This is a genomic window from Herbiconiux sp. 11R-BC, assembly GCF_049472555.1.
Classification (GTDB): Bacteria; Actinomycetota; Actinomycetes; order Actinomycetales; family Microbacteriaceae; genus Herbiconiux.
In genome coordinates this window covers 57,672-283,512 of sequence record NZ_JBCEBO010000003.1, presented here as the reverse complement: position 1 = coordinate 283,512, position 225,841 = coordinate 57,672, and the positions used below count along the sequence as shown (strand labels likewise).

Below are 225,841 nucleotides of genomic sequence, written 5' to 3'. Positions count from 1 at the left end.
CACACCSAGCTTGTTCGCCGGCTCCGGCTCCTGGTCGAAGTGCTGCTTGTARGCCAGCCACACGAMCACCGCGCCGATGAACGCACCGATCAGCTGCGCACCGATGTAGGCGATGACGGTGAGGAAGTTCACATCCACCGGCGTCGCCGCCGACCCGAAGCTCTTCGCACCGTTCGCCACGAGACCCAGCGTCACTGCCGGGTTGAGGTGGGCGCCCGAGGCGTAAGCGACGATGACACCGGCGAAGACCGCGAGGCCCCAGCCGATGTTCACCATCAGGAATCCGCCGTTGAAGCCCTTGGTGCGGATGAGCGCCACGTTGGCGACCACACCRCARCCGAGGAGCACGAGCAKCGCTGTGCCCACCAGCTCCGATAAGAAGTCGATACCGAGATTGTCCACGATGACCTTCCTTCGCACCGTTCGGTCACCCGCTGTGACCCCCGTGGTGATCGGGTGTGTGCCAACGATATCCCCAGGGACTTGCCAGGGATAACCCCCCATTTCCTCGGTGTCAGGACCAAGGGCCTACCGGATCGCTCGCCCGACGGCGTAGATTTGCTCTGGATGGCCAGGTGCTGGCTCCCGTCGCGGGCGACGAACGTCCGATCGAAGGGATTTTTCAATGAAGAAGCTCATCAACGACCCGAAGAACGTGGTCGACGAGGCCGTGGTCGGGTTCGAAGCCGCCCATGGCGACATCGTCACCGTGTCGCACGACCCGATCTACATCGTTCGCAAAGACGCTCCGATCGCCGGCAAGGTCGGCATCGTCTCCGGCGGCGGCAGCGGCCACGAACCCCTCCACGGCGGCTTCGTCGGCTACGGGATGCTCGACGCCGCGGTTCCCGGCCCGGTGTTCACCTCGCCGACGCCCGACCCCATCCTCGCGGCGACCAAGGCGGTCGACGGCGGTGCGGGTGTGCTCCACATCGTGAAGAACTACACCGGAGATGTGCTCAATTTCGAGACCGCGGCCGACCTGGCCACCGCCGACGACATCGAGGTGCGCACCGTCATCGTCGACGACGACGTGGCCGTGAAGGACTCGCTCTACACGGCCGGCCGTCGCGGCGTGGCGGGCACGGTCTTCGTCGAGAAGATCGCGGGCGCCGCCGCCGAGCGTGGGGACGACCTGGATGCCGTGGTCGCGGTGGCCGAGAAGGTCAACGCCAACGTGCGCACCATGGGCGTGGCCCTCACGCCGTGCGTCGTTCCGCACGCCGGAGAGCCGAGCTTCGAGCTGGCCGACGACGAGATCGAGATCGGCATCGGCATCCACGGCGAGCCCGGGCGCGAGCGCATCAAGCTCGAGCCCGCGGATGCGATCGTCGACCGCCTGCTGGGACCGATCCTCGAAGACCTGCCCTTCGCATCCGGCGACAAGGTGGCGCTGATGGTGAACGGCATGGGCGGAACGCCCCAGGTCGAGCTCTACATCGTGTTCCGCCACGCCGCCCAGGTGCTGGCAGACAAGGGCATCGAGGTCACGCGCTCGCTCGTGGGCAACTTCGTGACCTCGCTCGAGATGCAGGGTGTCTCGATCAGCGTGCTGAAGCTCGACGACGAGCTGACCGCGCTGTACGACGCTCCGGTTCAGACAGCGGCTCTCCGCTGGGGAAGGTAGACGAATGAGTTTGGGCATCACCTGGACGACGGACTGGATCAGGGAGAGCGCACGCGTCGTCTCCGAGCATCGGGTCGAACTGGTCACTCTCGACCGCGCGATCGGCGACGGCGACCATGGCGAGAACCTCGATCGGGGCTACACGGCCGTCATGGCCAAGCTCGGCGACCTTCCGCCGGATGCCGTTCCGGGTGATGCCCTCAAGCTCGTGGCCACCACGCTCATCTCGACCGTGGGCGGCGCCTCCGGCCCCCTGCTCGGCACGGCCTACCTCAAGGCCGCCGGCGCCGTGGGCAAGGAGCCCGAGCTCGACGGCGACGCCATCGTGGCGCTGCTGACGGCGGCCCGCGACGGCATCGTGCTGCGCGGCAAGGCCGAATCGGGCGACAAGACCATGATCGACGCCTGGACTCCGGCGGTGGAGGCCGCCGCCGCCGCGAACGCGGAGGGCAAGAGCGAGGCCGAGATCCTGGATGCCGCCGCGACCGCGGCGGAGGCGGGCGCCGTGGCCACTGAGCCGCTGGTGGCCCGTAAGGGCCGAGCGAGCTACCTGGGGGAGCGGGCCATCGGTCACCGCGACCCGGGGGCGCAGTCGTCGTCGCTCATCATCCGCGCGGCGGCCGACGCCGCGAAGGGCGCCTGAGGTGGGTGGCACGGCCGGCAAGGTCGGGCTCGTCTTCGTCTCGCACAGCTCGCTGATCGCCGACGGGCTCGTGCAGCTCGCCGCGCAGATGGCGGGACGCACGACGCTCGTGGCCGCCGGCGGTACCGACGACGGTGGCATCGGCACGAGCTTCGACAAGGTCAGCGCGGCGATCAGCGAGGCCGACTCGGGCTCGGGCGTCGTGGTTCTGTGCGACCTGGGTTCGGCGATCCTCACCGCCGAGACCGCGCTCGACTTCCTCGACGACGAGGTGAGGGCGCGGGTGCGCATCGCCGACGCCCCGCTCGTGGAGGGCGGTGTCGCCGCAGCGGTGGCGGCCGAGTCGGGGGCGGAGCTCGACGCCGTGGTGGCGGCCGCGCAGACGGCCAACGGCGACAACCCCGAGCTCGTCGTCCCCGGGGCCGACGCCGGAGCGCCGGTCGACGCGGCTGGTGCACCCGACGTGGGAGATGCCCCCCGAACGCCGTCGCGCACGGTCACGATCGTGAACAAGGACGGCCTGCACGCGCGCCCCGCCGCCGAGTTCGTGAAGCTCGCCAGCACCTTCCCGGTGAAGGTGACGGTGAACGGGAAAGACGCCAAGAGCCTGCTCGGCATCATGTCGATGGGGCTCGTGAAGGGCGCCACCGTGGAGCTCGCGAGCGCCGACCCGGCCGGCGCCGAGGCCGTCGACGCGCTGGCCGCGCTGATCGAGTCGGGGTTCGGCGAGGTCTGAGCACCTGGTGCGGGCTCAGCCCCCGCCGGTCGCCTCGACGATCAGTCGCGGCGGGTGAGCACGAAGAGCGGGATCTCGCGCTCGGTCTTCTCCTGGTACTCGGCGTAGGGCGGGTAGGCCGCGACGGCACGCTCCCACCAGAGCGCCTTCTCCTCGCCCGTGACCTCGCGAGCGGTGTAGTCGTGCTTCTCCGGGCCGTCCTGCAGCTCGACGTGGGGCTCGGCCACGATGTTGAAGTACCAGACCGGATGCTTGGGAGCGCCGCCGAGGGAGGCCACGACCGCGTAGTCGCCGTCGTGCTCGACCCGCATGAGCGGCGTCTTGCGGATCTTGCCCGACTTGGCGCCGAGGGTCGTGAGGATGATCACCGGCATCCCGCGCAGGGTGGTGCCGGCGGTGCCGCCGGAGCCCTCGTACTCCTCGACCTGCTTGAGCGCCCAGTCGGCGGTTCCCGGTTCGTATTCTCCTGACAACGGCATAGTGGTACCCGTCCTTTCGGTCGGGTACCACTATTCCACTCGGAGCGGATGGACTCAGACGGTCTCGAGCGACTCCGGCAGGATGTCGCGCTCGATCGTCGTGGCCAGCGGCTTCTCCTTCACGAAGACGAGCAGCACGACCGCCACGAGAACGAGCGGGACCATGTACAGGAACACCGGGGTGAGGGCGTCGTTGTAGGCGCCCACGATGATGTTGCGCACCGCGTCGGGGAGAGCGTTGACGGCGGCCGGGGTGAAGGAGTTCGAACCACCGGCGACGGAGCCCGCCGAGGCCGGCATCCGCTCGGCGAGCAGTGAGGTGAGCTTCGATACGAACAGGCTGCCGACGATCGCCGTGCCGAGCGACGCGCCGATCTGGCGGAAGTAGTTGTTCGACGCCGTCGCCGTGCCGACCTCCGAGACCGGGAACGAGTTCTGCACGATCAGGATGAGGATCTGCATGCTCATGCCGAGGCCGATGCCCATCACGGCGAGGAAGCAGCAGAGGATCCACACCGGCAGGGCGGGGGTCATCGTGGAGAGCAGCAGCAGGGCCACCCCGACGACTGCGGTGCCGATGATCGGCAGGACCCTGTAGCGGCCGGTACGGCTCACGATCTGCCCGGAGACGATCGAGGTGACCAGCAAGGCGGCCATCAGCGGGATCATCAGGAGCCCCGCATCCGTGGCGTTCACGCCCGTCACCATCTGCAGATACGTCGGCAGGTAGGCCAGGGCCCCGAACATCGCGATGCCGATGATGAGACCGGCGCCTGTGGTGAGCAGGAAGTTGCGGTCGCGGAACAGGTGCAGCGGCATGATCGGCTCGGCGGCGCGGCGCTCGGTCATCACGAAGAGCACGCCCGCCAGCACGGTGCCGGCGATGAGGCCCAGGATGACGGGGGAGTTCCAGTCGTAGGTGGTGCCGCCCCAAGTGGTGAGGAGCACGAGGCAGGTCGAGGCGATGGCGAGCAGGCCCATTCCGGCCACATCGAGGCGCGGCTTGCGCTGTGCGCCCTTCGGCAGGCGCAGGAACGCGACGGCCGAGACGATCGCGAGCAGGCCGAGCGGGATGTTCATCCAGAAGGCCCAGCGCCAGCCGATGCTGTCGGTGAACCAGCCGCCGAGCAGCGGGCCCGCGACGGAGGACAGCGCGAACACACCGCCCATGATGCCCATGTACTTGCCGCGCTCCCGCGCCGGCACGACGTCGGCGATGATCGCCTGCGACAGGATCATGAGTCCGCCACCCCCGAGACCCTGCACCGCGCGGCCGAGGATGAGCCAGGTCATGTCGGGCGCGAGGCCTCCGACGACCGAGCCGATCATGAACAGGCCGATGGCGCCGATGAACAGGCCCTTGCGGCCGATGAGGTCGCCGAGCTTGCCGTAGATGGGGAGGGTGATGGTGGAGGCGAGCACGTACGCCGTGGTGACCCAGAGCATGTGGTCGACGCCGTTGAGCTCGCCCACGATGGTGGGGAGGGCCGTGCCGAAGATGGTCTGGTCGAGGGATGCGAGCAGCATCGTGACCATGAGGCCCGCGAACACGAGCAGGATGTTGCGCCTGGAGGCAGGCGCGCTGGAGGACGCCGGGGCGGTGGTGCGCGCGCCGGCGGAGACGGTGGTGGTCATTGGAGTCTTTCGATTACCTCTCTGACGAGTGCGACGGCGCGCGACTCGAGTACTTCGGTGGAGCCTGATGATTCGTTTCCGGCAGCGACCCAGCTCTTCACCGTGGACATGACGGCGGCGCCGCACAGAGCGAGCGTCGCCTCCACCCACGGGGACGCGGGGCCGGTGGCCGAGTTCTGGGGAACGTCTTCTTCGCCGGCGAAAGCGCGAAGGGCGGTCGTCAGCTGTTCGCTCATCGCGCGCATCCGGGTGAGATGGCGCTCGAGCAACTGCGGGTTCTTGCGCACCAGCGCCACCCGCGCGGCGCGCAACTCGGAGTCGTCCATCGCAACTCCCCACACCTCGAAAAGCAGCGCGACCGTCGCCTCGACGAGGGGGCGGTGGGCGTTGGATGCCCGGAAGGCGGTAATGCGCTCGGGGGAGAGCTCGACGCCGTGGAGGCCGACGATCGCGTCCTCCTTGCTGTCGTAGTAGTTGAAGAAGGTGCGCGGCGAGATCTCCGCCGCAGCACTGATGGCGTCGATCGTCACGCTCTCGAGACCGTTCGCCAGGGCGAGGTCGAGAGCGGCGCGCTCGATGCGCTCGCGCGTCTCGCGTCGCTTGCGATCTCGTAGTCCAAGGGTCTCCGTGGTCATGGATATATTATTGCGCATTCTGCAATGTTGCGCAAGTGCAAGAGTGCAGTTATGCAATCCTGCAGTAATGCAATCCGCGGGAATCGGAGAGACGTCACCCGGAGGCGGAGATCCGTGCGAAAATCGAATCATGGCCAGTGCAGCAACGAAATGCCCCGTGTGCGGCAAAAGCGTCTCGATCGGACTGGTCTCGCAGACGGTGCTCCAGCATGACAACAAGAACAGTGAGCAGTGCGCCGGTTCGGGCAAGATGCCGGCTGTCGCCGCGCCTCGGGCCGCGGCTGCGCCACGCAGCCCGCGTGCCGCCGCGGCGAAGTCCTCGAGTCCCACCACGAAGGGGAGCCTGAGCGTTCGCCGCGTCGAGGTCGACCCGGAGGTGCTGCGGGAGCGCAACGAGCGCGCCGAGCGGCTCCGGATCGAGCGTGCCGAAGCGGCCAGGGCCCGCAACGAGGTGCACGTCTCGTACTACGACGAACCCGGCGTCTAGAGCGCCTCCAGCAGGGAGCAGCCGACGATGGATCAGGGACTGCGCGGCAAGACCGTCGTCGTGACCGGGGCGAGCAAGGGCATCGGGCTCGCGATCGTCACGGCGTTCGTGGCCGAGGGTGCCCTCGTGGTGGCCGGCGCCCGCTCCTCGAGCCCCGAGCTCGATGCTCTCGTCGCCGGGGGCGGCGTGCGCTTCGTCTCGGCTGATCTCTCGACGCCGGAGGGACCGGATGCGCTGATCGCGGCTGCCGGCCCCGTGGTCGACGTGCTGGTGAACAACGTCGGCGCCGCCAAGACGCGCGTCGGCGGCTTCCTCTCGGTGACCGACGAGGAATGGTCGCGATCGCTCACCCTCAACCTCCTCGCCGCCGTGCGGACCACCCGCGCCGTGCTGCCCGGGATGCTCGCGGCGGGCGGCGGCGCCATCGTCACAGTCGCCTCGGTGAACGCCGTGCTGCCCGACCCGGCCGTCATCGACTACAGCGCGAGCAAGGCCGGACTGCTCAACTTCGTGAAGGCGGTGTCGAAGGAGTTCGGCTCCCGGGGCATCCGTTCGAACAGCGTCAGCCCGGGACCGGTGGAGACCGAGCTGTGGCTCGGCGCCGGGGGAGTCGCCGACACCGTCTCGAAGGCGGGCGGCGGCCGGCCCGAGGACGTGGCGGCGGCCGCGGTGGCGGGCACCGCGACGGGCCGCTTCACGCGACCCGACGAGGTCGCCGACGTGGTGGTGTTCCTGGCGGGGTCTCGCGCGGCGAACCTCACCGGCACCGACGTGACGATCGACGGCGGGCTGATCCCCACACTCTGAGTCTCGGTGCGGAGCGAACGGGAGGCGGGAAGCGGGCATGGCGCAGAAGCAGGTCGACTCGGTCGACGAGTACATCGCCGGGTTTCCGGCCGAGGTGCGGCCGGTGCTCTCCCGGGTGCGCGAGATCGTGACCACGACAGCTCCCACGGCGGTCGAGTCGATCGGGTACAACATGCCCGCCTACTCCGTGGCGAGCCGCTCACTCGTCTACTTCGCGGGCTGGAAGACCCACCTGGCTCTGTATGCGATCCCGGCGTTCGACGGCGAGCTCGAGGCGGAGCTCGCGCCGTACCGGGCCTCGAAGGACACGGTGAAGTTCTCCTACCGCGCGCCCTTGCCCGAAGACCTCGTGCGCCGGGTCGTCGCCGAGCTCGTCGTGCAGCGGGGCGTGTGAACGCGTCCGGACCTCGGCGCATCGGCTCGCCGTACCTCGACACCGCGCACAACCGGCGACTCGCCGAGTCGGTCGCCGCCGCCGTTCCGGCCGTCATGGCCGACTACGCGGAGCCGTTCCTCGACGGCGGTGCGGTCGCGCTGCGGATGATGCACGAGCATCCGGGCGCCGTGTTCTCGTTGAGCAGCCCCAACGCCGAGGTGATCGCCACCTGGGAGGCAGCGCGCGCCGACGTCGAGGGGGTGATCGACGCCGTCGGGCGGCTCGCCGCCGCTCACTCTCCCAGCGCCTTCGCAGCGCTGCGGGACCAGGACCCGGATGCGGTGAGCCGGCTTCCGATCGCTGAGCGCGCCGCCCGTTTCGTGTACCTGCGCGGCACGGCGCAACCGCATCCGCTCGGCGGGCCGCTGCAGGAGTTCTCCGGCGCGCGCTACGGGCGCGAGACGGTCGCCTTCGACGAGGCGAAGCTCCGGGAGTTCGGCCGGCTGCTCGGAGAACGCGAGGTGCGGCTCGCGGTGCGGCCGCTCTTCGCTGCGCTGCCCGGCATCCGCGACGACGATCTCGTGTACCTCGATGCACCCGAGCCGCCGCCTCCCGCCCTCACACGCGAGCTTCGGAGTTTTGTGTCGACCGTGACGGCGAAGGGGGCTTTCGTGCTCGCCGCGCGCGCATCCGCCGGTCTGGCGGTCATCGCGGGCGTGGACGGGGGTGAGCCGGTGTGGGGGAATCCTCTCGCCGTGCGGGCGGTGAGACCTGTTCGGGCGTAGGTTCGAGGGCACGCGCCGGAGCTCTGCCGGGAGCTGAGCGCGAGAAGAGAGGTGGTGGGCCGGTGCAGGTATGGATCGTTCTCGACTTGACCGAGGGGCACCCCGACGTGCTCGGCGTCTTCCAGACTCAGGAGGCGGCGATGCAGGCGGTGGAGCGCACGACGGCGTGGGGCTACAGCGTCGAACCGTGGACCGTCGAGGCCGCCTGAACCGCCGGCCGGATTCTCAGGGTCACCAACGGGCCTGAGTGGCGGCGGTGCCCAGGTCGACCTCGGCATCGGAGGGTTCGTCCATCAGGCGCAGATCTCCCTCGTTCGCGGAGCCCATCATCAGCTTGAGCCACGCGCGGTTCAGCGACGGGGGGCGGTTGCCGTAGAAGTGGAAGTGCACCATCGCGGAGGGGCTCAGCCAGACCGAGTGGCGGCCGCTGCCCGAGTCGGCGTCGACCTGCCACGAGAACGAGAAGGACTCGTTGCGCCGGAGCTTCGAGAAGATCGCGATCTTGAGGTGCGCCAGCGTGCGGTCTTCGATCTCGACTTCGACGCCGTTGTTGCCGTAGATGAACTTTCCCACGTCGTGGCCCCCTCGGCTGTGGGGCCCGACGGAGTCGTCGGGTAGCCCGCTCGCATTTCACTAGACAATCTAGCAATACTTCGGGGCACCAAAGAGCAGATGGGGCCAGCATGGAGCGTGCCTGCCGTGTTCAGGATATCGCTGGGCGGGGGGCTTGCCGCAAGGCGGGGGGTGTGGGCGAGAATCGACGACCGTGACAGTTCCCGTGCGCGTCTTCGACCTTCCCGAACGCCTGTCCGCCAAGGCGGACCCGGCCCTCATCGCCGACGACGAGGAGCACCTCTCGGCGGTCGCGCGGAACCTGGAGCGTTCGATCGCCGCGCTGATCGAACATCGTTCTGCCGCCCTTCGCGGCCCGGGCGGCAGCGGACAGCAGGCGCTCGACCGCGACCTCGAGGTGCACCGGCTCACCACGCGCCTCCGCGCTCTGCGCCGCTACGGACTCGACCTCTGCCTCGGGCGCCTGGTGTTCGAGGACGACCCCGAGCCCGTCTACGTGGGCCGTTTCGGCCTCACCGACGACGAGGGGCGGCGGCTGCTCGTCGACTGGCGCTCGCCCGCGGCCGAGCCGTTCTTCGCGGCGACCCGCGCGCATCCGCTCGGCCTCGCGAGCCGCCGACGGTATCGCTGGAACAGCGGGCGCATCTGCGATTACTGGGACGAGGCCTTCACTCCCCGCGCGCTCGCGGCGGGGGTGGCCCTCGACGACCAGTCGGCCTTCATCGCGAGCCTCGGCGGCAGCCGCTCGGCGCGGATGCGCGATGTGCTCGGCACCATCCAGGCCGACCAGGACGCCGCGATCCGGGCCGGCTCCCGTGGCGCCCTCGTCGTGGACGGCGGACCCGGCACCGGCAAGACCGTGGTGGCGCTGCACCGCGCCGCCTACCTGCTCTACTCCGACCCGCGGCTCGCGCCCGGCCGCGGGGGCGTGTTGTTCGTCGGGCCGAGCGCCGCCTACCTCTCCTACGTGGAGGACGTCCTGCCGAGCCTCGGGGAGGAAGGGGTACACAGCTGCACGCTCGCCGAACTCGTGCCGGAGGGCGCGAGCGCCGTGCGGGAGACCGATCCGGCCGTCGCGCGCCTGAAGTCCAGTGCGGCGATGGTGGCCGCGATCGAGAACGCCGTGCGGATGCACGAGCGGCCGCCTCGGCGCAGTGTGACGATCGAGACGGACTGGGCCGAGATCTCCGTCGAGGCGGCCGACTGGGCCGAGGCGTTCGACGCGGCCGAGCCCGGGGTTCCCCACAACGAGGCTCGCGACCAGGTCTGGGAGGAGCTCCTGGGCATCCTGCTGCAGAAGCACGGCGAGGCCGACGAAGAGGTGCCGCCCGCTCTGCTGCGCGCCTCCTTCGCTCGCGACGAGGAGCTCGCGGGAACGTTCGCTCGCGCGTGGCCGCTGCTGGACCCCGTGGGGCTGGTGGCCGATCTGTGGTCGGTGCCGGGGCATCTTGAGCGGTGCGCTCCCGGCCTCGACGTCGCCGAGGTGAGGATGCTGCAGCGTTCGGATGCGCGGGCCTGGACCGACGCCGATCTGCCGCTGCTCGACGCGGCCCGCCAGCGCATCGGGGACCCTGGAGCGCCGCGCCGGCGTCGCGACCGCGAGAAGGCGATCGCCCGGGAGCGCGAGCGGATGGACGCCGTGATCGACGATCTGCTCGCCGCCGACCACAACGACGAGCTGCACCTCGCCATGATGCTGCGCGAGCAGGACGCCCAGAACTCGCTGCTCGACGAGGCCGCGCTGCCCGGCGTGGAGCCCGACGAGCTCTCCGGCCCGTTCGCCCACATCGTGGTCGACGAGGCGCAGGAGCTCACGGACGCCCAGTGGCGGATGCTCGTGAGCCGGTGCCCTTCGCGCAGCTTCACGATCGTCGGCGACCGGGCGCAGGCCCGTCACGGTTTCACCGAGACCTGGCCGGAGCGGCTCGCGCGGGTGAGCATCGATCCAGGCGGTGTGACGGTGGCGACCCTGAGCGTGAACTACCGCACCCCGGAGGAGGTGATGGCGGTCGCCGAGCCCGCGATCCGAGCCGCGCTGCCCGAGGCGAACGTGCCGGCCGCCGTGCGGCGCAGTGGAGTGCCGGTCGAGTTCCGGGCTGTCGAGGAGTTGGACGCGGTCGTCGACGGCTGGCTCGCCGCACAGGACGAGGGGGTGGGATGCGTGATCACAGCCGACCGTGCCCGGAGCGCGGCCGGAGCCGGCGTCGGGGGTGCGGCGGCCGTGTGGGCTGGCGATCCGCGCATCCGTTCGCTCACCCCGGAGCTCGCGAAGGGCCTCGAGTTCGATCTCGTGGTGGTGGTCGACCCAGATGCCTTCGGTGAGGGCATCGAGGGGGCGGTCGATCGCTACGTGGCGATGACGCGGGCGACCGAGCGGCTCGTGGTGCTACTCCCGTGAGGTGAGGTGAGGTGAGGTGAGGTGAGGTGAGGTAATGCGAGCGGCGGCGACGGCTGCCGTCAGGCCGCGTTCACGCGGCGCCGGCCGGGATGCCCACCAGCGCGGGCAGCTCGGCCATGCTCGCGAAGGTGAGGGCCGCGCCCGCCTCGAGCAGCGCATCCGGAGCCTCGTGCACCGGGCCGCCCGGCGCGAAACCGAGCACCGTGGCGCCGGCGGCGACCCCGGCGGTGACGCCCGCGATCGAGTCCTCGACCACGGCCGCGGTGGCCGGGTCGATGCCGAGCGCGGCGGCGGCGGCGAGGTAGACGTCGGGTGCCGGCTTCGAGCGGGGCTGCTCCATGCCGCTGAAGACCCGGTCGCCGAAGGGGCCGTCGAGGCTCGTCAGCGCGAGCTGCATCTCGACCTTGTGGCGGTCGGCGCCGGAGACGCACGCGATGCGGTCGCCGTATGCCGTGGCGATCAGCGTTACGGCATCGACCGCCCCCGGGATGGGTTGCAGGCTGGCGCGAATGCCCGCGTTCCGACTGGCCCGGAACTCGACGAGCCACTCCTCGGTGATGCGGAACCCGGTGTGCTCGAGGATGACCGGCCACTCGTCCTTCAAGGCGCGGCCGACGAAGAGGCGCACACACTCGGCCTCGCTGATCGGCCAGCCGAGCTCGTGCAGCATCTCGTGCAGCACGCCGTTGGTGATGCGTTCGGAGTCGACGAGCACGCCGTCGCAGTCGAAGAGAACGGCGGAGAACGGTGTCGCGAAATCAGTCACGCCTGCGATCCTGCCGCATCGGCGACTCGGCGGACCGCCACCCACGCGGATGCGGGCGCGGTTGGTTTCGGTTCGAGGCTCAACCGAGGCCGATCTCGATCCAGTCGCCGTCGACGGCGACGGTGGTGCCGGCGAAATCGGGAATGTGGGGGAGCCCCCGCGTCACCGGGGCGCTGAGGCCGCCGACCACGACGGTGCGCATGCCGGCGGCGAGGGCGGACATCACGCCGGCCTCCGCGTCCTCGAAGACCACCACCTCGGCCGGGTCGAGGCCGAGCGCCGCGGCGCCGCGAAGGTAGGGTTCGGGGTCGGGCTTGCCCGTCGACACGTCCTCGGCGCAGACGAGCTCGGCCGGCGCCGGGATGCCGACGGTCTCGAGCCGGGCGAGGGCGAGAGCGCGCGGTGCCGAGGTCACGAGCGCCCAGCGTGGCACCGAGGCTGTGAAGGCGGCGGCGCCGCGGATCTCGACGATGCCGTCGACCATGCCGAGCTCGGTGCCGTGAAGGAGGGCGACCTCCGAGGCCGCATCGGTGCCGGCCGGGGCCCAGCGCCGCACGGTCTCCTCGGCCGTGCGGCCGTGCGAGGTCGCGAGCAGGGCGGCGGCGTCGAGGTCGTGGCGTTCGGCGAAGCGCGTCCAGACGTGCTCCACCACCGCGGTGGAGTCCACGAGCGTGCCATCCATGTCGAAGAGGATGCCTCGGGCGCGGAGTGTGCTCACCGCGGCTCAGTGCTCGTTCTTGATCGTGAAGTACGAGCCGCGGATGGTTCCGGCCAGCTTCGACTTCTGGCGCGCGAACTTGAAGCGGCTGGCGAGCTCCTCGGGGATCTCCATGCCGTCGGAGAGCTTGAACCCCACCGCGCGCTTGCCGGCGTCGTCGAGGGCGTACATCACGTTGATCGAGAGGCCGCTCTGGTAGAAGACGTAGGCCATCCGGTAGCCCTCGACCTCGAAGCGGGTCGCTTCGAGCGGGGGAGACGCGATCACGATGTCGCGTTCGTCCTTCAGGATGCCGCTGACCCAGTCGACGACCTCGCTCGCCTCGCTCGCGGGTTCGACGGTGAAGACGTGGTCGTACTTGTTCTTGAAGTAGCGCGCCTCGTTCGCGCGGAGACCGGCGAGAGCGTCGACGACCGGCGACGACTCCAGGCCCACGGGGGAGACTTCCACGAAATCCACTGCGTATGACATCTCGCGCCATCCTTTCGGTTCGGTTCGTGCATTCGCTAGCTTGTCAGAATGACCAAGCTCAGAGTGCACAACCTCGCCGTCTCGCTGGACGGATTCGCGACCGGGGAGGGCCAGTCGTTGGAGACGCCGTTCGGCCACGCCGGGCAGCGGCTGATGGGCTGGTTCTTTCCCACGAGCACCTTCGCGAGCGCGGTCGGCCAGGGCGCGGAGTCCGGCGGTGGCACACGCGGCGTCGACGACGCGTTCGCGGCGGCATCCTGGCAGGGCATCGGCGCGGAGATCATGGGCCGCCGCAAGTTCGGCCCGCAGCAGGGCCCCTGGCAGGACGAGTCGTGGCGCGGCTGGTGGGGCGAGGAGCCGCCGTTCCACACGCCGGTCGTGGTGCTGACGCACCACGCGCGTCCCGACATCCAGGTCGGCGAGACGACCTTCCTGTTCCGCTCGCTGCCCCCCGCTGAAGCGCTCGCCCTCGCGGCGGCGGAGGCGGACGGTCTCGATGTGCGTCTCGGCGGCGGCCCCACGGTGGTGCGGGAGTTCCTCGAGGCCGATCTCGTCGACCACCTGCACGTGGTCGTGGTGCCGATCCTGCTCGGGCGCGGGGTGCGCCTCTGGGAAGGACTGGAGGGTCTCGAGGAACGTTTCACGGTCGAGGTCACGGCCTCGCCCTCCGGCGTCGTCCACTACGTTTTCACGCGGCTGCCGCGATCTCGCTGACGCTCTGAACCCCTCGTCGGAGGGGAGAGAGGTCTTACTCGGTGGGCGGCAGGATCTCGGCGAGCAACGCTTCGACGCGGGCTTTGATGTCGTCGCGGATCGGCCGGACCTCGTCGGCGGGTTTCCCGGCGGGGTCGCTGAGCTCCCAGTCCTCGTAGCGTTTGCCGGGGAAGATCGGGCAGGTGTCGCCGCAGCCCATGGTGATCACGACATCCGATGCGCGCACGGCGTCGGTGGTGAGGATCTTCGGCTGGTTCGAGGCGATGTCGATGCCCTCCTCGGCCATCACCGCGATCGCGACGGGGTTGATCTGGTCTTTCGGCTCGCTGCCGGCGGAGAGCACGTGCACCCGGTCGCCGGCGAGGGCCTGCAGGTATCCGGCGGCCATCTGCGAGCGACCCGCGTTGTGGACGCAGACGAACAGGACGGTGGGCTTTTCGCTCATGGATCGCTCTTTCGGGGGATGTGGGGTTCAGGATGCGGCGAGCCGCGGAACGAGGCCCGATACGCGACGCCGTAGCTCGGCGAACGCGCTGTCGAACGCGGCTGCGGTGCCGATGCGGACCGGGTCGGGAATCGACCAGTGCAGATCGCCGGTCGCCCCGATCTCCTCGTGAGCGCTGTCGCACACGGTGACCACGAGATCTGTGTCCGTGAGCACGTCTCCGAGGATGCGCGGAGCGACATCGGGGAGAGTGAGGTGGTGCCGCTGGGCGACGGCGATGGCTCCCGCGGCGATGCGGTCGGCGGGGTGTGTTCCCCCGGATGCGGCCGGGATGGCCGACTGCGTCTTCCAGAGCGCGGCCGCGAGTTGCGAGCGGGCGGAGTTGGCGGTGCAGACGAACACCACGCGGTCGGCGTGCTCCTGGGCGCCCGGCGTGAGCCCGTCGAGTGCGGTCTCGGTCAGATGCACGTAAGAGCGCCTTCTGTCGGCCTCCGAGCGGGAGCGGGAGACCATCCCGACCGCTTCGAGGGTGTTCACGTGGTGGGTGAGGAGGTTCGCCTTGATGCCGAGGGCGAGCTGCAGCTCGGTGGGGGAGAGGTCGCCCAGGGTGAGCAGGTCGACGATGCGCAACCGTGCCGGCTCGCTGAGTGCGGCATGCTTCGCTGCGCGCTTGTCCAGCTCATGGATGAGTTCAATGGTCATTGGTTCAATGATGATTGAACTAATGCGTTCCCGTCAAGAGGGGTCGTGCTCGGCGTCGAGGAGCATGCCGACGGAGGTGGCGCAGGCGTCGCCCTTCCAGGCCTCGACGCCCTCGCGCACGGCGAAGACGACGATCACCAGCGCGGCCAGCGGATCGGCCCACCACCAGCCGAAGAGCGTGTTCAGCAGCAGGCCGAGGAGCACCGCTGCCGAGAGATAGGTGCAGATGAGCGTCTGCTTCGAATCGGCGATCGCCGTCGCCGAGCCGAGTTCCCGGCCCGTGCGCCGTTCTGCGAGGGAGAGGAACGGCATCACGACGACGCTGAGCGCGGTGAGCACGATTCCGGCGGTGCTGTGCTCGGCGGCGACCGCGCGGGTGAGGGTCAGGACGGCGGTGGCGCCGACATACAGGGCGAGGGCGAAGAAGGCGAGGGCGATGACGCGCAGGGTGCCCTGCTCCCAGCGTTCGGGGTCGCGGCGGGTGAACTGCCAGGCGACGGCGGCGGCGGAGAGCACCTCGATCGTCGAATCGAGGCCGAAACCGATCAGGGCCCCGGAGGCGGCTGCGGTGCCGGCCGCGATCGCGATGATCGCCTCGATCAGGTTGTAGCCGATGGTGACAGCGACGATCAGGCGGATGCGCCGCTGCAGCAACGCCTTCCGCTCCTGGTTCGGAGATTCGATCGTGGCGATCACGAGGTGGGCTCGCAGCATCCGGGAACGGTGCAGGTCTCGTCGTTGCAGGGGGCGGAGACGTCGACGGCGAGCACGACACCGACCAGATCGTCGAGCGCCTTCTTGAGGTGGGCGTCGGCGATCTCGTAGCGGTGCTGCCGTCCCTGGGCCTCCGCGACGACGATGCCGCAGTCGCGGAGGCAGGTGAGGTGGTTGGAGACGTTCTGGCGGGTGAGCTCGAGGTCTTCGGCGATCTCAGCGGGATAGGCGGGGCGATCCAGCAGCAGCATCAGGATGCGGGAGCGGGTCGGGTCGGCCATGGCCCGACCGAGCCTGTTCATGACGTCGAGTCGCGTGCTGAGGGTGAGCATGCTCCAATTAATACAGCTTCGACTGTATTAATGCGAGCCAAAGGCCGATGCCGGCGAGTGCGACCGCGGGTGCGGACCGGCGTCAGTGCGTGTGGCGGTGGTGGGTGTCGGGGTAATGCTCGTGCGTGTGGGTGATGGCGGCGTGCGTGTGCTCATGCTTGTGCCAGCCGTTCGCGGTGAGCTCCAGATCCGGCGTGTGGTCGTGCTGGTGATGCTCGTCGTGGGTGTGCCAGTGGTCGTGGGTGATCGCCTCGTGCGTGTGCTCGTGCTCGTGACGCTCGGTGAGGTGCAGCCAGACGCCGGCCGCCATGAGGATGCCGGCGACGATGACGGGCCAGCTGATCGGGTCGCCGAGCGCGATCGCGAGAACCGCCCCGAAGAAGGGCGCGATCGAGTAGTAGGCGCCGGCTCTCGCGGTGCCGACGTGGCGCATGGCGACGATGAACAGCACGAGACTGATGCCGTAGGCGAAGAGGCCGACGACCATCGAGGCGGCGATGTTGGCCACGCCGGGGAGGTGCGCGCCGAGAGCGAACGCCAGCACTAGATTGACCGGTCCGGCGACGCCGCCTTTGACGGCGGCGAGCCACGTCGCATCGGTGAGGGCGACCTTGCGGGTGAGGTTGTTGTCGAGCCCCCAGCTGAGGCAGGCGCCGAGGATCGCGAGCGAGGGCCAGGGGCTGCCGAAGCTCGCGCCCGAGGGAATGCTGAGCACGACGGCGCCGGCGACGATGGCGAGCATCCCGATCGCGATCCGGCGGTCGACGTTCTCCCGGAAGACGAACCAGGCCAGAGCTGCGGTGAACACCCCCTCGGCATTCAGCAGCAACGAAGCGCCGGACGCCGGCATGGTCGAGAGGCCGAGCATCAGCAGTACGGGTCCGGCGATGCCGCCGAAGAAGACGGCCCCGGCGAGCGGCAGCATCTCCGCTCGCGTGACCCCCACGCGTGGGGCGCGGCGGATCAGCCGGTACAGACCCAATCCGATCCCGGATCCGCAGTAGAGGAGGCCGGCGAGCAGCCAGGGGCTGACGTCGTCATCGAGGAGGAGTTTCGCGAGCGGCGTGCCGGCGCCGAACAGGATCGCCGAGGCGAGCGCCGCCCGGACGCCGGGGTTGCGGAGAGCGCGAAGCATCAGCAGATCATGTCACACCGCGTGGGACGCGATCCGGCCGTCGGGGGAGCGATCCGGGTGATGGCCGAACGGTCGGCGGTCGTGATCGAGGGCGGGCCGGGCGGCTCTCAGTCCAGAGTCCCCGTCGTCAGGGCGAGGCGCGTGAGGTCGTCGCGGGAGTTCGTGCCGGTCTTGCGGTAGATCGAGGCGAGCTGCGACTTGACCGTGTTCACCGACACGAAGAGCTCGGTCGCGACATCCTGGATGCGCGTGCCGGCGACGATCAGGGTGAGCACCTGCCGTTCCTTGCGGGTGAGGCTCACGAACGGATCCTTGGACCCGTCGATGGCGATGGCCACCAGGCGCCCCGCCACCTCGGGATCGAGCGTTGTGGTCGATTCCTCGAGGAGTTGGAGCAGCTCGGTTCGGGGGACGACGGTGAGCGGATGGAACAACGCGCGTTCGTCGGCGAGACTCACCGCGCTGGCGAAGGTCGCGGCCGCTGCATCGCGGTCTCCGTCGCGGAGCTGGGTCACCGCCGTGAGCGCGAGGGCCGCCACACTGATCCGCGGAGTGCCGAGGTCGGCGCGGGCGATGGCCAGGATGCGGCCGGCTGCCGCGTCGTTGCTCGCGCGGATCAACTGGCTCGCGTTCAGCGACGCGACCAGCTTCTCGGCGACGCTGACGGGCCGCGCCGAGGGCTGCGGAAGGGCGCGGGCGGCGTCGGAGGGCTGGCCTGCCACGCGGAAGAGGATCGACCGGGCGATCGCCACGTACTGACCGATCGGCCCGTTCTCCGTCACGGCGGCCGGCACCTTCGACGCCGACCCGTCGATCTGCGCGAGGATGCTCATGGCGGCCGTCGGATCGGTCGTGACGAGAGCGGTCAGCAGTTTCTGGAAGGGCCAGCGTTCCGGTGAGACCGCGAGACTCGCCTTCGCGAGCTCGGCGCGGGCATCCTCGAAGTGCAGACTGTCGATCAGCAGGAGCGTGCGGGCGAAGATCGCCGGAACGGCGCTGCGGCCGTTCCACCATTCGCCGCCCGCCTCCGGCAGCTTGTCGAGCCAGTGGCGTGCCTGGAGGTTGCGTCCGCACAGGGCGTGGATCCAGGCGAGGGCGCCGGCGGCCACCATCCGGGCCATGCCGTTCTGGTCGCGCAGCGCTTCGTCGAAGCTGTCGACGTATTCGCGGATCGCCTTGTCGAAGTCCCCGGCGTACTCCCACACCATGCCCCACTCGAACTGCACCTCGGGGAGCGCCGACAGCATCTCGTCCCGAGTCGCCTGGCTCGCGGCATCCAGGAGTTCGCGTGCTTTGGTGACCGACTCCGTGGCCGCGTCGAGATCGCCGGCCGCGCGCGCGGACGCGCCTCGCGAAGTGAGCTGGGCGAGTTGGTCGAGGAATCCGACCGGTCGCGGGGGAGAGGCGGTGCCGCGGAACCGGGTCAGCTGCTCTCCGGGCCGCGGCACGATCCGTTGCAGGTAGTCGCGGGCCATCGCCCAGCGCGGGTATGTCTCCAGGACCGCGGGGGGCAGGCCCTCGACGACATCGCGCACCACGACGGGGTGGTCGGAGATCAGGGTGGACCAGTGCGCCTCGAGCACCCGGACCACTTCGGGCCAGTCGTCCTCGTCGGCGGCTACGGTCAGGAGCGATTTCGGGTCGGTGGTGTCACCCATGAGTCGAAGTGTAAGCCAGGCAGATGTCCTGGCTTCGCTCCCATCGCTCGACGACCGTCGGAAATGCGTTCGTGTCGCCGCGTTCACGATCTCCCGCGCGCATCCGGTCGATCGCGGAGGACGGACACCATCACTCCGTCAGGTTGTAGCAGAATTCACTGCTATGGCGACACGCAAGCGGATGCTCACCGACGATGAGCTGGCCGAGGTGCTGAGACGGGTCGGGGTGCCCGTCGCGACGGAGTACCTGGACGGCGGGATGTTCGCCAGCGCCTATCTGGTCACTCTTCGCGACGGAGTGCAGGTCGTCGTGAAAGCCGCGCCCGTCGCGGGATCGGCATCCCTCCTGTTCCACGAGCACGACTTGATGCGCACAGAGGTGGCCGTGCTCACGCTGGCCGGACAGTCGCCCGCGATGAAAGCGCCGCGGCTGCTCGACTTCGACCTCAGTCGGACGCGCCTCGACGTCGACGTCATGGTCGTCTCGAGCGCCCTCGGCGATCGATGGGATCTCGTCGAGGACTCGATGACCGCCGACGCCCATCGCCGGGCCCAGGGTGAGGTCGGCGGCGTCCTTGCGGCCTATCACTCCCACGGGGGTACGGCTTTCGGAGTCGATGTAGCCCGTGCGCCTGATCTCTCCGCCCGGACCTGGGTCGAGGCGTTCGGCATGCTGCTCGACGGGCAGCTCGCCGAGGCCGCCAGGCGGGGTGTCCGCCTCCCGGAGCGCGAGATCCGCGCCGTCGAGGCCTCGGCGCGAGGGGCCCTGGAGCGCGTCACCCACCCCGTGCTGTTGCACGGCGACCTCTGGCGCGGCAACGTGTTCGTCGACCGTGCGACCGGCGCGGTGACGTGTGCGATCGACTGCGAGCGGTCCCTCTGGGGTGACCCGCTCTTCGACCTCGCCATGGCCGACCCCATGTCGGTGGGCGCGCCTCCCGAGCCGATCCTCGCCGGGTATGCACGGGGCGGGTCGGCCTTCGATCTCTCGCCATCCGGGCGCACGCGCCTGGATCTCTACCGGCTCTGGCTGACCGTGACCATGATCGTCGAGATCACCGCACGCGAGTACCGAGACGAGGGCACACCCGCGTTCGAAGCACGCCTCCGTGACGACCTCGGCGTGCTGCTCGATCGACTCGGGGGAGAGGGGCGGCCAGGACCGTGGCCGGCAGGATGAGGTCCCGCTTAGGATGTCGTGAGCAGTGCCGTCGATAACGAGCCTCGGGGGAGCGAGCTGTGGAACGCAACGTGATCTTCGCGCCGGATGCGCCGTGGTCGCCCGGGGGATCCAGTCAAGCCATCACGCACAACGGTCTGCTCTACGTGTCGGGCCAGCTTCCGATCGATCCGGCGACCGGGCAGATGCTGCCTCGACCGCTGAACCCGGCGTTCGGCGGCGGCGATCAAGCGGTCAGCGCTCAGACGAGACAGTGCCTGAAGAATCTGGACGCGATCTGTCAGGCCGCAGGGGCAGACCTGTCCAACGCGATCAAGCTCACCATCTACACGCCCGTGCTGATCGAGTTCGCCTCCGCGATCGATCGTGTTTACCGGGAATTCTTCACCGTGGCTCCTCCCGCGCGCTCGATGATCGGCGTGAATGTGCTGCAGGGCAATGCGCTCGTGCAAGTGGATGCGATCGTGGCGATCGTCTGACACCGCGGACCTAGTCGCGCCGGCGGCGAGGGCGCGAGTGCCGAAGGTGGTGCGGTAGGTCTGATAGGCGGTGAGGCTCTGGAAGGTGAACACAGCAGTCGCCTTGTCGCTGGCCCCCTCCGACGGCAGGTAGTGGCCGTGATGCACGCCGCATCAGGCGGGCGGGGCCCGCACGGGTGGCGTGTTGTCGATCAGGTCGAGATGATTCCCGCGAGGATGATCTCCACGCCGGCGCGGAATTGGTCCCGATCGTCGTGTTCGGCGAGTCGCCGACTGATTCGATCCAGGAATGACAACCGGCTGCCTGCCGTCTGCCGGGCGTCGGACGTGGCGGCCTTCAGGAACGCCGGTCGACCCATCTCCATTCCGGTGAGACGCGTTGCGGCGTCGAACTGGCTGGCGACGCCGACCAGGTACTGTACGAGCACGGACGCGCCGTCGAACTGAGCCGCCTCCGGGGCGCCGAGCTCGTCGAGCTCGGATCCGACGCGCTCGAAGAGCAGCAGCACGGCTGGTTGCCAGGGCGCGGCGGCGAGTTGCGTTCCGACCCACGGGTGAGCGGCGATCGTGTCGAACACCCCCATCATCACGGTGCGGACGCCCTGACCCGGCCCGTCGCGATCGGCGTCGACGAGCACCGACTCCATGACGCTGCTGGCAGCGGCCTCGAGCAGCTCGTCTTTGCTCGAGACGTGGTGGTAGAGGGCTCCGGCTCCGGTGGACAGCTGGGCTGCCAGATCTCTGAAGGTCAGCGCCCTCACCCCGCCGGCGTCGAGCATCCGAACCGCGGCGTCGACGATCTGCGACTTCGACAGCGCGACGGTGCGCCGATCGGCTCGGGGCTTGTCGCTTTCCATGCGGCCATCTTGACACAGATTGGAATTGCGTTCCATACTGATGGAACAACGTTCCAATCGGGAAAGGATCCCACCGTGACCTTCGCGGACCAACCCTCATACATCATCAAGATGCGCGCGAAGCCCGGAATGGGCGACCGGCTCTTCGAGCTCGCGACGATCGGGATGGAGAAGTCGGATTCGTCCGACCGGTTCATCATGCTGCGGGAAGACGCCGATCCCGACGTGTTGTGGAACATCGAGGTGTTCCGCTCGGTCGAGGCGAAGGACGCCTACGAGACCAGCGACATGGCCGATGACCTGCGTGACGAGATCATCGACCTGCTCGCGGAACCGCCGATGCGGATCGAGGCGCACCCGTACTCCGCGATCCCCGCCCTCCCCGGTGACATCGCCTAGGCGCTGGCCCGTGCCTTCGTGGCACGGAAGTTCTCTGCGGCATCCGCCAGGGCGGCGTCGGCGTCACGGCGCATTCCCGCCGCGGCCGATTCTCGGGCTTCGCCGGCGATGATGGCGGCGCCGATCCGCACGGTGATGGCATGGATGACGGCGACCAGGGCGCTCGCGTGGGCGCGGGCCACGAGGGGGTGGATCTCAGGATCCGTCTCGGCGATGGCACGGGAGATCGCCTCGGCCTGATTGTCTCGGAACTCCAGTGCGAATCGTCGCAGCGTGTCGCTCTGCAGACTCTGAGCAGGGAATTCGCCCCGGGCCAGAGTCGGATCGGCATCGCGGAAGCGGTCGATGTCCTCGTGCACGAGGACGCGCACCGCGCCGGCCGGCGTCTGGTCTCGGGCGCGTGCGGCAACGACTCGTCGTGTTCGCTCCAGGATCTCATCGGCTCGGTCGAGAACGAGCTCCGGCTTCGATGGGAAGTAATTGTAGACGGTCTGATCCGCCACCTCGGCTGCCCGCGCGACATCGGAAACGGACACGGCGTCGTAGCCGTGCTCGGCAAAGAGTCGTGCGGCGACGTCGCCGAGCCGGTGCCGCGTCTCGAGCTTCTTGCGTTCCCTCAGGCCGCGTGGTTCATCCATCCGTCCATCGTGACACGAAAAGTAGAGTCACACCAATTTTGTGTTAGCGTCGTCGTGAAGTTGTAGTGACTACACGTTTGCAGATCGTCCGCACTGGGAAAGGAACCACCATGACACCGACACTCGCGAGCACGGCACCTCGGGTGCTCGTCTCCGGTGCGAGCTTCGCCGGCTTGACGGCGGCGTTCTGGATGCGCCGACTCGGCTACCGCGTCACCGTCGTGGAGACCGGGCCCGGCGTGAAGAAGGGGGGAACCCCCGTCGACATCCGGGACGACACGATCGCGATCGTCGAACGGATGGGCCATCCTCCCGGCGATCCGCGACAGGAGCCTGCCGCCCCGGCTGACAGAGTTCAAGAACATCGACGGTGGCACCGACGCGCGCATCGAACCCGAGCCTGCGAGCGCGGACGGTACGGTCGACGGCTACGAGATCCACCGCGACGACCTGCTCGCGATCCTGCTCGCAGCCCTCGATGAGGACGTCGAGGTGCTCTATGACAACGCCATCGCAACGCTGACAGACATTCCGAACGGCATCCGGGCCACCTTCCGCGACGGCTCCGAGGGCGAGTTCGCGATCGTGCTGGGCTGCGATGGCAACCACTCCGCCGTGCGGAGGATGCGCTTCGGACCGGAGCGCGACTTCAGCCACTTTCTGCACAACTACTTCACCGTCGCGATCGTCGACGAGACCCTCGCCGGCCAGGACACGACGATGATCCTGAACACGCCCGGACGGACTCTGATGCTGAACTCCTACGAGACGACCACCGATATCGTCCTCGCCTTCCATTCCGACGACGAGATCGAGTACGACTACCACGACCTCGAGCAGCAGAAGAGGATCGTGCGCGAACGGTTCGCCGACGCCGGCGCGCAGTTCACCACGATGGTCGAGAAGGCGGAGACCGCCGACAACTTCTACTTCGACAAGCTCAGCCAGACGAAGATGCCCCGTTGGACATCCGGACGCGTCGCACTGGTCGGAGACGCCGGCTACTGCGCTTCCCCCGCGGCCGGGATGGGCGGGTCACTGGCGATCATGGGCGCAACAGCCCTCTTCGACGCCTTCCAGACCGCCGAGGGTGACATCGACGCCGCGTTCGCGGAGTACGAGAGCACCTTCCGACCCGTCGTCGAGCAGATCCAGGCCGGCGCCGTCGACTTCGGGCTGGGCTCCTACTTCCCCGAAACCGAGGAGGCCATCCGCGAGCGCAACGTCCACCTCACGGGGAATTGAGCCCGGATCACGTGCCTTATCTGCAACAGGGTTCGCCAGCCGTCTCACTAGGGGACATGTGGGTAGACGTGCCCGCCGGCTATTGCGAGTACTGGTGGCGATGCGGGCACTGACGAGTTCGACGATCAGCTCACGCGCGTACTCGGCCAGGGTCGCCAGCATGTTCAGCATCACGCTATTGCCGGCGTCGCGGAGCCCATTCACGCGGTTGAGGACAGCAATCAGGGACCGCCCGAGCCGGTCCACTCGCCATACGACGACCGTGTCACCGGCGTCGGCGCATTCGAGTAGCCGCTGCATCCCGGGGCGCGATGCGGCGGTCTTGCTGCTGGAGGTGACGTCGGAGAAGACGTCCCGCACGATGCAACCAGGTCTCGCTAGCCCCCCGAGGCGCCGCTAAGACAGGCGAGCGACTGAGACGACTTTGCGTGACATGGAGGATGGCCGGGAATCTGGGGGAGGGGAGCGGTCGTCTCGGCCTGAACGGGTTGTCTCGTAAATCTTTGGCGAGCTAAACCGGTCATCGCACCGGATCCTCTTCCGAGGCTGGCGTCAGCTGCGCTGGAAGATGCGCAGTGAGTCTCATGGACAGGCATGCGCAGGTCCACTCCGAGTTGCTCCTGCTCGGCCATTTCCCGTCCCCGATCCCAGGTCAGCGACCGTCCCGCAGCAGCCGGCCCGATTCCACCGTGAATGCGAAGGAAGTACTGCAAGAGGTGCGCCGGCTGCCCAACCCGAGCACCGACCTGCAGGAACGATCCGCCCGCCCGCCGCCCCTCGCAAATCGATCGCTCCTGCTCCGCTGTGAACTCCACACGCACCTGTTGCAAGCGGCCCGAAGAGATGACTATGCTCGCGCACCTCCCAGAGTGTTCTTAGGGCTCGTGCCGTGCCGCAGCGGCGCGTATTTCGGGCTGTCGGGCATTTCAGCCAGGAGGTCTCCCGCACGGGAGAGAAGGACGCTCATGTAGTCGCTTCGGACGTGGACGTCGAGAGCGTGCTGATCGGCCCATTGTTCGATGATGACGAATCGGGTGGGATCATCCACGCCTTGGTGCACGGCGTAGAGGAGGCACCCTTCTTCGGCGTGGGTGGGATCGATGACGTCGGCCAGGGCGGCACCCAGCTCGGCCTCTTTCCCGGGCTGGGCTCGAAGCGATCCCACGATGGTGATTTCGGACATGGGAATGTTCTCCTCTGCGTGTGGGGGCATGCGTGTGGTCGTCTGATCAGCGGATGCTGCGGAAGGTGGCGCGGAGTTCTTCGGTGAACGCCTCGGGCTGTTCGAGGGCAGCGAAGTGTCCGCCGTTCCCGAGCTGGTTGTAGTGCAGGACGGTGCTGTAGCGTCTTTCGACCCAGCGGCGGGAGGCGCGGATGCCGTCCTTCGGGAAGATGCTGAACCCGGCCGGGATCGGATTGGGTTCGGTCATCGCGGGCTGGGAGGCGGCCTCTTGCGCCGCTTCCCAGTACAGGCGGGCGGAGGATGCGGCGGTGTTGGTGAGCCAGTACAAGGTGATGTCGTCCAGGAGTGCGTCGAGGCCGAACAGTGCTTCGGGGTTGTTGTCGCTGTCGGAGAAATCCTGGAACGTGTAGTAGATCCAGGCGGCGAGTCCCACGGGGGAATCGGAGAGTCCGTACGCGAGTGTCTGCGGTCGGGTCGATTGCTGCTTGGCGTACGCGGAGTACTCGGCGTCGTATCGCATCATCCCGGCGATCATGTCCTGCTCGTCCGCGGTGGCTTCCGCAGCCTCTTCCGGAGTGGGGAACACGAGGGGGAGGTTGAAGTGGATTCCCGCCAAGCCGGGGGGCGCCTTCCGTGCGATGGTCTCGGTGACAGGGCTGCCGAAGTCCCCGCCCTGCGCGACCCAGCCGGTGTAGCCGAGTCGGTCCATGAGTTCGATCCAGGCGTCGGCGATCCGGGAGACACCCCAGCCTGTCGTGCTGGGCTTGTCGGAGAAGCCGAAGCCCGGAAGGGACGGAATAATCAGGTCGAAGGCATCGTCCGCGGCGCCGCCGTGCGCGACCGGGTCGGTGAGGCGGTCGATGACGTGACGGAACTCCAGGACCGATCCCGGCCAACCGTGGGTGAGCAGCAGCGGAAGAGCGTTCGGCTCGTTCGAGCGGATATGCAGGAAGTGGATGGCGAGCCCGTCGATCGTCGTCGTGTACTGGCCCCACCCGTTCAGCATCTCCTCGACACGACGCCAGTCGTAACCGTCTTTCCACCGCGAGACGAGAGCCTGCAATTTGGCCAGTGGCGGACCCTGCGTGGTGTCGGTGACGGTCTCCCGATCAGGCCACCGCGTCAGGCTGAGTCGGGTGCGAAGATCGTCGAGATCGGCTTCCGGGACCCGGACCGTGAAGGGCTCGATCCGGCGGTCCTCGGGGGCGTTCTCAGCGGGATCATTGTGTGCATTTGTGGTCATGACCTCAGCATGATCACTCCCGGCGATACGATCCATAACCGAACGTCCGCTAATAGTTACGATTCGTCCACGCCGTCTGGGCTAGCCGGCGACCACCGTCGTCTGTTCCTTTCGGAAGGCGGCCGGTGAGATGCCGACCACTCGGCGGAACGCGGTGCTGAAGGCGCTTTCGGATTCGTATCCGATAGCGGCGGCGAGTTCGGTGATCGTCATGCTCTGGCGGCGTAACGCGTCACGGGCGACGTTCATCCGCCACTGGATGAGGTACTCCAGCGGGGCCGACCCGACTCGCGCTTTGAACGTGGCGGCGAAGGCCGAACGGGACATGTGACCGACCTCCGCGAGCTCCTGGAGAGTCCACCGGTGGGCGATATCGGCGTGCAGGGCGCGAAGTGCCGTCCCGATGCCGTCACCACTGAGGGCGGCCATCCATCCGGCCGGCTGGTGCAGGTCGTCGGCGTGGGCGCGGAGCATGTGGATGAACAGCGTTTGGGCGAGGTGGTCGAGAATCAGAGCGCTTCCGAGTTCGGTGCTCTCCACCTCCGCCACGAGGAGGGCGCTCAGGTGCGTGAGGAGCTGACCTCGAGGGTCGTCGGCTCGCACGCGGACCAGCGGTGGCAGCAGGTCCAGCAGCAGGCGGGCGTTCGCGTCATCGAACGAGAAGTAGCCGCCGCACAGATACGTGTCCTCCAGATCCGCGGGCCCGATGTGCGCGGCCCCTCGGCTGGGTCCGCCCCACAACGTCCGGGCGTCCACCGGTTCCTCCGTCAGTGCACTGGCCAGTACATAAGGCGGGGGATTGCACAGCAGGTAGAAGTCCCCCTCGTGCAGTAGCACCGGGTCGTGTCCCTCCAGGGTGATCCAGCATTCGCCTCGCGCGACCACTCCCAACTCCACGTGCTGGGTGGTCCCGAATCCGACCGCCCACGGCCCCGCGGCATGCAGGCTCGTCTCGTTGACGGCTAGCGGCCGCAGCAGGCCGATCGTGGCCGCAAGAGGATCTCCGCTCCAGGAACCGCTGGCCGGAATGGTCGATCCGTAATGTTTTATGGACGTCATGTTATGGATCGTAATGCTCCGGGAAGGCACCATGGAACACATGGACACCGACTCGCTGACGAACGCCCCGACAACCTCCGCCATCAAAGTCGACATCTGGTCGGACGTGCAGTGCGGCTGGTGCTACATCGCGAAACGGCGGCTCGAGGCCGCCGTCGAGCGATTCGGCGGTGAGGTGGAGATCGAGTACCACTCCTTCGAACTCGCCCCGGAGGCGCCGGCCGAGTTCGACGGGGCCACGAAGGAGTTCCTGAACCACTACCGGGGACTTCCTCTCGCCGAGGGCGAGAAGATGCTGGCGCGGGTCACGGAGATCGCCGCCGGCGCGGGCCTCGACTACCACTTCGACCGCACCCACCCGACGAACACGATCCTCGCGCACGAGCTGATCCACTTCGCGAAGTCCAAGGGCCGCCAGGGGGAGATGAACGAACGACTCTCCGACGCCTACTTCCAGCGAGGCGAGCACATCGGACGCATCCCGAACCTGGTCGAGATCGCTGTCGAACTCGGCTTCGACCGTGACGAGGTCGAGGTCGCCCTCACAGAACACCGTCATCTCGACGAGGTCAAGGCGGACTTCGCCCGCGCCACCGAGCTGGGCATCCAGTCCATCCCGTTCTTCGTCGTCGACGGCCGCTACGGCGTGTCCGGGGCACAGGACACGGGCGCATTCCTGCAGGTCCTCCAGCAGGTCGACGCCGAACGCGCCGCCGCCCCGACGACCGAGGCGGTGTCCCGATGAGCAGCACGACCACTGACCTCGTCGCCCCCCTCACTCTGCTCGGCGCCCCCGACGTCGACGCCTGCTCCGGCGATTCCTGCGGCATCCGCCCCACCACGACCACCACGCTGTGAGCGCGATGAACCAGACCGCACTCGTCACGGGGGCCAACAAGGGCATCGGATACGAAACAGCCCGGCAGCTCGCGCAGCAGGGCTACACCGTCTGGGTCGGCGCTCGAGACCGGGGCCGCGGAGAGAAAGCCGTCGACGCCCAGTCCTCCGCCGGCGATGTCCGTTTCGTCAGCCTCGACGTCACCGACGAAGCCAGCATCTCCCGTGCCGCCGCTCACATCGAGGCCGCACCCTCGGCTCACTCGACACCCTCACATCCCCCGAAAGTCCCTTCGCGGCGATCCCTGCGTTCGCCTACACCTCCTCGAAGACGCTCTTGAACGCCCTGACCGGGTGGCTCGCAATCGAACTGGCATCCACTCCCATCAAGGTCAACTCGGTGTGCCCCGGCCGCTGACGGGCCGACCGGCACCTTCTTCGACGCCAACGGCACACTGCCCTGGTGACAGCAGCTGTCGCCCTCGTGCCGGGCCGACACGTCCAGTAAGGAAGAAACATGGAATACCGTCGCCTCGGCTCCTCCGGACTCACCGTCAGCCGCCTCGCTCTGGGGGGAATGAGCTTCGCCGACCCCGACCCGGCAACGCCGTGGACGCTCGATGCCGAAGCCGCCGGCCCACTGTTCCGACAGGCCGTCGAACTCGGCATCACCTTCTGGGATACGGCGAACGCCTACGGCAAGGGCAGCTCGGAACGGATCGTCGGGAAAGCGATCCGCGAATACAGCACGCGGGAAGACATCGTCATCGCCACGAAGATCTACTTCCCCATGCACGACGGGCCCGGCGGGTCGGGCCTTAGCCGCAAAGCCATTCTCGAACAGGTCGACGCTTCTCTGACTCGGCTCGGCACCGATTACATCGACCTTCTCCAGATCCACCGCTTCGACCCGGCCGTTCCCGTGCACGAGACGATGGAAGCGCTTCACGACGTCGTCAAGGCCGGCAAGGTTCGCTACCTCGGCGCTTCATCGATGTGGGCATGGCAGTTCGCCACAATGCAGCACACCGCCGCGATCGGGGGCTGGACACGCTTCATCTCCATGCAAGATCAGTACAACCTCATTCAGCGCGAAGAAGAACGCGAAATGTTCGGTCTCCTCGCTGATCAAGGCGTTGGCGCGATGCCGTGGAGCCCCCTCGGCGGCGGAACCCTCGCACGACCCTGGGGCCAGAGCAGCAGCAGGAGAGCAACCTCTGACGGCCTCGGGGCGCCCGCGTTCCTCGACTCCGACGAAACCATCGTGGACGCTGTCCAGCGAATCGCCGACCAGCGCGGTTCGTCCATGGCCACGATCGCCCTTGCTTGGGTCCTAGGAAATCCCGTCGTGGACTCCCCGATCATCGGAGCGACAAAGCTCCACCATCTCACCGATGCTGCGGACGCCATCGACGTGGTTCTCCACGACGACGAGCGAGCAGAACTAGAAGCCTCGTATACCGTTCGGCAACCCACATTCTTCTGACCACCGCCACACACGTATCAAAGCCGCTGAGCACGGACGTCAGGCGTGCCGTGCTGGTAGCGAGCAATATTCGATCTGACGGTCATCTCCGGTCGGGCTTGCGTGCGGTCAGTCGGTGACGTCGAGGCCCGAAGCGAGGAGCGACCAGGGGGGACATGTTCGTGCGTCGAGTGGTCGATTGCGGTGAAAGTCCGGGTCTGCTGGCGCGAGTTCGTGTTGCAGGTATTCCAGAAGATCGCGGCCATAAACGATGACATCGCTCTGATAGACGGAGAATACGGGGGAGCCTGAGGGCGCGGGAGCGGCTGCCATGTAGCGGTGCCCGAATAGCGGAACCAGGGTCGGCCAGCTCTTGATTCGCCGGGTCGCGACTTGTCGCTGGTCCGAAAGGGAAGCCGGCTTGGTGCCCCACGTTGTGGGCCAGAACTCGTTATTCTCGACGTCGAACAGCAAGCCCTCCAGGGGCCAATCGAGTGCAGCCTGAAGGCGTTCGGCGCTGGCATTTCTCCAATGCAGCCATCCCTCGCCGGCTGGTTGGGCTGCCTCGAGCAACTGGCGGTGGTCGGGGTTGAACTCGAATCCGAAGCGCCGCTCGATTTCCCGGATCTCATCGGATGTGAGGCCATGGTCGAGCCGGATATTGCTCGTCTTCAGGATGGCGATGCATTCGGTGATGGACACGGTCGAATTCTAGGACTGGCGACCGTCCCTCGGCGGAGCGACGGAGTTGGCGTAGGTGGCGTATTCGACGGCGTTCTCGTTGGCGTGTTTCGTGGTGACTTGGTAGCTGTAGGCGACGAGGTCGTCGACGAGTGGTGCGGGCATGGCTGTGACGAGGTCGTCGAGGGCACGGTTTCGGGTGGCGAGTGGGTTGAGGCCGAGTTCGCGGATCTGGGTGAGTAGATAACTGTGGGTGATGTGGTGGTTGGCCTTGCTGCCGGGAAAGAGTCAGGGGGAGTGGTCGGTGCTTCTCGTGCTGGACCGTGAGCGGTCGGCGAGGCGCTGTTCCATCAAGGTGGCGCTTCAAACGCAATAATGCTCGTTCTGTTGGCGAAGCTGATTATCCGTTCCTTCGCTGATCGATGTTGACAGTTGTAGTTCAGTAGCGTGTCCTCATGGTCATCCCCGATGTCGAAACGACAGGCATTGCGATCCGAGCGGATCGCAATCTCGTCTCTATGGGCAAATTCGTCGTCTCGATCGGGCTGCCATTTGGGATCGTTTCAGGCTCCTATGCGGCATTGGCTTTTCTCTTCTCGCTGAGCGAAGACGACTGGCATTGGCTCGGCTTTGTAATACCGATGATCCCGTTCTTCTTGCTCCTTGGCGGGGCAATCGGGATGTGTGTGGGCCTGGTCGCAAGCATCGCGTCATGGGCGATCATGAAAGTGCTTCCGGCTCGGAAGGTGATCGCTCGAATTATCGCTTCCTCGGTGGTTCTGATCGGTGTGATCATCCTTGGATTGCTGCCGTTTTCTGCATATTGGGCAGGGTGGAGTGGCCCACTAAGTGACTGGGTGATGCTCCCTGCGTTTGTCGTCTTGCCGGCCTTCAGCGTCTGGCGCAACGCGCGTCTGATTGTGCGGTCTTCGCGCGCGTTCTGAGCGTCCAGAACTTATCGACCGCGTCTCAAGTCGATGAAGTCACTCAGGCGTGTGCCAGCGCGGGCGGCGTTGAGAGAGAGCGTCTGTGAGCTGTAGCTGATGAGGTCAGCGAGGGAGCGGGCGTCGAGGTGATGGGCGAGGTCCCGGAGCGTGGCGTTCCGAGCGGCCTGGGTGTCGATGCCGAGAACGCGCAGCCGGTCGGAGAGGGTGTTCGGGCTGATGGGGTGGCCGGCGTGATAGCTGGGGGCCGTGCCAGTATTCTCCCGCGCTCACGCCGACACGTCTTCTCTGTGCGCTGCGCAGCGTACGTCCCGATCAGGCGACTGTTTCCGTTTGGACGTGGGGAGTACCCGAAAGTTCAGTCATTGCACGAAGTGAGGTTAAGCAACTTCCTGCTGCTGTGCTCTCGTATTCAAGAGTCGTGTAAACGACCGCGTTTTGGTCCCTCGGACGTGATTAGACTGCGGATCATGTTGGATGATCTTCGTCGTGAGCTCGAGCTTCATCGTTCGGCTGCGTTCCCAATCGACGTCGAGCGCGGGCGAGTCTATGGCAGTGCGGACGCTGTTCTGATCGATGCCGATATTTATGGTTGGTGTTCGCGCCTGGGGAGCAGCGAACGCCTCTCCGAGATCGACATCCAGAGACTTCTTGAGGCGATGAGCTCCCTGATCGCATCGGTCTTTGCTTTCCCGTGGTCGGCGCGCCCATATTTCACGCGCCTCGTCTTGATCGCAAGTCTCGCTCTCGCCGTCGTCGGAGATCCGGACGGTGAGGAATCGCCCGTTGCCTGATCGTCTCTCTAGCGTCGTCTGAGTTTGAGGGGCTTTCGATCGAGGTCCCTGAGGGCGTCTCGCCCCTTCTTGGTGATGTCAAGGAACAGGGCTGGCTTGGAAGATGCCGGAGCGCGCGACGCGCTTGACAGCCAGTTCGAACGGTCTTCGAGTGCGCTCGTCGCAGGAGACTTCTTGAGGAGCACTGCATCGTCGGCTCCGAGGGAGTCTTCCCATAGCTGGATGTGTCCCGATTTCAGCAGGAGGAGGGCAGCATCGGCAAGTATCGAGACATCGGTGGCCATGTAAGAACCATCGACAGCGTCAACGTAGCCGCGCGCCAACGTGCCCAGAGTGGGCATCTCGAGGGCCTCGTTGAGGATGAAGATCGGGGTCGGCGGCCTCGTCGTAAATACTCGGAAGCCGGGCGTTCCGAAGTGGTATGAGATGCTTCCGATTGCGCCAGCCGGAGTACCTGGATCGAGCATCTGAAAGCCTCGACGACCGTCAGGGAATGGCCGGATCAGCCAACCCTCGGGCTTCATCGCGGCCACTTCTTCCGCGGTGGCTCCGACCATGGACTCAGGGTCAGAGAAGTTCCGTTCCACCATCTGCAAAGTATCTCTCACCTTGAAATGAGAGGTCGGGGATTCTGATGATCGGAGGTCCGTTTGCCGATGTAGTCGATGAAGGTGGCGCCGGCGTCACGGCGGTGTCGGTCGACGGTGGGGTAGGAGTAGCAGAGGGCGTCGGCGACGATGGGTACGCGCATGTCGATGACGAGGGCGCACGCGTCGCGGGGGACTCGATCATTCGCAGCAAATGCGAATACTCAATGTTTGTATTGACATAATGGGCATTATCAGCGGTCCGCAACCCTGCGCCGAAGTGCGGGATCATCGAGTATGGCCCGTGAAATCGACGTCGTGAGGTTCGTGCGTCTGTTCGGCGACAAGCCAATGCGTCTTCCTGATGGAGACGTCATCGGGTCGACGGGCGACGACTGGCCGGTCGTGCTGGAGACGATGCGCACCGCCGGCTGGCGAATCGAGCTGTACGAGTATGAATTGGAACCCGATGTCGACGGACGCGTCGGAGTGGCGACCGAGCATGCAGCGGTGTGGCCGGCATCCGCCGTTCAGGTCAATTTCTTTCCTGGAGACGGCGGGGTCGCCTTCGACATCGATCTCCGCGAGTTCACCGACCAGCGTGCCGCCGACGGCCTGGCGGCGCTCATCCGCCTCGTGAGCCGCACGACCGGTCGGGACATCGCGATCCGTGAGGAAGGCTCATCAGGCGAGGTGGTGCTCACCTACTCCGGGTCCACGGATGAGTTCACCTTCCGAAGCACGCCGCTGAGCTATTAAGCCCGCCCCACGCGGTCACCTGCCCACGTACTCCGCGAGGTGCTCGCCGGTGAGCGTGGAGCGCGCCGCGATGAGCGCCGCCGGCGTGCCCTCGAACACGACTCGACCGCCGTCGTGGCCGGCACCGGGCCCGAGGTCGATGATCCAGTCGGCGTGCGCCATCACGGCCTGGTGGTGTTCGACCACGATCACCGACTTGCCCGCGTCCACCAGCCGGTCGAGCAGCCCCAGCAGGTTCTCCACATCCGCGAGGTGAAGACCGGCGGTGGGCTCGTCGAGCACGTAGATGTCGCCCTTCTCCCCCATGTGCGTCGCAAGCTTCAGGCGCTGCCGCTCGCCGCCTGACAGGGTCGTGAGGGGCTGGCCCACCGAGACGTAGCCGAGCCCCACATCCACGAGCCGCTTCAGGATGCCGTGGGCGGCCGGGATGCGCGCCTCGCCCTCGCCGAAGAAGGCCTCCGCCTCCGCGATCGACATGCTGAGCACCTCGCTGATGTCCCGGCCACCGAGGGTGTAGTCGAGCACGGATGCCTCGAAGCGCTTGCCCTCGCACACCTCGCAGACGGTGCTGACACCCGCCATCATGCCGAGGTCGGTGTAGATCACCCCCGCGCCGTTGCAGTTCGGGCAGGCGCCCTCGGAGTTGGCGCTGAAGAGCGCCGGCTTGACGCCGTTGGCCTTCGCGAAGGCGGTACGGATGGGGTCGAGGAGCCCGGTGTAGGTCGCCGGATTGCTGCGCCGCGAGCCCTTGATCGCCCCCTGGTCGATCGAGACGATGCCGCCGCCGGCATCCGCGCCCCGCACCTCCGCTCCCCCGGCCGCACCCAGCGAGCCGTGCACGAGTGAGCTCTTGCCGGAGCCGGCCACCCCGGTCACCACCACGAGAACGCCGAGCGGGATGTCGACATCCACCTCGCGCAGGTTGTGCCGGCTCGCGCCCCGCACCTTCAGAACGCCAGTTCTCTCCCGCACTGTGCTCTTGACGCGAGCGCGGTCATCGAGGTGGCGCCCGGTGAGGGTGCCGCTCCCCCGCAGACCCTCGACCGTGCCCTCGAAGCAGATGGTGCCGCCGGCCGTTCCCGCCCCGGGGCCGATGTCGACCACATGGTCGGCGATGGCGATGGCCTCGGGCTTGTGCTCCACCACGAGCACCGTGTTGCCCTTGTCGCGCAAGCGGAGCAGCAGGCCGTTCATGCGCTGGATGTCGTGCGGATGCAGCCCGATGGTCGGCTCGTCGAACACGTAGGTGACGTCGGTGAGCGAGGATCCGAGGTGGCGGATCATCTTCGTGCGCTGCGACTCTCCCCCGCTCAGCGTGCCGGCCGGGCGGTCGAGCGAGAGATAGCCGAGCCCGATCTCGACGAAGGAGTCGAGCGTCTCGGAAAGGGCCGCCAGCAGGGGCGCGACCGAGGGCTCCGAGAGTCCGCGCACCCACTCGGCGAGGTCGCTGATCTGCAGAGCGCAGGCTTCGGCGATGCTGATGCCGCCGACCCGGGATGAGCGGGCCGCCGCGTTGAGGCGCGTTCCGTCGCAGTCGGGGCAGGTGGTGAAAGTCACGGCGCGGTCGACGAAGGCGCGGATGTGCGGCTGCATCGCCTCGCGGTCCTTCGAGAGGAACGCCTTCTGCACCTTGGGCACGAGACCTTCGTAGGTCATGTTGATGTCGCCGACCTTGACTTTGACGGGCTCCTTGTAGAGGAAGTCGTCGCGCTCACGCTTCGTGTAGTCGCGGATGGGCTTGTCGGCGTCGAGGAAGCCCGATCCGGTGAAGATGCGCACGCCCCAGCCGTCGGGCGTGTAGCCCGGGATGGTCAGGGCGCCGTCGTTGAGCGACTTCGAGTCGTCGAAGAGCTGGGCGAGATCGATGTCGTTCACCCGCCCCATCCCCTCGCAGCGCGGGCACATTCCGCCGGTGACGGTGAAGCTCCGCCGCTCCTTGACGGTGCGGCCGCCCTTCTCGAGGGTGACGGCTCCGGCGCCGCTGATCGAGGGCACGTTGAAGGCGAAGGCCTGCGGCGAGCCGATCTGCGGGTTCCCGAGCCGGCTGAACACGATCCGCAGCATCGCGTTGACGTCGGTGGCGGTGCCGACAGTGGAGCGCGAGTTGGCCCCCATCCGCTCCTGATCGACGATGATCGCCGTCGTGAGACCCTCGAGCACATCGACCTCGGGCCGGGCGAGGCTCGGCATGAAGCCCTGCAGGAACGCGCTGTAGGTCTCGTTGATCATGCGCTGCGACTCGGCCGCGATCGTGCCGAACACGAGCGAGCTCTTGCCCGAGCCCGACACCCCGGTGAACACGGTGAGACGCCGTTTCGGGATGTCGACGCTCACGTCTTTGAGGTTGTTGACGCGGGCACCCTGCACCCGGATGCGGTCGTGCTGATCGGCGACGTTCATGCGCTTCACCCTAGCTGCGGCCTTCCGTCGCGCGCTTCTCCATTCCGCTCCGATTGCACCGCCTCGAAGTAGCCGCTGTCGCGCGCACACTCGAAGTCGGCCATGGCGAGCAGTCGCTCCTCGCGTTGGAGCTCATCGACTGCCGCGCCGCTGGTGGCCTTGTATCGGCGCTCGATCTCTTCGAACGGCTCCCCCTTGCCCGTGAACCGGCCGAGGCCTGCGGCCGCCATGCAGACCACCCAGCCCTGCTCCGCCTCTCGCGCGGCCGACGAGAGCCCGGCCTCAAGGGCGCACCCGTCGGCTCGCCAGTCCCCGGCCGTCACCGCCCCGCCCGTTGCGGCGGGTGGCGAGGTCGAGACCCCGTAGCCGTACTCCTTGACGAAGCCCTCCCCCTCGGCGAGGCAGCCCGCGGCGCCGCCTGACGCCGAGCATCCGGCCAGCGGCGCGGACAGGGCGGCGAGCAGCAGGATCGCGGCGGCTCGCAGGCAGCTGGGCTTCGACGGCATGGCGGATCTCCGCCCGCACCCCCGGAGATGACGATTGCTCGATTCGGATGCTACGCCGTGCGGTCGGCATCGATCGCGCAGGCGCGACAGGCTCTCGGCGAACTCCCATGGAGGCCCGCCCGGGCGCTAGATTGAATGTCGACAGCTGAAGTCGCCGCGAGGCGCGCATGAGGGGAACACCATGACCACACCGACGAGCTCCGACACATTCGGATTCTGGCTCCACGACTCCGACATCACGGCGACAGCCGCGCGGTGGCTCAAGGGCGGCCTGTGGCTGCGTGCCATCCTCTCCGTCGTGCTCGGCATCGTCATCCTGGTGCTCGCGTTCACCAACCCGGCCACCATCGCCATCACGGTCGCCTGGCTGTTCGCGATCTACTTCTGGATCGTCGGCCTGGTGCGCGTGGTCTCGGGCATCGTCAACAACTCGGTCACCGGGGGGATCCGGGCGCTGAACATCATCCTGGGCGTGCTGCTCATCGTGGCCGGTGTCGTCGCCATCCGGAACCCGGTCGTGTCGCTCATCGCGCTCGCACTCGTGATCGGCTTCTCGTGGATCATCGAGGGCGTCATGGCGGTCATGGAGACCGCGAAGGACAGCTCGAAGTGGTTCGGCACCATCCTCGGCGTCGTCTCCGTCGTCGCCGGCATCGTCGTGATCTTCCTGCCGCTGGAGTCGATCGGCATCCTCGTGCTGTTCTCGGGGATCGCCCTCATCGTCACGGGCATCTTCTCGGCGATCACCGCGGTCACGCTCGGCCGGGCGCCCAAGAACGCCTGATCACAGCTCTTTCTCGAGTGCTCCCGCGAGCACCTCGGCAAGGACGGCCGGCTCCACGGAGTCGGCCGTCTGCTGTATCTCGGCCAGGCTCCACCAGCGCCAGGCCTCGACGTCGACATGCTCCTCGGGCGTCCAGTTCGTGTCCACCGGGTCGAAGGCCTGGGTGCGCAGGAGGTACCACTCCTCGTGGTAGTCGCGCAGGATGCCCGGGGCCGGCTCGGCCACGAAGTCGCGAGCCCAGATCGGCGCGCCGAGCGCCGTCTCCGGCACCGCGAGACCGGTCTCCTCGAACAGCTCGCGAACCGCGGCTTCGAGGTGCGTCTCCCCCGGCTCGAGGTGGCCGCCGGGGGTGAGCCAGCGGGTGGGCTGCGTGTCGACGTCGGCGCGCGTGTAGAACAGCAGCGCGCGGTCGTCGCCGTCGAGCAGCAGCACCCGCGACTTCAGGATCACGGCGTCGGCCGGCGTGGCGGCATCCGCTGCGCCGCTCATCGGCGCACCGCCCTCGCCGGCATGGCCATCGGCTTCGACGCGACCCCGCTCATCCGCGCGACCCGCTCACGCGTCGACGGCGCCGAAGCCCGAGACGTCGCCCACGTAGCGCGTGTGGTCCGCCGGCACCGGCTCGACCGCGGCCGAGGCCACCTCGGCAGCGAACTCGCTCACGTTGTAGAGGCGGCCCGCGGCCTCCTTGCGCGCCTCGATGGCGCCCGGGTTGGCGCGCTGCAGCAGCGTCGCCGTGATGGTGCCCTCGATCATGTCGCCGGAGACCACCACGAACTCGATGCCGAGCTCGTCGAGCTGCGGGATCATCGCGCGCAGCGCATCCTCGCCGGCCCGCTTACTCAGGGCCACGGCCTCGTACTCGGGCATGGTCTCCGTGGTGCGGATGAAGTGCGCCTGGTGGCTCGTGACGAACACCACGCGGGCTCCCGGCCCGAGCAGCGGCAGCGCCGCCGTCAGCAGCTGCACCTGCGCGTCGCGGTTCAGCTGCATCGCGTAGTCCTCCGCCATGCCGCTCTCCATGCCGCCCGAGGCGTTCATGACGAGGATGTCGAGCCCGCCGAGCTCGGCCTGCACAGTGTCGAAGAGGGCGGCGACCGAGGCCGGGTCGGTGAGGTCGGCGCCCACGATGACGGCCTGGCCGCCGGCTTCGCGGATGCTGTTCGCCAGCTTCGCGGCGCGGGCCTCCTTGTTGCGGTAGTTGATGACCACCGCGGCGCCGGCCTCGGCGAAGTAGCCGACGGTGTCCGCTCCGATGCCGCGCGAGGAGCCCGTGACGAGGGCCCGCTTTCCTGCGAGAGAACCGGGGGCGAGTGGATTGGACACAGAGAACTCCTCGTAGATCGAACGACGCTCCGAGACTACCAAGTAGCCGATACTCCGGCCGCTCGCGGTCCGAACCCTGATAGCGTCGAAGCAGGTCGCAGCACGCCGAAGTCCGCCGAGAGGAGACCGCAGATGTCCGCATTCCTCGACTCCTACGCCTGGATCTTCTGGCTCGGGCTCATCCTCCTGTTCATCGTGGTCGAGATGCTGACGCTCGAGTTCACCTTCCTGATGATCGCCATCGGCAGTCTCGGCGGCCTGATCTCGGGCGCCTTCGGAGCGCCGTGGTACCTGCAGATCGTGATCGCCGGGGTGCTCTCGCTGCTCCTGCTGCTCACGCTCCGGCCACCGCTCCTGCGGCTGCTGAAACGCGGGGGCGACCCCGCCCGCAGCAATGTCGACGCGCTCCTCGGCCTCGAAGGCCTCGTTGTTCACGACGTCACCGCCACGACCGGGCAGGTGAAGCTCGCGAACGGCGACATCTGGACCGCGAGGGTCTCCCCCGCCTCCGTCGCGCCCGGCCTGCACCGCGGCGAGCACATCCTCGTGGCCGCCATCGACGGGGCCACGGCGATCGTGGTCCCGGCAGAACGAAAGGAGCCGACCGCATGACCGACACGCTCGTGGGCCAGATCATCGTGATCGCCGTGGTGGTGATCATCATCATCTTCGTGCTGGTGGTGGTCTCGCGCGCCGTGCGCATCATCCCGCAGGCCTCGGCCGGCGTGGTGGAGCGGCTCGGCCGCTACCACAAGACCTTGATGCCGGGCCTGAACATCCTCGTTCCGTTCATCGACCGGCTGCGCCCGCTCATCGACCTGCGCGAGCAGGTGGTGTCCTTCCCGCCCCAGCCGGTCATCACCGAGGACAACCTGGTGGTCTCCATCGACACGGTGGTCTTCTTCCAGGTGACGGATGCGCGGGCCGCGACCTACGAGATCGCCAACTACCTCGGCGCGGTCGAGCAGCTCGCCACCACCACCCTCCGCAACGTGGTCGGCGGGCTCAACCTCGAAGAGGCGCTCACGAGCCGCGACGAGATCAACGGCCAGCTGCGGATCGTGCTCGACGACGCCACCGGCAAATGGGGCATCCGTGTGTCGCGCGTGGAGCTCAAGGCCATCGATCCGCCCGTGTCCATCCAGGACTCGATGGAGAAGCAGATGCGCGCCGAGCGGGAGCGCCGCGCCGTCATCCTCACCGCCGAGGGCACGAAGCAGTCGGCCATCCTCGAGGCCGAAGGCCACCGGCAGGGCGAGATCCTGCGGGCCGAAGGTGACGCGAAGGCCGCCGTGCTGCGCGCGCAGGGCGAGGCCGAGGCCATCACCACCGTGTTCAGCGCCATCCACCGCGGCGAGCCCGACAACATGCTGCTGGCCTACCAGTACCTGCAGACGCTGCCGAAGATCGCGGAGGGTTCGGCGAACAAGCTCTGGGTCATCCCGAGCGAGCTCACCGAGGCGCTCAAGGGCATCGGGCAGGCCTTCGGCGAACGAGGTGCGGCTTCGCGGCCGAAGACGGCGGGCGATGAGACCCAGCCGTAAGGGCGAGCAGCCGCCGTTCTTCGCGGCTCCCCTCCCCCGCGTGCTGGCCCACCGCGGCCTCGCGCTCGATGTTCCCGAGAATACCCTCGCCGCCTTCGACGCGGCGGTCGGCGCGGGTGCTCTCTACATCGAGACCGACGTGAACGCCTCGGCCGACGGGGTGGCCATCGTCAGCCACGACCCCACTCTCGACCGGGTGGCGGGGCGCGAGGGCCGGGTGGCGGAGCTGAGCCTTGACGAGCTCCGGCAGCTCGACCTGGGCGGGGGCGTGCGGTTCGCGACCCTCGCTGAAGCGCTGGCCGCGAATCCGGAGACCCGCTTCAACATCGACATCAAATCCGAAGACGTGGGGGCCCCGGCGGCCCGGGCGATCCTGCAGGCCGGCGCTGTCGACCGCGTGCTCATCACCTCGTTCTCCACCCGCCGCCGCCGCTCGGCCGTCGATCTGCTCGAGGTGGCGGGCGTGCGCGTCGCCGCCTCCGCCTCCGCGGGCGAGTTCGTGCCCGCCTTGATCGCGGCCAAGGTGGGTCTCGTGCCCCTCGTGCGGTTCCTGCTGCGGCGCGTGGATGCGGTGCAGATCCCCGAGGTGATCTTCGGGATGCGCACGACCACCGAGCGCACCGTGCGGCGCCTGCACGCGGCCGGCGTGGAGGTGCACGTCTGGACGATCAACGACGTGGCGGTCGCCCGGGGCCTACTCGAACGTGGCGTCGACGGCATCGTCACCGACCGCGCCGACCTCATGCTGCCGCTGGCTCTGGAGTTCCGCGCGGTTCGCTGAGAGAGTACTGGTAATACCCAGGTCTGGAAAGGATTCACGCAGCCCGACGGTTTATAACGTTTGAAGCAACGCGAGAGGAGACCACACAATGGCAGATCGCAGTTTGCGCGGAATGCGTCTGGGCGCACAAAGCCTGCAGAGTGAAGAGGGCGTGGTTTTTTCGCCCCGAACCAGCTACACGTACCGCTGCGCGACATGCGGCCGTGACACCGAGATGGTGTTCTCGGCCGAAGCCGAAGCCCCCGAGACCTGGGAATGCCGGTTCTGCAGCCACGAGGCGACCCTGATGGTGGGCTCCGAGCCCGTCACGGTCGACCACGCGGATGCGAAGGTGCCGCGCAGCCACTGGGACATGCTGCTCGAGCGGCGCACGCGCGCCGAGCTCGAGGAGCTTCTCGAAGAGCGCCTGCAGTACCTGCGGGCACGCCGCGGAACGCAGAAGATCGGCGCCTGACCCGAGGGTCACCGCCAGACGGGAGCCCGGCCTGATCGCCTGATCAGCGCCGGGTTTTTTCGTGCCCGGCAGCGCGCGCCGCACGGTCCAGCTCGCGCTCGGCGCGGGTACGCCAGCCGAACACGAGAGCGGTCAGCAGCCCGATGATGCCGAACCCCGAGAGCAGCCACTCGATCTGGAACCCCAGGATCGTCGCGGGCGTCTGCACCGTCGCGAGGGGGACATCCGCCACCATCGTGCCCGCCTGGTAGGCGGGGATGCCCGCGATGGTGCTGCCGTCGGGTGCGATGATCTCGCTCGTGCCCACGGTCGAGATGTTCACGACGCTCCGGCCCGACTCGATGGCGCGCAGGCGCGCGATCGCGAGCTGCTGCAGGTTCTCGTCGGTGCGCCCGAAGTCGGCGTTGTTGGTCTGCGCGAGGATGACCTGGGCGCCCTGGCCGGCCATCTGCCGCATCACCGCGTCGTCGGTGATGTCGAAGCAGATCGACACCCCGGCGATGAGGCCGTTGATGTCGTAGGTGAGGTCGGTGGTGCCGAACTCGTAGTCGCGGGTCACGAGGTCGACCAGGTCGGGGGCGAGCGCGTGGAAGAAGTCGCGGTTGGGCATCCACTCGGCGAAGGGCACCGGATGCCGCTTGTCGTAGTAGTCGGTGACCTGGCCGTTCTGCCACAGCAGCGAGGTGTTGTAGACCTTGCCGTCGCGCTGCTGGATGGTGCCCACGACGAGGGGGACGCCGCCGAGCCGCTGGCTCACCGCATCCAGTGTCTGCGCGGCGATCGGGTAGCGCGCCGGGTCGATGTCGGAGGCGTTCTCGGGCCACACCACCAGGTCGAGCTTCTGACCTGCGAGGGCGAGCGAGGCTGACACGTGGTCGCTCAGGATGTCGCCGGGCGCGTGCACGGCGAACAGCCCGGCGTTCGAGTTGCCCTGCACCCCCGCGATGCGCGAGGTGCCGGAGGTGGGAGCGGGCCAGGCGGGCACGGCCAGGGTCGCGGCGATCGCGATCCCGGCGCCCAGAAGCCTGCTCGAGGTGCGCAGGCCCGCCTCACGGCCGAGCTGGATCAGGAAGGCCACGAGCCACACGAGCACGAAGCTGAGCCCCGACATGCCGACCCAGGCGACGAGCCCGGCATAGGGGCTCTCGGACTGCGACATCGCGACGCGGCCCCAGGAGAAGCCGCCGTAGGGGGCGATCGCGTTGATGCCCTCGCGGAGGATCCACAAGCCCGCGACGATGACCGGCACGAGGCCGAGTCGCCCCCAGCGGCTCGGCCAGACGCGGTCGGCACGACGGTAGACGAGCGCGATGAGGATCGAGCCGAGCCCGAAGTAGACTGCTTCGAATCCGGTGAGCCCGATCCACGGAACCGGGCCCAGGTAGAGCGTCAGCCAGAAGATGTGCACGCCCCAGAAGCTCGCGCCCGCCACGACGCCGAGCAGGAAGGCGTTGCCCCAGCCCCGGCCCACGAGGCCTACTAGCACCATGGCGACGCCGATGAGGGTGAAGGGCCACCAGCCCTTGTCGGGGAACCCGGCGTCCAGCGCGATGCCGGAGGCCGCGGCGGTCAGGTAGGCGAGCCAGAGCGGCATCAGGGGGGCGGTGAACCGGGCCGGCGGTTCCGCCTTGTGGGTCTGCCTTGCCGGGGCGCTCACGGCATCCTTCACAGCCACGCTCATGCGAGCTCCTTCACGAACGCTCACGAGACCGAGGAGTAGGCGACGATGCCGCGCCGCACCGAGTCCATCGCGGCGCGCGCGATCGACGCGAGGCGCGCATCCGGGGTTCCCTGCAGCTGATCGAGCAGGTCGATGGTCTGCTTCGACCAGCGCACGAAGTCGCCGGCCGCCATGTCGGCCTCGTTCAGCACTTCGTCGAGCGACGCGCCGCGGGCCCACTTGTGCATGGCCGTGGACAGACCGGTCGCGACCGGATTGCTGCCCGGCAGGCGATGGTCGCGCTCGATGTCGTCGATCTGGGCCCAGAGCGTCTGCGTCTTGTCGAGCGCGACGCGGAACGCTCCGCGCGGCAGGAAGCGCTCGGCCGCCTCGCTCTCGTCGCGCCGGGGCTCGTAGACGAGCGCGCAGGCGATGGCCGCGAGGGAGGCCGGGTCGAGGTCGTGCCAGACCTCGCGGCGGATGCACTCCGCCACGAGCAGGTCGCGTTCGCCGTAGATGCGCTTGAGGGTCTGCCCCGAGGTGGTGAGCGAGGTCACCCCGTCGTCGTTCTGCTGCAGGTAGCCGAGGCCGAGCAGCACGTCGGTAACCCGGTCGAAGACCTTCGCGATCACGTTGGTGCGGGTCTGGATCTGCTGCGTCAGCCGATCGGTGTCCTTCTTGAGGGTGAACCAGCGCTCCGCCCAGCGGGCGTGCGACTCGCGGTCCTTGCAGCCGTGCACCGGATGCGAGCGCAGCTGTTTGCGCAGCGACGCGATCTGCCGCTGCCGCCGCTCGCGCTCGGCGTGCGGGCGCGACTCGCCCTTGCCGGAGCTCGCCCGCTCGAGGTCGGTGAGCTCGCGGCGGATGCGCGCGTACTCGCGGAAGTCGCCGAGGTGACAGGTCATCGCCTTCTCGAAACCGGCGAGCGACTCCTCCTGCTGCCGCACCTTGCGGGCGAGGTCGACGACGGCGCGGTCGGCCTGGAACTGGGCGAACGACGACTCGAGGATCTCGCGGGTGCGCGGCCGGCCGAACTGGTCGATCAGGTTCACGGCCATGTTGTAGGTGGGCCGGAAGCTCGAATTGAGCGGGTAGGTGCGGCGGGATGCGAGACTCGCGACCTCCTGCGGGTCGAGTCCCTCGCGCCACTGGATGACGGAGTGGCCCTCCACGTCGATGCCGCGACGGCCGGCGCGGCCGGTCAGCTGGGTGTACTCCCCCGCCGTGATGGGCACCCGCGCCTCGCCGTTGAACTTCTCGAGCTTCTCGAGCACGACGGTGCGGGCGGGCATGTTGATGCCGAGGGCGAGCGTCTCGGTGGCGAAGACCACCTTCACGAGCTTCTTCTGGTAGAGCTCCTCCACCACCTCCTTGAAGGCGGGGAGCATGCCGGCGTGGTGTGCGGCGACCCCGCGCTGGAGACCTTCGGTCCACTCCCAGTAGCCGAGCACGGCGAGGTCCTCGTCGAGCAGGGTGCGGCAGCGCTCGTCGACGATCTTGCGGATCTCCTCGCGCTCCTCCGCCGTGGTGAGACGCACGCCGCCGCGGAGCACCTGCTTCACGGCCTGGTCGCAGCCGATCCGGCTGAACACGAAGAAGATGGCGGGCAGCAGCTGGTGCTCGCCGAGCAGGCGCACCACGTCGGGACGGTCCATCCGCTCGAAGGGCTGACCGTGCGGGCGGTACCGGTTGCCGCCTCCCCCGCGACCGCTCCGGCGGCCTCCGCCCCCGCCGTGACCGCCGCGGCGGTCCACCGAGGCGAGTGAAGCGCCGCCGCGCACGAGCTGCGCGAGCTCGGGGTTCACCCGGTTCGTGGCGGCTCGGCCGGTCGAGTCGAAGAGGTCGATGAGCTTGGTCTTCACGAGGGCGTGCTGGTCGAGGGGCACAGGCCGCTCTTCGGACACGATCACCTCGGTGTCGCCGCGCACCGCCTGCAGCCAGTCGCCGAACTCCTCGGCGTTCGACACGGTCGCGCTGAGCGACACGAGCTTCACGCTCTGCGGAAGGTGGATGATCACCTCTTCCCACACGGCGCCGCGGAAGCGGTCGGCCAGGTAGTGCACCTCGTCCATCACCACGAAGCGCAGGTTCGCGAGCAGCCCCGAGTCGGCGTACAGCATGTTGCGCAGCACCTCGGTGGTCATCACGACGATGCGCGCATCCGCGTTGATGTTGGTGTCGCCGGTGAGCAGCCCCACCTCGTCGGGGCCGTACTCGGTCACGAACTCGTTGAACTTCTGGTTCGAGAGCGCCTTCATCGGCGCGGTGTAGAAGACCTTGTCGCGCACCGACTGCATGGCGAGGTGCACGGCGAACTCCGCCACCACCGTCTTGCCGGCGCCGGTGGGGGCCGCGACGAGCACGCTCCGGCCGTCTTCGAGGGCGCCTGCCGCCTCGATCTGGAACGGGTCGAGGTCGAAGCCGAGCCCCGCCCGGAACTGCTCGACCTGAGGATGCCCGGCTCGCTTCCGGCTCGCGGCGAACCGCTCCGAGGGGCTCAGCACTCCACTCGCGTCGCCTGCCGCCGCCATCAGACGGCCAGCTCGATGTCGAGCTGCTGGCGGGTGCGCCGCACCCGGCGGTCGTGCAGGGTGGCGATCCCGGCGGCCGCGAAGTAGAGCACGAGCATCGGGATCGCCAGCAGGAACATCGACATCACGTCGGCCGCCGGCGTGGCGATGGCCGTGAACAAGGTGATGGCGAGGATGGCGATGCGCCACGACTTCAGGATGGTCACCGCGCTCAGCACCCCGGCGAAGTTCAGCATCACCAGGAAGACCGGCAGCACGAAGGCGATGCCGATGGCGAGCACGAGCTTCAGCACGAAGTCGAAGTAGGAGCGCGCAGTGAGGAGGGCTGTGGTGCCCTCCGGCGCGAAGCCCGTGAGCAGGGTCACCATGTGCGGCAGGACGAACCAGCCGGCCACGCAGCCGGCGAGGAACAACGGCACCGCGGCGAGCACGAAGCCGATGGCGTAGCGCTTCTCGTTCTTCTTCAGCCCCGGCATGACGAAGGCGAAGAGCTGGTAGAGCCACACCGGCGAGGACAGCACGACCCCCACCGTGAAGGCGATCTGGATGCGCAGGTCGAACGCCGAGGAGACGTCGGTGAAGTTGAGGCTCGCGGCGCGACCCTGGTCGGCGGCCACCTCGGCGATCGGCTGGATGAGGGCGGTGAGCACGAAGTCCGAGGCGATGAAGCCCAGGACCATGCCCACCACGATCGCGAGCGCGGCGATGAAGAGCCGCTTGCGCAGCTCGATCAGATGGGAACCGAGCGACATCCGACCGTCGCGCGATCGCTGCCGCGGCTTGACGGCCACAGAGCCTACGACTTCGGTTCGGACGTGCTCTCCGGCGCGACGGCCGTGCTCTGCACCGGAGCCGGTGCCGGGGCGGCCGGGGCCGACGCCGCCGGAGCAGCGGGCTCAGCAGCCTTGTCGGCGGCCGCTTCGTCTTTCATCGCCTTGGTCTCGTTGCGGAAGATGCGCATCGACTGACCGAGGCTCTTCGAGAGAGCGGGCAGGCGGGTCGCCCCGAACAGGAGCAGGATGACGACCAGAATGATGACCAGGTGCCACCCGTTGAGGTTAGCGAACATGGGGCCACTTCCTTAGAGTCGGAATCTTCTCGGGTCTGATGAGGAGTTTACCCCGTCTGATGCGGGCATCCCTGCGTGCCTGCTTCAATTCCTCACGGCGTTCCTGATGGATTTCGCGGCGGCGCACCACTTCGGCGTACCCGAGCAGCATCGCGCGGTCGGCCGGTTCCTCCGGCTTCAGCGCTTCGGCGTTCTCCGAGAGCTTCGCCACCTTGTCGCCGAGTTCTTCGAGCGCCCGCATCGCTCCGCCGAACTTGCGGAACAGGCGGTAGCCGAGCCCCGCGAGCATGGCGAACAGACCCAGCACCAGAACGGTCCAGATGATCAGCCACGCCCACCACGCCATCGCGCCAGCCTATTCGTACTGGGCGAGCGCTGCGCTCGCCCACTCCACCACGGCGGCTCGCGCCTCGGGCGGGTCGATCACGGTGACGGCGGAGGGCATCGCCGTCACCACGCGCTTGAGGCCGTGGATGTGGGCCACCCGGATGCGCGCCCGCACCCGTCCGGTGCCCGCGCCCGGCGCATCCGCCTGCACGGGCTGCAGGGCTCGCGTGTCGAGGTTCGACACGAACTCGCCGAGCAGTGACAGCGCGGAGGGGTCGAGCTCGATGGTCACCACGAGGTCGTCGGCTGCACCCTGGAACAGGCGGTCGCCGAGCACGACGTCGTCGTGGGTGCCGGTGACGGGCTCGTCGGTGACTTCGAGGGAGGTCATGCGGTCGAGGCGGAAGGTGCGCACCGCCTCGCGGCGGTGATCCCAAGCCCGGAGATACCAGTCCTCGTTGTCGGAATCGATGCGCAGCGGATCGACCCGCCGGTGCTCCTGCGAGCCGCGGGAGGAGAGGTAGTCGAACTCGAGCTGCACACCGCGCTCCAGGGCGGCGCGGAGCTCGGTGAGCGAGCCCGTCGCATCTGTGCTCGCGATGGCCACCTGACTGGGGCTCTCGGAGGCTCCGCGGGCCAGCTTGTCCATCAACGAGGAGTAGACGCCGCTGTCGACGTTCTCGGGCAGCGACTGGAGATACTGCAGGCCGGCGATGAGGGCGGCCGCCTCGCGCGCCGAGAAACGCGGGGAGTCGTCGAGCGCCACCATGTGGGTGATCACGATCTCGTCGCGCTCGTCGAAGTCGTCCCAGGAGATGTCGAAGAGATCGCCGTGCTGGTACTGGGTGGTCTCCCCCGGCACACCCGACACCGCGATGAGCGAGACCGCGTCGCGGATCTGCTTCTCCGAGACCCGGAAGTGGGCTGCGGCCGCCGCCACGCTCACCCGGCCGTGGTCGATCAGGTAGGGCACGAGAGTGAGCAGGAAGGTCAGCTTGTCCTGAGCGTAGGAGAACTGCTGCGCGTCGTCGCCGATGCGGGCCATCAGCCGGCCTCGCCCTCGGGGATCGGGGAATGCATCCGCACCGCCGCGCGGAGCCGGGTCACCACGGCGTCGACGAGGCGCGCGGGGCCGAGCACACGCACTTCGGGGCCGAAACCGGCGAGTTCGTCGGCCAGCAGGTTCACGTCGGTGAAGTGCAGCCGCACCCGGTCGCCGTCGCCGGGCTCTGCGCCGCGCCGGCGGGAGAGCCGCACCGCCGCATCCGTTCCCGGGCGCACCTCGAGTTCGGCGAGGTTCGACTCCCAGATCTCGTCGAGCTCCTCGAGGGCGGAGCTCGCGTAGGAGCCCGGGGCCAGCTCGAAGCTCTGCCGAGTGAGCTTGACGGGGCCCGTGATGCGGGAGAGCAGGAAGGTGCGGGGCTCCCCTACTCCGTTGTCGATGCCCTTGAGGTGCCACCGGCCCTGGTGCTGAACCAGGGCGAGCGGAGACACCGTGCGCAGTCGCGCCGCGGCGTCGCCGGGCTTGAGATAGGGGAAGGAGACGATCAGGCGCCGGGAGAGCGCGTCGGACAGCGGATCGAAGGCGGCGTCACGGGTGCGGATGCGCGGGGCGTACCCCAGCACCGGCTCGCTCGTGTCGCCCCCGATCGAGCGCAGCTTCAGCAGCGCGCGCTGCGACTCCCGCGAGAGTGAGCCCTCGCGCCAGGCCATCGCCGCGAGGTTCAGCAGCGTGGTCTCGGCGTCGGAGAAGCTGATGTCGGCCGGGAGCTCGTATGCCGCTCGCGGAATACGATAGCGCAACGACTGGTTGTTGCCCGGTTCTCCCGGCGGCTCGGTGGTCTCCAGTGGCACGCCGAGCTCGCGGATGTCGTCCTTGTCGCGCTCGAACTGGCGCTCGAGGCTCGTGTTGTCGCCGGCCGGGTCGTAACGCTGCCGGTAGCCCTGCACGGTCGAGAGGATCTCGTTCTTCGTGAGCCCCGCGTCGGTGGCGAGCAGCGCCAGCACCAGGCTGAACAGTCTCTCCTCCACCGCGACGGGCGCGGGGGGATTCTTCTGCGACGACACCACTGAATTCTAAGTCGTCACCGCGCGGCGCCGGCGCCCGTGAGCGGGCGTCAGCCGCCCGCGGTCGGCAGCACGCCGAGGATGTCGATCACGTAGACCATCGCCGAGGAGCCGCCGGTGCTCGAGGTGCTCGCTGGGAGCACCACGATGACCTCGGAGCCGATCGTCTGACCGATGAGGTACTGCGTGATGCCGGCAGGCTGCGTCGAGCCGGAGGCGCTGCTCGCGGCCTCGGTCATCGTCCAGAGGTTGGGCGTGCCCTTCTCCCAGGTGGAGTCGACGACCTTCTTGGTGTCGAACGACACCGAGGTCGACTGCACGACGACCTGGTCGCCGGCGGCGATGACGGCGCCGTCGCCCTTCTTGAGCAGGGCCGACTTCGCCTCGGTGGGGGCGTCGTTGCTGGTGATGTTGATGCCCGGGCGGCCGGTCGAGTCGTGCACGACGCTCGGGAAGCCCGAGGGCGCCGGCTGGTCGGTGCCGTTCGCCGCCTGCGGGAAGGCGGCCGTGATGTCGAACACCATCACGATCGAACCGACGGCGCTGGAGACGATGCCGGTGGCCTGGTCGTGCGGCAGCACGATCGCCACACGCTCGCCGGTGCTCGTGCAGAGCAGACCCTCGCGCAGGGCGTCGGGAAGTGCGGAGGAGACCACGACTGCGGTGCTCTGCGGCGCGGCCACGGCGGTTCCCGTCTGGCCGTCGTAGGCGGTGTAGTTGACTGCGACGGTGCCGCCGAGGCCGACCGGGTCGCCGGTGCCGGGGATGAGCACGCTCCGCTCGGTGCTCGTGGACACGAGCGGGAACGGGAAGGTGGCCGCCGGGTCTGCGCCGAACGTGCCCGAGGCGGTCACCAGATCGCTCGACGCGCCCGAGGGGGCCGCACCCGAGCAGTCAGGGGTGGCCGGGGACGAGCTGCACGCGGCGAGCGAGAGCAGAACGCCTGCCGACAGAATGAGCGCGAGAGACTTGCGCACGGATCCTCATTTCCTGCATTCGACGAGCCGTCGGCCCGGGGAGCGAAACTATCCTATTTCATCGGGTCGGTGCTGGATTCCACGGCGGTGGCCGTGGCATCCTCGCCGGCCGGCGTCGCCCGGCCCGCCTCACGCGCATCGCGTGCGATCGCCGCATCGGCCGTGGCCGTCGCCGCCCGCACGCGCTTGCGCAGGCTCTTGGCGCTGATGCCGCGTTCGCCGAGGGCGCCCGGGGTCCAGGCCTCCATGTCCTCGTCGCTGAAGTCGCTCTTCGACGCGCGGCGCTTGAGCTCGGGGAGCACGGCGCCCGGGGCGAGCCGGCGGGCGGTCACGAGGAAGCCGGTGTGGCCGATCATCCGGTGCTCGGGGCGCACGGCCAGGCCCTCGACGTGCCAGCCTCGGATCATCGTCTCGCTCGGGTCGGGGTTGGTGAACTCCCCGGAGTCGCGGAGCGCCTCGATCAGCCGCGAGAGCTGCGTGACCGTGGCCACGTAGCACAGCAGCACTCCCCCGGGCTTGAGCGCCGCGGAGACCACGTCGACGCACTCCCACGGGGCGAGCATGTCGAGCACCACGCGGTCGACCGAATGCTCCGGATGCGCGGCGGGCAGCGCCTCGGCGAGGTCGCCCACCGTGACGGTCCAAGAATCCGGCGTGTGGCCGAAGTAGGCGGCGACGTTGGCCCGGGCCACGTCGGCGAATTCCTCGCGCCGCTCGAAGCTCGAGAGCCGGCCCTCGGGGCCGATCGCGCGCAGCAGCCAGAGCGAGAGGGCTCCGGAGCCGACACCGGCCTCCACCACGGTCGAACCCGGGAAGATGTCGGCCTGCGCGAGGATCTGCGCGGCATCCTTCGGATAGATGATGGCGGCGCCGCGGGGCATCGACATCACGAAGTCGGTGAGCAGGGGGCGCAGGGCGAGGTGCTCGACACCGACCGAGTTCTTGACCACCGAGCCGTCGGGCAGGCCGATCAGCTCGTCGTGGGAGAGGAAGCCCCGGTGGGTGTGGAAGACCTTGCCGGCCTCCAGGGTGATGCTGTTGAGCTTGCCCTTGGGGCCCGTGAGCTGCACCCGGTCGCCCTCGCGGAACGGACCGCTGTACTGCGCGGTCATGCGCGCACCTCCGCCAGAGCGGCGGCGAGGTCGTCGGGGGTGCGGCCGGCGAGGGTGTCCCAGATCTGGTCGGCGCCGGAGTCGTCGAGGTTCAGCAGGTGCTGCACGCCGATCACGGTCGCACCGGAGGCCGCGGCCGAGGTCACCCCGGTGACCGAGTCCTCGATGGCCACGCAGTCGCGGATGTCGACGCCGAGCTCCGAGGCCGCCGTCAGGTAGGCCTCGGGGTGGGGCTTGCTCTCCACCACGACGTCGGCCGACACGATGGTGTCGAAGGCGGCGAACGGGATCTGCTCGCTCACGTGGCGCGCCATCCTGCCGATCGACATCGTGACGAGGGCCATCGGCACCCCGCGTTCGTGCAGGGCGGTGAGCAGCTCCAGCGCCCCCGGGCGCCACGGCACGTGCTCGCTGATCTGCTCCATCACGCGGGTGGAGAGCAGCTGGATGATGTCGTCGGCGGGCATGTCGACGCCGAACTCCTGCAGGATGCGGGCGCTGCGGTCCAGACCCGAGCCCACGAGCGTCATGGCCGCCTCGTGTGTCCAGGTGCCGCCGTAGGAGGCGACGAGCTTCTCCTGGGCGAGCATCCAATACGGTTCGGTGTCGACGATGGTTCCGTCCATGTCCCAGAGGACGGCGGCGGGAGAGGAGGAGGTCACGGGCGACAAGTCTACGGTGTGCGCCCCGGCACCCCCCGAGCGCGGGTGCCCATCCGCGCCCGAGCGCCTATCCTTGACTGACGGCACCCGCACCGTGCGGACGTCTCGGAAGGCAGTGAGGTACCCATCACGGTGACAGACAACGGATTCCTGCGCGGACGACTGCTCCTGGTCGCCTTCGAGGGCTGGAACGACGCCGGCGAGGCCGCCACGGGCGCGCTGAAGCTGCTCAAAGACGAACTCGCCGTGGTGCCGATCTCCGAGGTCGACACCGAGGAGTACTTCGACTTCCAGTTCAACCGGCCCACCGTCACGGTCGACGACGACGGGCGCCGCGGCCTGGTCTGGCCCGAGGCCACCCTCTTCGGGCCCGACACGGCCATGGATCCGCTCGCGGGCGCCGAGCAGGGCGCCGACGCCGATCACGTCTACCTGCTCATCGGCACCGAGCCCTCCCGCAACTGGAAGAAGTTCACCGCCGAGGTGATCTCGACCGCGCTCGCGGAGGACATCACGGGGATCGTGCTGCTCGGCGCCATGCTCGCCGACGTGCCGCACACCCGGCCCATCTCGGTCTTCGCGACGAGCGAGAACCCGCTCGTGCGCAGCGAGCTCGACATCGAGCGCAGCTCCTACGAGGGCCCGGTGGGCATCCTCAGCGTCATCTCCGAAGCCGCCGAGGCGGCGGGCATCCCCACGGTGTCGATCTGGGCATCCGTTCCCCACTACGTGCACAACGCGCCGTCGCCGAAGGCCACACTCGCACTCATCGACAAGATCGAGGAGCTCATCGAGATCACGATCGACCGCGGGGAGCTCGTCGACGAGTCCAGCGCCTGGGAGTCGGGCATCGACGCCCTCGCCGGCGAGGACGAGGACATGGCCGCGTACATCCAGCAGCTGGAGCAGGCCCGCGACACCGTCGACTCGCCCGAGGCGAGCGGCGAGGCCATCGCGCAGGAGTTCGAGCAGTACCTCCGCAAGCGCGGCGGCGACGGCCGCCCCGGCTCCGACGGCCCCGGCGAGCCCTGGCGCCGCGACTAGCCCCTCCCCTCTCCCCCAAAAACAAGGAATCTGCGCAAAAACAAGGAGTTCTGGAACGACTCGCCGTGGCCGACCGGTCGACAGACGGCGTGTTGTCCCAGAACTCCTTGTTTTTGAGGGAGGGGTGTGGGGGTCAGAGGCGGATGCCGAGGAGGGCGTCGAGGATGCGCGCGGCGAGGGCCGTGGACGCCGGTGAGTGGGGCGTGCTGAACCAGGCGTCGAACTGCTCCAGGGCGCCGGGCGTGTCGAGGTCGTCGTGCAGGCGGGTGCGCACCCGCTCGAGCAGGGCGAGCGCGTCGTCGTCGTCGAGTCCGGCCGAGAGCTCGTCGGATGCGGGCCGCGCGGCCGAGGCACGCCAGCCGGCCAGACGTTCGGCGGCCAGCAGCTCGTCGCCGCGCTGCCACTCCCAGTCGTCGCGGTAGGGATGCGCGAGGATGGCGAGGCGGATGGCATCCGGCTCGGATCCGGCCGCCCGCAACTGCGAGACGAGCACCAGGTTGCCGAGCGACTTCGACATCTTCTCGCCGTCGAAGGCCACGAGGCCGCCGTGCGCGTTGACCCGGGCGAAACGCTCGCCGGTGAGCGCGGTCGCATGGGCGGCACTGAACTCGTGGTGCGGGAAGACGAGGTCTCCCCCGCCGCCCTGCACGCAGATGGTGTCGCCGAGGGTCTCGCGCGCGATCACCGAGCACTCGATGTGCCAGCCGGGGCGGCCGCGGCCGACGACGGAGTCCCAGGCCGGCTCTCCGGCCCGCTCGGCGCGCCAGAGCAGCGGATCCAGAGGGTCGCGCTTGCCCTCCCGCTCGGGGTCTCCCCCGCGCTCGGCGAAGAGGCGGCCCATCGTGCTCTGGTCGAGACCGCTCTCGGAGCCGAGCACCCAGGGGGTGGACTGCTCGGCCGCCGCGATGTCGAAGTACCAGTCGCTCGTGGCCGGGTCGAGCGCATCCGGGGTCGGCACCGCGTAGGCCATGCCGCGCGCCCGCAGGGCGGCCACGGCGGCGGCGATCGAGTCGATGGTCTCGGTCACGCCCACGTAGGAGTCGGGTGGCGTGACGCGCAGCGCCTCCATGTCGGTGCGGAAGAGCTCGACCTGCGAGGCGGCGAGTTCGCGCCAGTCGACGCCGGTGGCCGTGGCCCGTTCGAGCAGGGGGTCGTCGACGTCGGTGACGTTCTGCGTGTACAGCACGTCGAGGCCCGCGTCGAGCCAGGTGCGAACGAGGGTGTCGAAGGCGAGATAGGTGGCCGCGTGGCCGATGTGCGTCGCGTCGTAGGGCGTGATGCCGCAGACGTAGAGCGTGGCGGTCTCGCCGGGCTCGACGCCGGCCGCCGAATCGAGGAAGCGGCCGCTCGCGTCGTCGTGCAGCCGCGGCGCGGAGCCATGGCCGGGGAGAGCGGGGATGTCGGGTCTAGGCCAGGAGCGCACCGGACAAGCCTAGTTCGCGGGGATGATCCCGAGCGCCAGCACCACGATCAGGAAGGCGCCGAGGGCGAGGCGGTAGATCACGAAGGGCAGGAAGCTGCGCTTGGAGATGTAGCTCATGAAGAACGCGATCACCACGAGACCCACCACGAAGGCGATGACCGTGGCCACGAGCGTGGGCAGCGGGCCGTAGACGCTCGGCTCGCCGATGCTCTTGTAGACCTGGAAGAGACCGCTGCCGAACACCGCCGGGATGGCCAGCAAGAACGAGTAGCGGGTCGCCGCGCGGCGCTCGTAGCCCATGAACAGCCCGGCCGTGATGGTGCCGCCCGAGCGCGAGACGCCCGGGATGAGCGCGAGCGCCTGGGCGAAGCCGAAGATGACGCCGTGACCCACCGTGAGGTCTTTCAGGCGCCGGTTCTTGGCACCCACCCAGTCGGCGACGCCGAGCAGGATGCCGAAGACGATCATCACGATCGCCACGATCCAGAGCGAGCGCAGCGTGCTCTCGATGGCGTTCTGGAAGATCAGGCCGAGCAGGATGATCGGGATCGAGCCGACGATGATCAGCCAGCCCATGCGCGCATCCGGGTCGTTGCGCGGCACCCGGCCGGCGAGCGAGCGGGCCCAGCGGCCGATGATGCGCACGATGTCGCGCCAGAAGAACACCACGACGGCGGTCTCGGTGCCGAGCTGGGTGATGGCGGTGAACGCCGCCCCCGGGTCTTTCGCGCCGGGCAGGAACTCGCCCAGGATGCGCAGGTGGGCGCTCGAGGAGATCGGCAGGAACTCGGTCAGTCCCTGCACGAATCCCAGGATGACGGCGTTGAGAAAGTCCATGGCTCCCTTTGGGTTGGTCGGGCTGTGAGCGCCGCGGGCGGATCGGTGCGGCGGCCGCTCAGTAGCGCAGCAGCAACTCGGTCAGAACGTCTGTGCCAAACCCTAGCGCCTCGAGCGGCACGCGCTCGTCGACCCCGTGGAACATGGCCGGGAAGTCGAGCGAGGCCGGCAGCTGCAGGGGCGCGAAGCCGAAGCCGCGGATGCCGAGCAGGCTCAGCGCCTTGTTGTCGGTGCCGCCGGAGAGCAGGTAGGGCAGCACCTCCGCCCCCGGGTCGAAGTGCTGGAGGGTCGAGATCATGGTCTCGACCAGCTCGCCGTCGAAGGTGGTCTCGAGACCGATGTCCTGGTGCGAGATGACGATCTCGATGTCCTCGCCGACGATCTCGCGGATCTCGGCGAGCACCGCATCCTCGTGCCCGGGCAGCACCCGAACGTCGAGCATCGCCTCGGCCCGGTCGGGGATCACGTTGTGCTTGTAGCCCGCGGTGAGGCCGGTGGGGTTCGTGGTGGTGCGCAGGGTCGCCGTGATGAAGCGCGAGGCCGTGCCGGTGGCCAGGGCGATCTCGTCGGGGCTCAGCGTCTGCGCATCCTTGCCGAGGATCTCGGCCACCCGGTCGAGCAGCTGACGGGTGGTGGCGGTCAGGTGCACGGGCCACTCGCGGCTGCCGATGTCGGCGACCGCGCGGGCGAGGCGCGTGACGGCGTTGTCGTGGTTGATCTGCGAGCCGTGGCCGGCGGTGCCGCGTGCCACCAGCTTCATCCAGATCAGGGCCTTCTCGCCCGTCTGCACCAGGTAGGCGCGCTTGCCGTCGAGGTCGACCGAGTAGCCGCCCACCTCGCTGATGGCCTCGGTCGCGCCGGCGAAGAACTCCGGATGCCGGGTGACCATCGGGTGGGAGCCGAAGACTCCCCCGTTCTCCTCGTCGGCGAAGAAGGCCACCACGAGGTCCCGTTCGGGCTGACGGCCCGAGGAGAGGATGCGGTCGAGCGCGGACACGATCATCGCATCCATGTTCTTCATGTCGACCGCGCCGCGGCCCCAGAGCATGCCGTCCTTGACGACGCCCTCGAAGGGGTCGACCGACCAGTCCTCGGCGATGGCAGGCACGACGTCCGTGTGGCCGTGCACCACCAGCGCGGGCTTGTCGCGGTTGCGGCCCTCCACGCGGGTGAGGATGCTCGTGCGCCGGGGCGCCGCCTCGAAGGTCTCGACGCGCAGGCCCAGCCGCTCGAGGTGGGCCGTGAGGTACTCCGCCGCCTCGGTCTCGCCGTTGGACCGGCCTTCCCCGTAGTTCGAGGTGTCGAAACGGATGAGGTCGCGCGCGAGACGAGTCGTCAGGTCGAGCTCTTCAGGAGTTGACGTCATCCCTTCACGCTACCCGGCGCCTGCTCCCCGGACCGAGCGTGTGACGAGGTGGATTTGCGGACTCGTCATCCGTGCTATTGTCTTTCCTTGGCGCTGGAGAGATCCGGAATGCCGCACCTGAGTCCGGGTGGCGGAAATGGCAGACGCGCTAGCTTGAGGTGCTAGTGCCCGTATAGGGCGTGGGGGTTCAAGTCCCCCCTCGGACACTGTGTGACAACACAGAACTGGTTGAGACAGTGAAATGAAGGCCCGGTCGAGAGACCGGGCCTTCTGTCATTGTTCCCGGGTGCCGATTCACGATCTGTCGGAGCAATCCATGGCCTGATCGCTCTAGGCTTGGTTCACGATCGGGAGGAGAGCACCATGGGAATCGTCACACCGGGTTTCTTCGGCAAGCATCGCGAGGCCGACCCCAAACTGCCCCCGGGGCAGTACGAGACGAAGGACTTCCCGGTGCTCTCCGCCGGGCCCACGCCGAACATCCATCCGGGTGAGTGGTCGTTCTCGATCACCACCGAGACGGGCGAGGTGAAGCGCTGGTCGTGGGACGAGTTCATGGCGCTGCCGATCGAGACGGTGCACACCGACATCCACTGCGTCACCCGGTGGTCGAAGTTCGACACCACCTGGCGCGGTGTGTCGCTCGACACGCTCTTCGCCGAGGTCGACACGAAGTTCGGCTACACGATGGCGCACTCCTACGGCGGCTACACCACGAACGTGCCGCTCGCCGACCTGCTGGGGGGCAAGGCCTGGGTGGCGTTCGAGTTCGGCGGCGAGCCGCTCGACCCCGAGCACGGCGGGCCGGCGCGACTGCTGGTTCCGCACCTCTACTTCTGGAAGAGCGCGAAGTGGGTGAACGGGCTCACCATGCACGAGACCGACGAACTCGGCTTCTGGGAAGTGAACGGGTACAACGCCTACGGCGACCCGTGGAAGGAACAGCGCTATTACTACGACTCCTGATCCGGCTCCGGTCGCAGGCATCGGTCCCGGCACCTGGCAGGTCGCCGACGTCGTCGGCATCCGTGAGGAGACGCCCACCGCCCGCACGCTCATGCTGCGCGTGCCGGGCTGGAAGGGTGCTCTCGCGGGGCAGCACATCGACATCCGCCTGACCGCGCCCGACGGCTACCAGGCCGCGCGTTCCTACTCCCTGTCCTCCGCCGCCGGCGACGAGCTCGCCGCGGTGAGCATCGAGCTCATGCCCGACGGCGAGGTTTCCCCCTACCTCGTGCGCGGGGTGAGCGTGGGAGACCAGCTCGAGGTGCTCGGTCCACTCGGCGGCTGGTTCGTGTGGCGGCCCTCGCAGCAGGAGCCCATCCGGCTGATCGGCGGCGGCTCCGGCATCGCCCCGCTCGTGTCGATCCTGCGCACCCACATCGCCTCAGGCAACACCGCACCCGTGCACCTGCTCTATTCGGTGCGCTCCCCCGACTTCGTCTACTTCCACGACGAGCTGAGCGCTCTCACCGAGGCCGCCGGCGCCGCCGTGACCATCCAGTACACCCGGCACGCGCCGGAGGGCTGGCCGGGCACGCTCGGGCGCCTGGATGCCGCACGCGTGGCCTCCTGGGCGGCCGCGACCGACCCGTCCTCCTCGACTTACATCTGCGGGCCCACCCGTTTCGTCGAGCTCGCCTCGGACGCCCTCGTGGCCGCGGGCGCCGACCCCATGACGGTGCGCACGGAGCGCTTCGGCGGCGCGTAGATCGCTTCGGTGACTCCTCGGGAGGTCAGGCGGCCTTGACGACGCACCACTCGTTGCCCTCGGGGTCGAGGAGCACCTGGAAGGTCCCCACGGCATCCGCGTGGATCAGCCCTTGGCGTGTGGCCCCCAGGAGCACGGCCGCGTCGGCCGCCGCCGGCACGTCGTCGACGGCCACGTCGAGGTGCACGCGGTTCTTCACCCGCTTCGGCTCGGGCACACCCTGGAACGCCACCCGCAGGCCGGCGGGCGTGTCGAAGTACGACCAGCCTGCGCGGCGGTGCGTGGGCTCGGAGCCGCCGAGCACGGCGTGCCAGAACGTCGACAGCGCGACCGGGTCTGCGCAGTCGAAGACGATCTCGTCGACGGTGCCGAGCATCCGCTACCGCACCCCGCCCATCATGCGGCGCACCCACGGGGTGGCGATGACGAGCAGGCCGCCCACGAGGATCGCGACGAGGCCCGAGATGCCGAAGTACGGGATCTCGTTGGTCTCGTTGTAGAAGCCGGCCAGGATGCCCGAGAGGGCCGTCCCGAGCGCGATCGAGAGGAAGAACAGCGCCACCATCTGCGTGCGGAACACCGCCGGCGCGAGCTTCGTCGAGAGCGAGAGCCCCACAGGTGAGAGCAGGAGCTCGGCGATCGTGAACACGAACAGGATGCCCACCAGCGCCAGCAACGGCGTGCCGTGCGCCCCGGTGCCCGAGAACGGGATGAACAGCAGGAAGGCGAGGCCCATCACGACCGCCGCCGCCGCGAACTTGTAGGGCGTGGCGGGCTGCCGGTCGCCCCACTTCGTCCAGATGGCGGCGAACACGCCGGAGAGGATGATGATGAAGATCGGGTTGATCGACTGCACCCAGGCCACCGGCATCTGCCAGCCGAACAGGTCGAGGTTCAGCCGGTCGTTGGCGTAGAGGGTCACCACGGTGAACTGCTGCTGGTAGAGCGCCCAGAACGCCACGCTCGTGATGAACATCGGGATGAACGAGTACACCCGTCGGCGTTCGAGTCCCGAGATCTTCTTCGACGACAGGATGATGACGAAGTACGCGATCGAGGCCGCCAGCGTGACGACGGCCACCGCATCCGCGAGGTTGTCGGCGTTGAGCACGCCGATCAGCACGGCCGCGACGATGAGCACCACGGCGCCCACGGCCACCAGCACCATGACCAGCCGATGTGCCGCCGGCAGCGGGTTCGGCACCGCCTTCGCCTCGGGCGGCAGGCTGCGGCGCCCGAAGGAGTACTGGATGAGACCGATCGCCATGCCCACGGCCGCCACTGCGAAGCCCACGTGGAAGCCGAAGGAGGTCTGCAGCAACCCGGTGAGCAGCGGCCCGAGGAAGGCGCCGAGGTTGATGCCGAGGTAGAAGATCGAGAACCCGGCGTCGCGGCGCGGGTCTTTCTCGGAGTACAGCGTGCCCACCACCGAGGTCGCGTTCGCCTTCACTCCACCGGAGCCGAGTGCGATCAGGATGAGCCCGGTTCCGAGCCCGGCGACGCCCGGGATGAGCGAGAGCGCGAGGTGCCCCGCCATCACGACGATCGCGCTGTAGAACAGGGTGCGTTCCGAGCCGAGCAGCCGGTCAGCGAGCCATGCCCCGAGGATCGTGGCGAGGTACACCGACCCGCCGTAGGCGCCCACGATGCCGACGGCGACGGGCTTGGGGATGCCGAGGCCGCCCTCGGCCACCGAGTAGAACATGTAGAGCAGCAGGATGCCCTGCATGCCGTAGAACGAGAACCGCTCCCACATCTCCACGCCGAAGATGTGCACCAGCGCGAACGGCTGCCCGAAGAAGGACCTCTCCCGCCCCTGCTCCCGCCCAGAAGAACCGTCCGTCGACACCGCAGCCCCATTACTCATCCCGCCATAGTGGCATGCAAGTGGTGGGGGTCGGGGGATTTCGCCCCCGCCGCCTTTGAGCTCCGCTCAACCCCTAGGCGGGGGTGGAATCCCCCGACCCCCMCCACGACCGGCCCGCTCGCGTCAGCCGCGCGCCAGCAACTCCAGCGTGTCGACCACCCGGTTCGAGAACCCCCACTCGTTGTCGTACCAGGCCATCACCTTCACGTGCTTGCCCTCGGCCCGCGTGAGTGCCGAGTCGAAGACGGCGGAGGCGGCTCGCCCGGTGATGTCCGACGAGACGAGAGGGTCTTCGGTGTACTCCAGGATGCCCGCGAGCGGCCCGTCGGCAGCGGCCCGGTAGGCGGCGAGCACCTCGTCGCGGGTGACCTCGCGCGCCACGACGGCGTTGAGCTCGACGATCGAGCCCACCGGCACCGGCACCCGGATGGAATCACCCGAGAGCTTGCCGTCGAGCTGCGGCAGCACGAGCCCGATCGCCTTCGCGGCCCCGGTGGTCGTCGGCACGATGTTCACCCCGGCCGCGCGGGCGCGCCGGAGGTCGCGGTGCGGTCCGTCCTGCAGGTTCTGCTCCTGCGTGTAGGCGTGCACGGTGGTCATGAAGCCGTGCTCGATGCCCGCGAGCTCGTCCAGAACCGCCGCGAGCGGTGCCAGGGCGTTCGTGGTGCAGGAGGCGTTCGACACGATGCGGTGGCGCTCCGGGTCGTAGTCCCCGGTGTTCACGCCGTAGGCGAGCGTGACGTCGGCGCCCTCCGCCGGAGCGCTCACGAGCACACGCCGGGCGCCGGCCCGCAGGTGGGCGCCTGCCGCCTCGGCGGAGGTGAAGCGCCCGGTCGATTCGAGCACCAGGTCCACCCCGAGCTCCGCCCACGGCAGCTTCTCGGGGTCTCGCTCGGCGAGCACCCGGATGCGCCGGCCGTCGACCACGAGCGCGTCGCCGTCGACCTCGACGGAGCGGCCCAGCCGGCCGAGCGAGCTGTCGTAGCGCAGCAGGTGGGCGAGCGCCTCGGGTGCGGTGAGGTCGTTGATGGCGACCACTTCGAGCGCGCTGTCGCGCTCGAGCAGGGCGCGCAGGGTGTTGCGGCCGATACGGCCGAATCCGTTCACGGCGATTCTGGTCATGGGATGCGTCTCCTTCTCGGACCGTCTGTGGTCCTGAACCAGGATCGGCGCGTCGGGGTACGCGCGACAGTGGCCGCGTCGACAGCGGCCGCAAGCATCCGGCCACGTTCACCGTCACCCGGCGCAAGCATCCCGCCAGCCGAATCCGGAGATCCGGCAGCGGGCCTCAGGCTGAGAAGGTGTGCCGGTACTCGAGCGGCGAGGTGCCCAGGATGCGCTTGAAGTGGAGACGCAGGTTGGCGCCGGTGCCGAGGCCCACGCGGTGAGCGATCTGCTCCACCCCGAGGTCGCTGCGCTCGAGCAGCTCTCGGGCGAGGTCGATGCGGGCGCGCAGCACCCACTGCATCGGCGTGTAGCCGGTGTCCTCGACGAAGTGACGGGAGAAGGTGCGCTCGGAGACGGCGGCGTTGCGCGCAAGACCCTGGAGGGTGAGGGGTTCGGCGAGATGGGCGAGCGCCCACTCCCGGGTGCTCGCGAAGAGGTCGCCGAGGGGTTCGGGCACGCTGCGGGGAACGTATTGCGCCTGTCCCCCGCTACGGTAGGGCGCCGCAACGAGGCGGCGGGCCACGTGGTTCGAGAGCCCGACCCCGTGATCGCGGCGCACCAGGTGCAGGCAGAGGTCGATGCCGCTCGCGGCGCCGGCCGAGGTGAGCACCGAGCCCTCGTCGACGAAGAGCACGTTCTCGTCGACCCGCACGAGCGGATGCCGGGCGGCGAGCGCCCTCGTGTAGTGCCAGTGGGTCGTCGCCCGGCGGCCGTCGAGCAGCCCGGTCGCGGCGAGGGCGAAGGCTCCGGTGGAGATGGCGGCGAGCCGGGCGCCCCGGGAGTGGGCGGCGATCAGGGCGGCGACCACGGCATCCGGGGGCTCGGTGGTGGCGGGTTCGCGATAGCCCGGGATGAACACCGTGTCGGCCTGCTCGAGCGCCTCGAGCCCGGAGGCCACGTGGTAGGAGAGGCCGTCACCGCCCGAGATCGGCCCGGGCGCGGCGCCGCAGACGCGCACCTCGTAGGGCATGCTCGGGCGGTTGGAGAACACCTGGGCGGGGATGCCGACATCGAGGGGTTTGGCGCCCTCGAGCACGAGCACGGCCACGCGGTGAAGGGTCTCGGTCATGACCGGCCGTCCTCTCTCACAGTCAGTGGTTGGCTGCGCCCATCCATCTTCTTACGGTGACGATGCGCGCTTGCAGCTGTGTGACGCTCGCCTGCGCCACCGCCGGCCCCCCGCAGATGCGACGCAGCTCGGCGTGGATGAGGCCGTGCGGCTCGTTCGAGGTCTTCGACCAGATTCCGACGAGGGAGTTGAGCAGGCTGCGTTGCTCCTTGAGCGTGCGATAGAGCGGGGCCGGGACACCGCCCTGGTCAGGGGTGTCCTGCGTCGGTCGCCCGGTCTTCGCCGCGTGCTTCTGCTGCCGCGCCTGCCGGTGCTGCAGCAGGTCTTTCACCTGATCGGGTTCGAGCAGCCCGGGCAGCCCGAGGAAGTCGAGCTCCTCCTCGCTGCCCACCACGGCCTCGAAGCCGAACTCGCCGCCGTCGTAGACCACGCGGTCGAAGGTGGCGCCCGAGGAGATGGCCTGGAAGTCGAACTCCTGCGTGAGCGCCTCGGAGGCCTTCTCGTCGCGGTTCGCGGCCGCCACCATGGCGTCTTCGGGGTTGTAGATGTCGCCGTCGGGGTTCGAGCCGTCGTCGCGCTTGTCCAGCGCGTGGTCGCGCTCGAGCTCGAGCTTCTCGGCCAGCGCCATCAGTGAGGGCACGTTCGGCAGGAACACCGAGGCGGTCTCGCCGCGCCGCCGGGCCCGCACGAAACGGCCGATCGCCTGGGCGAAGAACAGCGGCGTGGAGGCGCTGGTGGCGTAGACGCCCACGGCGAGCCGGGGCACGTCGACGCCCTCCGACACCATGCGCACGGCCACCATCCAGCGCTTCGTGGAGTTCGAGAACTGCTCGATGCGGTCGGAGGCCTCCTTCTCGTCGGAAAGCACCACGGTGACGGGTTCGCCGGAGATCTCCTCGAGGATGGCGGCGTAGGCGCGCGCCACGGTCTGGTCGGTGGCGATCACGAGGCCGCCCGCATCCGGGATCGCCTGGCGCACCTCGCTCAGGCGGCGGTCGGCGGCCCCGAGCACCTGCGGGATCCAGTCGCCCTTCGGGTCGAGCGCCGTGCGCCAGGCCTGGGAGGTGATGTCCTTCGTGTTGCCCTCGCCGAGGCGGGCCTCCATCTCGTCGCCCACCTTGGTGCGCCAGCGCATGTGGCCGGCATAGACCATGAAGAGCACGGGCCGCACGACGCCGTCCTTGAGCGCGCGCCCGTAGCCGTAGCTGTAGTCGCTGCGGGAGACGCGGATGCCGTGCTCGTCGGGCGCGTACTCCACGAACGGGATCGGCGAGGTGTCGCTGCGGAAGGGGGTTCCGGTGAGCGAGAGCCGGCGGGTGGCGGGCTCGAAGGCCTCGCGCACCGCGTCGCCCCAGCTCAGCGCGTCGCCGCCGTGGTGCACCTCGTCGAGGATGACGAGGGTGTTCGCGCCCTGGGTGAGTTCGCGGTGCAGGGATGCGCGGGCCGCGACCTGCGCGTAGGTGATGGCCACGCCGTGGAAGTGCCGCCCGAACCGGCTCTCGCTGTTGCGGAACCCCGGGTTGAGCCGCACCCCGGCGCGGTCCGCGGCATCCGCCCACTGGCGCTTGAGGTGCTCGGTGGGGGCCACCACGATGATGCGGTCGACCGTGCGGCGGTGCAGCAGTTCGGAGGCGAGGCGCAGGGCGAAGGTGGTCTTGCCGGCGCCCGGCGTCGCGGCCGCGAGGAAGTCGCGCGGCTCGTGCTCGAAGTAGGCGGTGAGGGCCTCCTCCTGCCAGGCGCGCAGGCGGCCCGCGGTGCCCCACGGGGCACGCGCCGGGAACGAGGGCGAGAGCTGCCCGGCTGCACTCGTCCCGGGGGCGGGTTCGAAGTGCGGGAGCTCGGTCACGATGATCAAAGATACCTCGCTGCGCCGACAGTGAAGCCGACCCGAACCTCGACCCGGGCGAGCACAGCCCGCCCGGCGCTGGCGTCGCGGCGACGATCCACCGGATCGTCGCTCCCAGCTCCAGCGCGCGGAGTTACGCTTGAATGCACTCTGAAAGGAGCACCACCCCATGACCCAGCCACACCCCTGGCGCCGCTACGTCGCTCTCGGAGACTCGTTCACCGAAGGCATCGGAGACCCGGAGCCCGCGAGCCCCGGCGGCTACCGCGGTTGGGCCGACCGTGTGGCGGAGACCCTGGCGGCCGGGGCCGACGGCGAGTTCTCGTACGCGAACCTCGCCATCCGGGGGCGCCTGCTCCAGCAGATCCTCGACGAGCAGGTCGAGCCGGCGCTCGCGCTGCAGCCCGACCTGATCACCATCTCGGCCGGCGGCAACGACGTCATCCGCCCCGGTACCGACCCCGACGACATCGCCGCCCGCTTCGAGGTGGGCATCCGGCGGTTGCGGCGCGACGACGCGACCGTGGTGATCTTCACGGGCGTCGACACGAGCTTCACGCCGGTGTTCCGCGGCATCCGCGGCAAGGTGGCGATCTACAACGAGAACCTGCGGGTGATCGCCGACCGGTACGACTGCATCGTGGCCGACCAGTGGGGGCTGAAGGAGATCCAGGACAGCCGGATGTGGTCCGACGACCGCCTGCACCCCAACGCCCTCGGCCACCACGAGATCGCGCGGCAGGTGCTCAAGGCGCTCAACGTCGACAACGATCTGCAGCCGGGCTCCCCGGAGCCGCTGCCGCCGACCAGCTGGCGTCAGGCCCGCGCCGAAGATCTCGTCTGGGCGCGCGTGCACCTGGTGCCGTGGGTCATCCGCCGCATCACCCATCGCTCGAGCGGCGACGGCGTCGCCCCGAAGCGGCCGCAGGCCGAGCCCATGGTGTTCAAGACCCTCGACTGAGCGCATCCCTTCTCGATGAGGGGATCAGCGAGCGTCAGCGGAACGGATGCGTCAGCCGCCACCACACGTCGGGCCCGTCTAGCGCGCTCGCGAGCTGCAGCGGCACGGTGGCCGTGGCGCCGTCGAGGGTCACCCCGGCCACCGAGAACTGCGCGCTGCCGACCTCGGTTCCGGATGTGCCCGTCGTGAGCGCCGACACCTGGTTCGTCTCCGAGACGGTCGCCTCCGACCACACCGTGCTCGACGCCGCGCCGGCCGTCACGATGTCGGCGCTCGCGCCCCACTCCGTGAGATAGCTGCCCACCACGGTGCCCGGGGTCGCCACGTCGACGGTCTGGAAGCCCGCCTGGGCGCTCTGCAGCAGGGCGAGCACGGCCTCGTGGAGTGACGCATCCGAATCGGCGCCCAACACCACGCCGACGAGCGTCACCGTCCGGCCGCCGGTCACGTAGTCGGCGGAGAACAGCAGGCAGCGGCCGGCTTCGTCGGTGGTACCGGTCTTGATGCCGTCGATGCCACTCATGCCGATGAGCGTGTTGGTGTTGTCGATCTGGCCGAGCTGCGGCAGCTGGTCGGTGGCGGTGCCCACGATCGCGGCGAGCACGGGGTCCGCCAGCACGAGAGCGCCGAGCGCGAGCAGGTCGTGCGTGGTGCTGCTGCTGCCGGGATTCAGTCCCGTGCTGTCGACGACGCTGGTGCCGCTCAGTCCATGGGCGGCGATCCAGGTCGTGGCTGCGGCCAGATAGGCGTCGACCGAGCCGAAGGCCCAGGTGACGAGGGTGAGGCTGTAGTTGCCGGCCGATTCGAGCATCATGATCTCGAGCAACTGCCGCTCGCTCAGCACCTGCCCCGGATACACGGAGGCCCAGGAGCCGCCCTCGGCGATGGTGTCGGCGAGGAATTGCGCATCCTGGGCCGTCATCGTGAGCTCGGGGCCTTGCTGGCCGTCGGGGATGGGCTTCGCGTCGAGCACGACGAGGGCGGTGATGGTCTTCGTGATGCTCGCGATCGGCAGGGTTCCGGTGGAGCCGCTCGTGCCGAGGATCGTGCTCGCGCCGCCGATGCCGATGGCGCTGGCGCCCGTGCCCGGCGTGGTGAGGGCGACCGCCGGCGTGGTGCGGGGCGTGGCATCCGGAACCGTCGCCACGGCGGCCGGCAAGGGAGCCAGCAGTGCGAAGGGCACGTAGCCGCCCACGAGGGCCACCAGCACGAGCAGCGACACCACGACGATCCGCCGCCGACGATACGGAGACGAAGGAGCGCGGTTCACCCGACGAGTCTAGCCAGACGGGCCTTCACATCAGCCCGCCGTCGACGCTGCGCGGGATGAGCTGCTCGGAGTCGGGCACGAGCACGGCGGTCTCGCGGTTGAGGCTCTCGCCGCGGAAGAAGGGCTTCGAGCCGGCGAAGAAGAACCAGACCACCATGAGCACGGCCCCCACCGCGAGCGAGCCGATGCCGATCACGAACACCCCGCCCACGCCCCAGATGACCGTGTTGCCGTAGTCGGCCGCGAACATGTCGACCGCCGACTGGATGAACGCGGCCGTCAGCATGAGCCCGCCGAGCAGCGGGAACAGGCCCTTGAACAGGAAGTCCCGCAGGCCGGAGAAGATCTCGCGCCGGAAGTACCAGACGCAGGCGAAGCTCGTGATGGCGTAGTAGAAGGCGATGGCGAGACCGAGCGAGAGGATGGTGTCAGCCAGCACGTTGCCGGAGAGCAGCGACATGCCGAGATAGAACGCGATCGCCACCACGCTCATGAACACAGTGGCGAAGGCCGGCGTGCGGAAGCGTGGGTGGATGCGCCCGAAGCGCTCCGGCAGGGCCTTGTAGGTGGCCATCGCGAGGGTTCCGCGGGCCGTCGGCAGGATGGTGGTCTGCGTCGACGACACGGCCGACACGCCCACTGCGATCACGAGCAGCCAGGCCCAGGGCCCGAACAGCGCGTCCTTCAGCGCGAAGAACACGTCCTCGGCGTTGTCGGCGTTGCCGAGGCCCAGCCCGTCGGTGCCGAGGCCCGCGTAGGCCATGGCCGCCACGGTGACGGCCACGTAGGTCACCAGCAGGATCAGCGTCGACAGCACGGCCGCGCGGCCCGGCGTGCGCTCCGGATCCTTCGTCTCCTCGTTGAGCGCGAGGCAGGTGTCCCAGCCCCAGTAGATGAACAGGCACAGCAGGATGGCCTGCGTGAAGCCCGAGAGCGAGGTGAACGCGAAGGGGTTGAACCAGTCCGCCTGAGGCGCGGTCGCTCCGGCCGGAGCGGTGCCGGCGAACACGTTCCACAGGGCGATCGCCACGAACAGGATGAGCGCGAGGTACTGGATGCCGAGCAGCACGTTCTGCAGGCGCTCGCCGATCTCGAGCCCGCGCACGCTCACCACCGTCATCACGGCGATGAACACCACGCCGGTGGCCGTCACGAGCAGGGTGTTGTCGTAGAGGTCGGGGTTGTTCGTGAGCAGCCAGAGGTACTTGCTGCCGATCTGCGCGAGGTTCGCGAGCACGACGATGCCGGCCACCGCCACGCCCCAGCCGCCCATCCAGCCCACCCACGGGCCGAAGGCCTTCGTGGCCCAGGTGAACGTCGTGCCGCAGTCGGGCACCGCCCGGTTCAGCTCCCGGTAGGCGAAGGCGGTCAGGAACATCGGGATGAACGCGAGCACCATCGCGATCGGCGCCTGCGCCCCCACGGCGAGCACCACGAAGCCGATCGTGGCGGCGAGCGAGTAGACCGGGGCGGTGGAGGCGAGCCCGATCACGGTCGAGCCGAAGAGCCCCAGGGTCCCTGCGGCCAGGCCTTTGCCTCCCACGGGTGCCGAACGGGCCGAGACGGCGCTCTTCTCACTCACAGCAGACCTCCCTTGGTGCGGTACCCAGAGCATAGTGTCCGCGGGCGACGCGGGGCGGGCGTGCGGCCCCTCTCAGTAGTGCTCAGCGGCCGGATGCGTAGCGCACCGCGTAGAGGGCCACCGCGCTCGCCGAGGCCACGTTGAGCGAGTCCACGCCGTGCAGCATCGGGATCTCGACCCGCACATCCGCCGCCGCCAGCGCTTTGCGGCTGAGCCCGTCGCCCTCGGTGCCGAGCACGATCGCCACCCGCTCCGGCAGCGCGGCCGCGAACTCCGGCAGCGGCACGGAGTCGTCGCCGAGCGCGAGCGCCGCGATGGTGAAGCCGGCCTCGTGCAGCAGCGGGCCCGCCTCCTTCCACTCGCCGATGCGGGTCCACGGCACCTGCAGCACGGTGCCCATGCTCACGCGCACACTGCGGCGGTAGAGCGGGTCGGCGCAGCGCGGGCTGATGAGCACGGCGTCCGCGCCGAGGCCCGCCGCCGCCCGGAAGGCCGCACCCACGTTGGTGTGGTCGACGATGTCCTCGAGCACCACCACCGTGCGGGCCTCCGCCAGCAGCGATCGCGGGTCGGGCAGCACCGGCCGGTGCATCGAGGCGAGCGCGCCCCGGTGCATCTGGAAGCCCGTGAGCTCCGCGAGCAGCTCGTCGCTCGCCACGAAGACCGGCACCTCCGGGAACCGCTCCTCCACGAACGCGAGGTCGGCCAGCCACTTCTCCTGCAGCAGGATCGACCGCGGCCGGTGCCCGGCGGCGATCGCGCGCTCGATCACCTTGCTCGACTCGGCCAGGTAGAGGCCGCCGGCCGGCTCCAGGATGCGCCGCAGGGCGACGTCGGTCAGGTCGGCGTAGTCGGCGAGGCCGGGATGGTCCAGCGACTCGATGCGGATGACGGGCACGAGACCCTTTCTGGTTGCGGATTCACACCCCACTCTGCCAGTGCGGAAACATTCCCGAAAACTTCGCTGTCTAGACTCGGAGGTGGCGGCGCGCTGCGCCGCGAGGAGGTGTCATGGTCTCGCTGGTCTCGTCATCGCCCGCTGCCGTCGCCGACCTCGCCGTCGACGAGGCCGCTCAGCTGCTCTCCGGCCGGCGGATCGTGGTGCTCACGGGCGCCGGCGTCAGCACGGACTCGGGCATCCCCGACTATCGCGGCGAGGGCGCGCCCAAGCGCAATCCGATGACCTTCGACCAGTTCCTCGGCAGCGCCTCCTACCGCAAGCGCTACTGGGCCGGCAGCCACCTCGGCTGGCGCATGTTCGATGCGGCCCGGCCGAACGAGAGCCACCGCATCCTCGCCGAGCTCGAAGACGCGGGGCTCGTCTCCGGTGTCATCACGCAGAACGTCGACGGTCTGCACGCCCGCGCCGGCACCAAGCACCTCGTCGACCTGCATGGCTCGATGGACCGCGTGAACTGCCTGCGCTGCGGCCAGACCTTCGCGCGCGCCTCGATCGCCGAGCGCATCAGCGCCGACAACCCCTGGCTCACCGAGCCCTCTCTCGTGCGCATGGCGCCCGACGGCGACGCCGAGGTCTCGGAGTACGAAGCCTTCGTGACGCCCGCGTGCACCGTCTGCGGCGGCGTGCTGAAGCCCGATGTCGTGTTCTTCGGCGAGTTCATCCCCACCGAGAAGTTCGCCGAGGCGAGCGCCATGGTGGCCTCCTCCGACGCCATGGTGATCGCGGGTTCCTCCCTGGTGGTGAACTCGGGCATCCGTCTGCTCGAGCAGGCCCGTCGCCGCAAGCTCCCGATCGTCATCATCAACCGCGGCGCCACCAAGGGCGACAACCGGGCGGCCGTCAAGATCGACTCCGGAACCTCGGAGACCCTGCGAGCCCTCGCCGCGCGCCTGCTGCCGTAGCTCCGCCGGGGCCGGCCACGCGCATCCCTCCCGCGCTTGCCTAGACTGGGAGCGATGACTATCTTCACCTTCGTGCGGCACGGCCAGACCGACTGGAACTTCCAGAAGCGCATCCAGGGCGCCACCGACATCCCGCTGAACGACACCGGGCGCGAGCAGGCCGCCGAGGCGGGCCGGATGCTCGCCGCCCGCGAGTGGGACGGCATCGTCGCGAGCCCCCTGAGCCGCGCCCGCGAGACCGCGGAGATCATCGCTGCCCTCGTGGGCCTCGACGCCCCCGAGCTCGTTCCTCAGCTCGCCGAACGCAGCTACGGCGAGGCGGAGGGGCTCAACGCGGCAGAGCTGGCCGAGCGCTTCCCCGACCCGCTGGCCGACGTACCCGGGCGCGAGAAGCGCTCGCACGTGGTGCGCCGGGTGCTGCCGGCGCTGGAGGCGCTCGCGGCCGAGCATCCGGGCGAGTCCCTCATCGTGGTGTCCCACGGCGGTGTCATCGGATCGCTCATCCGCTACGTCACCGAGAAGGCGCTGCCCCGGCAGGGGCACGCCATTCCGAACGGCTCAGCCCACGACTTCGTCGTGGACGACGGTCATCTCTCGATCGCCGAGTTCAACGGCGTGCCGATCGACCCGGCAATCCGGTCGCGAGCTCCGCTAGCGCTCGAGCTGACTCTGCCCAGCTGAAGCCCTCGGCCTGCCGGCGCGAGGCGAGCGAGCGGCGGCGCCACTCCTCCGCCTCCTCGAGCGAGCGGATGCGCCGCGCGAAGGCCGCGGCGTCGGTCGCGGGCGCGAACAGCGCGGCCTCTCCCCCGATCTCGCGGAACACGGCGATGTCGCTCACCACGACCGGCGTGCCGTAGCCCATCGACTCGACGAGCGGGATGCCGAAGCCCTCGTCGAGCGAGGCCGTCACGAGCGCCGTCGCCTCCTGCAGCAGACGGTGGTACTCCTCGTCGCTGACGCCGTCGTGGAAGACGAGTCGCGCATCCGGGTCGACCGCCGTGAGCCGTGCCTTGTCGCCCTCGGAGGCCTTGCTCAACAGGTGCAGGGTGTAGCCGGGCAGTTCGCCCACCGCGCGCACGAGCGTCTCGACGTTCTTGTAGGGCATGAACGAGCCCATGTAGAGCACCGAGCGGGCCTGGGAGCGCGTCTCGGCGGCCGTGGCGGCGGCGGAGGCCTCGTCCGGTGCGGGGAGGTCGGCGGCGTTCCGGGCGACCACGACGGGCCGCTTCGTGAGGTGGTGCGCGTCGATCAGGGCCCGGGTCGTCTCGGAGACCGTGACGACCGCGTCCGCGCCGTTCAGGAGCATCCGCTGCGGCCACCAGGCCTTGTGGTAGAGCCGCCAGAGCACCCGCACGAAGCCGGGCAGCTCGCGCGGCGGCTCGGGGTTGGAGTAGTAGATGAGGTCGTGCACCGTGAGGGCGAGCGGGTAGCGGCGGCCGAGTGTGCCCATGGTCTGCATGGGCGTGATCACGGCATCCGGATGCAGCCGGTTGACCTGCAGGGCCACGAGCGGTTCGCGCACGCTCGTCGGCCCGGAGATCTTCACCCAGGGCAGCTCCGGCAGCATCGCGAGCTGGCGCTCGTCGCTGATCAGCATCGTCAGCTCGAGCTCGGGCCGCTTCGCGAGCTCGGTGACGACCCCCGCGGTGTAGCGGCTGATGCCGTCGTGACGCCCGATGCGCGTGTAGCGGCAGTCGAAGGCGAGCTTCACCCGGCTCACGAGGCGAGGAACTGCTCGATCGCGGCGGCGGCCTCGAGCGGGCGCTCGTAGTGGATGAGGTGGCCGACGTCGTGCAGCACCACGAGCTGGGCCTCGGAGATCGCCGCCTGCACCTGGTACTGCGCGGCCATCGGCGTGATGTCGTCCTTGTCGGCGGCGATCATCAGGGTCGGCACCGCGATGCCGGCCGCGTACTCGCTCACGTCGTGGCTGACGGAGGCCTTGAACGCGTCGAGCACGACGCTGCGGTTCGCGAAGGCGCTGAAGTAGCGGTGGTGCTGGTCGTGGATCCAGCGGCGCAGTGGCTTCTCCTTCGTCTTCGCCATGGTGTTGCTCATGATCTGCACGACGAGGCCGCTGCGCAGCACCGCGAAGCCGAGCTTCTCGGGCACGGCCGCCGAGAACTGGTAGTAGCCGATCGCCAGCCGGGTCATGAAGCCCCGGGGGCCCTTCAGCGCCGGGGCCGAGATCGGGTTGATGAGGATGGCGTCGTCGGCGGGCAGGCCCTGAGCGAGCGCGGCCGAGACGATGATCGAGCCGAAGGAGTGGCCGAGGATGACCAGGCGCGCCTCGGGCGACTCGGCGCGCACGGTGTCGACGAGTTCGCGGAGCCAGGCGGTGTAGCCGTCGATGTCGTGGGTGGCCGTGAGCGGGGTCGACTCGCCGAAGCCCGGAAGGTCGGGGGCCACGATCCGAGCGCCCGGCAGGCGGGTGTCGTCGAGCTGCGCGATCACGGGCTCGAGGCCGTGGTGGTCGCCGCGGAAGCCGTGCACCACCACCACGAGGGTGCGGGCGGAGGCGCGGGCCGCGTCGTCGGCCCCGGCCGGACCGTACTCCCACACACGGGTGCCGCTGCCCCCGAGGTCGAGCACGCGCGTGCTCACGGGCATGCGGGCGAGGGCGGGGGCATAGGGCGAGGCGACGGTCATCCGCTCCAGCATAGACGGGCCCGGCGAGCCTTCCCCTGGCGGTGTCGGTGACCTGGACTATCGTGAACGGCAGGAACGAGGAGGCCGACATCCGCGTTCCGAGAAAGGTCGCCGTGAACTTCACCGCACCCATCCAGCTGCCGGGTCTGACGCTCGATACGCAGTGGTACAGGCGGTCGGTGTTCTACGAGGTGATGGTGCGCTCCTTCGTCGATTCCAACGGCGACGGCTTCGGCGACCTCGCGGGCCTCATCTCGAAGCTCGACTACCTGCAGTGGCTCGGCATCGACGCCCTCTGGCTGCCGCCGGTCTACCAGTCGCCGCTCCGCGACGGCGGCTACGACGTCTCCGACTTCAAGGCCGTGCTGCCCGACTACGGCACGGTCGAGGAGTTCCGCGACCTCGTCACGAAGGCGCACGAGCGCAACATGCGCATCGTCATCGACTTCCCGCTGAACCACACCTCCGACCAGCACGAGTGGTTCCAGCAGTCGCGCGAAGACCCGGAGGGGCCGTTCGGCGACTTCTACGTGTGGAGCGACACCGACGAGAAGTACGAGAACATCCGCATCATCTTCGTCGACACCGAGGAGTCGAACTGGACGTTCGACCCGGTGCGCCGGCAGTTCTTCTGGCACCGTTTCTTCTCGCACCAGCCCGACCTCAACTTCGAGAATCCGGCGGTGCACGAGGCCATCTTCGACACCGTGCGGTTCTGGCTCGACCTCGGGGTCGACGGCATCCGCCTCGACGCCATCCCCTACCTCTACGAGAGCGACGAGGGCAACGGCGAGGGCGAGCCCAAGACGCACGAGTTCATCGTGAAGCTCCGCGCGATGATGGACACGGAGTACCCGGGCCGCATGCTCGTGGCCGAGGCCAACCAGTGGCCGCGCGAGGTCGCCGCCTTCTTCGGCACCGACGAGGAGCCGGAGTGCCACATGGCCTTCGACTTCCCCGTGATGCCGCGCATCTACTACTCGCTGCGGTCGCAGAAGGCCGACGAGCTGGTGCGGGTGCTCTCCGAGACCACCGACATCCCCGAGGGGGCGGCCTGGGGGGTGTTCCTGCGCAACCACGACGAGTTGACGCTCGAGATGGTGTCGGAGGAATACCGGCAGGCCATGTACGGCTGGTACGCCTACGACCCGCGGATGCGCTCCAACATCGGCATCCGGCGTCGACTCGCTCCCCTGCTCGACAACTCGCGGGCCGAGCTCGAGCTCGCCCACGCGCTCCTCTTCGCCCTGCCGGGCTCGCCCTTCCTCTACTACGGCGACGAGATCGGCATGGGCGACAACATCTGGCTGCCCGACCGCGACTCCTCGCGCACGCCGATGCAGTGGACGCCCGACCGCAACGCCGGCTTCTCCACCGCAGACCCCGGCAAGCTCTACCTGCCCGTGGTGCAGTCGCTCGTCTACAACTACAACCTCGTGAACGTCGAATCGCAGCTCGCGCAGTCGCGCTCGCTGCTGCACTGGGTGCGCAACGTCATCCACGTTCGCAAGGCACATCCCACCTTCGGGCTGGGCTCGATGGAGGTCGTGGGCTCCGATCACGAGTCGGTGCTCGCCTTCGTGCGCTCCTACGAGGGCTCGGGCGCCTACTTCGGCGACGGGCCCGAAGACGTGCTCTGCGTGTTCAGCTTCGCCCACAACCCGGTCTCGGCCACCATCACGGCTCCCGAGTTCGCGGGCCGGCGGCTGTTCGACCTGTTCGGGCACGCCGAATTCCCCAGCTTCGACGAGAACGGAACCGTCACCTTGACCTTCGGAACCCAGGCCTTCTACTGGCTGCACATCGGCCAGACCACCGAGCAGCAGGAAGGGCGCTGAACATGACCGACACCCAGTTGTCGCTGTTCGAGCTCGCCGAGCTCGCCGACGAGGCCGCGGTCGTCGAGGCCGCGGTGACCGCGGCTCCGGCCGCCGACGTCATCGTGCCCGTCGCCGTGCAGGCGCCGGTCGGCGTGATCGCCCTGGAGACCGCTTCGGTGCCCGAGTCCGATGCGCCGATGGTCTTCGCGGGGGCCGACGGGTCCGGCGCCCTGCCGGCCTGGGCCGAGCGCCTCGTCGTCTTCGACCTCGAGACCACGGGCATCGACGTGGAGACCAGCCGCATCGTCACCGCCAACATCTCCTGGCTCGACGCGAAGGGCGTCGTGGTTCACCGCCGTGACTGGCTGGCCGACCCCGGCGTCGAGATTCCGGAACAGGCCACCGCCGTGCACGGCGTCACCACCGAGCGCGCTCGAGCCGAGGGGCGCCCGGCCGCGGAGGTCGTGGGCGAGATCGTCGGCGAGCTGCGGCGCGCGCTCGGCGCCGAGAACGCGCTCGTGGTCTACAACGCCCCTTACGACATCACGCTGCTCGCCCGCGAGGCGGTGCGCCACGGCATCCCGCCGCTCGTCTCCCCCGCGCCCGTGATCGACCCGCTCGTCATCGACAAGCAGATCGACCGCTACCGGAAGGGCAAGCGCACCCTCGAGGTGTCCGCCGCGTTCTACGGCGTCGCCCTCACGGATGCGCACGACGCCGGCGCCGACGCCATCGCGGCCGGTCTCATGGCGCAGGCCCTGGGCATCCGTTACGCCTCGGAGCTCGACCTCTCGGCGCATGACCTGCACCGGGCGCAGGCCGAGTGGCACGAGGCGCAGTGCGACTCCTTCGAGGACTACATGCGCCGCGTGCGCGACCCCTCGTTCACCGCGCGTCGCGGCTGGCCCGAGGCGGCTCGCCCGGCCTGAGTCCTGCCGCCGCACGCCGCGGCGGCCGGCGGAGAGACGAAGGTCCTGCGAGACGGAGACCGGTCGAGTCACACTGGAGGGGTGACCGCTCGTACAGCCCACCTCACCGCCCTGCAGAACCTCGCCCCGGTGGAATGGCCTTCCTATCTCGCCGCCCACTCCGGGCTGCCGGGGCCGCGGGCGAACCTCGAGCTCGCCCAGGCGGTCGCCGACGCCGCCGACGCCGCTGCCCTGCGTTCCTTCGCCGGCAGCGACGACGAGTTCACGGCCCTGTGCGGCGTGATCGGCCTCGGCCGTCTGCTCGCTGCGGCGCCCGAGACATTCGGCGGCGCTGTGGCGCTCGAGGACGAACTCCGGATGCGTGCCACCGACGCGCGCTGGAGAGTGCGCGAGGGCGCCGCCATGGCCTTGCAGCGCCTCGGCGACGCTCAGCCGGCCCGCTTCTGGTCGCTCGTCGATCGGTGGACCTCCGACGTCGAGCGGGAGCCGAGAGTGACCGAGGCGGAGCTGCTCGTGCTGCGCGCGGTGGTGGCCGGTGTGGCGGAGCCGCGGCTCGTGAAGACGGCGTCGGAGGCGCGACGCGGCCAGGCCGTTCTGCGCCGGGTCACCGAGCTGCTGGAGCGGGTGCCGGGCGAGGAGCGGCGGCAGGAGGGCATCCGGGTGCTCCGGCAGGCCCTCGGCTACGCCTGGAGCGTGGTGCTCGTGGGCGCGCCGGAGGAGGGATTCGACCTGCTCGAAGGGATGGTGCGTTCCGGCGATCGGGACCTCGAGTGGATCGTGCGCGAGAACCTTCGAAAGACGCGTCTCGTGCGAGCCGGCCCGCAACGCGCCGCCGATCTGGCCTCCCGCTTCTGAGACCGTTCCTGGCGGCGGTACCGGGAGCGGAGACAAGAAGAACCCCGCCGACCGGAGTCGACGGGGTTCTTGAGGTGGGGGCAGAGACTACTTGCTGCCGCCGAAGCCCTTGTAGCGGCTGTTGAACTTCTCGACGCGGCCGGCCGAGTCGAGGATGCGCTGCTTGCCGGTGTAGAACGGGTGCGACTCCGACGAGATCTCGACGTCGATGACCGGGTAGGAGTTTCCGTCTTCCCACTCGATCGTCTTCGAGCTCGACACGGTCGAACGGGTGAGGAAGGTCGCGCCGGAGGCGAGGTCGCGGAAGACGACCGGTGCGTACTCGGGGTGGGTGTCAGACTTCATAGTTGTGTCCTTGGTTCACGGCTGGAGGGAGTTCAAATCTTCGCCCGGACAGAGCGGGCCAGCTACATAGCCTACCAGGTTTGCCGGGCTGGTTCCAGGAAGCGACTCACGCGGCGCGCGCGGAATACCGGCCGTCTTCTTCGACCAGGGTAATCGGCAGGCCGAAGGTCGTCTCGAGGTTCTCGGCGGTGAGCACGCCCCCGATCTCTCCGCTCGCCACGACGCCGCCCTTGTTGAGCAGCATCGCGTGGGTGAAGCCGCGCGGGATCTCCTCGACGTGGTGCGTCACCATCACGATCGCGGGCGCCTCGGGGGCGCTCGCGTAGCCGCCGAGCAGCTGCAGCAGCTCCTCGCGGGCGCCGAGATCGAGGCTGGCGGCCGGCTCGTCGAGCAGCAGCAGCTCGGGGTCGGTCATCACCGAGCGCGCGATCTGCACGCGCTTCTGCTCGCCGTCGCTGAGCGAGCCGAAGAGCCGCTCGGAGAGGTGGTCGAGCTTCCACTCCGCGAGCACCCGCTGCGCGCGACGGAGGTCGATGTCCTCGTAGCTCTCGTTCCAGCGCCCGGTCACCGAATAGGCGGCCGTGAGAACGACGTTCAGCACCGTCTCGTTCGCCGGGAAGCGGCGGGCCATCGCGCTCGAGGCGAAGCCCACGCGAGGCCGCAACTCGAACAGGTCGACCTCGCCGAGCTTGCCGTCCAGAACATGCACCGTGCCGCTGGAGGGATGGTTCATCGCCGAGGCGATCTGCAGCAGCGTCGTCTTGCCGGCGCCGTTCGGGCCGAGCACCACCCAGCGCTGATCGCCGTCGACTTTCCAATCCAGTCCGCTCAGGATGCGATTTCCATCGCGGACAACCGAAACGTCTTCGAGATCGAGCACAGTGGGCATGGAGATAAGACTAACGAACCCCGCTGACTCCCGAGGCACCTGGCCGGGGTGTCAACGCACCAGGGATCGGTAGATGTCGGCGGTCTGCAGGGCGATGCGCGACCAGCTGAATTCGGCTTCGGCGCGAGCCCGGCCCGCCTCACCCATGCGCGCCGCGAGTACCGGGTCGCTCACCACCCGGGTGAGTGCGTCGGCCAGGTCGAGCACGAAGCGATCCGGGTCGGTCGGGGTGCCCGTACCGTCCTGGAGCTGGTCGATGGGCACCAGCAGGCCGGTCACCCCGTCGTCGACGACCTCGGGGATGCCGCCGGTCGCCGTTCCCACGACGGGCAGCCCGCAGGCCATGGCCTCGAGATTCACGATGCCGAGCGGCTCGTAGACCGACGGGCACACGAACACGGTGGCGGCCGTCAGCACGGCGGCGAGCTCCGGCTGGGGCAGGATGTCGGCGATCCAGACGATGCCGCCGCGCGTCTCCTGCAGGGTGCGCACCGCCGAGCTCACCTCGTCGAGGATGGCGGGCGTGTCGGGGGCGCCGGCGCAGAGCACCACCTGCACGTCCTCCGGCAGCAGCGCGATCGCGCGCAGCAGATAGGGCAGGCCCTTCTGGCGGGTGATGCGGCCGACGAACACCACGGTCGGCCGGGTGCTGTCGATGCCGTGCGCCTGCAGCACGCTCTCGTCGTAGTGGGGCTTCCACTTCTCGAGGTCGATGCCGTTGTAGACCACGCTCACCTTCGACTCGTCGAGGGAGGGGTAGGAACGCAGGATGTCGCGGCGCATCCCGTCGCTGACGGCGATGACCGCATCGGCCGACTCGAAGGCGTCCCGTTCGATCCACGACGACACGCGGTAGCCGCCGCCGAGCTGTTCGGCCTTCCAGGGGCGCAGCGGTTCCAGCGAGTGCGCGGTGACGACGTGCGGCACGCCGTGCAGCAGCGCGGCGAGCCGGCCGGCGGCGTTGGCGTACCAGGTGTGGGAGTGCACCAGCTCGGTTCCGGAGGCGTCGATCGCCTGGGCGATCTGCAGATCCGTTCCCAGCGTGGTGAGGCTGGGGTTCGCGCCGGCGAGCTCGGCGGGCACACCGTAGGCGAAGACGCCGTCTTCCGTGCGCGGCGCGCCGAAGCATCGCACGGTGACGTCGAGGTGGTGGCGGAGCTCCTTCACGAGCTCGGCGACGTGAACTCCCGCGCCTCCGTAGACCTCGGGCGGATACTCACGGGAAATCACATCTACTCGCATAGTTGAACGGTAGTACTCCCCGCGGCAAAGCTCATTATGGTTAGGGGTATGGCTGCATCAAAGAAGATCTTCGGCATCGTTCTGGCCGGAGGTGAGGGCAAGCGACTCATGCCCCTCACGGCCGATCGGGCCAAGCCCGGCGTTCCTTTCGGAGGCGGCTACCGTCTCATCGACTTCGCGCTCTCGAACCTCGTCAACTCGGGACTGCGGCAGATCGTCGTGCTCACGCAGTACAAGTCGCACTCACTCGACCGGCACGTCTCGCAGACCTGGCACCTCGACGGACTGCTCAACTCCTACATCGCCTCGGTGCCCGCGCAGCAGCGCCTCGGCAAGCGCTGGTTCAGCGGCTCGGCCGACGCCATCCTGCAGTCGCTCARYCTMMYSCRYGRMSWKMRRCCMGAYRWYSYRGGCGCACATCGCCTCGGGCAAGGGCGCCACCGTGGCGGCCATCCGCCAGCCGATCGAGCTCTCCGACCAGTTCGGCATCATCCAGACCTCGGCCGACGACCCGACCGTCATCACGGAGTTCCTCGAGAAGCCGAAAGACGCCCTCGGTCTCGCCGACTCCCCGCACGAGGTGCTCGCCTCCATGGGTAACTACATCTTCGACGCCGACCAGCTGATCGACGCCGTCATCCGCGACGGCGAGCGGCCGGAGTCGAGCCACGACATGGGCGGCGACATCATCCCGGCCTTCGTGGCAGCCGGCAACGCGGCGGTCTACGACCTCAAGCGCAACGAGGTGCCGGGGTCCACCGACCGCGACCGCTACTACTGGCGCGACGTGGGAACCATCGACTCGTTCTACGACGCTCATCAAGACCTCATCTCGGCGCTGCCGGTGTTCAACCTCTACAACGAGAACTGGCCCATCTACACGCAGCAGCTCAACTCGCCGCCGGCGAAGTTCGTGCGCGACAGCCGCGGCAACGCGGGCGTGACGGTGGAGTCGATCGTGTCGCTCGGCTGCCTGATCTCGGGCGCGCGCGTCGAGGACAGCGTGCTGGGCCCGTGGACAACGGTCGACTCCGGGGCCCTCGTGCAGCAGTCGGTGCTCTTCGACCGGGTGCGCATCGAACCGGATGCCGTGGTGCGCCGGGCTATCCTGGACAAGAACGTCGTCGTGACCGCGGGCGCCCAGGTGGGCGTCGACCCCGACCGCGACCGGGAGCGGGGATTCACGGTCACCGACTCGGGCATCACGGTCGTCGGCAAGGGAGTACGCGTCGTTCCATGACAGAAGAAGTGCTGGCTCACGAGTCCCTTCCCGCGAGCCGGCCGTCTGCCGGTGAGACGCGCGGCCCGGTCGCCCCGGGCGACGCATCCGCTCGCTTCCTCGTCGTGCTCGACGTCGATTCGACCCTGATCGAGAACGAGGTCATCGAGATGCTCGCGGATGCCGCGGGTTCCCACGCGCTCGTCGCCGGCATCACCGAGCGCGCCATGAGCGGCGAGATCGATTTCGCCGAGAGTCTGCGCGAGCGGGTCGCGACGCTCGCCGGGCTGCCGGACTCGGTGTTCGAGGAGGTGCGGGCGGCCGTCGAGGTCACCCGGGGCGTGCCCGAGATGATCGCGGGGCTGCACGCCTCCGGCTCGCTCGTCGGCGTCGTCTCCGGGGGCTTCCACGAGATCCTCGACCCGCTCGCGGAGTCGCTCGGCCTCGACTTCTGGCGCGCCAACCGGCTCGGCGTGGCCGACGGCGTGCTCACCGGCTCGGTCTCCGGCCCCATCGTCGACCCGCAGAGCAAAGCGGATGCGCTCACCGAGTGGGCCGCATCCGCCGGCGTTCCGCTCTCCCGCACGGTCGCAGTCGGCGACGGTGCCAACGACCTCCGCATGATGGAGATCGCCGGTCTCTCGGTGGCCTTCGACGCCCGCCCCGTCGTCCGCACGAGCGCCGACCTCGCCCTCAACGACCGCGACCTCAGCGCCCTCCTCCCCCTCCTCGGCCTCAGGGGATGACGGCGGGTCGGAGTCGGTTCCCCTCTCCGGCGCCTTTGCGCAGCAACCGAAGCCGGGGAGAGACACCGACTCCGACCCGCCGTCGGTTCCGTGCCTAGTGCCCCATGCCCAGTCCGCCGTCGACGGGGATGACCGCGCCGGTGATGTAAGCGGCGTCGTCGGAGGCGAGCCAGGCCACGGCCTTGGCGACCTCCTGGGCCGAGCCGTAGCGGCCGGCCGGGATGCTCTTCTTGTACTCCGCCTGCTGCGCCTCGGGCAGCTCGGCGGTCATGTCGGTCTCGATGAAGCCGGGTGCCACGACGTTCGCGGTGATGCCACGGGCGCCGAGCTCGCGTGAGATCGAGCGCGCGAAGCCCACGAGGGCGCTCTTCGAGGCGCTGTAGTTGACCTGCCCGGCGGAGCCGTAGAGGCCGACCACGCTCGAGATCAGCACGATGCGGCCGAAGCGGGCCTTGAGCATCCCTTTCGACGCCCGCTTCACCACGCGGAAGGCGCCGGTGAGGTTCGTGTCGATCACGCTCGTGAAGTCGTCCTCCGACATGCGCAGCAGCAGCATGTCGCGGGTGATGCCGGCGTTCGCCACGACGACCTCGACCGGGCCGAGCTCCTTCTCGACCTCGTCGAACGCGGAATCGATGGAGGCGGCATCCGTCACGTCGGCGATCACGGTGAGGGTGCCCGCGGGGCCCGCGCCGGAGCGTGCCGTGACCGCCACCCGGTGGCCCTGTGCCACGAACTCCTCGGCGAGGGCATAGCCGATCCCGCGGTTTCCGCCGGTGATGAGAACGGTGCGGGGAGTGGTCGGAGTGGTCACGGCGGGGTGTTCCTAACGTCGGTGCGATGGTCGAGCTGTACCAGCTTAGGAGCAGATTCCGGAGCGTAGGCTAAGGGGGAATCATGAAGAGTCCGAAGCAGTCCCTCACGAGTCTTCCGCAGTCGCCCGACGACGAGCGGCGCAAGCGCATGATCAAGTACCTCATCGTGATGGGCGTGCGCCTCGCGTGCCTGGTTCTGGTGCTCTTCGTGCACGTGTGGTGGGCCGTGGTGCTGCTCGCGATCGGCGCCATCCTGCTGCCGTACTTCGCGGTGGTGCTCGCGAACGTGGGCACCTCCTGGGTGAGCCGGGCCGAGCGGCCGACGGCGATCGAGGTGTACCGCAACCCGATTCCGCCGCAGGGCGTCGGCACCGAGGCCCCGGGCGCCGGTGCGAGCGAGCCCCACGCCTCCGGGACGTCCGGCGGGCCGGAGCCCCGATCGTGATCGGGCTGGGCCTCGAGCCGGGCGCCGAGGAGTGCTCGCGCGCCGGATGCCGCGAAGGCGCGACCTGGCGCATCGAGTGGCGCAACCCCAAGATCCACAGCGAGGAGCGCCGGAAGGTCTGGCTCGCCTGCGACGAGCACGTCGACTACCTGCGGGAGTTCCTCGGCGCGCGCGACTTCCCGGTGCAGGTCGCACCCCTCGCGGCGGCGGGAGCGGTCGAGGCATGAACGGCTGGCGTTTCGTGCTCAGCCGCCGCTGGGCCGGCTACCTCGCGCTCACCATCGTGTTCGCGATCATCTGTGTTCTCCTGGCCATGTGGCAGCTCGCGCGCCGCGACGAGGCCGTGGCCGAGATCAACCGCGTCGCCACGAACTTCGACGCCGAGCCCACCGCCCTCTCCCAGGCTCTCCCGCAGCTCGACTCCTACGACCCGTCGCAGGAGTGGCTCACCGTCTCGATGACGGGTCACTATCTCGTCGACCAGCAGACGCTCGTGCGCAACCGCCCGCTCGGTGGAGACGTCGGCTTCGACGTGCTGGTGCCCTTCCAGCTCGCCAACGGCGACGTCTTCATCGTCGACCGCGGCTGGGTGCCGACCGGCCAGCAGCAGGATGTCCCGGACACCATCCCCGCCGCCCCCACCGGCACTGTCACGGTCGTCGCACGCTTGAAGGCCGGCGAGCCCCATCTCGACAACCGCGGCGCGGTCGCCGGGCAGATCGCGACGATCGAGCTCCCGGTGCTCGCCGCGCAGGTGGGGCTGCCGACGTACACGGCCGCCTACGGTCTGCTGGCTTCGGAAGACCCGGCTCCCGCCGAACGGCCCACGGCGATGCCGAAACCGGTGCCCGACGAGGGCGCCCACCTCTCGTACACGTTCCAGTGGATCGCCTTCGGCGTGCTCGCCTTCGTGGGCCTCGGCTACGTCGTGCGGCAGGAGTTCCGCCGCGTCAACGAGGACGACCCCGAGGAGCAGGAGCGCGCCGCCGAGCGCGAGCGCAAGCGTCTGGCCAAGAAGACCGACGCCGAGATCGAGGACGAGATCATCGACCGCACTCGTTGACCCTCCTCGCGACTCGCCAAAAAGCGCCCCAAGATGCGCCCGGTAGGGCGGTTTGTGGCGATTCGCCCAGAGGTGGGTGGAGGCGGGAGCGTCAGGCCAGCGAGATCAGGTCGGCGTAGTCCTTGTTCCAGTGGTCTTCGACCCCGTCGGGCAGAATGAGCACGCGCTCGGGGTTGAGCGCCTCGACGGCCCCCTCGTCGTGGCTCACGAGAACCACGGCGCCCTCGTAGTGGGCCAGCGCATCCAGGATCTCCTCGCGGCTGGCCGGATCGAGGTTGTTCGTGGGTTCGTCGAGCAGCAGCACGTTGGCGCCCGACACCACGATCATCGCCAGGGCCAGGCGCGTCTTCTCGCCGCCGGAGAGCACGCCCGCGCGCTTGTGCCCGTCGTCGCCCGTGAACAGGAACGAGCCGAGCACGCGCCGCGCCTCGGTCTCGGTGAGGTTCGGTGAGGCCGAGACCATGTTCTCGAGCACCGAACGATTCACGTCGATGGTCTCGTGCTCCTGGGCGTAGTAGCCGATGCGCAGGCCGTGGCCGGGCTCGAGCTGCCCGGTGTCGGGCTTGTCGACGCCGCCGAGGATGCGCAGCAGCGTGGTCTTGCCGGCGCCGTTCAGCCCTAGGATGACCACCTTCGAGCCGCGGTCGATCGCGAGGTCGACGGCGGTGAAGATCTCGAGCGACCCGTAGCTCTTCGAGAGGTTCGAGGCCATGAGCGGCGTGCGGCCGCAGGCGGCGGGCGTCGGGAAGCGCAGTTTCGCCACGCGGTCGACCTCGCGCACCTCCTCGAGACCGGAGAGCATCTTCTCCGCGCGGGCCACCATCTGGTGGGCGGCGGCGGCCTTCGAGGCCTTGGCCCCGAAGCGCGCGGCCTGCATCTGCAGCTGCGTCGCCTTCTTCTCGACGTTGACGCGCTCCTTCTTGCGGCGCTCCTCGTCGGCCTCGCGCTGCTTGAGGTAGTTGCGCCAGTTCATGTTGTAGACGTCGATGACCTGGCGGTTCGCGTCCAGGTAGAACACCCGGTTGACCGTCTCGCCCACGAGCTCGATGTCGTGGCTGATCACGATGAAGCCGCCGTTGTAGGTCTTCAGGAAATCGCGCAGCCAGACCACCGAGTCGGCGTCGAGGTGGTTGGTGGGCTCGTCGAGGATGAGCGTCTCGGCATCCGAGAACAGGATGCGCGCGAGCTCGATGCGGCGGCGCTGACCGCCCGAGAGGGTCTTCAGCGGCTGGTCGAGGATGCGGTCGGGCAGGCTCAGGTTCGACGCGATCGACGCCGCTTCGGCCTCGGCCGCGTACCCGCCGAGCGCGTCGAAGCGCTCGGTGAGGTTGCCGTACTTCTTCATGGCGGCCGCGCTGACCTTGGGGTCGCTCGAAGCCATCGCGAGTGACGACTCCGTCATGCCCTCCAGCAGCGAGCCGAGACCCCGGGCGTTCAGGATGCGCGTGCGCGCGAGCTCCTCGGGGTCGCCCGAGCGCGGGTCCTGCGGGAGGTAGCCGAGTTCGCCGGTGCGGTTCACCGTTCCGCCGGAGGGCTGGAGGTCGCCCGCGAGCACCTTGGTGAGCGTGGTCTTCCCCGCGCCGTTGCGGCCCACGAGGCCGACCTTGTCGCCGCTGCCGACACGGAAGGAGACGTCTTCCATGAGGGTGCGGGCGCCGACCCGGATCGCCAGGTCTGTAACGCTGAGCACAGGGATATCCAATTCTTTCGTTGCGTTTCCACAACAGGCTTGAGGGGGAGGTGCCTTCTAGTATATTTCCAGGGACACCGGCGGCTGACCGCTGCTCGCTGTCCGCGCAATCGCCGTGCGTCCGGCGCCGGCTTCGTCGGCCTCGCGATCGCTCCGCCCCGATGTCGCACCGAGAAGGAGACACCGCATGTCCACCCTGTCCCTGGCCGCTGGCCGCCCCACCCTCGCCGATCGGCTGATCAGCCGCAGCCTCGTGAGCGACGCACTGTTGGTCGTCGGCGGCGCCGCCTTCACCGGCCTGCTCGCGCAGGTCGTCATCCCGCTCCAGCCGGTGCCGATCACGGGCCAGACCCTCGCGGTGCTGCTGGTCGGGAGCACCCTCGGCGCCGTGCGCGGCTCTCTCGCGATGGTGGTCTACGCCCTGCTCGGCGTGGTGGGCGTGCCGTGGTTCACGGAGGCCTCCTCCGGCTGGCACGTCGTCGCGGGCCCGACCGGCGGCTACATCGTCGGCTTCATCTTCGCCGCAGGCCTCACCGGATGGCTCGCGCAGCGCCAGTGGGACCGTCGCGTGATCGGCGCCTTCGTGTCGTTCATGGCCGGCACCGGCGTCACCTTCGCGATCGGCCTCCCCTGGCTCGCCGTCGCACTCGGTCTCGACCTCCAGCAGACGCTGCAGGCCGGCCTGTACCCCTTCATCATCGGCGGCGTCATCAAGGCCCTCGTCGCCGCGGGTGTCATCCCGCTCGCCTGGAAGCTCACCGACCGCTTCAAGAAGTAACCTCCGGCACCCCGTCGAGAAGTCGCAAATGGCCCCTAACCGGTTCGGTCAGGGGCCATCTGCGACTTGTGGGCGTACGACGTGCGGCGCGGGAGGCTAGATGCTGAAGCCGAGGGCCCGCATCATGTCGCGGCCGTCATCGGTGATCTTGTCGGGGCCCCACGGTGGCATCCACACCCAGTTGATGCGGAACTGCTCGACGACGCCGTCGAGCGCCTCGGCGGTCTGCTCCTCGAGCACGTCCGTGAGGGGGCAACCCGCGCTCGTGAGCGTCATGCTGATGACGAGCGCGTCTTGCTCGGCGTCCCAGCCGAGGTCGTAGATGAGACCGAGGTCGACGATGTTCACGCCGAGCTCCGGGTCCATCACGTCTTTCAGCGCCTCTTCGACCTGGTCGAAGAGCTGAGGTTCCAGTGTCGTGACCATTTCGTTATTCTACGATCGCGCCGGCAAGAAAGCGATCGTATCCCTCGTTCTCGAGCCGCACCGCGAGCTCGGGGCCGCCCTGCTCGGCCACGCGGCCGGCGACGAAGACGTGCACGAAGTCGGGCTTCACGTAGCGCAGGATGCGGTTGTAGTGCGTGATGAGCAGGATGCCGAGCCCGGTGTTCTCCTTGGCTCGGTTCACGCCCTCCGACACGATCTTCAGCGCGTCGACGTCCAGGCCCGAGTCGGTCTCGTCGAGCACCGCGAACTTGGGCTTCAGCAGCTCGAGCTGGAGGATCTCGTTGCGCTTCTTCTCGCCGCCCGAGAAGCCCTCGTTGACGTTGCGCTCCCGGAACGACTTGTCCATGCGCAGCGCCTTCATCGAGGCGTCGAGGTCTTTGATCCAGCCGCGGATGGCCGGCGCCTCGCCGTCGATCGCGGTCTTGGCGGTGCGCAGGAAGTTCGACACCGAGACGCCCGGGATCTCCACGGGGTACTGCATCGCGAGGAACAGCCCGGCGCGGGCGCGCTCGTCGACGGTCTTGTCGAGCATCTCGACGCCGTCGAGCTTCACGGAGCCGCCCTCGACGTGGTACTTCGGGTGACCGGCGATCGCGTAGGCGAGCGTCGACTTGCCGGAGCCGTTCGGGCCCATGATGGCGTGGGTCTCGCCCTCGCCCACCGTGAGGTCGACGCCGCGCAGGATCTGCTTGGTCCCCTGCTCGGTCTCGACGCTCACCTGGAGGTCTTCGATGGTCAGAACAGACATGCTAATCAATCACTTTCGTCACGGTCGGGTCGATGTAGATGTCCCCGTCGATCACCTGGATCTCGAAGACGGGAACGGGCTCGTAGGCGGGCAGCGTGAGCGGCTTGCCGGTCTCGAGCGAGAATTTGGAGCCGTGCGCCCAGCATTCGAGCGTGTCGTCTTCCACGAAGCCCTCGGCGAGCGAGATGTCGCCATGGGTGCAGGTGTCGCCGATGGCGTGGCACTCCCCTGCGCTGTCCTTCACCAGGGCGATGGCGACGCCGCCCACCACCACGCGCAACGCCTGGTTCACGGGCACGTCGTCGAACGCGCAGACCTTCTCCGCCATCGCTAGCGCACCCCGGCAGCCTGGGCCCGCAGGAGCTCGGCCTCGATCGACTCGCTGAGGCGGGCCTCCAGTGCGGGCGAACCGATCTGCTGGATGATCTCGGCCAGGAAGCCGCGCACGACGAGCCGGCGGGCCTCCTCCTCGCTGATTCCGCGCGACTGCAGGTAGAACAGCTGCTCGTCGTCGAAACGTCCGGTCGACGAGGCATGGCCCGCGCCCACGATGTTCCCCGTCTCGATCTCGAGGTTCGGGATGCTGTCGGCGCGCGGCCCTTCGCTCAGCACCAGGTTGCGGTTCTGCTCGTAGCTGTCGGTGCCGTCGGCGTGCGGTCCGATGAGCACGTCGCCGACCCACACGGTGTGTGCGCCCTGGCCCTGCAGCGCGCCCTTGTAGTTGACCCGGCTGCGCGTGTTGGCGGCCACGTGGTCGATGTAGGGGCGCTGCTCGAAGTACTGGCCGGCGTCGGCGAAGTAGAGGCCGAACGCATCCGTCGACGCGTTCTGCTCCACGAGGTGGATGGCGGGGTTGACCCGCACGACGTCGCCGCCGAGCGACACGATCACGTGCCGGAGGGTGGCGTCGCGACCCACCCGCGCGAAGTGGCTCGAGAGGTGCAGGGCGGTGTCGTCCCACTCCTGCACGGTCACGACGGTGAGCTGCGCGCCGTCGCCGAGCACGATCTCGACGTTCTCGGTGAGGTTCGCCTCGCCGTAGTGCTCCAGGATGACGGTGCCGTGCGCGTTCGCCGTCGCCTCGATCACGAGGTGCGCGGCCCGCGGCGCCGTTCCGAAGCGGTCGCGGCGGATGACGAGCTCGGCCGACTCCTCGCCGGAGACGGTGACGTGCAGCACCTTCTCGACGCTCGACCAGGCGTTGGCGGAGGCGCGGTCCTCGGGGATGCCCGCCGAGCCCACCGAGGCGTGGGTGCGGTCGACCCATTCCACGGCGGTGCCGGCCGACTCCGAGTAGGTGAACGCCACGGGCGAGCCGTCGAGCTCGCCGTCGATGAGGTGCTTGACCTTGTCGAGCGGGATGAACTTCCACTCGAACTCGCGGCCGGTCACGGCCTCGAAGTCCTCGACGGAGGTCGAGGAGGGTCGCTCCGACCGGGTCTGGACGGGAACGAACGCCGTCGCGGTCGACGTGACGACCTCGGCGGTTGCTGTGCTGTCGGGTGCCATCTAGCCTACGGAGCCTTCCATGCCCATCTCGATGAGCTTGTTGAGTTCGAGTGCGTACTCCATCGGGAGCTCGCGGGCGATCGGCTCGATGAAGCCGCGCACGATCATCGCCATCGCTTCGTCTTCGGGGAGTCCGCGCGACATGAGGTAGAAGAGCTGCTCCTCCGAGACCTTCGACACCGTGGCCTCGTGGCCGAGCTGCACGTCGTCGACCCGGATGTCGATGGCCGGGTAGGTGTCGGAGCGCGAGATCGTGTCCACCAGCAGGGCGTCGCAGCGCACCGTGTTGGCCGAGTGGTGCGCGTTCTCCGCCATCCGCACCTCGCCGCGGTAGCCGGCTCGCCCGCCGCCGCGCGCGATCGACTTCGAGACGATCGACGACTGCGTGTAGGGCGCCATGTGGATCATCTTGGCGCCGGCGTCCTGGTGCTGGCCGGGGCCCGCGAAGGCCACCGAGAGCGTCTCGCCCTTGGCGTGCTCGCCGACCAGGTAGATCGACGGGTACTTCATCGTCACCTTGGAGCCGATGTTGCCGTCGATCCACTCCATCGTCGCGCCCTCGTGCGCGATGGCCCGCTTGGTGACGAGGTTGTAGACGTTGTTCGACCAGTTCTGGATGGTCGTGTAGCGAACGCGGGCGTTCTTCTTCACGATGATCTCCACCACGGCCGAGTGCAGCGAGTCGCTCTTGTAGATCGGCGCCGTGCAGCCCTCGATGTAGTGCACGTACGAGCCCTCGTCGGCGATGATCAGCGTGCGCTCGAACTGACCCATGTTCTCGGTGTTGATGCGGAAGTAGGCCTGCAGCGGGATCTCGACGTGCACGCCGGGCGGCACGTAGACGAACGATCCGCCCGACCAGACGGCCGTGTTGAGTGCGGCGAACTTGTTGTCGCCGGAGGGGATGACGGTGCCGAAGTACTCGGTGAAGAACTCGGGGTGCTCGCGCAGGGCCGTGTCGGTGTCCATGAAGATGACGCCCTGGGCCTCGAGGTCTTCGCGGATCTGGTGGTAGACCACCTCCGACTCGTACTGCGCGGCCACGCCGGAGACGAGCCGCTGGCGCTCCGCCTCGGGGATCCCGAGCTTCTCGTAGGTGTTCTTGATGTCGTCGGGCAGGTCGTCCCAGGTCTGGGCCTGCTTCTCCGTGGAGCGCACGAAGTACTTGATGTTGTCGAAGTCGATGCCCGAGAGGTCGGCGCCCCAGGTGGGCATGGGCTTGCGTCCGAAGATCTGGAGGGCCTTCAGTCGCGTCTTGAGCATCCACTCCGGTTCGCTCTTGAGCGCGGAGATGTTGGCCACGACCGCTTCGTTGATCCCGCGTTTCGCGGAGGCCCCTGCGGCGTCGGAGTCGGACCAGCCGAACTCGTACACCCCCAGGTTCTCGAGTTCCGGTCGGTCGATGAGGACGTCTGACATGACTGACTCCCTTCCTGCTGTGGACAACCCGCCGGTGGTCTCCGACATTCCATCGTCGCATCGAAGCGGATGTCGATCGGCGACTCAGGGTGGATTGTGTGGTGTCCGCGACATCGATCCCGGTGCGTTCACGGGCCACGGCCGTGCCGGCAGGGAATCGGCGGACGATGGGATCCCGCGATCATCGCGCGATCCTCACCATCGATTCTATAGGCGCGAATCCACTTCCGGGGCCGGGATCCGCACGGGAACGTCCGAAGGGCCCCGTGCGCCCGCGAAGAGACCCGGATGCACGTCCAGCAGCACCCGGAGCGCGCCCACCCAGACGAGCGCTGAGCCGAGCAGGTGCAGCACCACGAGCCACTCCGGGAGGCCGAGCAGAGCCTGGGCGAGCCCGATCGCCGCCTGGGCGACGACGACCACGACGAAGGTGAGGGCCCGGCGGCGCGCGAGTGACGCATCCGGTACCCGCAGCAGCGCGGCGTAGAGCGCGATGCCGAGAACGAGGGTCAGTGCGCCCAGCACGCCGTGCAGCACCGTGACGCCCGCCCACTGGAAGGGCATCCGGGGCACGTCGGCGGAGTCTCCGGCGTGCGGGCCGGTTCCCGTGACGAGCGTGCCCGCCACGATGAGCACCGCGGTGACGGCCACGAGCACCCAGGCCATCGGTCCGACGGCGCGCGGGAGGACGACGGTGGCGGGTTGCCCGCGATGGGCCCGGTGCCAGGTGAGCGTGGTGGTGGTCAGCAGGGCCACGGCGAGCACGAAGTGCATCGCGACCACCCAGGGGTTGAGGCCGGTGTTGACGGTCACTCCCCCGGCGACGGCGTTGGCGACGACGAGCCAGAACTGCGACCAGGCGAGCCGCGTCATGCTGCGCTCGCGCGGCTTCTGCAGGCGGGCGGCGACGATCGCCCAGCCCACGGCCAGGATGAGAACGCCCGTGAGGGCCCGGTTGGTGAACTCGATGAAGCCGTGGATGCCGAGCGCGGCGGTGGTGGTGAGGGAGGTGCCGTCGCAGGTGGGCCAGGTGGGGCAGCCGAGTCCGGAGCCGGTGACGCGCACGACGCCGCCCGTGACGATGATGAGGATGCTCACGACGAGCGCGGCCGTGGAGCCCCAGCGCAGCGCGCGGGGCGTGAGGGTGACGCGGTCGGCGAGCCAGCCGAAAGGGGTCTGCACGAGGAGGCCTAGAGGGGGAAGAGGGTGACGAGCGGGTCGATCGCCACTGCCAGGAAGATGAGCGTGAGGTAGGTGATCGAGCCGTGGAAGACGCGCATCGGCTTGACCGACAGGTCGCGGATCGACCGGCTGTAGAGGCGGTGCGACTCGTAGAGGAACCAGGCTCCCGCGGCGATCGCCGTGGCCGAGTAGATGAGGCCCATGTGCCCCACCGGGATGAGCAGCAGCGAGCACGCCACCATCGCCCAGGCGTAGAGCACGATCTGCAGGCCCACCACCACGCGGCCGCGCACCACGGCGAGCATCGGCACGCCGGCGGTCTTGTAGTCGGCGCGGTACTTCATCGAGAGCGGCCAGTAGTGCGGCGGCGTCCAGAGGAAGATGATGCCGAAGAGGATGAGCGCCTCCCACGACAGCGAGTTCGTGACGGCCGCCCAGCCGATCAGCACCGGCATGCAGCCCGCGATGCCGCCCCAGACGATGTTCTGCGGGGTGCGGCGCTTCAGCACGAGCGTGTAGAGCAGCACGTAGATGAGGATGGCGGCCAGCGAGAGGGAGGCGGCCAGCAGGTTGGTGAAGACGGCCAGCCAGACGATGGAGACGACGCCGACCACCCAGGCGAAGACCAGCGCTTCGCGGTCGCTCAGCACGCCGGTGACGAGGGGGCGCTTCGAGGTGCGGTTCATCACGCGGTCGATGTCGCGGTCGATGTAGCAGTTGAACGCGCCCGCGCTGCCGGCGCTGAGTGCGCCACCCACGAGCGTGGCGAAGATGAGCCAGAGGTTCGGGATGCCGCGCTCGGCCAGGATCATGACCGGAACGGTGGTGACCAGGAGGAGCTCGATCACCCGGGGCTTGGTGAGGGCGAAATACGCCTTCGCCTTCTCCATCGGGCGGATCCGCTGCTCGTCCACTCGGCCGTCGACCGCTACGTCCATTACTCCTCTAACCTGCCCGTCGGTGAATCCCCGGCTAAGTCTATTCGATGGCGACCGGGGCCTCCGTCGGCGTCGATATGATTGATGAGAAGGACTCCGTAGACACGGACCGCAACCGAGAAGGGTCTAATACCTCGTGGCGACATTCCAATGGGAACCCATTGACGACAAGGCAGTATCGACAGTCAAGATCCTCGCGGCGGACGCCGTCGAGAAGGTCGGTAACGGGCACCCGGGAACGGCCATCAGCCTGGCCCCCGCCGCCTACCTGCTGTTCCAGAAGGTCATGCGCAAAGACCCGAGCGACCAGGACTGGCTCGGTCGCGACCGCTTCATCCTCTCGGTGGGCCACTCCTCGCTCACGCAGTACATCCAGCTCTACCTCGGCGGCTACGGCCTCGAGCTCGACGACCTGAAGGCGCTCCGCACCTGGGGTTCGCTGACCCCGGGTCACCCGGAGTACGGCCACACGAAGGGCGTCGAGATCACCACCGGCCCGCTCGGCCAGGGCCTCGCCTCGGCCGTGGGCTTCGCCTACGCCCAGCGCTTCGAGCGCGGTCTGTTCGACCCCGAGGCCGAAGCCGGCACCAGCCCCTTCGACCACCATGTCTACGTGATCGCGGGCGACGGCGACCTCGAAGAGGGCGTCACGAGCGAGGCCTCCTCGCTCGCCGGCCACCAGCAGCTCGGCAACCTCGTCGCCATCTACGACTCGAACCAGATCTCGATCGAGGACGACACCAACATCGCCTTCACCGAAGACGTGAAGGCCCGATACGAGGCCTATCACTGGCACGTCCAGGTGGTCGACTGGAAGAAGACCGGCCAGTACGTCGAAGACGTGCAGGCACTCTACGAAGCCATCGAGGCGGCCAAGGCCGAGACCTCGAAGCCGTCGCTGATCATCCTGAAGACGATCATCGGATGGCCGTCGCCGAAGAAGCAGAACACCGGCAAGATCCACGGCTCCGCTCTCGGCGCCGAGGAGCTGAAGGGCCTCAAGGAGGTGCTCGGCTTCGACCCCGAGCAGCACTTCCAGGTCGACGACGACGTCATCGCGCACACCCGCGGCGCCATCGCGCGCGGCGCTGCCGAGCGGGCCGAGTGGCAGAAGGGCTTCGACGCCTGGGCGGCCGCCAACCCCGAGAAGAAGGCCCTGCTCGACCGGCTCGAGGCCGGTGAGCTGCCCGAGGGCATCGAGTCCGCCCTCCCCGTGTTCGAGGGCGGCAAGGACGTCTCGACCCGCGCCTCCTCCGGCAAGGTCATCAACGCCCTCGCCGAGGTGCTCCCCGAGTTCTGGGGCGGCTCGGCCGATCTCGCCGAGTCGAACAACACCACGATCGAGTCGGCCGCATCCTTCGTTCCGGCCGAGCACTCGACGCACGAGTGGACGGGCAACCCCTACGGCCGCGTCCTGCACTTCGGCATCCGCGAGCACGCCATGGGCTCGATCCTGAACGGCATCGTGCTGCACGGCAAGACCCGCCCCTTCGGTGGCACCTTCCTCATCTTCAGCGACTACATGCGCCCCGCGGTGCGTCTGGCCGCCCTGATGAAGGTCCCCTCGATCTTCGTCTACACGCACGACTCCGTCGCGCTCGGCGAAGACGGCCCGACCCACCAGCCGATCGAGCAGCTCTGGGCCCTCCGGGCGATCCCGGGCCTCGACGTCGTGCGCCCCGCCGACGCCAACGAGGTGGCCCACGCCTGGCTGACCATCCTCCGCCGTCACCACAACCCGGCCGCCATCGCGCTCACCCGCCAGAACATCCCGGTGTACGAGCGCGGCGAGGGCGACGCCGCCGGCGAGGTCTTCGCCTCGGCCGCCAACACCGCCAAGGGCGCCTACGTTCTCGCCGAAGCGCCGAATGGCACCCCCGACGTGATCTTCATCGCCACCGGCTCCGAGGTGCAGCTGGCCGTCGAGGCCCGCGCCATCCTGGCCGGCGAGGGCATCAACGCCCGCGTCGTGTCGGCGCCGTCGCTCGAGTGGTTCGAAGAGCAGCCCGAGGCCTACAAGGAGTCGGTGCTCCCGGCCTCCGTCAAGGCCCGCGTGTCGATCGAGGCCGGCCTGTCGCTCGGCTGGCACAAGTACGTCGGCGACGCCGGCCGCAGCGTGTCGATCGAGCACTTCGGCGCCTCCGCCGACTACAAGACCCTGTTCCGCGAGTTCGGCATCACCACCGAGGCCGCTGTCGAGGCCGCCAAGACCAGCCTCGCCGCGCTCTGAACCGAAGACTTCACGTACCAAGGAGAAATGACGAAATGACCGAAGCAACTCCCACCCAGCAGCTCTCCGACGTCGGGGTGTCGATCTGGCTCGACGACCTGTCGCGCTCCCGCATCTCGTCGGGCGGCCTGCAGAAGCTGATCGCCGAGAAGAACGTCGTGGGCGTCACCACGAACCCGTCGATCTTCGCCGCGGCCCTCGCCAACGGCGAGTCCTACGCCGAGCAGGTCGCTGTTCTCGCGAAGGCCGGCACGGATGTCACCACCGCCGTCTTCGAGATCACCACCGACGACGTGGCCGCGGCCAGCGACATCTTCAAGCCGATCTACGACTCGACCGCCGGTTTCGACGGCCGCGTCTCGATCGAGGTCGAGCCGGGCCTCGCGCACGACGCGCAGGGCACCATCGAGCAGGCCAAGGCGCTCTACGCCAAGGTCGACCGCGAGAACGTGCTGATCAAGATCCCCGCGACCGTCGAGGGCCTCGAGGCGATCACCGAGACCATCGGTGCCGGCATCTCGGTGAACGTGACGCTGATCTTCTCGCTCGAGCGCTACCGCGACGTCATCAACGCCTACCTCGCCGGTCTCGAGAAGGCCAAGGAAGCCGGCCTCGACCTGTCGAAGATCCACTCCGTCGCCTCGTTCTTCGTGTCGCGCGTCGACACGGAGATCGACAAGCGCCTGGTGGCCATCGGCACCGACGAGGCCCTCGCCCTCAAGAGCAAGGCCGGCGTCGCGAACGCCCAGCTCGCCTACGAGGTCTACGAGCAGGCCTTCGCCACCGAGCGCGCCAGCTACCTGCTGGGCGCCGGCGCCAACAAGCAGCGCCCGCTCTGGGCCTCCACCGGTGTGAAGGACCCCGCCGTGCCCGACACCACCTACGTGGTGGAGCTGGCTGCCCCCGAGGTCGTCAACACCATGCCCGAGAAGACACTCGACGCGACCTTCGACCACGGCGTGATCACCGGCAACACGATCGCCGGAAGCTACGCGGAGGCCAACAAGGTGCTCGACGCCATCGGCGCCCTCGGCATCTCCTACGCCGAGGTCACCGAGCTCCTCGAGCAGGAGGGCGTGGAGAAGTTCATCGTCTCGTGGAACGAGCTGCTCGAGACGGTGACCGCCGCTCTCGAGGCTGCCAAATGACGATCGCCATCCACACCTCGGGTGACGCGAAGAAGGCTGTCGAGACGCACGTTCCGCAGCTGGTCGCCGATCTCGTGGCATCCGGCATCACCGCCGAGAACCCCTCCCTCTGGGGTGCGGCGGCCGAGCCGGAGGCGGCCAAGCGTCTCGGCTGGACGGAAGCCGTCTCGGTCTCGCGCCCACTCGTGGCCGAGGTCGAGGCGCTCCGCGCCGAGCTCCTCGAAGCCGGTGTCGATCACGTCGTCCTCGCCGGGATGGGCGGCTCCTCGCTCGCTCCCGAAGTGATCACCCGCACGGCCGGCGTCGAGCTCACGATCCTCGACTCGACGGCGCCGGAGCAGATCGCCGCCGCCCTCGCCGACCGACTCGAGAGCACCGTGCTGGTGGCCTCGTCGAAGTCGGGAGGAACGCTCGAGACCGACAGCCAGCGTCGCGCCTACGAAGCCGCGTTCCGCGCGGAGGGCATCGACCCGGCGACGCGCATCGTGATCGTGACCGACCCGGGCTCCCCGCTCGAGCAGCTGGCGACGGATGCGGGCTACCGCACCTTCCTCGCCGACCCCGAGGTGGGAGGCCGCTACTCGGCTCTCACCGCTTTCGGCCTGGTGCCGTCGGGGCTCGCTGGCGCGGACATCGGCGAACTGCTCGACGAGGCCGAGGCGATCTCGCTGAACCTCGCCGAGGACGGGGACGAGAACTTCGGTCTCATCCTCGGCGCCGCCCTCGCCGGAACCTCGCCGCTGCGCGACAAGACCGGGATCGTGGCCGACGGGACGCACATCGTGGGCTTCGCCGACTGGGCCGAACAGCTCATCGCGGAATCGACGGGCAAAGACGGCAAGGGCCTGCTCCCGGTCGTGCTCGAGGTCGACTCCCCCGAGATCACGGCGGGTCTGCCCGACCTGCAGATCGTGCGGCTCGTCGACAACGCCGGGGCCTTCCACCTGCGCGAGAAGCACCCGGGCGAGGTGCTGATCAGCGGCTCTCTCGGCGCGATGCTCCTCACCTGGGAGTACGCGGTCGCGGTCGCCGGGCGCCTTCTGGGCATCAACCCCTTCGACCAGCCCGACGTGGAGTCGGCCAAGGCCGCCGCGCGCGGCCTGCTCGACGACCGCCCCTCCCCCGAGACGCCGGCCTTCGTGGCCGAGGGCGTCGAGGTGCGGGGCACCGCCGCCGTCGTGGCCGGCACCGACACCCTCACCGGTGCCGTCGACGCCCTCCTCGCCACGCTGCCCTCCGACGGCTACCTGGCGATCATGGCCTACGTCGACCGCCTGGAGTTCTCCGGCCTCGCCGAGTTCCGCGATCGTCTCGCGGCGCGCTCCGGCCGGCCGGTGACCTTCGGCTGGGGGCCGCGGTTCCTGCACTCGACGGGCCAGTACCACAAGGGCGGCCCGGCGAACGGGGTGTTCCTGCAGATCACGGCCGACGCATCCGCCGATCTCGAGATCCCCGATCGACCGTTCACCTTCGGCCAGCTCATCCAAGCTCAAGCGGCCGGCGACGCCACGGTTCTCGAACAGCACGGGCGTCCCGTGCTGCGCCTGAACCTCAGCGGCGTCTCCGCCGTGCCGGGCCTTCTCAGCGCGCTGCGCTGAGCTACTGAAACAAGGAGTTCAATGCCTCCCGTGGAGATAACACCGGAGTACAACCCGCTTCGGCTTCCGACGGACCGCCGGCTGAACCGGATCGCAGGCCCCAGCGGCCTCGTGATCTTCGGCGTCACCGGTGACCTGTCGCGCAAGAAGCTGATGCCCGCCGTCTACGACCTCGCCAGCCGAGGGCTGCTTCCGCCTGGGTTCTCGCTCGTCGGCTTCGCCCGCCGCGACTGGGAGGACCAGGACTTCGAGCGGGTCGTGCACGACTCGGTCAAGGAGCACTCGCGCACCCCGTTCGACGAGGACGTGTGGCGCCAGCTCTCCGAGGGCATCCGATTCGTGTCGGGCGAGTTCGACGACGAGAAGGCCTTCGAGCAGCTGAAGGACACGATCGACGAGCTCGACCGGGAGCGCGGAACGATGGGGAACTACGCGTTCTACCTGTCGATCCCGCCGAAGGCGTTCCCGCTCGTCACGGAGCAGCTCCGCCGCTCGGGCCTCGCCGACCAGAAAGACGACCGGTGGCGCCGTGTCGTCATCGAGAAGCCCTTCGGCAGCGACCTCAAGACGGCGATCGAGCTGAACGAGGTCGTCGAATCGGTGTTCCCGCCCGACTCGGTGTTCCGCATCGACCACTACCTCGGCAAGGAGACGGTCCAGAACATCCTGGCGCTCCGCTTCGCCAACCAGCTGTACGAACCCATCTGGAACGCGAACTACGTCGACCACGTGCAGATCACGATGGCCGAGGACATCGGCGTGGGTGGCCGGGCCGGCTACTACGACGGCATCGGTGCGGCGCGCGACGTCATCCAGAACCACCTGCTCCAGCTCCTGGCGCTCACCGCCATGGAGGAGCCGATCTCCTTCGACGCCGCCGACCTGCGCGCCGAGAAGGAGAAGGTTCTCGCAGCGGTCAAGCTGCCCGCCGACCTCAGCACGGTGACCGCGCGCGGTCAGTATGCGGGCGGCTGGCAGGGCGGCGAGAAGGTGCTCGGCTTCCTCGAGGAAGACGGCATGAACCCGCAGTCGACCACCGAGACCTATGCCGCGGTGAAGCTCGACATCGGCACCCGCCGCTGGGCGGGCGTGCCCTTCTACCTTCGTGCCGGAAAGCGCCTCGGCCGCCGCGTGACCGAGATCGCCGTCGTGTTCAAGCGCGCACCGCAGTACCTGTTCGCGGAGAGCCAGACCTCGGAGCTCGGGCAGAACGCCCTGGTGATCCGGGTGCAGCCCGACGAGGGCGTGACGATCCGCTTCGGGTCGAAGGTTCCCGGCGCCGGCGTGCAGGTGCGCGATGTGACGATGGACTTCGGCTACGGCCACGCGTTCACCGAGGCCAGCCCCGAGGCCTATGAGCGGCTCATCCTCGACGTGCTGCTCGGCGACCCGCCGCTGTTCCCCCGGCAGAAGGAGGTCGAGCTCTCCTGGAAGATCCTCGACCCGATCGAAGAATACTGGACCACCCTCGGCCAGCCCGAGCAGTACCGCCCCGGAACCTGGGGGCCGGACTCGGCTGACGAACTGCTGGCCCGCGACGGAAGAACTTGGAGACGCCCGTGATCGTCGATCTGCCGGACACCACCACGAGCAAGATCTCGAAATCTCTCGTGAAGATCCGTGAGGAGGGCGGCGCGGTCGCCCTGGGCCGTGTGCTCACCCTCGTCATCGTCACCTCCCTCGGTGAGGAAGAGGATGCCATCGAGGCGGCGAACGACGCCTCGCGCGAGCACCCGATGCGCGTCATCGTGGTCTCGACCGACCAGGAGAACGACGGCCTGAGCACGGGTCGGGGCGCTCGCCTCGACGCTCAGATCCGCGTGGGCGGCGACGCCGGCGCGAGCGAGGTCATCGTGCTGCGCGCCTATGGCGCCGCGGCCAGCGACCAGGAGGGACTCGTCACCGGGCTCCTGCTGTCGGATGCCCCCGTCGTGGTCTGGTGGCCGGGCGTCGCGCCCGAGAACGTCTCCACCTCGAGCCTCGGCCGCATCGCGACCCGTCGCATCACCGACTCCTCGAACCAGGCGAACCCCTACGAGGCGCTGCTGCGCCGCTCGAAGACGTATGCCCCGGGCGACACCGACTTCGCCTGGACGCGGCTCACGCTCTGGCGTGCGCAGCTCGCCGCGGTGCTCGACCAGCCGCCCTACGAGCCTGTGACGGCGATCGAGGTGTCGGGCGCATCCGACTCCCCCTCGACGCTGCTGCTGGCTGCCTGGCTGCGCCACCAGCTGGAGGTGCCGGTGAAGTACGGCCTGCTCTCCCGCGCGACGGGCTCGAGCGGCATCCACGGCGTCATCCTGTCTCGCGACAGCGGGCCGATCGAGCTGGTTCGCGAGGTGCCGAACGTGGCACGCCTCAGCCAGCCCAACCAGCCAACCCACGACCTGTCGCTGCCGCGCCGCAACCTGCGCGACTGCCTGGCCGAGGAGCTGCGTCGACTCGACCCGGATGACCTGTATGGTGAAGTCATCTCCCAAGGCCTGGTCGAGTTGCTGGAGACGAACGAAGGCAGCGTTCGCGACGCGGTCTGAATTCATGGATCCGAGCGCCGTCGCGCGCCCGGATCGAGCGTGTGAAGGTGTGCCCTATGACAACTGATCGCCGAGTCCTCGTCCACCCGGACAAGGAGTCCCTTGCCGGCTCCGTGGCTGCCCGTTTCATCACCAAGGTGATCGACATCCTCGACGAGTTCGACGAGGCCACGATCGTCCTGACCGGTGGGACGATGGGCAGCGCGGTGCTCGCGGCGATCCGTTCGTCGGCGGCTTCCCACTCGATCGACTGGTCGCGCATCCACTTCTGGTGGGGCGACGAGCGGTTCGTTCCGAAGCAGGATGCCGACCGCAACGACCTGCAGGCCCGCGAGGCCCTGCTGGACCACATCCCGGTCGACCCGGCGAAGGTGCACGCCTTCCCCGCGTCCGACGAGGTGTCCGACCTCGACGAGGCCGCCGCGATCTACGCGCGCGAGCTCGCCGAGGCGGCACCCGAGGGAGCGGAGTATCCGCGGTTCGACATCATGTTCCTCGGCGTGGGCCCCGACGGGCACATCGCCTCGTTGTTCCCGGGGCACGACGAGATCCGCATCACCGACAAGACGGTGGTGCCGGTGCGCAACTCGCCGAAGCCTCCGCCGGAGCGGCTCAGCCTCACACTGCCGGTCATCCAATCGGCCGACCGCATCTGGATGGTGCTCGCCGGGGCCGACAAAGCCTCGGCCATCGGCCTCGCCCTCGCGGGCGCGAGCATCGACGAGGTGCCGGTGGCGGGCGCTCAGGGCCGCAAGCGCACGGTCTTTTTCGTCGACCGCGAGGCGGCCGCCGAGGTGCCGGAGTCGCTCATCGCACCGTCGTACTAGCCGGAACGCCGAAAGGGGAGGCCGCACGTCATCGTGCGGCCTCCCCTTTCGGTCTTCAGCGAAGAAGGGTGATCAGAGCGAAGAGCTGGGCTCAGGACGAGACGGTGCCCCGGCGCTCACGGAGCTGCTGGAGTGCGTCTTCGAGAAGCTGCTCCGCCTCCTGCTCGGTGCGGCGCTCCTTCACGTAGGCGAGGTGCGTCTTGTAGGGCTCGAGCTTGGCCACCGACGGCGGATTCGCCTTGTCGCGACCGGCCGGCAGACCCGAAGCGGGGCAGTCGATCGTCTCGGGGATCTCTTCGTCGGGCAGGTTCGCCGCGAAATAGCGCACCGTCTCGTTGCCGAGCGCATCCCAGTACGAGACCTGGATGCGTTCCGCGTGGAAACCGCGATCCTGCTCGCCCATGGGGCCGGCGCCGACGCGCGATCCGCGGATCGCACTTCCTCCTGATGCCATAGTTCAGACTCCGAATTTCGTCAGTAGACCGAGGACGATGATGCTGCCCACCCAGATCAGGCCGAGGATCACCGTGATGCGGTTGAGGTTGCGTTCCGCGACGCCCGAGGCGCCGAGGTTGGAGGTGACGCCGCCGCCGAACATGTCGGAAAGACCGCCGCCGCGCCCCTTGTGGAGCAGGATGAGGAGAGTCAACAAGAGGCTCGTGATGCCGAGAACCACATTGAGGACGACCTGAAGGATTTGCACTGCTTGCCTTTCACACGCGGGAGAGCCGGGTCGCTCCCCCGTGACCACAGGTAAGTATAACCTGCGGTTCAGACTCCGACATGCTTCTGGTATCGCACGATGGCGGCGAACTCCGCGATGTCGAGGCTCGCCCCGCCCACGAGAGCACCGTCGACGTTCGGTTCGCGCATGAAGCCGGCGATGTTGCCGGACTTCACGGAACCGCCGTACAGGATGCGCGTGGCGGCCGCCGCGTCGGCACTCAGGCTCTCGGCCACCACGGCGCGGAGTGCGGCGCACACCGTCTCGGCCTGCTCGGGCGTCGCTGCCTGGCCGGAGCCGATGGCCCACACGGGCTCGTAGGCCACGACGATGTCGGCGTCGGCCTTGAGCCCCTCGAGCGCCACCTTCAACTGGGCCACGGGCACCGCGCTCGGGCCGTGCGTCTCGAGGTCCTCGGCGGTCTCGCCCACGCAGATGATGGGCACGATGCCGTGCTTGATGGCGGCCTTGGTCTTGGCGCCGACGATCTCGTCGGTCTCGCCGTGCAGCGTGCGCCGCTCGGAGTGACCGATGATGACGTACTTCGCGTCGAGCTGGGCGAGGAACTGGCCCGAGATCTCGCCGGTGTAGGCGCCGGAGTCGTGCTGCGAGACATCCTGCCCGCCGTAGGCGATCTCCAGCTTGTCGGCCGCGACCAGGGTCTGCACCGAACGGATGTCGGTGAACGGCGGGAAGACCGCCACCTCCACGTCGGAGAAATTGTGCTTGGCGTCGGTGAGGCTCCAGGCCAGCTTCTGCACGAACGCGATCGCCTGCAGGTGATCGAGGTTCATCTTCCAGTTTCCCGCGATGAGCGGGGTGCGATTCAGGACCATCCGAGGACCTCCAGGCCGGGGAGACGCTTGCCCTCGAGGAATTCGAGACTGGCACCGCCTCCGGTTGAGATGTGACCGAACTGGTCATCGGTGAAACCGAGGGCGCGGACGGCCGCTGCGGAGTCGCCGCCGCCGACGACGCCGAGGCCGTCGACCTTCGTGAGGGCTTCGGCCACGGCTTTGGTGCCGGCGGCGAAGGGGGCGAGTTCGAACACGCCCATCGGGCCGTTCCAGAACACGGTCTTCGAGGCGGCGATGATCTGTGCGAAGGCCGCCGCGGTCTCCGGTCCGATGTCGAGGCCGAGCCCGGATGCGCCGAACGGCGTGTCCTCGATGGAGTCGGCCGCCGTCGTGGCGATCTCCGCGTCGGCGCCGAACCTCGAGGCGACCACGACGTCGGTGGGGAGCACGATGGTGACGCCGAGCTCCTCGGCCTTGGCCAGGTAGCCGCGCACCGTGTCGAGCTGGTCCTCTTCGAGCAGGCTCGAGCCCACCTCGTGGCCCTGGGCCTTGAGGAAGGTGAAGAGCATGCCGCCGCCGATGAGCAGCGTGTTCACGCGCGGCAGCAGGTGGCCGATGACCCCGAGCTTGTCGGAGACCTTCGAGCCGCCGAGCACCACGGTGTAGGGGCGTTCGGGGTTCTCGGTGAGCTTGTCGAGCACCTCGAGCTCGGTCTGGATGAGAAGACCGGCGGCGCTCGGCAGCAGCTCGGCGAGGTCGTAGACGCTGGCCTGCTTGCGGTGCACGACGCCGAAACCGTCGGAGACGAAGGCGTCGCCGAACGCGGCGAGCTGCTCGGCGAACGCGTGGCGCACCGACTCGTCCTTGCTGGTCTCCCCCGCGTTGAAGCGGAGGTTCTCGAGCAGGGCGATGTCGCCGTCCTCGAGACCGGCCACCGCATCCTGGGCCGCCTGGCCCACGGTGTCGTGGGCGAAGACGACCGGCTTGCCGAGCAGCTCGCTCAGGCGCTGCGCGACCGGCTCGAGCGTGTACTTGGTGTCGGGGGTGCCGTCGGGGCGGCCGAGGTGGCTGACCACCACGACACGGGCGCCCTGGTTGAGGAGGGCGTTGAGCGTGGGGAGGCTGGCTCGCACGCGTCCGTCGTCGGTGATGACCCCGTCCTTGACAGGAACGTTGAGGTCACAGCGGACGATGACGCGCTTGCCGGCGAGCGATCCGAGGGAGTCGAGTGTGCGGAGCGTCACGGTACTGCTTTCAGTCAGAGGACGGGCGGCGGATCGCTCCGCCGCCCGTCACACAGGGTTTGCTACAGCTTGTCGGCGACGTACTCGGTGATGTCGACGAGACGGTTGGAGTAGCCCCACTCGTTGTCGTACCACGAGGCGACCTTGACCTGGTTGCCGATGACCTTGGTGAGGCCGGCGTCGAAGATCGACGAGTGCGGGTCGGAGACGATGTCGCTCGACACGATCGGGTCTTCGGTGTAGCTCAGGATGCCCTTGAGCTCGCCCTCGGCGGCGTTCTTGTAGGCCTCGTTGATCTGCTCGACCGTGGCCGGGTTGGTCAGCTCGACGGTGAGGTCGGTGATCGAACCGGTCGGGACCGGAACGCGCAGCGCGTAGCCGTCGAGCTTGCCGACGAGCTCGGGGATGACCAGGCCGAGGGCCTTGGCCGCACCGGTGGAGGTCGGGATGATGTTGACCGCGGCAGCACGGGCACGGCGGAGGTCGCTGTGCGGGCCGTCCTGCAGGTTCTGGTCTGCGGTGTAGGCGTGCACCGTCGTCATCAGGCCGCGCTCGATGCCGAAGTTGTCGAGCAGCACCTTGGCGAGCGGCGCGAGGCAGTTCGTCGTGCAGGAGGCGTTGGAGATGATGTCGTGGATGGCGGGGTCGTAGGTGCCCTCGTTGACGCCGAGCACCAGGGTCGCGACATCCGAGCCCGTGGCGGGGGCGGACACGATGACCTTCTTGGCGCCGGCGGTGATGTGCGCACGGGCGTCGTCGCTCTTGGTGAAGCGGCCGGTCGACTCGATGACGATGTCGACGCCCAGCTCGCCCCAGGGGAGGTCGGCGGGGTTGCGCTCGGCGAGCACGATGATCGGCTTGCCGTTGACGACGATCTTGTCGCCGTCGAGCTCCACCTTGGCGTCGAGTCGGCCCGTGATCGAGTCGTACTTGAGCAGGTGAGCCAGCGCCTTGTTGTCGGTGAGGTCGTTGACCGCGACGATCTCGAGGTCGCTTCCCTTGGCGAGGGCGGCGCGGAAGAAGTTGCGACCGATGCGGCCGAAACCGTTGATTCCGATCTTTACAGACACGAATTGCTCCTGTTGCTGGGGCCCGAGTGGGCAGGGGTGGTGGGTAGCGGTGGAGAAGGAGGGGCGGCGGCGAAGGCGCCGACGCGTCCCGCCTGCGTCGCTATGACAGTACCAGGAGCCCGGTGGTGTTCGAGCGGGCGGCCTGGAGGCGGGTGGCGACGTTGGACCAGTTGGCGATGTTCCAGATGGCTTTGATGTAGTCGGCGCGCACGTTGAGGTAGTCGAGGTAGTAGGCGTGCTCCCAGACGTCGAGCATGAACAGGGGCACGACGCCGGCGGGGAGGTTGGACTGCTGGTCGAAGAGCTGGAAGACGGTGATGTTGCCGCCGATGACGTCGTAGCCGAGYACGGCCCAGCCGGAGCCCTGCACGCCGAGTGCTGTGGCGGTGAAGGCGGCYTGGAACTTCTCGAAGGAGCCGAAGGCGTCGTCGATGGCGGCTTTGAGTTCGCCTTCGGGGGTCTGGGTGTCGGGGGTGAGGTTGGTCCAGAAGATCGAGTGGTTGACGTGGCCGCCGAGGTTGAAGGCGAGGTCTTTCTCGAGTTTGTTGATGGCGGCGAGGTTGCCGGTGTCGGAGGCGTCGCGGATGGCGGCGAGGGCGGTGTTGGCGCCGGCGACGTAGGTGGCGTGGTGCTTGTCGTGGTGCAGCTGCATGATCTTGCCCGAGATGTGGGGCTCGAGAGCGGCGTAGTCGTACGGCAGCTCCGGCAGAGTGTACTCAGCCATGGATGATCTCCTCGCGAATTAGAGGCCGCCGACCAGAACCGCGGCGGCAATGAGTGACGATTTCAGTCTATTGCGATCTGGGTGGAGCCGGAGGCCCGCCCGGTTCCGCCGGGAAGCGCCTGAGCGAGCTCCGCTCGTCCGCGCACCCCCAGTTTCCGGTACACCCTCTGCAGATGGGTCTCGACGGTGCGCACCGAGAGCACGAGTGCCTCGGCGATCTCCCGGTTCGAGTTGCCCAGCACGGCCAGGGCGGCGATCTCCTGCTCCCGGTCGGAGAGCAGCGAGCGCACGTGGCCCACGACGAACGGCGAGGTCTCGACCCCGCAGATCGCCAGCTGCTCCTCGACGTGCCGCGCGGCCTCCGCGGCGGCGCGGTCGTCGCGCAGCCGGGTGAGCAGCGCTTCTGCACGGGAGTACGCCTCGGCTGAGTGGAGATGGTATCCCGCGGCGGCGACGCGGCGAGCCGCCGTGGTCAGATCGTCGGAGAGTCGCAGTGCGGCGGTGGCGTCCGGATTCCGGGCGCGCTCGAACCCGGTCAGCGCCCGCGCGAACTCGATCAACGCTGCGGAGTTCTCCCCCTGGGCCAGGACGGCGGCCGCCTCGAGGCGCGGACGCACCTGGACGGCGGCGCCGGCCCGAGCGGCTTCGACCCAGGCGAGGACGCCCGCTCCGACGTGCCCGAGCGCCATGTACGCCTCCGCGCCGGCGATGAAGGAGGCGGCGGCTTCGTCGGAGCTGCCCGATGCTGCGGCGATCCACCCTCGGGCCTGATGCTCTGAGGGCCCGACGACGAAGGGATGCCCGGTCGCTCCACCGGGTGTGCGAAGGGCGTCTTCGGCGTCGTCGAGCGCCCCCAGCTGCGCGAGCGCGATGGCCTGTTCGGCGCGCGTCAGACCGGTACCGATGTCCATCCCGAGCCGCACCATCAGTTCCTGTGCGGCGGTGAGCTCGGCCAGGGCTCGAGCGGCGCGCCCGGAGTACAGCAGCCGGTGACCCAGGATCCAGGTCGCCAGGGCTTGGTGGACACCGTGGCCGGATGCGGCCGCGTCGTCGCGGAGGGCGGTGATCACCGGGAGAGTGCTCTCCATCTCCCCGTCCAGGCCGTCGGCGAACGCGCGGCTCAGCCGCACCACGAAGGTGTCGGCATGCACCGCGGTGAGGATGCTCTCGGCCGCGTCGAGGAAGGCATGGCACTGGCGCAGGTCGCCCCGCAGTGCGGCGTTCTCGGCGGCCTGCCGGAGCCGCTCGCCCTCCATCACCTCCTGCAGGCGCGCGGCATCCGTCGCCTCCGACGCCGAGTCCGGCACGATCGTCTCGCGTGTCGACTCGAACTCCCGGAGCGACGCGGGGTCGAGACCGGCAGCATCCGGCGTCGAGCCCGTCGGTCGGTCCCAGCCGAAAGCCGGATCGTCCGAGGTGGACAGGATCACCTGCCGGATCGTGTCGAGCGCACTCTTCTTGTCCGCCTCGTCCTGCACGCCGTCGCGCACGGCATCCAGACGCTCAAGGGCCCGCGCGGGCCGTCCCAGGCGCCACTCTGCGGCCGCGAGGGCGACCTGCGCGTCGAAGCCACCGCCCTGGGCGTCGGCGGCGAAGGCGAGCTGGAGGGCGAGATCGACCTGTGAATGTTCGAATGCAGCGACGGATGCGAGCAGCAGTACCCGAGGACTGACCGGCCGGCCGAGCGGCAGCGCATAGCGTGCCAGGGCCGTGATCCGGGCGCTGCCGAGTTCGTCGGGGTCGAACGCGCCGAGAACGTCGACGACCGCGAGTGTCAGACGGCGGTGCCGCAGGCGCCCGATCGTGTAGGGCAGCACGAGTTCGATCACCGCATCGCGGATGCGCACGCGCGGTCCGGCGTGGTCGTCCAGCACCTCGACGACGTGATCGTCTTCGAGGCGCTCCACGACGCGCTCGATCCCCTCGCCGCCGACGACGCCGATCAGGTCGGTCGCACTCAGCTCGGGCGCGAGGGAGAGCACGTCGAGCACCGTCTCGACCTGCGGGGTGACGTCGGTGAACGAGGCGAGGCGCGCGTGGACGAGACGGCGCAGTCCGTCGCGAGGAGGAATGCCCTCGGTCAGCAAGAGGCGCTCGTCCTCGTCGCCGAGGGCGCCGCTGGCCAGAATCTCGAGGGCGGCGGCGCGCAGCACGACGAGGTCACCTCCCGCGCGGCGCGGTACGAAGGCCGGCACCGAGCGCGGATCCAGACGTGCCCCCAGTGCCTCCTCGACGACGCGGAGCATCACCATCGCCGAAGCGGGCTCCAGTTCGATGCGTTCGACCACGCCGTCGCGGCACAGCCGCTCGAGGGAATCGTCGAGAGTGGACCGCGACCAGGCCGTGGCCAAGGGCACAATGCGGCCGGCCTGCACGGCCGCGGCGAGTCGCTCCGCCTGCTCGGCGTCGAGGCGGTGCACGTCGTCACCGACCCACACGCGCTCGCGGGTCCCGGGCGCGGCCGCCGCAAGCACCTGCTGCACGAACCAGGTGCGACCGGCGCCGGGGGCACCGACCACGAACACGCCGATACCGCGGGCGAGGGAATCGGCGGCTCTGGCCACCGCAGCCGACCTCGTGGAATCGCCCGATGGCCTCGGCCGCTCGCGATCACGGGTATCGTCGATTCGCCCCACGACCTCACCCCCGTCTTCCGGTGGAGTCATTTCTACTAGCTGCGCCCGCGAAGGTCCATGCTCCCGGCGTCAACCGGCGTCAGTCGTCGAGATCGGGCGGGAGGTTCGCCTCGGTGCCGGGGATGCCGAGATCGACAGCCTGCTTGTCGGCCATCGCGAGAAGACGGCGGATGCGGCCGGCGATCGCGTCCTTCGTCATCGGCGGGTCGGCATGGTGGCCGAGCTCGTCGAGGCTCGAGTCGCGGTGTGCCAGACGCAGCTCGCCGGCGTACTTCAGGTGGTCGGGGATGTCGTCGCCGAGGATCTCCATGGCGCGCTCGACGCGCGCGCACGCGGCGACCGCGGCCTGCGCGGAGCGGCGCAGGTTCGCGTCGTCGAAGTTCACGAGGCGGTTGGCCGTGGCGCGCACCTCGCGGCGCTGGCGCATCTCCTCCCACTTCTTCACGGTGTTCGGGGCGCCCATCACGGCGAGCATCTGGGCGATGGCCTCGCCGTCGCGGATGACCACACGGTGCACCCCGCGCACCTCCCGCGCCTTTGTGGCGATGCCGAGGCGCGAGGCCGCGCCGACGAGGGCCATGGCGGCCTCGTTGCCCGGGGCGGTGACCTCGAGCGCGGCGGAGCGGCCGGGGTCGGTCAGTGATCCGCTCGCGAGGAAGGCCCCGCGCCAGACCGCGGCGAGCTCGTCGCGCCCGCCGGTGGTGAGGCGGTTCGGGAGGCCCCGGATGGGCCGGCGGCGCGCATCCAGCAGCCCAGTCTGACGGGCGAGGGTCTCTCCCCCGTCGAGCACGCGCACGAGGTAGTAGCCCTCACGGCGAACGCCGGAGGGAGCGATTCCCGACACGTCGCCCTTCACGCCGTAGAGCTCCGCGAGGTCGCGCAGCACGCGCTTCACGATGTCGGGGGTGTCGAGCTCGGCCTCGATCGCGATGCGCGAGGAGATGAGATGCAGCCCGCCCGCGAACCGGAGCACCGTCGCGAGCTCAGCGGCCCGCACGGTGGTCTTGCTGACCACGACATGGGCCAGTTCGTCTTTGACGTCGGCGGTGAGAGCCAAGATGGAAACCTTCTTCTACTACTGATCGGTGGTGCACGTGCGGTTCACCGGTGGAGGCGGCCTCGCCGCCGCCCACCGGCTGTGTCGTCATTCGCGACCGAGGTCGCGATGCTTGACGTTGACGACGACGCCAGGGAATTCGGCGATCTTCTCGGCCAGTTCACGGGCGATCGCGACCGAACGGTGCTTGCCTCCCGTGCATCCGATGGCGATCGTCGCGTGCCTCTTGTTCTCGCGCTGGTAGCCGGCGAGAACGGGTTCGAGAGCCTTCGCGTAGGCCTCGACGAAGTCGCGCGCTCCCGGCTGGCCGAGTACGTATTCTGCCACGTCGGCGTCGAGACCGGTGTGCGCCCGCAGCTCCGGCACCCAGAACGGGTTCGGGAGGAAACGGGCGTCGGCGATGCCGTCGGCGTCGGTGGGGGCGCCGTATTTGAAGCCGAAGCTCATCACGGTCACCTGCACGCCGGCGGTGTCGACGCTGGAGAAGCGCTCCTGCACCACCGTGGCGAGCTGGTGGATGTTGAGATCGGAGGTGTCGATGATGATGTCGGCCGACTCGCGGATGGGGCTCAGGCGCGACCGCTCGGCACCGATCCCGTCGAGCAGGGTGCCGTTGCCCTGCAGCGGATGCGGGCGCCGCACCTGCTCGAAGCGGCGCACGAGCGCCTGGTCGGTGGCCTCGAGGAAGACGACGCGCAACTGGATGCCGCCCCGGAGCGCCTGCAGGATCTCCTGCAGGTCGGAGAAGAAGTCGCGGCCGCGCACATCCACCACCGCGGCGATGCGCGGGAGCGTCGAGCCGGCGCGCTCGGCGAGGTCGACGAGAGGGCGCAGCATCTGCGGCGGCAGGTTGTCGACCACGTACCAGCCCAGGTCTTCGAGCGCGTTCGCGACGGTCGACCGCCCGGCTCCGGACATGCCCGTGACGATCAGGACTTCCTGCTGCTGGGTCGTGTCGGGGGCCATCGTGCGCTTTCGCTTCGAGATCGGGAGGTTCTTCTAGCCTATCGAGTGGCTTCGGCCGCCGGGGCGGCTGCGCACCCGATCACTGGCTCAGCACGGTGTGGATGGACTCGGCCAGCACCGGCCCGATGCCCTTCACCTCGGCGATCGCGGCGGCATCCGCCTTCTTCAGCTCGGCCACCGAACCGAAGTGACGCAGCAGCTCGCGCACCCGCGACGGACCGAGACCCGGAACCTCGGTGAGCACCGAACCGATGTCGCGCTTGCGCCGGTTGCGCTGATGGGTGATGGCGAAGCGGTGGGCTTCGTCGCGGATGCGCTGGATCATGAAGAGCGCCTCGCTGCCACGCGGCAGGATGACCGGGTAGTCGGTGTCGGGGAGCCACACCTCCTCGAGGCGCTTGGCGATGCCGGCGAGGAAGATGCCCTGCACGCCCGACTCCTCGAGCGCCCGGGCCGCCGCGTTCACCTGCGGCTGGCCGCCGTCGACGATGAGCAGGTTCGGGGGGTAGGAGAACTTCTTGCGTTTGGTGGGCTCGACGGGGCCCTCGCCGCTCTGCAGCACCTGGTCGTCGAGGTCGTCAGGCTCCTGCTTGAGGTAGGCGAGGCGACGGGTGATGACCTGGTAGATCGACTCGGTGTCGTCGGTGGAGTCGGCGATCGAGAAGCGGCGGTACTGGTCTTTGCGGGCCAGCCCGTCTTCGAAGACCACCATCGAGGCCACGATGTTGGTGCCCTGCAGGTGCGAGACGTCGTAGCACTCCATGCGCAGCGGCGCATCGGTCATGCCGAGCGCCTCCTGGATGTCGGTGAGCGCCTGCGAGCGGGCGACGAAGTCGGAGGAGCGCCGGGTCTTGTAGAGCATGAGGTTGTTCTTGGCGTTCATCGTCGCCGTCTGCATGAGCGCCGCCTTCTCGCCACGCTGGGCGGTGTGCAGGCTCACTTTTCCCGCGGAGCCGTCGCGCTTGGGGCGCCGCTCCCCCAGCCAGGTCTCGAGCTCGTCGGCGTCGTCGGGCAGGGCGGGCACGATGATCTCGCGCGGAGGCACCTCGCCGTCGTAGGCCGTCTGCAGGATCGAGTCGACGAGTTCGCCGGTGTCGACGTCGATCTCCTTGTCGACCGTCCAGCTGCGCTCCCCCCGGATGCGCCCGCCGCGCACGATGAACTGCTGAACGGATGCGGCCAGCTCGTCGTGCTCGATGGCGAAGAGGTCGGCGTCGACCCCGTCGCGCAGCACCACCGCGCTCTTGGCCAGCACGGCCTCGAGCGCCTGCAGCTGGTCGCGGTACCGCGCGGCGGACTCGTAGTCCTGTCTCTCGGCGGCCGCGCGCATCCGCTTCGTCGCCGCGGTCACGAAGCGCTTGTCGCCGCCCGCCATGAAGGCCACGAAGTCGTCGACGATCGCCCGGTGCTCCTCGATCGTGACCCGGCCGGAGCACGGGCCGCCGCAGCGCCCGATCTGGCCGGGGAAGCACGGCCGCCCGGTCTGTATGGCGTGCTTGTAGCTCGAGTCGGAGCAGGTGCGGATGGGGAAGGCCTTGATCATCAGGTCGATGGTGTCCTTCACCGCCCAGATCTTCGGGTACGGACCGAAGTACCGGGCCCCCTTGATGCGGTGGTTGCGTGTCACCATCACCCGCGGTGCCTCGTCGCCGAGGGTGATCGCGAGGAAGGGATAGGTCTTGTCGTCGCGGAACTTGACGTTGAACGGCGGGTTGAACTCTTTGATCCAGGTGTACTCGAGCTGCAGCGACTCCACGTCGGAGGCGACGACCGTCCACTCCACGCCGGCCGCGGAGGTGACCATCCGGCGGGTGCGCTCGTGCAGGCTGCGCAAGGGCGCGAAGTAGTTGCTGAGGCGCGCCCGGAGGTTCTTCGCCTTGCCCACGTAGAGCACGCGCCCGGAGGCGTCCTTGAAGCGGTAGACGCCCGGTTGCGTGGGGATCTCCCCGGCCTTCGGGCGATAGGAAAGCGTGTCTGCCATGTCTCCTCAATTCTCGCATCCGGCGCCGACACCGGGTGCCTCTACGATCGAGAAGCGGTGCGCGCTGAGCGGACGGCGTTCGAGAAGGAGCAGTGCGATGGGTGCGAGGGACAAGAAGCCGGGCAGGATGCACGGGGCGGGGCCGGCGGCGGGGTCCGGTTCGGGAGCGGCGGTCACCGCGACGCTGCTGGCGTTCGAGCGGTGGTACACCCGGCACGCGGCCGAGGGCGGACACGCGCATCCGCCGGCCGCCGAGGTGTCGGCTCTGCTCAAGCGGCTGTTCGCGCTCAGCGCCGGGCGGCTCCGTCAGCCCGCGGTGCCGGTGCTCGAGTCGCTGCTGGGCGCGGTCGAGGCCGAGCCCGAGCTCGCGGCGCGGCTGCCCGAGGTGATCGAGACCCTCGAGCACTACCTCGACTTCGCGGTCGACACCGGCGCCTGGCAGGCCGGCGACGCGCAGATCGACGCGAGCGCCGAGTTCCTGGAGGTGGCCTACGAGGTGAGCACCGGGCTGCTGCTGTTCCTCATCGACGCCCTCGACGACGTGGCCGACGTGCCGCCCGCCCAGGAGCGCGCGGCCCTCGGTGCTCTCGCCGCCCCGTTGCGCAGCGCCGACCAGCTCATCGTGCGGTTGCGCGGGCTGCTCGACGATGCCGACCCGCTCTCCGTGCCCGGCGCGCTGACGCTCGAACGTGTCCTCGGCGTGCTCAGCGTCGCGGCGTCGCCCGGCCTCCTGCCGGGCGCCTCCACGGAGGAGATCGTCCGGATGCTCGACACGGCGGCGGGCGTCTCGCCCGAGGAGGCTGCCGCGGCAGACGCCCCGACCGCCCGGATGCTCGCCACTCTGGAGCGCGAGGGTCTCGTCGCGACTCCCGCGGGAGCGTCCGGGGTGCGCCCGGTGGCCGCTCCGGCGTTGCGGGCGGCGCTGGCCGATGCGGTCATCACCATCGCCGACGAACTCGGGCTGCTCGACGACGAGAACCCGCACCCGTCCGGTACGGCCCTCGAGGTGCAGGTCTCCACGGTCGGCTCCGAGCCCGCCTCCTGGCGCCGCCTGCTGCTCGCCGCCGATTCCGACCTCGGCGGGCTGCACCTCGCCATCCAGCTCGCGTTCGACTGGGAGAACGACGAGCGGCACGAGTTCACGTCGGCGACGGACCCCGAGGTGGTGTTCACGGCCATCGACCCGCTCGACGAGGCACCGGATGACGAGTCCGTCGCCGACGAGAACGAGGTGGAGATCGGCGAACTACTCGTCGAGCCCGGCGACGAGGTCACCTACGTCTACGGCGACGACCAGCCGCGGCGGCTGGTCGTCCGGCTGGATGCCGTGCAGGATCCGTCGGAGACGTCGGCCGGAGCCGCTGCTTCCGCCTCGCCGTCTCCCGTGCTCCCTCGCTGCACCGGCGCATCCGCCGGCCTCGACGTCGCCGAGATCGACCGCCAGCTCGCGCCGCTTCGCCTGCGCTGAGTCGCCCGAGCCCGTCGGGAAGCATCGATCAGTCGCAAACGGCCCCCATCCGCAGAGGAGAGGGGCCGTTTGCGACGGGTCGAATGCAGGCTAGCGCCGCTTGACCGGGGCCGGCAGGATCTCACGAAGGAAGTGCCCGGTGTGGCTCGCCTCGATGGTGGCGAGCTTCTCGGGGGTGCCGCTCGCGATGATCGTGCCGCCGCCCGAGCCGCCCTCAGGGCCGAGATCGATCAGCCAGTCGGCCGACTTGATCACGTCGAGGTTGTGCTCGATGACGATCACGGTGTTGCCCTTATCGACCAGGCCGTTCAGCACGAGCAGCAGCTTGCGCACGTCTTCGAAGTGCAGACCCGTGGTCGGCTCGTCGAGCACGTAGACGCTGCGGCCGTTGGAGCGGCGCTGCAGCTCGGTGGCGAGCTTGACGCGCTGCGCCTCGCCGCCGGAGAGCGTGGTGGCGCTCTGGCCGAGTCGCACGTAGCCGAGACCCACCTCGACGAGCGTCTTCAGGAAGCGGTGGATGGCCGAGATCGGCTCGAAGAAGTCGGCCGCCTCGCTGATCGGCATGTCGAGCACCTCGGCGATGTTCTTGCCCTTGTAGTGGATGCTCAGCGTGTCGCGGTTGTACCGCGCTCCGCCGCACACCTCACAGGCCACGTAGACGTCGGGCAGGAAGTTCATCTCGATCTTGATCGTGCCGTCGCCCGAGCAGGCCTCGCAGCGGCCGCCCTTCACGTTGAACGAGAACCGGCCGGCCAGGTAGCCGCGGGCCTTCGCCTCGGCGGTCTCGGCGAAGAGATTGCGGATGCGGTCGAACACACCCGTGTAGGTCGCCGGGTTCGAGCGCGGGGTGCGGCCGATCGGGTTCTGGTCGACGTGCACCACCTTGTCGAGGTTCTCGAGGCCGGTGACCTTCTTGTGCTTGCCGGGGAGCTTGCGGGCGCCGTTGAGCTGGTTGGCGAGCACCCGGTACAGGATGTCGTTGACCAGGCTCGACTTGCCCGAACCGCTCACACCCGTGACGGCCGTGAAGACGCCGAGCGGGAAATCGGCGTTGACGTTCTTGAGGTTGTTCGCCTCGGCGCCCAGCACCGTCACCATCCGCTTGCGGTCGATCGCGCGTCGCTTCTTCGGCACCTCGATCGACTTGCGGCCCGAGAGGTAGTCGCCGGTGAGCGAGTCGGTGTTGGCCAGCAGCTCCTCATAGTGGCCCGAGTGAACCACGGTGCCGCCGTTGACGCCGGCACCCGGACCGATGTCGACGATCCAGTCGGCGGTGCGGATGGTGTCTTCGTCGTGCTCCACCACGATGAGGGTGTTGCCGAGGTTCTTGAGCTTCACGAGGGTCTCGATCAGCCGGCGGTTGTCGCGCTGGTGCAGGCCGATCGACGGCTCGTCGAGCACGTAGAGCACGCCGGTGAGGCCCGAGCCGATCTGGGTGGCGAGACGGATGCGCTGGGCCTCGCCGCCCGAGAGCGATCCGGCCGCGCGGGCCAGGTCGAGGTAGCTGAGGCCCACTTCGATGAGGAAGTCGAGGCGCGCCCGGATCTCGCGAAGTACCTGCGCACCGATCATCGCCTCGCGGTCGGTGAGCGTCAGGGTTCCCATGAACTGCTGGGCGTCGCCGAGGCTGAGCTCGGAGACATCCGCGATGCTGTGGTCGTTCACCGTGACCGCGAGCACTTCGGGCTTCAGCCGCTTGCCGTCGCAGACGGGGCAGTTGACCTCGCGCAGGTACTCGCTCCAGCGCACGCGCTGGGAGTCGCTCTCGGCCTGCACGAACTGGCGCTCGATGTAGGGCATCACGCCCTCGAAGCCCGAGGTGTAGCTCATCTCACGGCCGTAGCGGTTCTTCCACTTGACCTTGACCTCGAAGTTGTTGCCGCGCAGGATCGCCTCCTGCACCTCGGGCTTGAGCTTCTTCCAGGGCGTGTTCAGCGAGAAGTCGAGGTCGCGGGCGAGGCCGTCGAGCAGCTTCTCGTAGTACTGGAAGAGGCCCTTGCCCTGCGTGGTCCAGGGGATGATGACGCCCTCGTTGATGCTGAGGTCTTCGTCGCCGAGCAAGAGGTCTTGGTCGACCGACATCCGCGTGCCGAGGCCGGAGCACTCGGGGCAGGCGCCGAACGGGGCGTTGAACGAGAAGGTGCGCGGCTCGATCTCGGTGAGCTGGATGGGATGCTGGTTGGGGCAGGAGAGCTTCTCGGAGAAGGTCTGCCAGGCTTCGGGGCCGTTCTCGTCGACGAAGTTGATCTGCACCAGGCCGTCGGTGAGGCGCAGGGCCGTCTCGAGCGAGTCGGTGAGGCGGCCCAGGATGTCGGGGCCGGCCACCAGGCGGTCGATGACCACCGAGATGTCGTGCTTGTACTGCTTCTTGAGCGTGGGCGGCTCGCTCAGCTGGATCAGCTCACCGTCGACGATCGCGCGGGAATAGCCGCTCGCGCCGAGCTCCTTGAAGAGGTCGACGAACTCGCCCTTCTTCTGCGAGACCACCGGGCTGAGGATCTGGTAGCGGATGCCCGCCTCAAGCTCCATCAGCTGGTCGGCGATCTGCTGCACGGTCTGCGCCGCGATGACCTCGCCGCAGATCGGGCAGTGGGCGATGCCGATGCGCGCCCAGAGCAGGCGCATGTAGTCGTAGATCTCGGTGATGGTGCCGACGGTCGACCGGGGGTTGCGGTTGGTGGACTTCTGATCGATCGAGACCGCGGGGCTCAGGCCCTCGATGAAATCGACGTCAGGGCGGTCGACCTGGCCGAGGAACTGGCGGGCGTAGGCACTGAGGCTCTCGACGTAACGGCGCTGGCCCTCGGCGAAGATCGTGTCGAAGGCGAGGCTCGACTTGCCCGAGCCGGAGAGGCCGGTGAACACCACGAGCGAGTCGCGCGGGATCTCGATGCTGACGTCGCGGAGGTTGTGCACCCGGGCGCCGTGCACACTCAGCTTTCCGGCGGTGTGGAGGGGCTTCACGGGGAGGGAATCAACGTTTTCTACGCTCGTAATCGACACCCCGAAAGTCTATGTCGACCCTCCGACACCGGCTTCCGATTACGCTCACGGCGGCATCCCAACACCCGAAACGACGGAGGAATCGGGGCTGAGACGGAAACGACGGAGTGCGCATCCGAATTGCGCACACGCCTCCGTCGTTTCGGGCGGTCACCGCGGCCGTGCTCAGGCGATGTGGCCGGCCTTCTCCATCTGGCGGAGCTCGCGCTTGAGCTCGGCGACCTCGTCGCGCAGGCGCCCGGCGAGCTCGAACTTGAGCTCGGCGGCGGCCTCGAGCATCTGGCCGTTGAGGTCGGCGATGATCGACTCGAGGTCGTTGGCGCCGGCGGCGGCGATTCCCTCGCGGCGGAGGTTCGGCGTGGGGCTCTTCTTGCCGCGCCCGGAGCGGTCGCGCAGCAGCTCGGCGGTGTCGGCGCCCTCACGGGCGAGCGCCTCGGTGATGTCGGCGATCTTCTTGCGCAGCGGCTGCGGGTCGATGCCGTGCAGCGTGTTGTAGGCGACCTGCTTCTCGCGCCGACGGTCGGTCTCGTCGATGGCCAGCCGCATCGAGTCGGTCATCTTGTCGGCGTAGAGGTGCACCTCGCCCGACACGTTGCGCGCCGCGCGCCCGATGGTCTGGATGAGCGAGGTCGACGAGCGCAGGAAGCCCTCCTTGTCGGCGTCGAGGATGGCGACGAGCGACACCTCGGGCAGGTCGAGGCCCTCGCGCAGCAGGTTGATGCCCACGAGCACGTCGTAGACGCCCTGGCGCAGTTCGGTGAGCAGCTCCACACGGCGCAGGGTGTCGACATCCGAGTGCAGATACCGCACCCGCACACCGGCCTCCGTGAGGAAGTCGGTGAGCTCCTCCGCCATCTTCTTCGTGAGCGTGGTGACGAGCACGCGCTCGTCTTTCGCCGCGCGGATGCGGATCTCCTCGAGCAGGTCGTCGATCTGCCCCTTCGAGGGCTTGACGATGAGCGTCGGGTCGATGAGTCCGGTGGGGCGGATGATCTGCTCCACCACGCCGTCGGCGATGCCCATCTCGTAGCGGCCGGGCGTCGCCGAGAGGTAGACCGTCTGGCCGACGCGGTCTTTGAACTCGTTCCACTTCAGCGGACGGTTGTCGAGGGCGCTCGGCAGGCGGAAGCCGTGGTCGACCAGGGTGCGCTTGCGCGAGGAGTCGCCCTCGTACATGGCGCCGATCTGGGGCACCGTGACGTGCGACTCGTCGATCACCACCAGGAAGTCGTCGGGGAAGAAGTCGAGAAGGCAGTGCGGGGCCTCCCCCGGCTGGCGCCCGTCGATGTGCCGCGAGTAGTTCTCGATGCCGGAGCAGAAGCCGATCTGCTCCATCATCTCGAGGTCGAAGGTGGTGCGCATCCGGAGTCGTTGCGCCTCGAGGAGCTTGCCCTCGCGCTCGAGCACGGCCAGGCGGTCGTGCAGCTCGGTCTGGATGGTCTCGATGGCGCGGTGCATCACCTCGGTGTCGGCCACGTAGTGCGAACCGGGGAAGACGGCGACGCTCTCGAGCTTCTTCACGATGTCGCCGGTGAGCGGATGCAGGCTGTAGAGCCCCTCGATCTCGTCGCCGAACATCTCGATGCGGATGGCGAGCTCTTCGTACATCGGGATGATCTCGATGGTGTCGCCACGCACCCGGAAGTTGCCGCGCGAGAAGTCGACGTCGTTGCGCTGGTACTGCATCGACACGAAGCGGCGGATCAGCTTGTCGCGATCGATGCGCTGCCCCACCTGGAGGGCGATCATCGCCTTGAGGTACTGCTCGGGCGCACCGAGGCCGTAGATGCACGACACCGTCGACACCACGATGACGTCGCGCCGCGAGAGCAGCGAGTTCGTGGTGGAGTGCCGCAGCCGCTCCACCTCGGCGTTGACCGAGCTGTCCTTCTCGATGAAGGTGTCGGTCTGGGGCACGTAGGCCTCGGGCTGGTAGTAGTCGTAGTAGGACACGAAGTACTCGACCGCGTTGTTGGGCATCAGCTCGCGGAACTCGTTCGCCAGCTGCGCCGCCAGCGTCTTGTTGTGCGCGAGCACGAGCGTGGGCCGCTGCACCTGCTCGATCAGCCAGGCCGTGGTGGCCGACTTGCCTGTTCCGGTGGCGCCCAGGAGCACCACGTCGGTCTCGCCGGCGTTGATGCGGCCCGCGAGTTCGGCGATGGCGGCCGGTTGGTCTCCACTCGGCGTGTATTCACTGATGACCTCGAAGGGGTGTACAGAGCGAGTGGGTTCCATGCATTAAGTTTAGGGAGGGCCGCCGACATCAGGGTCGGTGCTCGCTCTCAGCGTCATCGCCGGCCGACCGGCGGCGCCGTCCACCACCTCACCACCACCTCGAGGCAGAGAACACATGAGAATAGGCATCCTGACCAGCGGCGGCGACTGCCCGGGTCTGAACGCGGTCATCCGGGGCGCGGTGCTCAAGGGCACCGAGATCAACGGGCAAGAATTCGTCGGCTTCCGAGACGGCTGGCGCGGTGTCGTCAACGGCGACATCCTGCCCCTCGAGCGCAGCAACGTGCGCGGCATCGCGAAGCAGGGCGGCACCATCCTGGGCACCTCCCGCACGAACCCCTTCGAGGGCAACGGCGGCCCCGAGCGCATCCAGGAGATGCTCGACGCCAACGGTATCGACGCCATCATGGCCATCGGCGGAGAAGGAACCCTCGCGGCTGCGAAGCGACTGACGGATGCGGGCCTCAAGATCGTGGGCGTGCCGAAGACGGTCGACAACGACCTCGACGCCACCGACTACACCTTCGGCTTCGACACCGCGGTGGAGATCGCCACCGAGGCCATGGACCGACTGCGCACCACCGGCGACTCGCACAGCCGCTGCATGGTGGCCGAGGTGATGGGCCGGCACGTGGGCTGGATCGCGCTGCACTCGGGCATGGCCGCGGGCGCGCACGCCATCCTCATCCCGGAGCAGAAGACGAGCATGGACCAGGTCGCCCGCTGGGTACAGAGCGCCGCCGACCGCGGTCGTGCGCCCCTCGTCGTCGTGGCCGAGGGTTTCATGCCCGACCATGAAGACGACGCGCACTCCGAGCGCGGCCTCGACGCCTTCGGCCGTCCCCGCCTCGGCGGCATCGGCGAGCGTCTGGCTCCAATGATCGAGGAGCTCACCGGCATCGAGACCCGCGCCACCACGCTCGGGCACATCCAGCGCGGTGGCGTGCCGACCGCCTATGACCGCGTTCTCGCCACGCGCCTGGGCATGGCGGCCTCCGACATCGTGAACGAGTCGGCCTGGGGCCAGATGGTGGCGCTGCGCGGCACCGAGATCGTCACGGTCGGCTTCGAGGAGGCCCTCGGCAAGCTCAAGGTGGTGCCGCAGCACCGCTACGACGAAGCGGCGATGCTCTTCGGCTGACGCGTCAGATGCATCCGTGCGCTTCTGTTGGCGGATGCAGAAACGGCGGGGACTGACGCCCTATTCGACGTCGGTCCCCGCCGTTTCTGCATCCTTCAACCGAAAAGCTCGCGGAAGCGCATCATGTCCCCTGGCCGGAGCTGCGCCGCCCGGTCGACGGCAGCCTCGGTGAGCACTCCGATCACGGGGTAGCCGCCCGTGACCGGGTGGTCACGGTGGAACACCACGGGCTGACCGCTCGGCGGAACCTGCACCGCGCCCGCCACCATGCCCTCGCTCGGCAGCTCGCGGGCATCGTCGAGCCAGGAGATCGCCGCTGTCGACGTGGTCGCTGTGGTCGCCGTCTCGAGCCGGATGCCGACGCGGTTCGAGTCGGCGCCCACGGTCCAGGTGGTGGCGAGCAGTGTCGACCAGCCGGATGCGCCGAACCAATCGTCACGCGGTCCGCGGGTCACCTGCAGCACGGCCGGTCCCTCGCCGGGGAGCGCCGGCGGGATGACCGTGGCCTCGGGCCACCCGGCCATCGTAGGGTGGTCGCCGGCCGCCTCGGGGTCGTGCGGGAGTAGGAGTCGGGCGCCGGACGCACGGGCTGAATCGGGTTCGTCGGCGAGCGGGAGCCGGGCGCCGGGCACGAGAGGCCGCGGTCCGAGGCCGCTCAGGATGTCGGTGGAGCGGCTGCCGAGAACCGCATCGACCCCGATTCCGCCGCGCACCGCCAGGTAGTTGCGGAGGCCCGTGGTGGGCGGGCCGAGCAGCACACGGTCACCGGCGAGCAGCGCGAGCGAGCATCCACTGGGCTGCTCGACCGGCGCTCGGCCCGGCCGCACGTGGAACACGGATGCCGCCGCCCCGGTCACTGCCACCAGCATCGCCCTGAGAGCCCTCACCTCGAGCCCGCCGAACACCGTCTCGATGGCCGCCGCGTGTGCCGGGTTGCCGACGAGCCGGTTCGCCGCGGTGAAGGCGCCCCGGTCGGCGGCTCCGGAGGCGGTGACGCCGAGGTGCGCGAACCCCGGCCGGCCGAGGTCCTGCAGGAGAGCCAGCGGGCCGGTGGCGAGCACCTCGAGCGCGGCGCGGCCGTCCTCGCTCATGGCGAGAGCTCCTCGGTGTGCCGGTCGTCGTCCCCGCCGTCCCGGCCGTCGGCAGCCCCGGGTCGCTGCCTCGAGCGACGTTCCCCCGCGCTGCGGCGTGCGGAGCGCCAATGGCGCGGGGCCGAAGCGGTAGGGGCCGCCTCGCTGCACTCAGACACGCACGAACCTCACCCGTGCACCGGGCGCCAGCAGTGCCGGGTCGGGGAGGGCGGCGTCCCAGAGCGTTGCCGAGGTGGTGCCGATGAGCTGCCAGCCCCCAGGAGACTCACGCGGGTAGATGCCGCAGTACCCGGCGGCGAGGCCGACCGAGCCGGCGTGCACCACCGGGCGCGGCGTGACCCGGCGCGGCACGGTCAGGCTCTCGTTCTCGCCGCTGAGGTAGGCGAATCCGGGGGCGAAGCCGATGAAGGCGGCCGTCCAGAGCTGCCCGGTGTGAGCGGCGATCACCGCGTCGACGGATGCGCCCGTGAGCTCGGCCACCGCGGCCAGGTCGGGGCCGTCGTAGCGCACCGCGATCTCGATCGGCTCCGCCGCCGGCTCGGAGGCCGGTGGCGCGACGAGGCGCGGGCCGCCGTCACCGGGCGTGCCGGCCCGCGCGGCGCCGACCTCCGGGCCTGTGCCGGCCAGGCGCAGAGAGGACATCGCCGCCGCGAGCCACACCCGGGCGGACGCCGGCGAGAGCACCGCCGGATCGAACTGCACCAGCACGGTGCGCGCTGCCGGCACGATCTCCACCACCCCGGCCGGCGCCGCGCCTGCGCCGCGTGTGGCACCCGGTCCCGCCGAGCCGTGCGGCTCGCCGGCCGTGCTGCGCGCTCGAGCAGCAACCATCCCGTCCCGCGCGGCACCCGGGTCACGTGTCGTGCCGAGCTCGTGCCATCCGTCCGGCGAGCCGGCCGGGCGGTTCGCTCGAGCAGTGACCATCCCGTCCCGCGCCGCACCCGTGTCACGTGTCGTGCCGAGCTCGTCCCATCCGTCCGACTCGCCTGGCTCGCCGGCCGCCGAGCTCGCTCGCGCAGCGACCGGCCGGCCCGGCGCGTCGGGCCCGCCGACCGCGGCGGAACCGGAGGGCGCGCTCGGGCCGGCCGGCTCGCTGCCGGTTCCGGCGTCGCCGCGTAGACGTCGGTAGAGCGCGAGCGTCGACCGCGCGTCCGGGAGCTCGGCCAGCAGGGCCGCCTCCCCCACCGGCAGGATGGTCATCGCGCCGAGAACGCCGCGATCGTGAGCCCGGCGGCCTCGAGTCGGCGGCGCAGTACGCGGGCGATCGCCACGGCGTCGGCGGTGTCGCCGTGCACGCAGATGGTCTCGGCCGAGACGGCGATCTCGGTGCCGTCGACCGCCGTCAGGATCCCCTCGGTCGCGAGGCGCAGCATCCGCTCGGCGATCTCCTCCGGGTCGTGCAGCACTGCACCGGGCCGGGTGCGGGGCACGAGGGTCCCGTCGGCGAGGTAGGCGCGGTCGGCGAAGGCCTCGGGCACGAAACGCAGCCCCTCGGCTTCGGCGATGCGGCCGAACTCGGAGTCGGGGAGCCCGACCACGGAGAGCGTCGGGTCGATCGCCACGATCGCGTCGACGACCGCCGCCGCCTGTTCGTCGTCGTGCACGATGCGGTTGTAGAGGGCGCCGTGGGGCTTCACGTACCGCACCCGGGTGCCGGCGGCAGTCGCAAGGCCTTGCAGCGCTCCGATCTGGTAGATCACGTCGGCCGTGAGATCGGCGGCCGGGATGTCCAGGGCCCGCCGCCCGAACCCCCGCAGATCGGGGTAGGAGACCTGCGCCCCCACCGCCACTGCGCGGTTCGCCGCGAGCCGCACGGTGTCGAGCAGGGTGGTCGGGTCGCCGGCGTGGAAGCCGCAGGCCACGTTCGCGCTCGTCACGAGCTCGAGCATGGCGGCGTCGTCGCCGAGCCGCCAGGCGCCGAACGACTCGCCCAGGTCGGCGTTCAGGTCGATGCCGGTCATGCCCGCCGCGCTTCCCGGAGAAGGCGCTCCCAGGCCGCGTCGACCTGCGCGAGCGTCTCGTCGAGGGTGCCCCCGGAGTCGATCACGACGTCGGCCAGGGCACGGCGCTCGGCATCGGAGGCCTGCGACGCGATGCGCCGCTCGGCCTCGTCCCGGGGCATCCCCCGCAGCGCGATCAGGCGCTCGACCCGCTGCTCGGCGGGGGCCTCCACCACCACCACGAACTCGAACAGGCCGCCGCGGCGCCCGCCGCTCTCGGCCAGGAGGGGCACGTCGTAGACGACCACCGCATCCGGGTCGGCGGCGGCGGTCTCGGCGAGGCGCTGCTTCAGCAGGGCCGCGATGGCCGGATGCGTGATGCCGTTGAGATCGAGCCGTGCGGCTTCGTCGGCGAACACGATGGCGCCGAGTGCCGGCCGGTCGAGGCTGCCGTCGGGTGCGATGACGGAGGCGCCGAAACGGTCACGGATCGCGGCCAGCCCCGGGGTGCCGGGCTCCACGGCCTCGCGCGCGAGCTGGTCGGCATCGATCGTGACGGCACCGAGCTCGCGCAGACGCTTCGTCACCGTCGACTTGCCTGCGGCGATTCCCCCGGTGAGTGCGATCACGAACACCTGCTCATGCTAGCGGGGCTTGAGGTTGCGCGAACGGCTCTGAACTGTGGCCGGGCGAGCGCTTTGCGCGACCTCGCGGCCGGTTGACGGCCGGAACGGCGAATGGCCGCCCCCGAAGGGACGGCCATTCACGCTGTGCTGTGCTGCAGAACTGCTTAGGAGTTCGAGCTGAGCTTCTCGCGCAGGGCGGCGAGGGTCTCGTCGTCGGCGAGGGTGCCGGCTCCGGTCGACTCGCTCGAGAACGAGGAGGCACCCGAGGGGATGTCGCTCGCGGCAGCGTCGGCAGCCGAGGCAGCGACCTGCTTCTTGTGCGCCTCCCAGCGAGCCTGGGCCTCAGCGTACTGCTGCTCCCAAGCCTCGCGCTGAGCGTCGAAGCCTTCCTTCCACTCGTTGGTCTCCGGGTCGAAGCCCTCAGGGTACTTGTAGTTGCCCTGGTCGTCGTACTCGGTGAGCATGCCGTAGAGCGCCGGGTCGAACTCGGTGCCCTCGGGGTCGACGCCGTCGTTGGCCTGCTTCAGCGAGAGGCTGATGCGGCGACGCTCGAGGTCGATGTCGATGACCTTGACGAAGACCTCGTCGCCGACCGACACGACCTGCTCGGCGAGCTCGACGTGCTTGCCGGAGAGCTCGGAGATGTGCACCAGACCCTCGATGCCCTCGGCGACGCGGACGAACGCACCGAACGGCACCAGCTTGGTGACCTTTCCGGGCGCGACCTGGCCGATGGCGTGGGTACGGGCGAACACCTGCCACGGGTCTTCCTGGGTGGCCTTGAGCGAGAGCGACACGCGCTCGCGGTCGAGGTCGACCTCGAGGATCTCGACGGTGACCTCCTGGCCCACCTCGACGACCTCGGAGGCGTGCTCGATGTGCTTCCAGGACAGCTCGGAGACGTGCACGAGGCCGTCGACGCCGCCCAGATCCACGAACGCACCGAAGTTGACGATCGACGAGACGACGCCCTTGCGGACCTGCCCCTTCTGGAGGTTGTTGAGGAAGGTGGTGCGGCTCTCGGACTGCGTCTGCTCGAGCAGGGCGCGGCGCGACAGAACGACGTTGTTGCGGTTCTTGTCGAGCTCGAGGATCTTCGCCTCGATCTCCTGGCCCAGGTAGGGGGTCAGGTCGCGAACGCGGCGGAGCTCGATCAGCGAAGCCGGCAGGAAGCCGCGGAGTCCGATGTCGACGATGAGGCCACCCTTGACGACCTCGATGACCGAACCGGTCACCACGCCGTCGGCGTCCTTGATCTTCTCGACGTCGCCCCACGCACGCTCGTACTGCGCGCGCTTCTTCGACAGGATGAGGCGGCCTTCTTTGTCTTCCTTCTGGAGGACGAGGGCCTCGACCAAGTCACCGACCTGAACGACCTCGGTCGGGTCGACATCGTGCTTGATGGAGAGTTCACGCGAAGGGATGACACCCTCCGTCTTGTAACCGACGTCGAGGAGGACCTCGTCGCGGTCGATCTTCACGACGGTGCCTTCGATGAGGTCTCCGTCGTTGAAGAATTTCAGAGTCTTTTCGACCGCGGCGAGAAAGTCTTCAGCAGATCCGATGTCATTGATGGCGACCTGCTTGGTTGCCTTTTCGGTCGTTGCGATTGTCATGTAGTGGTTGCTCCGTTATGGACATGGTTCGGGCCGGTCGCGGGTGTTGCGAGGTTCTGCGTGCTGTTGAATGGGCACTGTCGCGATCGGCAGGCGGATGATTGGTCACAGAAGTGACGCTCTAGTCTAGCCTCGTGGCGCCGGACGCGGCAAGCTGCGTTTCCCGGGGTCTCCTCATGCAACATCCGGGAGGCTCCCGGCATTCCGGCTCTCAGCTGCCGATGACCCGGTTGAGCTCGTCGATCAGCTCCGCCTGACGCGCCGAGGGGATGCCCCGCGCGGCCGCCGACTGCACGATCGGCTCCCACACGGGCACGGTCGTGTTGGTGTGCGGGATGCCGAAGCGTTCGAACACCGGCTTCGTCGCCGGGTATCGGCGGGCCACCAGCGCCACGGAGGCGAAGGGGTCGACGGGCAGCTCGAGACGGTCGGCGAGGGCGCGGCTGGCGGCGACCTCCTCGGCGAGCACCGCATCCGTCGTGGTTCCCCGCCGGGCCGGCTCGGCGCGGTCGATCAGGCGCAGGGCGTTCTCGCCGTAGAGGCCCGGATGCGTGGCCTCGCCGAGCCCGTCGGCCGCCATCTGGGCGAGGAACGGCTCGAACGAGGAGTCGGGATGCTCGGGGGTGACGGGGACGTTCCGCAGCGGGTAGTCGCTGCCGTAGAGCACCTTGTGCGGCGCGAGCGTCTCGGCCGCCACCCGGAACACGGATGACGTGGGGTACAGCAACGGAGACGCCGCCGTGTCGTAGGAGACATGCGCCAGCTGCTCGGCCACGAGCGGCATCATCTCGAAGAAGAACAGGCCGCCGCCCCAGTGCGCGAGAACGAGCTTGAGCTCGGGCACCGAGCGGGCGAACTCGTAGTACTCCCCCAGGCGCGGCGTGCTCTTGCCGAAGTAGAAGCGGCCCACCTCCTCGCTCACGTGCACGGTGAGCGGGATGCCCCGCTCGGTGCAGGCATCCGTCACCGCGCGCAGCTCGGGGCCGTCGAGCGCGCAGCCCTGCGCGTAGGGGTTGAGCTCGCCCACGCCGGCGGCGCCGCGGTCGAGGCAGCGGTCGAGCTCGTCGAGCATGGCCCGCCCCGCCGGGGTGCCGGCCGCCGCCGGGGTGAGCGAGACGAAGGGCACGATGCGGCCGGGGAACTCCGAGGCGAGCGCCAGCACGGTGTCGTTCGCCTCTCGGCAGCCGCGGGCGCTCTGCTGGTAGCCGGCGAGGAGGAACACCCGGTCGACGCCCGCGGCGTCCATGTCGGCGATCATCCGCTCGGCGGTGAGGAACGACTGCTCGCTCTGGTTCTTGGCGTCGGGAGTCATGATGAACTCCCAGTAGGGCTCGTCCTGCGTGCGGGCGATCGTCTCGAGCATGCCGGGCGGGGTGAAGTGCACGTGGGCGTCGACGATCATGCGGCCAGGCTAGAGGCTCTTCGTCACCGGGCGATGACGGCCGCGTTTCGTCACGATGTCGGCGAGGGCGTCGTCGTGCCGGTGGAAGAGGAACCGGTACCCGGCCGCCTCGAGCCGCTCGGGCAGCGCCCACCGGCTCTTCAGCACGAGCTCGGTCTCGGTGCGGATGACCGCGGAGCCGAGCTCGAGCATCCAGCGCCAGGTGGGCAGCCCGAACCGGGCGCCGGCCGCGCGGCGCACCGAGGCCATGAAGGTGCGGTTGTCGGTGGGTGTCGGTGCGGAGGCGTTGACCGGGCCGTCGATCTCGGGGTGGGCGTCGAGGAAGCGGATGATGCCGAGCACGTCGTCGAGATGGATCCAGCTGAACCTCTGCCGGCCTCCGCGGCTGCGCGGGCGGTAGCGGTGCCGGGTTCCGGCCGCCAGGCGGGCCCGGGTGGCCGGCCAGCGGCCGTCGAACTGCGGGCCGCCGAGGCCAGCCCTGGCCAGCATCACGAGGGGGGTGAGCGCGCTGCCGTCGCCCAGCACGATCGCCATGCGGAGCGCCACCCGGCGGGTGGCAGGCAGATCGCCGCGGAAGAACTCCTCCTCCCAGCTCGTCGCGACGTTCACCGAGAAGCCCTCGCCGATCTCGCCGGCCGACTCCGTCATCGGGCGGTCGTCGGCGTGCCGGTAGATGGTGGCGGTGGAGGAGTTGATCCAGAGCGCCGGCGGATGCTCCGCGGCCGCCACCGCCTCGCGGAGTTCGCGGGTGGTGTCGAGCCGGGAGCGGAAGATCTCCCGGCGGTTCTCCGCCGTGTAGCGGCAGTTCACGCTCTTGCCGGCGAGGTTGACCAGCAGGTCGGCGCCGTCGACCGCCCGGGCGAGGGAGGCGGGGTCGCCCCAGCGCGCATCCGGTCCGGTGCGGCCGACGAGCAGCACCTCGGCGCCCTCGGCGCGGAAGGACTCGACGAGACGGGCGCCGATGAAGCCGGAGGCGCCGGCGACGACCACGCGTCGGCGGGGTGCTGGAGCCGTCACGGCCGGGTGTCCCCGGCCGGGTCGGGCTCGGTGGATTCGGGCTCGGCAGATGTGGGCGCTGCAGGTGCGGGTTCGTCGGCTGCGGCTGCAGCCTCGGTGGCTGCAGCTTCGGTGGCTTCGGGCTCGGTCTCGGTCCCGGCGGCGGTCTCGGGCCTCAGCTCGTAGTGGAAGGTGCCCGTGTACTCGTAGAGGCGGCCGAGGAGGGGCGCGTCGAGGTGCACGGTGACGCGCTGCGCTCCCGCTCCCCCGTCGGCGGCGTCGTCGAAGCGCTCGATCAGAGCGAGACGCGGCGCGACGGCCCGAGGCAGCGCGAAGTGGTGGCGCCCGATCCGCAGTTCGACACTGCGGGAGTGCAGATGGAACTCGCCCCGTACCACGCGGGCCGAGAGCCGCACCCGGAAGCGGCGGCCGAGGCCGAGGTGGTCGACGAGGCCGTCGGGGCCGGGGTTCTCGGCGGTGATCGCGTCGACCATCACCGCGGGCCCCGTGAGGAAGTGGAAGCGCCGCACGGCCACGACCGCGGTGCGGCCGTCGCGGTCGGTGAGCGGGGCGTTGACGACGGTGAACGGCACGTTCTTCTGCCAGACCGGGAACAGGATCTGCTGGGCCGCCAGTACCCGGAGTGCCGGCCAGAGCCACCGCCGCGGGGTGCCGACCACCTCGAACACGCCGCTGCCGTGGCCGCGATGGCCCGCCGGGACGACCCCGAAGTAGCGGCGCAGCACGGGGTGCAGGTCGTCGAGGCCGGAGCCCACGGTGAGCTCGTAGGGAGAACGCGGTGCGGGAGCCATGGTTCTCGAGGCTACCGGAGGCGGACGGCTACTTCAGCAGCGCCCAGCGCAGGGTGTCGAGGCCGACGCCGCCGAGGGCGAGCGCCTTGCGGTGGAACTCCTTCGAGGAGAAGGCCTCCTTCTCGCGGGCACGATAGACGTCGCGGATCTCCTCCCAGATGCGCTGCCCCACCTTGTAGGAGGGCGCCTGACCGGGCCAGCCGAGGTAGCGGTTCACCTCGAAGCGGATGAAGGCGTCGTCCATGTTCACGTTCTGGCGCAGGAAGTCGAGGGCGTACTCCGCGTCCCACACCCCGCTGCCGTCGAGACGGGGCTTCTTCAGGTGCACGCCGATGTCGAGCACCACGCGGGCCGCGCGCATCCGCTGCCCGTCGAGCATGCCGAGGCGGTCGGCCGGGTCGTCGAGGTAGCCCAGCTCTTCCATCAGGCGCTCGGCGTAGAGCGCCCAGCCCTCGGCATGGCCGGAGGAGCCGGCGAGCTGGCGGCGCCAGGTGTTGAGCTCGGCGCGGTTGTAGACGGCTTGGCCGATCTGCAGGTGATGGCCGGGAACGCCCTCGTGGTAGACGGTGGTGAGCTCGCGCCAGGTGTCGAACTCGGTGACGCCGTCGGGCACCGACCACCACATGCGGCCGGGGCGGGAGAAGTCGTCGGTGGGGCCGGTGTAGTAGATGCCGCCCTCGTGGGTGGGGGCGATCATGCACTCGAGGGTGCGGATCTCGGCCGGGATGTCGAAGTGGGTGGCGCCGAGCTCGGCCACGGCGCGGTCGCTGGTGGCCTGCATCCAGGTCTGGAGCGCATCCGTTCCGTGCAGTTTGCGGCTCGGGTCGCCATCGAGGAAGGCGATGGCCTCGTGCACGGAGGCGCCGGGGAGGATCTCGGAGGCGATGGCCTCCTGCTCGCGCACCATGCGGCCGAGCTCCTCGATGCCCCACTCGTAGGTCTCGTCGAGGTCGATGGCGGCGCCGAGGAAGCGGCGCGACTGCAGGGCGTAGTGCTCGCGGCCCACGGCGTCTTCGACGGTGGCGACGGGGGCGAGCTCGTTCTCGAGGAACTGGGCGAGCTTCGAGTAGGCCTCGGATGCGGTCTGCGCGCCCCGCTCGAGCGCGGCTTTCAGAGAGGCCGGGAGCTCGCCCTCGCCGGGGGCGGTCGACGCCGCGCCGGCGAACTCGGCGAAGAAGCTCTCCGGGCCCGAGTTCTTGCGCACCTGCGCGAGCACCTCGGCCACCTGGCGGCGGGCCGGCGTGATGCGCTCGCGCATGCCTTCGCGCAGGGTGACGATGTAGCCGTCGACGGCCTCCTCGACGGCGGAGAGCCGCTTGGCGACCACCGCCCAGTCGTCGGCGGTGGCGGTGGGCATGAGGTCGAAGACCTCTCGGATGCTCTGCGAGGGCGAGTCGATGACGTTGAGATCGCGCAGCTGCAGCCGGGCGTCGGAACTCGCGAGGGTGAGCCGCAGCTCGCTGCCGAGGTCACGCTTGGTAACTTCGTCGGCCTCGTCGACGGCCTCGGTGCGGGCGAGCTCGGCGAGCACCGAGGAGACGGCCGCGATCTGGGCCTCGTGGCCCGCGGGTGAGAGGTCGCCGTAGCGGTCGTTCACCTCGGTGCGGCCGATGTAGGTGCCGAGAACGGGCTCGAGCTCGACGAGAGTGTCGACCCAGCGTTCGGCGATGCGGTCGATCGCGGTCTGCGGACGCGGGCTGTCGGCGGGAGGGGTTACGCTCATCCCTCGACCTTAAAGCACTGCTCCGACATCGCTCTGAAGGCCGCGGAGTGCAATTGACATATTCGAACATATATTCGAACATGAGGGCATGACGGATGCCGCACTCACCCTCTCCTCCCCCACCGGGGTGGGCGAGGAGATCCGTGCGCTGCAATCGCGCATCCAGCAGATGCAGGCCACGAAGCTCGACACGCGGAGTGTGCGCACGCATCCGGCGCTCGAGGGCCTGCTGCCGGGCGGGTCGCTGCGCTCCGGCGCCGCCTATTCGGTCGAGCGTTCCACGGCTCTCGTGATGGCGCTCATGGCAGGGCCCTCCGCTGACGGGGTCTGGTGCGGGGTGGTGGGGATGCCCGATTTCGGCGTGGAGGCGGCCTCGCGCTTCGGCATCGATCTCGAGCGGCTCGCGCTCGTGCCGCATCCGGGCGAGGAGTGGCTCACCGCCACGGCGGCGCTGGCCGACGTGGTGGGGGTCGTCGTCACCCGGCTGCCGGGGCGTGTGCCCGACGCGGCCGTGGCCCGGCTGCAGGCGCGCATCCGGCAGCGGGAGGCGGTGCTCATCGTGCTCGGCGACTGGCCGCAGAGCGAGGCCACCCTGCGCATCACCGAGAGTTCGTGGTCGGGCATCGGCCGGGGGCACGGGCACCTCACGGGGCGGCAGGCGATGGTGTCGGTGACGGCGAGGGCGGGCTCGGGGCGGCCCCGGCGGGCGCGGTTGTGGCTGCCCGACGGGGAGGAGCTGTTCCGGCCGGTGCTGGGGCAGGTGGGGCGTGCGACTGCGCCCGCGCCCGCATCCGTGCCTGCCGAAACGACGGAGGTCGACGGCGAGGACGGGCCGAGAGTCCGTCGTCTCCGCGAAGCGGCGCGAGACTCCGTCGTTTCGCCGGTGACGCCGGCTCGGATGCGCGGGGTGGCCGGATGAGCGCGGCCCCGAGGAGCCGGGTGAGCAGCCCCGACGCCTCGCCGATGCGCACGATGGTGGTGTGGTGCCCCGATTGGCCGGTGGTGGCGACCGCCGGCTTCGAAGGGGTGTCGGCCGAGGAGAGCATCGCCGTGATCGAGAAGGGTCTGGTGCTGGCCTGCTCGGAGGCCGCCCGCGCCGACGGCGTGCGGCGGGGGCTGCGGCTGCGCGAGGCGCAGGCGCGCAGCCCCCGCCTGCGCGACTTCGCCTACGACCCCGTGCGGGTCGACCGTGCCTTCGAGCCGCTCATCACCGCGCTCGAGGCGATGAGCCCGAACGTGCAGATCGTGCGCTCCGGCAGCTGCGCGCTGCGGGCGCGGGGCGCCGCGCGCTACTACGGCGGCGAGCACGAGGCCGCTCTCGCCTTTCTCGAGCGCTTCGCCGAGCTGGGCGTCACGGATGCGCGGGTCGGCGTGGCCGACGGCATGTTCGCCGCGGAGCAGGCGGTGCGGCTGCCCGGGGTCGACCTCATCCGGATCGTGCCCGAGGGGCGCTCCCCCGATTTCCTCGCCGGCCTGCCGGTGCAGCTGCTCGACGAGGACGAGCTCGTGGCCCTGTTCTGGCGGCTGGGCATCCGCACCCTCGGCGACGTGGCCCGGCTGCCGGCCGACGACGTGCGCACCCGGTTCGGCGAGGTCGGGGCCCGAGCCCACGCCCGCGCATCCGGGACCGACGGCGCCCGGGTGACGCCGCGCATCCCGCCCGAGGTGCGCGAGAGCCTCAACGACTTCGAGCCGCCGCTGGACCGCATCGACCAGGTGACCTTCGGCGTGCGCGCTGCGGCGGAGCGCTTCGTCGACGAGTTGGCGGCCGCCCGTTTCGTGTGCACCGCCCTGCGGATCGAGCTCACGAGCGATCGGGGCGAGCGGCGCGAGCGCAGCTGGCTGCATCCGCGCTGGTTCACCGCCGGTGACGTGGTGGACCGGGTGCGCTGGCAGTTGCAGGGCGGCAGCACCATCGAGAGCACGCTCTCCGCGCCGATCTCCCGGGTGCGCATCGTCGCCGAGACCATCGATCACAGCACCCGGCACGAGACCGGGCTGTGGGGAACCGGCTCCGAGGAGCGCATCCATCACGGCCTCTCGCGGGTGCAGAGCATCGTGGGGCATGAGGGGGTGCTGACCGCCTCGATCGGCGGCGGCCGTTCACCGCGGGAACGGCAGCTGCTCGTGCCGTGGGGCGACCGGCTCGAGGAGAAGGGCGGTGCGCGCGGTGCCGGTGGCAGTAGTCGCACCGCCTCTCGGACGGCACGCGGTAGGGGCGGCCAGGGTGTCGGTGGCGCGGTGAGGGCTGGTGGTCTCGGCGGCGCGGTCGGCGATGGCCGAGGGGGCGCCGGTGGCGGCCGCACCGGGGCAAGGGGCGCGGGCAAGACCGGAGCGGCGAAGAAGGGCGACGAGCCCGCGCCCTGGCCCGGCAGCATCCCGCCGCCGCTGCCCACCACCGTCTTCGAGCGGCGGCAGGCGGTGCTCGTGCTCGCGGAGGGCGAGCGTGCCGTGGCGATCACCGAGCGCGGGATGCTCTCGGCGGCGCCGGCCTTCTTCTCTTCCGATGCCGCCGGGCGGCGGCTGCGTGCGCTCGAGGCCTGGGCCGGCCCCTGGCCGGTGTACGAGCGGTGGTGGGATGCCGCGGCCCGGCGCCGCTTCGACCGCTTCCAGGTGGTGGATGCCGACGGCGTGGCTTGGCTGCTCGCCCTCGAGAACGGCAGCTGGTGGGCGGAGGCCCGCTATGACTGACGCCGCAATGACTGATGCCGCTCCGTCTGCTGCCGCCACCGCTGCCGTGACGGGAGGGACCCGCTGATGGGCTTCAACAATCCTCCGGTGCCCTGGTCGGAGCTCGAGCGCACGCTCTCGGGCCGCACCCGGCCGCAGAGCACCATGGCCTCGGAGGAGACCCACTCGCGCAAACGGCCCGCCTATGTGCCGCCGCCCGTCGAAACAGCGCCCCAGGAGGAGCTCGTGCCTTACGCAGAGCTGCACGCGCACTCCACCTTCAGCTTCCTCGACGGCGCCTCCTCCCCCGAGGAGCTCGTGCAGGAGGCCGCCCGCCTGCGGCTGAGCGCGCTCGCCCTCAGCGACCACGACGGCTTCTACGGCCTCGCCCGCTTCGCCGAGGCCGCCGAGATGCACGGTGTCAGAACCATGTTCGGCGCCGAGCTCTCGCTCGAGCTGAGTGCGCCGCAGAACGGGATGGCCGACCCCGAGGGCGCCCACCTGCTCGTGCTGGCCCGGCAGCAGCCGGGCTACCACCGCCTCGCCGGCGCCATCACCACGGCGCAGCTCGCGCCGGGCGCCGAGAAGGGCAAGCCGCTCTACTCGCTCGAGCAGCTCGCCGCGGAGGCGGGCGGCGACTGGATGCTGCTCACCGGCTGCCGCAAAGGGCAGGTGCGGCAGGCCCTCGCCCTCGAGGGCGAGGCCGGCGCCGAGCGGGAGCTCGACCGCCTCGTCGCCCTCTTCGGCCGGGAGAACGTGCTCGTGGAGCTGAGCGACCGCGGGCATCCGCTCGACAGCAGCATCAACGACGCCCTGTTCGCTCTCGCGCAGAAGCGCGGACTGGCCGCGGTCGCCACCGGCAACGTGCACTACGCCACCCCCGACCGTCATCGTCTGGCCGAGGCGATCGCCGCGGTGCGCGCCCGCCGCAGCCTCGACGAGCTCGACGGCTGGCTGCCGGCCGCGCCGGTGGCGCACCTGCGTTCGGGGGCCGAGATGGCCCACCGCTTCGCTCGCTACCCGGGAGCGATCGAGCGCACCGTCGAGGTGGCCGACGAACTCGCCTTCGAGCTGCGGCGCGCGAAGCCGAAGCTGCCGAAGCAGGAGGTGCCGGAGGGGCACACCCCGATGAGCTACCTGCGCGAGCTCGTCGCCGCGGGCGTGGCCGACCGCTACCCGGATGCCGGGGCCGCCGTCTGGGCGCGCATCGAGAAGGAGCTCGGCGTGATCGAGCTGAAGGACTTCGCCGGCTACTTCCTGATCGTGTGGGACATCGTGCGCGAGGCCCGCGCCCGCGGCATCCTCTGCCAGGGCCGGGGATCGGCGGCGAACTCGGCGGTCTGCTACGTGCTGAAGATCACCGCCGTCGACGCGATCGCCCGCGAGCTGCCCTTCGAGCGTTTCCTGTCGAGCCTGCGCGACGAGGAGCCCGACATCGACGTCGACTTCGACTCCGAGCGGCGCGAGGAGGTCATCCAGTACGTCTACGACAAGTACGGCCGCCGCAACGCCGCCCAGGTGGCCAACGTCATCCAGTACCGGCCGAAGTTCGCGGTGCGCGACATGGCGAAGGCACTCGGTCACAGCCCGGGGCAGCAGGACGCCTGGTCGAAGCAGATCGAGCGCTGGGGGCCGATGGTCGAGAGCGGTGACCACGACATCCCGCCGGAGGTGATCGCGCTCGCCACCGAGCTGCTCGGCTTCCCCCGGCACCTCGGCATCCATTCCGGTGGCATGGTGCTCACCGACCGGCCGGTGGGCGAAGTATGCCCGATCGAGAATGCGCGCATGGACAAGCGCACCGTGCTGCAGTGGGACAAGGACGACTGCGCCTGGATGGGACTCGTGAAGTTCGACCTGCTGGGCCTCGGCATGCTCTCGGCCCTGCAGTACACCTTCGATCTCGTGCAGGAGTCGACCGGGCGGCAGTGGGATCTCGACAGCATCCCCAAGGAGGAGCAGGGCGTCTACGACATGCTCTGCCGGGCCGACTCGATCGGGGTGTTCCAAGTGGAGAGCCGCGCCCAGATGGGCACGCTCCCGAGGCTGCAGCCGCGCAAGTTCTACGACCTCGTGGTGGAGATCGCCCTCATCCGGCCGGGGCCGATCCAGGGCGGGGCCGTGCATCCCTACATCCGGCGCAAGCTCGGTCTCGAGGAGGTGACCTACCTGCATCCGAAGCTGGAGCCCGTGCTCGAGCGCACGCTCGGGGTGCCGCTGTTCCAGGAGCAGCTGATGCAGATGGCCATGGCGGTGGGCGACTGCGACGCCGAGGACGCCGACCTGCTGCGCCGCGCGATGGGCTCCAAGCGCGGGCAGGAGAAGATCTCGTCGCTGCGCGAGAAGCTCTACGCCGGCATGGCCGGGAACGGCATCACGGGCGAGGATGCCGACGTCGTCTACACGAAGATCGAGGCCTTCGCGAACTTCGGTTTCGCCGAGAGCCACTCCACGAGCTTCGCGCTGCTGGTGTACGCGAGCTCGTGGTTCAAGCTGCACTACCCGGGGGCGTTCCTGGCCGCGCTGCTGCGGGCGCAGCCGATGGGCTTCTACTCGCCGCAGACGCTGTCGGCGGATGCGCGGCGCCACGGCGTCGAGGTGCGGCGCCCCGACATCCAGCGCTCGGGCGTGCAGGCGGGGCTCGAGCCGCTGTCGCCCGGCGCGCAGGATGCGCAGGAGGGCGGGAGCCCCGTCGCCGAGACCGGGCTCGACGGATGCCTGCACGCCCCGCCGCCGGTCGAGGAGGACTTCGACCGAGAGGCGCCCGACCGCACCGCCCTGCACCGGCGCGACGGGAACCTGGCCGTGCGGCTCGGGCTCGCCGACATCACCTCGATCGGCAGCACGCTCGCCGAGAAGATCGTGACCTCGCGGCGGGAGGGCGGTCCCTACCGCAGCATGGGCGACCTGGTGCGGAGGGTGGGACTCACCACCGCGCAGCTCGAGGCCCTCGCCACGGCCGGGGCCTTCGAGTCGCTGGGCCTGACGAAGCGCGAGGCGCTCTGGGAGGCGGGCAACGCGTCTCAGGATCGCGCGGAGTACCTGCCCGGCACCTTCGTGTCGGTGCAGCCGCCGCTGCTCCCGGTGCTCTCGGCCGAGGAGCAGGTGGTCTACGACCTGTGGGCCACCGGCATCTCCCCCGACGACCACCCGCTCAGCCACGCCCGCGACGAACTGCGGATGCGCGGGGCGCTCTCGGTGGGCGAGCTCGCGACCGCGGAGACGGGTCGCCGCATCGAGGTGGGCGGGGTGGTCACGCATCGGCAGCGGCCGGCCACCGCGAGCGGCATCACCTTCATGAACCTCGAGGACGAGACCGGCATCCTCAACGTCATCTGCGGCGTCGGCGTGTGGACCCGCTACCGCCGGGTGGCGCGGGACGCCCCCGCGCTCATCGTGCGCGGCATCCTGGAACGCTCGGCCGAGGGCGTCACCAACCTCATCGCCGACCGCTTCGAACCGCTCGTCCTCACCGCCAAAACCACCTCCCGCGACTTCCGCTAGTCCCGAAACGACGGAGTTCTCACCCGAAGACCAGAAACGACGGAGCCACAGCCCGTCAGGAGCCGCAGACTCCGTCGTTTCGGAGGGAGGGACTAGGAACTAGTGGGCGGCGGCGTTCCAGTTCTGGCCGCGGCCCAGCTGCACTTCGAGGGGGACGGTGAGTTCGGCGGCGGTCGACATGCGGTGGGTGACGATGGCGGAGAGCGCATCCCACTCCCCCGGAGCCACGTCGAACACGAGTTCGTCGTGCACCTGCAGCAGCATGCGCGACGAGAGCTCCTGGGCGTCGAGGTCTCCGGCGATGTTGATCATCGCGATCTTGATGATGTCGGCGGCCGAGCCCTGGATGGGTGCGTTGAGCGCCGCCCGCTCGTCGTTGTCGCGCAGCACGCGGTTGGTGCTGTTGAGGTTCGCGAAGGGGCGGCGGCGGCCGAAGATGGTCTCGGTGTACCCGTCGGCCTTGGCCTGCACCACGACGTTGCGCAGGTAGTCGCGTACCGAGCCGAAGCGCTCGAAGTAGTCGGTCATCAGCTGCTTGGCCTCGGCCGTCTCGATGCGGAGCTGCTTCGAGAGTCCGAACGCCGAGAGCCCGTAGGCCAGGCCGTAGGACATGGCCTTCACCTTGGTGCGCATGTTCGGGGTGACGTCGGCCGGGTCGACCGAGAAGATGCGCGCGCCCACGAATCGGTGCAGGTCTTCGCCGGAGTGGAAGGCGTCGATCAGCCCCGCGTCGCCGGAGAGGTGGGCCATGATGCGCATCTCGATCTGGGAGTAGTCGGCGGTGAGCAGCGTCTCGAAGCCCTCGCCCACCTGGAAGGCGGCCCGGATACGCCGGCCCTCCTCGGTGCGCACCGGGATGTTCTGCAGGTTCGGGTCGGTCGAGGAGATGCGCCCGGTCGACGACCCGGTCTGCACGTAGGTGGTGTGCACGCGCTTGTCGGGCGCGATCGCCTTGTCGACCGACTCGATGATCTGCCGCAGCTTCGTGGCGTCGCGATGCGAGAGCAGCAGGCCGAGGAAGGGATGCGGGTTCGAGGCCTGCAGATCGGCCAGCGCCCCGGCATCCGTCGAGTAGCCGGTCTTGGTGGCGCGGGTCTTCGGCATGTCGAGCTGATCGAAGAGCACCTCCTGGATCTGCTTCGGCGAACCCAGGTTGATCTCGCGCCCGATGATGCCGAAGGCCTCCGAGGCGATGGCCGCCGCCGATTCGCCGAGCTCGGCCGAGAGCTCGCTCAGCTCGGCGTGGCTGACGGTGACGCCCGTGAGTTCCATCTGCGCGAGCACCATGAGCGTGGGCATCTCGATCTCAGTGAGCACCCGCCGGGTGCGCTCGTCGAGCAGCTCGGAGAGCGCACGGGCCACCCGCCAGGCGTACCAGGCCTCACCGGCGGGACCGACGACGGTGTCGCTGTCGGGCACAAGCTGGTTGGGGTCGGGCGTCGGCAACGTCTCGAGCAGGTGCCGGTCGACGAGCTGGGCGAGCGAACGGTCGGCCGTCGAGTCGGGCTTGAGCAGCCACGCGGCGATCACCGGGTCGAAGGCGAGCCCGGCCACTCCGAGACCCGCGGAGCGCAAGGCCTTGATCTGCTGTTTCGCGTTGAAGAAGATCTTCGGGCTGGGGCCGGCGAGCCAGGCCTCGAGCGGCGCGTAGTCACGGCTGTCCGGAATCCACGGCAGAGAGACCGACTCGTGCTCGGTGGCCAGGCCGATGGCGATCGGGAAGCCGTCGAGCGTCTCGACCTGAACGGCGATGGCCTCGGGCGAGGGTTCGGAGGCGCCGGCCGCCGCGGGGGCGGAATGGCGAGCGAGCCACGCGGCGAGCTCTTCGTCGAGCAGTGTCACCGGCACGGGCGCGGTCTTCGCCTGGGCGGCGGCGGCCTCGGCGGCGGCGATGCCCACCTCGCTGTCACCGGCGATGCCCTCGAGCTTCAGCACCCGGTCGAGCAGGGTGCGGAACTCCAGACGCGCGAAGACGTCGCGGATGCGCTGCTCGTCGGCCGGCTTGCGCTCGAGGTCGGCCGGGCCCACGGGAAGCTCGACGTCGGTGAGCAGACGGTTCAGGCGCCGGTTGCGGATGGCGTTCTCAGCGAACTCCCGGAGGTTGTTGCCCACGACGCCGGGGATCTCGTCGCGGTGCTCGAGGATCGCATCCAGCGACCCGAACTGGTTGAGCCACTTGACGGCGGTCTTCTCGCCCACCTTGGGGATACCGGGCAGGTTGTCGCTCGTCTCGCCGACGAGGGCGGCGATCTCGGGATACTGCTCGGGCCGGATGCCGTAACGGTCGTAGACCTTCTCGATGTCGTAGCGCGTGAGGTCGGAGACGCCCTGGCGCGAGGGGTAGAGCAGGGTGACCTTGTCGTTCACGAGCTGGATGGCGTCACGGTCGCCCGAGACCACGAGCACGCGGTAACCCTCATCCGTTCCCTGCTTGGCGAGCGTGGCGAGGATGTCGTCGGCCTCGAAGTCCTCCTTCTCGATCGTCGTGATGCCGAGCGCGTGCAGCGCCTCCTGCAGCAGCGGCACCTGGCCGATGAACTCCGGCGGCGTCTCGCCGCGGGTGCCCTTGTACTCGGGGTACTCGCGAGTGCGGAAGGAGAACCGGGAGATGTCGAAGGCCACGCCGAGATGCGTGGGCTTCTCGGCCTTCAGCAGGTTGATCAGCATCGCGATGAAGCCATGGATCGCGTTGGTGTGCTGGCCGTCTCTGGTCTGGAAGCTGTCGACCGGAAGCGCATAGAACGCGCGGAACGCGAGCGAATGTCCGTCGATTATGAGAAGGGTAGGCTGTTCGTTGTCCGGCACACGGCCAGCCTACACAGGGCCCCCGACAGCCCCCAGAGCAGCCTCAGTGCAGCCACCAGAGTTCAGGAACACCGACGATGACGCAGCCCGAGATCTCCGCTGAAGAACCTCTTCCCGTCGACGTGATGGCGGTGTTCGGCTACCGGGGCATCGGCGCTCTCGCCGAGCGCATGGGCATCGAGTTCCTCGAGCTCTCTCCCGAGCGCTCGGTGGCCCGGATGCCTGTGGAGGGCAACACGCAGCCGCTCGGCCTCGTGCACGGCGGGGCCTACGTGGTGCTCGCCGAGAGTCTCGGCTCCACCGCCGCGAACCTCCACGCCGGTCCGACGAAGATCGCGGTGGGCATCGAGATCAACGCCAGCCACTCAGGCTCGGCCACCGAGGGCTGGGTCACCGGAGTGTGCATCGCGATCAGCCTCGGCCGCACGCTCGTGACGCACGAGATCGCCATCAGCGACGAGAACGGGCGCCGGCTCTCGACCGTGCGCATGACCAACTTCATCAAGAACCGGCCCGAGGGTCAGGTCTTCGAGTCGAAGTAGTGCCTAGGCCTTCTTCGGGCTGAGCTGCTCGATGATGGCCTGTGCCACGTCGTGCATGGTGAGCCGGCGGTCCATCGACGCCTTCTGGATCCAGCGGAACGCCTCGGGCTCGGTCAGGCCCATCTTCTCGTTGAGCAGTCCCTTGGCGCGATCGACGAGCTTGCGGGTCTCGAAGCGCTCGACGAGGTCGGCGACCTCGGACTCGAGGGTGATGATCTGGGCGTACCGCGAGAGGGCGATCTCGATCGCGGGGAGCAGGTCGTTGGGCGTGAACGGCTTCACCACGTAGGCCAGGGCGCCGGCCTCGGTGGCGCGCTCGACGAGCTCCTTCTGGCTGAAGGCGGTGAGCAGCACGACGGGGGCGATGTGGTCCTTCGACAGGCGCTCCGCCGCGGAGATGCCGTCGAGCTGGGGCATCTTGACATCCATGATCACGAGGTCGGGGCGGAGCTCGGTGGCCAGGGCGACCGCCGTCTCACCGTCTCCGGCCTCACCGACGACATCGAAGCCGTTGTCGCGCAGGATCTCGACGATGTCGAGGCGGATCAGGGATTCGTCTTCGGCCACCACTACGCGGCGCGGCACGGCTGTCGTTGGTTCTTGGTCAGTCACATTTCAACCCTACGGTATTCTGGACCCCGGTCGTAGCAGGCCGGTGTGGCGGAATGGCAGACGCGACGCACTCAAAATGCGTTGTCCGTGAGGGCATGTGGGTTCGAGTCCCACCACCGGTACACGTCAGAACCCCTCCGCGGCGCGAGCCGCCGGAGGGGTTCTGTCGTATCGGGTCGGCCCGGGAGCCGGTCAGCCGGCCGCCGGGATGGGCGTCGGGGTCTTCGTGGGCGTCGGCGTCGGGCTCGCCGCAGCCGCCGCCTCGGAGAAGATCGCGACCGGGATGTACTGGTGCACGATCTGGGTCGTGTAGGTGTTCGACAGCGGGCTGGTCTCGAATGAGACCTGCATGGCGAAGTCGAGCATCAGTCCCTGGGTGTCGTCGGCGAGCACGCCGATCTGCTGCGACTCGAGCTGGAAGCCGCCCTTCGGGGAGGTGATGAGAAGGCCGAGCCCCTGCTCGGAACGCATGGCCTCGGGGTCGAGCGTGACCTTCAGCGGGTCGGTGTTCAGCTTGTACGGCGTCTCGACGGCTCCGGAGACGGTCGACGTCTTGGCGGTCACCGAGATGTTCGACATGTACACGCGGCGCTTCTGGTCGAAGGACGCCTCGGCGGGCACGCGGTTGTCGTAGACGCCGATCACGAACGAGAAGCGCTTGTCGGCGAGGGGCGTCCAGTCGTGCGTCTTCTGCTCGGTCCAGACGTCGAGCTTGAGCTGGAGCTGGTCGGCGATATCGACCGTGGGGTGCACGGAACCCATGTCGGTGAAGACGGAGGCGAACTGCAGCGTGGAGTCCGACGCGGCGGCGGCGGGTGGGTTGGTCGAGGAGGAGCCGGCCGGTGCCGCGGTGGGCTGCAGGCCGAAGAGGGGCATGATCGTGGAGCAGCCGGAGAGGGCGACGACCGTCACGAGTGCTGCCCCGGCGCTCAGGGCGCGAACAGCGAGACGTTTGCTGGGCATGGGTGTCTTTCGGTTTCGGATCGACGATGACGGGGCTCTGGGAGCACCGAAATCTAACATCCGATTTCCGCGGCTTAAGGGAAATCGGCCAGGGCCCGATCAAACCTTGATCGAATCCTGGCCGAAACCTGAGGGTCGTGCACCCCGTCCGAGGGGTCCTCGTGAAACTAGTTGTCGAACGTCTCCGGCTTCAGCGGGTTGTGGGCCGAGCCGATGATGTGCACGCGCATGTCGTTCGTCGTGCCGGCGATTCCGGGAGGGGACCCGGAGATGACGATGACCTTGTCGCCGATCTGCGCCCGGCCGAGACCGAGCAGCACGTCGTCGACCTGCACCATCAGCTCATCGGTGTGCGTGACGCGGGGCACCAGGTAGGACTGCACGCCCCAGCTCAGTGCCATGCGGTTGCGGATGCCCGGCAGCGGCGTGAAGCCGAGGATCGGGATGGTGGACCGCAGACGCGTCATGCGGCGCACCGAGTCGCCCGACTCGGTGAACACGCAGAGGAACTTGGCGCCCACGAAGTCGCCCACCTCGGCGGCGGCCAGCGTGACCGCTCCGCCCTGGGTGCGGGGCTTGGTGCCGAGGGCGGGGATGCGCTCCAGGCCGTGCTCCTCGGTCGACTCGATGATGCGGGCCATGGTCTGCACCGTGATCACCGGGAACTCGCCGACGCTGGTCTCGCCCGAGAGCATGACCGCATCCGCACCGTCGAGCACCGCGTTGGCGCAGTCGGAGGCCTCGGCGCGCGTGGGGCGCGGGCTCGAGATCATCGACTCGAGCACCTGCGTGGCCACGATGACCGGCTTCGCCATCCGACGGGAGAGCTCCACGGCGCGCTTCTGCACGATCGGCACGGCCTCGAGGGGCAGCTCGACGCCGAGGTCGCCGCGGGCGACCATGATGCCGTCGAAGGCGTCGATGATCTCCTCGAGGTTGTCGACGGCCTGGGGCTTCTCGATCTTGGCGATGACGGGAACGCGGCGCCCCTCTTCGTCCATGATGCGGTGAACGTCGATGACGTCGGACGCGTCGCGCACGAAGGAGAGGGCGATGTAGTCGGCGCCGAGGTTCAGGCCCCATCGCAGGTCGGCGATGTCCTTCTCCGACATGGCCGGCACGTTCACCGCGACACCCGGCAGGTTGATGCCCTTGTTGTTGGAGACGGCGCCGGGCACCTCGACGACGGTGGTGACGACGGTGCCGTCGGTCTCGAGCACACGCAAGGTGACCTTGCCGTCGTCGATCAGGAGCGGGTCGCCGGGCTTCACGTCGCCGGGCAGGCCCTTGAAGGTCGTGGAGGAGATCTCCTTGTTGCCGATGATGTCCTCGATGGTGATCTTGAAGATGTCACCCTCGGCCAGGTCGTAGGGGCCGTTCTCGAACTTGCCGAGGCGGATCTTCGGGCCCTGGAGGTCGACGAGCACGGCCACGGCGCGGCCGGAGTCGTCGGCCGCCTGGCGGACGTTGCGGTAGACCGCCTCGTGCACGTCGTAGCTGCCGTGGCTGAGGTTCATCCGCGCCATGTCGACGCCGGCGTCGATGATCGCCCGGATGGTTTCGTAGGTCGACGTTGCCGGCCCGAGGGTTGCGACGATTTTCGCGCGTCTCATCAGGTGTACTGCTCCGAAATCTGCGCCGGGGCGCATGGGTGGTGGTGTGGTGGTGTGGTGGAGGCTGTCGGGTGGGAGGCTATCAGACCGAGATTGCGCGGTCGGTGGGCTTCACGGGGAAGGGGAGCTCGGTGGTTCCCTCGAGGTAGCGGTCGACCGCGGATGCGGCGGCGCGGCCCTCGGCGATGGCCCAGACGATGAGCGACTGGCCGCGGCCCGCATCCCCCGCCACGAACACGCCGGGGGTGGTGCTCTGGTAGTCGCCGTCGCGCTCCACGTTGCCGCGGTCGTCGAACTGCGTACCGAGCTGGCCGGTGATGTCGTCGGACTCGGCGCCGGTGAAGCCGAGCGCGAGCAGCACCAGGTCGGCGGGGATCTCGTGCTCGGTGCCGGCCTTGGGAACCCGGCGGCCGTCGAGGTACTCGGTCTCGGCCACGCGGATGGCGCGCACCTCGCCCGACTCGTTCGAGAGGAACTCCACGGTCGAGGCGAGGTACTTGCGCTCCCCGCCCTCCTCGTGGGCGCTCGAGACCTCGAAGAGGGTCGGGAACATCGGCCACGGCTGGTTCTCGGGGCGCTCCGCCGGCGGCTGCTTGCCGATGGCGAGGTTGGTGACCGAGAGGGCGCCCTGGCGGTGGGCCGTGCCGATGCAGTCCGCACCGGTGTCTCCGCCGCCGAGAACGACCACGTGCTTGCCCTCGGCCGTGATCTGGCCGAGGAGGTCGTCGCCCGCGCCGACCTTGTTCTGCTGCACGAGGTACTCCATGGCGAAGTGCACGCCGTCGAGGTCGCGGCCGGGAACCGGGAGGTCACGGGGAACGGTGGATCCGGTGCAGACGATCACGGCGTCGTAGCGGGCCCGCAGATCGTCCCACGAGATGTCGACGCCGATCTCGATGCCGGCGCGGAAGCGGGTGCCCTCGGCCATCATCTGGGTCAGGCGGCCCTCGAGGTGCTTCTTCTCCATCTTGAAGTCGGGGATGCCGTAACGCAGCAGGCCGCCGATGCGGTCGTCGCGCTCGTACACGGCCACGGTGTGGCCGGCCCGGGTGAGCTGCTGCGCCGCGGCGAGGCCGGCGGGGCCCGAGCCGACGACCGCGACGGTCTTGCCGGTGAGGCGCTCCGGCGGATGCGGGGTGACCCATCCGTTGGCGAAGGCCTGGTCGATGATCGAGACCTCGACCTGCTTGATCGTCACCGGCGGCTGATTGATGCCGAGAACGCAGGATGCCTCGCACGGCGCCGGGCACAGCCGCCCGGTGAACTCCGGGAAGTTGTTCGTGGCGTGCAGGCGCTCGATGGCCGCGCGGCCCTCGTCGCGCCAGGTGAGGTCGTTCCACTCCGGGATCAGGTTGCCGAGCGGGCAGCCATGGTGGCAGAACGGGATGCCGCAGTCCATGCAGCGCCCCGCCTGACGCCGCGTGGTGGCGGCGTCACCCTGCTCATAGACCTCTTTCCAGTCCATCAGCCGCACGGAAACCGGCCGGCGGGCCGGGAGCTCGCGCTCCTGCGTCTTCAGGAAGCCCTTGGGATCAGCCACCTGTCACCTCCAAAATACGGCCCCAGACGACGTCGCCGTCGGGGTCCAGTCCTTCTTCGACCGCTTCCTGCCGGGTGGCGAGCACGGCCGCGTAGTCGCGCGGCAGCACCTTGGTGAAGGCGGCGATGGTCGTGTCGAAATCGGCGAGCATCCGGGCCGCCAGCGGCGACCCCGTCTCGGCCTCGTGGCGCTCGAGCAGATCGCGCACGATCTCCACGTCGGCGCCGCCGAGCGGCAGCAGCTGCAGCTCGCCCGAGGCGAGGGAGTCGGCGTTCACGCGCTCCCTCTTCAGCTCGTGGATGTAGGCGGTCCCGCCCGACATCCCGGCGCCGAGGTTGCGGCCCGTCGACCCGAGGATGAGCGCGAGGCCGCCGGTCATGTACTCGAGCGCGTGGTCGCCCACGCCCTCGACCACCGCGGTGGCGCCGGAGTTGCGCACCAGGAAGCGCTCGCCCACGATGCCGCGCAGGAACATGCTGCCGCGCGTGGCGCCGTAGCCGATGACGTTGCCGGCGATGACGTTGCGCTCGGCCGGGAAGACCGAGTGGCGGTCGGGGCGCAGGATGATCTGCCCGCCCGAGAGGCCCTTGCCGACGTAGTCGTTCGAGTCGCCTTCGAGGCGCAGCGTGATGCCGCTCGGCAGGAACGCGCCGAGCGACTGGCCGGCCGAGCCGAGCAGCGTGATCTGGATGGTGCCGTCGGGCAGCCCCTGCTCGCCGTGGCGCTTCGTGACCTCGTGCCCGAGCATCGTGCCGACGGCACGCTCGGTGTTGCGGATCGGCAGCGTGATGGCCACCGGCTCGCCGTGGTCGAGCGCCGACACGGCCTCGTGGATGAGGCGCACGTCGAAGTGCTTCTCGAGCTCGTGCTCCTGCTTGCGGGCGTTCGAGCGCGGCTCGCCGTCGGCGAACCCGGGGCCGACGAGCACCGGGCTCAGGTCGAGACCGTCGGTCTTCCAGTGCTCGATCGCCGCGTTGACGTCGAGCAGCTCGTTGTGGCCGATGGCCTCCTCGATCGAGCGGAAGCCGAGCTCCGCGAGGTACTCGCGCACCTCCTGGGCGAGGAACTCGAAGAAGTTCACCACGAACTCGGGCTTGCCCGAGAAGCGGGCGCGCAGCTCCGGATTCTGCGTGGCGACGCCCACCGGGCAGGTGTCGAGGTGGCAGACGCGCATCAGGATGCAGCCCTCCACCACGAGCGGAGCCGTCGCGAAGCCGAATTCCTCGGCTCCGAGCAGGGCGCCGACGATGACGTCGCGGCCGGTCTTCATCTGGCCGTCCACCTGCACGACGACGCGGTCGCGCATCCCGTTCAGCATGAGCGTCTGCTGGGTCTCGGCGAGGCCGATCTCCCAGGGCGTTCCCGCGTGCTTGAGCGAGTTGAGCGGGCTGGCGCCGGTTCCCCCGTCGTGGCCGGAGACGAGCACCACGTCGGCCAGGGCCTTGGTGACGCCGGCCGCGACCGCGCCGATGCCGTTCTGGCTCACGAGCTTGACGTGCACACGGGCCTCGGGGTTGGCACGCTTGAGGTCGAAGATGAGCTGCTTGAGGTCTTCGATCGAGTAGATGTCGTGGTGCGGCGGCGGCGAGATGAGGCCGACGCCCGCGGTCGCGTGCCGGGTGCGCGCCACCCAGGGGTAGACCTTCGTGGGCGGCAGCTGGCCGCCCTCTCCGGGCTTCGCGCCCTGGGCCATCTTGATCTGGATGTCGGTGGCGTGCGTCAGGTACATGCTCGTGACACCGAAACGACCGGAGGCGACCTGCTTGATCGCGCTGCGACGCGTCGGGTCGAGCAGACGGTCGAGGTCCTCGCCGCCCTCGCCTGTGTTCGATTTGCCGCCGAGCTGGTTCATGGCGATGGCGAGGGTCTCGTGCGCCTCTTTCGAGATCGAGCCGTAGCTCATCGCCCCGGTGGAGAAGCGCTTCACGATCGACTCGACCGACTCGACCTCGTCGATCGGCACGGCCGGGCGCACCCCGGTGCGCAGCTTGAACATGCCGCGCAGCGTCATCAGGTGCTCGGCCTGGTCGTCGACGAGCTTGGTGTACTCGCGGAAGATGTCGTAGCGGCGCGACCGGGTGGCGTGCTGGAGCCGGAACACGGTGTCGGGGTTGAAGAGGTGCGGCGGGCCTTCGCGGCGCCACTGGTACTCCCCGCCGACCGCGAGCGGCTCGTGGGCCGTCACCGCGTCGTCATCCGGGTAGGCCGCGGCGTGGCGCGCGGCGCTCTCGGCCGCGATCACGTCGATGCCGACTCCGCCGAGCTTCGAGGAGGTGCCGGTGAAGTACTCCTTCACGAGCTCGGGGGCGAGCCCCACGGCCTCGAAGGTCTGGGCGCCGGCGTAGGAGGAGACGGTGGAGATGCCCATCTTCGACATGATCTTGAGCACCCCCTTGCCGAGCGCCTTGATCACGTTCTTGACCGCCTTCTCGGGCGTGATGCCCGAGATGACGCCGGAGCGCACGAGGTTCTCGCAGGTCTCCATCGCGAGGTACGGGTTCACCGCGGAGGCGCCGTAGCCGATCAGCAGCGCCACGTGGTGCACCTCGCGCACGTCGCCGGCCTCGACGATGATGCCCACCTTCATGCGGGTCTGCTTGCGGATGAGGTGGTGGTGCACGCCCGCGAGCATAAGCAGCGACGGCATCGGGGCCAGTTCGCGGTTCGAGTCGCGGTCGGAGAGCACGATGAACATCGCGCCGGCCTCGATCGCCTCGTCGGCCTCGGCACACATCGCCGCGATGCGGTTCTCCATCGCCTTGGGGCCGTCGTCGACGCGGTACAGCCCCTTGATGGTCGTGGTCAGACGGCTGCCCGAGGAGGGGTCGATGTGCTGGATCTTCGCGAGCTCGTCGTTGTCGATCACCGGGAAGTCGAGGATGACCTGGCGGGTGTGCTCGGGCGTGGCGGCGAGCAGGTTGCGCTCGGGGCCGAGCCCCAGGCGCAGGCTCGTCACGACCTCTTCACGGATCGAGTCGAGCGGCGGGTTCGTGACCTGCGCGAACTGCTGGGTGAAGTAGTCGAAGAGCAGGCGCGGGCGCTCGCTCAGCACGGCGATGGGCGTGTCGGAGCCCATGGCGCCGAGGGGCTCCGCCGCGTTCTTCGCCATCGGGGTGAGGAGGATGCGGATCTCCTCCTCGGTGTAGCCGAAGGTGCGCTGGCGCCGGGTGACCGAGGCCGGGGTGTGCACGATGTGCTCGCGCTCGGGCAGGTCGCGCAGGTTGATGCGGCCCTCCTCGAGCCACTGCCCGTAGGGCTCGGCGGCGGCGAGCTCGGCCTTGATCTCGTCGTCCTCGATCAGGCGGCCGGCGGCCGTGTCGACGAGGAACATCTTGCCGGGGCGCAGGCGTCCTTTGCGCACGACCTTCGACGGCTCGATGTCGGGGCTCACGCCGATCTCGCTGGCCAGGATGACCAGGCCGTCGTCGGTGATGAGGTACCGCCCCGGGCGCAGCCCGTTGCGGTCGAGCGTGGCGCCGACGAGGGTGCCGTCGGTGAAGATGAGCGCGGCCGGGCCGTCCCACGGCTCCATGAGCATGGCGTGGTACTCGTAGAACGCGCGGCGCGCATCCTCGAAGTCGGACTGGTTCTCCCAGGCCTCGGGCACCATCATCATGATGGCGTGCGGCATCGAGCGGCCGGCGAGGGTGAGGAGCTCCACCACCTCGTCGAAGGAGCCGGAGTCGCTGAGCCCCGGGGTGACGATCGGGTAGAGCGGCGAGAGGTCGCCGAGCAGCTCGGACTCGAGCTGGGACTGGCGGGCGCGCATCCAGTTGCGGTTGCCCTGCACCGTGTTGATCTCGCCGTTGTGCGCCATCATGCGCAACGGCTGCGCGAGCGGCCACGACGGGAAGGTGTTCGTGGAGTAGCGCGAGTGCACCAGCGCGAGCTTCGAGGCGAAGCGCTCGTCGGAGAGGTCGGGGTAGAACGGCTCGAGCTGGAGCGTCGTGACCATGCCCTTGTAGGTGATGGTGCGGCACGAGAGCGACATGAAGTACACCTCGTGCTCGAGCTCCGCGCGCTTGCGCAGGCGGAAGGCCTGACGGTCGAGCGCGAGGCCCGCGAGCGTGGCGCCCGACTCGGTGGTGCGGGTCGACTGCACGAAGAGCTGCCAGATGGCGGGCATGGCGTCGCGGGCGAGGCGGCCGAGCTCGGCCGGGCGCACCGGCACCTCGCGCCAGCCGAGGATGCGCAGGTCCTCCTGCTCGGCGAGCTCGCGGATGCGGTCGAAGACCACCTGACGCTCCCCCGCGTCGAGCGGGAGGAAGGCGTTGCCCACGGCGTAGCGGCCGACCGGCGGGAGCTCCGCCGGTGCGACCGCGCGCAGGAAGGCGTCGGGGATCTGGGTCAGGATGCCCGCGCCGTCGCCCGTGCCGGCGTCGGAGCCGATGGCGCCGCGGTGCTCGAGGTTGCGCAGGGCGCCGAGGGCCGTGTCGATGATGTCGTGACCGGCGGTGCCGCGCAGGGTCGCGACCATGGCGAGGCCACAGGCGTCCTTCTCCGCCGCAGGGTCGTACAGACCCTGGGCAGCCGGGAGCGTACTGAAGCTCGGGGTTGCAGGCTGATCGGCCATCGAGAACCGTCCTCTACGTGATTCTTAGGGAACTGGGACGCCAATGGCCCATGGATATCAGTGTGTCCGTAGGGCCCGTGGGGCCCCGTGGTGGTCAGATGTGTCTGCGCCGGGTGCGGTAACTGCGCGGACTAGGACTTCGCTCCGACTTCACTTTTGGCGCTCGGTTCGACTGCCTCGTTCTCGGAAGCTTCGAGAGCTTCCTCGCCCTCTCCGCTCGTCGCCCGAATACGTGTCGGTCGATTCTACCTCAGCGGATGCCGCAACCCGGTTCGCGGGTGCGGCGAGGCTATCGGGCCGTGCCGGTGGCGAGCTGGGCGGCGAGTCGTCCGACGGCGGCGACTCCCCCGTCGGCCAGTGCCTTGACGAGCGCCGAGCCCACGATGGCGCCGTCGGCGTAGCCGAGGATCTCGGCGATCTGCTCGGCCGAGGAGATGCCGATGCCCACCGCGATGCTGTCGGCGCCCTGCTCGCGGAGCCGGCCGGCCAGGGTGCGGGCGGCCTGGTCGAGGTCGGCGCGAGCACCGGTGATGCCCATCGTCGACACGGTGTAGACGAAGCCGCGGCTGTTCTCCACGGCCAGCCGGAGGCGGGCGTCGGTGGAGGTGGGGGCGGCGAGGAACACGCGATCGAGACCGGTGCGGTCGCTCGTGGCGAGCCAGTCGGCGCCCGAGTCGACGGTGAGGTCGGGCGTGATCAGCCCGGCGCCGCCGGCCGAGACGAGGTCGTCGGCGAAGCGGTCGACGCCGTACTGCAGCACCGGGTTCCAGTACGTCATGAGCAGCACCGGGGCGTCGACCCGGCTGCGGATGCGCTCGACGGCCGTGAAGGCGTCCTTCAGCCGCGTGCCCTGTGAGAGGGCCTGCACGGTGGCGGCCTGGATGACGGGGCCGTCCATGACGGGGTCGGAGTAGGGCAGGCCGAGCTCGAGCACGTCGACGCCGTTCTCGACGAGCGCCACGGCGGCGTCGATCGAGGCGTCGAGCGAGGGGAAGCCGACCGGAAGGTAGCCGACGAGTGCGCCCGCGCGCTCGGCGTTGGCACGCGCGATGGTGGTGCCCACCGGGCTCGTGATCGCGGTCATACGATGGCGTTCCCTTCGTGGTCGAGCACGTCGAAGTAGCGCCCGGCGGTCTCCACGTCTTTGTCTCCGCGGCCCGAGAGCGACACCAGGATGGTGGCGTCGGGGCCGAGCTCACGGCCGAGCTCGAGGGTGCCGGCCAGCGCGTGCGCCGACTCGATGGCGGGGATGATGCCCTCGGTGGTGCAGAGCAGACGGAAGGCCGCCATCGCCGCCTCGTCGGTGACCGGGCGGTAGTTCGCGCGGCCGATCGAGGCCAGCCAGGCGTGCTCCGGCCCCACGCCCGGGTAGTCGAGCCCGGCCGAGATGGAGTGCGAGTCGAGGGTCTGGCCGTCGTCGTCCTGCAGCATGTAGCTGCGCGAGCCGTGCAGCACTCCGGGGCGGCCCTTCGTGATGGTGGCCGCGTGCTGCGGGGTGTCGACGCCGAGACCGGCGGCCTCGTAGCCGTAGAGGCCCACGGCGGTGTCGTCGAGGAAGGCGTGGAAGATGCCGATCGCGTTCGATCCGCCGCCCACGCACGCCGTCACCGCATCCGGGAGCTTTCCGGTGAGCTCGATCATCTGCTGGCGGGCCTCCTCGCCGATGACCTTGACGAAGTCGCGCACCATCACGGGGAACGGATGCGGGCCCGCGACGGTGCCGAGCAGGTAGTGCGTCGACTCGACGTTGGCCACCCAGTCGCGGAAGGCCTCGTTGAGTGCGTCTTTCAGGGTGCGGGTGCCGCTCTTCACCGGGATGACCTCGGCGCCGAGCAGGCGCATCCTGGCCACGTTGAGGGCCTGGCGCTCGGTGTCGACCTCGCCCATGTAGACGACGCACTCCATGCCGAAGAGGGCGGCGGCGGTGGCCGTGGCCACGCCGTGCTGGCCGGCGCCGGTCTCGGCGATCAGGCGGTGCTTGCCGATGCGCTTGGCGAGCAGGGCCTGGCCGAGCACGTTGTTGATCTTGTGCGAGCCGGTGTGGTTGAGGTCTTCGCGCTTCAGGATGACGCGGGCGCCGCCCGCGTGGCGCGAGAACTTCGGCACTTCGGTGAGGATGGAGGGGCGGCCGGTGTAGCTCCGGCCGAGTTCCGCGAGCTCGGCGTGGAACTGCGGGTCGAGCTTCGCGAGCTGATAGGCCTCGTCGAGCTCGTCGAGCGCCGCGATGAGCGACTCGGGCATGAAGCGGCCGCCGAACTCGCCGAAGAACGGGCCGGATTCGGCGCGCAGCGACGCGGCGGCGGGGTGGATGTCGGTCATACGGAGAGGAACTCCTTCAGTGCGGCCACCGGGTCTTCGCCGGTCACCAGGGCTTCGCCGACCAGCACCACGTCGGCGCCGGCCGCCCGGTAGTGGGCGACGTCGGCTGCCGTCTTCACGGCGGATTCGGCCACCTTCACGGTGCCGGCGGGGATGCGGTCGACGAGCGTGCCGAAGAGGTCGGCGTCGAGTTCGAAGGTGCTGAGGTTGCGGGCGTTCACGCCCACGAGGTGCGCGCCGAGATCGACGGCGCGGGAGACCTCGGTGGCGTCGTGCGTCTCGACGAGGGGCAGCATCCCGAGCTCCACGATGAGCGCGTGCAGGCGCACGAGCGTGGGCTGGTCGAGCGCCGCCACGATGAGGAGCACCATGTCGGCGCCCGCGGCGCGCGCTTCGAACACCTGGTACTCGGTGGCGATGAAGTCCTTGCGCAGCACCGGAACGGCGACGGATGCGCGCACGGCTTCGAGATCGGCGAGCGAACCGAGGAACTTCCGCCCCTCGGTGAGCACGCTGATGGCGCTCGCACCGCCCGTTGCGTAGCGTGCGGCGAGTTCGGCCGGGTCGGCGATCGTGGCGAGTGCGCCGCGCGACGGGCTCGCGCGCTTCACCTCGGCGATGATCTTCACGGAGTCGGCGGGGGCCAGGAACGAGAGGGCGTCGAGCGCGGCCGGGCGTGCGGAAGCGGCGGCTTCGACCTCGGCCAGGCCGAGGGTCTGCCGTCGTTCTGCTGCGTCCTCGAGCGCTCCGGCGACGAGATCGGCGAGCACCGCGGTCAGTGCTCCTTGTGCTGCACGCGCGAGCCGCCGACGCCGTAGCCGGCCTTGCCGAGCACCCAGCCGAGCAGGAAGCCGATCAGCGTGATGGCGACGCCCACCCAGACGAGCCAGGCGATCTCGAGAAAGAAGGCGACAGTGCCGAGGGCGATGCCGAGGAGCGACACGACGACGAGCGTCCATGCTGCCGGGGAGTGGCCTTCGCCGAGTTCTTCGATTTCCGAGCTCATCGATCTCTTCCTGTTCTCACGGGATCGTACGATCCGAGTCTACCGGGGCCGGGAGGCGCATCCGGATTCACCGGGCTCACCGGGTGGGGTCTGTGCCGCGGGTGAGGCTGTCCCAGTCGTCGACGGCCGCATCGCGGGTGTTCGTGGCGGGAGGGCGGCCGAGCTGGGCGGCCGTTCCATTGGAGCCGGCGGCATCCGCCGGGGTCGTCGCACCCGTGTCGTCGCCGAGGTCACCGGGCTCCGACGGCGTGGCCGGCTCCCCCGCCACCTCGTCGTCGAAGAAGTCGGCCGGGTCGCCGCTCTGCCGGCCGTCGGCCGCCTCGAAGGTCACCGCCTGGTACTTGCGGCCGGCGTCCGGCCAGCGGCGGACGGTGGCGATGACGACGAGTCCGACGACCACCATCGCGCCGCCGAGCACGGCGGTCACGGCGGGCCAGGCGCTCTCGGAACCGACGGCCACGAGGCCGCGGATCGACTCGGTGCCGGCCACCCCGGTGGCGGTGGTGACCACGGCGGCGCCGGCGGCGACCGGGTCGGTGAGGGCGCCGATGGCCGACCAGAGCACGCTGGCGCCGAGCAGCACCTCGAGGGCGCCGAGCACGATGCGGATGATCGGGCCCGCGATCGCCAGGGCGCCGGCGAGGGCGATGCCGGCGAGGGCGAGCGCGGAGAGCGCCGGTGCGGCGACCGAGCCGGGCACGTCGAGCGTCGCGGCGGTGGTGGTGCCCCCCGCGATGCTGAGCGAACCCCACGACTGCGACCAGGCGAGGAAGGTGAGGCCCGAGAGCGCCAGCACGGCGAGGATCACGAGCAGCTTCAGCCGGCGACCGGAATCTCCCGTCGCGCGGCTCCGCGGAGCCGAGGACATCACTGCACCCTCGTCATGGCGTTAGCGACGGCGACCGCGCGCAGGGGCGCCGCCGCCTTGTTCTGCGACTCCTGGAACTCGCTCGCCGGGTCGGAGTCGGCCACGAGCCCGCCGCCGGCCTGCACGTGGGCCACGCCGTCGCGGATGGTGGCGGTGCGGATGGCGATCGCCAGGTCGGCGTCGCCGCCGAAGCCGAAGTAGCCCACCACTCCCCCGTAGACGCCGCGTTGGGCGAGCTCGAGGGCGTCGATGATCTCCAGCGCGCGCGGCTTCGGTGCGCCCGAGAGGGTGCCGGCCGGGAAGGTGGCGCGGAACACGTCGATCGCGTCGACACCGTCGCGCAACTGCCCCTCCACCGAGGAGACGATGTGCATGATGTGGCTGAAACGCTCCACCCGCATGAACTCCGTGACCTCCACCGAGGAGGCCTCGCAGACCTTCAGCAGATCGTTGCGGGCGAGGTCGACGAGCATGAGGTGCTCGGCGCGCTCCTTCTCGTCGCCGAGCAGCTGGTGCTCGAGGTCGAGGTCGTCCTGCGGCGTGGCGCCGCGGGGCTTCGATCCGGCGATCGGATGCGTGTGGGCGCGCCCCTTGATGACCTTCACGAGCGCCTCAGGGCTCGAACCGATGATCTGGTAGGGCGTTCCGTCGGTGTCGGCGAGGGTGAGCAGGTACATGTACGGGCTCGGGTTCAGCGTGCGCAGCGCCCGGTAGACGTCGAGCGGATGCGCGGTGCAGTCGAGTTCGAAGCGCTGCGAGATCACGACCTGGAAGATGTCGCCGTCGACGATGTGCCGCTTCGCGACCTCGACCGCGGCCAGGAAGTCCTCGCGCTCGGTGCGGTGCCGCGGCTCGGCGGCGGTGCCGAAGTCGGCGGTGGCGAGCCAGGCCTCTGCGGGAGCCGCGAGCCCCTTCTGGAGGGCGTCGAGGCGCTCCTGCGCGGCGCTCCAGAGGGCGTCGGCCGGCGCATCCGTGTCGGTGAGGACGTTGACGAGCAGCTGCACCGTGCCGAGGTGGTGGTCGACCACGACGATCTCGGAGACGAAGGAGAGGGCCTGGCTGGGCATCGGGTAGTCCGCGGGCGGGCGGTTGGGCAGGTGCTCGATCTGCCGCACGGCCTCCCAGCCGATGAAACCGACGAGCCCCCCGGTGAGGGGCGGGTGGCTCGCCACGGCGGGCGTCTTCCAGAGCTCGTAGAGGGCGCTCACGGCCGCGAGCGGCGCATCCGGGATCCCGGCCGGGAAGGCCCGTTCCACCGGCAGGCCCAGATCGATCCAGACCGCACGGTCGTCGGCCTCGGTCAGCAGGCCGAAGCTCGAGACGCCGATGAACGAGAACCGCGACCAGATTCCGCCCTGCTCCGCCGACTCGAGGAGGAACGTGCCGGGGCGGCCGTCGGCGAGCTTGCGGTAGATGCCGACCGGCGTCTCGCCGTCGGCGAAGAGCTCACGGATGACCGGGATGACCCGGTGCGAGCCGTGCAGTTCGTCGAACTCGGCGCGCGAGGTCGAGTTCTGGGCGGTGGAGGTCATGGTCTCTCGAGTATTTCAGGTCGCGGGCGAGCCCACGACGGGCTGGAGCGGATCGACGTCGAAGCACCGGCGCGCGCCCGTGTGGCAGGCGGCGCCGATCTGGTCGACCTGCACGAGGAGGGTGTCGTCGTCGCAGTCGAGCGCGGCGGTCTTGACGTACTGCACGTGGCCGGAGGTGTCGCCCTTGCGCCAGTACTCCTGACGGGAGCGCGACCAGAAGGTCACGCGGCCCTCGGTGAGGGTGCGGCGGAGTGCCTCGGCGTCCATGTAGCCGAGCATGAGCACCTCTTTGCTGTCCCACTGCTGGATGATCGCGGGCAGCAGGCCGTCGGCGCCGAAGCGCACACGGTCGAGCACGGCGGTGGTCTCGTTCGCGCCGGCGGTCTCGTTCGTCGGGTCGCTCATCGCACGACCACCCCTTCTCTGCGCAGTTCGTCTTTCACGTCGCCGACCGTCATCTCGCGCAGGTGGAAGACGGATGCCGCGAGCACCGCATCCGCGCCCGCCGCGATGGCCTGGCCGAAATGCTCGACCCGGCCGGCGCCGCCCGAGGCGATGACCGGCACAGAGCTGATCTCGCGCATGAGGCGCACCAGCTCGAGGTCGAAGCCGTCTTTCGTGCCGTCGGCGTCGATCGAGTTCACGAGCAGTTCGCCCGCGCCGCGTTCGATGGCCTCGCGCGCCCACTCGAGGGCGTCGAGCTCGGTCTCGCGGCGGCCGCCGTGGGTGGTGACGACGAATCCGGATGCCGTTCGGCCCGCCTCGGCCGTGCGCTTCACGTCGAGCGAGAGCACGAGCACCTGGGCGCCGAAGCGGTCGGCGATCTCGTCGAGCAGAGCAGGACGGGCGATGGCGGCGCTGTTGACGCCCACCTTGTCGGCACCCGAGGCGAGCAGCCGCGCCACGTCGTCGTCGGAGCGCACCCCACCCCCGACGGTGAGAGGGATGAAGACCTGCTCGGCGGTCTGGCGCACCACGTCGTACATCGTGGCCCGGTCGTCGACCGTGGCAGTCACGTCGAGGAAGGTCAGTTCGTCGGCACCCTGCTCGGAGTAGAGGCGCGCGAGTTCGACCGGGTCTCCGGCGTCGCGCAGGTTCTCGAAGTTCACGCCCTTCACCACGCGGCCCGCGGCCACGTCGAGGCAGGGGATGACGCGGACGGCGAGCGTCATCAGATTCTCGCGGCGTGGATGGGGCTGACCAGGATGGCGCGTGCACCCACGGCGTAGAGCGAGTCCATCACCTGGTTGGTGTCGTGGCGGGGCACCATCGCGCGCACGGCGACCCACTCGGGGTCGTGCAACGGTGAGATGGTCGGACTCTCGATCCCCGGCGTGAGCGCGCAGGCCTCGTCGAGCTGCGTGACGGGCACGTCGTAGTCCATGAGCACGTACTGCCGGGCCACGAGCACGCCCTGCAGACGGCGCAGCAGAACTGCGGCGCCGGGGTGGGTGGTGCCCGAGCTGATCAGCACCGCGGTCGACTCGAGGATGACGGGGCCGAAGATCTCGAGGCCGGCCTTGCGCAGGGTGGAGCCGGTCGACACGACGTCGGCGACCGCATCCGCGACCCCGAGCCGCACGGCGGACTCCACGGCGCCGTCGAGACGGATGAGCGTGGCGGTGATGCCGTGGGTGGCGAGGAAGGCGCCGACGAGCCCCGGGTAGCTGGTGGCGACGCGGGCGCCCTCGAGGTCGCGCAGCTCGATGGCCGTGCCCTCGGGGCGGGCGAAACGGAAGGTGGACTCGCCGAAGTTCAGCGCGGCGGTCTCGGTGGCGGTCGACTCGGAGTCGAGAAGCAGGTCGCGGCCCGTGATGCCCACGTCGAGGGCGCCGGAGCCGACGTAGGTGGCGATGTCACGGGGTCGGAGGTAGAAGAATTCGACGTCGTTGCGCGGATCGAGCACGACCAGCTCGCGCGGGTCGCGCCGGCCGACGTAGCCCGCCTCGGCGAGCATCTGGGCAGCGGTTTCGGAGAGGGAGCCCTTGTTGGGCACCGCGATCTTGAGCATGAGGGTCTTTCAGTGGGAGAACGAAGCGGAGGGAGGGGTGCTCAGTTCACAGATGTCGGTAGACGTCGGCCGGGGTCAAGCCCTTGGCGAGCATCATGACCTGCAGGTGGTAGAGCAGCTGGGAGATCTCCTCGGCCGCGTTCTCGACCGACTCGTACTCGGCCGCCATCCAGACCTCGGCGGCCTCTTCGACGATCTTCTTGCCGATGGTGTGCACGCCGGCGTCGAGTTCACGAACGGTGCCCGAGCCTTCGGGGCGTTCGGCCGCCTTGGCGGAGAGCTCGAGGAACAGCTCGTCGAAAGTCTTCACGGGTCAAGGTTACCGGTGTCCGTGGGCGTGCTGGGTCGCGAGGGCGCGCAGGTGGTCGATCTGGGCGGCGGCGCTCTCGGCGCCGAAGACGCTCGACCCCGCCACGAAGGTGTCGGCCCCGGCTTCGGCGGCGATGGCGATGGTGTCGTCGTTGATGCCCCCGTCGACCTGGAGCCACACGTCGAGACCGGATGCGCGCACGGCGTCGGCGAGCACCGTGAGCTTGGGCATCGTGCTCGCGATGAAGGACTGGCCGCCGAACCCGGGCTCGACGGTCATGACGAGCACCATGTCGAACTCGGGCAGGAGCTCGAGGTAGTCGCTCGCCTCGGTGCCGGGCTTCAGGGCGATGCCGGCGCGGGCGCCGCGCTCGCGGAGGCTCCGGGCGACGCGGACCGGGTCGGAGGCGGCCTCGGCGTGGAAGGTCACCGAGTAGGCGCCGGTCTCGGCGTAGAGCGGCGCCCAGTGCTCGGGGTCGTCGATCATCAGATGCAGGTCGAGCGGGATGGGGCTCACCTGCTGCAGCCGCTCCACCACGGGGAGCCCGAGGGTGAGGTTCGGCACGAAGTGGTTGTCCATCACGTCGACGTGCGCGAGATCGGCGTTGGCGATGCGGCCGAGCTCGGCCTCCAGGTTCGCGAAGTCGGAGGCGAGGATGCTGGGGTTGATGCGAAGGACCACGCGTCGACCCTACCGGCTCTCGCGGGCGTCGGCGTGGGCGTCCGTCGTGCCGGGGGTGGCCCTGGGCTCGGCGAGCTCCAGGCGTTCGACCGCCTGGCCCGTCACGGCGGAGATCACCTCGAAGTCCTTGTCGACGTGAAGCACGGTGAGCCTGGTGAGCTCGGCTGTCGCGGCGATCAGGAGATCGGGGACCGACGGCGCGCGGTGCCGGCCGGTCGCGGCGAGCATCCGTTGCACCTCGACGGCGCGCTCCTCGATGGCCGGAGTGAGGTGCTCGATGAGGAGCGCCGAGGTGGGAGGGGTGCTGACGATCTCGTGCAGATGCTCTGCCGAGCGCGCGCTGAAGCCGAGTTCCAGGCGCGTGACGGAGCAGACACGCACCAGCCCGCGCTCGATCCGCTCGGCCCAGAGCCCGGGGTCTGCCGAGGATCCCAGCCGGGCGAGCGCCGACTTGTCGATCAACCAGTCGTTCATCGCCAGGCGTTCGCGATCAGTTCGTCGTCGAGCAGGCCGGCCAGCCGCGCATCGGAGGCGAGGAGGTCGGCGGCCGACACCGATCGCCGACCGCGCGCGGCTTCACGCACGAGCTGGCGGCGCACGAACTCCGCCCGGGACAGCCCGAGCTGCGCAGCCTGGGCGTCGATGTCGGCGACGACCTCCTCGGGGAGGTTCCGAATCAGGATATCGGCCATGTCGTCCTCGCTCTCAGTGGGATATCGCACGCTATCACACGAGGGTGGTCGCGTGCAGGATGTTTTCCACAGGCGCCGCAGACAACCCGTTTCTCCACAGATTCGCGCCACACCCGGACGGCGGGCGACTGCGCGACGCAGCATCTCCGCATGACATTCATCGCTCCCCCGAGTTCCGCCCCTCGCCCTTCCGTGCCCGACGACGTCTCCCTCGCGAGCCTCGTCGACGAGATGGTGGGCGCCGCCATCCGCTCGCAGCTGTGGCTGCTCTATCTCGATGCCGACGACCGGCCGATACCCGTGGCCATGCCCCTCGAAGACGTCGCGCCGGAGCTCGACGACGCCGAGATCGACCAGGTGACGTGCCTGGCGCGCGAGACCGCGCGCCAGCTCGGCGCCGCGCAGCTCGTGCTCGTCTGGGAGCGTGAGGGCGGCCCCGCCCTCACCGTCGGCGAGCGGGCGGGCATCGCCCGCGTCGCTGAACGCTACCCCGACGGCGGACTGCGGCTGCGGCGGCAGTTCCTGAGCCACTCGACGGGCGTGGTGGCCCTGTGAGCGGCGTCAGCTCCGGCGGCGGTCAGTTCTTGCGGAAGAGGGCGATGAACATGGCGTCGGTGGTGTTGCGATGCGGCCAGAGCTGCACGGCGGCCGACGGGGCGCCGAGGTCGATCGCACCGCCGGTGACCTCGCGGAGCACTTCCTGCGCGTCGAGCTGCTCGAGCTGGTCGCCCCAGCGCCGGAGCGCGCCTTGAACCTGTCCCCGGGTCTCGCCGACATGTGGGGAGCAGGTGACGTAGGCGAGCACGCCGCCGGGCTTGAGAGCGCGCACGGCCGAGTCGATGAGCTGCTGCTGCAGGATGACGAGGTCGGCCACGTCGGACGGCGTCTTGCGCCAGCGGGCCTCAGGGCGGCGGCGGAGTGCGCCGAGGCCCGTGCAGGGCGCATCGACCAGTATGCGATCGAACGACTCGGGCTCGTCGGCGCCGATCGTGGTGCCGTCGCGCTCCCACACCGCCGGGGCGTCCGGGATGGCCGCGACCGCGCGGCGCACCAGTCCGGCTCGGGCCGCCACGGGCTCGTTGGCGATCACCACCGCTCCGCCGAGCCGCGCCTCGGCGGCGAGCAACGCGGTCTTGCCGCCAGGCCCTGCGCACAGGTCGAGCCACCGCTCGCCCGCCGTGATGGGCCGTGCCCGGCTCAGGGCGAGAGCGGCGAGCTGGGAGCCCTCGTCCTGAACGCGGACGGTTCCCTCGTGCACGGCCGGAATGCCCGACGGGTCACCGGTCGGCGCGAGGAGCCCGACCGGCGAGAGCCGCGACGGCTCGGTACCGTGCTCCACCTCGTCACGATCGATCAGGCCGGGAAGCGCGGTGAGGCTCAGGCGGGCGGGCGTGTTGTCGGCCTCGAGCAGTTCGTCGAGCTCGAAGGGCAGGGCCGTGGCGTCCACACCGTCGGCGGTCAGGGCGCGCCGGAAGGCACGCACCACCCAGGCCGGATGCGAGGCGGCCACCGCGAGGCGCTCGTCGTCGTCGATCGCGGCGGCCATGGCCTTCTCGAGCCATTCGCTCGCGGGAACCCGCGTGATGGCCCGCAGCACGCCGTTCACGAAGCCGGTCGACGAACGCGAGGCCACCTGGCGGGCGAGCTCGACCGATTCGTTCACGGCGGCGTGCTGGGCGACGCGCAAGGAGAGGATCTGATGGCAGCCCAACTCCAGCACGTCACGCACTGCTCCGTCGATCTCGGAGATCGGGCGCCCGGAAGCCAGCTCGATCACCCGGTCGTAGTAGCCGCGCATCCGGAGCGTGCCGTAGGTGAGCTCGGTGGCGAGTCCCGCATCCGCGGTGTCGAGCCCGGCCGCAGCGATCTTCGAGGGCAGCAGCAGGTTGGCGTAGGCGTCGTCCTCGCGCACGGCCGTGATGACCTCGAGGGCGATGCGGCGTGCCGGCTGCACCGGCGAGGGTGCGGGAGCAGCGGGGCGACTGCCGGGTCTCTGGCGGCCTCCGCGGCTCTGAGGGGCGCGACCGCGGTGCGATCCCCGATCGTTGCCGGGGCGTCCGCCGGTGGGAGTGCTCATCGTGCGATCATCCTCTCCGCGCCGGCGCCGCGCCACCAGTCGGCGGCCGCCATCGCCTTCTTGCCCGCCGGGTGCACGGTGAGGAGCTCGAGCGGAGCACCGGCCGTCCCCACCAGCACGTGCGAGCCGTCGGCCACCACGACACCCGGGTCGAGGCGCGGCCGGTCGCGTGCCGGTGCCGCATCGAGGATCTTCATTCGTGCTCCATCGATCTCGGCGAAGGCACCGGGCTCGGGGGTCACCCCGCGCAGCCGCCGGTACACCGCATCGACGTCCTGCGAGAAGTCGAGGTGGGCGTCGTCGATGCCGAGCTTGGGCGCGAGTGTGACCTCGCCCTCCTGCTCGCGCGCCGACAGCGTGCCGTCGCCGATCCCGGCCACGGTGGAGGCCAGCTGCTCGGCGCCCGAGAGCGAGAGCCGCGAGAGCAGGGCGCCGGCGCTCTCGTGCGCGCCGATCGGGGTCGAGCTCATCGACCACACCGCGCCGGCGTCGAGGCCGGGTACGAGCTGGAACACCGTGGCGCCCGTCTCGGTGTCCCCGGCGATGATGCTCCACTGAACCGGTGCCGCTCCGCGCCAGCGCGGCAGCAGCGAGAAGTGCAGGTTGATCCAGCCGAGACGGGGTGTGCTGAGCAGCGGCTCCCGCACGAGGCCGCCGTAGGCCACGATCACACCGAGGTCGGCGTCGAGCGCGGCGACCCGGGCGGTGACGTCGTCGTCGAGCCGGTTGGCCTTGATGACCGGGATACCGAGTTCGTCGGCGGCCGTCGCGACCGGCGACGGCGTCAGCACCCGCTTGCGCCCGAGCGGGGCATCGATCCGGGTCACGACGCCGGCGACGTCGAAACGCGCGGCGAGCGTGGTCAGGCTCGGCACCGCGACGGCGGGGGTGCCCGCGAACACGAGTCTCATTCCATGATCTCCGAATCGTCGAACCGCACACGAAGCGTGGGCGGGGGCCGGTAGGCGGCGCTGCGGCCGCCACGGGGGCGGCGGGTCGTGGCGTTCTTCACCACGAGAGCCCGCAGGTGCCGGGCCACGGAGGCGCCGACCGCGTAGTCGAACCGCACGATCACCCGCACCAGTCCGTCGTCGGCCGGCACCGGGCCCAGCGTGTCCATCTTGGCCCATTCCTCGTCGGTCACGAGCACCCGGAGCTCCGTCATCGCCGTGGCCACCGTGTCGGCGGCGCCCGTCACGGTCGCGATCCGCACCGCCGGCGGGAAGCGCAGCCGCCGCCGGTCGACCAGTTCCTCGGCGGTCACCACGTCCTGCCGCCAGGTCACGAGGCTCTTGGCGAGCTCGCCGCCCACCCCCACGAGCACGGTCGTGGCTCGCGGAGCCGAGAGCGCGATCGCATTCGACCACCAGCGCAAGCAGTCCTCGGCGACGCGCAGCGATTCGCGGGCGAGCATCCGGGGGCCGTCGAGCAGCAGCACGGCCCGATACCCGCCGGAGGCGATCGGTTCGGCGCCGCGGGTCGCCACCACGAGCGCGGGGCGGGCATCGACGGTCAGCACCGGATGGTCGCCGTCGGCCACGATCACGCGTGTTCCGGGGAAGGCTCGGCCGAGCTCGTCGGCGGTGCGCCCGGAGCCGGTCGACGCGAAACGGAAGCTCGTGCCCTGGCAGTGCGAGCAGCTCCAGTTCACGGCGATCGCGCCACAGAGCGAGCACGAGGGTCGCTCCCCCGCACGGGCCACCCGCAGCGGGCCCGAGCAGACGGTGCAGAGGGCGGGCATCGAGCAGCCCTGACAGGCGAGCACGGGGGCGTAGCCGGGGCGCGCCACCTGCACGAGCACCGGCCCGGTCTCGAGGGCCTTGCGGGCCACCGCCCAGGCGGAGGACGGGATGCGCGCCGAATTCTGCGGCGAATCGGGGTCGTCCTGCTCGGCGGTCGGGACCACGCGTGGGAGGTAGCGGGGCGCAGGGAAGACCGGATGCAGGAAGCCGAGCTCGACGAGACGCTCGACCTCGGTGCTCCGCGAGTGCGAGACGAAGGCGAGGCGGGCGCCGGACTGCTCCTGGCGCACCAGTGCTGCATCCCGCACGTGCACGTAAGGCGCCAGAGGTTCGGTCTGCAGCGAGTCGCCTTCGTCCCACACGACGATCAGGCCGAGGCGGGAGACCGGGGCGTAGATGCTCGAGCGGTTGCCCACGACGATGTGCGGGGCGCCGTCCAGCGCCGTGAGGAAGTTGCCGTAGCGCTCGTTGCGAGCCTGCCGGGCGTCCAGGGGCACGACCGCCTCCGTCACACCGACGTGGGCCAGCGCCTGCTCGAGAGAGATCTGGTCGCGGTAGTCGGGCACCGCCACGATCACCGATTCACCGGCCCGGTAGACGGCCGCGGCGAGCTCGGCGACCGTGAGGGCCCAGTGGCCGACCGTGTGCGCGGCCCCCGCGGCATCCGTCACCGCCGTGACCGTGGCGACGGCGTCGATCGCGCTGCGTGCCCCGGGCTCGGCGAGGTGCCGCGCGTCGTCGGGCGAGTAGGCGGTGAGCTCGAGGGCGACCACTCCGTGGCCCCGGCTCGACGACGCGCTCGCGGTATCGGCGTGCGCTCGCCGAGACCCGCCGTCCTCGGCAGGGCCTGTCGCGGCACCGTCGCCGCCTCGTCGCGCCGCCGCGGCGTCGCCGAGGCCGGTGCTGGGCGGGACCGAGTCCGTCGGGTCGTTCGATGATTCCGCCGCCTGTTCCGCCGCACGGCGCGCGAGGAATGCCTTCTCCACACGCACGAAGCGCGGGGGCACGGCGAGCCGGACGATGTCGCACGCGCTCCCGGCGGCGCGATCGGCGAGCCGTCGGGCGAGCGCCCACACCTCGGGCGTGAGCACCGGGAGCGGCGACACGATCTCGTCGATCTCGCTCAGCGAGCCCTGGTAGCCGGGATGGTCGACGAGCTCCACGATGTAGCCGCGCGCGGTACGCCCGGCCGAGCGCAACGGAACCTTGACCCGGACGCCCGCGCGCGCATCCGCTCGCAGAGCCGGCGGCACGAGGTAGTCGAACAGACGGTCCAGCTGCGGCAGCGGCGACTCGAGCATCACGCGCGCGACCACGGCGTGCCGCTCGTCCGACGCCGGAGACGGGCCGTGCGCCCTGCCCGCAGCGCCCTCGACGTCGGTCACGACGCCGCCCACCGCTACAGGCCTGCAGCGGCGCGGATCTCCTCGACCCGGTCGAGGCGCTCCCAGGTGAACTCCGGGAGCTCGCGGCCGAAGTGGCCGTAGGTGGCCGTCTTGGCGTAGATCGGGCGCAGCAGGTCGAGGTCCTCGATGATCGCGGCGGGCCGCAGGTCGAACACCGAACGCAGGGCCGTGGTGATGGCCTCGTCGCTCATGACGCCGGTGCCGAAGGTCTCCACGTAGAAGCCGACGGGAGCGGCCTTGCCGATGGCGTAGGCGATCTGCACCTCGAGGCGCGTGGCGAGCCCGGCGGCCACCGCGTTCTTCGCCACCCAGCGCATGGCGTACGCGGCCGAGCGGTCGACCTTCGACGGGTCCTTCCCGCTGAACGCGCCGCCGCCGTGGCGGGATGCCCCGCCGTAGGTGTCGACGATGATCTTGCGGCCCGTGAGCCCGGCGTCGCCCTGGGGGCCGCCGATCTCGAAGCGGCCGGTGGGGTTGATCAGGGTGCGCACCTGGGAGAAGTCGAGCGAGACTCCCTGGGCCTCGGCACTCTCGAGCACGGGCCGGATGACGACCTCTTCCACCTCGTGACGCAGTTCGTCGAGCTCGATGAACGGCGCGTGCTGGGTGGAGAGCACCACGGTGTCGATGGTCTTGGGCACGACGCCGTCGTAGCCGATGGTGACCTGGGTCTTGCCGTCGGGGCGGAGGTAGCCGAGCAGGCCCTCCTTGCGCACGGTCGCGAGCCGCTCCGAGAGGCGGTGCGCGAGCCAGATCGGCAGCGGCATGAGCTGGGGGGTCTCGGTGGTGGCGTAGCCGAACATGATGCCCTGGTCGCCGGCGCCCTGGCGGTCGACCTCGTCGGTCGAGGAGCCCTCACGGGTCTCGAAGGCGTTGTCGACCCCCTGCGCGATGTCGGGCGACTGCCCGCCGATCGACACCGAGACGCCGCAGGATCGGCCGTCGAACCACACGTCCGACGAGGTGTAGCCGATCGAGGTGATCTTCTCGCGCACGATCGCGGGGATCTCGACGTAGCCCTTGGTGGTCACCTCGCCCGCCACGTGCACGAGGCCCGTGGTGACGAGGGTCTCCACGGCGACGCGCGAGTGCGGGTCGACCGTGAGCAGTGCGTCGAGGATGCTGTCGGAGATCTGGTCGCAGATCTTGTCCGGGTGCCCCTCGGTGACGGACTCGGACGTGAACAGGCGAAGAGAGGTCATTGTGCTCCTGATAGGGCGGCGGCGAACACTCCGAGAATGTCATCGGCCACCGACGACTTGCTGCCGGATGCCTCGAAAACTATATCGCCGGATGCGTCCAGAACCGTGACCGTGTTGCTCTCGGTTGCGAAACCGGTGGTCCAGCCCACGCCGTTCAGAACGAGGAAGTCGCAGCCCTTGCGGGCGATCTTGGCGCGCCCGAGCGCGAGCAGCTCCTCGTGCGAGCCCACGGTCTCGGCCGCGAAGCCCACGATCACCCGGCCGTCGCGCGGCCCGGCGGAGATGATGGCGAGCACGTCCGGGTTCTGCACGAGCTCGAGGGTCAGCCGCTCGCCGGTGTGGGCCTTCTTGATCTTGGCGTCGGAGACCGCGACGGGCCGGTAGTCGGCGACGGCGGCCGCCATCACCGTGAGGTCGTGCCGGGCGGAGGCCTCGACGGTCGCCGCCAGCAGCTCCTCGGTCGTCTCCACCCGCACGAGGTCGACGCCCGCGGGCGGCTCGACCTCGATGTGGGCGGCGATGAGGGTGACCCGCGCCCCGCGGTCGCGGGCGGCGGCGGCGATGGCTGCGCCCTGGCGGCCGCTCGAGCGGTTGCCCAGGTAGCGCACCGGGTCGAGGGGCTCGCGCGTGCCCCCGGCGGTCACGAGAACGCTGCGCCCCTCCAGGTCCCGGATGCGCGGGGCCGGTGACCCCGAAGATCCCGCCGGCACGCCCGCCACGGCCAGCGCCGCCGCCACGATGTCGTCGGGCTCGGCCATCCGGCCCTGACCGGCGTCTTTCCCCGTGAGCTGGCCGCTCACGGGCCCCACGAGGTGCACCCCGCGCGAGCGCAGGGTGGCGATGTTGGCCACGGTGGCGGGGTTCTGCCACATCTCGGTGTGCATCGCGGGCGCGAGCACGAGCGGCGCGCGGGAGGCGAGCACCGTGGTGCCGAGGAGGTCGTCGGCGAGCCCCGCGGCGAGCTTCGCAATGGTGTTCGCGGTCGCCGGGGCGATGACGATGAGATCGGCGGCCTGGCCGAGCGCCACGTGCCGCACTTCGGCCACGGCCTCGTAGAGGTCGGTGTTGACCGTGTTGCGTGAGATCGCCTCGAGCGTGGGGCGGCCGACGAAACGGAGGGCCGCCTCGGTGGCGACGACGTGCACGTCGTGCCCCGCCAGAACGAGGCCACGGATGACGTTCACGGCCTTATAGGCCGCGATGCCACCCGTGATCCCGACGACGATGTTCAATTGGATTCCCTGCGTGTGCGAGCTGCGGAGCCGACCGGCTATTCGATCGGCGCGGCGGCGCGGACGGTGAGCTTGTCCTCGTTGATCTCGTGCATGGCCACGGAGAGCGGCTTGTCGTCGATCGTGGAGTCCACCAGGGGCCCCACGTTGTCGAACAGGCTGCCCTCGTGCAGGTCGGCGTAGTAGTCGTTGATCTGGCGGGCGCGCTTCGAGGCGAAGATCACCAGGGCGTACTTCGAGTCGACCTTCGAGAGAAGTTCGTCGATGGGCGGGTCGATGATGCCGAGCTTGTTGGTGGGCATTGTGTGCTTACTCCTTGCCGTGAAGGTCAGTCGCCTTCTGAATCTGCATCAATTCTACGACCTCCGCCGCCGCGGCCCGCACATCGCGGTTCACGACGCGGTAGTCGAACTCGTCCTGGGCCGCCAATTCGACCCGCGCGGTGGTCAATCGGCGCTCCTGCTCCTCGAGCGTCTCGGTGCCGCGGCCGATCAGCCGGCGCACCAGTTCCTCCCAGGTCGGGGGCAGCAGGAAGACCAGTGTCGCCGCCGGCATCGCCTGCTTCACCTGTCGGGCGCCCTGGATGTCGATCTCCAGCAGAACGCTCTTGCCGGCGGCCAGAGCGGCGTCGATCGGCGTCCGTGGGGTGCCGTAGCGCGACTTGTTGTGCACCACGGCCCACTCGAGGAATTCGCCGGCCTCGATCATCCGGTCGAACTCCTCGTCGCTGACGAAGTAGTAGCTCACGCCGTCGATCTCGCCCGGGCGCGGTGCGCGCGTGGTGGCCGAGACCGAGAGCAGCACCTCGGGGTAGTTCTCCCGGATGTAGGTCGAGACGGTGCCCTTGCCCACCGCGGTGGGCCCGGCGAGCACCACGAGGCGACTGAGACCGGTGTTCTCCACGACGGGGGCGCGCTTGACGAGGAACTCGCGCAGACGCTCCTGCTGGTGCACTCCGAGGCCGGAGAGGCGCTTCGAAGAGGCGATCTCGAGCCGGGTCATGATGCGGTCGACGCGGATGGGGCCGAGCCCGGGGATGCTCAGGAGCAGGTCGCGCACACGCAGCGTGGCCTCGATGCTCTCGGTGCTGGTGAGGGCGGTGTCGAGCACGGAGACGGCGCTCAGCCGGCGTTCGTTCACGGCGTTCTTCACCGCCGCACGGGCGCGGCGGGCGGCGACGGCGGCGCGGGAGGCCGCCGCACGATCGACCTCGGGCGGGTTCACGCGATCACCTCGCCCACGAGCCGGGCGTCGTTCTCGATCGCAGCGGCGAGGCCCTGAGGCCCGTGTCCGAGGATCGAGCGCGAGACGCTCACGATCACGTCGGGCGCGAGCGGCCCGAACACGTGCGGGATGGCCGAGAACTCGGCACCCTGGAAGCCGAAGCCCGGCGCGAGCACCGGTGTGGTGCTCAGGCCGCGCACGGCCTCGGCGGTGAAGCCGTACTCGTCGAGGCGCTTCGTGGCGCCGAGCACCAGTCCGAAGTCGCCGAGCCGGGTGCGGTCGGTGTTGCGGGCGGCCACCCCCTCGGCCACGAGGCGGGAGACCGACTCCCCCGAGGGCGTGCGCGCGGTCTGCAACTCGCGCGACTCCGGGTTGGAGGTCGCGCTCAGCACGAACAGGCCCTTGCCGTTCCGCTCGGCGAGGTCGAAGAGCGGGGCGAGCGCGCCGACGCCGGTGAAGGCCGTCACCGTGAGCGCATCCACCTCGAGCGGTGAGCCCGCGGTGAGCCAGGCGGCACCGTAGCCGTCGTTCGTGGAACCGATGTCCCCGCGCTTCGCGTCGCCGATCACGAGCAGGCCGGATGCGCGGGCCGCGGCGAGCACGTCCTCCAGCGCCGCGAAACCGGCCGATCCGTAGGCCTCGAAGAACGCGACCTGGGGTTTCACGATGCCGGCGCGCGGCGCGGCCGCGACTGCCTCGACCACGGCGAGTCCGAAGGAGCGCACGCCGGCGGCATCCGCCGTGAGTCCCCACTGCTCGAGCAGGTAGGGGTGTGGGTCGATACCCACGCAGAGGTGCCCGCTCGCCCCGAAGGCGGCGTCGAGGCGCGAGCCGAAGCTCGGCCCCGCGCCGGTGCCGGGATGCCCGTCGCTCATCCGCGCGCGCTCCGGGCGAGCGCGTACTCCTGCAGCGAGGTGACCTCGAATCCTTCGGTCAGCGCATCGAACGACGCCACGGCGGCACCGAGCTGCGCGATCGTGGTGAACAACGGCTTGTCGGCGGCCACGGCCGCGGCGCGGATCTCGTAGCCGTCGGCCCGGGCCGAGCGACCGCTCGGCGTGTTGATCACCATGTCGACCTGGCCGGAGTTGATGAGGTCGACGATCGTCTCGCCGCCCTGGCCGTTCTCGTCGGCGGCGCCGGCGGCCTTGCCCTCGGAGTACTTCGCCACGATCCGGGCGTGGATGCCGTTGCGGTTGAGCACTTCGGCGGTTCCGCTCGTGGCGAGGATCTCGAAGCCGAGCTGCTGCAGCCGCAGCACCGGGAGCACGATGGCGCGCTTGTCGCGGTCGGAGACCGAGACGAAGACGGTGCCGGATGTCGGCATCCCGCCGTACGCGGCCTCCTGGCTCTTGGCGAACGCCCGCGGGAAGTCGCGGTCGATGCCCATCACCTCGCCGGTGGAGCGCATCTCCGGGCCGAGCACCGAGTCGACGATGAGGCCCTCCTTGGTGCGGAAGCGCTTGAATGGCAGCACGGCCTCCTTCACGGCGACCGGCGAGTCGAGCGGCACGATCGAGCCGTCCTGCGACGGGAGCATGCCCTCCCCCACCAGCGAGTCGATGGTGGAGCCCACCATGATCCGCGAGGCGGCCTTGGCGAGCGGGATGCCGAGCGCCTTCGACACGAAGGGCACCGTGCGCGAGGCGCGCGGGTTGGCTTCGAGCACGTAGAGGATGCCCGCGCCGATGGCGAACTGCACGTTGAGCAGTCCGCGCACGCCGATGCCCTCTGCGATCTTGAGCGTGGCGTCGCGCACGGCGTCGATCTGCGAGCGGCCGAGCGTCACGGGCGGGAGCGAGCAGCTCGAGTCACCGGAGTGGATGCCGGCCTCCTCGAGGTGCTCCATGATGCCGCCGACGTAGAGCCGGTGCCCGTCGTAGAGCGCGTCGACGTCGATCTCGATGGCGTCGTCGAGGAAGCGGTCGACGAGCAGCGGGTTGCCCGCTCCCACCATGCCCTGGCCCTCGATGCGCTCGAAGTAGTCGGCGAGCGAGGGGGTGTCGTAGACGATCTCCATGCCCCGGCCACCCAGCACGTAGGAGGGGCGCACGAGCACCGGGTAGCCGATCTCCTCGGCCACGGCGACGGCCGAGTCGAAGTCGGTTCCGACGCCGTTCTTCGGCGCGAGGATGCCGGCGGCGTCGAGGATTCCCGCGAACAGCCCGCGCTCCTCGGCGAGGTCGATCGCGTCGGGCGTGGTGCCGAGGATCGGCACGCCGGCCTCCTCGAGGCCCTTGGCGAGTCCGAGGGCGGTCTGGCCGCCGAGCTGCACGACGACGCCCACGAGTTCGCCCGACTGCTGCTCGGCGTGGATGACCTCCAGCACGTCTTCGAGCGTCAGCGGCTCGAAGTAGAGGCGGTCGGAGGTGTCGTAGTCGGTGGAGACCGTCTCCGGGTTGCAGTTGATCATGATGGTCTCGAAGCCGGCGTCCGAGAGCGCGAAGGAGGCGTGCACGCAGGAGTAGTCGAACTCGACGCCCTGGCCGATGCGGTTCGGTCCGGAGCCCAGGATGACGACCTTGCGGCGGTCGGAGGGCTCCACCTCGGTCTCGAGGTCGTAGCTCGAGTAGTGGTACGGCGTGAGCGCCGGGAACTCGCCCGCGCAGGTGTCGACGGTCTTGTACACCGGGCGGATGCCGAGGATGTGCCGCACCTCGCGCACCTCCTTCTCGCCGAAGCCGCGCAGCGACGCGATCTGCGCATCCGAGAAGCCGTGCTCCTTCGCCAGCGTGAACATGGCATGGTCGGCGTTGTCCGAGGCGTGGATGGCTTCGGCGACCTCGTTGATGAGCACGATCTGGTCGAGGAACCACGGGTCGATCTTGGTGGCCTCGAAGACCTCCTCGATGCTGGCCCCGGCCCGCAGGGCCTGCTGAACCGTCACGATCCGGCCGTCGGTCGGCACCGCGGCGATGGCGAGCAGTTCGTCCTTCGATGCCGCGAGCGGCTCCCAGTGGAACGACGACCCGCGCTTCTCGAGCGAGCGCAGCGCCTTCTGCAGCGCCTGGGTGAAGTTGCGGCCGATCGCCATCGCCTCGCCCACCGACTTCATGGTCGTGGTCAGCGTCGCATCGGCGGCCGGGAACTTCTCGAACGCGAAGCGGGGCACCTTGACCACGACGTAGTCGAGCGTGGGCTCGAAGGAGGCCGGCGTCACCTTGGTGATGTCGTTCGGGATCTCGTCGAGGCGGTAGCCGATGGCCAGCTTCGCGGCGATCTTGGCGATCGGGAACCCGGTCGCCTTCGACGCCAGCGCCGACGACCGCGAGACGCGCGGGTTCATCTCGATCACGATGATGCGCCCGTTGGCCGGGTCGACGGCGAACTGGATGTTGCAGCCGCCGGTGTCCACACCCACGGCGCGGATGATGTCGATCCCGATGTCGCGCAGCTTCTGGTACTCGCGGTCGGTCAATGTGAGCGCGGGGGCCACCGTGATCGAGTCGCCGGTGTGCACGCCCACGGGGTCGACGTTCTCGATCGAGCAGACGACCACCGTGTTGTCGGCGGTGTCGCGCATGAGCTCGAGCTCGTACTCCTTCCAGCCGAGGATGCTCTCCTCCAGCAGCACCTCGGTGGTCGGGCTCTGGTGCAGGCCGTCGCCGACGATGCGGCGGAGCTCGGTCTCGTTGTAGGCGAAGCCCGATCCGAGGCCGCCCATCGTGAACGAGGGCCGCACGACCAGCGGGTAGCCGAGGTCTTCGGCGAATCCGATGGCCTCCTCGACGGTGTGCGCGATGTGGCTGCGCGCCACGTCGGCGCCCGCGTCGAGCACGAGCTGCTTGAAGATCTGGCGGTCCTCACCCTTGTTGATGGCCTCGAAGTTCGCGCCGATCAGCTCCACGTCGTACTTCTCGAGGATGCCGTGCTCGTGCAGCTGGATGGCCGCGTTCAGCGCGGTCTGGCCGCCCAGGGTCGGCAGGATCGCATCCGGCTTCTCCTTGGCGATGATCGACTCGATGACCTGCCAGGTGATGGGCTCCACGTAGGTGGCGTCGGCGAAATCGGGGTCGGTCATGATGGTGGCCGGGTTGGAGTTCACCAGGATGACGCGCACGCCCTCCTCGCGCAGCACGCGGCAGGCCTGGGTGCCCGAGTAGTCGAACTCGCAGGCCTGGCCGATCACGATCGGGCCGGAACCGATGACGAGAACGCTCTGGATGTCGTCTCTCTTGGGCATTACTCGTGGTCTCCTTCAGAGGGGGCCTCGACGAAGTGCGCGTCGGCCTCGAGGGCCGCGGTCTTCTTCGCCAGGATCATGTCGCGGAAGCGGTCGAACAGGTACATGGAGTCGTGCGGGCCGGCGGCGGCCTCGGGGTGGTACTGCACCGAGAAGGCGTCGATGTCCAGGCACCGGATGCCCTCCACCACGTCATCGTTGAGGCTCACGTGGCTCACCTCGACCCGGCCGAAGCCGGCGGGCGAGTCGATGACGCCCTCGCGGGGCGCGTCGACGGCGAAGCCGTGGTTCTGGCTGGTGATCTCGACACGGCCCGTGGTCTTGTCCAGCACCGGCTGGTTGATGCCGCGGTGACCGAAGGGCAGCTTGTAGGTGCCGAAGCCGAGGGCGCGGCCGAGCAGCTGGTTGCCGAAGCAGATGCCGAAGTAGGGCGTGCCGGTGCGCAGCACGTCGCGCAGCAGCTGCACGTGGGTCTCGGACGCCTCCGGGTCGCCCGGTCCGTTCGAGTAGAAGAGGGCGTCGGGCGCGAGCTCCTCCACCTCGGAGGCCGTCACCGACTCGGGCAGCACCTCCACGTCGAAGCCGCGCTCCGCGAGGTAGTTCAGCGTGGAGGTCTTCACACCCAGATCGAGCACGGCGACCGAGCCGATGCGCTCGCCCACGGCCGGCACCTGATAGCGCTCGGCGGTCGAGACCTCGGCCGAGAGGCTGCGCCCGGTCATCTCGGCGCCCGAGCGCACCGCGTTGAGCTGGTCGGTCTGGCTCAGCTCGTAGTCGGCGCCCGAGAAGATGCCCGCGCGCATGGCGCCGAAGTTGCGGATGTGGCGGGTGACCGCGCGGGTGTCGACGCCGGAGATGCCCACCACGCCGTCGGTCTGCAGGTCGTCGTCGAGCGAGCGCTGCGCGCGGAAGTTCGACACGACCCGGGAGGGGTCGCGCACGACGTAGCCGGCCACCCAGATCTTCGACGACTCCTTGTCGGTGTCGTTCACGCCGGTGTTGCCGATGTGCGGGGCGGTCTGCATCACGATCTGGCCGGCGTAGCTCGGGTCGGTCAGGGTCTCCTGGTAGCCGGTCATGCCGGTGGCGAAGACGGCCTCGCCGAGGGTGCGGCCGCGCGCGCCGTACGCACGGCCCTCGTAGCGTCGACCGTCTTCCAGCACGAGAACGGCGGGTTCGGTGGTGATCACGACGAGGTTCCTTCCTGTTGCGGGATGCCCGGGTGGGGCACGAGGGTGTTCGCGGCCGCGATGAGGCGGTTCGCGTCGCCCAGTTCAGTGGCGCGGAGGTAGCTCTCGACCTCCGCGGGGCCGTCGGCCGAGTCGAAGACCCAGTCGATGCGAACGAGTCCGCCCGATTCGACCACGCGGTCGATGGTCCAGGTCGAGGTGCCGACCGAGCGCAGGGCGTCGCGGATCACGAAGGTCTCCGGTTCGCCCGGGATGACGATGGAGATGCCGGACTCCCAGACCGTGAGCACTCCCCGACCGCGGAACGCGAGGCCGGGGATGGTGAGCCGGTTCAGCGGGTCTCCGGCGGCCGTGGTGGCCACGTAGAGGACGGGCGCGGCGGCGAGTTCGCGGCCCCGCACGTCCGGAGCCGGCACCGCCGTGGTGCGGTCGAAGGCCGACTGACGGCGGCGGCGGCCGCGCCAGGCCCACACCATGGCGCCGAGCGCGGCGAGCAGGAGCAGCACCACCACGCTGACGGGCACGATCATGTCGGGGTTCATCCGGCGATCCCCCGCCCGGACGGCCCGGACGCGAGTTCGCCCGACGCGAAGGCCGCGGCCTCGGAGGCGTCGGCCAGTTCGCCGTCGCGCAGCGTCGCGAAGCCGTGGTGGAAGGTCCAGCGCACGCTGCCCGAGAGCGTCATGCCCTCGTAGGGCGTGTTCGTCGACTTGCCGTGCAGCCGGTCGAGTGTGAAAGCGCTGCGCGCCGAGGGGTCGACGAGCGTGAGATTGGCAGGGCTGCCGTCTTCGAAGGAGTGGCTGTGCCCCGGGAGCCGGCCGATGCGCGCGGGCGTGTTCGAGAGCACGCGGGCCACGTCGTCCCAGCCGAGAAGCCCGGAGTCGACGAGCGCGGTCTGCACGACGGGCAGCGCCGACTCGAGCCCGACCATGCCGAAGGAGGCGGCATCCCACTCGCTCTCCTTGCTCTCGCGCGGATGCGGGGCGTGGTCGGTGGCCACGATGTCGATGGTGCCGTCGGCGAGCCCCTCGCGGAGCGCCTGCACGTCTTCGTCGCGGCGCAGCGGCGGATTCACCTTGAAACGCGCGTCGTAGCTGCGCACGAGGTCCTCGGTGAGCAGCAGGTGGTGAGGGGTGGCCTCGGCGGTCACCGCGATGCCCCGGGCCTTCGCCCAGCGGATGACGTCGACCGAGCCGGCCGTCGACAGGTGGCACACGTGCAGGCGCGCCCCCACGTGCTCGGCGAGCAGCACGTCGCGGGCGATGATCGACTCCTCCGCCACCGCGGGCCAGCCCTTGAGGCCGAGCTCGGAGCTCAGGGCGCCCTCGTTCATCTGGGCGTTCTCGGTGAGCCGAGGGTCTTGCGCGTGCTGCGCGATCACCCCGTCGAAGGTCTTCACGTACTCGAGGGCGCGCCGCATCAGGAGCGAGTCGTGCACGCACTTGCCGTCGTCGGAGAACACCCGCACGGCGGCCCGCGACTGCGCCATGGCGCCGATCTCGGAGAGCCGCTCCCCCGCGAGGCCCACGGTGACGGCGCCGATCGGCCGCACGGTGGCGTAGCCGGCCCGGGCGCCGAGCGCCTGCACCTGCTCGACCACGCCGGCGGTGTCCGAGACGGGCAGCGTGTTGGCCATCGCGAAGACGCTCGTGAAGCCGCCGGCCGCGGCGGCGCGCGTGCCGGTGAGCACGGTCTCGCTCTGCTCGAAGCCGGGCTCGCGCAGGTGGGTGTGCAGGTCGACGAGTCCGGGGAGGGCCACGAGGCCAGCCGCGTCGATCACGACGGTCCCGGATGCGCCGGTGCCGGCCCCGGGCGCCGTCGACACGATGCGCCCGTTCTCGATCAGGATGTCGGCCACCGTGCCGTCGGGCAGCGTGGCGCCCTTCAGCAGGGAGCGCGCGCCGCCCTGCCGGATGCTCGTGTCGCTCACGCCTGTGCCTCTCGTTCGCCGGACAGCAGCAGGTAGAGGACCGCCATCCGGATGGACACCCCGTTCGCGACCTGTTCGAGAACCGTCGACTGCGCGGAGTCGGCCGCGCCGGCCGAGATCTCGAGTCCACGGTTCATCGGTCCGGGGTGCATCACAATGCTATCCGGGCGCAGACGCCCGAGCCGCTCGTCGTCGAGGCCCCACTGCCTCGCGTACTCGCGGGCGGTCGGGAAGTAGGCCGCGTTCATCCGCTCGCTCTGGATGCGCAGCATCATCACCACGTCGGGCTGGGTGAGGGCGAGGGTGGCGTCGAGGTCGTAGGAGACGTCGACCGGCCAGCTCGCGGTGCCGAGCGGCACGAGGGTGGCGGGGGCCACGAAGGTCACGGTGGCCCCGAGCGTGCGCAGCAGCCACAGGTTCGAGCGGGCCACGCGGGAGTGCAGGATGTCGCCCACGATCACCACGCTCACCCCGTCGAGGTCGCGGCCCCGGCTCGTGCCCGGGAACAGGCGCCGCCGCATGGTGAAGGCGTCCAGCAGCGCCTGGGTGGGGTGCTCGTGGGTGCCGTCGCCGGCGTTCACGATGCGGGCGTCGATCCAGTCGCTCTGGGCGAGCACCTGCGGTGCGCCGGAGGCGGAGTGCCGGATGACGACCCCGTCGGCTCCCATGGCGGCGAGGGTCTGCGCGGTGTCCTTCAGGCTCTCGCCCTTGGACACGCTCGAGCCCTTGGCGCTGAAGTTGATGACGTCGGCCGAGAGCCGCTTGGCGGCCGCCTCGAAGGAGATGCGGGTGCGCGTGGAATCCTCGAAGAAGAGGTTCACCACGGTCTTGCCGCGCAGGGTCGGGAGCTTCCTGACCTCGCGGTTCTGCACATCCGCCATGTCCTCGGCGACGTCGAGGATCTGGATGGCCTCGTCGCGGCTGAGGTCCTTCGTGCTCAGGAGGTGTCTCATGCTCCGGGCACCTCCTCGATGCTGACCTCTTCGGCGCCGTCGATGCTCTCGAGCCGCACGTTGATGCGCTCCTCGCGGGAGGTGGGCAGGTTCTTGCCCACGAAGTCGGCCCGGATCGGCAGCTCGCGGTGGCCGCGGTCGACGAGCACGGCGAGGCGCACCGCCCGCGGGCGGCCGAGGTCGTTCAAGGCGTCGAGCGCAGCACGGATGGTGCGTCCGGAGAACAGCACGTCGTCGACCAGCACCACGGTCTTGCCGTCGATTCCCTGGCGGGGCACCTGGGTGGGGCTCGGGGTGCGCGTCGGGTGCCGCGCGAGGTCGTCGCGGTACATCGTGATGTCGAGGGAACCGACCATCTCGGCCGGAACCGCGCCGGGCTCGATGCCCGCCACGATCGCCCCGATGCGCTCCGCGAGCACGGAGCCACGGGTCGGGATGCCCAGGATCACGAGATCGGCGGCTCCCCGGTTGGACTCGAGGATCTCGTGCGAGATCCGAGTCAACGCCCGGGCTATGTCAGCCTGCTGCAGCACTGTGCGCGCCACGACCGACCTCCTTCCCCGCCTCTCGGACGGACTTAAAGGATGTGGTTTGTCTTGCCCTCGAGCCTATCATCGCCCGGCTGGGTCCGGTCCACGCCAGCGACCACGAACGACGGAACCTCGGGCGTGATCGCGGAATCGACGGAGTCTGGGCCCGGCACTTCCCCGACTCTCCGTCGTTTCGGCGGCGCAGGGTCGCCTTCGGCCGACCGATCAGGCCGATTCCGCGACCTTGCCCAGCACGCCGTTGATGAAGCCGGAGCTGTCGTCGGTCGAGAGGGTCTTCGCCGCCTCGACGGCTTCCGCGATGGCCACCGAGGAGGGCACCTCGTCGTTGTAGAGGATCTCCCAGATCGCGATCCGGAGGAGCGCGCGGTCGACCGTGGGCATCCGCGCGATCGTCCAGCCCTGCGAATAGGTCTCGATGGTCTCGTCGATCTCGGCCGCGTGGTCCATCACGCCGTCGACGATGTCGCGGGCGTAGAGCCACGAGGTCTGGCGGTCGGGCTCGCTCGCGGCGCGCCCGGCCTCGGCGGCCAGGCTCTCGGCCACCGGGATCTGCCGCACGTCGGCGGCGTAGAGGATGTCGAGGGCCCGCTTACGGGCCTTCGTGCGTGCGCTCAACGACGGAACCTAGTTGACCCGGCCGAGGTAGTCGCCCGTGCGGGTGTCGACCTTGACCTTGGTGCCGATCTCGAGGAACAGCGGAACCTGGATCTCGTAGCCGGTCTCGACGGTGGCGTTCTTCGTGCCGCCGGTCGAGCGGTCGCCCTGCAGGCCCGGCTCGGTGTAGGTGATCTCGAGAACGACGGAGGCGGGGAGCTCGACGTAGAGCGGCTCGTCGCCGGTGAGCGCGATGGTGGCCATCTGCTGCTCGAGCATGAAGTTGGCCGCCTCGCCCACGATGGCACCGGGGATGGTGATCTGGTCGTAGTCGGTCGTGTCCATGAACACGTAGTCGTCGCCGTCCTTGTAGAGGTACTGGAAGTCGCGGCGGTCGACATTGGCCGTCTCGATCTTCGCGCCCGCGTTGAAGGTGCGGTCGACGAGCTTGCCCGTGCGCACGTTCTTGATCTTGGTGCGCACGAACGCGCCACCCTTGCCGGGCTTGACGTGCTGGAACTCGATGACGTTCCAGAGCTGGCCGTCGATGTCCAGCACGGTGCCGTTCTTGATGTCGTTCGTTGAAGCCATGAAAAAGGTGATCCGTTTCGAAGAGTGTGGGGTGCGACCGGCGTTTCGGTCCTGAAAGAGTGTAGCGGCTCAGGCCTGAGGGCGGCTCAGAGGGCGAGCACGGCGCGCAGCGCCAAGCGGTAGGAGCCGAATCCGAAGCCCGCGATCACTCCGGTGGCGATGCCCGAGATCACGCTCGTGTGCCGGAAGGTCTCGCGGGCGTGCGGGTTCGAGATGTGCACCTCCACGAGCTCGACGCCGGCCTTGGTGACGAGGGCTGCGGCATCCCGCAGCGCGTAGGAGTAGTGCGTGAACGCGGCCGGGTTGAGGATGACCGGAGTCTTCGTGTCGACCGCCTCGTAGAGCCACGAGATGAGTTCGGCCTCGTCGTTGGTCTGCCGCAGGTCGACGGTCACGGGCTCGGGCAGGTTCATCGCCTCGACGTCGGCGACCAGCAGCGCCTCGAGCGCCACCAGGTCCTGCGAGCCGTACACGTCGGGTTCTCGGCTGCCGAGCCGGCCGAGGTTCGGGCCGTTCAGAACGAGCACGGATGCCATGGAAGTCTCCTCAGGGCGACCGCTACGAAGCGATCTCTTGGTAGGCAGCGTAGAGCAGCGCGGTCTCCGGCCCCTGCAGCACGCTCGGGCGCGCGAGGTCGTCGAGCACGATGAAGCGCAGCATGCCGGCTCGCGCCTTCTTGTCGCGCTGCATGGTGGCGAGCAGGGTCTGCCAGCGCCCGGCGGGGTAGCTGATCGGCAGGGTGAGCGCGTTCAGGATGCTGCGGTGCCGGTCGACCACGGCGTCCGGCAGCGAGCCGGTGAGCCGGCCCAGCTCGGCCGCGTAGACCATGCCGACGGCCACCGCGGCGCCGTGCCGCCACTGGTAGCGCTCGGCGTGCTCGATGGCGTGGCCGAGCGTGTGACCGTAGTTCAGGATCTCGCGGAGTCCGGCCTCCTTGAAGTCACTCGACACCACGCGGGCCTTCACCCCCACGGAGAGCTCGATCAGGCGGCGGAACTCGTCGCTCAGCGGGTCGGTGGCCACATCGACGTCGCGCTCGATGATGTCGAGGATCTCGGGTTCCGCGATGAAGCCGCACTTCACCACCTCGGCGAACCCGGCGAGGATCTCGTTGCGCGGCAGGCTCGCCACGAGGTCGAGGTCGGCGATCACGGCGCGCGGCGCATAGAACGCGCCGACGAGGTTCTTGCCCTCGTTGGTGTTGATGCCGGTCTTGCCGCCCACCGCCGCGTCGACCATGCCGAGCAGCGTCGTCGGCACCTGCACGAGCGTCACGCCACGCAGCCAGGTCGCGGCCACGAAGCCGGCCAGGTCGGTGACGGCGCCCCCGCCGAAGCCGATCACCGCATCCGTCCGGGTGAAGTCGGCCTGACCCATCACCTGCCAGCAGAAGGCGGCGACCTCGACGCGTTTGCCGGCCTCGGCATCCGGGATCTCGGCCAGCAGCACCTCGAAGCGCCCCAACAGGGTCTCGCGGAGCTCGGCCGCGAGCAGCGCGAGGGTGGGCGGATGCACGATCAGCACCTTGTTCACGCCGGCGCCGAGGCTGTCGCCCACGCGGTCGAGCACGCCCCGGCCGATGACGATGTCGTAGGCGCCGTCGCCGGTGACGGGGATGACGGTGGCGTCGGGGGCGCCGAGTGCGTCGGGGGTCATCGGATGCTCTCCTTCGGGAGGGGCTGCTCGTGCGGTCGCGTGCGCACCCAGTCGGCGATCTCGGCCGCGAGCAGCTCGGTAGGGCGGTCGGTGGTGTCGACGGTGTGGTCGGCGAGGCGCTCGTAGAGGTCGCGGCGGCGTTCGTAGAGCGCCATCCATGCGTCGAGGTCGGGCACGAGGGGCCGCTTGGCGTTGCCCAGGCGCGACACCACGGCGTGCGGCTGCACCGTGAGCAGAACCACCGGAACGGCGGCGAGGTCGTGCTGCGTGTCGGGGTCGAGCACGGCTCCCCCGCCGAACGACACGACGGCGTCGACGCTGAGCGCCTTCACCACCTCCGCGCGCTCGAGCGAGCGGAAGTGGGGCTCCCCGTGGGTGGCGAAGAGCTCGGGGATGGGCCCGTGCGCCTCGACCACGAGGCGGTCGGTGTCGATGAACGGCAGGCCGAGCAGCCGGGCGACGCGCTTGCCGATCCGCGATTTCCCGGCCGCCGGAGGCCCGATCAGAACGACGCTCACGGGCGGGCGATGCCCGTCCGGAGCGCCTCGGGGATGGCGGCGAGGTACGACTCGAGGTTGCGGCGGGTCTCGCCGACCGAGTCGCCGCCGAACTTCTCGAGAACCGAGTTCGCGAGCACGAGCGCGGTCATCGCCTCGGCCACCACGCCGGCGGCGGGCACGGCGCAGACGTCGGAGCGCTGGTGGTGCGCCGCGGCGTCTTCACCGGTGGCGACGTCGATGGTGTGCAGGGCGTGCGGGACCGTGGCGATCGGCTTCATGCCGGCGCGCACGCGCAGCACGGTGCCGGTGGACATGCCGCCCTCGGTGCCGCCGGCGCGATCGGTGGAACGCGTGATCTCGTCGCCCTCGCGGTAGAGCTCGTCGTGGGCGGCCGAGCCGCGCCGGCGGGTGGTCTCGAAGCCGTCGCCGACCTCGACGCCCTTGATGGCCTGGATGCCCATGAGGGCGGCGGCGAGCTGCGAGTCGAGGCGGCGGTCCCAGTGCACGTGCGAACCGAGACCCGGCGGCACGCCGTAGGCGAGCACCTCGACGACACCGCCGAGGGTGTCGCCCTCCTTGTGGGCGTCGTCGATCTCGGCGACCATGCGCGCGCTCGTCTCCGCATCCCAGCAGCGCACCGGGTCGGCGTCGAGGGCGTCGACGTCGGAGGGGCGGGGCAGCGGGGTGCCGTCGGGAACGCGCACCGGGCCGATGGCGAGGGTGTGGCTCACGAGCTCGATCCCGAGCTCGGCGAGGAAGGCCTTCGCGACGGCGCCGAGGGCGACGCGGGCCGCGGTCTCGCGGGCGCTCGCGCGCTCGAGGATGGGGCGGGCCTCTTCGAAGTCGTACTTCTGCATTCCCACGAGATCGGCGTGCCCGGGGCGGGGGCGCGTGAGCGGGGCGCTGCGGCCGGTGCCGGAGAGCGCCTCCTCGCGGGGCTCGACGCCCATGACCTCGGTCCACTTGGGCCACTCGGTGTTGCCGATGCGCACCGCGACCGGGCTGCCGAGGGTGCGGCCGTGCACGACGCCGCCGGAGAGGGTCAGCTCGTCCTGCTCGAACTTCATGCGCGCGCCGCGGCCGTAGCCGAGCTTGCGCCGGGCGAGGTCGGTGCGGAGCTGATCGAGTGTAATCGGGATGCCGGACGGGAGTCCCTCGACGATCGCGACGAGTTCTTGACCGTGGGACTCCCCGGCGGTGAGCCAACGAAGCATGATTACGATCTTCCCACAGACCACGGAGCCGTCAGGTCCGCCGCCGCCGGTCGTGCCTCGGTCAGGCGGTGAAACCGCCGGCGGCGTCGAGACCGGCGACCTCGAGGAGGGCCGCCGTGATCTGCTCCTCGCCGGGCAGGGCGAGGAGGGGGTCGCCGTTCACGAAGACGCGCACCTGCGCGACGGCCTGGTGCACGAGCATCGCGAGGCCCGGGATGACGGCGCTGCCGGCCTCCGACCACAGCGTCGCGAACTGGCTCGGCCACGGGCTGTACGCCACGTCGAGCAGCGTCGAGGAGGCCACCGCCGCCGACCCGGCGAAGTTCTTCGCTGCATCCACGCCGCCCGGCAGCGAACTGATCGTGACGTCGGGCGCGAGCCCGGCGACGGCGGGATCGTGCAGCGCGAGCACCGAGGAGCTGAGCCCGGCGCGCCGCGCGGTCTCGGCGGCCGCCTCGCCCTTCGCGGGGCTGCGCAACACGATGTCGACGTGCTCCGCGCCCAGCCGCGCCACCGCGAGCACCGCCGAACGGGCTGTGGCTCCCCCGCCCACCACGAGCGCGTGCGAGACGCTCGGCACGCCGGCGCGGGTCAGGGCCTCGGCGATGCCGAGCACATCCGTGTTGAAGCCGTCGAGCCGACGGCGCCCCTCGGCGCGTGTCACGAGCACGGTGTTGACGGCGCCGCTCGTCGAGCCGATCGCGTCGACCGAGTCGAGCAGCTCGAACACCGTCTCCTTGAGCGGCATCGTGAGCGAGAGCCCGCGCCAGGATGCGTCGAGCCCCTCCACGAACGAGGCCAGCGCCTCCGCGGTCACGTCGGCGACGCCGTACTCCCAGGGCAGGCCGAGGGCCGCGTAGGCGGTGCTGTGCAGGAGCGGCGAGCGGGTGTGCGCGATGGGCGAGCCCAGCACGGCGAGTCTCCGGGGCGCGCGCAGCGCATCCGGATCGTCGCCGGCGAAACCCGACCCCGCGAGATCGAACGGTGTCATGGTCTTATTTGTACTCGGGGTGGTCGGCCCACCACTGCTGCAACTGCAGAACCGCGGCGTCGTGCTCCTCGATCGTGGTCGAGAACACGGTCTCGCCCGTCTCGAGGTTGACCGTCACGAAGTAGATCCAAGGGCCGTCGGCCGGATGCAGCGCCGCATTGATGGCGTCGTCGCCCGGATTCGAGATGGGCCCGATCGGCAGCCCCGGGTTCGCGTAGGTGTTGTAGGGGTTCGAGGCGTCGTCGCGCTCCGCCTGCGTGGTCTCGACGAGCTTGACGCCCGCGCCGTAGGCGACCGTGGCGTCCGACTGCAGGTTCATGCCGTCGGCCAGGCGATTGGTGAACACGCGCGACACCTTGGCCATGTCGGGTACGCTGCCCGCCTCCTTCTGGATGAGGGCGGCGAGCGTCACGACGTGGAAGCGGTCGGCGGGCGCGACCCCGGCCGCGTCGAGCGACTGGAAGGAGCGCTTCACCATGGTGGTGATCATGTCGGCCGCGGTCTGCCCGGGCTGGAAGGTGTAGGTCGCCGGGAACAGGAAGCCTTCGATGCTCGGCGCCTCGGCCGGCACGCCGAGAGCCGCGTAGTTCGCGCCGGCGGCCTGGAAGTCGGAGAGCGGCAGGCCGGTGGCATCGGCCAGCGACTGGTAGATCGTGGCGGCGCTGGACCCCTCGGGGATCGTGACCTGGTAGTCGACCTTGTTGTTCGGGTCCAACAGCGCGTCGAGCGCCGACTGCGCACTCATCTGATTGGCGAGCTTGAAGGTGCCGGCCTGGAAGACGGGCGCCGGGCTCTGCTTCACCAGCAGGTCGTAGAACGCGGCGGAGCTCTTCACCACGCCGGCGGCGGCGAGGTTGTCGCCGATGGTGGAGCCGATGTCGCCGTCGTTGATGACGAACTGCACCTCGCCGGTGCCGGACCCGCTGTAGTCGTCGACCTCCTTCGAGGCGAACAGCGACTGCACCTGAGTTCCGAAGGTGTTCCACACGAACACGGCGGCGCCGCCGAGCAGTCCCACGATCACGACGGTGACGATGAGCCCGGTGAGCCAGCGCCGCGGCTTGCGGTCGCGCCCGCCGCCCGAGCGGCCGCCACCGGATCGCCGGGTGCCGCCGCTGCCGGCCCCGCCGCCGCTCGCGCGCGTGGGCGTCGCCGCTTGGTGGTGGGCGCCCTGCGGGGTCACGGCCGCCTGCCGGGCCTCGCGGCGCGACGACGGCTGCCCGGCCTGGTTGTCGACGTCGGTTCCGGCAGCACTCTCTGCGCGGAAGAACTCGGCGAACGGGTGGTCTTCGGGTGCCTGTCGGTCAGTCACTGCCTATTCCTCGGGTCGGCTCGATGAGGGTGCCGGGCGGTCTGCCCGATGCACGCTCGCTGTCCAGGGCATGTTGCACGAGTATAACCGCGGCCACCTGATCGATCACGGGACGCGAGCTCCGAGTGTTCCGACCGCTCTTGTGCAGCGCCGATTGTGCCGAGACCGTGGTCAGGCGCTCGTCGATCATGCGCACGGGCAGCCCACCGGATGCCGCGAGCCGCTCCGCGAAGTCCCGCGCGTCGGCCGTCGAGGCCGTCTCGCCCCCGCTCATCGCGAGCGGCAATCCCACCACGTATTCGAAGGCGTCGAGCTCCGCGGCGATGGCACGGATGCGCTCGAGGTCGGCGGTCGCCCCCTCGGCCGAGCGGGCGACGGTCTCGACCGGGGTCGCGAGCATGCCGTGCAGATCGGTGCGCGCGACGCCGATGCGGGCCTTGCCCACGTCGATGCCGATCCGCACGCCCGTGCGCATTCCTTAGCCGGCCACCGCGGTCGAGATGGCCGCGAGGGCCTGGCCGAGAGCCGATGCGTCGGTTCCGCCGCCCTGGGCGAGGTCGTCCTTGCCGCCTCCGCCTCCTCCGAGCACGCCGGCGGCGAGCTTGGCGAGCGCACCGGCCTTGGCCCCGGCGGCGCGGGCGCCCTCGGTGGTGGCGACGATCACGACCGGCTTCTCGTTCACCACGGCGCCCAGGGCCACCACGGCGGCCGAGCTTCCCCCGGCCACGAGAGCCTCGCGCACCCCGGTCACGAGGGTGCGCACGTCGTCGGCAGAACGGAGCTCGCCGAGATCGTCGGCCACGAGCGTCACCGCGCCCACCGGGTGCGCGGAGCCGGCGAGGGCCGGGATGCGCGTGGAGAGCTGGCCGGCCTCGAAGGCCGCGATCTTCTTCTCGGCCGCCTTGAGGTTCGCGGTGAGCTCGGCCACGCGGGCGGTGAGCTCGTCGCGCGGCGTCTTGAGCGAGGAGCTGAGCTGCGCCACGAGGGCGCGCTCGGTGGCGAACTCGCGGAAGGCCTCGATGCCGACGAGGGCCTCGATGCGGCGGTTGGTGGCGCCGATCGACGACTCGCCCTGCAGGTTGATCATGCCGATCTCCGAGCTCGACCCCACGTGGGTGCCGGCGCAGAGCTCGCGCGACCAGGGGCCGCCGATGTCCACCATCCGCACGATCTCGCCGTACTTCTCGCCGAAGAGCGCCATGGCGCCCATCGATCGGGCCTCGTCGAGCGGCAGCTCGCGGGTCACGACGTCGAGGTCGCTCCGGATGGCGAGGTTCGCGATCTCCTCGATCTCGGTGCGGGTCGAGGTCGAGAGCGGCTGGCTCCACGAGAAGTCGAGCCGCATGTAGCCGGCCTTGTTGTAGGAGCCCGCCTGGTGCGCTTCTTCGCCGAGCGTCTGGCGCAGGGCGGCGTGGATGAGGTGGGTCGCCGAGTGGGCCTGGGTGGCCCCCCGACGCCAGTCCGCGTCCACCACGGTGCGCGCGCGGTCGCCGACGGCGACCTGGCCGCTCGTGACCTCGGTGCGGTGGCTGATGAGCCCCTTCACGGGCTTCTGCACGTCGAGCACCGTCAGTTCGAAGCCGTCGCCCACGATGGTGCCGGCGTCGGCCTCCTGACCGCCCGACTCGGCCCAGAGGGCGGTCTCGGCCAGGATGACCTCGACCTGCTCGCCCGCGACCGCCGAGTTCACCGAGACGCCGTCGAGGATGAGGCCCAGGATCGGAGCCTCGGCCTCGAGCGCGTCGTAACCGCGGAACACCGTCTCGCCGAGGGCGCGGAACTGGCTGTAGACCGTCAGGTCGGTGATGCCGAGCTTCTTGGCCTTGGCGTCGGCCTTGGCGCGCTGCTTCTGCTCGGCCATCAGCGACTCGAAGGCCACGCGGTCGACGGCGAGGCCCGACTCCTCGGCGATCTCGAGGGTGAGGTCGATCGGGAAGCCGTAGGTGTCGTGCAGCAGGAAGGCGGTGTCGCCGGCGAGCACCGGCGCGACACCGGCCGAGCTGGCGCCCGACTTCACCGCGGAGACCGCGGTGTCGAGGATGGTGGTGCCGCCCGTGAGGGTGCGCAGGAACGACTCCTCTTCGGCGTAGGCGCTGCGCGAGATGCGCCCGAAGTCACGCTCCACCTCGGGGTACGCGGCCTTCATCGCGTCGCGCGAGGCGGTCAGCAGCTCCGGCATGGTGGCGGTGTCGACGCCGAGCAGGCGCATCGAGCGCACCGTGCGGCGGAGGAGGCGCCGCAGGATGTAGCCGCGTCCCTCGTTCGACGGGGTGACGCCGTCGGACATCAGCATCAGAGCGGAGCGCACATGGTCGGCGACCACGCGCATCCGCACGTCGTCGTCGTGCACGGCGCCGTAGCGGCGCCCCGAGATCTCGGCCGCGCGGTCCAGCACCGGGCGCACCTGGTCGATCTCGTAGAGGTTCTCGACGCCCTGCTTGAGGAAGGCCACCCGCTCGAGGCCCATGCCCGTGTCGATGTTCTTGCGCGGAAGTTCGCCGAGGATCTCGAACTCCGTCTTCGAGGTGCCCTCGCCCCGCAGATACTGCATGAACACGAGATTCCAGATCTCGATGTAGCGGTTCTCGTCGGCGACCGGACCGCCTTCGACGCCGTAGGCGGGGCCGCGGTCGAAGTAGATCTCCGAGCAGGGGCCGGCCGGGCCGGGCTGGCCGGTCGACCAGTAGTTGTCTTCCTTGCCACGGCGCTGGATGCGCGCATCCGGGAGGCCGGCGACCCGCTTCCAGATGTCGATGGCCTCGTCGTCGTCTTCGTAGACGGTGACCCAGAGATCGCGCTCGGGGAAGCCGAGGCCGCCGTCGGCCTCCGGCGTGGTGAGCAGCTCCCAGGCATAGCCGATGGCGCCCTCTTTGAAGTAGTCGCCGAACGAGAAGTTGCCGTTCATCTGGAAGAAGGTGCCGTGTCGGGTGGTCTTGCCCACCTCTTCGATGTCGAGGGTGCGGATGCACTTCTGCACGCTCGTGGCGCGCGGGTACGGCGCCGGAACGAGACCCGAGAGATACGGGATGAAGGGCACCATCCCGGCCACCGTGAACAGCAGCGAGGGGTCTTCGCTGACGAGGGAGGCCGAGGGAACGACCGTGTGCCCCCGGGATCCGAAGAAGTCGAGCCAGCGGGAGCGGATGTCAGCGGTCTGCATGGAGTGCGGGGGTCCTTGTCGAGCGGTGGAGGACACCGCCCCGGCCCGGGCGCGAACGCCCGGCCGGCCGGTGCGGGGCCTGGTGGGGCGGAAGACTACTTGCCGGCGATGGCGGCGCGGAGCTCGGCTTCGCGCTCACGGTAGCCGTCGATCAGCGAGTCGCTGAACTCCTTGGTGCGCTTGTCGAACTCGCTGAAGAACTTCTTGCCGCTCGACGTCTGGTTGAACTGGTGCGCCACCACGAATCCGATGCCGACGCCGGCGATCAACCACAGAACCTTCTTCATTGTGTTCTCCTCGTTCGTGTCTCGGGCAGAAAGAGCCTCACGACAGTTTAGTGCGCGTCGGTGCCGCTCGTCTTCGCGCGGCGGAAGCTGAGCATGGCGGCGCGGACGGCCGCGCTGAAGCCCGCGACCTTGATCAGCGGACCGCCGACGGATGCCGCGAACAACGCCACCAGCGAGGACACGTTGCCGGTGACCTCCTCGACGTTGCGGGTGATCACGTCGACCCGGGCGAGCTGCTTGTTCGCCTCCTGCACGGTCACCGTCGACTCGGCGAGGATCGGCGTGATGCCGTCGCTGACGTCCTTGATGGAGTCGCGGGTCTGGTCGAACACTCCCCCGAGCTTCACCAACGGGATGGCCATCAGGCCGACGAGCACGGCGAACACGCCCGCGGCGATGAGTCCTGCGATGTCTCCACCGGTCATGGGATGCCTCTCTCTACGACGAAAGCGGGCCACCCAGGGGTGACCCGCTCTCCAGTATGTCGTGTGGACGACCGCTGCGCCTTATCGGGCGGCGTAGTACTCCACGACCAGCTGCACTTCGCAGGTCACGGGGACCTCGGCGCGCTTCGGGCGACGCTCGAGGCGGGCCTGCAGCTTGTCGAGCTCGACGGTCAGGTAGCCCGGGGTCTTCGGCAGGAGGTCGATGTGACCACCGGCAGCGGCGACCTGGAAGGGCTCGGTGCCCTCGGACTTGGCCTTGACGTGGATGAGCTGACCCGGCTTCACGCGGAAGGAGGGGCGGTCGACGAGCTGGCCGTCGACCAGTATGTGACGGTGCACGACCATCTGACGGGCCTGGGCGGTGGTGCGGGCGAAGCCGGCACGCAGCACCAGGGCGTCGAGGCGCATCTCGAGGAGCTCGACCAGGTTCTCACCGGTCAGGCCCTTCGCGCGGCGGGCCTCTTCGAAGGCGATCTTCAGCTGCTTCTCGCGGATGCCGTACTGGGCGCGCAGACGCTGCTTCTCGCGCAGACGGACGGCGTAGTCGCTGTCCTGCTTGCGCTTGGTGCGGCCGTGCTCACCGGGAGCGTAGGGACGCTTCTCGAGGTACTTGGCCGCCTTCGGGGTGAGCGGGATGCCGAGTGCCCGCGAGAGGCGGGTCTTGCTGCGCGTACGCGACTTGGTAGCCACTTACGTCCTTTCGTAGAAATTCTTACAAGATGGATGCGCGCCGGAGCGCGCGGGTGAATCCACAGGATTCCAAGTAAGAGGGTGTCTGCCGGGCCGTTCGGCTAATGAACGCGATCCCGTCATCGAACGTCGATCGGCAGCCGCTCCGAAATGACGCTGATTAGGCGTCTCTGAGATTAGCACAGCGAAGGCGGCTAATTCGGCTTTCCCCGCGTGATGTCGCGGAGTTTCTGCAACCGCGCCGACACCTCGCGCTCGTGCCCGTGATCGGTGGGGTTGTAGTACGTGGTTCCGGTCAGCTCGTCGGGCAGGTACTGCTGGCGCACCACCCCGAGGTCGTCGTCGTGCGGGTACTTGTAGCCCTTGCCGTGGCCCAACCGCTTGGCGCCGGCGTAGTGCGCGTCACGCAGGTGCTTGGGCACCCGCCCGAAGTTGCCCGCCTTCACATCGGCGATCGCCGCGTTGATGCCCATGTACGCGGCGTTCGACTTCGGCGCCGTGGCCAGGTACACCACCGCCTCGGCGAGCGGGATTCGGCCCTCGGGCATGCCGATCATCTGCACCGCCTCCGCGGCGGCGACCGCGATGGGCAGCGCCTGAGGGTCGGCGATGCCGATGTCCTCCGACGCCAGGATGATCACCCGGCGGGCGATGAAGCGCGGGTCCTCCCCCGCCTCGAACATGCGTGCGAGGTAGTGCAGAGCGGCATCGACGTCGGAGCCGCGCACCGACTTGATGAAGGCGCTGATGACGTCGTAGTGCTCGTCGCCGTTGCGGTCGTAGCGCAGCAGCGCCCGGTCGACCGACTGCTCGAGCACCTCGGTGGTGATGACGGGCACCTCGTCGTCGTCGTCGGGGTCGATCCCCGCCAGCACCGTGCCGGCCGACGCTTCGAGCGCGGTGAGCGCCCGCCGGGCGTCTCCCGACGACATCCGGATGATGGCGGCGCGCGCCTCGGGGTCGAGCGTGACCGCACCGGCCAGGCCCCGGGCATCCGCCACCGCCCGGTCGAGCAGGATGCCGAGGTCGTCGTCGGTGAGCTGCTCGAGGGTGAGGAGGAGGGAGCGCGAGAGCAACGGCGAGATCACCGAGAACGAGGGGTTCTCGGTGGTGGCCGCCACGAGGATGACCCAGCCGTTCTCCACCCCCGGGAGCAGCGCATCCTGCTGCGCCTTGGTGAAGCGGTGGATCTCGTCGAGGAAGAGGACGGTGGAGAGGCCGTAGAGGTCGCGGTTGCGGAAGGCGTCGTCCATCACCTGGCGCACGTCTTTGACGCCGGCCGTGACCGCCGAGAGCTCCACGAACTTGCGGCCGGAGGAATGGGCGATGGCCTGCGCCAGCGTGGTCTTGCCGGTGCCGGGCGGTCCCCACAGGATGACGGACACCGAGCCGGTGGTCCCGCCCACGTCGGAGGCCAGGTTCACCAGGGGCGAGCCGGGGCGCAGGAGGTGCTTCTGACCGGCCACTTCGTCGAGACTGCGCGGTCGCATCCGCACCGCAAGCGGGACCGCTCCGGAGTGGAGTCCCGGTTGCTGATAAGCCATACGTCTAGGGTACTGTGATGGGCCGACAGAGCCCGGCGATCAGAGACACATGGAGGACCCGTGGCACCCAGCAACCAGGAGCGCGCTGCCCGCGAGGCACGGACCCGTTTGCGCGATTACCAGGCCCGGCAGAAGGCTCACAACGAGCGCACCCGCCGGCGCGTGCGCGACAACGTGATCGCCGCGGTCGTGGTGGTGCTCCTCATCGCCGGGGTCACCGGAGCCCAGCTCTTCTACTTCAACGGCGGCCCGGGTTCGCCGGTCGCCTCCGCCTCGGCGACGCCCACCCCGGCGGCAACCGACGCGGCGGGCCAGAACACCGGTGACGTGCCCTCGGCCTCGGTGGCCGAGGACCGAACCTGGACCGGGACCATGACCATCGACGGCGCCCAGCTCGGCCTCCAGCTCGACGGCGCCGCCGCCCCTCAGGCCGTCTCGGCCTTCATCACCCAGGCCCAGTCCGGCTTCTTCAACGGCACCTCCTGCCACCGCCTCACCACTTCGGGCCTGTTCGTGCTGCAGTGCGGGGACCCCACGGGCACCGGCACGGGCGGCCCGGGCTACAGCTACGGCCCGGTCGAGAACGCCCCGGCCGACAACGTCTACCCGGCCGGCACGCTCGCCATGGCGCGCCAGAGCGGCAACGGCTACAGCATGGGCAGCCAGTTCTTCATCGTCTACCAGGACACCACCCTCCCCACGGATGCGGCGGGCGGCTACACCGTGCTCGGCACCGTCACGAGCGGCCTGGATGCGCTCCAGTCGGCCGTGATCGCCCAGGGCGTCGCCGGCGGTGCCACCGACGGCAAGCCGGTCGCCCCCGCCGTCATCAGCAGTGTCACAGTTCAATAACCGTGGCGGCACTGTGCAATAGGCTTGTGGCCGTACTCCAGACATCGTCGACAGGATGGTTCCGTGACCAGTAGTGATCAACTCCCGTGGGGCCGAGTGGACGACGACGGTTCCGTCTACGTTCGCGAAGCAGACGGCGAACGGCTGGTCGGCCAGTACCCCGACGGCAGCAAAGAAGAGGCCCTCGCCTACTTCGAGCGCAAGTTCACCGATCTCGCCGGCCAAGTGACCCTGCTCGAGCAGCGAGCCAAGCGCGGTGCTCCGGCCACCGACATCGCCAAGGCCGTCAGCTCGCTCACGGCCGCCGTGCAGTCGGCCAATGCCGTCGGCGATCTCGCCGCGCTGCGCACGCGACTTCAGGCTCTGGCGGGCACCGTCACCGAGATCACCGAGAAGCAGTCGGCCGAGGCTCAGGCCGAAGTCGCCGAGGCTCTCGCGCAGCGCACCGCCATCGTGGTGCAGATCGAGACGCTCGCCGCACACGACCCGGCCAAGGCGCAGTGGAAGGCGGTCACCGCGAAGATCGACGAGCTCTTCGCCGAGTGGCAGAAGCACCAGCACGAGAGTCCGCGGCTCCCCCGCGCTGAGGCGCAAGACCTCTGGAAGCGGTTCCGCGAGGCGCGCACCTCGCTCGAGACGCAGCGCAAGGCGTTCTTCTCCGAGCTCGACCAGGTGCACCGCGACGCCCGATCCCGCAAGCAGGAGCTGGTCGACCAGGCCGAGGCGCTCGCGTCGCGGGGTGTCGAGGGCATCACGGCCTACCGCGATCTCCTCGCACAGTGGAAGGCCACCGGCCGCGCCGGCAAGAAGTACGACGACGCGCTCTGGGACAAGTTCAAGGCCGCCGGCGACGTGCTCTACTCCGCGCGCAGCGAGGTCGTGGCGCGCGACGAGCAGGAGTTCGGCGAGAACCTCACGCAGAAGCTCGCTCTGCTCGACGAGGCCGAGCCGCTCCTGAAGGAGACCGACCGCACCAAGGCGCGTGAAGCCCTGATCTCGATCCAGCAGCGCTGGGATGCCATCGGCAAGGTTCCGCGCGAGCAGGTGAAGACGGTCGAGGAACGGCTCCGCAAGGTCGAGGCCGCCGTGCGCAAGCTCGACGAAGACTACTGGAGCCGCAACAACCCCGAGAAGAAGGCGCGCTCGGAAGGGCTCGCGTCTCAGCTCTCCGACGCGATCGACAAGCTCCAGCGCGAGATCGACGAGGCCCAGGCCTCGGGCGACAGCAAGAAGGTCGCCGAGCTGCAGGAAGCGCTCGACGCGCGCAAGATCTGGCTCGACGCCCTGGGCTGAGCGAGGCCACTCCTCCGGAGTGATCTGTGGATGAACGGAATTCTCCACAGATCACCCGCTGAGCCCGCACGCCGGCGGGCACGCTGACACCATCGGACGATGGCATCCGCTCTCCCCCTTCTTCTCGACTCCCCGTCCTTCCCGGTCGCCGAATTGAGCGCACTGGTGCTCGACCAGGAGGTGCGAGCTGTGGCGGGCGTGCACTGCCCGGCCGACATCCGGCCCTCGCCCGGGCTGAGGGCTCTGGCACTGCTCGCCTGTGTGCCGGCCGGCCTGATCGCCGAGCGCCGCACGGCGGCCTGGCTGCACGGTGCTCTGGGGCGGCTGGAGTCGCCGTTGCAGCTGTGCGTGCGATCAGCACACCGCGTGAACGTCACGCCCTCGCCCGAACGGCGGGTGCGGCAGGTGGTGCTGACCGAGGGCGAGATCGTCGACCACGGCGGGGTGCTCGCGACGGATGCCGTGCGCACCGCCGTCGACCTGCTGCGCTGGGAACCGCGTTTCGGCCTGGAGCAGGCTGCCTGCGTCGCGACCCTGCTCCTGTCGGTCTCCGCCGCGCCGGGCGATGCCCGGGCGGGTCTCGGCCGGAATCCGCACCTGCCGCACAAGCAGCGGGCGCTGCGTCGCCTCGAGCGGCTCCCGGGGTTCGGGAGCCCCTCGGTGGAACTCAGCCGCCGGTGACGCGGTAGACGTCGTAGACGGCGTCGATGCGGCGCACCGCGTTGAGCACGCGGTCGAGGTGGGTGGTGTCGCCCATCTCGAACACGAAGCGGCTGAGCGCGAGGCGGTCGCTGGAGGTGTTGACCGAGGCCGAGAGGATGTTGACGTGATGCTCCGAGAGCACCCGCGTGACGTCGGAGAGCAGTCCGGAGCGGTCGAGGGCCTCCACCTGGATCTGCACGAGGAAGACGCTCTTCGAGGAGGGGGCCCACTCGACGTCGATCATCCGCTCGGGTTCGGTCAGCAGCGAGGCGACGTTGTGGCAGTCGGCCTGGTGCACCGAGACGCCGGAGCCGCGGGTCACGAAGCCCACGATGTCGTCGCCCGGCACCGGGGTGCAGCACTTCGCGAGCTTCACCAGGATGTCGGGCGCTCCACGCACGAGCACGCCGGAGTCGCTGTGGGTGACCCGCGGGCGGCCTCCGACGAAGACGTCGAGGTCGGAGTCCTCGCTCTCCACCTCCGTCTGCAGCGAGGCGATGACCTTCTCGATGACCGATTGCGTCGAGATGTGGCCCTCGCCGATCGCCGCGTAGAGCCCCGACACGTTGTCGTAGTGCATCTGCGATGCGACCTCGGCGATGGAGTCCTGGCTCATCAGCTTCTGCAGCGGGAGGTTCTGCTTGCGCATGGCCCGCGCGATCGCATCCCGCCCCTGTTCGATGGCCTCGTCGCGCCGTTCCTTCGTGAACCACTGGCGGATCTTGTTGCGCGCACGCGGGCTCTGAACGAAGCTCAGCCAGTCCTGGCTCGGCCCGGAGTCGGGGTTCTTCGAGGTGAAGACCTCGACGACGTCACCGGAGCCGAGGGTCGAGTCGAGGGGTACGAGCCGCCCGTTGACCTTCGCGCCCATGGTGCGGTGGCCCACCTCGGTGTGCACGGCGTAGGCGAAGTCCACCGGCGTGGCCCCGGCCGGCAGGCCCACGACCTTGCCCTTCGGGGTGAAGACGTAGACCTCTTTCGCCCCGATCTCGAAGCGCAGCGAGTCGAGGAACTCGCCGGGGTCGACGGTCTCGGCCTGCCAGTCGGAGATCCGCGCGAGCCAGGCCATGTCGGTGTCGGGTGCGGTCGAGGAGGTGGTCGACGCCTTGCCGCCGTTCATCCGCTCCTTGTACTTCCAGTGCGCGGCCACACCGAACTCGGCGCGCTGGTGCATCTCGTGGGTGCGGATCTGGATCTCGACCGGGCGCCCGCCCGGGCCGATCACCGTCGTGTGCAGCGACTGGTACAGGTTGAACTTCGGGGTGGCGATGTAGTCCTTGAAGCGGCCGGGGATCGGGTTCCAACGCGCGTGGATGGAGCCGAGCACGGCGTAGCAGTCCCGCACGGTGTTCACGAGCACCCGGATGCCCACGAGGTCGTAGATCTCGTCGAACTCGCGGCCGCGCACGATCATCTTCTGGTAGATCGAGTAGTACTGCTTCGGACGGCCCACGACCTTGCCGCGGATGCGCCCGGCCTTCAGGTCGTCGCCCACGGCGTCGATCACCTGCTGCACGTACTCCTCGCGCTGCGGGGTGCGCTGGCGCACGAGGTTCTCGATCTCCACGTAGAGCTTCGGATAGAGCACGGCGAACGAGAGGTCTTCGAGCTCCCACTTGATCGACTGGATGCCCAGGCGGTGCGCGAGAGGCGCATAGATCTCGAGGGTCTCCTTGGCCTTGCGGGCGGCCGACTCGGCCGGCACGAAGCCCCAGGTGCGCGCGTTGTGCAGACGGTCGCAGAGCTTGATGATGAGCACACGGATGTCGCGCGACATCGCGACGATCATCTTGCGCACCGTCTCGGCTTGCGCGCTGTCGCCGTACTTGACCTTGTCGAGCTTCGTGACGCCGTCGACCAGCATGGCCACTTCGTCGCCGAAGTCGTGCCGCACCATGTCGAGGGAGTAGTCGGTGTCTTCTACGGTGTCGTGCAGCAGGGCCGCGGCGACGGCCTTCGAGCCGAGGCCGAGCTCGGCCAGGATCTGGGCGACGGCCACCGGATGCGTGATGTAGGGCTCGCCGCTGCGGCGCTTCTGCCCGTCGTGCGCCCGCTCGGCAGCCGTGTAGGCCCGTTCCACGATGGTCAGGTCGGCCTTGGGGTGATTGGCCCGCACTGTGCGGATGAGCGTGTCGACCGCGCCGGCGGGCTGAGCCCGCGAGAAGATGCGCGGCACGAGACGGCGCAGCGTCGCGGTGGATGTCGCTGTGGTCTCCGTCATGTCAGGCCTCCACCTCGATTATCCCTCAGTCGCGCAGCGCCGCCGCACGCGCGGTTGCGCTGTGGGCGGAGCGGTGACGACTCTCAGTGGCGTCCGAGCTCGCTCAGGGGGTGACGACGCGCACGCCGGCCGCGTCGAGGGCGGCCTGCATCTGCGCCGAGGGCGGTGCATCCGTCACGAGGAAATCGGCGCCGCCGAGGGGAGCCACCTGCGCGAACAGCCGCTGATCGAACTTGCCGGAGTCGGCCATCACCACGACTCGCTCGGCCCGGTTCATCATCTCGGCCATCATGGCGGCGTCGCCGAGGTTGGAGGTGGAGTAGCCCTCCTCGGAGACCGCTCCGACGGCGATCAGCGCCAGATCGCACCGCAGGTCGATCTCGGCGCCGCCCGGGCCGAGGTTGAAGCTCACCGGCCCGGTCGTGGCCTGGGTGATGGAACGTACGGAGCCTCCGAAGACGTAGAGGTCGCGGAAGGCCGTCGGCATGATCTCCGCCGGAACCTGCAGGTTGTTCGTCGCGATGGTCAGGTCCCGGTGGTTGCGCAGAGCGCGCGCGAGCGCGAGCGCGGTGGTTCCGGCATTGATCATCACCACGGAGCCGTCCTCCACCAGCGTGGCGGCCAGTTCTCCGATCTGCTCCTTCTCGGCTGCGCGCAGCCGCAGTCGCACGTCGAGCCCGCGATCGGTGGTGCGGCTCACCGCGGCCAGGCTGAGAGCGCCGCCATGGGTGCGCACGATCTGGCCATCCGAGTCGAGCTGGTCGAGATCGCGCCGGATGGTGTCGATCGAGACCGAGAACTGCTCCGCAAGTGCGGCGACGGTCACCTGTCCGTGCTGATTGATCGCATCCGCGAGGGCCGCCTTCCGTCCAGCGGGAAGTCGTCGTAGTTCGCTCATACGGCAACAAATAGCACGAAACCGGGAAATAGTGGGCAAGCTCGCGGAACAAATTCCGTGAAGTTGCAGCTTGACGCCGTTTTATGCGCGGTCTAGCATTCAAACACTGCATCAAGGCGCAAATTACCGCGCCGACGTCCTGAATGGAGAATCATGAGCAAAGACGCTCGTACACGAGGCGCACTCCGCCTTCTCGGTGTTCTCGCGGTAGCCACCACGGTGGCTGCCACGGCCGGCTGTTCCGCCTCCGGATCATCGGCTTCCTCCGATGGCCCCGTCACCCTCGAGTTCGCGCAGTGGTGGGAGCCGGAGCTTCCCGCCGGTGCACTGCGCGGCATCATGGACGACTTCGAGGCCGCCAACCCCGGCATCAAGGTGAACCTGCTGAGCGGCCCGTACGCGTCGACGAAGGAACAGCTCTTCGCCGGCGCCGCCGCCGGAACCATGTCCGACGTCGTCGGCCTCGACGGTGCCTGGGTGAGCGATTTCGCCAAGCAGGGCGCGCTCGCCGACCTGACGCAGCTGATGTCCGATGCCGGCTACGACGAGAGCCAACTGGCGAGCCAGATCAAGGTCGACGGCTCGACCTACATGATCCCGGCCGTCAACTTCGTCTATCCGCTGTTCACGAACGACGACCTCCTCGCGAAGGCGGGCGTCACCGCCCCGCCCTCGACCCGCACCGAGTTCTCCAACGCGGCCAAGGCCGTCACCGCCCTCGGCGACAACACCAGCGGCTGGATCCTCCCACTCTCGCAAGAGGCGCCCAACGGCATCCAGAACGACGTCATGTCGTGGGTGTGGGCCTCGGGCGGTTCCATGCTCAAGGACGGTAAGCCCGACCTCACCAACTCCGACGTCAAGAGCGCGGTCGAATTCGTGCAGGGCATGTGGAACGACGGATCGATCGCGCCCGGCTCGTTCACGATGAAGGAGCAGGACAAGGTCGAGGAGTTCGGCAACGGTCGGGTCGGCATGATGATCGACTCGCTCGCCCACATCAACCTCTTGCGCAAGAACGACCCCAACCTGAAGTTCAGCATCTCGGCCATCCCGGCGGCCGACGGCTTCACCGGCGAACGCGGCATCCCCTACGCCTCGTGGGGTCTGGGCGTCTCGGGAAGCTCGGCACACCCCGCCGAGGCCTTCAAACTCGTGTCGTACCTGATGAGCGAGAAGGTCAATGCCGATCTGTCGACCAAGGCGAACGCCTTCCCCGGCAACACGAAGTCGGTTCCCGACTTCTCGGGCAGCGACCCGCTGTTCCAGACGGCGTTCGACATCTACAAGAAGGGCTACCCGGCCAACGAGTTCACCGGGCTGCCGGTGGCCGAGGAGCTGATGCGCACCTTCGACACGCAGTTCCAGAGCCTCTTGAACGGCGACCAGTCGGTCGACGACACCCTCAAGAACGCTCAGAGCCAGTGGGAGTCGCAGTTCTAGCCTCGCGACTCTGAGGCTCCCGCTCCGAGCGTCCTCGTTCGAGCATCCCCGATCGGCCGCGTCGCGGTGACGCGCATCGTCGTACTCCCGCGACGCGGCCCCCATCTGAAGGAACCCGGCATGACACCGACGTCAGTCGACAGAACCCGGCCAGGCGCCGGCCGGCTCGCGAGAGCCCGCAGAGGCAGCGAACCGTACGCCTTCATCCTGCCCACCGCCGTACTCCTCACGGTGCTGATGATCGTCCCCATCGTCATGGTGATCGGCTACTCGTTCACCAACAACGTGATCACCAACAAGCACCCCCAGCTGGTGGGGTTGCAGAACTATCTCGAAGTGCTCGGCGACCCCGTGTTCCACACGGCGGTGATCAACACGACCGTGTTCACCGTCGGCAGCGTCGCGGCGCACCTCGTGCTCGGGCTCGCGTTCGCCATGCTGCTGAACACCCCCCTGCTCGGCCGGTTCACCAAAGCGCTGTTCCGCACCGTGTACATCCTTCCGTGGCTGTTCACCGCCGCGGTGATCGCGGTGCTCTGGCGGCTGCTGCTCAGCCCGAACGGCGTGATCAACTACCTGCTCGACTCCTCCGGAATCGCCGGCGGGCAGATCGAGTGGCTGTCGAACCCGAGCCTCGCCCTCGGATCGGTCACCTTCATCAACATCTGGGCGGGCTACCCGTTCTTCATGATCAGCCTGCTCGCCGGACTGCAGGGCATCCCTCAGGATCTCTACGAGGCGGCCACCGTCGACGGCGCCAACGGCATCCAGAAATTCTTCAGCGTCACCATCCCGCAACTGCGGCCGATCATCATCAGCATGCTGCTGCTCGACCTGATCTGGACGTCCCAGCAGTTCGCCCTGATCTGGATGACGACGGGCGGTGGCCCGATCAACGTCACCGAGATGCTGAGCACCTACACCTACAAGCTGGCGTTCAGTCGCTACGAGTTCGCCCTCGCCTCGACCAGCGCCGTCCTCGTTCTCGCACTGTCGATGGTCCTCGCCATCTTCTACGTGCGCCACCAGAGAGCACGTGACTGACATGACGATGACCAAGCGCGGCCGCAACCGCCTCCTCATGAAGGCCGGCGTCATCCTGGCCCTGATCGCCGGCGCCCTCTTCGCGGGTTTCCCGATCCTCTGGATGCTCTCGAGCTCCTTCAAGTCCAACGGCGAGATCTTCGAGTTCCCCCCGCGCCTGCTGACCGAGGACTTCTCCTTCAGCGCCTACATCTCGATCCTCACCGATCCGACCAAGGTGCGCTTCTTCGTCAACAGCTACGTCGTGGCCATCGCCGTGACCCTGCTCACCCTCGTGGTGGCCATCCTGGCGGCCTACGCCTTCAGCCGCTTCCAGTTCCGGGGCAAACGCATCATCAACGTGGTGATCGTGAGCGTGCAGGCCGTGCCTCCGATCACGCTGCTCATCCCGTACTTCGGGCTCGTGGTCGTGCTCGGTCTCTACAACACCTACCCCGGCCTGATCCTGACCTACATGGTGTTCACCCTGCCCTACGCCATCATCATGATGACCGGCTACTTCAACACCCTCCCGCGCGAACTCGATGAAGCGGTGCGGATGGACGGGGCCGGCTCCATGACGGCCCTCTGGAAGGTGCTCGTCCCGATCGCCGTGCCCGGCATCGTCTCGGTGGGCATCTACACCTTCATGATCGCCTGGAACGAGTACCTCTTCGCGCTCACCCTCACCAAGACCGAGGACATGCGCACGGTGCCGATCGGCATCCAGCTGCTGATGGGCCAGCACTCGTACCAGTGGAACGAGATCATGGCGATGAGCATCCTGGGTTCGATCCCGGTTCTGATCCTCTTCCTCTTCTTCCAGCGCTATTTCATGGGCGGTCTCGCCTCCGGCTCCGTGAAGAGCTGACCCCGGTTTTCCATTCCCCCCTGCCAACCACACAGAACAAGGAGAAACACCAGTGCTGATCACAGGAAAAGATCTGCTCGCCGTCGCCCACGAGAACTACTTCGCGGTGCCGGCCTTCAACATCAGCGATTGGGCGATGTTCAACGGAATCGTCGAGATCAGCGAGGAGGAGCAGTCCCCGCTGATCGTCGCGATCCATCCCGATGAGCTCAGTCACATCACGGCCGACCTGCTCCCCGCGATCATCGCCCGGTCGCACCGCGCCTCGGTGCCCGTGACCATCCACCTCGACCACGGGGCGAACTACGAGCAGGCACTCACCGCCATCCAGGCCGGTTTCAAGTCCCTGATGATCGACGGCTCGATGCTCTCCTTCGAGGAGAACGCGGCGCTCACCAAGCGCGTGGCGGAGACGGCGCACAAGGTGGGACTCTCCGTCGAGGGCGAGCTCGGCACCATCGGCAAGATGGACGAGGAGGCCGAGGACGGCGCGGTGGAGATCATCTACACCGACCCCGCCGACGCCGTGCGCTTCATCCAGGAGACCGGCGTCGACAGCCTCGCCGTGGCCATCGGCACCTCGCACGGCATCTACCCCTCGTGGTTGAAGCCCGCGCTGAAGCTCGACCTGCTTAAGGAGATCAAGGCGGCCACGGGCATCCCGCTCGTGCTGCACGGCGGTTCCGGCAACCCCGACGACGAGATCGCCGAGGCAGTGAAGCTCGGCATCAACAAGATCAACATCTCGAGCGACATCAAGCACGCCTACCACTCGAAGATGCGCGAGGTGCTGGCCGACGCCGGAGTGCGCGAGCCCAACACCATCCAGCCTCCCTCACTGGTGGCCATGAAGGAGACGGCGAAGCACAAGATCCGCCTCTTCGACGCCGCCGGAAAGGCCACACTGTACTGATGGACACAGAGATCGTGCTCGGACTCGGCGGCACCGTCGACTACGAGATCGACTGGGACGAGAGCCGTCTCGATGAGCTCATCCGCTGGTACGGCATCCAGCCCTCCGAGCTCTCGCGGCAGCTGCCGATCGAGTCCGAGCGCGATCTTCTCCGCACGCTCGCCGCCTTCATCGCCGACGGTGTGGGCGGAGAGCGGTTCGTGGCCTCCTCCGACATCGTGGAGCAGTTCGCGGCCCGCTTCGAGCGTCGCATCACCCTGGGCGGAACCTGCGTGCGCGCGGCGATCGCCCTCGACCGCTTGGGCGTGCCGAGCACCGTGCATCTGGTCTCGATCGACGATCACGTGCGCCGGCTGCTGCCCGCCTCGGTCTCGGTGATCTGCAGTGCCGCCCACGACAGCACCGACCCTCATCTCATCGTGCAGTACCCGGCCGGCGCCTCGCTGCGCGTCGGCGACCAGCTGTACCGCGCGCGGCATCCGAATCGGATCATCTACACCAACGATCCGCCCAACCGATCACTCGTGATCAGCCCCGAGCTTCCGTCTGCCGTCGCCACGGCGGCGCTGTTCCTCGTCTCCGGGTTCAACACCATCCAGAGCGAAGCCGTGCTCGAAGCCCGTCTCGACAGCGTCGTCGAGGCGATCGGAACGATTCCCGAGACCGGCCTCGTCGTCTACGAGGACGCCGGATATCACCTTCCCGAATACACCGAGCCGGTACGCCGGCGACTGCTCGGCGCGGTGGACCTCTGGAGCATGAACGAAGACGAGCTGCAGCACTACCTCGGCCGCACCGTCGATCTGCTCGACGCGGAAGACGTGCGCTGGGCGCTCGTCGACGTGAGGCGGGCCTTCCCCGGCCCGGCGCTCGTCGTGCACACCCGGCACTGGTCGGCGGTGCAGGCCCCGGATGCCGGCCGCTGGGCGGCCGCGGTGCAGGGCGGCATCACCATGGCGAGCACACGGTACCTGCACGGAGACGACTGGAGCGACGCCGACTATCGCGCGACCGGCCTGCTCCCCCGGCAGAAGGACGCGGTCACGCTGGCCGACGCGCTGCACGCTGACGCCGGCGATGAGCTGCTCGTGGTGCCGGCGTTCGAACTCCGCACCGACACCCCGACCACCATCGGGCTGGGGGACTCCTTCGCCGGCGGCCTCATCGAAGCCCTCAGCCGCGAGACCCGGCTCTAGGCCGGCAGACCCGGCCTAGGCCGGGAGAGCCGGCTCTAGGCCGAGACCGACGGAGACGACGGCGCCGCGGCGGTGGAGCGCTGGCGGTCGGCCAGAACCCGGGCGTCGTTCTTCTTGATCTTCGCCTCGTTCGAACGGAACTGCACGTAGAGCGGCGAGGCGATGAAGATCGTCGAGTAGGTGCCGACGATGATTCCGATCAGCAGCGCGAGCGAGATGTCGCGCAGCGTGGCCGCGCCCAGCACGAACGAACCGATGATGAGGATCGACGCCACCGGCAGCGCGGCCACGATCGAGGTGTTGATCGATCGTACGAGCGTCTGGTTCACCGCAAGGTTCACCATCTCCCCGAAGGTCTGCGTGCCCCGCTCCCCCATGCTCGCCGTGTTCTCACGGATCTTGTCGAAGACCACCACCGTGTCGTAGAGCGAGTAGCCGAGGATGGTTAGGAACCCGATGACGGCCGCCGGAGTGATCTCCAGACCGGTGAGGCCGTAGACGCCCGCCGTGATCACGAGGTCGTGCAGCAGGGCGATCAGGGCCGCCGCCGCCATCTTCCAGGTGCGGAAGTAGATCGCCATGAAGATCGCCACGAGCACGAGGAAGATCACGAGACCGCGAATGGCCTGGGTGGTGATGTCCGCGCCCCAGGTGGCGCCGATGAACGACACCGTGACGTCGTTCGGGGTCACGTCGTAGGCCGTGGCCAGTGCATTCTGCACGGCCGTGCTCTGTGCCGGGTCGAGCTCGTCGGTCTGCACGCGGATGGCATCCGTGCCGAGGGTGCTGACGCGCGGGTTCACACCGGGCTGGGCCTGGTTGACGGTGTTCGTCGCCAGGGTCTGGTCGAGGTTCGAGACCTGCGACACGGTGAACTCCGAGCCGCCGCGGAACTCGATGCCGAACTCGTAGCCGCCGCGGAGCCAGGGCCCCACGAGCGCGATGAGCACGAGGACCGCCGAGATGATGTACCACAGGCGACGACGGCCGATGAAGTCGATCGATCGCTTGCCGGAGTAGAGGTCGTTTCCGAACTGGGAGAAGCTGGCCATCAGGAGTTCTTCCCCTCGTCGGTGCTGGGTTTCGAGTCGGTGGTTCCGGCCTTCGCCGAGGTCCCGGCGAGCTCCGCCGCCTTGCGCTCGGCGATGGTCTGGCGCTTCTGCACCTCACGGCTCGACGAGCCCTTCTTGGCCGCGGAGACGGTCTCGGACGGTGCCCGGAACTGAGCGCGCCCGCGGTAGACCGCTCCGAGCGCACGCGGGTCGAGGCCGCTGAGCTTGTGCCCGTCGCGGAAGAACGGCAGCTCAGCGAGCAGCGTCATCAGCGGATGCGTGAACAGGATCACGACGAGGATGTCGACGATGGTCGTCAGGCCGAGCGTGAACGCGAAGCCGCGAACGTTTCCGACGGCCAGCACGTAGAGCACCGCAGCCGCGAGGAAGTTGACCGTGTCGGAGGCGGTGATCGTGCGCAGGGCACGCTTCCAGCCCGACTGCACGGAGGAGGTCAGAGCCTTCCCCTCGCGCAACTCGTCGCGTATTCGCTCGAAGTACACGATGAAGGAGTCCGCGGTGATACCGATGGCCACGATCAGACCCGCGACGCCCGCGAGCGAGAGCCGGAAGTCGATGCGCCACGACATCAGGGTGACCAGCAGGTAGGTCAGCGCGGCGGCGATCACGAGCGAGGCGATCGTGACGAGGCCGAGCAGGCGGTACTGGATCAGCGAGTAGATGATGACCAGCAGCAGACCGATCGCGCCGGCGATGAGGCCGGAGAGCAACTGAGTCGATCCGAGGGTCGCCGAGATGGCGTCCTTCGACTGCACCGTGAAGGCGATCGGAAGGGCGCCGAACTTCAGCTGGTCGGCGAGCGACTGCGCCGAGGTCTGCGTGAACGACCCGGAGATCTGCGCGCGTCCGTCGGTGATGACGCTGTTCGTCGAGGGGGCGGTGATGACCTTGCCGTCGAGCACCACGGCGAACTGGTTCTGCACGCCGGTGAGCCCGTAGAGGCGGGTGGTGACATCCGAGAACTGCTGGGTTCCGGTGCTGTCGAAGGTGAGGTCGACCACCCACTGGCCCGTCGAGGAGCCGTTCTGGGTGGTGGCCACGCCGGCGGTCGCATCCGAGATGTTCGCGCCTTCGATCTCCACCGGGCCGAGGAGGTACTTCACCCCGTTGGAGTCGCAGGTGACGAGCGGCTCGGCGGCGGGCGCGAGGCCGGCGTTGTCGGCCTGGGTCGAGGCGCAGTCGAAGTTGTCGTACTCGGCCTGCAGCGCCGGGGTCACCCAGGCGAGGTCGCTCGCGTTCGTGGGCTGGGCCGTCGGCGTGGTCGAGAGATTCGGGTCGACCGTGGGGGTCGGGCTGCCCGCGGCGACCGAGGAAGCCACCGACGCCAGCAGCACCGGGCGGAACTCGAGCTTCGCCGAGGACTCGATGCGGTTGAGCGTGGCGTCATCCGGAGTGCCCGGAATCGACACGACCACGTTCGAGGAGCCCTGGGTGGTCACCTCGGCCTCCGACACACCGCTCGCGTCGACACGCTGACGGATGATCGACACGGCCTGCGTGAGCTGGTCGGAGGTGACGGTCTGCCCCTGCTCGGTGACCGGCGTGAGGATGATCTGCGTTCCGCCCTGCAGGTCGAGCGCGAGCTTCGGCGCCCACGTCGCAGTGCTCCAGATCACACCGCCCGCGATGGTGCCGACGAGGACCGCGAAGAGGACGACCAGCCAGATGAGCGTTCTCCACGCCTTCTTGACCGCGGTAGTTTGTGCCACCTAAGTTACTCAGCTTTCTGTGCCGCTCGAGCGCCCTCGCGGCGAGCGTAGATCTGGAGGGGACGAGTGTTACTCGTCGCCCTTCTTCTTGTCGGTCTTGTCGGCAGCGGACGTGTCGGCGGCAGGGGCGTCCGTGCTGGTGTCGGCTGCGTCGTCGATGCGCTCACCGTAGGCCGGCTCGCTCTCGTCGATGTGGTCGGGCGAGGTCTCGATCTCGGCCAGGGGCGAGGGGGTGACGACGCGAGTGACGGTCTGGCGGTGCACGGTGAGAACGGTGCCGGGAGAGGTCTCGACCAGAACCTTGTTCTCTTCTTCGTCGATCGCGAGGATCGTGCCGTACACGCCGAAGTTCGTCATGACCTCCGCGCCCACGGCCACCTTGCTCTGCAGTTCCTGAGCATCGCGCTGACGCTTGCGGCTGTTGCGGAACATGAAGAACACCAGCACGGCCAGAACGACCAGCATGCCGATGGTTAACGGATCGAGGGTCATGAAGAAAGACGCCTTCCAAATGGGGGTGGGGTTGATGGCCAGGGCACATCATAGCTACGGGTCCTGAAGACCAGCTTGAATTATAGGTCATCCCCGAAGAGCGCGTCTGCACCGCGCTTCAGGCCGAAGTGCGCCCAGCCCGCTTTCGTGGCCACCCGGCCGCGCGGAGTGCGCGAGAGCAGACCGATGCGCACGAGGAAGGGCTCGACCACGGCCTCGATGGTGTCGGCCTCCTCGCCGACCGAGACCGCGAGCGTGTTGAGGCCGACCGGACCGCCGTCGAAGCGCTCCAGGATGATGGACATCACGGCCCGGTCGAGGCGGTCGAGACCGAGTTCGTCGACGTCGTAGAGCTCGAGCGCGGCCCGCACGGCGGAGAGCGTCGCGCCTCCCCCGTCGACCAGCGCGTAGTCGCGTACCCGCCGCAGCAGGCGGTTCGCGATGCGCGGTGTACCGCGGGAGCGCGAGGCGATCTCGCGCAGCGACTCCTCGTCGATGGTCACCGAGAGCAACTGCGCAGCCCGGTGGAGCACGCGCACGAGTTCTTCCGTCTCGTAGAACTCGAGGTGCGCTGTGAAGCCGAAGCGGTCGCGCAAGGGGTTGGGCAGGAGGCCGGAGCGGGTGGTGGCGCCGACGAGGGTGAACGGGGCGAGATCCAGCGGGATCGACGTCGCGCCGGCGCCCTTGCCCACCATGATGTCGATGCGGAAGTCCTCCATCGCCAGGTACAGCATCTCCTCCGCCGAGCGGGCCATGCGGTGGATCTCGTCGACGAAGAGCACCTCGCCGGGAACGAGCGAGGAGAGCACCGCCGCGAGATCGCCGGCGTGCTGGATGGCGGGGCCCGAGGTGAGCCGGAGAGGCCGTCCGCTCTCGTGCGCGACGATCATCGCGAGAGTCGTCTTGCCGAGGCCGGGCGGGCCGGCCAGCAGGATGTGGTCGGGCGTGCGTCTTTCGATCGCCGCCGCATCCAGCAGCAGCTGGAGCTGCCCTCTGACCTTGCGCTGCCCGACGAATTCGGCGAGGGAGCGCGGCCGCAGGGCGCCCTCGAAGGCGATCTCGGTCTCCGACTCCACCTCAGGGTTCACCAGATCTTCACCATCGAACGCCGCTGTCATCGCGACGCCCCCCGGTTCTGGGCCGGGCCGAGCACGGCGAGGGCGAGGCGGAGCAGGGCCGGCACGCTGTCGGCGTCGGCCGGGGATGCGGTCTCGAGAACTTCGTCGACCGCAGCGGTGGCGTTGCGCTCCTGCCAGCCGAGCCCCACGAGGGCGCGCTCGACGTCGGCGCGCACGCTCCGCGCTCCGCCGTTCTGCGGCGTGCTGGCCGGTGCCGCGTGCACGGCGATCTTGCCGGCGAGCGAGAGCACGATGAGCTTGGCGGTCTTGGGGCCGATGCCGGAGACCTTGCGGAAGGCGCTGTCGTCTTCGCGGGCGACCGCCGTGGCGACCTCTCCCGGCGACAGCTCGCTCAGCACGCCGAGGGCGGACTTCGGGCCGACCCCGGTCACGCCGACGAGCAGCGAGAAGATGTCGAGAGACTCCTGGTCGGGGAAGCCGAACAGGGAGAGGCTGTCCTCGCGCACGATCAGGCTGGTCAGCAGCGTCGCCTCACTGCCGGTGCGCAACAGGAACGCGTGCCCGGTGGTCACGTTCACGGCGAAGCCGACCCCGCCGACGTCGATCACGGCGGTGCCTCCGGCTACGGAGAGGACGGTGCCGCGCAACGCAGAGATCATCGGGCCAGCTTATGCCGGGCGGTGCGCCCGGCCGTGCCTTGCTCGGCGGCGCGCCACGCCCGTTGCGCCGCGGTGAGCCCCGCGGTGGGGGCCGCGGATGCGCGGGGCAGCGTCGATCCGCTCGTCGCCCCGGTCACCGGTGCGCCCAAGGGGATTCGCCAGGCGTGGCAGATGGCCAGGGCGAGGGCGTCGGCCGCGTCGGCGGGCTTCGGGATGCTCTCCAGCCGCAGCACCTTGGCCACCATCGTTCCCACCTGCTTCTTGTCGGCCTGGCCGTAGCCGGTGATGGCGGCCTTCACCTCGCTCGGCGTGTGCAGCCCCACGGTGAGCGACCGGCTCGCCGCAGCGAGCAGCGCGATGCCGCTCACCTGAGCGGTTCCCATCACGGTGCGCACGTTGTGCTGCGCGAACACCCGCTCCACGGCCACGCTGTCGGGCCGGTGCTCGTCGAGCACGGCCTCGATGCCGCGGGAGACCAGGAGGAGACGCTCCTCGAGGGGCAGCTCCGGGCTCGTCGTGATGACCGAGACGTGCACGAGCACCGGAACGCGGGTGCTCGACACGTCGACGATGCCGATGCCGCAGCGGGTGAGTCCGGGGTCGATGCCGAGTACGCGCATCCGTTCTCCGTTCCTCTCCCGGCCGGACTCCGCCCGCTCGATCAGTCTTCTTCGAGCTCGGCCTGGACCTCGGGCGTGATGTCGAGGTTCGTGTACACGTTCTGCACGTCGTCGGAGTCTTCCAGCGCGTCGATCAGGCGGAACACCTTGCGCGCGGTCTCGGCGTCGGCCTCGACCTGCAGGCTCGCCACGAACTCCACATCGGCGGAGTCGTAGTCGATGCCGGCCTCCTGAAGCGCGGTGCGGGCGTCGACCATCGCGGAGGGCTCGGTGAGCACCTCGAACGACTCGCCGCGATCGGTGACCTCCTCGGCTCCGGCATCCAGCACGGCGGCCAGCACGTCGTCTTCGGTGAGGCCGTCAGCGTGCGCGACGGTGATCACGCCCTTGCGGGCGAAGTTGTAGGCGACGCTGCCCGGGTCGGCCATGGTGCCGCCGTTGCGGGTCATCGCGGTGCGCACGTCGGCCGCCGCACGGTTCTTGTTGTCGGTCAGGCACTCCACCAGCAAGGCGATGCCGTTCGGGCCGTAGGCCTCGTACATGATGGTGTGGTAGTCGATCGACTCACCGGTGAGGCCGGCGCCGCGCTTGATCGCGCGGTCGATGTTGTCGTTCGGAACAGAGGTTTTCTTGGCCTTCTGCACCGCGTCCACCAGCGTGGGGTTGCCGGCCATGTCGGCACCGCCCATCTTGGCGGCGACCTCGATGTTCTTGATCAGCTTGGCGAACGACTTGGCACGGCGCGAGTCGATGATCGCCTTCTTGTGCTTGGTCGTCGCCCACTTGGAATGTCCGGACACGAAAATCTCCTTCAGGAATCGGGCACAAGTCTACGCGAGAGCGTCCTCAGGGGCGGGATGAGCGCGCGGTGCCGTTGTCGAAGCCAGCCACTTTCTGAAGGAAGTACTGGTGGAAGCGGTAGTCGGCCGTCATCTCCGGGTGGAACGACGTGCCGAGGAGGTTGCCCTGCTCGACCGCCACCACCGTTCCGTCATCGAGGGTCGCCAGCGCGGTGGCCCCGGGGCCGAGCTCGGCCACCACCGGGGCGCGGATGAAGATCGCGTGCATCGGCGGATCGCCGAGCACCGGAACCGAGAGCTCGGCCTCGAACGACTCGGTCTGACCGCCGAAGGCGTTGCGGCGCACGGCCACATCGAGACCGCCCAGGCTCTCCTGGCCCCGGATGCCGTCCACGATACGGTCGGCGAGCATGATGAGGCCGGCGCAGGTGCCGTACACCGGCATCCCCTCGGCGATGCGGCGCTTGAGCGCCTCGGCCACACCGAAGGCGCGCGAGAGCTTGTCCATCACGCTCGACTCCCCGCCGGGGATCACGAGGCCCGAGATCGCAGCGGCTTCTTCCGGGCGGCGCACGGTCACCACCTCGGCTCCCAGCCCGCGCAGCACGGAGACGTGCTCGCGGAAGTCGCCCTGGAGAGCCAGGACTCCGACGGGTCGCGCGGCGCCCGCCGCGCCCTCTTGGTGACCCTGCGGGTTACCAGCCACGCTCGGCGAGCCGGTGCGGCGCGGGGACGTCGGCCACGTTGATGCCGACCATCGCCTCGCCGAGACCGCGCGAGACCTCGGCGATGACGCTCGGGTCGTCGTAGAACGTCGTGGCCTTCACCACGGCCGCCGCGCGCTTCTCGGGGTTGCCCGACTTGAAGATGCCCGAGCCCACGAACACGCCGTCGGCGCCGAGCTGCATCATCATGGCCGCGTCGGCCGGAGTGGCCACGCCACCCGCGGTGAACAGCACCACGGGGAGCTTGCCGGTCTCGGCCACCTCGACCACGAGGTCGTAGGGGGCCTGCAGTTCCTTGGCCGCCACGTACAGCTCGTCCTTCGACATCGACGACAGCGCCGCGATCTCCGACTTGATCTTGCGGATGTGCTTGGTGGCCTCCGAGACGTCGCCGGTGCCGGCCTCGCCCTTCGAGCGCACCATCGCGGCGCCCTCGTTGATGCGGCGGAGTGCCTCGCCCAGGTTGGTGGCGCCGCAGACGAAGGGAACCGTGTAGTCCCACTTGTCGATGTGGTTCACGTAGTCGGCGGGGCTCAGCACCTCGGACTCGTCGATGTAGTCGACGCCGAGCGACTGCAGCACCTGCGCCTCGACGAAGTGGCCGATGCGGGCCTTCGCCATCACGGGGATGGAGACCTCGGCGATGATCGCCTCGATCAGGTCGGGATCGCTCATGCGGGCCACGCCGCCCTGGGAGCGGATGTCGGCGGGCACGCGCTCGAGGGCCATCACGGCCACCGCTCCGGCGTCTTCGGCGATGCGCGCCTGCGCGGCCGTCACGACGTCCATGATGACGCCGCCCTTCAGCATCTCCGCCAGACCGCGCTTGACGCGGCTGGACCCGAACTGGTGTGTGGTGCTCTCGCTCATCATGTCCTCTCAGAAACCAGAAGAATTCTACTGCCCGGGCGCGCCGGCCACCGGCCACGCCGCCTGGATCTCCGCACGCACTTCGCCGAGCAACTGCGGCAACGCCTTCGTGCGGGCGATGATCGGGAAGAAGTTGGAGTCCGACATCCACCGCGGCACGATGTGCTGATGCAGGTGACCCGCCACGCCCGCGCCGGCGACCCGGCCCTGGTTCATGCCGATGTTGAAGCCGTCGCAGCGCGACACCGCCTGCAGCACGCGCATCGCGGTCTGCGTCAGGGTCCCAATCTCCTCGACCTCCTCGGGCGTCGCCAAATCGTATGTCGCCACGTGACGGTAGGGGCACACCAGCAGGTGACCGGAGTTGTAGGGGAAGAGGTTCAGCAGCACGTAGGCGTGCGTGCCGCGCGCCACGATGAGCCCTTGCTCGTCGGAGAGCGACGGCGCCCGGCAGAACGGGCACTCGTCGATGTGCGGCTGCTCCCCGCCCTGGATGTAGACCATGCGGTGCGGCGTCCAGAGCCGCTGGAAGGCATCCGGGATCGCCGCGAAGTCCTCGGAGGACTCGACCTCGACCGGACCGTCCATCAGTGTCCGCCCGCCATCACAGCTGACCGGCGGTCGTCACCTGCTGGTGCGACGCCACGGCGGCCACGATCCGCTCCACGGCCTCGTCGACGGCCACGCCGTTCTCCTGCGAGCCGTCGCGGAAGCGGAAGCTCACCGAGCTGTTCGCGGTGTCCTCCGCGCCGGCGATGAGGAGCACGGGCACCTTGTCTTTGGTGTGCGTGCGGATCTTCTTCTGCATGCGGTCGGCCGAGTCGTCGAGCTCGGCGCGGATGCCGCGCTTCTTGAGCTTTCGCACCACCTCGGCCAGGTAGTCGGCGTGATCGTCGGAGATCGGGATGGCCACGACCTGCACCGGGGCGAGCCACACCGGGAAGGCGCCCGCGTAGTGCTCGAGCAGGATGGCGAAGAAGCGCTCGATCGAACCGAGCAGCGCGCGGTGGATCATCACCGGCTGCTGACGGGTGCCGTCGGCAGCGGTGTACTCGAGTTCGAAGAGTTCAGGCTGGTTGAAGTCGAGCTGGATGGTCGAGAGCTGCCAGGTGCGGCCGATCGCGTCGCGCGCCTGCACCGAGATCTTCGGGCCGTAGAACGCCGCTCCCCCGGGGTCGGGCACGAGCTCGAGGCCGGAGGCGAGAGCGACCTCGCGGAGCGTCTCGGTGGCGGTCTCCCACATCTCGTCGGTTCCCACCGACTTGTCGGGGTCGCGGGTGGAGAGCTCGAGGTAGAAGTCCTCGAGCCCGTAGCCGCGCAGCACGTCGAGCATGAAGTCGATCTGGCGGGTGAGCTCCTCGCGCACCTCGCCCGGCGTCACGTAGATGTGCGCGTCGTCCTGGGTGAGACCGCGCACGCGGGTGAGGCCGGAGAGCGTGCCGCTCTTCTCGTAGCGGTAGACGGTGCCGAATTCGGCCAGGCGCAGCGGGAGCTCGCGATAGCTGCGGCCGCGCGCCCGGAAGATCAGGTTGTGCATCGGGCAGTTCATCGGCTTCAGGTAGTAGTCCTGCCCCTGCTTCGTGACGTTGCCCTCGGCATCCGACTCCTGGTCGAGATGCATCGCCGGGAACATGCCCTCCTTGTACCAGTGCAGGTGGCCGCTGGTCTCGAACAGGTGTGCCTTGGTGATGTGCGGCGTGTTCACGAGCTCGTAGCCGTTGGCGATGAGCTGCTCGCGCAGGTAGTTCTCGATCTCGGAGCGGATGATGCCGCCCTTGGGGTGGAACACCGCGAGACCGGAGCCGATCTCGTCGGGAAAGGAGAAGAGGTCGAGCTCGGAGCCGAGCTTGCGGTGGTCGCGCTTGGCGGCCTCCTCGAGGCGCGTCTGATAGGCGCGCAACTCGTCTTTGGTGGGCCAGGCGGTGCCGTAGACGCGCTGCAGCTGCTTGTTCTTCTCCGAGCCGCGCCAGTAGGCCGCCGCGAGACGGGTGAGGGCGAAGCCGTTGCCGATCATGCGGGTGTTCGGCAGGTGCGGGCCGCGGCAGAGGTCTTTCCAGACGGTCTCGCCGGTCTTCGGGTCGACGTTGTCGTAGATGGTGAGTTCGGCGCCGCCGACCTCCACCGACTCGCTCGCGGCGTTCTCGGCCTCGTCGATGCCGTCGGCGCTGCTGCCGCCCTTGAGGCCGATGAGCTCGAGCTTGTAGGGCTCGTCGGCGAGCTCGGCACGGGCCTCGTCTTCGGTCACGACGCGGCGCACGAAGCGCTGGCCGGCGCGCACGATGCGCTCCATGCCCTTCTCGATGGCCTTGAGGTCTTCGGGCGTGAACGGCTCGGCCACGTCGAAGTCGTAGTAGAAGCCGTCGGTGACGGGCGGGCCGATGCCGAGCTTGGCCTCGGGGTTGATGGCCTGCACGGCCTGGGCCGCCACGTGGGCGGCCGAGTGGCGCAGGATGGCGAGGCCGTCGGGGCTGTCGATCGTCACCGGCTCCACGGCATCCGTCTCGGTCACCGTGGCGGCGAGGTCTTTCAGCTCGCCGTTGACCCGCATGGCCACGACGGCCCGGTCGGTGAAGTGATCGAATCCTGTTGCCACGGGTGAGGGCTCCTGCCTAGGTGAAAGACGACCAGACAATCCTACCGACGGCGGGGGCGGCTCAGTCCCAGTCGAGGTAGTCCTCGATGGCCCAGGCGGTCTCGCCGATGTGCGTGGCGGGGAAGCCGTGGCCGGCGCCGTCGATGGTCACGACGCTCACGAGACCCGGCGCGGCCGCCTTCAGCGCGTCGCCGTTGGCCGGCGGCGTGACCGCGTCGTCGGCGCCCTGGATCACGAGCACCGGGATGCCCTCGGGCTCCGGGAGACCCGTGGCGTCTTCGACACCGAGGAGGATGATGCCGTTGACGCGATCGTGGTGATCGCGCGCGACGATCCGTGCGAGCGAACCGCCCGCGCCGTGGCCGCCGATCCAGGCGTCGGCCACGCCGATCTCGTCGAGGCGGGCCAGCACCTCGTGCGGCTCCCCCGCTTCGATGCGCACCACCCGGAAGTCCTCCGAGGCCACCGAGTGGGCGAGCCCGGCCAGATAGCCGATACCCTCCCCCGGTTCGGCCAGCAGCACGACGGCGGGTCCGGCACCCTCCTCGGCGTAGGGAAGCGGCGCGTCGGTCATGGTGTCTCCTCACGATCCCGGGATGAGAAAAGGCCCCCGAACGTCATCGGGGGCCTCTTGCGTGGTGGGCGATACTGGGATCGAACCAGTGACCTCTTCCGTGTCAGGGAAGCGCGCTACCGCTGCGCCAATCGCCCAATGCTCTTCTGATGATAGAGCCTTCGGTGGAGTGGAGGTGGCGACGGGATTTGAACCCGTGTGGACGGCTTTGCAGGCCGCTGCCTCGCCTCTCGGCCACGCCACCCAGTTCGTGCACGAGGAAACCAGGTGGTTCCCATGACGAGTAACTTCACTCGAGCGGATGACGAGATTCGAACTCGCGACCCTAACCTTGGCAAGGTTATGCGCTACCACTGCGCCACATCCGCATTTGCTCGCATTTCTGCGTGCGGAAGAAACTCTATCCGATTCATTCAGCGTTAGCCAAATCGTCACAGGCCGGGTGTGTCGCCCGCCCGATGTGCACGAAGCACCCCTCGGCATCCGGTACTATCGATAACTGTCCAGGGCGATTGGCGCAGTTGGTAGCGCGCTTCCTTCACACGGAAGAGGTCATCGGTTCGAGTCCGGTATCGCCCACCACGACACAGCGGAAGGCCCCCAGATCAGTTCTGGGGGCCTTTTGCTTTGCCTCCCACACGTGTGTGAAGCGCCGCGGCGGCGATAGCGCTCACTCGTAGGGAGCGGGGGCCGAATCACCCTCCCCTGGCCGCACGACGAGAACGGGGCGCCATCCCGAAGGATGACGCCCCGCTCGCGGTTCGCCCGAAGGCGGACGGAGACTAGACAGTCTCGAGCACGTAGCCCTCTTCGCCGTGCACGACGGTGTCGACGCCGGCCACTTCGTCTTCGTTCTTGATGCGGAAGCCCATCGTCTTCTGGATGACCCAGCCGATGACGAACGCCAGGATGAAGGAGTAGAACAGCACCGAGAAGGCACCGAGCGCCTGGGCACCGAGCTGCGAGAACGGCGTCGCGTCGCCGGCCGAGATGCGGTCGATGAGGCCGATTCCGGTGCCGAAGATGCCGATGTAGAGGGTTCCGATGAGACCACCGACGAGGTGGATGCCCACGACGTCGAGCGAGTCGTCGAAACCGAGCTTGAACTTCAGCTCGATCGCGAGCGCACAGACGGCGCCGGTGACCAGACCCAGCAGCATGCCCCAGCCGGGCGTCAGGATGTTACAGGCCGGGGTGATGGCGACGAGGCCGGCGACGGCGCCCGACGCGGCACCGATCGAGGTGGGCTTGCCGTCCTTGATCTTCTCGACGACGAGCCAGCCGATGATGGCGGCCGCGGGGGCGGCGAGGGTGTTGATCCAGGCCAGGGCGGCGATGCCGTCGACACCGGCTTCGGAACCGGCGTTGAAGCCGAACCAGCCGAACCACAGCAGTGCGGCGCCGAGGAGGGTGAGCGGCACGTTGTGGGGCTTCTGGATGCCCTTCTGGAAGCCGACGCGACGGCCGAGCACGAGGGCGAGTGCGAGACCCGCAGCACCGGCGTTGATGTGCACCGCGGTACCACCGGCGAAGTCGTTCACGCCGAGGAGGTAGACGATCCAGCCACCGTCGGTGAGCTTGCCGTCGGTGAGGGTGAAGTTGAACACCCAGCTCGCGACGGGGAAGTAGACGACGGTGACCCAGATACCGGCGAAGACCATCCACGCACCGAACTTCGCGCGGTCGGCGATCGCACCGGAGATGAGGGCGACAGTGATGATCGCGAAGGTCGCCTGGAAGCCGGCGAAGGCCAGCATGTTCAGGTTCGGCGTTCCGCCGTCACCGCTGGTCAGCAGCGGCTCCATCAGGAAGTTGGTGAACGGGTTGCCCAGCACGTGCGGGATGACCCAGTCGGCGCCCGAGGTGAACGACAGGCTGTAGCCGTAAAGCACCCACAGCACTCCGACAAGGCCCATGGCCCCGAAGCTCATCATCATCATGCTGATGACGCTCTTGGCCTTCACCATGCCGCCGTAGAAGAACGCCACACCCGGCGTCATGATCAAAACGAGCGCGGCGGCGACCATCAGCCATAGGGAATTTATGACGGTTGTGGTGTCCATGCGTAAATGGTTACCTCTCTATAACGTGCTGGCGGGTACTTCTGAACTGCTGTGTTGCTCACGGCTAGCACGGGGCCGATGGCGCAATTACAGGCAAGGGAAGTCTGCCGAAGAGAGGTTTCGCCGGACGACTATCTATGTGTACGTCGTGTTACGCGGCAAGGCCTTGTGTAAACATCGTGTTTCGGGAGCCGGGAAATCCGGTGGGAGATCGGCCCCTGGTTCAGAGGGTGGCGGAAGCGATGAGCCGGGAGACCGCGCGCAGGTACTTCTTGCGGTAGCCGCCGTTCATCATGTCGCCCGCGAAGACCTCGTCGAGCGGGGTTCCGGAGGCCAGGATGCGCACCTGGGCGTCGTACACCCGGTCGACGAAGGCCACGAAGCGCAGCGCATCCGTCTGGTTGGCGAAAGGGGCGACATCCCTCAGGGCGATGACGTCGACGTCTTCGACGAGCCGCACGTAGCGTGAGGGGTGGATGCTGCCGAGGTGCTGCACGAGGGCGCCGAAGTCGTCGGAGGTGATGCGCTCCCCCGCCTCGGCGCGCTGCTCGACGGCGACGGCCAGCTCGGCGTCGGAGCCGAAGGCGACGGCGTGGCCCTCGATGTCGCGCCGACGGTAGTCGAGACCGTCGATTCGGAGGATCTCGAAGCGGTCGGCGATGGCCTGGATCTCACGCAGGAAGTCGCTCGCGGCGAAGCGGCCCTCACCGAGTGCGTTCGGCGGCGTGTTCGAGGTGGCGGCCAGGCGCGTGCCCTTCGCGACGAGCTCGCCGAGGAAGCGGGTCATCAGCATGGTGTCGCCCGGGTCGTCGAGCTCGAACTCGTCGATCGCGACGAAGGCGGCGCCGGTGAACAGCTGCACGGCCCCCGCGTAGCCGAGGGCCCCGATGAGGGCGGTGTACTCGATGAAGGTGCCGAAGTACTTCGGACCCGGCGCCGCGTGCCAGAGCGCGGCGAGCAGGTGGGTCTTGCCCACGCCGAATCCGCCGTCGAGGTAGATGCCGGGTTTCGCGGCGGGGATCTTCTTGCCGCGGCCGAAGAACCCTCCGGCCTTGGCGGGCTTCCAGCCCTCGGCGAAGGCGCGGATCTTCGCCAGCGCCTCGCCCTGCGACGGGTAGTCGCGGTCGGGCCGGTAGCTCTCGAAGGTGGCGCCGTCGAACTGGCGCGGCGGCACGAGGGTCTTGGCCAGCTCGGCCGCCGACATCGCGGGTGTGCGTTCCGTCAAGCGCGGGACAACCGCCTGCCGCTCTTCAGTCATCGGGATCCGGGCCGTTCGTTCGTGTCGAAGTCTTACGCCACCATGGAAGTACGAACACAGACGCGGAATGCTTGAATTCGTCAGGCAGTTGTATTGAGCCTAAACCGCCAGGAGGTACCACCATGCCCGTTGCACCCGATCCCTTCGAGAAGTTCGCCGGCTACGCGCATCCGGAGCGCCTGGTCTCGGGCGACTGGCTCGAGGCCCGCCTCGGTGAGCCCGGGCTCGTGATCGTCGAGTCCGACGAGGACGTGCTGCTCTACGAGACCGGCCACATCCCCGGTTCGGTCAAGATCGACTGGCACACCGACCTCAACGACCCCGTGCTGCGCGACTACATCGACGGCGCCGCGTTCGCCGCCCTCGTCGGCGGCAAGGGCATCTCGCGCGACGACACCGTGGTGATCTACGGCGACAAGAACAACTGGTGGGCCGCCTACGCGCTCTGGGTGTTCACCCTCTTCGGCCACGAGGACGTGCGCCTGCTCGACGGCGGCCGCGACAAGTGGATCGCCGAGGGCCGCCCGATCACGACCGACCGCCCGGCTCCGGATGCGGTGGACTACCCGGTCGTCGAGCGCCACGACGACGAGATCCGCGCCTTCAAGGACGACGTGCTCGCGCACCTCGGCCACCCGCTGATCGACGTGCGTTCCCCCGAGGAGTACAGCGGAGAGCGCACGACGGCGCCCGCCTACCCCGAGGAGGGCGCGCTGCGCGCCGGCCACATCCCGAGCGCCGCGAACGTGCCCTGGGCCCGCGCGGCCGCGGAGGACGGCACCTTCAAGCCCGTGGCGGAACTCGACGAGATCTACCGCAGCGAAGCCGGGCTCGGTCTCGACGGCTCGGAGCCCGTGATCGCCTACTGCCGCATCGGAGAGCGTTCCAGCCACACCTGGTTCGTGCTGACGCACCTGCTCGGCTTCGAGAACGTGCGCAACTACGACGGCTCGTGGACCGAGTGGGGCAGCGCCGTGCGCGTGCCCATCACGACGGGCTCCGAGCCCGGCGCGGTGCCGGCGAAGTAGAGCGATACTGGAAGGGATGACCGACACGACCCTGCCCACCGCCCTCGCCGACATCCGCGACGACTTCCTCGCCCTCGAACAACGGGAGCGGCTGGAGATGCTGCTGGAGTTCTCGAACGAACTGCCGGAGCTCCCGGAGCGCTACCAGGAGCATCCGGATCTCTTCGAACGGGTCGTTGAGTGCCAGTCGCCGGTGTTCATCTTCGTCGAGGTCGACGACGAACGCGTGGTGCACCTGTTCGCCACCGCGCCGAAGGAGGCCCCGACCACGCGCGGCTTCGCGTCGATCCTCGTGCAGGGGATCGCCGGCCTGACGGTCGACGAGGTGCTCGGCATCCCCGACGACTTCCCGAACACGCTCGGACTCACCGCCGCGGTTTCACCGCTGCGCATCCGGGGCATGACGGCGCTGCTCGGGCGCACCAAGCGTCAGGTGCGCGAGCGGATCGCCGCCTGAGCGCTCGATCGCTCAGAGCCCCTGGGCGGTGAGCCAGCCGTCGATCGCGGCGTTCCACTTGGCGCGGTCGTAGTTCCAGAGCTTCGTGTGGCGCGCCACCTGGAAGGGCACGAAGGTCACCAGGTCGGGTCGAGACTCGGCGAGCCGCCTCGAGCCGCTGACGGGCACGTAGCCGTCGTCGTCGCTGTGCAGGATGAGCAGCGGCACGTCGACCTCGCCGGAGCGCTTCACGAAATCGAGCCGGTCGAGGTCGAGGGGCTCCTCCTGACCGGTGATGACGCTCCCCCAGCCGTGGGTGATCGTGGCGAAGGCGGCGTCGCCGACGAGATCGGGGATGCGGCGCATCCGGCCCTGGAAACGCAGCACCTCGTGCCAGTCCACGGCCGGGGAGTCGAGGGCGATGGCGCGGATGCGGTCGCGGTGCACGGCGCGCCCCATGGCCTGCAGGGCGATGGTGCCGCCCATCGACCAGCCCATCAGCACGATGTCGGTGGCCCCGTTGTCGACGGCGAAGGTGATGGCGGCGTCGAGGTCCTGCCACTCGATCTCGCCGAGCGCGTAGCGGCCGTCGGAGGAACGGGGCGCGTCGCCGTCGTTGCGGTAGGAGATGAGCAGCGAGGTGTAGCCGCGCTGCCGGAACACCGGCACCGCCCGGATGGTCTCGCCGCGGCGCACCCCGCGGCCGTGCACCTGGATGACCCACTTGGATCCTCCCCCCGCCGAGGCGAGCGCGGGGTCGGCGGGCACCAGCCAGGCCGGCGCGGGGCCGACCGGCGTGAACACCTCGACCTCCTCGACCGGCACGTCGAGCTCGCGCGGGTGGATGTAGTACCAGCCGCTGATGCGCCCGTGCCGCGCCGCGGTCAGATCGCCGTAGTCCACGGCGATCACCGAGCGCACCACGACTCCGTCGGAGACCGAGAGCACCTCGCCGATGCGCGCGTGCCCCGTGTCGCCGGAGAAACGCAGGCTGTAGAGACCGGGCAGGATGGCGTCGGCCGAGACGGAGAGCGACACGGTGCCCGCGCGCGGGTCGTAGCCGAGGATGCGCACGTCGTCGATGGGCAGCGACGGGGTGACGATGGCCCGCGAGAGCCGGGCGGTGACGACGGCGCCGGCGGCCGCGGCCAGGGCGGCGAGCGATCCGCCCACGAGCGCGACGACGGCCCAGCCGGGAACCCGGGCGGGCCCGGATGACTTCTGACTCACGAGAAACACCCCTTCGAGCAGGAATCCGCGGCGCCGGGATCGTTCTCCGGCCGCGAACAGATGCCGCATCACCGTGCGGCGTGCCTTCGCCGCCCGGAACGTAAAGAACTCTAGTCTGCAGACGTGGCCGATTCCCCCTTCACCCCGGACATTCCGGCGGCGTTCGGCGCAGCGCTCGATTCGCTGCGGCGGGCAGACACGCGCGAGGAACTCGTCGTGCACGAGATCCCCGCCCCCGCGAATCTGGCGCCGAACGCGGTGGCCCTGGCCGCCGACGTGACGCCGGCGCGGCACGGCTCCGATTCGGAGCTCGGCACCGGCCGGTTCATCCTGCTGCACGACGAGTCGCGGCCGGAGGCCTGGGGCGGCGAGTTCCGGGTGGTCTGCTTCGCGCAGGCGCCGCTCGAGACCGAGATCGGGCTCGACCCGTTCCTGGCCGACGTGGCGTGGTCGTGGCTCGTGGATGCACTGGACGCACGCGGCGCCAACTACACGGCAGCCTCGGGCACCGCCACGAAGATCATCTCCACCGGCTTCGGCGAGCTGTCCGCCCAGGGCGACGGGGCGCAGATCGAGCTGCGCGCATCCTGGACCCCCACCGACCACAACCTCCAGGCCCATGTGGAGGGCTGGAGCGAACTCCTCTGCATGCTGGCCGGTCTGCCCCCTGTCGTCGATGGTGTGACGATGCTGCAGACCAGGCGAGCGCGACGCGACTGAAGAAGACGTGACTGACGAAGAACCGAACGACCACCTCATCGAGACCCCCGTCCGCACCGTCATCTCGACGGTGGACGAGTTCCACGACGCCGTCGAGGCGATCGCACTCGGCACCGGCCCCATCGCGGTCGACGCCGAGCGCGCGAGCGGCTTCCGCTACTCGCAGCGGGCCTATCTCATCCAGCTCTACCGGCGCGGCGCCGGCACCTTCCTGATCGACCCGCCCGCCATCGAGGAGTTCGCTCCCCTGCAGTCGGTGATCGGCGACCTCGAGTGGGTGCTGCACGCGGCGAGCCAGGACCTCGCGTGCCTGCGCGAGGTGGGCCTCGACCCGACGACCGTCTTCGACACCGAGCTCGCCGCCCGGCTGCTCGGCATCCCGCGCGTGGGCCTCGGCACCGTCGTGGAGGAGCTCCTCGGCATCCATCTCGCCAAGGAGCACTCGGCCGCCGACTGGTCGACCCGGCCGCTGCCCGCCTCCTGGCTGGAGTACGCCGCGCTCGACGTGGAGCTGCTGATAGACCTGCGCGACGCCATGGCCGTGCTGCTGCGCGAGCAGGGCAAGGAGCGCATCGCCGCGGAGGAGTTCGCCGCCGTCGTCGCGAAAGAGGAGAAGACGCCCCTGGCCGAGCCCTGGCGCCGGCTCACCGGCATCCACGCCCTCCGCGCCGATCGTCACCTCGCCGCCGCGCGCGAGCTGTGGCTCGCCCGCGACGAGCTGGCCCGGGAGACCGACATCGCCCCGGGCCGCCTGGTTCCGGATGCCTCGCTCATGGTGGCCGCTCGCGCCCTGCCCACCTCCCGACGGGAGCTCGCCGCCCTCAAGCAGTTCTCGGGGCGGGCGAGCCGCTCGGAGATCGACCGCTGGTGGGCGGCGATCGAGCGCGCCCTCACCACCGACGACATCCCGGTTCACCGGCGCGCGGGCGACACGCTGCCGCCGCCACGCAGCTGGGCGGACCGCAATCCCGAAGCGGATGCGCGCCTGAAGAACGCGCGCGCCGCTCTGGCCGCCGTCTCCGAGGAGCACGCGATCCCGGTGGAGAACCTCCTCACCCCCGACTTCCTCCGGCGCGTCTCCTGGAACGCACCCGATCCGCTCACCGTCGAGACGGTCTCCGAGGCCCTCCGCGAGCTCGGGGCCCGGCCGTGGCAGATTGAACTGACTGCACAGCCGATCCTGCAGGCCTTTGTCGATGCCCACCAAAAGGTCGAGACCGCTCCGGAAGCCGATTCGTAGGAAGAAGCAAACGATTCCGGGGCTTCGGGCGCCGGTTCTAGGATCGAAGCCGATCCAATCTCAGGAGGCATAGTGGCCGAAAGATCTGAAGTCGTTTTCGTCGATGGTGTACGCACGCCGTTCGGGCGTGCCGGCGAAAAAGGGATGTTCTGGCAGACCCGCGCTGACGACCTCGTCGTCAAGGCGATGATCGGTCTGCTCGAGCGCAATCCCGCTGTCCCGAAGGAGGCGATCGACGACGTGGCGATCGCGGCGACGACGCAGCAGGGCGACCAGGGGCTCACCCTGGGGCGCACGGCGGCGTTGCTCTCCGGGCTGCCGCTCTCGGTGCCCGGCTATGCGATCGACCGGATGTGCGCGGGAGCAATGACGAGCGTCACCACCGTCGCCGGGGCCATCGCCTTCGGGGCCTACGACCTCGCGATCGCGGGCGGCGTGGAGCACATGGGCCGGCATCCGATGGGCTTCGGGGCCGACCCGAACCCGCGGTTCCTCGCCGAGAAGCTCGTGAGCGCCGAGGCGCTCAACATGGGCAACACGGCCGAGCGCATCCACGACCGCTTCCCGCAGCTCACCAAGGAGCGCTCCGACCGCTACGCGCTGCGCAGCCAGCAGAAGGTGGCCGCGGCCTACGAGGCCGGCAAGATCCAGCCCGACCTCATCCCGGTGGCCACCCGCAACGCGGAGGGCTGGGGGCTCGCGACCCGCGACGAGGCGCCCCGCCCCGAGACCACCATGGAGGGTCTCGCCGGGCTCCGCACGCCGTTCCGCCCGCACGGGCGTGTGACGGCCGGAAACTCCTCGGGCCTGAACGACGGCGCAACGGCCTCGCTGATCGCGAGCGAGGCGATGGCCAAGGAGCTCGGCCTCTCCGTGAAGATGCGCCTGGTGTCGTTCGCCTTCGCCGGTGTCGAGCCGGAGATCATGGGCATCGGACCGGTGCCCTCCACCGAGAAGGCTCTGCGCAAGGCCGGGCTGTCGATCGACGACATCGGCCTGTTCGAGCTCAACGAGGCGTTCGCGGTGCAGGTGCTGTCGTTCCTCGACCACTTCGGCATCGACGACGACGACCCCCGCGTCAACGAGTACGGCGGAGCGATCGCGCTCGGCCACCCGCTCGCCTCCTCGGGCGTGCGCCTGATGATCCAGCTGGCGCGGCAGTTCGAGGAGCACCCGGAGGTGCGCTACGGCGTCACCGCGATGTGCATCGGCCTCGGCCAGGGTGGTTCCGTCATCTGGGAGAACCCGAACTGGAACGCGAAGGCCTCGAGCAAGAAGGCGGCACGATGACCGACTACTCCACCATCGACTTCTCCGAGCTCGAGGTCCTGTCGGAAGGCGAGGTGGTGTCGCACTCCTACGTGCGCGACATCCCTCTGCCGAGCGGCAAGACGCTCGCGCTCATCACCCTCGACAACGGGCGCGACCACACCCGGCCGAACACGCTCGGGCCGGCCACGCTGATCGAGTACGGCAAGACGCTGGATGCTCTGGCCGGACGTGCGGCGGCCGGCGAGATCGACGCCGTGGCCGTCATCGGCAAGCCCTACATCCTCGCGGCGGGCGCCGACCTCTCGAAGGTCGGCGAGGTTCCGAGCCGTGAGGTGGCGAAGCAGATGGGCCAGCTCGGGCACTTCGTGTTCGGCAAGATGAAGAAGGTCGGCGTCCCCTCCTTCGCCTTCATCAACGGCCTCGCGCTCGGCGGTGGCGTAGAGATCGCCCTGGCCGCCGACTACCGCACCGTCGACTCCTCGATCCCGGCGCTCGCGCTCCCCGAGGTCTTCCTCGGCATCATCCCGGGCTGGGGTGGCGCCTACCTGCTGCCGAACCTCATCGGCATCGAGAACGCCCTCAAGGTGATCATCGAGAACCCGCTCAAGAACAACCGCACGCTCAAGGGCCAAGAGGTCTTCGAGCTGGGCATCGCCGACGCGATCTTCGCCCCGTCGAACTACCTCGAGGACTCGCTGAAGTGGGCCGACGGCGTGCTCGGCGGCTCGATCAAGGTCAAGCGGCCCAACGAGCCGGGCAAGGTCGAGAAGCTCGTCAAGTGGGACGTGGCCATCGGCATCGCCCGCAAGATGCTCGAGTCGCGCATCGGCACGGTCGCGAAGTCGCCCTACCGCGCTCTCGACCTGCTGAAGGCCGCGAAGTCGGGCACCGCCGAGGAGGGCTTCGCCCGCGAAGACGAGGCGCTGGCCGATCTCATCTCGGGCGACCAGTTCCGTGCGAGCATCTACGCCTTCGACCTCGTGCAGAAGCGGGCCAAGCGGCCGGCCGGCGCACCCGACAAGGCGCTCGCCAAGCCCGTCACGAAGGTGGGCGTCATCGGCGCCGGCCTGATGGCATCCCAGTTCGCCCTCCTGTTCGTGCGCCGGCTCCAGGTGCCGGTGGTCATCACCGACCTCGACCAGTCGCGCGTCGACAAGGGCCTGGAGTACATCCGCGGGGAGATCGCGGCTCTGCTGGCGAAGGGCCGCATCTCGCATGACGAGTCGAACCGCCTGAACGCGCTCATCTCGGGCACCACCGACAAGGCGGAGTTCAACGACGCCGACTGGGTGATCGAGGCCGTCTTCGAGGAGCTCGGGGTGAAGCAGGACGTCTTCGCCGAGATCGAGAAGCACGTCTCGGAGACCGCCGTGCTCGCCACGAACACCTCCTCGCTGTCGGTGGAGCAGATCGGCGCCAAGCTCGCGCATCCGGAACGCCTCGTGGGCTTCCACTTCTTCAACCCGGTGGCCGTGATGCCCCTGGTCGAAGTGGTGAACGCCCCGGCGACGGATGAGGCCACGCTGTCGACCGCGATGGTCACGGCCGCGAAACTCAAGAAGAACGCCGTCATCACCCGCGACACCCCCGGATTCGTGGTGAACCGCATCCTGGCCAAGGTTCTCGGCGAGGCGATGCACGCGGTCGACACCGGCACCTCCTTCGAGGTGATGAACCGGGCGCTCGCGCCCTTCGGCCTGCCGATGACGCCGTTCGAGCTGCTCGAGCTCGTCGGTCTCAAGGTGGGTGCGCACGTGCTCGACACGCACCACGCGGCCTTCCCCGACCGCTTCTTCGAGAGCGAGAACCTCCACCGCCTCGCCGAGCACGGCAAGATCTTCGATCGCGACGCCAAGGGCAAGATCACGGGCTTCGACAAGGAGGCGGTGAAGATCGTCACGCCGCCCAAGGGCTCGTCGACGCCGATGACCGAGGAGCAGATCCTCCGCCGCGTCGAAGACGGCCTGGCCGACGAGGTGCACCGGATGCTCGAGGACGACGTGGTGCACGCCGCCGAGGACATCGACCTCTGCCTCATCCTCGGCGCGGGCTACCCGTTCCAGATGGGCGGGGTCACGCCCTACCTCGACCGCGTCGGCGCGTCCGAGCGCGTGTTCGGCGACACCTTCCACCACCCCGTCATCCGCGGCGTCTCCTAGCGAGACGCTCACATCATCGCGTGCGCCCGACCTACCCGGTTGGGCGCACGCGTGTTTTCAAATTGAGTAAGTATTGCTCATAACGCCCTGATCAGAAATGTCGCAAGGATCGTGTCTACCCAGTAGAAAGTAGACCCTCGTGACCAGCCCAATCAGATACCGACGACCTTCCCGGCAGGTATCAGCTATCTCAGCCACCCTGGCTGCTTGTCTCGCACTCGTGACTTTAGGCGCGCAATCCGCCACGGCGGAGCCGACGGACTCGATTCTCCCCACGCCATTGTGCCCACCTGCCGTCCAGACAGTCGGTACACACGTGAGCGAGCGCCTCTACGATGTAGACGTATACCCGGGGCACTTCATCCCTTCGGTCGCGTCGGGCGCACTTCCTGGAGGAGGGGCGCTCTACGACGGCAAATGGTATTCGGAGTACCAGGCGAATCCGACGACCGTCGGCAGCTTCGACTTCACACTTCAGCTTGCCACGTCGGCAGGCGAGACCGTCCACCTCGCATGCCATGTTGACGTCAACGACGAACTGAGTCTGCCGGCTGGAATCGATGTCCTACGTGTGTCGGCCGAAGATCGTTACGCCGAGTCCGCTGCGATCTCACGCATCCTGCCTGGAGTCGGTGGGACCGTCTACATTGCGAGCGGTGAAGTCTTTGCAGATGCACTCAGCTCGTCCGCGATCGCCGCACAGAGGGGTGCGCCCGTCCTCTTGACCCGAGCCAATGCCATCCCCGAAGTCGTCAAGACCGAGCTTGTGCGCCTTCGACCGTCAAAAATCGTGATTGTCGGTGGTCCCGACACGATCCAGCCAGTCGTCGAAACCCAGTTGGGATCGTACGCCCTAACTGTGACCAGAATCGGCGGAGCAGATCGATATGAGGTGGCCAGGAACTTGATCGCCGATAGCGCTGCGCCCTCGAGCACGGCCTACATCGCGAGCGGAAATGTCTTCCCCGATGCTCTCGGTTCAGCCGCTGCAGCTGGCAATGTCAAAGCCCCCGTGGCGCTGGTGGACGGGGCGGAGTCGAGCCTCACTGCTGAGGAGGTGGCAATGCTCTCAGGACGGAGCGTGACCCGCGCGATCATCGTCGGTGGTTCTGCCACGATCTCAAGCAACGTCGAGAACGATCTGCGGACGCGCATTCCCCAGGTCAAGCGAATAGGGGGCGCAGACCGATACGAAGCTTCTGCTGCAGTCGCGAGGGACTCGTTCCCCTCCAACGGCTCCGCGCTACCCGACACGGTGTACCTCGCCACCGGTGAGAAGTACCCTGACGCGCTGACAGGCGCAGTTCTGGCCGCACAGAAGCATTCTCCGGTATACCTTGTGCACCCGGATTGCATCCCTCGCGACGCTGCACGGCACATCCTCGACATCGGTGCGACCCATGTCGTGCTTCTGGGCGGGAGTGAGACTCTCACCGACGATGTCGCCAACCTCACTGTCTGTGCCAGCTGATCGGATGTGAACTCGGAAGCGACCACCGACATCTCCGCGATGTGGGTGGTCGCTTCTAGGGTTGGGGGCATGACGGAAGAGCGCGCAGTGAAGACGCAGTACTACGTGGCCTCGAGCCTCGACGGATTCATCGCCGATCGCGAGAACCGCATCGATTGGCTGATGGACTTCGGCATGGAGGAGTTCTCGGCCGACTACACGGCCTTCATCGAGAACATCGGTGTGATCGTGATGGGCTCGCGCACCTACGAGTTCCTGCTCGGCGAAGGTCTGGCGGAGTGGCCGTACGCCGGGCAGCTGTGCTGGGTGCTCACGAGCCGCGAACTGCCTCGAATCGAGGGCGCCGACATCCGGTTCGCCCGCGGGGACATCGCCGAACTGCATCGCGAGTGGGTGGTTGCTGCGCGTGATCTCGGCAAGGACATCTGGATCGTCGGCGGCGGCGAGGTGGCAGCCCAGGTCTACGACGCCGGGCTGCTCGACGAACTGCTGATCACGATCATGCCGGTCGTGCTCGGCGCGGGCGCTCCCCTGCTGCCGACGGCCGCGAACAGCCCGGTCTTCGAGGTGGTCGAGACCCACGCCTTCCCCGGCGGGGCGCTCGGGGCCACCTATCGCACGAGGCGCTGATACGAGGGCTGCTCGGCGTTCACGGGCCGCGCGATGGGGATCTTGTTGCCCTGCACCTGCGCGATCACGTCTTCGGCGATCTGCGGAGCCGTGAGACCCACGCGCTCCATGATCTCCTCGCGACTCGCGTGCTCGAGGAATTCGTCGGGAAGGCCGAGCTCGGTCACCGCCGTGTCGACGCCGGCCTCGCGCAGGTCTTGCCGGATGCGGGTGCCGATTCCGCCGACGCGCACGCCGTCCTCGATCGTCACCACGAGGCGGTGGGCGTCGGAGAGCTCGATGACGCTCCACGGCACCGGCACCACCCAGCGCGGGTCGACCACGGTCGATCCGATGCCCTGCGCAGCCAGGAGTGATGCGACCTCCAGAGCCAGCGCGGCCATCGTTCCGACGGCGACGATGAGAACATCCTTCTTCTCGTCTTCGCGCAGCACGTCGACCCCGTCGCCCGTGCGGCGCAGCGCCGGCAGGTCGGGGCCCACGCTGCCTTTCGGGAAACGGAGCACCGTCGGCGCATCCGTCACCCGCACGGCCTCGGCGAGCTCCTCGCGCAAGCGCTCAGCGTCGCGCGGGGCGCTCAGGCGGATGCGCGGCACAACCTGCAGGATCGCAAGGTCCCACATGCCGTGGTGGCTGGGGCCGTCGGGCCCGGTGACGCCGGCGCGGTCGAGCACGAAGGTGACGCCGGCCTGGTGGAGCCCGACATCCATCAAAACCTGATCGAAGGCGCGGTTCACGAAGGTGGCGTAGAGGGCGACGACCGGATGCAGGCCGCCGAAGGCGAGACCGGCGGCGGAGGTGACGGCGTGCTGTTCGGCGATGCCGACGTCGAAGACGCGGTTCGGGAACCGCTCGGCGAACTTGTGCAGTCCCGTAGGGCGCAGCATCGCCGCGGTGATGCCGACGATCGTGTCGTCGGCCTCGGCCTGACGCACGATCTCGTCGGCGAAGACGCCGGTCCACGACGGCCGGCCGGAGGGCGCGGTGAGGGACTCCCCGGTCTCGGGATCGATCTGCCCGACGGCATGGAACTGGTCGGCGACGTCGGTGAGAGCCGGCTCGTAGCCGCGGCCCTTCTCCGTAATCGCGTGCACGATCACCGGAGCCGCGTATTCCTTCGCCTGCCGGAGTGCCTCCTCCATCGCGTGCAGGTCGTGCCCGTCGATCGGCCCGACGTACTTGATGTCGAGGTTCGCATAGAGCGAAACGTTGTTCGTGACCCGGCTGAGGAAGCCGTGCAGACCGCCGCGCACCCCGCGGTAGATCGCACGCCCGGGAGCTCCGAGGTGGTCGAAGAGACGACGGCTGGACTGGTGCAGCTGGCGGTAACCCTGCTTGGTGCGAACCGTGTTGAGGTAGCGCGCCATGCCGCCGATGGTCGGGGCGTAGGAACGGCCGTTGTCGTTGACGACGATCACCAGGTTGCGCGAGTTGTCGTCGCTGATGTTGTTGAGCGCCTCCCAGGTCATGCCCCCGGTGAGGGCGCCGTCGCCCACCACCGCGACGACATGACGGTCGGTCTGGCCGGTCATCTCGAAGGCGCGGGAGATGCCGTCGGCCCAGGAGAGCGAGCTGGAGGCGTGGGAGGACTCCACGACGTCGTGGGGGCTCTCGGAGCGCTGCGGGTAGCCGGCGAGGCCGCCGCTCTGACGCAGGCGTGAGAAGTCCTGCCGGCCGGTCAGCAGCTTGTGCACGTAGGACTGGTGTCCGGTGTCGAACACGATCGCGTCACGCGGCGAGTCGAACACCCGGTGGATGGCGATGGTGGTCTCCACCACTCCGAGGTTCGGGCCGAGATGGCCACCGGTCTTGGAGACTTCGGCGATCAGGAACGCACGCACCTCGGCCGCCAGCTGCACCAGCTGTTCGGGCGTCAGGGAGTCGAGATCGCGCGGTGTGTTGATCCCTTCGAGCAGGCTCATACCTTCCACCTTCCCATGACAGCGTGATCTCGCAGTCTACGCCGCCGTCCTTGGCCAGATCGTTATCGACCTACCATCCAAAAACAAGGAGATTTTCGGCGGCTCGCCGCGGCCAGAAACCAGCACACGGCATGTCGCCAAAAATCTCCTTGTTTTTGTGAGGACCGGTCAGACCAGGCTG

At 69.2% G+C, this 225,841-nt stretch carries 216 protein-coding genes, 6 tRNA genes and 3 pseudogenes (2 of these 225 only partly in view); 73 read left to right on the top strand and 152 right to left on the bottom strand.

Translation table 11 applies throughout. From position 1 onward, the window contains the following. Window positions 1-402, bottom strand: the 5' portion of a protein-coding gene (locus VD659_RS09865) for an MIP/aquaporin family protein (RefSeq protein ID WP_423260915.1). 369 nt of this gene lie to the left of the window's left edge; only the first 402 of its 771 coding nucleotides appear in the window; it begins with the start codon at window positions 400-402; its stop codon lies beyond the left edge, outside the window. A 223-nt stretch (window positions 403-625) separates the two neighbouring features. Between VD659_RS09865 and dhaK the strand changes: the two genes are divergently transcribed. The 3 genes from dhaK to dhaM are packed head-to-tail and all read left to right on the top strand — an operon-like array spanning window position 626 to window position 3,006. Beyond that, window positions 626-1,627: a dihydroxyacetone kinase subunit DhaK gene (dhaK, locus tag VD659_RS09860; RefSeq protein WP_137835503.1), complete on the top strand. Its 1,002-nt coding sequence runs from the start codon at window positions 626-628 to the stop codon at window positions 1,625-1,627. 4 nt (window positions 1,628-1,631) lie between these two features. Continuing rightward, the gene (dhaL, locus tag VD659_RS09855) at window positions 1,632-2,270 is read left to right on the top strand and encodes a dihydroxyacetone kinase subunit DhaL (protein WP_423260914.1); all 639 of its coding nucleotides are present in this window, start codon (window positions 1,632-1,634) and stop codon (window positions 2,268-2,270) included. Between the two features lies 1 nt (window position 2,271). Further along, window positions 2,272-3,006, top strand: a complete 735-nt coding sequence (dhaM, locus tag VD659_RS09850) for a dihydroxyacetone kinase phosphoryl donor subunit DhaM (RefSeq protein WP_423260913.1) — start codon at window positions 2,272-2,274, stop codon at window positions 3,004-3,006. Window positions 3,007-3,047: 41 nt separating this feature from the next. Here the strand turns inward: dhaM and VD659_RS09845 are convergent, their stop codons facing one another. Genes VD659_RS09845 through VD659_RS09835 form a run of 3 tightly spaced genes read right to left on the bottom strand, consistent with a single transcriptional unit; the run spans window position 3,048 to window position 5,755 of the window. Next, entirely contained in the window at window positions 3,048-3,485 is a 438-nt protein-coding gene (locus VD659_RS09845; protein ID WP_423260912.1) for a nitroreductase family deazaflavin-dependent oxidoreductase, read from the bottom strand. Window positions 3,486-3,539: 54 nt separating this feature from the next. Beyond that, window positions 3,540-5,120 carry an MDR family MFS transporter gene (locus tag VD659_RS09840; RefSeq protein ID WP_423260911.1) on the bottom strand — a complete coding sequence of 527 codons (1,581 nt, stop codon included), beginning with the start codon at window positions 5,118-5,120 and terminating at the stop codon, window positions 3,540-3,542. After that, window positions 5,117-5,755: a TetR/AcrR family transcriptional regulator gene (locus VD659_RS09835; protein ID WP_423260910.1), complete on the bottom strand. Its 639-nt coding sequence runs from the start codon at window positions 5,753-5,755 to the stop codon at window positions 5,117-5,119. The genes VD659_RS09840 and VD659_RS09835 overlap by 4 nt, the downstream gene beginning before the upstream one ends. 130 nt (window positions 5,756-5,885) lie before the next feature. On the opposite strand from VD659_RS09835, the gene VD659_RS09830 reads away from it, so the two are divergent. From VD659_RS09830 to VD659_RS09810, 5 genes are all read left to right on the top strand, one after another. After that, window positions 5,886-6,242, top strand: coding sequence for a hypothetical protein (locus VD659_RS09830; RefSeq protein WP_423260909.1), 357 nt, complete (start codon window positions 5,886-5,888; stop codon window positions 6,240-6,242). A gap of 27 nt (window positions 6,243-6,269) precedes the next feature. Then, window positions 6,270-7,049 (top strand): SDR family oxidoreductase, encoded by a 780-nt coding sequence (locus tag VD659_RS09825; RefSeq protein WP_423260908.1) that lies wholly within the window; start codon window positions 6,270-6,272, stop codon window positions 7,047-7,049. Window positions 7,050-7,086: 37 nt separating this feature from the next. Continuing rightward, the gene (locus tag VD659_RS09820; RefSeq protein WP_423260907.1) at window positions 7,087-7,443 is read left to right on the top strand and encodes an iron chaperone; all 357 of its coding nucleotides are present in this window, start codon (window positions 7,087-7,089) and stop codon (window positions 7,441-7,443) included. After that, a complete protein-coding gene (locus VD659_RS09815; RefSeq protein ID WP_423260906.1) occupies window positions 7,440-8,210 on the top strand; it encodes a hypothetical protein in 771 nt (256 codons plus the stop codon). Before VD659_RS09820 ends, VD659_RS09815 begins: the two co-directional genes overlap by 4 nt. 86 nt (window positions 8,211-8,296) lie before the next feature. After that, window positions 8,297-8,419 (top strand): hypothetical protein, encoded by a 123-nt coding sequence (locus VD659_RS09810; RefSeq protein WP_423260905.1) that lies wholly within the window; start codon window positions 8,297-8,299, stop codon window positions 8,417-8,419. Window positions 8,420-8,441: 22 nt separating this feature from the next. Here the strand turns inward: VD659_RS09810 and VD659_RS09805 are convergent, their stop codons facing one another. Further along, window positions 8,442-8,783: an ATP-dependent DNA ligase gene (locus tag VD659_RS09805; protein ID WP_423260904.1), complete on the bottom strand. Its 342-nt coding sequence runs from the start codon at window positions 8,781-8,783 to the stop codon at window positions 8,442-8,444. A gap of 193 nt (window positions 8,784-8,976) precedes the next feature. On the opposite strand from VD659_RS09805, the gene helR reads away from it, so the two are divergent. After that, a complete protein-coding gene (gene helR, locus VD659_RS09800) occupies window positions 8,977-11,181 on the top strand; it encodes an RNA polymerase recycling motor ATPase HelR (protein ID WP_423260903.1) in 2,205 nt (734 codons plus the stop codon). A gap of 70 nt (window positions 11,182-11,251) precedes the next feature. Here the strand turns inward: helR and VD659_RS09795 are convergent, their stop codons facing one another. The 3 genes from VD659_RS09795 to VD659_RS09785 form a co-directional block, all read right to left on the bottom strand. Further along, window positions 11,252-11,947: an HAD family hydrolase gene (locus tag VD659_RS09795; RefSeq protein ID WP_423260902.1), complete on the bottom strand. Its 696-nt coding sequence runs from the start codon at window positions 11,945-11,947 to the stop codon at window positions 11,252-11,254. Window positions 11,948-12,026: 79 nt separating this feature from the next. Next, window positions 12,027-12,665, bottom strand: a complete 639-nt coding sequence (locus VD659_RS09790; protein WP_423260901.1) for an HAD-IA family hydrolase — start codon at window positions 12,663-12,665, stop codon at window positions 12,027-12,029. 6 nt (window positions 12,666-12,671) lie between these two features. Then, window positions 12,672-13,136 (bottom strand): phage tail protein, encoded by a 465-nt coding sequence (locus VD659_RS09785; RefSeq protein ID WP_423260900.1) that lies wholly within the window; start codon window positions 13,134-13,136, stop codon window positions 12,672-12,674. A gap of 48 nt (window positions 13,137-13,184) precedes the next feature. Between VD659_RS09785 and VD659_RS09780 the strand changes: the two genes are divergently transcribed. After that, window positions 13,185-13,850 carry a dihydrofolate reductase family protein gene (locus tag VD659_RS09780; RefSeq protein ID WP_423260899.1) on the top strand — a complete coding sequence of 222 codons (666 nt, stop codon included), beginning with the start codon at window positions 13,185-13,187 and terminating at the stop codon, window positions 13,848-13,850. Between the two features lie 34 nt (window positions 13,851-13,884). Here the strand turns inward: VD659_RS09780 and VD659_RS09775 are convergent, their stop codons facing one another. The 6 genes from VD659_RS09775 to VD659_RS09750 form a co-directional block, all read right to left on the bottom strand. After that, a complete protein-coding gene (locus VD659_RS09775) occupies window positions 13,885-14,295 on the bottom strand; it encodes an arsenate reductase ArsC (protein ID WP_423260898.1) in 411 nt (136 codons plus the stop codon). 27 nt (window positions 14,296-14,322) lie between these two features. Beyond that, on the bottom strand, window positions 14,323-14,997 hold the full coding sequence (locus VD659_RS09770; RefSeq protein ID WP_423260897.1) for a MarR family transcriptional regulator: 675 nt from the start codon (window positions 14,995-14,997) through the stop codon (window positions 14,323-14,325). A 33-nt stretch (window positions 14,998-15,030) separates the two neighbouring features. After that, window positions 15,031-15,711, bottom strand: a complete 681-nt coding sequence (locus tag VD659_RS09765; protein WP_423260896.1) for a cation transporter — start codon at window positions 15,709-15,711, stop codon at window positions 15,031-15,033. After that, window positions 15,690-16,043, bottom strand: coding sequence for a Cd(II)/Pb(II)-sensing metalloregulatory transcriptional regulator CmtR (gene cmtR, locus VD659_RS09760; protein WP_423260895.1), 354 nt, complete (start codon window positions 16,041-16,043; stop codon window positions 15,690-15,692). Before cmtR ends, VD659_RS09765 begins: the two co-directional genes overlap by 22 nt. A gap of 82 nt (window positions 16,044-16,125) precedes the next feature. Next, entirely contained in the window at window positions 16,126-17,178 is a 1,053-nt protein-coding gene (locus VD659_RS09755; RefSeq protein WP_423260894.1) for an EamA family transporter, read from the bottom strand. Window positions 17,179-17,285: 107 nt separating this feature from the next. Beyond that, a complete protein-coding gene (locus VD659_RS09750) occupies window positions 17,286-18,836 on the bottom strand; it encodes a helix-turn-helix transcriptional regulator (protein ID WP_423260893.1) in 1,551 nt (516 codons plus the stop codon). A gap of 163 nt (window positions 18,837-18,999) precedes the next feature. Between VD659_RS09750 and VD659_RS09745 the strand changes: the two genes are divergently transcribed. Next, on the top strand, window positions 19,000-20,016 hold the full coding sequence (locus tag VD659_RS09745) for a phosphotransferase (RefSeq protein WP_423260892.1): 1,017 nt from the start codon (window positions 19,000-19,002) through the stop codon (window positions 20,014-20,016). Window positions 20,017-20,075: 59 nt separating this feature from the next. After that, entirely contained in the window at window positions 20,076-20,495 is a 420-nt protein-coding gene (locus VD659_RS09740) for a RidA family protein (protein WP_423260891.1), read from the top strand. Window positions 20,496-20,686: 191 nt separating this feature from the next. Here VD659_RS09740 and VD659_RS09735 read toward each other — a convergent pair whose 3' ends face one another. Further along, window positions 20,687-21,352: a TetR/AcrR family transcriptional regulator gene (locus VD659_RS09735; RefSeq protein ID WP_423260890.1), complete on the bottom strand. Its 666-nt coding sequence runs from the start codon at window positions 21,350-21,352 to the stop codon at window positions 20,687-20,689. 75 nt (window positions 21,353-21,427) lie between these two features. Here VD659_RS09735 and VD659_RS09730 point away from each other — a divergent pair, with 75 nt between their 5' ends. After that, a complete protein-coding gene (locus VD659_RS09730; protein ID WP_423260889.1) occupies window positions 21,428-21,751 on the top strand; it encodes a putative quinol monooxygenase in 324 nt (107 codons plus the stop codon). Here VD659_RS09730 and VD659_RS09725 read toward each other — a convergent pair. Then, entirely contained in the window at window positions 21,748-22,389 is a 642-nt protein-coding gene (locus tag VD659_RS09725; protein ID WP_423260888.1) for a TetR/AcrR family transcriptional regulator, read from the bottom strand. The two genes, VD659_RS09730 and VD659_RS09725, sit on opposite strands and share 4 nt — an antisense overlap. A gap of 492 nt (window positions 22,390-22,881) precedes the next feature. Here VD659_RS09725 and VD659_RS09720 point away from each other — a divergent pair, with 492 nt between their 5' ends. Then, window positions 22,882-23,634, top strand: coding sequence for an FAD-dependent monooxygenase (locus tag VD659_RS09720; protein WP_423260887.1), 753 nt, complete (start codon window positions 22,882-22,884; stop codon window positions 23,632-23,634). A gap of 183 nt (window positions 23,635-23,817) precedes the next feature. On the opposite strand, the pseudogene VD659_RS09715 reads toward VD659_RS09720, so the two are convergent. The 4 genes and pseudogenes from VD659_RS09715 to VD659_RS09700 all read right to left on the bottom strand — a co-directional run. Beyond that, window positions 23,818-23,994 (bottom strand): annotated as a pseudogene (locus VD659_RS09715) (recombinase family protein); the annotation flags it as partial. Window positions 23,995-24,481: 487 nt separating this feature from the next. Beyond that, entirely contained in the window at window positions 24,482-24,817 is a 336-nt protein-coding gene (locus tag VD659_RS09710; RefSeq protein WP_423260886.1) for a putative quinol monooxygenase, read from the bottom strand. A gap of 46 nt (window positions 24,818-24,863) precedes the next feature. Beyond that, window positions 24,864-26,060, bottom strand: coding sequence for an epoxide hydrolase family protein (locus tag VD659_RS09705; protein ID WP_423260885.1), 1,197 nt, complete (start codon window positions 26,058-26,060; stop codon window positions 24,864-24,866). 81 nt (window positions 26,061-26,141) lie between these two features. Continuing rightward, window positions 26,142-27,119, bottom strand: a complete 978-nt coding sequence (locus VD659_RS09700) for an AraC family transcriptional regulator (protein WP_423260884.1) — start codon at window positions 27,117-27,119, stop codon at window positions 26,142-26,144. Between the two features lie 40 nt (window positions 27,120-27,159). On the opposite strand from VD659_RS09700, the gene VD659_RS09695 reads away from it, so the two are divergent. The 3 genes from VD659_RS09695 (at window position 27,160) to VD659_RS09685 (ending at window position 29,442) form a co-directional block, all read left to right on the top strand. Beyond that, window positions 27,160-27,864, top strand: a complete 705-nt coding sequence (locus VD659_RS09695; protein ID WP_423260883.1) for a DsbA family oxidoreductase — start codon at window positions 27,160-27,162, stop codon at window positions 27,862-27,864. A 118-nt stretch (window positions 27,865-27,982) separates the two neighbouring features. Next, entirely contained in the window at window positions 27,983-28,297 is a 315-nt protein-coding gene (locus VD659_RS09690) for an SDR family NAD(P)-dependent oxidoreductase (protein ID WP_423261094.1), read from the top strand. A 176-nt stretch (window positions 28,298-28,473) separates the two neighbouring features. Further along, entirely contained in the window at window positions 28,474-29,442 is a 969-nt protein-coding gene (locus VD659_RS09685; RefSeq protein ID WP_423260882.1) for an aldo/keto reductase, read from the top strand. A 108-nt stretch (window positions 29,443-29,550) separates the two neighbouring features. Here the strand turns inward: VD659_RS09685 and VD659_RS09680 are convergent, their stop codons facing one another. Both VD659_RS09680 and VD659_RS09675 read right to left on the bottom strand, forming a co-directional pair. Then, entirely contained in the window at window positions 29,551-30,123 is a 573-nt protein-coding gene (locus VD659_RS09680; protein WP_423260881.1) for a hypothetical protein, read from the bottom strand. 9 nt (window positions 30,124-30,132) lie between these two features. Further along, window positions 30,133-30,267 carry a hypothetical protein gene (locus tag VD659_RS09675; RefSeq protein WP_423260880.1) on the bottom strand — a complete coding sequence of 45 codons (135 nt, stop codon included), beginning with the start codon at window positions 30,265-30,267 and terminating at the stop codon, window positions 30,133-30,135. A gap of 290 nt (window positions 30,268-30,557) precedes the next feature. On the opposite strand from VD659_RS09675, the gene VD659_RS09670 reads away from it, so the two are divergent. Further along, window positions 30,558-31,046 carry a hypothetical protein gene (locus VD659_RS09670; protein WP_423260879.1) on the top strand — a complete coding sequence of 163 codons (489 nt, stop codon included), beginning with the start codon at window positions 30,558-30,560 and terminating at the stop codon, window positions 31,044-31,046. A gap of 470 nt (window positions 31,047-31,516) precedes the next feature. Further along, entirely contained in the window at window positions 31,517-31,840 is a 324-nt protein-coding gene (locus VD659_RS09665) for a hypothetical protein (RefSeq protein WP_423260878.1), read from the top strand. A gap of 8 nt (window positions 31,841-31,848) precedes the next feature. Here the strand turns inward: VD659_RS09665 and VD659_RS09660 are convergent, their stop codons facing one another. Next, window positions 31,849-32,430 (bottom strand): hypothetical protein, encoded by a 582-nt coding sequence (locus VD659_RS09660; protein ID WP_423260877.1) that lies wholly within the window; start codon window positions 32,428-32,430, stop codon window positions 31,849-31,851. Between the two features lie 294 nt (window positions 32,431-32,724). On the opposite strand from VD659_RS09660, the gene VD659_RS09655 reads away from it, so the two are divergent. After that, entirely contained in the window at window positions 32,725-33,186 is a 462-nt protein-coding gene (locus VD659_RS09655) for a hypothetical protein (protein ID WP_423260876.1), read from the top strand. Between the two features lie 15 nt (window positions 33,187-33,201). On the opposite strand, the gene VD659_RS09650 is transcribed toward VD659_RS09655, so the two are convergent. Both VD659_RS09650 and VD659_RS09645 read right to left on the bottom strand, forming a co-directional pair. Beyond that, the gene (locus VD659_RS09650; RefSeq protein ID WP_423260875.1) at window positions 33,202-35,586 is read right to left on the bottom strand and encodes an ATP-binding cassette domain-containing protein; all 2,385 of its coding nucleotides are present in this window, start codon (window positions 35,584-35,586) and stop codon (window positions 33,202-33,204) included. Between the two features lie 5 nt (window positions 35,587-35,591). Next, on the bottom strand, window positions 35,592-36,092 hold the full coding sequence (locus VD659_RS09645; RefSeq protein ID WP_423260874.1) for a hypothetical protein: 501 nt from the start codon (window positions 36,090-36,092) through the stop codon (window positions 35,592-35,594). A 181-nt stretch (window positions 36,093-36,273) separates the two neighbouring features. On the opposite strand from VD659_RS09645, the gene VD659_RS09640 reads away from it, so the two are divergent. Next, window positions 36,274-36,876, top strand: coding sequence for an HdeD family acid-resistance protein (locus VD659_RS09640; protein ID WP_423260873.1), 603 nt, complete (start codon window positions 36,274-36,276; stop codon window positions 36,874-36,876). On the opposite strand, the gene VD659_RS09635 is transcribed toward VD659_RS09640, so the two are convergent. Together VD659_RS09635 and VD659_RS09630 are read right to left on the bottom strand one after the other, a co-directional pair. Next, on the bottom strand, window positions 36,877-37,365 hold the full coding sequence (locus VD659_RS09635) for an NUDIX hydrolase (RefSeq protein ID WP_423260872.1): 489 nt from the start codon (window positions 37,363-37,365) through the stop codon (window positions 36,877-36,879). Window positions 37,366-37,431: 66 nt separating this feature from the next. Continuing rightward, window positions 37,432-38,202: an SDR family oxidoreductase gene (locus tag VD659_RS09630; protein WP_423260871.1), complete on the bottom strand. Its 771-nt coding sequence runs from the start codon at window positions 38,200-38,202 to the stop codon at window positions 37,432-37,434. Between the two features lie 132 nt (window positions 38,203-38,334). On the opposite strand from VD659_RS09630, the gene VD659_RS09625 reads away from it, so the two are divergent. From VD659_RS09625 to VD659_RS09610, 4 genes are all read left to right on the top strand, one after another. Next, window positions 38,335-38,814 carry an NfeD family protein gene (locus VD659_RS09625; RefSeq protein WP_423260870.1) on the top strand — a complete coding sequence of 160 codons (480 nt, stop codon included), beginning with the start codon at window positions 38,335-38,337 and terminating at the stop codon, window positions 38,812-38,814. Then, window positions 38,811-39,746 carry an SPFH domain-containing protein gene (locus tag VD659_RS09620; RefSeq protein WP_423260869.1) on the top strand — a complete coding sequence of 312 codons (936 nt, stop codon included), beginning with the start codon at window positions 38,811-38,813 and terminating at the stop codon, window positions 39,744-39,746. The genes VD659_RS09625 and VD659_RS09620 overlap by 4 nt, the downstream gene beginning before the upstream one ends. Beyond that, window positions 39,730-40,527 carry a glycerophosphodiester phosphodiesterase family protein gene (locus tag VD659_RS09615; RefSeq protein ID WP_423260868.1) on the top strand — a complete coding sequence of 266 codons (798 nt, stop codon included), beginning with the start codon at window positions 39,730-39,732 and terminating at the stop codon, window positions 40,525-40,527. Before VD659_RS09620 ends, VD659_RS09615 begins: the two co-directional genes overlap by 17 nt. A gap of 88 nt (window positions 40,528-40,615) precedes the next feature. After that, entirely contained in the window at window positions 40,616-40,981 is a 366-nt protein-coding gene (locus tag VD659_RS09610; RefSeq protein ID WP_423260867.1) for an RNA polymerase-binding protein RbpA, read from the top strand. A gap of 43 nt (window positions 40,982-41,024) precedes the next feature. Here the strand turns inward: VD659_RS09610 and lnt are convergent, their stop codons facing one another. Genes lnt through VD659_RS09560 form a run of 10 tightly spaced genes read right to left on the bottom strand, consistent with a single transcriptional unit; the run spans window position 41,025 to window position 51,386 of the window. Next, entirely contained in the window at window positions 41,025-42,662 is a 1,638-nt protein-coding gene (gene lnt, locus VD659_RS09605; protein ID WP_423260866.1) for an apolipoprotein N-acyltransferase, read from the bottom strand. A gap of 20 nt (window positions 42,663-42,682) precedes the next feature. After that, entirely contained in the window at window positions 42,683-45,172 is a 2,490-nt protein-coding gene (locus tag VD659_RS09600) for a DEAD/DEAH box helicase (RefSeq protein WP_423260865.1), read from the bottom strand. Continuing rightward, complete coding sequence (tatC, locus tag VD659_RS09595) at window positions 45,172-45,924, bottom strand: twin-arginine translocase subunit TatC (protein WP_423261093.1); 753 nt, start codon at window positions 45,922-45,924, stop codon at window positions 45,172-45,174. Before tatC ends, VD659_RS09600 begins: the two co-directional genes overlap by 1 nt. Before the next feature lie 44 nt (window positions 45,925-45,968). Continuing rightward, entirely contained in the window at window positions 45,969-46,241 is a 273-nt protein-coding gene (gene tatA / locus VD659_RS09590) for a Sec-independent protein translocase subunit TatA (RefSeq protein WP_423260864.1), read from the bottom strand. Continuing rightward, entirely contained in the window at window positions 46,231-46,587 is a 357-nt protein-coding gene (locus VD659_RS09585; RefSeq protein ID WP_423260863.1) for a hypothetical protein, read from the bottom strand. Before VD659_RS09585 ends, tatA begins: the two co-directional genes overlap by 11 nt. A gap of 9 nt (window positions 46,588-46,596) precedes the next feature. Continuing rightward, window positions 46,597-47,613, bottom strand: a complete 1,017-nt coding sequence (locus tag VD659_RS09580; protein ID WP_423260862.1) for a helix-turn-helix transcriptional regulator — start codon at window positions 47,611-47,613, stop codon at window positions 46,597-46,599. Next, window positions 47,613-48,638: a helix-turn-helix transcriptional regulator gene (locus VD659_RS09575; protein ID WP_423260861.1), complete on the bottom strand. Its 1,026-nt coding sequence runs from the start codon at window positions 48,636-48,638 to the stop codon at window positions 47,613-47,615. Before VD659_RS09575 ends, VD659_RS09580 begins: the two co-directional genes overlap by 1 nt. Window positions 48,639-48,685: 47 nt before the next feature. Then, window positions 48,686-49,612, bottom strand: a complete 927-nt coding sequence (locus tag VD659_RS09570) for a hypothetical protein (protein ID WP_423260860.1) — start codon at window positions 49,610-49,612, stop codon at window positions 48,686-48,688. Window positions 49,613-49,665: 53 nt separating this feature from the next. Further along, on the bottom strand, window positions 49,666-50,724 hold the full coding sequence (locus tag VD659_RS09565; RefSeq protein ID WP_423260859.1) for a tRNA (adenine-N1)-methyltransferase: 1,059 nt from the start codon (window positions 50,722-50,724) through the stop codon (window positions 49,666-49,668). After that, window positions 50,721-51,386, bottom strand: a complete 666-nt coding sequence (locus VD659_RS09560) for an HAD family hydrolase (protein WP_423260858.1) — start codon at window positions 51,384-51,386, stop codon at window positions 50,721-50,723. Before VD659_RS09560 ends, VD659_RS09565 begins: the two co-directional genes overlap by 4 nt. Window positions 51,387-51,518: 132 nt before the next feature. Here VD659_RS09560 and VD659_RS09555 point away from each other — a divergent pair, with 132 nt between their 5' ends. Further along, on the top strand, window positions 51,519-52,430 hold the full coding sequence (locus tag VD659_RS09555; protein ID WP_423260856.1) for a proteasome assembly chaperone family protein: 912 nt from the start codon (window positions 51,519-51,521) through the stop codon (window positions 52,428-52,430). A 133-nt stretch (window positions 52,431-52,563) separates the two neighbouring features. Here VD659_RS09555 and mshC read toward each other — a convergent pair whose 3' ends face one another. The 3 genes from mshC to VD659_RS09540 are packed head-to-tail and all read right to left on the bottom strand — an operon-like array spanning window position 52,564 to window position 56,056. Beyond that, window positions 52,564-53,853, bottom strand: a complete 1,290-nt coding sequence (gene mshC / locus VD659_RS09550) for a cysteine--1-D-myo-inosityl 2-amino-2-deoxy-alpha-D-glucopyranoside ligase (RefSeq protein WP_423260855.1) — start codon at window positions 53,851-53,853, stop codon at window positions 52,564-52,566. Between the two features lie 9 nt (window positions 53,854-53,862). Beyond that, window positions 53,863-54,690: an undecaprenyl-diphosphate phosphatase gene (locus VD659_RS09545; protein WP_423260854.1), complete on the bottom strand. Its 828-nt coding sequence runs from the start codon at window positions 54,688-54,690 to the stop codon at window positions 53,863-53,865. Window positions 54,691-54,748: 58 nt separating this feature from the next. Further along, window positions 54,749-56,056, bottom strand: a complete 1,308-nt coding sequence (locus tag VD659_RS09540; protein ID WP_423260853.1) for a M20/M25/M40 family metallo-hydrolase — start codon at window positions 56,054-56,056, stop codon at window positions 54,749-54,751. A 121-nt stretch (window positions 56,057-56,177) separates the two neighbouring features. Here VD659_RS09540 and VD659_RS09535 point away from each other — a divergent pair. From VD659_RS09535 to VD659_RS09525, 3 genes are all read left to right on the top strand, one after another. Further along, window positions 56,178-56,262, top strand: a tRNA-Leu gene (locus VD659_RS09535). 157 nt (window positions 56,263-56,419) lie between these two features. Next, complete coding sequence (locus tag VD659_RS09530; RefSeq protein WP_423260852.1) at window positions 56,420-57,022, top strand: sulfite oxidase-like oxidoreductase; 603 nt, start codon at window positions 56,420-56,422, stop codon at window positions 57,020-57,022. Between the two features lie 91 nt (window positions 57,023-57,113). Further along, complete coding sequence (locus tag VD659_RS09525; RefSeq protein ID WP_171010630.1) at window positions 57,114-57,767, top strand: FAD-binding oxidoreductase; 654 nt, start codon at window positions 57,114-57,116, stop codon at window positions 57,765-57,767. 25 nt (window positions 57,768-57,792) lie between these two features. Here VD659_RS09525 and VD659_RS09520 read toward each other — a convergent pair whose 3' ends face one another. The 5 genes from VD659_RS09520 to VD659_RS09500 form a co-directional block, all read right to left on the bottom strand. Continuing rightward, complete coding sequence (locus tag VD659_RS09520) at window positions 57,793-58,143, bottom strand: VOC family protein (RefSeq protein WP_423260851.1); 351 nt, start codon at window positions 58,141-58,143, stop codon at window positions 57,793-57,795. 3 nt (window positions 58,144-58,146) lie between these two features. Next, window positions 58,147-59,634, bottom strand: coding sequence for a peptide MFS transporter (locus VD659_RS09515; RefSeq protein ID WP_423260850.1), 1,488 nt, complete (start codon window positions 59,632-59,634; stop codon window positions 58,147-58,149). A 123-nt stretch (window positions 59,635-59,757) separates the two neighbouring features. Then, window positions 59,758-60,756 carry a type I glyceraldehyde-3-phosphate dehydrogenase gene (gene gap, locus VD659_RS09510; RefSeq protein ID WP_423260849.1) on the bottom strand — a complete coding sequence of 333 codons (999 nt, stop codon included), beginning with the start codon at window positions 60,754-60,756 and terminating at the stop codon, window positions 59,758-59,760. Window positions 60,757-60,922: 166 nt separating this feature from the next. After that, window positions 60,923-61,870, bottom strand: coding sequence for a GlxA family transcriptional regulator (locus VD659_RS09505; protein ID WP_423260848.1), 948 nt, complete (start codon window positions 61,868-61,870; stop codon window positions 60,923-60,925). 22 nt (window positions 61,871-61,892) lie between these two features. Next, entirely contained in the window at window positions 61,893-63,719 is a 1,827-nt protein-coding gene (locus VD659_RS09500; protein WP_423261092.1) for a DEAD/DEAH box helicase, read from the bottom strand. A 166-nt stretch (window positions 63,720-63,885) separates the two neighbouring features. Between VD659_RS09500 and VD659_RS09495 the strand changes: the two genes are divergently transcribed. Then, the gene (locus VD659_RS09495) at window positions 63,886-64,677 is read left to right on the top strand and encodes an SGNH/GDSL hydrolase family protein (protein ID WP_423260847.1); all 792 of its coding nucleotides are present in this window, start codon (window positions 63,886-63,888) and stop codon (window positions 64,675-64,677) included. Window positions 64,678-64,711: 34 nt separating this feature from the next. Here the strand turns inward: VD659_RS09495 and VD659_RS09490 are convergent, their stop codons facing one another. The 3 genes from VD659_RS09490 to VD659_RS09480 form a co-directional block, all read right to left on the bottom strand. After that, window positions 64,712-65,947: a D-alanyl-D-alanine carboxypeptidase family protein gene (locus VD659_RS09490; protein ID WP_423260846.1), complete on the bottom strand. Its 1,236-nt coding sequence runs from the start codon at window positions 65,945-65,947 to the stop codon at window positions 64,712-64,714. 25 nt (window positions 65,948-65,972) lie between these two features. After that, window positions 65,973-67,529 (bottom strand): APC family permease, encoded by a 1,557-nt coding sequence (locus VD659_RS09485; protein WP_423260845.1) that lies wholly within the window; start codon window positions 67,527-67,529, stop codon window positions 65,973-65,975. A gap of 82 nt (window positions 67,530-67,611) precedes the next feature. Beyond that, entirely contained in the window at window positions 67,612-68,427 is an 816-nt protein-coding gene (locus VD659_RS09480) for a TrmH family RNA methyltransferase (protein ID WP_137835664.1), read from the bottom strand. Window positions 68,428-68,540: 113 nt separating this feature from the next. On the opposite strand from VD659_RS09480, the gene VD659_RS09475 reads away from it, so the two are divergent. Further along, a complete protein-coding gene (locus VD659_RS09475; RefSeq protein ID WP_423260844.1) occupies window positions 68,541-69,392 on the top strand; it encodes an NAD-dependent protein deacetylase in 852 nt (283 codons plus the stop codon). 54 nt (window positions 69,393-69,446) lie between these two features. Beyond that, window positions 69,447-70,073, top strand: coding sequence for a histidine phosphatase family protein (locus VD659_RS09470; protein WP_423260843.1), 627 nt, complete (start codon window positions 69,447-69,449; stop codon window positions 70,071-70,073). Here the strand turns inward: VD659_RS09470 and VD659_RS09465 are convergent. Together VD659_RS09465 and VD659_RS09460 are read right to left on the bottom strand one after the other, a co-directional pair. Further along, window positions 70,000-71,103, bottom strand: a complete 1,104-nt coding sequence (locus VD659_RS09465) for a glycosyltransferase family 4 protein (protein ID WP_423261091.1) — start codon at window positions 71,101-71,103, stop codon at window positions 70,000-70,002. The genes VD659_RS09470 and VD659_RS09465 overlap by 74 nt on opposite strands. 5 nt (window positions 71,104-71,108) lie before the next feature. After that, a complete protein-coding gene (locus tag VD659_RS09460) occupies window positions 71,109-72,041 on the bottom strand; it encodes an alpha/beta fold hydrolase (protein ID WP_423260842.1) in 933 nt (310 codons plus the stop codon). A gap of 113 nt (window positions 72,042-72,154) precedes the next feature. Here VD659_RS09460 and treS point away from each other — a divergent pair, with 113 nt between their 5' ends. From treS to VD659_RS09445, 3 genes are all read left to right on the top strand, one after another. Then, window positions 72,155-73,879, top strand: coding sequence for a maltose alpha-D-glucosyltransferase (gene treS, locus VD659_RS09455; protein ID WP_423261090.1), 1,725 nt, complete (start codon window positions 72,155-72,157; stop codon window positions 73,877-73,879). A 2-nt stretch (window positions 73,880-73,881) separates the two neighbouring features. Next, complete coding sequence (locus VD659_RS09450; protein ID WP_423260841.1) at window positions 73,882-74,790, top strand: exonuclease domain-containing protein; 909 nt, start codon at window positions 73,882-73,884, stop codon at window positions 74,788-74,790. 81 nt (window positions 74,791-74,871) lie between these two features. Beyond that, window positions 74,872-75,645, top strand: coding sequence for a HEAT repeat domain-containing protein (locus VD659_RS09445; RefSeq protein ID WP_423260839.1), 774 nt, complete (start codon window positions 74,872-74,874; stop codon window positions 75,643-75,645). An 87-nt stretch (window positions 75,646-75,732) separates the two neighbouring features. Here the strand turns inward: VD659_RS09445 and VD659_RS09440 are convergent, their stop codons facing one another. The 3 genes from VD659_RS09440 to glgA all read right to left on the bottom strand — a co-directional run bounded on the left by VD659_RS09440 (window position 75,733) and on the right by glgA (window position 78,121). Then, window positions 75,733-75,990: a type B 50S ribosomal protein L31 gene (locus tag VD659_RS09440; protein WP_137835669.1), complete on the bottom strand. Its 258-nt coding sequence runs from the start codon at window positions 75,988-75,990 to the stop codon at window positions 75,733-75,735. A 106-nt stretch (window positions 75,991-76,096) separates the two neighbouring features. Beyond that, window positions 76,097-76,879 carry an ABC transporter ATP-binding protein gene (locus tag VD659_RS09435; protein WP_423260838.1) on the bottom strand — a complete coding sequence of 261 codons (783 nt, stop codon included), beginning with the start codon at window positions 76,877-76,879 and terminating at the stop codon, window positions 76,097-76,099. A 51-nt stretch (window positions 76,880-76,930) separates the two neighbouring features. After that, window positions 76,931-78,121 (bottom strand): glycogen synthase, encoded by a 1,191-nt coding sequence (glgA, locus tag VD659_RS09430; protein ID WP_423260837.1) that lies wholly within the window; start codon window positions 78,119-78,121, stop codon window positions 76,931-76,933. Window positions 78,122-78,169: 48 nt separating this feature from the next. On the opposite strand from glgA, the pseudogene VD659_RS09425 reads away from it, so the two are divergent. The 3 genes and pseudogenes from VD659_RS09425 to serB form a co-directional block, all read left to right on the top strand. Further along, window positions 78,170-78,499: pseudogene (locus VD659_RS09425) on the top strand (sugar phosphate nucleotidyltransferase); the annotation flags it as partial. Between the two features lie 31 nt (window positions 78,500-78,530). After that, a pseudogene (locus VD659_RS09420) lies at window positions 78,531-79,361 on the top strand (sugar phosphate nucleotidyltransferase); the annotation flags it as partial. Beyond that, complete coding sequence (gene serB, locus VD659_RS09415) at window positions 79,358-80,086, top strand: phosphoserine phosphatase SerB (RefSeq protein ID WP_423260836.1); 729 nt, start codon at window positions 79,358-79,360, stop codon at window positions 80,084-80,086. The pseudogene VD659_RS09420 and the gene serB, both read left to right, overlap by 4 nt. 94 nt (window positions 80,087-80,180) lie before the next feature. Here the strand turns inward: serB and VD659_RS09410 are convergent, their stop codons facing one another. Further along, window positions 80,181-80,900, bottom strand: a complete 720-nt coding sequence (locus VD659_RS09410) for a beta-ketoacyl-ACP reductase (RefSeq protein ID WP_423260835.1) — start codon at window positions 80,898-80,900, stop codon at window positions 80,181-80,183. 83 nt (window positions 80,901-80,983) lie between these two features. On the opposite strand from VD659_RS09410, the gene VD659_RS09405 reads away from it, so the two are divergent. Genes VD659_RS09405 through VD659_RS09395 form a run of 3 tightly spaced genes read left to right on the top strand, consistent with a single transcriptional unit; the run spans window position 80,984 to window position 82,409 of the window. Then, window positions 80,984-81,346, top strand: a complete 363-nt coding sequence (locus VD659_RS09405) for a DUF3099 domain-containing protein (RefSeq protein WP_423260834.1) — start codon at window positions 80,984-80,986, stop codon at window positions 81,344-81,346. Beyond that, the gene (locus tag VD659_RS09400; RefSeq protein ID WP_423260833.1) at window positions 81,343-81,573 is read left to right on the top strand and encodes a hypothetical protein; all 231 of its coding nucleotides are present in this window, start codon (window positions 81,343-81,345) and stop codon (window positions 81,571-81,573) included. The genes VD659_RS09405 and VD659_RS09400 overlap by 4 nt, the downstream gene beginning before the upstream one ends. Then, the gene (locus VD659_RS09395; protein ID WP_423260832.1) at window positions 81,570-82,409 is read left to right on the top strand and encodes an SURF1 family protein; all 840 of its coding nucleotides are present in this window, start codon (window positions 81,570-81,572) and stop codon (window positions 82,407-82,409) included. Before VD659_RS09400 ends, VD659_RS09395 begins: the two co-directional genes overlap by 4 nt. 91 nt (window positions 82,410-82,500) lie before the next feature. On the opposite strand, the gene abc-f is transcribed toward VD659_RS09395, so the two are convergent. After that, a complete protein-coding gene (gene abc-f, locus VD659_RS09390) occupies window positions 82,501-84,099 on the bottom strand; it encodes a ribosomal protection-like ABC-F family protein (protein WP_423260831.1) in 1,599 nt (532 codons plus the stop codon). A gap of 187 nt (window positions 84,100-84,286) precedes the next feature. Between abc-f and VD659_RS09385 the strand changes: the two genes are divergently transcribed. After that, window positions 84,287-84,877 carry a biotin transporter BioY gene (locus VD659_RS09385; RefSeq protein ID WP_423260830.1) on the top strand — a complete coding sequence of 197 codons (591 nt, stop codon included), beginning with the start codon at window positions 84,287-84,289 and terminating at the stop codon, window positions 84,875-84,877. A gap of 96 nt (window positions 84,878-84,973) precedes the next feature. Here the strand turns inward: VD659_RS09385 and VD659_RS09380 are convergent, their stop codons facing one another. From VD659_RS09380 to VD659_RS09350, 7 genes are all read right to left on the bottom strand, one after another. Continuing rightward, window positions 84,974-85,303, bottom strand: a complete 330-nt coding sequence (locus VD659_RS09380; RefSeq protein ID WP_137835680.1) for a metal-sulfur cluster assembly factor — start codon at window positions 85,301-85,303, stop codon at window positions 84,974-84,976. Between the two features lie 4 nt (window positions 85,304-85,307). Further along, a complete protein-coding gene (gene sufC, locus VD659_RS09375) occupies window positions 85,308-86,072 on the bottom strand; it encodes a Fe-S cluster assembly ATPase SufC (protein ID WP_137835681.1) in 765 nt (254 codons plus the stop codon). A 1-nt stretch (window position 86,073) separates the two neighbouring features. After that, window positions 86,074-86,400 (bottom strand): non-heme iron oxygenase ferredoxin subunit, encoded by a 327-nt coding sequence (locus tag VD659_RS09370; RefSeq protein WP_137835682.1) that lies wholly within the window; start codon window positions 86,398-86,400, stop codon window positions 86,074-86,076. 2 nt (window positions 86,401-86,402) lie between these two features. Then, complete coding sequence (gene sufD, locus VD659_RS09365; RefSeq protein WP_423260829.1) at window positions 86,403-87,581, bottom strand: Fe-S cluster assembly protein SufD; 1,179 nt, start codon at window positions 87,579-87,581, stop codon at window positions 86,403-86,405. Next, window positions 87,582-89,000, bottom strand: a complete 1,419-nt coding sequence (gene sufB, locus VD659_RS09360) for a Fe-S cluster assembly protein SufB (RefSeq protein ID WP_137835684.1) — start codon at window positions 88,998-89,000, stop codon at window positions 87,582-87,584. 207 nt (window positions 89,001-89,207) lie between these two features. After that, window positions 89,208-90,182, bottom strand: a complete 975-nt coding sequence (locus VD659_RS09355; RefSeq protein WP_423260828.1) for a COX15/CtaA family protein — start codon at window positions 90,180-90,182, stop codon at window positions 89,208-89,210. Window positions 90,183-90,190: 8 nt separating this feature from the next. Then, the gene (locus VD659_RS09350; RefSeq protein WP_423260827.1) at window positions 90,191-91,120 is read right to left on the bottom strand and encodes a heme o synthase; all 930 of its coding nucleotides are present in this window, start codon (window positions 91,118-91,120) and stop codon (window positions 90,191-90,193) included. Between the two features lie 136 nt (window positions 91,121-91,256). Between VD659_RS09350 and tkt the strand changes: the two genes are divergently transcribed. From tkt to pgl, 6 genes are read left to right on the top strand one after another with little or no spacing between them, the layout of a single operon-like run. Then, entirely contained in the window at window positions 91,257-93,350 is a 2,094-nt protein-coding gene (gene tkt, locus VD659_RS09345; RefSeq protein ID WP_423260826.1) for a transketolase, read from the top strand. A 35-nt stretch (window positions 93,351-93,385) separates the two neighbouring features. Further along, complete coding sequence (gene tal, locus VD659_RS09340; RefSeq protein ID WP_137835688.1) at window positions 93,386-94,498, top strand: transaldolase; 1,113 nt, start codon at window positions 93,386-93,388, stop codon at window positions 94,496-94,498. Then, window positions 94,495-96,096: a glucose-6-phosphate isomerase gene (locus VD659_RS09335; RefSeq protein ID WP_423260825.1), complete on the top strand. Its 1,602-nt coding sequence runs from the start codon at window positions 94,495-94,497 to the stop codon at window positions 96,094-96,096. The genes tal and VD659_RS09335 overlap by 4 nt, the downstream gene beginning before the upstream one ends. A 21-nt stretch (window positions 96,097-96,117) precedes the next feature. After that, window positions 96,118-97,659: a glucose-6-phosphate dehydrogenase gene (zwf, locus tag VD659_RS09330; RefSeq protein WP_137835690.1), complete on the top strand. Its 1,542-nt coding sequence runs from the start codon at window positions 96,118-96,120 to the stop codon at window positions 97,657-97,659. After that, window positions 97,656-98,630, top strand: a complete 975-nt coding sequence (locus VD659_RS09325) for a glucose-6-phosphate dehydrogenase assembly protein OpcA (protein WP_423260824.1) — start codon at window positions 97,656-97,658, stop codon at window positions 98,628-98,630. The genes zwf and VD659_RS09325 overlap by 4 nt, the downstream gene beginning before the upstream one ends. A 56-nt stretch (window positions 98,631-98,686) precedes the next feature. Then, window positions 98,687-99,457, top strand: a complete 771-nt coding sequence (pgl, locus tag VD659_RS09320; protein ID WP_423260823.1) for a 6-phosphogluconolactonase — start codon at window positions 98,687-98,689, stop codon at window positions 99,455-99,457. A 91-nt stretch (window positions 99,458-99,548) separates the two neighbouring features. Here pgl and VD659_RS09315 read toward each other — a convergent pair whose 3' ends face one another. From VD659_RS09315 to uvrC, 10 genes are all read right to left on the bottom strand, one after another. Beyond that, window positions 99,549-99,911 (bottom strand): RNA polymerase-binding protein RbpA, encoded by a 363-nt coding sequence (locus VD659_RS09315; RefSeq protein ID WP_423260822.1) that lies wholly within the window; start codon window positions 99,909-99,911, stop codon window positions 99,549-99,551. 3 nt (window positions 99,912-99,914) lie between these two features. Next, entirely contained in the window at window positions 99,915-100,160 is a 246-nt protein-coding gene (gene secG / locus VD659_RS09310) for a preprotein translocase subunit SecG (protein WP_137835694.1), read from the bottom strand. A gap of 68 nt (window positions 100,161-100,228) precedes the next feature. Then, on the bottom strand, window positions 100,229-101,017 hold the full coding sequence (gene tpiA / locus VD659_RS09305; RefSeq protein WP_423260821.1) for a triose-phosphate isomerase: 789 nt from the start codon (window positions 101,015-101,017) through the stop codon (window positions 100,229-100,231). Continuing rightward, entirely contained in the window at window positions 101,008-102,222 is a 1,215-nt protein-coding gene (locus tag VD659_RS09300) for a phosphoglycerate kinase (protein WP_423260820.1), read from the bottom strand. Before VD659_RS09300 ends, tpiA begins: the two co-directional genes overlap by 10 nt. Before the next feature lie 62 nt (window positions 102,223-102,284). Next, window positions 102,285-103,292, bottom strand: a complete 1,008-nt coding sequence (gene gap / locus VD659_RS09295) for a type I glyceraldehyde-3-phosphate dehydrogenase (protein WP_423260819.1) — start codon at window positions 103,290-103,292, stop codon at window positions 102,285-102,287. A gap of 100 nt (window positions 103,293-103,392) precedes the next feature. After that, window positions 103,393-104,016, bottom strand: a complete 624-nt coding sequence (locus VD659_RS09290; protein ID WP_423260818.1) for a superoxide dismutase — start codon at window positions 104,014-104,016, stop codon at window positions 103,393-103,395. Between the two features lie 62 nt (window positions 104,017-104,078). Next, on the bottom strand, window positions 104,079-106,580 hold the full coding sequence (locus VD659_RS09285; protein WP_423260817.1) for a LuxR C-terminal-related transcriptional regulator: 2,502 nt from the start codon (window positions 106,578-106,580) through the stop codon (window positions 104,079-104,081). Window positions 106,581-106,731: 151 nt separating this feature from the next. Beyond that, window positions 106,732-107,709, bottom strand: a complete 978-nt coding sequence (gene whiA, locus VD659_RS09280; protein ID WP_423260816.1) for a DNA-binding protein WhiA — start codon at window positions 107,707-107,709, stop codon at window positions 106,732-106,734. Window positions 107,710-107,796: 87 nt separating this feature from the next. Further along, window positions 107,797-108,675, bottom strand: coding sequence for an RNase adapter RapZ (gene rapZ / locus VD659_RS09275; protein WP_137835701.1), 879 nt, complete (start codon window positions 108,673-108,675; stop codon window positions 107,797-107,799). A gap of 79 nt (window positions 108,676-108,754) precedes the next feature. Next, window positions 108,755-110,656, bottom strand: coding sequence for an excinuclease ABC subunit UvrC (gene uvrC / locus VD659_RS09270; RefSeq protein WP_423260815.1), 1,902 nt, complete (start codon window positions 110,654-110,656; stop codon window positions 108,755-108,757). Between the two features lie 97 nt (window positions 110,657-110,753). Here uvrC and VD659_RS09265 point away from each other — a divergent pair, with 97 nt between their 5' ends. Further along, window positions 110,754-112,124, top strand: a complete 1,371-nt coding sequence (locus tag VD659_RS09265) for an IS1096 element passenger TnpR family protein (protein ID WP_423260814.1) — start codon at window positions 110,754-110,756, stop codon at window positions 112,122-112,124. A gap of 90 nt (window positions 112,125-112,214) precedes the next feature. On the opposite strand, the gene uvrA is transcribed toward VD659_RS09265, so the two are convergent. Together uvrA and uvrB are read right to left on the bottom strand one after the other, a co-directional pair. Then, entirely contained in the window at window positions 112,215-115,088 is a 2,874-nt protein-coding gene (gene uvrA / locus VD659_RS09260; RefSeq protein WP_423260813.1) for an excinuclease ABC subunit UvrA, read from the bottom strand. Between the two features lie 204 nt (window positions 115,089-115,292). Beyond that, window positions 115,293-117,362 carry an excinuclease ABC subunit UvrB gene (uvrB, locus tag VD659_RS09255; protein WP_423260812.1) on the bottom strand — a complete coding sequence of 690 codons (2,070 nt, stop codon included), beginning with the start codon at window positions 117,360-117,362 and terminating at the stop codon, window positions 115,293-115,295. A gap of 115 nt (window positions 117,363-117,477) precedes the next feature. Between uvrB and VD659_RS09250 the strand changes: the two genes are divergently transcribed. Beyond that, window positions 117,478-118,503: a 6-phosphofructokinase gene (locus VD659_RS09250; protein WP_423260811.1), complete on the top strand. Its 1,026-nt coding sequence runs from the start codon at window positions 117,478-117,480 to the stop codon at window positions 118,501-118,503. Window positions 118,504-118,598: 95 nt separating this feature from the next. Here VD659_RS09250 and VD659_RS09245 read toward each other — a convergent pair whose 3' ends face one another. The 9 genes from VD659_RS09245 to VD659_RS09205 form a co-directional block, all read right to left on the bottom strand. Then, a complete protein-coding gene (locus tag VD659_RS09245) occupies window positions 118,599-119,594 on the bottom strand; it encodes a biotin-dependent carboxyltransferase family protein (protein ID WP_423260810.1) in 996 nt (331 codons plus the stop codon). A gap of 150 nt (window positions 119,595-119,744) precedes the next feature. Beyond that, window positions 119,745-120,794, bottom strand: coding sequence for a carboxyltransferase domain-containing protein (locus tag VD659_RS09240; RefSeq protein WP_423260809.1), 1,050 nt, complete (start codon window positions 120,792-120,794; stop codon window positions 119,745-119,747). Beyond that, window positions 120,791-121,555, bottom strand: a complete 765-nt coding sequence (locus VD659_RS09235) for a LamB/YcsF family protein (RefSeq protein WP_423260808.1) — start codon at window positions 121,553-121,555, stop codon at window positions 120,791-120,793. Before VD659_RS09235 ends, VD659_RS09240 begins: the two co-directional genes overlap by 4 nt. Then, window positions 121,552-122,169, bottom strand: coding sequence for a dephospho-CoA kinase (gene coaE, locus VD659_RS09230; protein ID WP_423260807.1), 618 nt, complete (start codon window positions 122,167-122,169; stop codon window positions 121,552-121,554). Before coaE ends, VD659_RS09235 begins: the two co-directional genes overlap by 4 nt. Before the next feature lie 155 nt (window positions 122,170-122,324). After that, a complete protein-coding gene (gene rpsA, locus VD659_RS09225) occupies window positions 122,325-123,776 on the bottom strand; it encodes a 30S ribosomal protein S1 (protein WP_137835709.1) in 1,452 nt (483 codons plus the stop codon). Window positions 123,777-123,987: 211 nt separating this feature from the next. After that, window positions 123,988-125,178: an amidohydrolase family protein gene (locus VD659_RS09220; RefSeq protein ID WP_423260806.1), complete on the bottom strand. Its 1,191-nt coding sequence runs from the start codon at window positions 125,176-125,178 to the stop codon at window positions 123,988-123,990. A gap of 9 nt (window positions 125,179-125,187) precedes the next feature. Beyond that, a complete protein-coding gene (locus VD659_RS09215) occupies window positions 125,188-126,195 on the bottom strand; it encodes an epimerase (protein WP_423260805.1) in 1,008 nt (335 codons plus the stop codon). Continuing rightward, window positions 126,192-126,986: a DUF4166 domain-containing protein gene (locus tag VD659_RS09210; protein ID WP_423260804.1), complete on the bottom strand. Its 795-nt coding sequence runs from the start codon at window positions 126,984-126,986 to the stop codon at window positions 126,192-126,194. The genes VD659_RS09215 and VD659_RS09210 overlap by 4 nt, the downstream gene beginning before the upstream one ends. A gap of 28 nt (window positions 126,987-127,014) precedes the next feature. Beyond that, window positions 127,015-128,709, bottom strand: coding sequence for a DUF885 domain-containing protein (locus tag VD659_RS09205; RefSeq protein WP_423260803.1), 1,695 nt, complete (start codon window positions 128,707-128,709; stop codon window positions 127,015-127,017). 88 nt (window positions 128,710-128,797) lie between these two features. On the opposite strand from VD659_RS09205, the gene VD659_RS09200 reads away from it, so the two are divergent. The 3 genes from VD659_RS09200 (at window position 128,798) to VD659_RS09190 (ending at window position 134,883) form a co-directional block, all read left to right on the top strand. Further along, the gene (locus tag VD659_RS09200) at window positions 128,798-129,628 is read left to right on the top strand and encodes a hypothetical protein (RefSeq protein WP_423260802.1); all 831 of its coding nucleotides are present in this window, start codon (window positions 128,798-128,800) and stop codon (window positions 129,626-129,628) included. Window positions 129,629-129,648: 20 nt separating this feature from the next. After that, window positions 129,649-131,400, top strand: coding sequence for a DNA polymerase Y family protein (locus VD659_RS09195; RefSeq protein ID WP_423260801.1), 1,752 nt, complete (start codon window positions 129,649-129,651; stop codon window positions 131,398-131,400). Window positions 131,401-131,466: 66 nt separating this feature from the next. Then, window positions 131,467-134,883, top strand: a complete 3,417-nt coding sequence (locus VD659_RS09190; protein ID WP_423260800.1) for an error-prone DNA polymerase — start codon at window positions 131,467-131,469, stop codon at window positions 134,881-134,883. A gap of 99 nt (window positions 134,884-134,982) precedes the next feature. On the opposite strand, the gene polA is transcribed toward VD659_RS09190, so the two are convergent. Next, window positions 134,983-137,688 (bottom strand): DNA polymerase I, encoded by a 2,706-nt coding sequence (gene polA / locus VD659_RS09185; RefSeq protein WP_423260799.1) that lies wholly within the window; start codon window positions 137,686-137,688, stop codon window positions 134,983-134,985. 125 nt (window positions 137,689-137,813) lie between these two features. On the opposite strand from polA, the gene VD659_RS09180 reads away from it, so the two are divergent. After that, window positions 137,814-138,230, top strand: a complete 417-nt coding sequence (locus VD659_RS09180; protein ID WP_423261089.1) for a PaaI family thioesterase — start codon at window positions 137,814-137,816, stop codon at window positions 138,228-138,230. 3 nt (window positions 138,231-138,233) lie between these two features. Here the strand turns inward: VD659_RS09180 and VD659_RS09175 are convergent, their stop codons facing one another. Next, on the bottom strand, window positions 138,234-138,842 hold the full coding sequence (locus VD659_RS09175; RefSeq protein ID WP_137835718.1) for a response regulator: 609 nt from the start codon (window positions 138,840-138,842) through the stop codon (window positions 138,234-138,236). Between the two features lie 39 nt (window positions 138,843-138,881). Between VD659_RS09175 and VD659_RS09170 the strand changes: the two genes are divergently transcribed. Next, window positions 138,882-138,964: transfer RNA gene (locus VD659_RS09170), tRNA-Leu, on the top strand. Window positions 138,965-139,034: 70 nt separating this feature from the next. Here VD659_RS09170 and VD659_RS09165 read toward each other — a convergent pair. From VD659_RS09165 to VD659_RS09085, 17 genes are all read right to left on the bottom strand, one after another. Continuing rightward, window positions 139,035-139,805 (bottom strand): hypothetical protein, encoded by a 771-nt coding sequence (locus VD659_RS09165; protein WP_423260798.1) that lies wholly within the window; start codon window positions 139,803-139,805, stop codon window positions 139,035-139,037. 167 nt (window positions 139,806-139,972) lie between these two features. After that, window positions 139,973-141,418 carry a pyruvate kinase gene (pyk, locus tag VD659_RS09160; protein WP_137835720.1) on the bottom strand — a complete coding sequence of 482 codons (1,446 nt, stop codon included), beginning with the start codon at window positions 141,416-141,418 and terminating at the stop codon, window positions 139,973-139,975. Between the two features lie 82 nt (window positions 141,419-141,500). Beyond that, entirely contained in the window at window positions 141,501-142,958 is a 1,458-nt protein-coding gene (locus VD659_RS09155; RefSeq protein ID WP_137835721.1) for a glutamate synthase subunit beta, read from the bottom strand. Further along, entirely contained in the window at window positions 142,951-147,531 is a 4,581-nt protein-coding gene (gene gltB, locus VD659_RS09150; protein WP_423260797.1) for a glutamate synthase large subunit, read from the bottom strand. Before gltB ends, VD659_RS09155 begins: the two co-directional genes overlap by 8 nt. A 289-nt stretch (window positions 147,532-147,820) precedes the next feature. Continuing rightward, the gene (trpA, locus tag VD659_RS09145; protein ID WP_423260796.1) at window positions 147,821-148,615 is read right to left on the bottom strand and encodes a tryptophan synthase subunit alpha; all 795 of its coding nucleotides are present in this window, start codon (window positions 148,613-148,615) and stop codon (window positions 147,821-147,823) included. Then, window positions 148,612-149,850 (bottom strand): tryptophan synthase subunit beta, encoded by a 1,239-nt coding sequence (gene trpB, locus VD659_RS09140; protein ID WP_423260795.1) that lies wholly within the window; start codon window positions 149,848-149,850, stop codon window positions 148,612-148,614. Before trpB ends, trpA begins: the two co-directional genes overlap by 4 nt. After that, window positions 149,847-150,620, bottom strand: a complete 774-nt coding sequence (trpC, locus tag VD659_RS09135; protein WP_423260794.1) for an indole-3-glycerol phosphate synthase TrpC — start codon at window positions 150,618-150,620, stop codon at window positions 149,847-149,849. The genes trpB and trpC overlap by 4 nt, the downstream gene beginning before the upstream one ends. A gap of 5 nt (window positions 150,621-150,625) precedes the next feature. After that, window positions 150,626-150,856: an HGxxPAAW family protein gene (locus VD659_RS09130; protein ID WP_137835726.1), complete on the bottom strand. Its 231-nt coding sequence runs from the start codon at window positions 150,854-150,856 to the stop codon at window positions 150,626-150,628. Between the two features lie 76 nt (window positions 150,857-150,932). Next, window positions 150,933-151,724, bottom strand: a complete 792-nt coding sequence (locus VD659_RS09125; protein WP_423260793.1) for a Trp biosynthesis-associated membrane protein — start codon at window positions 151,722-151,724, stop codon at window positions 150,933-150,935. Next, complete coding sequence (locus VD659_RS09120; protein ID WP_423260792.1) at window positions 151,724-153,256, bottom strand: anthranilate synthase component I; 1,533 nt, start codon at window positions 153,254-153,256, stop codon at window positions 151,724-151,726. Before VD659_RS09120 ends, VD659_RS09125 begins: the two co-directional genes overlap by 1 nt. Window positions 153,257-153,271: 15 nt before the next feature. Continuing rightward, the gene (gene hisI, locus VD659_RS09115) at window positions 153,272-153,661 is read right to left on the bottom strand and encodes a phosphoribosyl-AMP cyclohydrolase (protein WP_423260791.1); all 390 of its coding nucleotides are present in this window, start codon (window positions 153,659-153,661) and stop codon (window positions 153,272-153,274) included. Next, window positions 153,658-154,428 (bottom strand): imidazole glycerol phosphate synthase subunit HisF, encoded by a 771-nt coding sequence (gene hisF / locus VD659_RS09110; RefSeq protein ID WP_423260790.1) that lies wholly within the window; start codon window positions 154,426-154,428, stop codon window positions 153,658-153,660. Before hisF ends, hisI begins: the two co-directional genes overlap by 4 nt. After that, window positions 154,428-155,267 carry an ATP phosphoribosyltransferase gene (gene hisG, locus VD659_RS09105; protein WP_137835731.1) on the bottom strand — a complete coding sequence of 280 codons (840 nt, stop codon included), beginning with the start codon at window positions 155,265-155,267 and terminating at the stop codon, window positions 154,428-154,430. Before hisG ends, hisF begins: the two co-directional genes overlap by 1 nt. Before the next feature lie 46 nt (window positions 155,268-155,313). Then, window positions 155,314-155,577, bottom strand: a complete 264-nt coding sequence (locus VD659_RS09100; protein ID WP_137835732.1) for a phosphoribosyl-ATP diphosphatase — start codon at window positions 155,575-155,577, stop codon at window positions 155,314-155,316. 9 nt (window positions 155,578-155,586) lie between these two features. Next, window positions 155,587-156,258, bottom strand: coding sequence for a ribulose-phosphate 3-epimerase (rpe, locus tag VD659_RS09095; protein WP_423260789.1), 672 nt, complete (start codon window positions 156,256-156,258; stop codon window positions 155,587-155,589). A 9-nt stretch (window positions 156,259-156,267) separates the two neighbouring features. After that, the gene (locus VD659_RS09090; RefSeq protein ID WP_423260788.1) at window positions 156,268-156,732 is read right to left on the bottom strand and encodes a PIN domain nuclease; all 465 of its coding nucleotides are present in this window, start codon (window positions 156,730-156,732) and stop codon (window positions 156,268-156,270) included. Next, window positions 156,729-156,950: a FitA-like ribbon-helix-helix domain-containing protein gene (locus tag VD659_RS09085; protein WP_423260787.1), complete on the bottom strand. Its 222-nt coding sequence runs from the start codon at window positions 156,948-156,950 to the stop codon at window positions 156,729-156,731. Before VD659_RS09085 ends, VD659_RS09090 begins: the two co-directional genes overlap by 4 nt. A gap of 150 nt (window positions 156,951-157,100) precedes the next feature. On the opposite strand from VD659_RS09085, the gene VD659_RS09080 reads away from it, so the two are divergent. Then, complete coding sequence (locus tag VD659_RS09080) at window positions 157,101-157,505, top strand: hypothetical protein (protein WP_423260786.1); 405 nt, start codon at window positions 157,101-157,103, stop codon at window positions 157,503-157,505. A gap of 22 nt (window positions 157,506-157,527) precedes the next feature. Here the strand turns inward: VD659_RS09080 and VD659_RS09075 are convergent, their stop codons facing one another. From VD659_RS09075 to VD659_RS08940, 28 genes are all read right to left on the bottom strand, one after another. Beyond that, window positions 157,528-159,027, bottom strand: a complete 1,500-nt coding sequence (locus tag VD659_RS09075; protein WP_423260785.1) for an RsmB/NOP family class I SAM-dependent RNA methyltransferase — start codon at window positions 159,025-159,027, stop codon at window positions 157,528-157,530. Continuing rightward, window positions 159,024-159,938: a methionyl-tRNA formyltransferase gene (gene fmt / locus VD659_RS09070; protein ID WP_423260784.1), complete on the bottom strand. Its 915-nt coding sequence runs from the start codon at window positions 159,936-159,938 to the stop codon at window positions 159,024-159,026. Before fmt ends, VD659_RS09075 begins: the two co-directional genes overlap by 4 nt. Continuing rightward, complete coding sequence (locus tag VD659_RS09065; RefSeq protein WP_423260783.1) at window positions 159,935-162,154, bottom strand: primosomal protein N'; 2,220 nt, start codon at window positions 162,152-162,154, stop codon at window positions 159,935-159,937. Before VD659_RS09065 ends, fmt begins: the two co-directional genes overlap by 4 nt. Before the next feature lie 14 nt (window positions 162,155-162,168). Next, window positions 162,169-163,377 (bottom strand): methionine adenosyltransferase, encoded by a 1,209-nt coding sequence (gene metK / locus VD659_RS09060; RefSeq protein WP_137835739.1) that lies wholly within the window; start codon window positions 163,375-163,377, stop codon window positions 162,169-162,171. Continuing rightward, a complete protein-coding gene (coaBC, locus tag VD659_RS09055; protein WP_423260782.1) occupies window positions 163,374-164,609 on the bottom strand; it encodes a bifunctional phosphopantothenoylcysteine decarboxylase/phosphopantothenate--cysteine ligase CoaBC in 1,236 nt (411 codons plus the stop codon). The genes metK and coaBC overlap by 4 nt, the downstream gene beginning before the upstream one ends. Before the next feature lie 38 nt (window positions 164,610-164,647). After that, complete coding sequence (gene rpoZ / locus VD659_RS09050; RefSeq protein WP_137835741.1) at window positions 164,648-164,911, bottom strand: DNA-directed RNA polymerase subunit omega; 264 nt, start codon at window positions 164,909-164,911, stop codon at window positions 164,648-164,650. Window positions 164,912-164,918: 7 nt separating this feature from the next. Beyond that, on the bottom strand, window positions 164,919-165,833 hold the full coding sequence (gmk, locus tag VD659_RS09045; RefSeq protein ID WP_423260781.1) for a guanylate kinase: 915 nt from the start codon (window positions 165,831-165,833) through the stop codon (window positions 164,919-164,921). Then, entirely contained in the window at window positions 165,830-166,708 is an 879-nt protein-coding gene (gene pyrF, locus VD659_RS09040; RefSeq protein ID WP_423260780.1) for an orotidine-5'-phosphate decarboxylase, read from the bottom strand. The genes gmk and pyrF overlap by 4 nt, the downstream gene beginning before the upstream one ends. After that, a complete protein-coding gene (carB, locus tag VD659_RS09035) occupies window positions 166,705-170,016 on the bottom strand; it encodes a carbamoyl-phosphate synthase large subunit (RefSeq protein WP_423260779.1) in 3,312 nt (1,103 codons plus the stop codon). Before carB ends, pyrF begins: the two co-directional genes overlap by 4 nt. Continuing rightward, on the bottom strand, window positions 170,016-171,203 hold the full coding sequence (gene carA / locus VD659_RS09030) for a glutamine-hydrolyzing carbamoyl-phosphate synthase small subunit (RefSeq protein ID WP_423261088.1): 1,188 nt from the start codon (window positions 171,201-171,203) through the stop codon (window positions 170,016-170,018). Before carA ends, carB begins: the two co-directional genes overlap by 1 nt. After that, on the bottom strand, window positions 171,203-171,748 hold the full coding sequence (locus VD659_RS09025) for a hypothetical protein (protein WP_423260778.1): 546 nt from the start codon (window positions 171,746-171,748) through the stop codon (window positions 171,203-171,205). The genes carA and VD659_RS09025 overlap by 1 nt, the downstream gene beginning before the upstream one ends. Continuing rightward, window positions 171,745-173,136 carry a dihydroorotase gene (locus tag VD659_RS09020; protein ID WP_423260777.1) on the bottom strand — a complete coding sequence of 464 codons (1,392 nt, stop codon included), beginning with the start codon at window positions 173,134-173,136 and terminating at the stop codon, window positions 171,745-171,747. Before VD659_RS09020 ends, VD659_RS09025 begins: the two co-directional genes overlap by 4 nt. Then, window positions 173,133-174,089 carry an aspartate carbamoyltransferase catalytic subunit gene (locus tag VD659_RS09015; RefSeq protein ID WP_423260776.1) on the bottom strand — a complete coding sequence of 319 codons (957 nt, stop codon included), beginning with the start codon at window positions 174,087-174,089 and terminating at the stop codon, window positions 173,133-173,135. Before VD659_RS09015 ends, VD659_RS09020 begins: the two co-directional genes overlap by 4 nt. Further along, window positions 174,086-174,634, bottom strand: a complete 549-nt coding sequence (pyrR, locus tag VD659_RS09010) for a bifunctional pyr operon transcriptional regulator/uracil phosphoribosyltransferase PyrR (protein ID WP_423260775.1) — start codon at window positions 174,632-174,634, stop codon at window positions 174,086-174,088. The genes VD659_RS09015 and pyrR overlap by 4 nt, the downstream gene beginning before the upstream one ends. A 210-nt stretch (window positions 174,635-174,844) precedes the next feature. After that, window positions 174,845-175,255: a transcription antitermination factor NusB gene (gene nusB / locus VD659_RS09005; RefSeq protein ID WP_137835748.1), complete on the bottom strand. Its 411-nt coding sequence runs from the start codon at window positions 175,253-175,255 to the stop codon at window positions 174,845-174,847. 9 nt (window positions 175,256-175,264) lie between these two features. Further along, window positions 175,265-175,825: an elongation factor P gene (gene efp / locus VD659_RS09000; RefSeq protein ID WP_137835749.1), complete on the bottom strand. Its 561-nt coding sequence runs from the start codon at window positions 175,823-175,825 to the stop codon at window positions 175,265-175,267. An 86-nt stretch (window positions 175,826-175,911) separates the two neighbouring features. Further along, on the bottom strand, window positions 175,912-176,361 hold the full coding sequence (locus tag VD659_RS08995) for a type II 3-dehydroquinate dehydratase (protein ID WP_137835750.1): 450 nt from the start codon (window positions 176,359-176,361) through the stop codon (window positions 175,912-175,914). Window positions 176,362-176,383: 22 nt separating this feature from the next. Further along, complete coding sequence (aroB, locus tag VD659_RS08990) at window positions 176,384-177,481, bottom strand: 3-dehydroquinate synthase (RefSeq protein ID WP_423260774.1); 1,098 nt, start codon at window positions 177,479-177,481, stop codon at window positions 176,384-176,386. Then, the gene (locus VD659_RS08985) at window positions 177,478-177,999 is read right to left on the bottom strand and encodes a shikimate kinase (protein ID WP_423260773.1); all 522 of its coding nucleotides are present in this window, start codon (window positions 177,997-177,999) and stop codon (window positions 177,478-177,480) included. Before VD659_RS08985 ends, aroB begins: the two co-directional genes overlap by 4 nt. Then, window positions 177,996-179,195, bottom strand: coding sequence for a chorismate synthase (gene aroC / locus VD659_RS08980; RefSeq protein ID WP_423260772.1), 1,200 nt, complete (start codon window positions 179,193-179,195; stop codon window positions 177,996-177,998). Before aroC ends, VD659_RS08985 begins: the two co-directional genes overlap by 4 nt. A 61-nt stretch (window positions 179,196-179,256) precedes the next feature. Continuing rightward, entirely contained in the window at window positions 179,257-180,186 is a 930-nt protein-coding gene (locus VD659_RS08975) for a shikimate dehydrogenase family protein (protein WP_423260771.1), read from the bottom strand. A gap of 4 nt (window positions 180,187-180,190) precedes the next feature. Further along, window positions 180,191-181,498, bottom strand: a complete 1,308-nt coding sequence (gene mltG / locus VD659_RS08970) for an endolytic transglycosylase MltG (protein ID WP_423260770.1) — start codon at window positions 181,496-181,498, stop codon at window positions 180,191-180,193. Continuing rightward, window positions 181,491-181,973 (bottom strand): Holliday junction resolvase RuvX, encoded by a 483-nt coding sequence (ruvX, locus tag VD659_RS08965; protein ID WP_423260769.1) that lies wholly within the window; start codon window positions 181,971-181,973, stop codon window positions 181,491-181,493. The genes mltG and ruvX overlap by 8 nt, the downstream gene beginning before the upstream one ends. Window positions 181,974-181,976: 3 nt before the next feature. Further along, on the bottom strand, window positions 181,977-184,658 hold the full coding sequence (gene alaS / locus VD659_RS08960; RefSeq protein WP_423260768.1) for an alanine--tRNA ligase: 2,682 nt from the start codon (window positions 184,656-184,658) through the stop codon (window positions 181,977-181,979). A 95-nt stretch (window positions 184,659-184,753) separates the two neighbouring features. Further along, window positions 184,754-184,945, bottom strand: coding sequence for a hypothetical protein (locus tag VD659_RS08955; protein WP_137835756.1), 192 nt, complete (start codon window positions 184,943-184,945; stop codon window positions 184,754-184,756). 47 nt (window positions 184,946-184,992) lie between these two features. Continuing rightward, window positions 184,993-185,370 carry a DUF948 domain-containing protein gene (locus VD659_RS08950; RefSeq protein WP_137835757.1) on the bottom strand — a complete coding sequence of 126 codons (378 nt, stop codon included), beginning with the start codon at window positions 185,368-185,370 and terminating at the stop codon, window positions 184,993-184,995. Window positions 185,371-185,451: 81 nt separating this feature from the next. Further along, window positions 185,452-186,081 (bottom strand): 30S ribosomal protein S4, encoded by a 630-nt coding sequence (rpsD, locus tag VD659_RS08945; RefSeq protein WP_137835758.1) that lies wholly within the window; start codon window positions 186,079-186,081, stop codon window positions 185,452-185,454. Between the two features lie 194 nt (window positions 186,082-186,275). Beyond that, on the bottom strand, window positions 186,276-187,625 hold the full coding sequence (locus tag VD659_RS08940) for a replication-associated recombination protein A (protein WP_423260767.1): 1,350 nt from the start codon (window positions 187,623-187,625) through the stop codon (window positions 186,276-186,278). 60 nt (window positions 187,626-187,685) lie between these two features. Between VD659_RS08940 and VD659_RS08935 the strand changes: the two genes are divergently transcribed. The 3 genes from VD659_RS08935 to VD659_RS08925 all read left to right on the top strand — a co-directional run bounded on the left by VD659_RS08935 (window position 187,686) and on the right by VD659_RS08925 (window position 190,451). Continuing rightward, window positions 187,686-188,477: a peptidylprolyl isomerase gene (locus tag VD659_RS08935; protein WP_423260766.1), complete on the top strand. Its 792-nt coding sequence runs from the start codon at window positions 187,686-187,688 to the stop codon at window positions 188,475-188,477. Window positions 188,478-188,540: 63 nt separating this feature from the next. Further along, window positions 188,541-189,770, top strand: a complete 1,230-nt coding sequence (locus tag VD659_RS08930; protein WP_423260765.1) for a DUF349 domain-containing protein — start codon at window positions 188,541-188,543, stop codon at window positions 189,768-189,770. Between the two features lie 99 nt (window positions 189,771-189,869). Then, complete coding sequence (locus tag VD659_RS08925; protein WP_423260764.1) at window positions 189,870-190,451, top strand: hypothetical protein; 582 nt, start codon at window positions 189,870-189,872, stop codon at window positions 190,449-190,451. Here the strand turns inward: VD659_RS08925 and VD659_RS08920 are convergent. Next, window positions 190,438-192,693, bottom strand: a complete 2,256-nt coding sequence (locus VD659_RS08920) for a RelA/SpoT family protein (protein WP_137835763.1) — start codon at window positions 192,691-192,693, stop codon at window positions 190,438-190,440. The genes VD659_RS08925 and VD659_RS08920 overlap by 14 nt on opposite strands. Before the next feature lie 103 nt (window positions 192,694-192,796). Further along, a complete protein-coding gene (locus VD659_RS08915) occupies window positions 192,797-193,591 on the bottom strand; it encodes a DeoR/GlpR family DNA-binding transcription regulator (RefSeq protein ID WP_423260763.1) in 795 nt (264 codons plus the stop codon). A gap of 153 nt (window positions 193,592-193,744) precedes the next feature. On the opposite strand from VD659_RS08915, the gene VD659_RS08910 reads away from it, so the two are divergent. From VD659_RS08910 to VD659_RS08890, 5 genes are all read left to right on the top strand, one after another. Continuing rightward, window positions 193,745-195,034 (top strand): ABC transporter substrate-binding protein, encoded by a 1,290-nt coding sequence (locus VD659_RS08910; protein ID WP_423260762.1) that lies wholly within the window; start codon window positions 193,745-193,747, stop codon window positions 195,032-195,034. A gap of 120 nt (window positions 195,035-195,154) precedes the next feature. Then, the gene (locus VD659_RS08905) at window positions 195,155-196,078 is read left to right on the top strand and encodes a carbohydrate ABC transporter permease (RefSeq protein WP_423260761.1); all 924 of its coding nucleotides are present in this window, start codon (window positions 195,155-195,157) and stop codon (window positions 196,076-196,078) included. A gap of 1 nt (window position 196,079) precedes the next feature. Beyond that, window positions 196,080-196,928, top strand: coding sequence for a carbohydrate ABC transporter permease (locus VD659_RS08900; protein ID WP_423261087.1), 849 nt, complete (start codon window positions 196,080-196,082; stop codon window positions 196,926-196,928). A gap of 52 nt (window positions 196,929-196,980) precedes the next feature. After that, window positions 196,981-197,841: a ketose-bisphosphate aldolase gene (locus tag VD659_RS08895; RefSeq protein WP_423260760.1), complete on the top strand. Its 861-nt coding sequence runs from the start codon at window positions 196,981-196,983 to the stop codon at window positions 197,839-197,841. Further along, the gene (locus VD659_RS08890) at window positions 197,841-199,037 is read left to right on the top strand and encodes an ADP-dependent glucokinase/phosphofructokinase (RefSeq protein WP_423260759.1); all 1,197 of its coding nucleotides are present in this window, start codon (window positions 197,841-197,843) and stop codon (window positions 199,035-199,037) included. Before VD659_RS08895 ends, VD659_RS08890 begins: the two co-directional genes overlap by 1 nt. Before the next feature lie 35 nt (window positions 199,038-199,072). Here VD659_RS08890 and secF read toward each other — a convergent pair whose 3' ends face one another. The 15 genes from secF to VD659_RS08815 form a co-directional block, all read right to left on the bottom strand. Beyond that, complete coding sequence (gene secF / locus VD659_RS08885) at window positions 199,073-200,089, bottom strand: protein translocase subunit SecF (RefSeq protein ID WP_423260758.1); 1,017 nt, start codon at window positions 200,087-200,089, stop codon at window positions 199,073-199,075. Beyond that, window positions 200,089-201,819: a protein translocase subunit SecD gene (secD, locus tag VD659_RS08880; RefSeq protein ID WP_423260757.1), complete on the bottom strand. Its 1,731-nt coding sequence runs from the start codon at window positions 201,817-201,819 to the stop codon at window positions 200,089-200,091. The genes secF and secD overlap by 1 nt, the downstream gene beginning before the upstream one ends. Window positions 201,820-201,888: 69 nt before the next feature. Then, a complete protein-coding gene (gene yajC, locus VD659_RS08875; protein ID WP_423260756.1) occupies window positions 201,889-202,311 on the bottom strand; it encodes a preprotein translocase subunit YajC in 423 nt (140 codons plus the stop codon). Between the two features lie 80 nt (window positions 202,312-202,391). Continuing rightward, window positions 202,392-203,429 carry a Holliday junction branch migration DNA helicase RuvB gene (gene ruvB, locus VD659_RS08870; protein WP_423260755.1) on the bottom strand — a complete coding sequence of 346 codons (1,038 nt, stop codon included), beginning with the start codon at window positions 203,427-203,429 and terminating at the stop codon, window positions 202,392-202,394. Beyond that, window positions 203,426-204,049 (bottom strand): Holliday junction branch migration protein RuvA, encoded by a 624-nt coding sequence (ruvA, locus tag VD659_RS08865; protein WP_423260754.1) that lies wholly within the window; start codon window positions 204,047-204,049, stop codon window positions 203,426-203,428. Before ruvA ends, ruvB begins: the two co-directional genes overlap by 4 nt. Beyond that, window positions 204,046-204,669 carry a crossover junction endodeoxyribonuclease RuvC gene (gene ruvC, locus VD659_RS08860; RefSeq protein WP_423260753.1) on the bottom strand — a complete coding sequence of 208 codons (624 nt, stop codon included), beginning with the start codon at window positions 204,667-204,669 and terminating at the stop codon, window positions 204,046-204,048. The genes ruvA and ruvC overlap by 4 nt, the downstream gene beginning before the upstream one ends. A 41-nt stretch (window positions 204,670-204,710) precedes the next feature. Next, window positions 204,711-205,469: a YebC/PmpR family DNA-binding transcriptional regulator gene (locus VD659_RS08855; protein ID WP_137835776.1), complete on the bottom strand. Its 759-nt coding sequence runs from the start codon at window positions 205,467-205,469 to the stop codon at window positions 204,711-204,713. Between the two features lie 46 nt (window positions 205,470-205,515). Beyond that, window positions 205,516-206,175, bottom strand: coding sequence for a pyridoxal 5'-phosphate synthase glutaminase subunit PdxT (gene pdxT, locus VD659_RS08850; RefSeq protein ID WP_423260752.1), 660 nt, complete (start codon window positions 206,173-206,175; stop codon window positions 205,516-205,518). Beyond that, entirely contained in the window at window positions 206,165-207,064 is a 900-nt protein-coding gene (pdxS, locus tag VD659_RS08845) for a pyridoxal 5'-phosphate synthase lyase subunit PdxS (protein WP_137835778.1), read from the bottom strand. The genes pdxT and pdxS overlap by 11 nt, the downstream gene beginning before the upstream one ends. 27 nt (window positions 207,065-207,091) lie before the next feature. Continuing rightward, entirely contained in the window at window positions 207,092-207,652 is a 561-nt protein-coding gene (locus tag VD659_RS08840; RefSeq protein ID WP_423260751.1) for an HIT family protein, read from the bottom strand. A 16-nt stretch (window positions 207,653-207,668) separates the two neighbouring features. Then, entirely contained in the window at window positions 207,669-209,612 is a 1,944-nt protein-coding gene (gene thrS, locus VD659_RS08835; RefSeq protein WP_423261086.1) for a threonine--tRNA ligase, read from the bottom strand. A gap of 106 nt (window positions 209,613-209,718) precedes the next feature. Further along, window positions 209,719-210,231, bottom strand: a complete 513-nt coding sequence (locus VD659_RS08830) for an alpha/beta fold hydrolase (RefSeq protein WP_423260750.1) — start codon at window positions 210,229-210,231, stop codon at window positions 209,719-209,721. A 62-nt stretch (window positions 210,232-210,293) separates the two neighbouring features. Next, window positions 210,294-210,368 (bottom strand) — tRNA-Val (locus tag VD659_RS08825). A 33-nt stretch (window positions 210,369-210,401) separates the two neighbouring features. Further along, window positions 210,402-210,475, bottom strand: a tRNA-Cys gene (locus VD659_RS08820). Between the two features lie 52 nt (window positions 210,476-210,527). Continuing rightward, window positions 210,528-210,599 (bottom strand) — tRNA-Gly (locus VD659_RS08815). A gap of 138 nt (window positions 210,600-210,737) precedes the next feature. Here VD659_RS08815 and VD659_RS08810 point away from each other — a divergent pair. After that, window positions 210,738-210,813, top strand: a tRNA-Val gene (locus VD659_RS08810). 200 nt (window positions 210,814-211,013) lie between these two features. Here VD659_RS08810 and VD659_RS08805 read toward each other — a convergent pair. Both VD659_RS08805 and zapE read right to left on the bottom strand, forming a co-directional pair. Further along, window positions 211,014-212,294 carry an ammonium transporter gene (locus tag VD659_RS08805; protein WP_137835783.1) on the bottom strand — a complete coding sequence of 427 codons (1,281 nt, stop codon included), beginning with the start codon at window positions 212,292-212,294 and terminating at the stop codon, window positions 211,014-211,016. Between the two features lie 223 nt (window positions 212,295-212,517). Further along, on the bottom strand, window positions 212,518-213,552 hold the full coding sequence (zapE, locus tag VD659_RS08800) for a cell division protein ZapE (RefSeq protein ID WP_423260749.1): 1,035 nt from the start codon (window positions 213,550-213,552) through the stop codon (window positions 212,518-212,520). Between the two features lie 122 nt (window positions 213,553-213,674). Between zapE and VD659_RS08795 the strand changes: the two genes are divergently transcribed. Together VD659_RS08795 and VD659_RS08790 are read left to right on the top strand one after the other, a co-directional pair. Further along, window positions 213,675-214,580 (top strand): sulfurtransferase, encoded by a 906-nt coding sequence (locus VD659_RS08795; protein ID WP_137835785.1) that lies wholly within the window; start codon window positions 213,675-213,677, stop codon window positions 214,578-214,580. Window positions 214,581-214,596: 16 nt separating this feature from the next. Further along, on the top strand, window positions 214,597-215,037 hold the full coding sequence (locus VD659_RS08790; protein WP_137835786.1) for a SufE family protein: 441 nt from the start codon (window positions 214,597-214,599) through the stop codon (window positions 215,035-215,037). Between the two features lie 12 nt (window positions 215,038-215,049). Here VD659_RS08790 and VD659_RS08785 read toward each other — a convergent pair whose 3' ends face one another. Further along, complete coding sequence (locus VD659_RS08785; protein ID WP_423260748.1) at window positions 215,050-216,246, bottom strand: alpha/beta hydrolase family protein; 1,197 nt, start codon at window positions 216,244-216,246, stop codon at window positions 215,050-215,052. A gap of 123 nt (window positions 216,247-216,369) precedes the next feature. Here VD659_RS08785 and VD659_RS08780 point away from each other — a divergent pair, with 123 nt between their 5' ends. The 6 genes from VD659_RS08780 (at window position 216,370) to VD659_RS08755 (ending at window position 223,738) form a co-directional block, all read left to right on the top strand. Beyond that, entirely contained in the window at window positions 216,370-216,966 is a 597-nt protein-coding gene (locus VD659_RS08780; RefSeq protein WP_423260747.1) for a DUF3000 domain-containing protein, read from the top strand. A gap of 7 nt (window positions 216,967-216,973) precedes the next feature. Then, window positions 216,974-218,206 carry an HRDC domain-containing protein gene (locus tag VD659_RS08775; protein WP_423260746.1) on the top strand — a complete coding sequence of 411 codons (1,233 nt, stop codon included), beginning with the start codon at window positions 216,974-216,976 and terminating at the stop codon, window positions 218,204-218,206. Window positions 218,207-218,278: 72 nt separating this feature from the next. Further along, window positions 218,279-219,496, top strand: coding sequence for a thiolase family protein (locus VD659_RS08770; RefSeq protein ID WP_423260745.1), 1,218 nt, complete (start codon window positions 218,279-218,281; stop codon window positions 219,494-219,496). Next, window positions 219,493-221,637, top strand: a complete 2,145-nt coding sequence (locus tag VD659_RS08765) for a 3-hydroxyacyl-CoA dehydrogenase NAD-binding domain-containing protein (protein WP_423260744.1) — start codon at window positions 219,493-219,495, stop codon at window positions 221,635-221,637. The genes VD659_RS08770 and VD659_RS08765 overlap by 4 nt, the downstream gene beginning before the upstream one ends. A 316-nt stretch (window positions 221,638-221,953) precedes the next feature. Then, a complete protein-coding gene (locus VD659_RS08760) occupies window positions 221,954-223,108 on the top strand; it encodes a cell wall-binding repeat-containing protein (RefSeq protein WP_423260743.1) in 1,155 nt (384 codons plus the stop codon). Between the two features lie 69 nt (window positions 223,109-223,177). Beyond that, entirely contained in the window at window positions 223,178-223,738 is a 561-nt protein-coding gene (locus VD659_RS08755) for a dihydrofolate reductase family protein (RefSeq protein WP_423260742.1), read from the top strand. Here the strand turns inward: VD659_RS08755 and dxs are convergent. Together dxs and VD659_RS08745 are read right to left on the bottom strand one after the other, a co-directional pair. After that, a complete protein-coding gene (dxs, locus tag VD659_RS08750) occupies window positions 223,720-225,660 on the bottom strand; it encodes a 1-deoxy-D-xylulose-5-phosphate synthase (RefSeq protein WP_423260741.1) in 1,941 nt (646 codons plus the stop codon). The two genes, VD659_RS08755 and dxs, sit on opposite strands and share 19 nt — an antisense overlap. 168 nt (window positions 225,661-225,828) lie before the next feature. After that, window positions 225,829-225,841, bottom strand: partial view of an aconitate hydratase gene (locus VD659_RS08745; RefSeq protein WP_423260740.1) — the final stretch only. It continues 2,831 nt past the right edge of the window; only the last 13 of its 2,844 coding nucleotides appear in the window; the start codon falls outside the window, past its right edge; its stop codon occupies window positions 225,829-225,831.

Bases quoted from the DNA above. Each gene is read 5' to 3' on its own strand.
- VD659_RS09460 (WP_423260842.1), bottom strand. From the start codon at position 72,041: ATGACCGTCGCCTCGCCCTATGCCCCCGCCCTCGCCCGCATGCCCGTG.
- rpsA (WP_137835709.1), bottom strand. From the start codon at position 123,776: ATGACAATCGCAACGACCGAAAAGGCAACCAAGCAGGTCGCCATCAAT.
- VD659_RS09645 (WP_423260874.1), bottom strand. From the start codon at position 36,092: ATGCCGTCGAAGCCCAGCTGCCTGCGAGCCGCCGCGATCCTGCTGCTC.
- VD659_RS09525 (WP_171010630.1), top strand. From the start codon at position 57,114: ATGCTGCGCGTGCCGGGCTGGAAGGGTGCTCTCGCGGGGCAGCACATC.
- VD659_RS09635 (WP_423260872.1), bottom strand. From the start codon at position 37,365: ATGAGCGGCGCAGCGGATGCCGCCACGCCGGCCGACGCCGTGATCCTG.
- VD659_RS09695 (WP_423260883.1), top strand. From the start codon at position 27,160: ATGGACACCGACTCGCTGACGAACGCCCCGACAACCTCCGCCATCAAA.
- VD659_RS08975 (WP_423260771.1), bottom strand. From the start codon at position 180,186: ATGACACCGTTCGATCTCGCGGGGTCGGGTTTCGCCGGCGACGATCCG.
- VD659_RS09025 (WP_423260778.1), bottom strand. From the start codon at position 171,748: ATGAACCCCGACATGATCGTGCCCGTCAGCGTGGTGGTGCTGCTCCTG.
- efp (WP_137835749.1), bottom strand. From the start codon at position 175,825: ATGGCTTCAACGAACGACATCAAGAACGGCACCGTGCTGGACATCGAC.
- VD659_RS09750 (WP_423260893.1), bottom strand. From the start codon at position 18,836: ATGGGTGACACCACCGACCCGAAATCGCTCCTGACCGTAGCCGCCGAC.
- VD659_RS09315 (WP_423260822.1), bottom strand. From the start codon at position 99,911: ATGGCATCAGGAGGAAGTGCGATCCGCGGATCGCGCGTCGGCGCCGGC.
- VD659_RS09610 (WP_423260867.1), top strand. From the start codon at position 40,616: ATGGCAGATCGCAGTTTGCGCGGAATGCGTCTGGGCGCACAAAGCCTG.
- VD659_RS08790 (WP_137835786.1), top strand. From the start codon at position 214,597: ATGACCGACACGACCCTGCCCACCGCCCTCGCCGACATCCGCGACGAC.
- VD659_RS09130 (WP_137835726.1), bottom strand. From the start codon at position 150,856: ATGAGCTCGGAAATCGAAGAACTCGGCGAAGGCCACTCCCCGGCAGCA.
- VD659_RS09405 (WP_423260834.1), top strand. From the start codon at position 80,984: ATGAAGAGTCCGAAGCAGTCCCTCACGAGTCTTCCGCAGTCGCCCGAC.
- VD659_RS09370 (WP_137835682.1), bottom strand. From the start codon at position 86,400: ATGGCGGAGAAGGTCTGCGCGTTCGACGACGTGCCCGTGAACCAGGCG.
- aroB (WP_423260774.1), bottom strand. From the start codon at position 177,481: ATGACCCCCGACGCACTCGGCGCCCCCGACGCCACCGTCATCCCCGTC.
- sufD (WP_423260829.1), bottom strand. From the start codon at position 87,581: ATGGCACCCGACAGCACAGCAACCGCCGAGGTCGTCACGTCGACCGCG.
- VD659_RS08890 (WP_423260759.1), top strand. From the start codon at position 197,841: ATGGACACAGAGATCGTGCTCGGACTCGGCGGCACCGTCGACTACGAG.
- VD659_RS09585 (WP_423260863.1), bottom strand. From the start codon at position 46,587: ATGGCGTGGTGGGCGTGGCTGATCATCTGGACCGTTCTGGTGCTGGGT.
- VD659_RS09685 (WP_423260882.1), top strand. From the start codon at position 28,474: ATGGAATACCGTCGCCTCGGCTCCTCCGGACTCACCGTCAGCCGCCTC.
- VD659_RS09435 (WP_423260838.1), bottom strand. From the start codon at position 76,879: ATGCCCACTGTGCTCGATCTCGAAGACGTTTCGGTTGTCCGCGATGGA.
- VD659_RS09650 (WP_423260875.1), bottom strand. From the start codon at position 35,586: ATGAACGTCGCCGATCAGCACGACCGCATCCGGGTGCAGGGTGCCCGC.
- VD659_RS08910 (WP_423260762.1), top strand. From the start codon at position 193,745: ATGAGCAAAGACGCTCGTACACGAGGCGCACTCCGCCTTCTCGGTGTT.
- VD659_RS09745 (WP_423260892.1), top strand. From the start codon at position 19,000: ATGGCGACACGCAAGCGGATGCTCACCGACGATGAGCTGGCCGAGGTG.
- VD659_RS09655 (WP_423260876.1), top strand. From the start codon at position 32,725: ATGGCCCGTGAAATCGACGTCGTGAGGTTCGTGCGTCTGTTCGGCGAC.
- ruvX (WP_423260769.1), bottom strand. From the start codon at position 181,973: ATGCGCACGGGCGTGCGGATCGGCATCGACGTGGGCAAGGCCCGCATC.
- VD659_RS09765 (WP_423260896.1), bottom strand. From the start codon at position 15,711: ATGCTGCGAGCCCACCTCGTGATCGCCACGATCGAATCTCCGAACCAG.
- ruvC (WP_423260753.1), bottom strand. From the start codon at position 204,669: ATGCGCGTACTCGGCATCGACCCCGGACTCACCCGCTGCGGCATCGGC.
- VD659_RS09235 (WP_423260808.1), bottom strand. From the start codon at position 121,555: ATGACCGGCATCGACCTGAACGCCGACCTGGGCGAGTCGTTCGGCGCC.
- zapE (WP_423260749.1), bottom strand. From the start codon at position 213,552: ATGACTGAAGAGCGGCAGGCGGTTGTCCCGCGCTTGACGGAACGCACA.
- VD659_RS09470 (WP_423260843.1), top strand. From the start codon at position 69,447: ATGACTATCTTCACCTTCGTGCGGCACGGCCAGACCGACTGGAACTTC.
- rapZ (WP_137835701.1), bottom strand. From the start codon at position 108,675: ATGGCCCCCGACACGACCCAGCAGCAGGAAGTCCTGATCGTCACGGGC.
- VD659_RS09705 (WP_423260885.1), bottom strand. From the start codon at position 26,060: ATGACCACAAATGCACACAATGATCCCGCTGAGAACGCCCCCGAGGAC.
- VD659_RS09830 (WP_423260909.1), top strand. From the start codon at position 5,886: ATGGCCAGTGCAGCAACGAAATGCCCCGTGTGCGGCAAAAGCGTCTCG.
- VD659_RS08915 (WP_423260763.1), bottom strand. From the start codon at position 193,591: ATGAGCGAACTACGACGACTTCCCGCTGGACGGAAGGCGGCCCTCGCG.
- hisG (WP_137835731.1), bottom strand. From the start codon at position 155,267: ATGCTCAAGATCGCGGTGCCCAACAAGGGCTCCCTCTCCGAAACCGCT.
- fmt (WP_423260784.1), bottom strand. From the start codon at position 159,938: ATGAGACTCGTGTTCGCGGGCACCCCCGCCGTCGCGGTGCCGAGCCTG.
- VD659_RS09015 (WP_423260776.1), bottom strand. From the start codon at position 174,089: ATGAGACACCTCCTGAGCACGAAGGACCTCAGCCGCGACGAGGCCATC.
- VD659_RS09580 (WP_423260862.1), bottom strand. From the start codon at position 47,613: ATGGCCCGCATCGGCGACGACGCGCAGCAGTTCTCCTACGCTCAGGAC.
- hisF (WP_423260790.1), bottom strand. From the start codon at position 154,428: ATGACGCTCGCCGTCCGCGTCATCCCCTGCCTCGACGTGGCCGCGGGC.
- VD659_RS09190 (WP_423260800.1), top strand. From the start codon at position 131,467: ATGGGCTTCAACAATCCTCCGGTGCCCTGGTCGGAGCTCGAGCGCACG.
- VD659_RS09675 (WP_423260880.1), bottom strand. From the start codon at position 30,267: ATGCCCGCACCACTCGTCGACGACCTCGTCGCCTACAGCTACCAAGTC.
- VD659_RS09710 (WP_423260886.1), bottom strand. From the start codon at position 24,817: ATGTCCGAAATCACCATCGTGGGATCGCTTCGAGCCCAGCCCGGGAAA.
- pdxS (WP_137835778.1), bottom strand. From the start codon at position 207,064: ATGAGCGAGAGCACCACACACCAGTTCGGGTCCAGCCGCGTCAAGCGC.
- VD659_RS09785 (WP_423260900.1), bottom strand. From the start codon at position 13,136: ATGTCATACGCAGTGGATTTCGTGGAAGTCTCCCCCGTGGGCCTGGAG.
- VD659_RS09165 (WP_423260798.1), bottom strand. From the start codon at position 139,805: ATGCCCAGCAAACGTCTCGCTGTTCGCGCCCTGAGCGCCGGGGCAGCA.
- VD659_RS09625 (WP_423260870.1), top strand. From the start codon at position 38,335: ATGTCCGCATTCCTCGACTCCTACGCCTGGATCTTCTGGCTCGGGCTC.
- VD659_RS09085 (WP_423260787.1), bottom strand. From the start codon at position 156,950: ATGGCCGATATCCTGATTCGGAACCTCCCCGAGGAGGTCGTCGCCGAC.
- dhaK (WP_137835503.1), top strand. From the start codon at position 626: ATGAAGAAGCTCATCAACGACCCGAAGAACGTGGTCGACGAGGCCGTG.
- VD659_RS09530 (WP_423260852.1), top strand. From the start codon at position 56,420: ATGGGAATCGTCACACCGGGTTTCTTCGGCAAGCATCGCGAGGCCGAC.
- VD659_RS09180 (WP_423261089.1), top strand. From the start codon at position 137,814: ATGGCGGTGTTCGGCTACCGGGGCATCGGCGCTCTCGCCGAGCGCATG.
- VD659_RS09700 (WP_423260884.1), bottom strand. From the start codon at position 27,119: ATGACGTCCATAAAACATTACGGATCGACCATTCCGGCCAGCGGTTCC.
- VD659_RS09775 (WP_423260898.1), bottom strand. From the start codon at position 14,295: ATGAGCGAAAAGCCCACCGTCCTGTTCGTCTGCGTCCACAACGCGGGT.
- VD659_RS09780 (WP_423260899.1), top strand. From the start codon at position 13,185: ATGACCAAGCTCAGAGTGCACAACCTCGCCGTCTCGCTGGACGGATTC.
- VD659_RS09200 (WP_423260802.1), top strand. From the start codon at position 128,798: ATGACGGATGCCGCACTCACCCTCTCCTCCCCCACCGGGGTGGGCGAG.
- ruvB (WP_423260755.1), bottom strand. From the start codon at position 203,429: ATGACAGCGGCGTTCGATGGTGAAGATCTGGTGAACCCTGAGGTGGAG.
- VD659_RS09755 (WP_423260894.1), bottom strand. From the start codon at position 17,178: ATGCTTCGCGCTCTCCGCAACCCCGGCGTCCGGGCGGCGCTCGCCTCG.
- VD659_RS09545 (WP_423260854.1), bottom strand. From the start codon at position 54,690: ATGGACTTTCTCAACGCCGTCATCCTGGGATTCGTGCAGGGACTGACC.
- alaS (WP_423260768.1), bottom strand. From the start codon at position 184,658: ATGCAGACCGCTGACATCCGCTCCCGCTGGCTCGACTTCTTCGGATCC.
- VD659_RS09515 (WP_423260850.1), bottom strand. From the start codon at position 59,634: ATGAGTAATGGGGCTGCGGTGTCGACGGACGGTTCTTCTGGGCGGGAG.
- trpB (WP_423260795.1), bottom strand. From the start codon at position 149,850: ATGACCGACATCCACCCCGCCGCCGCGTCGCTGCGCGCCGAATCCGGC.
- gltB (WP_423260797.1), bottom strand. From the start codon at position 147,531: ATGGCCGATCAGCCTGCAACCCCGAGCTTCAGTACGCTCCCGGCTGCC.
- rpoZ (WP_137835741.1), bottom strand. From the start codon at position 164,911: ATGCCCACCAACAAGCTCGGCATCATCGACCCGCCCATCGACGAACTT.
- VD659_RS08840 (WP_423260751.1), bottom strand. From the start codon at position 207,652: ATGGACGGTCCGGTCGAGGTCGAGTCCTCCGAGGACTTCGCGGCGATC.
- VD659_RS09690 (WP_423261094.1), top strand. From the start codon at position 27,983: ATGAACCAGACCGCACTCGTCACGGGGGCCAACAAGGGCATCGGATAC.
- VD659_RS09220 (WP_423260806.1), bottom strand. From the start codon at position 125,178: ATGATCGTCGACGCCCACGTGCACTTCACCCCGCCCGGCATGCTCGAG.
- VD659_RS08795 (WP_137835785.1), top strand. From the start codon at position 213,675: ATGCCCGTTGCACCCGATCCCTTCGAGAAGTTCGCCGGCTACGCGCAT.
- tatC (WP_423261093.1), bottom strand. From the start codon at position 45,924: ATGTCGCTCGGTTCCCATCTGATCGAGCTGCGCAAGCGGCTCTTCATC.
- VD659_RS09245 (WP_423260810.1), bottom strand. From the start codon at position 119,594: ATGAGCGAGGACGGCCGCGCCGCGCTCGAGGTGCTCGCCACCGGCCCG.
- VD659_RS08925 (WP_423260764.1), top strand. From the start codon at position 189,870: ATGGCATCCGCTCTCCCCCTTCTTCTCGACTCCCCGTCCTTCCCGGTC.
- uvrC (WP_423260815.1), bottom strand. From the start codon at position 110,656: ATGGCAGACACGCTTTCCTATCGCCCGAAGGCCGGGGAGATCCCCACG.
- VD659_RS08995 (WP_137835750.1), bottom strand. From the start codon at position 176,361: ATGGCATCCGTGCTCGTTCTGAACGGCCCGAACCTCGGCCGGCTCGGC.
- VD659_RS09615 (WP_423260868.1), top strand. From the start codon at position 39,730: ATGAGACCCAGCCGTAAGGGCGAGCAGCCGCCGTTCTTCGCGGCTCCC.
- trpA (WP_423260796.1), bottom strand. From the start codon at position 148,615: ATGACCGCGATCACGAGCCCGGTGGGCACCACCATCGCGCGTGCCAAC.
- VD659_RS09725 (WP_423260888.1), bottom strand. From the start codon at position 22,389: ATGGATGAACCACGCGGCCTGAGGGAACGCAAGAAGCTCGAGACGCGG.
- metK (WP_137835739.1), bottom strand. From the start codon at position 163,377: ATGACCTCTCTTCGCCTGTTCACGTCCGAGTCCGTCACCGAGGGGCAC.
- VD659_RS09205 (WP_423260803.1), bottom strand. From the start codon at position 128,709: ATGAGCGTAACCCCTCCCGCCGACAGCCCGCGTCCGCAGACCGCGATC.
- VD659_RS09240 (WP_423260809.1), bottom strand. From the start codon at position 120,794: ATGACCATCCTGCCGGTGGGGGAGGCGGCCCTGCTGGCCGAGCTCCCG.
- VD659_RS09450 (WP_423260841.1), top strand. From the start codon at position 73,882: ATGACCGACACCCAGTTGTCGCTGTTCGAGCTCGCCGAGCTCGCCGAC.
- pyrF (WP_423260780.1), bottom strand. From the start codon at position 166,708: ATGAGCGACGGGCATCCCGGCACCGGCGCGGGGCCGAGCTTCGGCTCG.
- VD659_RS09565 (WP_423260859.1), bottom strand. From the start codon at position 50,724: ATGACCGCGCAGTACAGCGGTCCGTTCCGCGAGGGCGACCGGGTGCAG.
- VD659_RS09835 (WP_423260910.1), bottom strand. From the start codon at position 5,755: ATGACCACGGAGACCCTTGGACTACGAGATCGCAAGCGACGCGAGACG.
- sufB (WP_137835684.1), bottom strand. From the start codon at position 89,000: ATGTCAGACGTCCTCATCGACCGACCGGAACTCGAGAACCTGGGGGTG.
- VD659_RS09845 (WP_423260912.1), bottom strand. From the start codon at position 3,485: ATGCCGTTGTCAGGAGAATACGAACCGGGAACCGCCGACTGGGCGCTC.
- VD659_RS09540 (WP_423260853.1), bottom strand. From the start codon at position 56,056: ATGACGTCAACTCCTGAAGAGCTCGACCTGACGACTCGTCTCGCGCGC.
- dhaL (WP_423260914.1), top strand. From the start codon at position 1,632: ATGAGTTTGGGCATCACCTGGACGACGGACTGGATCAGGGAGAGCGCA.
- hisI (WP_423260791.1), bottom strand. From the start codon at position 153,661: ATGAGCGACCCGACGAACGAGACCGCCGGCGCGAACGAGACCACCGCC.
- zwf (WP_137835690.1), top strand. From the start codon at position 96,118: ATGCCTCCCGTGGAGATAACACCGGAGTACAACCCGCTTCGGCTTCCG.
- pgl (WP_423260823.1), top strand. From the start codon at position 98,687: ATGACAACTGATCGCCGAGTCCTCGTCCACCCGGACAAGGAGTCCCTT.
- yajC (WP_423260756.1), bottom strand. From the start codon at position 202,311: ATGACCCTCGATCCGTTAACCATCGGCATGCTGGTCGTTCTGGCCGTG.
- VD659_RS09080 (WP_423260786.1), top strand. From the start codon at position 157,101: ATGACATTCATCGCTCCCCCGAGTTCCGCCCCTCGCCCTTCCGTGCCC.
- VD659_RS08955 (WP_137835756.1), bottom strand. From the start codon at position 184,945: ATGAAGAAGGTTCTGTGGTTGATCGCCGGCGTCGGCATCGGATTCGTG.
- VD659_RS09600 (WP_423260865.1), bottom strand. From the start codon at position 45,172: ATGGCGGCGGCAGGCGACGCGAGTGGAGTGCTGAGCCCCTCGGAGCGG.
- tpiA (WP_423260821.1), bottom strand. From the start codon at position 101,017: ATGGTCCTGAATCGCACCCCGCTCATCGCGGGAAACTGGAAGATGAAC.
- VD659_RS09395 (WP_423260832.1), top strand. From the start codon at position 81,570: ATGAACGGCTGGCGTTTCGTGCTCAGCCGCCGCTGGGCCGGCTACCTC.
- serB (WP_423260836.1), top strand. From the start codon at position 79,358: ATGACAGAAGAAGTGCTGGCTCACGAGTCCCTTCCCGCGAGCCGGCCG.
- tatA (WP_423260864.1), bottom strand. From the start codon at position 46,241: ATGTTCGCTAACCTCAACGGGTGGCACCTGGTCATCATTCTGGTCGTC.
- VD659_RS08765 (WP_423260744.1), top strand. From the start codon at position 219,493: ATGACCGACTACTCCACCATCGACTTCTCCGAGCTCGAGGTCCTGTCG.
- VD659_RS09265 (WP_423260814.1), top strand. From the start codon at position 110,754: ATGGGTGCGAGGGACAAGAAGCCGGGCAGGATGCACGGGGCGGGGCCG.
- glgA (WP_423260837.1), bottom strand. From the start codon at position 78,121: ATGCGAGTAGATGTGATTTCCCGTGAGTATCCGCCCGAGGTCTACGGA.
- sufC (WP_137835681.1), bottom strand. From the start codon at position 86,072: ATGTCTGTTCTGACCATCGAAGACCTCCAGGTGAGCGTCGAGACCGAG.
- VD659_RS09385 (WP_423260830.1), top strand. From the start codon at position 84,287: ATGTCCACCCTGTCCCTGGCCGCTGGCCGCCCCACCCTCGCCGATCGG.
- VD659_RS09350 (WP_423260827.1), bottom strand. From the start codon at position 91,120: ATGGACGTAGCGGTCGACGGCCGAGTGGACGAGCAGCGGATCCGCCCG.
- lnt (WP_423260866.1), bottom strand. From the start codon at position 42,662: ATGAGCGTGGCTGTGAAGGATGCCGTGAGCGCCCCGGCAAGGCAGACC.
- VD659_RS09075 (WP_423260785.1), bottom strand. From the start codon at position 159,027: ATGAGCACTCCCACCGGCGGACGCCCCGGCAACGATCGGGGATCGCAC.
- thrS (WP_423261086.1), bottom strand. From the start codon at position 209,612: ATGCGGGTCAACGGCGAGCTGAAAGACCTCGCCGCCACGGTGACCGAG.
- gap (WP_423260849.1), bottom strand. From the start codon at position 60,756: ATGACCAGAATCGCCGTGAACGGATTCGGCCGTATCGGCCGCAACACC.
- VD659_RS09620 (WP_423260869.1), top strand. From the start codon at position 38,811: ATGACCGACACGCTCGTGGGCCAGATCATCGTGATCGCCGTGGTGGTG.
- VD659_RS08920 (WP_137835763.1), bottom strand. From the start codon at position 192,693: ATGACGGAGACCACAGCGACATCCACCGCGACGCTGCGCCGTCTCGTG.
- carB (WP_423260779.1), bottom strand. From the start codon at position 170,016: ATGCCCAAGAGAGACGACATCCAGAGCGTTCTCGTCATCGGTTCCGGC.
- VD659_RS09495 (WP_423260847.1), top strand. From the start codon at position 63,886: ATGACCCAGCCACACCCCTGGCGCCGCTACGTCGCTCTCGGAGACTCG.
- VD659_RS09120 (WP_423260792.1), bottom strand. From the start codon at position 153,256: ATGACCTCCACCGCCCAGAACTCGACCTCGCGCGCCGAGTTCGACGAA.
- VD659_RS08905 (WP_423260761.1), top strand. From the start codon at position 195,155: ATGACACCGACGTCAGTCGACAGAACCCGGCCAGGCGCCGGCCGGCTC.
- VD659_RS09210 (WP_423260804.1), bottom strand. From the start codon at position 126,986: ATGGCTCCCGCACCGCGTTCTCCCTACGAGCTCACCGTGGGCTCCGGC.
- VD659_RS09125 (WP_423260793.1), bottom strand. From the start codon at position 151,724: ATGTCCTCGGCTCCGCGGAGCCGCGCGACGGGAGATTCCGGTCGCCGG.
- VD659_RS09825 (WP_423260908.1), top strand. From the start codon at position 6,270: ATGGATCAGGGACTGCGCGGCAAGACCGTCGTCGTGACCGGGGCGAGC.
- VD659_RS08830 (WP_423260750.1), bottom strand. From the start codon at position 210,231: ATGACCGACGCGCCGCTTCCCTACGCCGAGGAGGGTGCCGGACCCGCC.
- ruvA (WP_423260754.1), bottom strand. From the start codon at position 204,049: ATGATCTCTGCGTTGCGCGGCACCGTCCTCTCCGTAGCCGGAGGCACC.
- cmtR (WP_423260895.1), bottom strand. From the start codon at position 16,043: ATGCTCACCCTCAGCACGCGACTCGACGTCATGAACAGGCTCGGTCGG.
- VD659_RS09440 (WP_137835669.1), bottom strand. From the start codon at position 75,990: ATGAAGTCTGACACCCACCCCGAGTACGCACCGGTCGTCTTCCGCGAC.
- VD659_RS09505 (WP_423260848.1), bottom strand. From the start codon at position 61,870: ATGACCGAGACCCTTCACCGCGTGGCCGTGCTCGTGCTCGAGGGCGCC.
- dxs (WP_423260741.1), bottom strand. From the start codon at position 225,660: ATGAGCCTGCTCGAAGGGATCAACACACCGCGCGATCTCGACTCCCTG.
- VD659_RS09770 (WP_423260897.1), bottom strand. From the start codon at position 14,997: ATGACCATTGAACTCATCCATGAGCTGGACAAGCGCGCAGCGAAGCAT.
- VD659_RS09840 (WP_423260911.1), bottom strand. From the start codon at position 5,120: ATGACCACCACCGTCTCCGCCGGCGCGCGCACCACCGCCCCGGCGTCC.
- VD659_RS08900 (WP_423261087.1), top strand. From the start codon at position 196,080: ATGACGATGACCAAGCGCGGCCGCAACCGCCTCCTCATGAAGGCCGGC.
- VD659_RS09335 (WP_423260825.1), top strand. From the start codon at position 94,495: ATGACGATCGCCATCCACACCTCGGGTGACGCGAAGAAGGCTGTCGAG.
- VD659_RS09670 (WP_423260879.1), top strand. From the start codon at position 30,558: ATGGTCATCCCCGATGTCGAAACGACAGGCATTGCGATCCGAGCGGAT.
- VD659_RS09475 (WP_423260844.1), top strand. From the start codon at position 68,541: ATGGTCTCGCTGGTCTCGTCATCGCCCGCTGCCGTCGCCGACCTCGCC.
- tal (WP_137835688.1), top strand. From the start codon at position 93,386: ATGACCGAAGCAACTCCCACCCAGCAGCTCTCCGACGTCGGGGTGTCG.
- VD659_RS09520 (WP_423260851.1), bottom strand. From the start codon at position 58,143: ATGCTCGGCACCGTCGACGAGATCGTCTTCGACTGCGCAGACCCGGTC.
- VD659_RS08755 (WP_423260742.1), top strand. From the start codon at position 223,178: ATGACGGAAGAGCGCGCAGTGAAGACGCAGTACTACGTGGCCTCGAGC.
- aroC (WP_423260772.1), bottom strand. From the start codon at position 179,195: ATGCTTCGTTGGCTCACCGCCGGGGAGTCCCACGGTCAAGAACTCGTC.
- VD659_RS09250 (WP_423260811.1), top strand. From the start codon at position 117,478: ATGAGAATAGGCATCCTGACCAGCGGCGGCGACTGCCCGGGTCTGAAC.
- VD659_RS09820 (WP_423260907.1), top strand. From the start codon at position 7,087: ATGGCGCAGAAGCAGGTCGACTCGGTCGACGAGTACATCGCCGGGTTT.
- VD659_RS08950 (WP_137835757.1), bottom strand. From the start codon at position 185,370: ATGACCGGTGGAGACATCGCAGGACTCATCGCCGCGGGCGTGTTCGCC.
- pyk (WP_137835720.1), bottom strand. From the start codon at position 141,418: ATGAGACGCGCGAAAATCGTCGCAACCCTCGGGCCGGCAACGTCGACC.
- VD659_RS08805 (WP_137835783.1), bottom strand. From the start codon at position 212,294: ATGGACACCACAACCGTCATAAATTCCCTATGGCTGATGGTCGCCGCC.
- uvrB (WP_423260812.1), bottom strand. From the start codon at position 117,362: ATGGAACCCACTCGCTCTGTACACCCCTTCGAGGTCATCAGTGAATAC.
- VD659_RS09640 (WP_423260873.1), top strand. From the start codon at position 36,274: ATGACCACACCGACGAGCTCCGACACATTCGGATTCTGGCTCCACGAC.
- secF (WP_423260758.1), bottom strand. From the start codon at position 200,089: ATGGCCAGCTTCTCCCAGTTCGGAAACGACCTCTACTCCGGCAAGCGA.
- VD659_RS09665 (WP_423260878.1), top strand. From the start codon at position 31,517: ATGTTGGATGATCTTCGTCGTGAGCTCGAGCTTCATCGTTCGGCTGCG.
- VD659_RS09735 (WP_423260890.1), bottom strand. From the start codon at position 21,352: ATGGAAAGCGACAAGCCCCGAGCCGATCGGCGCACCGTCGCGCTGTCG.
- VD659_RS09660 (WP_423260877.1), bottom strand. From the start codon at position 32,430: ATGGTGGAACGGAACTTCTCTGACCCTGAGTCCATGGTCGGAGCCACC.
- VD659_RS09380 (WP_137835680.1), bottom strand. From the start codon at position 85,303: ATGGTCACGACACTGGAACCTCAGCTCTTCGACCAGGTCGAAGAGGCG.
- VD659_RS09090 (WP_423260788.1), bottom strand. From the start codon at position 156,732: ATGAACGACTGGTTGATCGACAAGTCGGCGCTCGCCCGGCTGGGATCC.
- VD659_RS08940 (WP_423260767.1), bottom strand. From the start codon at position 187,625: ATGGCTTATCAGCAACCGGGACTCCACTCCGGAGCGGTCCCGCTTGCG.